218 protein-coding genes and 1 riboswitch (2 of these 219 cut by a window edge) are annotated in these 222,753 nt (G+C 72.7%); of the genes, 107 read left to right on the top strand and 111 right to left on the bottom strand.

The window, feature by feature from the left end; genetic code table 11:
• The 6 genes in view from BMW85_RS02440 to uraD are tightly spaced (at most 5 nt apart) and all read right to left on the bottom strand, a layout consistent with a single transcriptional unit that may run on beyond the window.
• Positions 1 to 59: the 5' end (the start) of an 8-oxoguanine deaminase gene (locus tag BMW85_RS02440; RefSeq protein WP_177240456.1), read on the bottom strand. The gene continues 1,321 nt to the left of window position 1, outside the view; 59 of the gene's 1,380 nt are visible here — the first part of the coding sequence; its start codon is at positions 57 to 59; the stop codon falls past the left edge of the window.
• Complete coding sequence (locus BMW85_RS02445) at positions 56 to 529, bottom strand: (2Fe-2S)-binding protein (RefSeq protein ID WP_091076231.1); 474 nt, start codon at positions 527 to 529, stop codon at positions 56 to 58. The genes BMW85_RS02440 and BMW85_RS02445 overlap by 4 nt, the downstream gene beginning before the upstream one ends.
• Positions 529 to 1,392, bottom strand: coding sequence for an FAD binding domain-containing protein (locus BMW85_RS02450; protein WP_091076233.1), 864 nt, complete (start codon positions 1,390 to 1,392; stop codon positions 529 to 531). Before BMW85_RS02450 ends, BMW85_RS02445 begins: the two co-directional genes overlap by 1 nt.
• 5 nt (positions 1,393 to 1,397) lie before the next feature.
• Entirely contained in the window at positions 1,398 to 2,258 is an 861-nt protein-coding gene (gene pucL / locus BMW85_RS02455; protein ID WP_091076236.1) for a factor-independent urate hydroxylase, read from the bottom strand.
• The gene (gene uraH / locus BMW85_RS02460; protein WP_091076238.1) at positions 2,258 to 2,563 is read right to left on the bottom strand and encodes a hydroxyisourate hydrolase; all 306 of its coding nucleotides are present in this window, start codon (positions 2,561 to 2,563) and stop codon (positions 2,258 to 2,260) included. Before uraH ends, pucL begins: the two co-directional genes overlap by 1 nt.
• Positions 2,560 to 3,069 (bottom strand): 2-oxo-4-hydroxy-4-carboxy-5-ureidoimidazoline decarboxylase, encoded by a 510-nt coding sequence (uraD, locus tag BMW85_RS02465; protein WP_091076240.1) that lies wholly within the window; start codon positions 3,067 to 3,069, stop codon positions 2,560 to 2,562. Before uraD ends, uraH begins: the two co-directional genes overlap by 4 nt.
• A 175-nt stretch (positions 3,070 to 3,244) precedes the next feature.
• On the opposite strand from uraD, the gene BMW85_RS02470 reads away from it, so the two are divergent.
• Positions 3,245 to 4,087 carry a deoxyribonuclease IV gene (locus BMW85_RS02470; protein WP_091076243.1) on the top strand — a complete coding sequence of 281 codons (843 nt, stop codon included), beginning with the start codon at positions 3,245 to 3,247 and terminating at the stop codon, positions 4,085 to 4,087.
• A 563-nt stretch (positions 4,088 to 4,650) separates the two neighbouring features.
• Here the strand turns inward: BMW85_RS02470 and BMW85_RS02475 are convergent.
• The 3 genes from BMW85_RS02475 to BMW85_RS02485 all read right to left on the bottom strand — a co-directional run bounded on the left by BMW85_RS02475 (position 4,651) and on the right by BMW85_RS02485 (position 7,296).
• Positions 4,651 to 5,391 (bottom strand): LytR/AlgR family response regulator transcription factor, encoded by a 741-nt coding sequence (locus tag BMW85_RS02475; RefSeq protein WP_091077160.1) that lies wholly within the window; start codon positions 5,389 to 5,391, stop codon positions 4,651 to 4,653.
• A 66-nt stretch (positions 5,392 to 5,457) separates the two neighbouring features.
• A complete protein-coding gene (locus tag BMW85_RS02480) occupies positions 5,458 to 6,645 on the bottom strand; it encodes a sensor histidine kinase (RefSeq protein ID WP_091076245.1) in 1,188 nt (395 codons plus the stop codon).
• A 54-nt stretch (positions 6,646 to 6,699) separates the two neighbouring features.
• Positions 6,700 to 7,296 (bottom strand): molybdopterin-dependent oxidoreductase, encoded by a 597-nt coding sequence (locus BMW85_RS02485; protein ID WP_218155627.1) that lies wholly within the window; start codon positions 7,294 to 7,296, stop codon positions 6,700 to 6,702.
• 242 nt (positions 7,297 to 7,538) lie between these two features.
• Here BMW85_RS02485 and aroF point away from each other — a divergent pair, with 242 nt between their 5' ends.
• A complete protein-coding gene (aroF, locus tag BMW85_RS02490) occupies positions 7,539 to 8,570 on the top strand; it encodes a 3-deoxy-7-phosphoheptulonate synthase (protein ID WP_091076250.1) in 1,032 nt (343 codons plus the stop codon).
• 32 nt (positions 8,571 to 8,602) lie between these two features.
• On the opposite strand, the gene thiI is transcribed toward aroF, so the two are convergent.
• Positions 8,603 to 9,802: a tRNA uracil 4-sulfurtransferase ThiI gene (gene thiI, locus BMW85_RS02495; protein WP_091077161.1), complete on the bottom strand. Its 1,200-nt coding sequence runs from the start codon at positions 9,800 to 9,802 to the stop codon at positions 8,603 to 8,605.
• A 199-nt stretch (positions 9,803 to 10,001) separates the two neighbouring features.
• Between thiI and BMW85_RS02500 the strand changes: the two genes are divergently transcribed.
• Both BMW85_RS02500 and BMW85_RS02505 read left to right on the top strand, forming a co-directional pair.
• Complete coding sequence (locus tag BMW85_RS02500) at positions 10,002 to 10,886, top strand: MHYT domain-containing protein (RefSeq protein ID WP_245774566.1); 885 nt, start codon at positions 10,002 to 10,004, stop codon at positions 10,884 to 10,886.
• 81 nt (positions 10,887 to 10,967) lie between these two features.
• The gene (locus tag BMW85_RS02505; protein ID WP_091076252.1) at positions 10,968 to 11,786 is read left to right on the top strand and encodes an MHYT domain-containing protein; all 819 of its coding nucleotides are present in this window, start codon (positions 10,968 to 10,970) and stop codon (positions 11,784 to 11,786) included.
• A gap of 169 nt (positions 11,787 to 11,955) precedes the next feature.
• Here BMW85_RS02505 and BMW85_RS02510 read toward each other — a convergent pair whose 3' ends face one another.
• Both BMW85_RS02510 and BMW85_RS02515 read right to left on the bottom strand, forming a co-directional pair.
• Entirely contained in the window at positions 11,956 to 12,981 is a 1,026-nt protein-coding gene (locus BMW85_RS02510; protein ID WP_091076255.1) for a 6-phosphofructokinase, read from the bottom strand.
• A gap of 113 nt (positions 12,982 to 13,094) precedes the next feature.
• Positions 13,095 to 14,057 (bottom strand): lactonase family protein, encoded by a 963-nt coding sequence (locus tag BMW85_RS02515; RefSeq protein ID WP_091076256.1) that lies wholly within the window; start codon positions 14,055 to 14,057, stop codon positions 13,095 to 13,097.
• 22 nt (positions 14,058 to 14,079) lie between these two features.
• Between BMW85_RS02515 and BMW85_RS02520 the strand changes: the two genes are divergently transcribed.
• Positions 14,080 to 14,994 carry a bifunctional helix-turn-helix transcriptional regulator/GNAT family N-acetyltransferase gene (locus BMW85_RS02520; protein ID WP_245774567.1) on the top strand — a complete coding sequence of 305 codons (915 nt, stop codon included), beginning with the start codon at positions 14,080 to 14,082 and terminating at the stop codon, positions 14,992 to 14,994.
• Between the two features lie 37 nt (positions 14,995 to 15,031).
• Here the strand turns inward: BMW85_RS02520 and BMW85_RS02525 are convergent, their stop codons facing one another.
• The gene (locus BMW85_RS02525; protein ID WP_091076262.1) at positions 15,032 to 16,054 is read right to left on the bottom strand and encodes an alkaline phosphatase PhoX; all 1,023 of its coding nucleotides are present in this window, start codon (positions 16,052 to 16,054) and stop codon (positions 15,032 to 15,034) included.
• A 166-nt stretch (positions 16,055 to 16,220) separates the two neighbouring features.
• On the bottom strand, positions 16,221 to 16,688 hold the full coding sequence (locus BMW85_RS02530; protein ID WP_091076265.1) for a Dps family protein: 468 nt from the start codon (positions 16,686 to 16,688) through the stop codon (positions 16,221 to 16,223).
• 128 nt (positions 16,689 to 16,816) lie between these two features.
• Between BMW85_RS02530 and BMW85_RS02535 the strand changes: the two genes are divergently transcribed.
• From BMW85_RS02535 to mmuM, 3 genes are all read left to right on the top strand, one after another.
• Positions 16,817 to 17,455 (top strand): helix-turn-helix domain-containing protein, encoded by a 639-nt coding sequence (locus BMW85_RS02535; RefSeq protein ID WP_091076267.1) that lies wholly within the window; start codon positions 16,817 to 16,819, stop codon positions 17,453 to 17,455.
• Positions 17,452 to 19,908, top strand: a complete 2,457-nt coding sequence (locus BMW85_RS02540) for a VIT domain-containing protein (RefSeq protein ID WP_091076270.1) — start codon at positions 17,452 to 17,454, stop codon at positions 19,906 to 19,908. Before BMW85_RS02535 ends, BMW85_RS02540 begins: the two co-directional genes overlap by 4 nt.
• Before the next feature lie 63 nt (positions 19,909 to 19,971).
• Positions 19,972 to 20,886, top strand: coding sequence for a homocysteine S-methyltransferase (gene mmuM / locus BMW85_RS02545; protein ID WP_091076272.1), 915 nt, complete (start codon positions 19,972 to 19,974; stop codon positions 20,884 to 20,886).
• A 54-nt stretch (positions 20,887 to 20,940) separates the two neighbouring features.
• On the opposite strand, the gene BMW85_RS02550 is transcribed toward mmuM, so the two are convergent.
• Complete coding sequence (locus BMW85_RS02550; RefSeq protein ID WP_091076274.1) at positions 20,941 to 21,366, bottom strand: DoxX family protein; 426 nt, start codon at positions 21,364 to 21,366, stop codon at positions 20,941 to 20,943.
• Between the two features lie 61 nt (positions 21,367 to 21,427).
• Positions 21,428 to 22,138, bottom strand: coding sequence for a lysophospholipid acyltransferase family protein (locus tag BMW85_RS02555; RefSeq protein WP_091076276.1), 711 nt, complete (start codon positions 22,136 to 22,138; stop codon positions 21,428 to 21,430).
• 160 nt (positions 22,139 to 22,298) lie between these two features.
• On the opposite strand from BMW85_RS02555, the gene BMW85_RS02560 reads away from it, so the two are divergent.
• Together BMW85_RS02560 and BMW85_RS02565 are read left to right on the top strand one after the other, a co-directional pair.
• A complete protein-coding gene (locus tag BMW85_RS02560) occupies positions 22,299 to 23,057 on the top strand; it encodes an alpha/beta hydrolase (protein WP_091076279.1) in 759 nt (252 codons plus the stop codon).
• Positions 23,058 to 23,103: 46 nt separating this feature from the next.
• Positions 23,104 to 23,568 carry a hypothetical protein gene (locus BMW85_RS02565; protein WP_091076282.1) on the top strand — a complete coding sequence of 155 codons (465 nt, stop codon included), beginning with the start codon at positions 23,104 to 23,106 and terminating at the stop codon, positions 23,566 to 23,568.
• A gap of 51 nt (positions 23,569 to 23,619) precedes the next feature.
• Here the strand turns inward: BMW85_RS02565 and BMW85_RS02570 are convergent, their stop codons facing one another.
• The 7 genes from BMW85_RS02570 to BMW85_RS02600 all read right to left on the bottom strand — a co-directional run bounded on the left by BMW85_RS02570 (position 23,620) and on the right by BMW85_RS02600 (position 29,532).
• Positions 23,620 to 24,747 (bottom strand): hypothetical protein, encoded by a 1,128-nt coding sequence (locus tag BMW85_RS02570; protein ID WP_245774569.1) that lies wholly within the window; start codon positions 24,745 to 24,747, stop codon positions 23,620 to 23,622.
• A 150-nt stretch (positions 24,748 to 24,897) separates the two neighbouring features.
• Positions 24,898 to 25,665: an endonuclease/exonuclease/phosphatase family protein gene (locus BMW85_RS02575; protein WP_091076286.1), complete on the bottom strand. Its 768-nt coding sequence runs from the start codon at positions 25,663 to 25,665 to the stop codon at positions 24,898 to 24,900.
• A gap of 11 nt (positions 25,666 to 25,676) precedes the next feature.
• Positions 25,677 to 26,609 (bottom strand): ROK family glucokinase, encoded by a 933-nt coding sequence (locus tag BMW85_RS02580; protein WP_091076288.1) that lies wholly within the window; start codon positions 26,607 to 26,609, stop codon positions 25,677 to 25,679.
• 14 nt (positions 26,610 to 26,623) lie between these two features.
• Entirely contained in the window at positions 26,624 to 27,085 is a 462-nt protein-coding gene (locus tag BMW85_RS02585) for a DUF5304 family protein (RefSeq protein WP_091076290.1), read from the bottom strand.
• 58 nt (positions 27,086 to 27,143) lie between these two features.
• Entirely contained in the window at positions 27,144 to 28,304 is a 1,161-nt protein-coding gene (locus BMW85_RS02590) for an ArsA family ATPase (protein WP_091076292.1), read from the bottom strand.
• 1 nt (position 28,305) lies between these two features.
• Entirely contained in the window at positions 28,306 to 28,743 is a 438-nt protein-coding gene (locus tag BMW85_RS02595) for an SRPBCC family protein (protein WP_091076294.1), read from the bottom strand.
• 21 nt (positions 28,744 to 28,764) lie between these two features.
• On the bottom strand, positions 28,765 to 29,532 hold the full coding sequence (locus BMW85_RS02600; RefSeq protein WP_091076297.1) for a metallophosphoesterase family protein: 768 nt from the start codon (positions 29,530 to 29,532) through the stop codon (positions 28,765 to 28,767).
• A 138-nt stretch (positions 29,533 to 29,670) separates the two neighbouring features.
• On the opposite strand from BMW85_RS02600, the gene BMW85_RS02605 reads away from it, so the two are divergent.
• The 5 genes from BMW85_RS02605 (at position 29,671) to BMW85_RS02625 (ending at position 35,252) form a co-directional block, all read left to right on the top strand.
• Positions 29,671 to 31,422: an AMP-dependent synthetase/ligase gene (locus BMW85_RS02605; protein WP_091076299.1), complete on the top strand. Its 1,752-nt coding sequence runs from the start codon at positions 29,671 to 29,673 to the stop codon at positions 31,420 to 31,422.
• A 178-nt stretch (positions 31,423 to 31,600) separates the two neighbouring features.
• Positions 31,601 to 31,900, top strand: a complete 300-nt coding sequence (locus BMW85_RS02610) for a hypothetical protein (RefSeq protein WP_091076302.1) — start codon at positions 31,601 to 31,603, stop codon at positions 31,898 to 31,900.
• Positions 31,901 to 32,221: 321 nt separating this feature from the next.
• Positions 32,222 to 33,496, top strand: coding sequence for an ABC transporter substrate-binding protein (locus BMW85_RS02615; protein WP_177240457.1), 1,275 nt, complete (start codon positions 32,222 to 32,224; stop codon positions 33,494 to 33,496).
• Complete coding sequence (locus BMW85_RS02620; RefSeq protein ID WP_091076304.1) at positions 33,496 to 34,371, top strand: carbohydrate ABC transporter permease; 876 nt, start codon at positions 33,496 to 33,498, stop codon at positions 34,369 to 34,371. The genes BMW85_RS02615 and BMW85_RS02620 overlap by 1 nt, the downstream gene beginning before the upstream one ends.
• Complete coding sequence (locus tag BMW85_RS02625) at positions 34,368 to 35,252, top strand: carbohydrate ABC transporter permease (RefSeq protein WP_091076307.1); 885 nt, start codon at positions 34,368 to 34,370, stop codon at positions 35,250 to 35,252. The genes BMW85_RS02620 and BMW85_RS02625 overlap by 4 nt, the downstream gene beginning before the upstream one ends.
• 13 nt (positions 35,253 to 35,265) lie before the next feature.
• Here the strand turns inward: BMW85_RS02625 and BMW85_RS02630 are convergent, their stop codons facing one another.
• The 6 genes from BMW85_RS02630 to BMW85_RS02655 form a co-directional block, all read right to left on the bottom strand.
• Entirely contained in the window at positions 35,266 to 36,408 is a 1,143-nt protein-coding gene (locus BMW85_RS02630; RefSeq protein WP_245774570.1) for a glycosyltransferase family 4 protein, read from the bottom strand.
• On the bottom strand, positions 36,375 to 37,787 hold the full coding sequence (locus BMW85_RS02635; protein WP_091076312.1) for a M48 family metallopeptidase: 1,413 nt from the start codon (positions 37,785 to 37,787) through the stop codon (positions 36,375 to 36,377). The genes BMW85_RS02630 and BMW85_RS02635 overlap by 34 nt, the downstream gene beginning before the upstream one ends.
• Before the next feature lie 13 nt (positions 37,788 to 37,800).
• A complete protein-coding gene (locus BMW85_RS02640) occupies positions 37,801 to 38,676 on the bottom strand; it encodes a gluzincin family metallopeptidase (RefSeq protein ID WP_143082069.1) in 876 nt (291 codons plus the stop codon).
• 93 nt (positions 38,677 to 38,769) lie between these two features.
• On the bottom strand, positions 38,770 to 39,306 hold the full coding sequence (locus BMW85_RS02645; protein ID WP_091076316.1) for a C40 family peptidase: 537 nt from the start codon (positions 39,304 to 39,306) through the stop codon (positions 38,770 to 38,772).
• 73 nt (positions 39,307 to 39,379) lie between these two features.
• Positions 39,380 to 39,545: riboswitch (cyclic di-AMP (ydaO/yuaA leader) on the bottom strand.
• Between the two features lie 324 nt (positions 39,546 to 39,869).
• Positions 39,870 to 40,823, bottom strand: a complete 954-nt coding sequence (locus BMW85_RS02650; protein ID WP_245774571.1) for a C40 family peptidase — start codon at positions 40,821 to 40,823, stop codon at positions 39,870 to 39,872.
• A 113-nt stretch (positions 40,824 to 40,936) separates the two neighbouring features.
• Positions 40,937 to 42,238, bottom strand: coding sequence for an NYN domain-containing protein (locus tag BMW85_RS02655; RefSeq protein ID WP_245774572.1), 1,302 nt, complete (start codon positions 42,236 to 42,238; stop codon positions 40,937 to 40,939).
• A 165-nt stretch (positions 42,239 to 42,403) separates the two neighbouring features.
• Here BMW85_RS02655 and BMW85_RS02660 point away from each other — a divergent pair, with 165 nt between their 5' ends.
• Positions 42,404 to 43,465: a phosphotransferase family protein gene (locus BMW85_RS02660; protein ID WP_091076323.1), complete on the top strand. Its 1,062-nt coding sequence runs from the start codon at positions 42,404 to 42,406 to the stop codon at positions 43,463 to 43,465.
• Between the two features lie 17 nt (positions 43,466 to 43,482).
• Here the strand turns inward: BMW85_RS02660 and BMW85_RS02665 are convergent, their stop codons facing one another.
• Positions 43,483 to 44,130, bottom strand: a complete 648-nt coding sequence (locus BMW85_RS02665) for a response regulator (RefSeq protein WP_091076325.1) — start codon at positions 44,128 to 44,130, stop codon at positions 43,483 to 43,485.
• Complete coding sequence (locus tag BMW85_RS02670) at positions 44,127 to 45,401, bottom strand: sensor histidine kinase (RefSeq protein ID WP_091076328.1); 1,275 nt, start codon at positions 45,399 to 45,401, stop codon at positions 44,127 to 44,129. Before BMW85_RS02670 ends, BMW85_RS02665 begins: the two co-directional genes overlap by 4 nt.
• Positions 45,402 to 45,512: 111 nt before the next feature.
• Here BMW85_RS02670 and BMW85_RS02675 point away from each other — a divergent pair, with 111 nt between their 5' ends.
• The 6 genes from BMW85_RS02675 to BMW85_RS02700 all read left to right on the top strand — a co-directional run bounded on the left by BMW85_RS02675 (position 45,513) and on the right by BMW85_RS02700 (position 52,543).
• Positions 45,513 to 45,746 (top strand): hypothetical protein, encoded by a 234-nt coding sequence (locus BMW85_RS02675; RefSeq protein ID WP_218155628.1) that lies wholly within the window; start codon positions 45,513 to 45,515, stop codon positions 45,744 to 45,746.
• Positions 45,743 to 46,234: a PH domain-containing protein gene (locus BMW85_RS02680; RefSeq protein WP_245774573.1), complete on the top strand. Its 492-nt coding sequence runs from the start codon at positions 45,743 to 45,745 to the stop codon at positions 46,232 to 46,234. The genes BMW85_RS02675 and BMW85_RS02680 overlap by 4 nt, the downstream gene beginning before the upstream one ends.
• Positions 46,235 to 46,278: 44 nt before the next feature.
• The gene (locus tag BMW85_RS02685; protein WP_177240458.1) at positions 46,279 to 47,862 is read left to right on the top strand and encodes a PH domain-containing protein; all 1,584 of its coding nucleotides are present in this window, start codon (positions 46,279 to 46,281) and stop codon (positions 47,860 to 47,862) included.
• 207 nt (positions 47,863 to 48,069) lie between these two features.
• Complete coding sequence (locus BMW85_RS02690; RefSeq protein ID WP_218155629.1) at positions 48,070 to 48,735, top strand: ATP-binding cassette domain-containing protein; 666 nt, start codon at positions 48,070 to 48,072, stop codon at positions 48,733 to 48,735.
• Positions 48,732 to 49,541 (top strand): ABC transporter ATP-binding protein, encoded by an 810-nt coding sequence (locus BMW85_RS02695; protein WP_091076338.1) that lies wholly within the window; start codon positions 48,732 to 48,734, stop codon positions 49,539 to 49,541. Before BMW85_RS02690 ends, BMW85_RS02695 begins: the two co-directional genes overlap by 4 nt.
• A complete protein-coding gene (locus tag BMW85_RS02700) occupies positions 49,538 to 52,543 on the top strand; it encodes an FtsX-like permease family protein (RefSeq protein WP_091076340.1) in 3,006 nt (1,001 codons plus the stop codon). Before BMW85_RS02695 ends, BMW85_RS02700 begins: the two co-directional genes overlap by 4 nt.
• A gap of 8 nt (positions 52,544 to 52,551) precedes the next feature.
• On the opposite strand, the gene BMW85_RS02705 is transcribed toward BMW85_RS02700, so the two are convergent.
• From BMW85_RS02705 to BMW85_RS02715, 3 genes are all read right to left on the bottom strand, one after another.
• On the bottom strand, positions 52,552 to 53,949 hold the full coding sequence (locus tag BMW85_RS02705; protein ID WP_143082070.1) for a hypothetical protein: 1,398 nt from the start codon (positions 53,947 to 53,949) through the stop codon (positions 52,552 to 52,554).
• 662 nt (positions 53,950 to 54,611) lie between these two features.
• Positions 54,612 to 56,048, bottom strand: a complete 1,437-nt coding sequence (locus BMW85_RS49195) for a serine/threonine-protein kinase (protein ID WP_091076345.1) — start codon at positions 56,046 to 56,048, stop codon at positions 54,612 to 54,614.
• Positions 56,038 to 57,546 carry a serine/threonine-protein kinase gene (locus tag BMW85_RS02715; RefSeq protein WP_091076346.1) on the bottom strand — a complete coding sequence of 503 codons (1,509 nt, stop codon included), beginning with the start codon at positions 57,544 to 57,546 and terminating at the stop codon, positions 56,038 to 56,040. The genes BMW85_RS49195 and BMW85_RS02715 overlap by 11 nt, the downstream gene beginning before the upstream one ends.
• Before the next feature lie 30 nt (positions 57,547 to 57,576).
• On the opposite strand from BMW85_RS02715, the gene BMW85_RS02720 reads away from it, so the two are divergent.
• Positions 57,577 to 59,346: a DEDD exonuclease domain-containing protein gene (locus tag BMW85_RS02720; protein WP_218155630.1), complete on the top strand. Its 1,770-nt coding sequence runs from the start codon at positions 57,577 to 57,579 to the stop codon at positions 59,344 to 59,346.
• Positions 59,347 to 59,363: 17 nt separating this feature from the next.
• Positions 59,364 to 59,651, top strand: coding sequence for an Lrp/AsnC family transcriptional regulator (locus BMW85_RS02725; protein WP_091076351.1), 288 nt, complete (start codon positions 59,364 to 59,366; stop codon positions 59,649 to 59,651).
• A 157-nt stretch (positions 59,652 to 59,808) separates the two neighbouring features.
• Here the strand turns inward: BMW85_RS02725 and qcrB are convergent, their stop codons facing one another.
• From qcrB to ctaE, 4 genes are read right to left on the bottom strand one after another with little or no spacing between them, the layout of a single operon-like run.
• Complete coding sequence (qcrB, locus tag BMW85_RS02730) at positions 59,809 to 61,467, bottom strand: cytochrome bc1 complex cytochrome b subunit (protein WP_091076354.1); 1,659 nt, start codon at positions 61,465 to 61,467, stop codon at positions 59,809 to 59,811.
• A complete protein-coding gene (gene qcrA, locus BMW85_RS02735; RefSeq protein WP_091076356.1) occupies positions 61,464 to 62,579 on the bottom strand; it encodes a cytochrome bc1 complex Rieske iron-sulfur subunit in 1,116 nt (371 codons plus the stop codon). Before qcrA ends, qcrB begins: the two co-directional genes overlap by 4 nt.
• Entirely contained in the window at positions 62,576 to 63,385 is an 810-nt protein-coding gene (gene qcrC / locus BMW85_RS02740; RefSeq protein ID WP_091076358.1) for a cytochrome bc1 complex diheme cytochrome c subunit, read from the bottom strand. The genes qcrA and qcrC overlap by 4 nt, the downstream gene beginning before the upstream one ends.
• Positions 63,386 to 63,399: 14 nt before the next feature.
• The gene (gene ctaE, locus BMW85_RS02745; RefSeq protein ID WP_091076361.1) at positions 63,400 to 64,053 is read right to left on the bottom strand and encodes an aa3-type cytochrome oxidase subunit III; all 654 of its coding nucleotides are present in this window, start codon (positions 64,051 to 64,053) and stop codon (positions 63,400 to 63,402) included.
• A 208-nt stretch (positions 64,054 to 64,261) separates the two neighbouring features.
• Between ctaE and BMW85_RS02750 the strand changes: the two genes are divergently transcribed.
• Entirely contained in the window at positions 64,262 to 64,660 is a 399-nt protein-coding gene (locus BMW85_RS02750) for a hypothetical protein (protein ID WP_091077172.1), read from the top strand.
• A 6-nt stretch (positions 64,661 to 64,666) separates the two neighbouring features.
• On the top strand, positions 64,667 to 65,704 hold the full coding sequence (gene trpD, locus BMW85_RS02755; RefSeq protein WP_091076362.1) for an anthranilate phosphoribosyltransferase: 1,038 nt from the start codon (positions 64,667 to 64,669) through the stop codon (positions 65,702 to 65,704).
• A gap of 99 nt (positions 65,705 to 65,803) precedes the next feature.
• Here trpD and BMW85_RS02760 read toward each other — a convergent pair whose 3' ends face one another.
• The 4 genes from BMW85_RS02760 to ctaC all read right to left on the bottom strand — a co-directional run bounded on the left by BMW85_RS02760 (position 65,804) and on the right by ctaC (position 70,099).
• A complete protein-coding gene (locus BMW85_RS02760; RefSeq protein WP_091076365.1) occupies positions 65,804 to 67,012 on the bottom strand; it encodes a L,D-transpeptidase in 1,209 nt (402 codons plus the stop codon).
• Positions 67,013 to 67,164: 152 nt separating this feature from the next.
• Positions 67,165 to 67,578: a cytochrome c oxidase subunit 4 gene (locus BMW85_RS02765; protein ID WP_091076368.1), complete on the bottom strand. Its 414-nt coding sequence runs from the start codon at positions 67,576 to 67,578 to the stop codon at positions 67,165 to 67,167.
• Entirely contained in the window at positions 67,578 to 69,275 is a 1,698-nt protein-coding gene (gene ctaD, locus BMW85_RS02770; RefSeq protein WP_177240459.1) for an aa3-type cytochrome oxidase subunit I, read from the bottom strand. The genes BMW85_RS02765 and ctaD overlap by 1 nt, the downstream gene beginning before the upstream one ends.
• Positions 69,272 to 70,099 carry an aa3-type cytochrome oxidase subunit II gene (ctaC, locus tag BMW85_RS02775; protein WP_177240460.1) on the bottom strand — a complete coding sequence of 276 codons (828 nt, stop codon included), beginning with the start codon at positions 70,097 to 70,099 and terminating at the stop codon, positions 69,272 to 69,274. Before ctaC ends, ctaD begins: the two co-directional genes overlap by 4 nt.
• A gap of 150 nt (positions 70,100 to 70,249) precedes the next feature.
• On the opposite strand from ctaC, the gene BMW85_RS02780 reads away from it, so the two are divergent.
• The 3 genes from BMW85_RS02780 to BMW85_RS02790 all read left to right on the top strand — a co-directional run bounded on the left by BMW85_RS02780 (position 70,250) and on the right by BMW85_RS02790 (position 72,116).
• Positions 70,250 to 71,383, top strand: a complete 1,134-nt coding sequence (locus BMW85_RS02780; RefSeq protein ID WP_091076373.1) for a cysteine desulfurase family protein — start codon at positions 70,250 to 70,252, stop codon at positions 71,381 to 71,383.
• On the top strand, positions 71,380 to 71,625 hold the full coding sequence (locus BMW85_RS02785; RefSeq protein ID WP_026214000.1) for a sulfurtransferase TusA family protein: 246 nt from the start codon (positions 71,380 to 71,382) through the stop codon (positions 71,623 to 71,625). The genes BMW85_RS02780 and BMW85_RS02785 overlap by 4 nt, the downstream gene beginning before the upstream one ends.
• A gap of 62 nt (positions 71,626 to 71,687) precedes the next feature.
• On the top strand, positions 71,688 to 72,116 hold the full coding sequence (locus tag BMW85_RS02790) for a CBS domain-containing protein (protein ID WP_091076375.1): 429 nt from the start codon (positions 71,688 to 71,690) through the stop codon (positions 72,114 to 72,116).
• Positions 72,117 to 72,179: 63 nt separating this feature from the next.
• Here BMW85_RS02790 and BMW85_RS02795 read toward each other — a convergent pair whose 3' ends face one another.
• Both BMW85_RS02795 and erpA read right to left on the bottom strand, forming a co-directional pair.
• Positions 72,180 to 73,166 carry a carbohydrate kinase family protein gene (locus BMW85_RS02795; protein WP_091076377.1) on the bottom strand — a complete coding sequence of 329 codons (987 nt, stop codon included), beginning with the start codon at positions 73,164 to 73,166 and terminating at the stop codon, positions 72,180 to 72,182.
• A 98-nt stretch (positions 73,167 to 73,264) separates the two neighbouring features.
• A complete protein-coding gene (erpA, locus tag BMW85_RS02800; protein ID WP_091076380.1) occupies positions 73,265 to 73,618 on the bottom strand; it encodes an iron-sulfur cluster insertion protein ErpA in 354 nt (117 codons plus the stop codon).
• Positions 73,619 to 73,793: 175 nt separating this feature from the next.
• Between erpA and nadA the strand changes: the two genes are divergently transcribed.
• On the top strand, positions 73,794 to 74,945 hold the full coding sequence (nadA, locus tag BMW85_RS02805) for a quinolinate synthase NadA (protein ID WP_091076382.1): 1,152 nt from the start codon (positions 73,794 to 73,796) through the stop codon (positions 74,943 to 74,945).
• Between the two features lie 30 nt (positions 74,946 to 74,975).
• Here nadA and BMW85_RS02810 read toward each other — a convergent pair whose 3' ends face one another.
• From BMW85_RS02810 to BMW85_RS02835, 6 genes are all read right to left on the bottom strand, one after another.
• Entirely contained in the window at positions 74,976 to 75,608 is a 633-nt protein-coding gene (locus BMW85_RS02810) for an SIMPL domain-containing protein (protein WP_245774575.1), read from the bottom strand.
• An 85-nt stretch (positions 75,609 to 75,693) separates the two neighbouring features.
• Entirely contained in the window at positions 75,694 to 77,055 is a 1,362-nt protein-coding gene (locus BMW85_RS02815; RefSeq protein ID WP_091076385.1) for a DUF998 domain-containing protein, read from the bottom strand.
• A 25-nt stretch (positions 77,056 to 77,080) separates the two neighbouring features.
• On the bottom strand, positions 77,081 to 77,638 hold the full coding sequence (gene pspAB / locus BMW85_RS02820) for a PspA-associated protein PspAB (protein ID WP_091076388.1): 558 nt from the start codon (positions 77,636 to 77,638) through the stop codon (positions 77,081 to 77,083).
• A 5-nt stretch (positions 77,639 to 77,643) separates the two neighbouring features.
• A complete protein-coding gene (gene htpX, locus BMW85_RS02825) occupies positions 77,644 to 78,543 on the bottom strand; it encodes a zinc metalloprotease HtpX (protein ID WP_091076389.1) in 900 nt (299 codons plus the stop codon).
• A 5-nt stretch (positions 78,544 to 78,548) separates the two neighbouring features.
• Positions 78,549 to 78,827, bottom strand: coding sequence for a PspA-associated protein PspAA (gene pspAA / locus BMW85_RS02830; protein WP_091076392.1), 279 nt, complete (start codon positions 78,825 to 78,827; stop codon positions 78,549 to 78,551).
• Positions 78,824 to 79,636 (bottom strand): PspA/IM30 family protein, encoded by an 813-nt coding sequence (locus BMW85_RS02835; RefSeq protein WP_177240461.1) that lies wholly within the window; start codon positions 79,634 to 79,636, stop codon positions 78,824 to 78,826. The genes pspAA and BMW85_RS02835 overlap by 4 nt, the downstream gene beginning before the upstream one ends.
• A 152-nt stretch (positions 79,637 to 79,788) precedes the next feature.
• Here BMW85_RS02835 and BMW85_RS02840 point away from each other — a divergent pair, with 152 nt between their 5' ends.
• Entirely contained in the window at positions 79,789 to 80,373 is a 585-nt protein-coding gene (locus BMW85_RS02840; RefSeq protein ID WP_281249544.1) for a DUF3043 domain-containing protein, read from the top strand.
• Here BMW85_RS02840 and BMW85_RS02845 read toward each other — a convergent pair.
• The gene (locus BMW85_RS02845; protein ID WP_143082071.1) at positions 80,370 to 81,320 is read right to left on the bottom strand and encodes an SMI1/KNR4 family protein; all 951 of its coding nucleotides are present in this window, start codon (positions 81,318 to 81,320) and stop codon (positions 80,370 to 80,372) included. The two genes, BMW85_RS02840 and BMW85_RS02845, sit on opposite strands and share 4 nt — an antisense overlap.
• A 57-nt stretch (positions 81,321 to 81,377) precedes the next feature.
• Between BMW85_RS02845 and BMW85_RS02850 the strand changes: the two genes are divergently transcribed.
• Positions 81,378 to 82,379: an aldo/keto reductase family protein gene (locus BMW85_RS02850; RefSeq protein ID WP_091076401.1), complete on the top strand. Its 1,002-nt coding sequence runs from the start codon at positions 81,378 to 81,380 to the stop codon at positions 82,377 to 82,379.
• A 79-nt stretch (positions 82,380 to 82,458) separates the two neighbouring features.
• On the opposite strand, the gene BMW85_RS02855 is transcribed toward BMW85_RS02850, so the two are convergent.
• Positions 82,459 to 82,665 (bottom strand): hypothetical protein, encoded by a 207-nt coding sequence (locus tag BMW85_RS02855; RefSeq protein WP_091076403.1) that lies wholly within the window; start codon positions 82,663 to 82,665, stop codon positions 82,459 to 82,461.
• A 118-nt stretch (positions 82,666 to 82,783) separates the two neighbouring features.
• Here BMW85_RS02855 and BMW85_RS02860 point away from each other — a divergent pair, with 118 nt between their 5' ends.
• Positions 82,784 to 83,785 (top strand): bifunctional adenosylcobinamide kinase/adenosylcobinamide-phosphate guanylyltransferase, encoded by a 1,002-nt coding sequence (locus BMW85_RS02860; protein WP_091076406.1) that lies wholly within the window; start codon positions 82,784 to 82,786, stop codon positions 83,783 to 83,785.
• Between the two features lie 9 nt (positions 83,786 to 83,794).
• On the opposite strand, the gene BMW85_RS02865 is transcribed toward BMW85_RS02860, so the two are convergent.
• Positions 83,795 to 84,595, bottom strand: a complete 801-nt coding sequence (locus BMW85_RS02865; protein WP_091076408.1) for an ABC transporter ATP-binding protein — start codon at positions 84,593 to 84,595, stop codon at positions 83,795 to 83,797.
• Between the two features lie 33 nt (positions 84,596 to 84,628).
• On the opposite strand from BMW85_RS02865, the gene BMW85_RS02870 reads away from it, so the two are divergent.
• Entirely contained in the window at positions 84,629 to 85,597 is a 969-nt protein-coding gene (locus BMW85_RS02870; RefSeq protein WP_091076410.1) for an adenosylcobinamide-GDP ribazoletransferase, read from the top strand.
• Positions 85,598 to 85,658: 61 nt separating this feature from the next.
• Here BMW85_RS02870 and BMW85_RS02875 read toward each other — a convergent pair whose 3' ends face one another.
• The 3 genes from BMW85_RS02875 to BMW85_RS02885 are packed head-to-tail and all read right to left on the bottom strand — an operon-like array spanning position 85,659 to position 87,906.
• The gene (locus BMW85_RS02875; protein ID WP_091076412.1) at positions 85,659 to 86,582 is read right to left on the bottom strand and encodes a CPBP family intramembrane glutamic endopeptidase; all 924 of its coding nucleotides are present in this window, start codon (positions 86,580 to 86,582) and stop codon (positions 85,659 to 85,661) included.
• Entirely contained in the window at positions 86,579 to 87,550 is a 972-nt protein-coding gene (locus BMW85_RS02880; protein ID WP_143082072.1) for an SdpI family protein, read from the bottom strand. The genes BMW85_RS02875 and BMW85_RS02880 overlap by 4 nt, the downstream gene beginning before the upstream one ends.
• Complete coding sequence (locus BMW85_RS02885) at positions 87,547 to 87,906, bottom strand: GntR family transcriptional regulator (protein ID WP_091076417.1); 360 nt, start codon at positions 87,904 to 87,906, stop codon at positions 87,547 to 87,549. Before BMW85_RS02885 ends, BMW85_RS02880 begins: the two co-directional genes overlap by 4 nt.
• Positions 87,907 to 88,014: 108 nt before the next feature.
• Between BMW85_RS02885 and BMW85_RS02890 the strand changes: the two genes are divergently transcribed.
• The 14 genes from BMW85_RS02890 (at position 88,015) to BMW85_RS02955 (ending at position 103,166) form a co-directional block, all read left to right on the top strand.
• Positions 88,015 to 89,481: a leucyl aminopeptidase gene (locus BMW85_RS02890; RefSeq protein ID WP_091076420.1), complete on the top strand. Its 1,467-nt coding sequence runs from the start codon at positions 88,015 to 88,017 to the stop codon at positions 89,479 to 89,481.
• A gap of 51 nt (positions 89,482 to 89,532) precedes the next feature.
• Positions 89,533 to 90,897, top strand: a complete 1,365-nt coding sequence (lpdA, locus tag BMW85_RS02895; RefSeq protein ID WP_091076421.1) for a dihydrolipoyl dehydrogenase — start codon at positions 89,533 to 89,535, stop codon at positions 90,895 to 90,897.
• Between the two features lie 38 nt (positions 90,898 to 90,935).
• Complete coding sequence (gene sucB, locus BMW85_RS02900) at positions 90,936 to 92,390, top strand: 2-oxoglutarate dehydrogenase, E2 component, dihydrolipoamide succinyltransferase (protein WP_091076424.1); 1,455 nt, start codon at positions 90,936 to 90,938, stop codon at positions 92,388 to 92,390.
• A gap of 95 nt (positions 92,391 to 92,485) precedes the next feature.
• Complete coding sequence (locus BMW85_RS02905; protein ID WP_091076426.1) at positions 92,486 to 93,379, top strand: TIGR01777 family oxidoreductase; 894 nt, start codon at positions 92,486 to 92,488, stop codon at positions 93,377 to 93,379.
• 35 nt (positions 93,380 to 93,414) lie between these two features.
• Entirely contained in the window at positions 93,415 to 94,152 is a 738-nt protein-coding gene (locus tag BMW85_RS02910; protein WP_091076429.1) for a Type 1 glutamine amidotransferase-like domain-containing protein, read from the top strand.
• A 37-nt stretch (positions 94,153 to 94,189) separates the two neighbouring features.
• On the top strand, positions 94,190 to 94,882 hold the full coding sequence (lipB, locus tag BMW85_RS02915) for a lipoyl(octanoyl) transferase LipB (RefSeq protein WP_091076432.1): 693 nt from the start codon (positions 94,190 to 94,192) through the stop codon (positions 94,880 to 94,882).
• 58 nt (positions 94,883 to 94,940) lie between these two features.
• Complete coding sequence (locus BMW85_RS49200) at positions 94,941 to 95,924, top strand: M48 family metallopeptidase (RefSeq protein ID WP_091076435.1); 984 nt, start codon at positions 94,941 to 94,943, stop codon at positions 95,922 to 95,924.
• 42 nt (positions 95,925 to 95,966) lie between these two features.
• Complete coding sequence (lipA, locus tag BMW85_RS02925; protein WP_091076437.1) at positions 95,967 to 96,896, top strand: lipoyl synthase; 930 nt, start codon at positions 95,967 to 95,969, stop codon at positions 96,894 to 96,896.
• 97 nt (positions 96,897 to 96,993) lie between these two features.
• Positions 96,994 to 97,950, top strand: a complete 957-nt coding sequence (locus BMW85_RS02930) for an AraC-like ligand-binding domain-containing protein (protein WP_091076439.1) — start codon at positions 96,994 to 96,996, stop codon at positions 97,948 to 97,950.
• A gap of 98 nt (positions 97,951 to 98,048) precedes the next feature.
• Positions 98,049 to 98,435: a VOC family protein gene (locus tag BMW85_RS02935; RefSeq protein WP_091076441.1), complete on the top strand. Its 387-nt coding sequence runs from the start codon at positions 98,049 to 98,051 to the stop codon at positions 98,433 to 98,435.
• Complete coding sequence (locus tag BMW85_RS02940; RefSeq protein ID WP_091076443.1) at positions 98,411 to 99,226, top strand: alpha/beta fold hydrolase; 816 nt, start codon at positions 98,411 to 98,413, stop codon at positions 99,224 to 99,226. The genes BMW85_RS02935 and BMW85_RS02940 overlap by 25 nt, the downstream gene beginning before the upstream one ends.
• A 65-nt stretch (positions 99,227 to 99,291) precedes the next feature.
• Positions 99,292 to 101,658 carry a beta-glucosidase family protein gene (locus BMW85_RS02945; RefSeq protein WP_091076445.1) on the top strand — a complete coding sequence of 789 codons (2,367 nt, stop codon included), beginning with the start codon at positions 99,292 to 99,294 and terminating at the stop codon, positions 101,656 to 101,658.
• Positions 101,659 to 101,721: 63 nt separating this feature from the next.
• On the top strand, positions 101,722 to 102,402 hold the full coding sequence (locus BMW85_RS02950; RefSeq protein ID WP_091076448.1) for a DUF4191 domain-containing protein: 681 nt from the start codon (positions 101,722 to 101,724) through the stop codon (positions 102,400 to 102,402).
• Positions 102,402 to 103,166: a class I SAM-dependent methyltransferase gene (locus tag BMW85_RS02955; RefSeq protein ID WP_091076451.1), complete on the top strand. Its 765-nt coding sequence runs from the start codon at positions 102,402 to 102,404 to the stop codon at positions 103,164 to 103,166. Before BMW85_RS02950 ends, BMW85_RS02955 begins: the two co-directional genes overlap by 1 nt.
• 15 nt (positions 103,167 to 103,181) lie before the next feature.
• On the opposite strand, the gene BMW85_RS02960 is transcribed toward BMW85_RS02955, so the two are convergent.
• A complete protein-coding gene (locus BMW85_RS02960) occupies positions 103,182 to 103,643 on the bottom strand; it encodes an RDD family protein (RefSeq protein WP_091076454.1) in 462 nt (153 codons plus the stop codon).
• A 77-nt stretch (positions 103,644 to 103,720) separates the two neighbouring features.
• Here BMW85_RS02960 and BMW85_RS02965 point away from each other — a divergent pair, with 77 nt between their 5' ends.
• From BMW85_RS02965 to BMW85_RS02980, 4 genes are all read left to right on the top strand, one after another.
• Positions 103,721 to 104,788, top strand: coding sequence for a hypothetical protein (locus BMW85_RS02965; RefSeq protein ID WP_091076456.1), 1,068 nt, complete (start codon positions 103,721 to 103,723; stop codon positions 104,786 to 104,788).
• Between the two features lie 94 nt (positions 104,789 to 104,882).
• Positions 104,883 to 106,307 carry a type I glutamate--ammonia ligase gene (gene glnA, locus BMW85_RS02970; protein WP_091076459.1) on the top strand — a complete coding sequence of 475 codons (1,425 nt, stop codon included), beginning with the start codon at positions 104,883 to 104,885 and terminating at the stop codon, positions 106,305 to 106,307.
• A gap of 110 nt (positions 106,308 to 106,417) precedes the next feature.
• Complete coding sequence (locus BMW85_RS02975; RefSeq protein WP_143082073.1) at positions 106,418 to 106,702, top strand: hypothetical protein; 285 nt, start codon at positions 106,418 to 106,420, stop codon at positions 106,700 to 106,702.
• Positions 106,703 to 106,781: 79 nt separating this feature from the next.
• Positions 106,782 to 107,264, top strand: coding sequence for a hypothetical protein (locus BMW85_RS02980; protein ID WP_091076464.1), 483 nt, complete (start codon positions 106,782 to 106,784; stop codon positions 107,262 to 107,264).
• A gap of 5 nt (positions 107,265 to 107,269) precedes the next feature.
• Here BMW85_RS02980 and BMW85_RS02985 read toward each other — a convergent pair whose 3' ends face one another.
• Together BMW85_RS02985 and BMW85_RS02990 are read right to left on the bottom strand one after the other, a co-directional pair.
• Positions 107,270 to 107,971, bottom strand: coding sequence for a B3/B4 domain-containing protein (locus BMW85_RS02985; RefSeq protein ID WP_091076467.1), 702 nt, complete (start codon positions 107,969 to 107,971; stop codon positions 107,270 to 107,272).
• A 72-nt stretch (positions 107,972 to 108,043) separates the two neighbouring features.
• Positions 108,044 to 108,478 carry a nuclear transport factor 2 family protein gene (locus BMW85_RS02990; protein ID WP_091076469.1) on the bottom strand — a complete coding sequence of 145 codons (435 nt, stop codon included), beginning with the start codon at positions 108,476 to 108,478 and terminating at the stop codon, positions 108,044 to 108,046.
• 97 nt (positions 108,479 to 108,575) lie between these two features.
• Here BMW85_RS02990 and BMW85_RS02995 point away from each other — a divergent pair, with 97 nt between their 5' ends.
• Positions 108,576 to 109,124: a TetR/AcrR family transcriptional regulator gene (locus tag BMW85_RS02995; protein ID WP_091076472.1), complete on the top strand. Its 549-nt coding sequence runs from the start codon at positions 108,576 to 108,578 to the stop codon at positions 109,122 to 109,124.
• Here the strand turns inward: BMW85_RS02995 and BMW85_RS03000 are convergent.
• From BMW85_RS03000 to BMW85_RS03010, 3 genes are read right to left on the bottom strand one after another with little or no spacing between them, the layout of a single operon-like run.
• Entirely contained in the window at positions 109,105 to 109,638 is a 534-nt protein-coding gene (locus BMW85_RS03000) for a GNAT family N-acetyltransferase (RefSeq protein ID WP_091076475.1), read from the bottom strand. The two genes, BMW85_RS02995 and BMW85_RS03000, sit on opposite strands and share 20 nt — an antisense overlap.
• An 18-nt stretch (positions 109,639 to 109,656) precedes the next feature.
• Positions 109,657 to 110,688, bottom strand: a complete 1,032-nt coding sequence (locus BMW85_RS03005) for a hypothetical protein (protein WP_245774579.1) — start codon at positions 110,686 to 110,688, stop codon at positions 109,657 to 109,659.
• A gap of 32 nt (positions 110,689 to 110,720) precedes the next feature.
• Positions 110,721 to 113,648, bottom strand: a complete 2,928-nt coding sequence (locus BMW85_RS03010) for a bifunctional [glutamine synthetase] adenylyltransferase/[glutamine synthetase]-adenylyl-L-tyrosine phosphorylase (protein WP_091076479.1) — start codon at positions 113,646 to 113,648, stop codon at positions 110,721 to 110,723.
• 97 nt (positions 113,649 to 113,745) lie between these two features.
• Between BMW85_RS03010 and BMW85_RS03015 the strand changes: the two genes are divergently transcribed.
• The gene (locus BMW85_RS03015) at positions 113,746 to 114,447 is read left to right on the top strand and encodes an HXXEE domain-containing protein (protein WP_245774580.1); all 702 of its coding nucleotides are present in this window, start codon (positions 113,746 to 113,748) and stop codon (positions 114,445 to 114,447) included.
• On the opposite strand, the gene BMW85_RS03020 is transcribed toward BMW85_RS03015, so the two are convergent.
• Positions 114,398 to 115,108 (bottom strand): type 1 glutamine amidotransferase, encoded by a 711-nt coding sequence (locus tag BMW85_RS03020; RefSeq protein ID WP_091076481.1) that lies wholly within the window; start codon positions 115,106 to 115,108, stop codon positions 114,398 to 114,400. The genes BMW85_RS03015 and BMW85_RS03020 overlap by 50 nt on opposite strands.
• 64 nt (positions 115,109 to 115,172) lie before the next feature.
• Here BMW85_RS03020 and BMW85_RS03025 point away from each other — a divergent pair, with 64 nt between their 5' ends.
• A complete protein-coding gene (locus BMW85_RS03025; protein ID WP_091076483.1) occupies positions 115,173 to 116,030 on the top strand; it encodes an alpha/beta fold hydrolase in 858 nt (285 codons plus the stop codon).
• Positions 116,031 to 116,094: 64 nt separating this feature from the next.
• Here BMW85_RS03025 and BMW85_RS03030 read toward each other — a convergent pair whose 3' ends face one another.
• The gene (locus tag BMW85_RS03030; RefSeq protein ID WP_091076485.1) at positions 116,095 to 116,808 is read right to left on the bottom strand and encodes a PaaI family thioesterase; all 714 of its coding nucleotides are present in this window, start codon (positions 116,806 to 116,808) and stop codon (positions 116,095 to 116,097) included.
• A gap of 439 nt (positions 116,809 to 117,247) precedes the next feature.
• Between BMW85_RS03030 and BMW85_RS03035 the strand changes: the two genes are divergently transcribed.
• Complete coding sequence (locus tag BMW85_RS03035; RefSeq protein ID WP_091076487.1) at positions 117,248 to 117,874, top strand: AAA family ATPase; 627 nt, start codon at positions 117,248 to 117,250, stop codon at positions 117,872 to 117,874.
• 162 nt (positions 117,875 to 118,036) lie between these two features.
• Complete coding sequence (locus BMW85_RS49205) at positions 118,037 to 119,965, top strand: S8 family peptidase (RefSeq protein ID WP_177240463.1); 1,929 nt, start codon at positions 118,037 to 118,039, stop codon at positions 119,963 to 119,965.
• Between the two features lie 77 nt (positions 119,966 to 120,042).
• On the opposite strand, the gene glnA (BMW85_RS03055) is transcribed toward BMW85_RS49205, so the two are convergent.
• A complete protein-coding gene (gene glnA / locus BMW85_RS03055) occupies positions 120,043 to 121,404 on the bottom strand; it encodes a type I glutamate--ammonia ligase (RefSeq protein ID WP_091076492.1) in 1,362 nt (453 codons plus the stop codon).
• A gap of 188 nt (positions 121,405 to 121,592) precedes the next feature.
• On the opposite strand from glnA (BMW85_RS03055), the gene BMW85_RS03060 reads away from it, so the two are divergent.
• Entirely contained in the window at positions 121,593 to 122,138 is a 546-nt protein-coding gene (locus tag BMW85_RS03060; protein ID WP_091076494.1) for an EF-hand domain-containing protein, read from the top strand.
• Positions 122,135 to 123,175: a terpene synthase family protein gene (locus BMW85_RS03065; protein ID WP_091076496.1), complete on the top strand. Its 1,041-nt coding sequence runs from the start codon at positions 122,135 to 122,137 to the stop codon at positions 123,173 to 123,175. Before BMW85_RS03060 ends, BMW85_RS03065 begins: the two co-directional genes overlap by 4 nt.
• Here BMW85_RS03065 and BMW85_RS03070 read toward each other — a convergent pair.
• Complete coding sequence (locus BMW85_RS03070) at positions 123,166 to 124,137, bottom strand: DUF5937 family protein (protein ID WP_091076498.1); 972 nt, start codon at positions 124,135 to 124,137, stop codon at positions 123,166 to 123,168. The two genes, BMW85_RS03065 and BMW85_RS03070, sit on opposite strands and share 10 nt — an antisense overlap.
• A 59-nt stretch (positions 124,138 to 124,196) precedes the next feature.
• Here BMW85_RS03070 and BMW85_RS03075 point away from each other — a divergent pair, with 59 nt between their 5' ends.
• The 6 genes from BMW85_RS03075 (at position 124,197) to BMW85_RS03100 (ending at position 131,306) form a co-directional block, all read left to right on the top strand.
• On the top strand, positions 124,197 to 125,399 hold the full coding sequence (locus BMW85_RS03075; RefSeq protein WP_091076500.1) for an MDR family MFS transporter: 1,203 nt from the start codon (positions 124,197 to 124,199) through the stop codon (positions 125,397 to 125,399).
• Positions 125,400 to 125,580: 181 nt separating this feature from the next.
• Positions 125,581 to 127,080 carry a BTAD domain-containing putative transcriptional regulator gene (locus BMW85_RS03080; RefSeq protein ID WP_091076502.1) on the top strand — a complete coding sequence of 500 codons (1,500 nt, stop codon included), beginning with the start codon at positions 125,581 to 125,583 and terminating at the stop codon, positions 127,078 to 127,080.
• Positions 127,081 to 127,113: 33 nt separating this feature from the next.
• Entirely contained in the window at positions 127,114 to 128,889 is a 1,776-nt protein-coding gene (locus tag BMW85_RS03085) for an NAD+ synthase (protein WP_091076505.1), read from the top strand.
• Between the two features lie 40 nt (positions 128,890 to 128,929).
• Positions 128,930 to 129,940, top strand: coding sequence for a hypothetical protein (locus tag BMW85_RS03090; protein WP_245774581.1), 1,011 nt, complete (start codon positions 128,930 to 128,932; stop codon positions 129,938 to 129,940).
• A gap of 4 nt (positions 129,941 to 129,944) precedes the next feature.
• Entirely contained in the window at positions 129,945 to 130,421 is a 477-nt protein-coding gene (locus BMW85_RS03095) for a MarR family winged helix-turn-helix transcriptional regulator (protein ID WP_091076510.1), read from the top strand.
• 270 nt (positions 130,422 to 130,691) lie between these two features.
• Positions 130,692 to 131,306, top strand: a complete 615-nt coding sequence (locus BMW85_RS03100) for a YhaZ family DNA alkylation repair protein (protein ID WP_091076511.1) — start codon at positions 130,692 to 130,694, stop codon at positions 131,304 to 131,306.
• A 35-nt stretch (positions 131,307 to 131,341) separates the two neighbouring features.
• Here BMW85_RS03100 and BMW85_RS03105 read toward each other — a convergent pair whose 3' ends face one another.
• Positions 131,342 to 131,965 (bottom strand): SDR family NAD(P)-dependent oxidoreductase, encoded by a 624-nt coding sequence (locus tag BMW85_RS03105; RefSeq protein ID WP_091076514.1) that lies wholly within the window; start codon positions 131,963 to 131,965, stop codon positions 131,342 to 131,344.
• Between the two features lie 91 nt (positions 131,966 to 132,056).
• On the opposite strand from BMW85_RS03105, the gene BMW85_RS03110 reads away from it, so the two are divergent.
• Positions 132,057 to 132,461, top strand: a complete 405-nt coding sequence (locus tag BMW85_RS03110; protein WP_091076516.1) for a MerR family transcriptional regulator — start codon at positions 132,057 to 132,059, stop codon at positions 132,459 to 132,461.
• Between the two features lie 15 nt (positions 132,462 to 132,476).
• Here the strand turns inward: BMW85_RS03110 and BMW85_RS03115 are convergent, their stop codons facing one another.
• Positions 132,477 to 133,232 (bottom strand): TetR/AcrR family transcriptional regulator, encoded by a 756-nt coding sequence (locus BMW85_RS03115; RefSeq protein WP_091076518.1) that lies wholly within the window; start codon positions 133,230 to 133,232, stop codon positions 132,477 to 132,479.
• A 50-nt stretch (positions 133,233 to 133,282) separates the two neighbouring features.
• Here BMW85_RS03115 and BMW85_RS03120 point away from each other — a divergent pair, with 50 nt between their 5' ends.
• Together BMW85_RS03120 and BMW85_RS03125 are read left to right on the top strand one after the other, a co-directional pair.
• Entirely contained in the window at positions 133,283 to 134,299 is a 1,017-nt protein-coding gene (locus BMW85_RS03120; protein WP_091076521.1) for an ATP-binding cassette domain-containing protein, read from the top strand.
• Positions 134,296 to 135,087, top strand: a complete 792-nt coding sequence (locus BMW85_RS03125) for an ABC transporter permease (RefSeq protein WP_091076522.1) — start codon at positions 134,296 to 134,298, stop codon at positions 135,085 to 135,087. Before BMW85_RS03120 ends, BMW85_RS03125 begins: the two co-directional genes overlap by 4 nt.
• Before the next feature lie 24 nt (positions 135,088 to 135,111).
• Here BMW85_RS03125 and BMW85_RS03130 read toward each other — a convergent pair whose 3' ends face one another.
• From BMW85_RS03130 to BMW85_RS03140, 3 genes are all read right to left on the bottom strand, one after another.
• The gene (locus tag BMW85_RS03130) at positions 135,112 to 135,723 is read right to left on the bottom strand and encodes a TetR/AcrR family transcriptional regulator (RefSeq protein WP_091076525.1); all 612 of its coding nucleotides are present in this window, start codon (positions 135,721 to 135,723) and stop codon (positions 135,112 to 135,114) included.
• 7 nt (positions 135,724 to 135,730) lie between these two features.
• Positions 135,731 to 137,281: a DHA2 family efflux MFS transporter permease subunit gene (locus BMW85_RS03135; RefSeq protein WP_091076526.1), complete on the bottom strand. Its 1,551-nt coding sequence runs from the start codon at positions 137,279 to 137,281 to the stop codon at positions 135,731 to 135,733.
• Between the two features lie 194 nt (positions 137,282 to 137,475).
• Positions 137,476 to 139,086 carry an MFS transporter gene (locus tag BMW85_RS03140; RefSeq protein WP_245774582.1) on the bottom strand — a complete coding sequence of 537 codons (1,611 nt, stop codon included), beginning with the start codon at positions 139,084 to 139,086 and terminating at the stop codon, positions 137,476 to 137,478.
• Between the two features lie 175 nt (positions 139,087 to 139,261).
• Between BMW85_RS03140 and panB the strand changes: the two genes are divergently transcribed.
• Complete coding sequence (panB, locus tag BMW85_RS03145; protein ID WP_091076529.1) at positions 139,262 to 140,122, top strand: 3-methyl-2-oxobutanoate hydroxymethyltransferase; 861 nt, start codon at positions 139,262 to 139,264, stop codon at positions 140,120 to 140,122.
• A 48-nt stretch (positions 140,123 to 140,170) separates the two neighbouring features.
• Here panB and BMW85_RS03150 read toward each other — a convergent pair whose 3' ends face one another.
• Together BMW85_RS03150 and BMW85_RS03155 are read right to left on the bottom strand one after the other, a co-directional pair.
• Positions 140,171 to 141,109, bottom strand: coding sequence for a serine/threonine dehydratase (locus tag BMW85_RS03150; RefSeq protein ID WP_091076532.1), 939 nt, complete (start codon positions 141,107 to 141,109; stop codon positions 140,171 to 140,173).
• A gap of 40 nt (positions 141,110 to 141,149) precedes the next feature.
• Positions 141,150 to 142,322, bottom strand: coding sequence for a trans-sulfuration enzyme family protein (locus BMW85_RS03155; protein ID WP_091076535.1), 1,173 nt, complete (start codon positions 142,320 to 142,322; stop codon positions 141,150 to 141,152).
• A 59-nt stretch (positions 142,323 to 142,381) separates the two neighbouring features.
• Between BMW85_RS03155 and BMW85_RS03160 the strand changes: the two genes are divergently transcribed.
• The 6 genes from BMW85_RS03160 to BMW85_RS03185 all read left to right on the top strand — a co-directional run bounded on the left by BMW85_RS03160 (position 142,382) and on the right by BMW85_RS03185 (position 147,963).
• Positions 142,382 to 143,812 (top strand): aminotransferase-like domain-containing protein, encoded by a 1,431-nt coding sequence (locus BMW85_RS03160; protein WP_091076537.1) that lies wholly within the window; start codon positions 142,382 to 142,384, stop codon positions 143,810 to 143,812.
• 73 nt (positions 143,813 to 143,885) lie between these two features.
• Positions 143,886 to 144,539, top strand: coding sequence for an alpha/beta hydrolase (locus tag BMW85_RS03165; RefSeq protein ID WP_245774583.1), 654 nt, complete (start codon positions 143,886 to 143,888; stop codon positions 144,537 to 144,539).
• 46 nt (positions 144,540 to 144,585) lie between these two features.
• Complete coding sequence (locus BMW85_RS03170; RefSeq protein WP_091076542.1) at positions 144,586 to 145,500, top strand: ABC transporter ATP-binding protein; 915 nt, start codon at positions 144,586 to 144,588, stop codon at positions 145,498 to 145,500.
• Positions 145,497 to 146,216: an ABC transporter permease gene (locus BMW85_RS03175; protein ID WP_091076544.1), complete on the top strand. Its 720-nt coding sequence runs from the start codon at positions 145,497 to 145,499 to the stop codon at positions 146,214 to 146,216. The genes BMW85_RS03170 and BMW85_RS03175 overlap by 4 nt, the downstream gene beginning before the upstream one ends.
• Before the next feature lie 44 nt (positions 146,217 to 146,260).
• Entirely contained in the window at positions 146,261 to 147,361 is a 1,101-nt protein-coding gene (locus tag BMW85_RS03180; protein ID WP_091076547.1) for a sensor histidine kinase, read from the top strand.
• A complete protein-coding gene (locus BMW85_RS03185) occupies positions 147,358 to 147,963 on the top strand; it encodes a response regulator transcription factor (protein WP_091076549.1) in 606 nt (201 codons plus the stop codon). The genes BMW85_RS03180 and BMW85_RS03185 overlap by 4 nt, the downstream gene beginning before the upstream one ends.
• 3 nt (positions 147,964 to 147,966) lie before the next feature.
• On the opposite strand, the gene npdG is transcribed toward BMW85_RS03185, so the two are convergent.
• Complete coding sequence (gene npdG, locus BMW85_RS03190; RefSeq protein ID WP_177240465.1) at positions 147,967 to 148,626, bottom strand: NADPH-dependent F420 reductase; 660 nt, start codon at positions 148,624 to 148,626, stop codon at positions 147,967 to 147,969.
• 130 nt (positions 148,627 to 148,756) lie between these two features.
• On the opposite strand from npdG, the gene BMW85_RS03195 reads away from it, so the two are divergent.
• Positions 148,757 to 149,335 carry a hypothetical protein gene (locus tag BMW85_RS03195; RefSeq protein ID WP_091076551.1) on the top strand — a complete coding sequence of 193 codons (579 nt, stop codon included), beginning with the start codon at positions 148,757 to 148,759 and terminating at the stop codon, positions 149,333 to 149,335.
• Positions 149,336 to 149,369: 34 nt separating this feature from the next.
• Here BMW85_RS03195 and BMW85_RS03200 read toward each other — a convergent pair whose 3' ends face one another.
• Positions 149,370 to 150,323, bottom strand: a complete 954-nt coding sequence (locus BMW85_RS03200) for a LysR family transcriptional regulator (protein ID WP_091076553.1) — start codon at positions 150,321 to 150,323, stop codon at positions 149,370 to 149,372.
• A 72-nt stretch (positions 150,324 to 150,395) separates the two neighbouring features.
• On the opposite strand from BMW85_RS03200, the gene BMW85_RS03205 reads away from it, so the two are divergent.
• Both BMW85_RS03205 and BMW85_RS03210 read left to right on the top strand, forming a co-directional pair.
• A complete protein-coding gene (locus tag BMW85_RS03205) occupies positions 150,396 to 150,647 on the top strand; it encodes a CBU_0592 family membrane protein (protein WP_091076555.1) in 252 nt (83 codons plus the stop codon).
• Positions 150,644 to 151,288, top strand: coding sequence for a cyclase family protein (locus tag BMW85_RS03210; RefSeq protein ID WP_091076557.1), 645 nt, complete (start codon positions 150,644 to 150,646; stop codon positions 151,286 to 151,288). Before BMW85_RS03205 ends, BMW85_RS03210 begins: the two co-directional genes overlap by 4 nt.
• A gap of 60 nt (positions 151,289 to 151,348) precedes the next feature.
• On the opposite strand, the gene BMW85_RS03215 is transcribed toward BMW85_RS03210, so the two are convergent.
• On the bottom strand, positions 151,349 to 154,294 hold the full coding sequence (locus BMW85_RS03215) for a DUF6351 family protein (protein ID WP_143082074.1): 2,946 nt from the start codon (positions 154,292 to 154,294) through the stop codon (positions 151,349 to 151,351).
• A gap of 70 nt (positions 154,295 to 154,364) precedes the next feature.
• Entirely contained in the window at positions 154,365 to 155,804 is a 1,440-nt protein-coding gene (locus BMW85_RS03220; RefSeq protein ID WP_143082075.1) for a hypothetical protein, read from the bottom strand.
• Between the two features lie 200 nt (positions 155,805 to 156,004).
• On the opposite strand from BMW85_RS03220, the gene BMW85_RS03225 reads away from it, so the two are divergent.
• From BMW85_RS03225 to BMW85_RS03255, 7 genes are read left to right on the top strand one after another with little or no spacing between them, the layout of a single operon-like run.
• Entirely contained in the window at positions 156,005 to 157,330 is a 1,326-nt protein-coding gene (locus BMW85_RS03225; protein WP_143082076.1) for an ABC transporter substrate-binding protein, read from the top strand.
• 42 nt (positions 157,331 to 157,372) lie between these two features.
• A complete protein-coding gene (locus BMW85_RS03230; protein ID WP_091076568.1) occupies positions 157,373 to 158,320 on the top strand; it encodes a carbohydrate ABC transporter permease in 948 nt (315 codons plus the stop codon).
• Positions 158,317 to 159,192: a carbohydrate ABC transporter permease gene (locus BMW85_RS03235; RefSeq protein ID WP_091076569.1), complete on the top strand. Its 876-nt coding sequence runs from the start codon at positions 158,317 to 158,319 to the stop codon at positions 159,190 to 159,192. The genes BMW85_RS03230 and BMW85_RS03235 overlap by 4 nt, the downstream gene beginning before the upstream one ends.
• Positions 159,189 to 160,682, top strand: coding sequence for a DUF4127 family protein (locus BMW85_RS03240; protein ID WP_091076572.1), 1,494 nt, complete (start codon positions 159,189 to 159,191; stop codon positions 160,680 to 160,682). The genes BMW85_RS03235 and BMW85_RS03240 overlap by 4 nt, the downstream gene beginning before the upstream one ends.
• Entirely contained in the window at positions 160,679 to 161,734 is a 1,056-nt protein-coding gene (locus BMW85_RS03245) for a LacI family DNA-binding transcriptional regulator (RefSeq protein ID WP_091076574.1), read from the top strand. The genes BMW85_RS03240 and BMW85_RS03245 overlap by 4 nt, the downstream gene beginning before the upstream one ends.
• On the top strand, positions 161,735 to 163,345 hold the full coding sequence (locus tag BMW85_RS03250) for an FAD-dependent oxidoreductase (RefSeq protein ID WP_091076576.1): 1,611 nt from the start codon (positions 161,735 to 161,737) through the stop codon (positions 163,343 to 163,345).
• Between the two features lie 13 nt (positions 163,346 to 163,358).
• Positions 163,359 to 164,021, top strand: coding sequence for a hypothetical protein (locus BMW85_RS03255; RefSeq protein ID WP_091076578.1), 663 nt, complete (start codon positions 163,359 to 163,361; stop codon positions 164,019 to 164,021).
• A 75-nt stretch (positions 164,022 to 164,096) separates the two neighbouring features.
• On the opposite strand, the gene BMW85_RS03260 is transcribed toward BMW85_RS03255, so the two are convergent.
• Positions 164,097 to 164,300: a hypothetical protein gene (locus BMW85_RS03260; protein ID WP_091076580.1), complete on the bottom strand. Its 204-nt coding sequence runs from the start codon at positions 164,298 to 164,300 to the stop codon at positions 164,097 to 164,099.
• 5 nt (positions 164,301 to 164,305) lie between these two features.
• Here BMW85_RS03260 and map point away from each other — a divergent pair, with 5 nt between their 5' ends.
• Positions 164,306 to 165,154: a type I methionyl aminopeptidase gene (gene map, locus BMW85_RS03265; RefSeq protein ID WP_091076583.1), complete on the top strand. Its 849-nt coding sequence runs from the start codon at positions 164,306 to 164,308 to the stop codon at positions 165,152 to 165,154.
• Between the two features lie 9 nt (positions 165,155 to 165,163).
• Here the strand turns inward: map and BMW85_RS03270 are convergent, their stop codons facing one another.
• The 5 genes from BMW85_RS03270 to BMW85_RS03290 form a co-directional block, all read right to left on the bottom strand.
• Complete coding sequence (locus BMW85_RS03270) at positions 165,164 to 165,607, bottom strand: sensor histidine kinase (protein WP_143082077.1); 444 nt, start codon at positions 165,605 to 165,607, stop codon at positions 165,164 to 165,166.
• 194 nt (positions 165,608 to 165,801) lie between these two features.
• The gene (locus tag BMW85_RS03275; protein ID WP_091076589.1) at positions 165,802 to 167,775 is read right to left on the bottom strand and encodes a bifunctional copper resistance protein CopD/cytochrome c oxidase assembly protein; all 1,974 of its coding nucleotides are present in this window, start codon (positions 167,773 to 167,775) and stop codon (positions 165,802 to 165,804) included.
• Entirely contained in the window at positions 167,772 to 168,404 is a 633-nt protein-coding gene (locus BMW85_RS03280) for a copper resistance CopC family protein (RefSeq protein ID WP_091076591.1), read from the bottom strand. The genes BMW85_RS03275 and BMW85_RS03280 overlap by 4 nt, the downstream gene beginning before the upstream one ends.
• A 44-nt stretch (positions 168,405 to 168,448) precedes the next feature.
• Positions 168,449 to 169,792: a helix-turn-helix domain-containing protein gene (locus tag BMW85_RS03285; RefSeq protein WP_091077182.1), complete on the bottom strand. Its 1,344-nt coding sequence runs from the start codon at positions 169,790 to 169,792 to the stop codon at positions 168,449 to 168,451.
• Between the two features lie 284 nt (positions 169,793 to 170,076).
• The gene (locus BMW85_RS03290; RefSeq protein ID WP_091076593.1) at positions 170,077 to 171,570 is read right to left on the bottom strand and encodes a PucR family transcriptional regulator; all 1,494 of its coding nucleotides are present in this window, start codon (positions 171,568 to 171,570) and stop codon (positions 170,077 to 170,079) included.
• A gap of 94 nt (positions 171,571 to 171,664) precedes the next feature.
• Between BMW85_RS03290 and BMW85_RS03295 the strand changes: the two genes are divergently transcribed.
• The 3 genes from BMW85_RS03295 to BMW85_RS03305 are packed head-to-tail and all read left to right on the top strand — an operon-like array spanning position 171,665 to position 175,552.
• The gene (locus BMW85_RS03295) at positions 171,665 to 173,866 is read left to right on the top strand and encodes a molybdopterin cofactor-binding domain-containing protein (protein WP_091076595.1); all 2,202 of its coding nucleotides are present in this window, start codon (positions 171,665 to 171,667) and stop codon (positions 173,864 to 173,866) included.
• 14 nt (positions 173,867 to 173,880) lie between these two features.
• Positions 173,881 to 174,114, top strand: coding sequence for an EF-hand domain-containing protein (locus BMW85_RS03300; RefSeq protein ID WP_091076598.1), 234 nt, complete (start codon positions 173,881 to 173,883; stop codon positions 174,112 to 174,114).
• A gap of 58 nt (positions 174,115 to 174,172) precedes the next feature.
• Positions 174,173 to 175,552 carry an NCS2 family permease gene (locus BMW85_RS03305; RefSeq protein WP_091076601.1) on the top strand — a complete coding sequence of 460 codons (1,380 nt, stop codon included), beginning with the start codon at positions 174,173 to 174,175 and terminating at the stop codon, positions 175,550 to 175,552.
• Here BMW85_RS03305 and BMW85_RS03310 read toward each other — a convergent pair whose 3' ends face one another.
• The gene (locus tag BMW85_RS03310) at positions 175,553 to 176,449 is read right to left on the bottom strand and encodes an excalibur calcium-binding domain-containing protein (RefSeq protein ID WP_091076602.1); all 897 of its coding nucleotides are present in this window, start codon (positions 176,447 to 176,449) and stop codon (positions 175,553 to 175,555) included. It abuts the gene before it with no gap.
• A 119-nt stretch (positions 176,450 to 176,568) separates the two neighbouring features.
• On the opposite strand from BMW85_RS03310, the gene ald reads away from it, so the two are divergent.
• The gene (ald, locus tag BMW85_RS03315; protein ID WP_091076605.1) at positions 176,569 to 177,684 is read left to right on the top strand and encodes an alanine dehydrogenase; all 1,116 of its coding nucleotides are present in this window, start codon (positions 176,569 to 176,571) and stop codon (positions 177,682 to 177,684) included.
• Between the two features lie 68 nt (positions 177,685 to 177,752).
• Here the strand turns inward: ald and BMW85_RS03320 are convergent, their stop codons facing one another.
• The gene (locus BMW85_RS03320) at positions 177,753 to 178,463 is read right to left on the bottom strand and encodes a thioredoxin-like domain-containing protein (protein WP_091076607.1); all 711 of its coding nucleotides are present in this window, start codon (positions 178,461 to 178,463) and stop codon (positions 177,753 to 177,755) included.
• Positions 178,464 to 178,583: 120 nt separating this feature from the next.
• Here BMW85_RS03320 and BMW85_RS03325 point away from each other — a divergent pair, with 120 nt between their 5' ends.
• Together BMW85_RS03325 and BMW85_RS03330 are read left to right on the top strand one after the other, a co-directional pair.
• Entirely contained in the window at positions 178,584 to 179,240 is a 657-nt protein-coding gene (locus tag BMW85_RS03325; protein ID WP_245774584.1) for a DUF305 domain-containing protein, read from the top strand.
• Positions 179,241 to 179,255: 15 nt separating this feature from the next.
• Complete coding sequence (locus BMW85_RS03330) at positions 179,256 to 180,656, top strand: phytoene desaturase family protein (RefSeq protein ID WP_091076610.1); 1,401 nt, start codon at positions 179,256 to 179,258, stop codon at positions 180,654 to 180,656.
• 17 nt (positions 180,657 to 180,673) lie between these two features.
• On the opposite strand, the gene BMW85_RS03335 is transcribed toward BMW85_RS03330, so the two are convergent.
• From BMW85_RS03335 to BMW85_RS03360, 6 genes are all read right to left on the bottom strand, one after another.
• Positions 180,674 to 181,732 (bottom strand): threonine aldolase family protein, encoded by a 1,059-nt coding sequence (locus tag BMW85_RS03335; protein ID WP_091076612.1) that lies wholly within the window; start codon positions 181,730 to 181,732, stop codon positions 180,674 to 180,676.
• A complete protein-coding gene (locus BMW85_RS03340) occupies positions 181,729 to 182,358 on the bottom strand; it encodes an SDR family NAD(P)-dependent oxidoreductase (protein WP_091076615.1) in 630 nt (209 codons plus the stop codon). Before BMW85_RS03340 ends, BMW85_RS03335 begins: the two co-directional genes overlap by 4 nt.
• Positions 182,355 to 184,427, bottom strand: a complete 2,073-nt coding sequence (locus tag BMW85_RS03345) for a DUF6421 family protein (RefSeq protein ID WP_091076617.1) — start codon at positions 184,425 to 184,427, stop codon at positions 182,355 to 182,357. Before BMW85_RS03345 ends, BMW85_RS03340 begins: the two co-directional genes overlap by 4 nt.
• Positions 184,428 to 184,497: 70 nt before the next feature.
• Positions 184,498 to 185,154: a response regulator gene (locus BMW85_RS03350; RefSeq protein ID WP_091076620.1), complete on the bottom strand. Its 657-nt coding sequence runs from the start codon at positions 185,152 to 185,154 to the stop codon at positions 184,498 to 184,500.
• Between the two features lie 69 nt (positions 185,155 to 185,223).
• Entirely contained in the window at positions 185,224 to 186,963 is a 1,740-nt protein-coding gene (locus BMW85_RS03355) for a serine/threonine protein kinase (RefSeq protein ID WP_091076622.1), read from the bottom strand.
• Positions 186,963 to 188,450 (bottom strand): zinc ribbon domain-containing protein, encoded by a 1,488-nt coding sequence (locus BMW85_RS03360; RefSeq protein WP_091076625.1) that lies wholly within the window; start codon positions 188,448 to 188,450, stop codon positions 186,963 to 186,965. Before BMW85_RS03360 ends, BMW85_RS03355 begins: the two co-directional genes overlap by 1 nt.
• A 106-nt stretch (positions 188,451 to 188,556) precedes the next feature.
• Here BMW85_RS03360 and BMW85_RS03365 point away from each other — a divergent pair, with 106 nt between their 5' ends.
• Together BMW85_RS03365 and BMW85_RS03370 are read left to right on the top strand one after the other, a co-directional pair.
• Entirely contained in the window at positions 188,557 to 190,611 is a 2,055-nt protein-coding gene (locus BMW85_RS03365; RefSeq protein ID WP_091076627.1) for a hydantoinase/oxoprolinase family protein, read from the top strand.
• A complete protein-coding gene (locus tag BMW85_RS03370; protein WP_091076629.1) occupies positions 190,608 to 192,284 on the top strand; it encodes a hydantoinase B/oxoprolinase family protein in 1,677 nt (558 codons plus the stop codon). Before BMW85_RS03365 ends, BMW85_RS03370 begins: the two co-directional genes overlap by 4 nt.
• Here BMW85_RS03370 and BMW85_RS03375 read toward each other — a convergent pair.
• From BMW85_RS03375 to BMW85_RS03415, 9 genes are all read right to left on the bottom strand, one after another.
• Complete coding sequence (locus BMW85_RS03375) at positions 192,251 to 192,928, bottom strand: adenosylcobinamide amidohydrolase (RefSeq protein ID WP_091076632.1); 678 nt, start codon at positions 192,926 to 192,928, stop codon at positions 192,251 to 192,253. The genes BMW85_RS03370 and BMW85_RS03375 overlap by 34 nt on opposite strands.
• Positions 192,925 to 193,698, bottom strand: coding sequence for an ABC transporter ATP-binding protein (locus BMW85_RS03380; RefSeq protein ID WP_091076633.1), 774 nt, complete (start codon positions 193,696 to 193,698; stop codon positions 192,925 to 192,927). Before BMW85_RS03380 ends, BMW85_RS03375 begins: the two co-directional genes overlap by 4 nt.
• Entirely contained in the window at positions 193,695 to 194,729 is a 1,035-nt protein-coding gene (locus BMW85_RS03385) for a FecCD family ABC transporter permease (RefSeq protein ID WP_091076636.1), read from the bottom strand. Before BMW85_RS03385 ends, BMW85_RS03380 begins: the two co-directional genes overlap by 4 nt.
• Before the next feature lie 2 nt (positions 194,730 to 194,731).
• On the bottom strand, positions 194,732 to 195,688 hold the full coding sequence (locus BMW85_RS03390; protein WP_091076637.1) for an ABC transporter substrate-binding protein: 957 nt from the start codon (positions 195,686 to 195,688) through the stop codon (positions 194,732 to 194,734).
• A gap of 205 nt (positions 195,689 to 195,893) precedes the next feature.
• Positions 195,894 to 196,751 carry a Gfo/Idh/MocA family protein gene (locus BMW85_RS03395; RefSeq protein ID WP_091076640.1) on the bottom strand — a complete coding sequence of 286 codons (858 nt, stop codon included), beginning with the start codon at positions 196,749 to 196,751 and terminating at the stop codon, positions 195,894 to 195,896.
• Positions 196,752 to 196,823: 72 nt separating this feature from the next.
• Positions 196,824 to 197,636 (bottom strand): SDR family NAD(P)-dependent oxidoreductase, encoded by an 813-nt coding sequence (locus tag BMW85_RS03400; RefSeq protein WP_177240466.1) that lies wholly within the window; start codon positions 197,634 to 197,636, stop codon positions 196,824 to 196,826.
• Positions 197,633 to 198,841, bottom strand: coding sequence for a cytochrome P450 (locus BMW85_RS03405; protein ID WP_091076644.1), 1,209 nt, complete (start codon positions 198,839 to 198,841; stop codon positions 197,633 to 197,635). The genes BMW85_RS03400 and BMW85_RS03405 overlap by 4 nt, the downstream gene beginning before the upstream one ends.
• Positions 198,838 to 199,794 carry a phosphotriesterase family protein gene (locus BMW85_RS03410; protein WP_245774585.1) on the bottom strand — a complete coding sequence of 319 codons (957 nt, stop codon included), beginning with the start codon at positions 199,792 to 199,794 and terminating at the stop codon, positions 198,838 to 198,840. The genes BMW85_RS03405 and BMW85_RS03410 overlap by 4 nt, the downstream gene beginning before the upstream one ends.
• Positions 199,779 to 200,546, bottom strand: coding sequence for a phytanoyl-CoA dioxygenase family protein (locus BMW85_RS03415; protein ID WP_091076647.1), 768 nt, complete (start codon positions 200,544 to 200,546; stop codon positions 199,779 to 199,781). Before BMW85_RS03415 ends, BMW85_RS03410 begins: the two co-directional genes overlap by 16 nt.
• Positions 200,547 to 200,622: 76 nt before the next feature.
• On the opposite strand from BMW85_RS03415, the gene BMW85_RS03420 reads away from it, so the two are divergent.
• Positions 200,623 to 201,534, top strand: a complete 912-nt coding sequence (locus BMW85_RS03420; RefSeq protein WP_218155632.1) for a TIGR03621 family F420-dependent LLM class oxidoreductase — start codon at positions 200,623 to 200,625, stop codon at positions 201,532 to 201,534.
• Between the two features lie 114 nt (positions 201,535 to 201,648).
• On the opposite strand, the gene BMW85_RS03425 is transcribed toward BMW85_RS03420, so the two are convergent.
• The gene (locus tag BMW85_RS03425; RefSeq protein WP_091076651.1) at positions 201,649 to 202,617 is read right to left on the bottom strand and encodes a zinc-binding dehydrogenase; all 969 of its coding nucleotides are present in this window, start codon (positions 202,615 to 202,617) and stop codon (positions 201,649 to 201,651) included.
• A gap of 58 nt (positions 202,618 to 202,675) precedes the next feature.
• Here BMW85_RS03425 and BMW85_RS03430 point away from each other — a divergent pair, with 58 nt between their 5' ends.
• A complete protein-coding gene (locus tag BMW85_RS03430; RefSeq protein ID WP_091077189.1) occupies positions 202,676 to 203,260 on the top strand; it encodes a histidine phosphatase family protein in 585 nt (194 codons plus the stop codon).
• A 222-nt stretch (positions 203,261 to 203,482) separates the two neighbouring features.
• Here the strand turns inward: BMW85_RS03430 and BMW85_RS03435 are convergent, their stop codons facing one another.
• The 4 genes from BMW85_RS03435 to BMW85_RS03450 all read right to left on the bottom strand — a co-directional run bounded on the left by BMW85_RS03435 (position 203,483) and on the right by BMW85_RS03450 (position 205,749).
• On the bottom strand, positions 203,483 to 204,301 hold the full coding sequence (locus BMW85_RS03435) for a hypothetical protein (protein ID WP_091076654.1): 819 nt from the start codon (positions 204,299 to 204,301) through the stop codon (positions 203,483 to 203,485).
• 43 nt (positions 204,302 to 204,344) lie between these two features.
• Positions 204,345 to 204,602, bottom strand: coding sequence for a hypothetical protein (locus BMW85_RS03440; RefSeq protein WP_091076656.1), 258 nt, complete (start codon positions 204,600 to 204,602; stop codon positions 204,345 to 204,347).
• Positions 204,603 to 204,690: 88 nt separating this feature from the next.
• Positions 204,691 to 204,927 (bottom strand): DUF397 domain-containing protein, encoded by a 237-nt coding sequence (locus BMW85_RS03445; RefSeq protein ID WP_049559738.1) that lies wholly within the window; start codon positions 204,925 to 204,927, stop codon positions 204,691 to 204,693.
• Positions 204,928 to 205,749, bottom strand: coding sequence for a Sco1979 family transcriptional regulator (locus BMW85_RS03450; RefSeq protein WP_218155659.1), 822 nt, complete (start codon positions 205,747 to 205,749; stop codon positions 204,928 to 204,930).
• 222 nt (positions 205,750 to 205,971) lie between these two features.
• Between BMW85_RS03450 and BMW85_RS03455 the strand changes: the two genes are divergently transcribed.
• Together BMW85_RS03455 and BMW85_RS03460 are read left to right on the top strand one after the other, a co-directional pair.
• Entirely contained in the window at positions 205,972 to 206,475 is a 504-nt protein-coding gene (locus BMW85_RS03455) for an ATP-binding protein (protein WP_091076661.1), read from the top strand.
• Between the two features lie 78 nt (positions 206,476 to 206,553).
• On the top strand, positions 206,554 to 208,980 hold the full coding sequence (locus BMW85_RS03460) for a helicase-associated domain-containing protein (RefSeq protein WP_091076664.1): 2,427 nt from the start codon (positions 206,554 to 206,556) through the stop codon (positions 208,978 to 208,980).
• Between the two features lie 17 nt (positions 208,981 to 208,997).
• Here the strand turns inward: BMW85_RS03460 and BMW85_RS03465 are convergent, their stop codons facing one another.
• Positions 208,998 to 210,014 carry an ABC transporter substrate-binding protein gene (locus BMW85_RS03465; RefSeq protein WP_091076666.1) on the bottom strand — a complete coding sequence of 339 codons (1,017 nt, stop codon included), beginning with the start codon at positions 210,012 to 210,014 and terminating at the stop codon, positions 208,998 to 209,000.
• Positions 210,015 to 210,101: 87 nt separating this feature from the next.
• On the opposite strand from BMW85_RS03465, the gene BMW85_RS03470 reads away from it, so the two are divergent.
• From BMW85_RS03470 to BMW85_RS03485, 4 genes are all read left to right on the top strand, one after another.
• Entirely contained in the window at positions 210,102 to 211,229 is a 1,128-nt protein-coding gene (locus BMW85_RS03470; RefSeq protein WP_091076668.1) for a FecCD family ABC transporter permease, read from the top strand.
• A complete protein-coding gene (locus BMW85_RS03475) occupies positions 211,226 to 212,233 on the top strand; it encodes a FecCD family ABC transporter permease (RefSeq protein ID WP_091076670.1) in 1,008 nt (335 codons plus the stop codon). Before BMW85_RS03470 ends, BMW85_RS03475 begins: the two co-directional genes overlap by 4 nt.
• Entirely contained in the window at positions 212,233 to 213,039 is an 807-nt protein-coding gene (locus BMW85_RS03480; RefSeq protein ID WP_091076672.1) for an ABC transporter ATP-binding protein, read from the top strand. Before BMW85_RS03475 ends, BMW85_RS03480 begins: the two co-directional genes overlap by 1 nt.
• Before the next feature lie 119 nt (positions 213,040 to 213,158).
• On the top strand, positions 213,159 to 214,454 hold the full coding sequence (locus tag BMW85_RS03485; RefSeq protein ID WP_091076674.1) for an FAD-dependent oxidoreductase: 1,296 nt from the start codon (positions 213,159 to 213,161) through the stop codon (positions 214,452 to 214,454).
• On the opposite strand, the gene BMW85_RS03490 is transcribed toward BMW85_RS03485, so the two are convergent.
• Positions 214,405 to 215,658, bottom strand: a complete 1,254-nt coding sequence (locus tag BMW85_RS03490; protein ID WP_091076676.1) for an ArgE/DapE family deacylase — start codon at positions 215,656 to 215,658, stop codon at positions 214,405 to 214,407. The two genes, BMW85_RS03485 and BMW85_RS03490, sit on opposite strands and share 50 nt — an antisense overlap.
• 53 nt (positions 215,659 to 215,711) lie before the next feature.
• On the opposite strand from BMW85_RS03490, the gene BMW85_RS03495 reads away from it, so the two are divergent.
• Positions 215,712 to 216,644: an endonuclease/exonuclease/phosphatase family protein gene (locus BMW85_RS03495; RefSeq protein WP_091076678.1), complete on the top strand. Its 933-nt coding sequence runs from the start codon at positions 215,712 to 215,714 to the stop codon at positions 216,642 to 216,644.
• Between the two features lie 7 nt (positions 216,645 to 216,651).
• On the opposite strand, the gene BMW85_RS03500 is transcribed toward BMW85_RS03495, so the two are convergent.
• Positions 216,652 to 217,215, bottom strand: a complete 564-nt coding sequence (locus tag BMW85_RS03500) for a DUF1349 domain-containing protein (protein WP_091076680.1) — start codon at positions 217,213 to 217,215, stop codon at positions 216,652 to 216,654.
• 63 nt (positions 217,216 to 217,278) lie between these two features.
• On the opposite strand from BMW85_RS03500, the gene BMW85_RS03505 reads away from it, so the two are divergent.
• The gene (locus tag BMW85_RS03505; RefSeq protein WP_091076682.1) at positions 217,279 to 217,599 is read left to right on the top strand and encodes a GroES family chaperonin; all 321 of its coding nucleotides are present in this window, start codon (positions 217,279 to 217,281) and stop codon (positions 217,597 to 217,599) included.
• A gap of 24 nt (positions 217,600 to 217,623) precedes the next feature.
• Here the strand turns inward: BMW85_RS03505 and BMW85_RS03510 are convergent, their stop codons facing one another.
• From BMW85_RS03510 to BMW85_RS03520, 3 genes are all read right to left on the bottom strand, one after another.
• Positions 217,624 to 218,079 carry a TIGR02611 family protein gene (locus BMW85_RS03510; protein ID WP_091076684.1) on the bottom strand — a complete coding sequence of 152 codons (456 nt, stop codon included), beginning with the start codon at positions 218,077 to 218,079 and terminating at the stop codon, positions 217,624 to 217,626.
• A 114-nt stretch (positions 218,080 to 218,193) separates the two neighbouring features.
• The gene (locus BMW85_RS03515) at positions 218,194 to 218,589 is read right to left on the bottom strand and encodes a cupin domain-containing protein (protein WP_091076686.1); all 396 of its coding nucleotides are present in this window, start codon (positions 218,587 to 218,589) and stop codon (positions 218,194 to 218,196) included.
• 157 nt (positions 218,590 to 218,746) lie between these two features.
• Entirely contained in the window at positions 218,747 to 219,403 is a 657-nt protein-coding gene (locus tag BMW85_RS03520) for an HAD family hydrolase (protein ID WP_091076688.1), read from the bottom strand.
• Between the two features lie 157 nt (positions 219,404 to 219,560).
• Here BMW85_RS03520 and pdxR point away from each other — a divergent pair, with 157 nt between their 5' ends.
• From pdxR to BMW85_RS03535, 3 genes are all read left to right on the top strand, one after another.
• A complete protein-coding gene (gene pdxR / locus BMW85_RS03525; protein ID WP_218155633.1) occupies positions 219,561 to 220,967 on the top strand; it encodes a MocR-like pyridoxine biosynthesis transcription factor PdxR in 1,407 nt (468 codons plus the stop codon).
• A gap of 61 nt (positions 220,968 to 221,028) precedes the next feature.
• Positions 221,029 to 221,937 carry a phosphotriesterase family protein gene (locus tag BMW85_RS03530; RefSeq protein ID WP_091076690.1) on the top strand — a complete coding sequence of 303 codons (909 nt, stop codon included), beginning with the start codon at positions 221,029 to 221,031 and terminating at the stop codon, positions 221,935 to 221,937.
• A gap of 405 nt (positions 221,938 to 222,342) precedes the next feature.
• Positions 222,343 to 222,753, top strand: the beginning of a protein-coding gene (locus BMW85_RS03535; protein ID WP_177240467.1) for a sensor histidine kinase. The gene runs 573 nt beyond the window's last position; 411 of the gene's 984 nt are visible here — the first part of the coding sequence; it begins with the start codon at positions 222,343 to 222,345; the stop codon falls past the right edge of the window.

Consider the following 222,753-nt stretch of genomic DNA (forward strand, 5'->3'; position numbering starts at 1 on the left):
CCGGCGATCTCGGGCCCGGCGACCGGCGCGAGGTGCACGTTCTCGATGATCAGGCTCATCCGGCGGCCCCTTTCTTGGTGGCGGCCAGGCGCACCGCGTCGAGGATCTTCTCGTAGCCGGTGCACCGGCACAGGTTGCCCGCCAGCGCCTCGCGGATCTCCGCGTCGGACGGGTCCGGCAGGCGTTCCAGCAGGTCGTGCGCCTGCACGAGCAGGCCCGGCGTGCAGAAGCCGCACTGCACGGCCCCGCACTCGACGAACGCCTCCTGCACCGGGTCGAGCCTGTCCCCCTCGGCCAGGCCCTCCACGGTGCGCACCCGCCGGCCCTCGGCCTGCCCGGCGGCGACCAGGCAGGAGCAGACCGGCTCGCCGTCCAGGTAGACGGTGCACGAGCCGCACTCGCCCTGCTCGCAGGCGTTCTTGGAGCCGGGGAGGCCGAGCCGCTCGCGCAGCACGTACAGCAGGCTCTCGCCCTCCCACACGCCGTCGGCGCTCTCCTCGCGGCCGTTCACGGTGAACGTGACGCGCATCAGGCCGCCCTCCTTCCGCGGTGGTCGTTCCAGGCCCAGGTCAGCGTGCGGCGGGCCATGACGTCGAGGGCGCGCAGGCGGTAGGCGGCGGTGCCGCGCACGTCGTCGATCGGCGCGGCGGCCCGCGCGCACAGCCGCCCGAACCGCTCGACCAGCGCCGGATCGAGCGTGGGGCCGTCCCAGTCGAGCTCGCGGGCCATCAGGTCCTCGGCCTCCTCGGCCCGGCGCGGGGTGGGTGCGGCCGAGCCGATGCCGGTGCCCACCCGCCGCCGCGCGGGGTCGAGCGCGACCGCGAACGAGCACACCGCGATCACCATGGCGTTGCGGGTGCCGACCTTGGAGAAGTATTGAGGGCCCGGCGCGCTCGGCACGCGCACGGCCCTGATCAGCTCGTCCGGCCGCAGGGCGCTGCGCTTGACGCCGAGGTAGAACTCCGCGGCGGGGATCGTCCGCACGCCCCCGTCCCGCGACTCCACCTCGATCACCGCCCCGGCGGCCAGCAGCGGCGGATGGCTGTCGCCGGCGGGCGAGGCCGCGCCGAGGTTGCCGCCCACCGTGCCGCGGTTGCGGATCTGCGGCGAGCCGACCGTACGGGCCGCCTGCGCCAGCCCCGGCACGACGCCGCCCAGCTCCTCGACGACCACCCGGTACGGCACCCCGGCCCCGATCCGGCACTCGCCCCCGCCCACGGACCACTCCCGCAGCTCGGCCACCCGCGTCAGGTCGAGCAGCGCGGGCGGCCTGCGCACCGCGAAGTTGATCTCCACCATGACGTCGGTGCCGCCCTGGAGCGGCACCGCCTCCGGCTGGTCCGCCTTGGCTGCCAGCGCCTCCGCCCACGTCGTGGGCCGCAAGAAGTCCATCGTCGCTACTCCCAGGCGAATCCGGCGTCGGGCGCGTCCTCGCGCAGCACGCCGCCCTCGATGAGCCCGTACGGCCGGTCGGCGGCGTGGTAGACCTCGTTGTCGTTGTCCAGGCCGAACGGCGACAGGTCCACCAGGAAGTGGTGCCTGTTGGGCAGGGCGAGCCGCACCTCGCACAGCTCGGGACAGGAGGTCAGGACGCGCTCGCCCATCGCGTACAGGGTCTGCTGGAGCGACAGGCTGTGGGTGCCGGCGAACGCCTCCAGCAGGCAGCTGCGGGCCCGCTCGTACGAGGCCGCGTGGTCGCCGCTCTCGCCGAGGTGCCGCCAGCGGGCGGTCACGGCCGTGGCCAGGATGCGGTCGGTGGTGGGCTGGAGGGTGGTGTACTCGTCCACGGCGAACCCGTGGAACTCCGAGCCGGTGGTGTTGAGCAGCACCAGGTCCTTGAGCCCTGACACCACCGTGGTGCGGCCGTCGCGGTCGTGGTGGACGACGCAGGTGCGCACCTCGCCGCCGTCCCGTACGAACGAGTGCGGGCCGCCGCGCCGCCAGCCGTACTCCTCGATCTCCACCCGCGCGTGGTGCACCGCCCGCCCCGCGCCGACGAAGTGCCGGGCCAGCAGCAGCGCGAACTCCTCGATCTCGCCGACACCGTGCTTGCGCGCGAAGGCTTGAACGGTGTTCTTCTGGCTGTCGGTCGGCAGCACGGCGGCGTTGTCGCCGGTCAGGTGCACGGCCTCCATGTCGCCGGAGAGCGCGGTGGCGACGTTGAGATCCTTGAGGTGGTGGACGGGCCCTTCACGGACGACCCGGACGAGCCTGACGCCCGCCTTGCCGTAGCGGTTGTGGCCGAGCTTGACGGTCATCAGCTTCCTCGGTAGGTGGAGTAGGCGTAGGGGCTGAGCAGCAGCGGCACGTGGTGGTGCTGCGCGGGGTCGGTGACGGTGAAGGCGATGACGACCTCGGGGTAGAAGGTCTCGGCGAGGTAGCCGGCAGTGTCGAAGACGACCCGGTGCACGCCCGCGCCCGCGGTGTCCCATCCCTTGATCCGGCCGTCGCCGTCGGTGCGGCCCTCGGCCAGGACCCGCCCGCCGGCGTCCTCCAGGCGCACCCGCACCCCGGCGGCCGGCCGCCCGGCGACCGCGTCGAGCACGTGCGTCGAGAAGCTCACTCCCCTCCTCCCATCAGCTTGACCAGCCGCAACCGGGTGATCTTCGCCAGCTCGCCGCGTACGGCCGCGCGCTCGCGCTCCTCGTCGTTGCCCAGCCGCTCGCGCAGCCTCGCCAGCAGCTCGGCCCCGCCGAGGCCGGTGGCGCACACCAGGTAGACGTGCCCGAAGCGGGCCTCGTAGGCCCGGTTGCCCTCGGCGAGCGCCGCACGCAGGTCGTCCCCGACGCCGGACTGCTCCTGCCGCGACCAGGCCGCCTCCCGCCCCGCGCCGGCGGGCCGCTCCCCGATCCTGGGGTGGGCGGCCAGCGCCTCCAGCACGTCCGGCCAGGCCAGCGCGCCGGCCGCCGCCTCGGCCGCGGCCAGCAGGCCGGCGAGGTCGCCGTACGGCCGGCCCGCCGCCACGCGCGCGGCGAAGGCCGTCGAGGCGCAGCAGGCGCGCAGCTCCTCCTCGGCCTGTCCCGCCGGGGCGGCGTTGAACGCGGCGAGCGCGCTGAGCGTTGCGGGCATGTGAGAAGTACACACAGGCCCTTCGTGCCCGGTCCATCCGCGAGAACTCCCAACTCCCGCCCCCGGTGCGGCCCGCTTTTCGTGTCATGCTCCAACCCGCTCACCGGGCGACACGGACTCTGCGCAGGTCGCGGCGGATCTGGGCGGCGCGCGGTGCGCCTAAACTGAGGGCATCATGAGCCCAACATCCCTGATCGGCGGACACGTGTCCGTGACCGGCGGCCTGGCGACCGGCGGCCTTAAGTACATGGCCGAGATCGGCGCCGAGATGATCCAGGTGTTCGTCACCAACCCGCGCGGATGGGCGCTCAACGACGGCAAGCCCGACCAGGACGCCAAGCTGGCCGAGTCGGGGGTCACGGCCTTCATCCACGTGCCCTACCTCGTCAACTTCGGCTCGCCTAACGCCGACACGCTCGCCAACTCGGTCGACGTGGTCCGCCACGGGCTGCGGCGCGGCGTCGAGACCGGCGCGAAGGGCGTCGTGGTGCACACCGGCTCGGCGGTGACGCAGCCGCGCGAGGACGCCATGCGCCAGCTCCGCGAGCATCTGCTGCCGCTGCTGGACGAGATCCCCGACGGCGGGCCCGACCTGCTGCTCGAACCGATGGCCGGGCAGGGCGCCATGCTGTGCGCGACCGTCCAGGACCTGGAGCCCTACCTGGCGGCCCTGGAGTGGCATCCGCGCGCCTGCGTCTGCCTCGACACCTGCCACGCCTTCGCCGCCGGCCACGACCTGGCCGCGCCGGGCGGGGTGGCCGAGACGTTCGACGCGCTGCACCGCATCGCGCCGGGCCGGCTCAAGCTGATCCACGCCAACGACTCCAAGGACGTGTGCGGGGCGAAGAAGGACCGGCACGAGAACATCGGCGCGGGACACATCGGCGCGGAGCCGTTCGCGGAGATCATGCGGCATCCGGCGGTGGCGGGCGTGCCCCTCTGCATCGAGACGCCCGGCAAGGCGCCCAAGCACGCCGAGGACATCGCCCTGCTGAAGAAGCTGCGCGACTCCCTCTGAGCCGCCCGCGACGGGTGCGGCAACGGCGGGCTCTTGTGACGCTGGGGCGCCCGCGCGCGCGATCCGACCGCCCCCGTGGCCGGATCGCGGGGCCGGCGAACCGGCCGCGGCGGGCGCCCCTTCACGAGCCGGCGTGGCGGGCCCCACCCCCCGGTCAAGGGCCCGGCCGCCGCGGCGGCCGGCGATGGCCGCCGGTGAATCCGGCGCATCAGACCTGCGGTGAGCCCCCCGGCTCGTCCCCCCGATGCGCCGGAGTGGCTTCCGATGCCTTGACACTACGGATGCGATCTTGGGAGCGAAACCCTGTTGATGACCAGCGCGTCGAACGGTCAGTAGTCAGCGCTGTACGGAGAGTGCGTTGACGACGAGCGGTCACTCCGGGACGACGAGCGGCCGATTCCGGGGCGCGCCCGGCGGCCGGGCACCCGCGTCCGCGCCCTCGTCCGGCCCGCCGCCCTGCCGTCCGAGGGCATGTGACCAGGGAAATCATTACCACCGGCGCGGGCGGTCCGCTCCCGTGAGCGGCGCCGGGGCGGGACGTGCCCGCACCCCGTTTCACGCCCTTACGAGATCACGGCCCGGTGCTGGCGGACGAGCTGCTCACGCACCTGGCGGCTGTGCCGGCGGCTCACCGGGAGCTGCTCGCCGCCGACGGTGAGCGTCACCCGCCCGCCCTCGAACCGCAGCTCGCTGACGTGCCGCGCCGACACCAGCGTGCTGCGGTGGATGCGCAGGAACCCGGCCTGCGACCAGCGCCGCTCCAGCGCGGCCAGCGACATGCGGACGAGATAGCTGCCGTCCACCGTGTGCAGCCGCACGTAGTCGCCCTTGGCCTCGGCGTAGCGTACGGCCTGCTGCGGCACGAACCGGGTGCGCCCGCCCAGCTCGACCGGGATGACGTCGTCCTGCGCCGGCTCGGCCGCGGGCGCGGCGGCGGCCTCCAGCCGGCGCACGGCCTCCGACAGCCGCTCGGCCCGGACCGGCTTGAGCAGGTAGTCGACCGCCTCCAGCTCGAACGCCTGCACCGCGCACTCCTCGTGCGCGGTGACGAAGACCAGCTTCGGCGGGCTGGGGAAGCCGCCGACCAGCCGGGCCAGGTCGAGCCCGTCGAGCCCCGGCATGCGGATGTCGAGGAAGACGCCGTCGAGCCGTTCGCCGCCGCCGATCATCTGGACCATGTCCTGCAGCGCCGTGACGCCGTCGGCCGCGGTCGAGACGTGCTCGATCCGGTCGTCCTGGCGCAGCAGGTAGGCCAGCTCCTCCAGGGCGGGGACCTCGTCGTCCACGGCCAGCACTCTCAGCATGGCCGCCACGCTGCCGCATGAACGCGAAGGTCACAAGCGACACGCCAACGGAGCGTGCTGATTCGGCTACACCTCGGCGGCGTGCGTCCTGGGGGCGTGCGTCTTGGGCACGCGCAGCCGCACCTTCGTCCCGGCGCCGAGCGCGGTCTCCACGACCAGGCCGTAGGAGTCCCCGTAGATCTGGCGCATCCGCAGGTCCACGTTGGCCAGGCCGATGCCGGCGCCCTCGCGCGCCGGGTCCTCGTCCAGCATGCGGCGGGCGCACTCCGGGTCCATGCCGGCGCCGTCGTCCTCGACCGTGATGTGCGCCTCGGGCCCCGCGTCGCGCACCACCACCCGCACCTCGCCGCCGCGGGCGGCCCGCATGCCGTGCTTGATGGCGTTCTCGACCAGGGGTTGCAGGCACAGGAACGGCACCGGCACGGGCAGCACCTCGGGGGCCACCTGCATGCTGAAGCGCAGCCGGTCGCCGAAGCGGGCCCGTTCCAGCAGCAGGTAGTGGTCGACGCAGGTGAGCTCGTCGGCCAGGGTGGTGAAGTCGTGGGCGCGGCGCAGCGCGTACCGGGAGAAGTCGGCGAAGTCGAGCAGCAGCTCGCGGGCGCGTTTGGGGTCGGTGCGCACGAACGAGGCGATCGTGGTGAGCGCGTTGTAGACGAAGTGCGGCGAGATCTGGGCGCGCAGCGCGCGCGTCTCGGCCTCCAGCGCCCGCCGCCTGGAGGCGTCGAGCTCGGCCAGTTCGAGCTGTCCCGACACCCACCCGGCGACCTCGGTGACGGTGCGCACGAGCGCGGCGCTCAGCTCGTCGTCGATGGCCGCGAGCGCGCCCACGACGGTGCCCTCCACGGTGAGCGGCACCACGACGGCCCCGTGCGGCTCGCCCGCGAACACCTGCGCCCGGCCGGCGGCCAGCGCGGCGCGGGCGTGCGTGAGCACGTCGTCGGTGCACGGGCCGTCCCAGGCCAGCGCGGCCTCGGTCGAGGTGATGGCGACGGCCCGGGTGCCGAGCAGGGCGCGCAGATGGCGTACGGCCTTGCGGGCGGAGTCGCGGTCGAGCCCGGCGCGCAGGGCGGGGGCGGCCATCGCGGCGAGGTGCAGGGTGGCGTAGGTGGCCTCGTCCGCCCGCCGACCCGTGAGCCCGCCCTCAGGCGGGCCTTCGTCGCCGCGGCTGCGTGGGCCACGGGCGAGACGGGAGCCGGCGGCGAGCCCCGCGGCGACGGCCAGGCAGCACAGCGCCAGGCACGCGATGATCAGCATGCGGCAAACCGTAGTTCACTACGGTGCGTGTTCGCTCGCGAACGCAGAGTGAAGTCAGGGTGGTCCTTCGCCGGGTTCTTCCTGGTAGGAGTAGCGCTGCTCGCGCCAGGGGTCGGCGACGTTGTGGTAACCGCGCTCCTCCCAGAAGCCGCGCCGGTCCTCCAGGAGGTATTCGATGGCGCGCACCCACTTGACGCTCTTCCACGCGTACAGGTGCGGCACCACGATGCGGACCGGGTGGCCGCGCTCGGCGCTGAGCGGCTTCTCGTCCAGCTCCATCGCGAACAGCGTCTCGGGGGCGGCGAAGTCGGACATGCGCAGGTTGGCGCTGTAGCCGTACTCGGCCCAGATCATGACGTGGCTGACGCCCGGGTCAGGCGGGGCGGCCGCCATGAGGGTCGCCGGGGCGACGCCGCGCCACTCGTTGGCCATGAGCGAGAACTTGGTCACGCAGTGGAAGTCGGCCACCCGCGTCACGCGGGGCAGGGACTCGAACTCGCTCCAGGTGAAACAGTGCTCCTCCCCGGAGGCGGTGGCGCCGAACACCTTGAAGTCCCAGGTCTCCGGTTTGAACCGCGGCACTCTGCCGTAGTGGATGACGGGTCGGCCGCGCGGGACGTACTGGCCTGGCGGCAGCCGCGACTCCTCCACGATCTCTCCCCTCACCTGACTCGCGTCTGACGCACATCCTGCCACCGGTCCGCGGGCGGCTCGCGGCCGGGTCTGATGCGATAGGATGCGGGCCTATGCGCAACGCGTTCCTCTTTTGGTATGGCGACGGACCCGAGTCCGTTCGCCATCTGACGCTGCGCTAGCAGACAGGCGAACGAAGGCCCCGGGTCCGACAGGACCCGGGGCCTTCTGTGTTTTCCGGGAAAAGGGAGAGTGTTCAGATGGTGATCGTCATGGGGCCCGAGGCCACGTCCGGCGACGTCGAGGCGATCGTCGCCCTGGTGGAGGCGGCCGGCGTGGAGGCGTTCGTCAGCAAGGGCGTACGACGCACGATCGTCGGCCTGGTCGGCGACGTGGCCCAGCTCGACGGGGCGAGCCTGCGCGGCATGACCGGGGTGCGCGACGTCATGCGGATCTCCGCGCCCTACAAGCTGGTGAGCCGGGAGAACCATCCCGAACGCTCGACGGTCCACGTGGGCGGCGTGCCGATCGGCCCCGGCACCGTGACGCTCATCGCGGGGCCGTGCGCGGTGGAGACCCACCAGCAGACCCTGGACGCGGCCCGGATGGCGCAGGCGGCCGGGGCGCGGCTGCTGCGCGGCGGGGCGTTCAAGCCGCGCACCTCGCCGTACGCCTTCCAGGGGCTGGGCGAGGCGGGCCTGCGCATCCTGGCGGACGTGCGCGAGGAGACCGGGCTGCCCATCGTGACCGAGGTGGTGGACGCCCAGGACGTGGAGCTGGTGGCCAAGTACGCGGACATGCTGCAGGTCGGCACCCGCAACATGCAGAACTTCGCGCTGCTGCAGGCGGTCGGCGCGGCCGGCCGGCCGGTGATGCTGAAGCGCGGCATGAGCTCCACCATCGAGGAGTGGCTGATGGCCGCCGAGTACGTCGCCCAGCGCGGCAACCTCGACATCGTGCTGTGCGAGCGCGGCATCCGCACCTTCGAGAAGGCGACCCGCAACACGCTCGACGTCGCGGCGGTGCCGGTGGCGCAGCGGCTGTCGCACCTGCCGGTGATCGTGGACCCGTCGCACTCGGGCGGCCGGCGTGACCTGGTGCTGCCGCTGACCCGGGCCGCGCTGGCGGTGGGCGCCGACGGCGTGATCATCGACGTGCACCCGCAGCCCGAGCAGGCGCTCTGCGACGGCCCGCAGGCGCTGGTGGAGGACGACCTGGGCGAGCTGGCCCAGGTCATGACGGACCTGCCGCCGCTGCTCGGCAAGTCGGCGGCGGCGGCGCTGGCGCTCTGAGCCCACGCTCTGAGCCCGCGCCGCCCCCGGTCTCAGAGGGTGTATTCCTGAATCGAGTCGGCGAGCTGCACGCACAGCTCCTCAGCGTCCAGCCGCCGCTCGATCTGCTTGAGGTCCTCGATCTTGGCGCGGGTCTCGGCCCGCTTGGGTGCCAGCAGGGAGCAGCAGTCCTCGTCGGGCAGCTCCGAGATCTCCAGTGTGCCGATGCGCCGGGCCTCGGCCATGATCTCGGTCTTGTCCCAGCCGACGAGCGGGCGCAGGATCGGCAGGTCGACCGCGTTGTCCTGGGCGGTGATGTTGGTCAGGGTCTGCGAGGAGACCTGCCCGAGCGCGTCGCCGGTGACCAGCGCGGCCGCCTTGATGCGGTGGGCGACCTCCTCGGCGGTCTTGAGCATGAGCCGCCGCTGCGCGATGACCGCCAGCCGGTCCTGGCCGGAGGTGCGGATCGACTGCTGCGCCTTGCCGAACGGCACCACCCAGAGCCGCGAGCGGCCCTGGAAGCGGTCGAGCTTGCGCACCAGCGCGTACGCCTTGTAGATCGACTCGGAGGTGGTGAACGGGATGCCGGAGAAGTGCAGGAAGTCGACGTGGAGGCCGCGCCGCATCATGCGGTAGGCGGCCACCGGGGAGTCGATGCCGCCCGACATGAGCACCAGTGCCCGGCCGCTGCTGCCGACGGGCAGGCCGCCCTGGCCGGGGATGCCGCCGGTGAAGACGAAGACCTCGTCCCTGTCGACCTCGATGTGCAGGGTCAGCTCGGGGTTGCGCAGGTCGACGGGGAGGCCGTACTCGTCGTTGATGGCGCCGCCGACCATGCGGTCGAGCTCGTTGGAGCGCAGGGGGAAACGCTTGTCGCGGCGGCGCGAGCGGACCGCGAAGCGGGCGCCGCGCTTGGCTTCCTCGCTCTCGCCGACCAGCTCCAGGCCGGCCTTGAGCACGGCCTCGGGGTCCTTGGCGACCCGCCAGGCCCGGTGGATCCAGACGAGTCCCGGGACCTCGGCGACGCGCTGCGCGACGGCCTCGGCCTGCTCGACGGTCGTGCCCTCGGGCAGGAAGATCGCGATCACGCCGTGCCGCTTGCGCACGTCGGTCTTGAGGTCGACGGTGCCCTCCAGCGCGTGCCGGATGTTGGCGATCAGGCGGCGCTCGAACAGCTCGCGGTTCTTGCCCTTGAGGACGATCTCGCCCAGCTTGAGCAGTACGCACGGCTCGCCCAGGGCGGACATCGTCATGGTGGAACCTCCGGGGAACAGGGACAGGACGGCCTTCATGGCAACGCCGTGACCCATCGAGTTTAGTCCGCGTCGAGCCCGGACCGTTTCCGACAGGACTATTGACAGATAGTTCAGATATCCATGCGTATGGGACATCCGGGATGGCAGACTTCGGTGACCCCTGACTCCCGAGGATCTCCGCTCCATGACCTCTGCTGTGAACTCTGTCGTGAACTCCGCCGTGGACCACTTCACCTACGGCCCGCTCACTCCGGCGCTCGCGTACGTGATGTCCTGCCTCGGGTCGATGCTGGGGCTGCGGCTCACCGCCCAGGCGCACGTCTCGCGCGGCGGCGCACGGGCCCGCTGGCTGCTCGGCGCGGCCGTGTCCATCGGCGGCACCGGCATCTGGGTGATGCACTTCATCGCGATGATGGGCTTCGCCGTCGACGGCACCAGGATCACCTACGACGTCCCGCTCACCGTGGCGTCGGCGGTCGTCGCGATCGTGGTCGTCGGCACCGGCCTGTTCCTCGTCACCTACGGCCGGGGCCGGCTCCCCTCGCTGCTCGGCGGCGGCCTGCTCACGGGCCTCGGCGTGGCCTCCATGCACTACCTCGGCATGTACGCCATGAACATGTCCGCCCACGTCTCCTACGACCGTCTCACCGTGGCGATCTCGGTGACCATCGCCGTGGTCGCGGCGACGGCGGCGCTGTGGTTCACGCTGCGGGTCAGGAAGCCGGTCTGGATCACCGGCGCCGCCCTCGTCATGGGCCTCGCGGTGGCCGGGATGCACTACACCGGCATGGCCGCCATGCGCGTCACCGTGCACGCGCCCGCGGACGGGCCGCCCGCCCCGGCGGCGGGGGCCGACGCCCTCGACTTCCTCGTCCCGCTCATGACCGTGATCAGCCTCATCACGCTCACCATGCTGCTCATGGTGCTGCTGTCGCCGTCCGAGGAGGAGCTGCACGAGGACGCCGAGCTGGTGGCCAAGCTGGAGCTGCGCCGGCGTACGGCCCGGCAGGAGCGCCTCGCCCGCCCGCGCCCGCCGGCCGCGCCGCTGCCGCAGGAGCAGGAGATGCCTCACGTCTCATAGGCACAGTTTCGCAACAGGTGGTTGCGCCGTCGCGACGCGCTGTGGATACTCCCTTATCTCTGCGTAAGGGACTGGTGGGCCATGTCGCCGATCGACCATTTCTCCTCGGGGCCGCTGACGCCCGTCGTGGCGTACGTCATCTCGACGGCCGGCAGCATGCTCGGCCTCATGCTCACCTCCCGGGCGCGGCTCACGGGCGGGCGCGAGGCGACCTACTGGCTGCTCGGCGCCGCGCTCGCGATCGGCGGCACCGGCATCTGGACCATGCACTTCATCGCCATGCTGGGCTTCTCCGTGAGCGGCACGGTCATCCGCTACGACGTGCCGCGCACGGCCGCCTCGGCGGTGCTCGCGGTCGTCGTCGTGGGGCTCGGGCTGTTCCTCGCGTCCCAGCACGGCGAGCGGTGGCCTTACCTGCTGGGCGGCGGCCTGCTGACCGGGCTCGGCGTCGCCGGCATGCACTACCTCGGCATGTCCGCCATGAACCTGTCGGCCCACCTGTCCTACGACCCCGTCGTCGTGACGCTGTCGGTGCTCATCGCGATCGGGGCGGCCACGGCGGCCCTGTGGTTCACGCTGCGGGTGAGCGGCGCGCTGAAGGTCGGCGCGGCGGCGCTGGTGATGGGGGTGGCGGTCTCCGGCATGCACTACACGGGCATGTTCGCCGTGTCGGTGCGGGAGCACACGGAGCCGGCGACGCCGCCGGGCGCGCGCGGCATCGACTTCCTGCTGCCGCTGATCGTCGGCCTCAGCCTGCTGACCGTGGGGCTGCTGCTCGCGCTCATCCTGTCGCCGTCGGAGAAGGAGCTGCGCGGCGAGGCGGAGTTCCGGGAGCGGCTGCGCGGGCACGGGGAGGAGGGCGTGCCGGAGATCGACCTGTTCGGCACGCCCCGGAGGTGACGTCGTGTCCCCCGTATATATGGACGGGGGTACGGCCTGCGACACGTGGTGGGCCGCCGACTCTCCGCGGCGCAAGCCGTACCCTTGAGCGGGTTGTAGCGGAAACCCCGCTGGCCCAAAGGTACGGCCGGCGCTTGCAGGCGGCTTGCAGCCCGCCGGGAGGCGGCGTCTAGCCGAAGAAGACCTCGGCCTCGGCGTAACGCTCCACCGGCACCGTCTTCAGCTCGGACGTCGCCTCGTCGAGGCCCACCCTGACGATGTCGGTGCCGCGCAGCGCGACCATCTTGCCGTAGTCGCCCTCGTGGACCGCGTCGATCGCCTGCAGCCCGAACCTGGTCGCGAGCACCCGGTCGTAGGCGGTCGGCGTGCCGCCGCGCTGGATGTGGCCGAGCACCGTGGTGCGGGCCTCCTTGCCGGTGCGCTTCTCGATCTCCTTGGCCAGCGTCTCGCCGATGCCACCGAGGCGTACGTGCCCGAACGCGTCCAGCTCGCTCGCCTGCAGCGCCATCTGCCCCTCCAGCGGATGGGCGCCCTCGGCGACGACGAGGATCGGCGAGTAGCGGGTGCGGAAGCGGGACTCGACGTATTCGCAGACCCGGTCGATGTCGAACGGCTTCTCCGGGATGAGGATGACGTTGGCCCCGCCCGCCATGCCCGCGTGCAGCGCTATCCAGCCGGCGTGGCGGCCCATCACCTCGCAGATGAGCGCCCGGTGGTGGGACTCGGCGGTGGTGTGGAGGCGGTCGATGGCCTCGGTCGCGATGTTGACGGCCGTGTCGAAACCGAAGGTGTAGTCGGTGCCGGACAGGTCGTTGTCGATGGTCTTGGGCACGCCCACGACGTTGACCTGGCGCTCGTAGAGCTGCCTGGCGACGCCCAGGGTGTCCTCGCCGCCGATGGCGATCAGCGCGTCCACGCCGCCGGCGGCCAGGTTGGCCTTGATCCGGTCGACACCGCCCTCGATCTTGATGGGGTTGGTCCGGGAGGAGCCCAGGATGGTGCCGCCACGCGGGAGGATGCCGCGGACGGCCTGGATGTCGAGCGGCATGGTGTCGCCCTCCAGGGGTCCGCGCCAGCCGTCGCGGAAGCCCACGAACTCATGGCCGTAGACGCTCACCCCCTTACGCACGACAGCCCTGATCACCGCGTTGAGCCCGGGGCAGTCGCCGCCCCCTGTGAGCACTCCGATACGCATGGCGGGTTCCTCCCGAAGGGTTCACGAACCTGACCTCAGTATTCAGACTCGCATTCTGCCCGTACCCAAGGCCAGTGGTCTAGACCAAACGCCGAACCCTTGCGAGGAGAGGGTCACTCGCCGCGCCGGCCCACCAGCACGCAGGCGGGGCTCTCCACCGCGTACGACTCCTCCGTGAGCGCGGGCACGCCGTCGCTCAGCGCGAGGACGGTCACCGTGCCCGAGTGCTGGTTGGCGACGTAGAGCCGGTCGCCGTCGATGGCGAAGTGGCGCGGCCACGCGCCGCCGCAGGGCACCTCGGCCACCGGCGCCAGGTCCGCGGCGCTCAGCACGGTGACGGTGTCGGGGCCGCGGTTGGCGACGTAGACGTGGTCGCCGTCGAGCTGGAGGTGGGAGGGGGCGTTGGCGACGCCCGGGACGCGGGAGGCGGGCGCGATCGTACGCCGGCCGTCCTCCTCGATCATGGTGACGGTGCCGTCGAGCTCGCCCGCGACGTAGAGCCGGCCTCCGGCGAAGGCGAAATGGCGCGGGCCGGTGCCGGGCTGCAGCGTGCAGGGCTCCAGCGGCGTGCCGTCGGGCAGGTAGCGCCGGATCTCGTCGGTGCCGAGGTCGGAGACGTGCAGGACGCGGTCATGGAAGACCGCCTGGTGGGCGTGCGGGCCCTCCTGGCGCTCCGGGTCGGGGCCGGAGCCCTCGTGGCGCAGCACGATCGGCTCGCCCTCGAACGCCCCCCGCGCGTCGAGCCGGTAGAGCACCACCGTGCCGTCGCCGTAGTTGGCCGCGGCCAGCAGCGTGCCGGACGGGTCGACGGCCACGTGGCACGGGCTGGAGCCCTCGCTGGGCCGTTCGTCGAGAGGCGCGAGGCCGTCGTCGCGGACGGCGAAGGCGGTGAGCCAGCCGCGTTCGAGCTCGCCGACGGCGTAGAGCACCGGCAGCGTGGGGTGGGCGGCGAGGAACGACGGCGCCGCGACCCGGGTGAGCTCACCCTCGCCGCCGAAGCGCCCGTCGCTGCCGCCGCCGAAGGTGAGGATGCCGGGGCCGTAGCCGCCGATGCGCAGGAGCTTCACAGCTCCCATCCAATCATGGTTGACTATGGCAATGAGTTCGTTGATAGAAGCAAGGGTTTCTGAGGTCAGAGCCTTCAACCGCTTCTACACGCAGCTGATCGGCGTGCTGCGGGCGGGCATGCTGGACTCGCCGTACTCGCTGACCGAGGGCAGGGTGCTGTTCGAGCTGGCCCACGCCGAGCCGATGGAGACCGGCGAGCTGCGCTCGCTGCTCGACCTCGACGCCGGCTACCTCAGCAGGATCCTCACCCGCTTCGACGCCGAAGGGCTGATCCGGCGCGAGCGCTCGGCCGCCGACGCACGCAAGCAGGTCGTCCGCCTCACCAGCAAGGGCTCGGCCACGTACGCCGACCTCGACCGGCGCTCGGCCGAGCAGATCGAGCGGCTGCTGTCCGGGCTGCCGGAGGCCGACCAAGGGCGGCTCGTCGGCGGCATGGCCACGATCAGGTCGCTGCTGTCCGCCGGTGAGCCCCGGCCGGAGCCGTACGTGATCAGGCCGCCGCGCACCGGCGACCTCGGCTGGGTCGTCCAGCGGCACGCCGACCTCTACAGCGGCGAGTACGGCTGGGGCACCGGCTTCGAGCAGACCGTCGCCGACATCGTCGCGGGCCTCGACTTCACCAAGGACGCCGGCTGGATCGCCGAGGCCGGCGGCGAGCGCGTGGGCTGCGTCTTCTACGTGCGCGAGGACGACGGCCAGGCGAAGCTGCGGATGCTGCTGGTCGAGCCGTCCGCGCGCGGCATGGGCATCGGGCGGCGGCTGGTCGAGGAGTGCCTGCGGCACGCCAGGGCCGACGGCCGCGAGCGGATCACACTGTGGACGCGCGACTGCCTGGTGAGCGCGCGGCGCATCTACCAGGCGGCCGGCTTCCGGCTGGCCGGGGAGGAGAGAGGCGCGGAGAACGGGGTCGAGGTCAACGAGCAGTGGTGGACACTCGACCTGTGACCGCGCCGGCGATGCCCGGCCCCGTAGTGGGCGGCTTTCAGGCGCGGAAGGGGCCGGTGACCTCGAACGTGCGGCCCTCCGCCCGGCCGCGCCTGGCCGAGAAGTAGAGCCGGTCGCCGCGCGGCGAGAACGCGAGGCCGGTCAGCTCCGCCCCCGTCTGCCCCTCCAGCCGCAGGAACGGCGTGACCTCCCGGTCGGGCGCGATCACGTCGATCTGGGTGGTGCGCCGGGCCGCGTAGAGGTCGCCGGAGGGCGCGGCCGTGAGGGTGCGCACCCCCTCGCACAGCCGGTCGAGCGCGCCGGTCTGCCCGTCGTAGGCCCACAGGCCCGCGTCGCCCTTGGTGGTGAAGTAGCAGACCCCGCCCGCGTAGTGGCAGGCGTCGCCGCCGTCGAAGCGGCGCGCGTCGGCCACCTGGTGGCGGGTCTCGCGCAGCAGCCCGGCCGGCGACGGCACCACCCGCCAGTGCCCGGAGCCGGACAGCACCTCCAGCGTGCCCTCGGTGAGGTCTCCCCAGTCGGAGGGGCTGAAGCGGTAGAAGCAGCCGTCGGGCTCGTCCTCGGTGAGGTAGACCACGCGCCGCTCGGGGTCGCAGGCGGCGGCCTCGTGCCGGAAGCGGCCCATGGCGAGGCGGGGCCGGGCGGCCCGCGCGCCGTACGGGTCGCACTCGAAGACCCGGCCGCGGTGGCCGAGCTCGCACGACAGCCAGCTGTGCCACGGCGTGGCGCCGCCCGCGCAGTTGAGATCGGTGCCGGACAGGATGCGGTAGGCGTCGCCCACCGTGCCGTCGGCGCGGAAGCGCAGCGCCGACGCGCCGCCGAGCAGCGGCAGCTCGGAGTTGGAGACGTAGATCCAGCCGTCGCCGTCGGGGAAGCAGGCGCCGCCGTCGGGCGCGGCGTGCCAGGTCAGCCCGGCGACCTTGTGGCCGCTGCGGGCCACCACCCGGCCGGTGAACCCCGAGGGCAGCGCGAGACCTTCGGGGTCCGGCAGGCCGAGCGGTCCGTACGGGCTGGTGCCGCCCTGCATGAGCGGGCCCGTGCGGAGGAGAGTCTTGTGGGACATCGTGGGGCCTCCCTCTAGGTGCCACGCTAGTGGACCGCACGGACATGAATGGCAGGGATTCGCGAGTTCAAACTCTGCGCAAACCTCGCCGGGGGCGCGGGCACGCGGGGGAGCCCGGGGCCGCTTCCTCGGTCCCCGGGCTCCGGGCGTGTCGGGCTCCGTCCGCTCAGGTCATGGCCTGGAACATCCAGTGCTGCTTGTCGATCTCCTGGACCGCGGCGATGAGCAGGTCCTGGGTCGCCGGGTCGGCCTCTTCGGTCTGCCGGATGCGCTCGTACATGCGCTTGCTGATCCCGCCCAGGCAGTCCGTGATGGTCGCGACGACCTTGCCGTCCTCCAGCCAGCCGCTCTCCAGCTGGGCCAGCTTGGTCGCCTTCGCGACGGTGGCGGCCCGGCCGTCGGGGTTGATCCCGAGGGCGACGGCGCGCTCGGCGAGGGTGTCCATGTGCGTCCTGGCGAGCGCGACGACCTGGTCGAGCTGGAGGTGGACCGAGCGGAAGTGGCTGCCCACGAGGTTCCAGTGCGCCTGCTTGCCGACCAGTGACAGGTCGATCAGGTCGACCAGGGCGCCTTGCAGGCACTCGGCGACGGTGTTCCTGGCGTCGTCCGAGAGCGGACCTTTGATCGTGGCCATTATCGAGATTCCTCCCCGTCCGTCGGTTTTGTTGCTACTTGCCATCAATCGGCAACGTCTGTCCCCCTGCCCAGCTCGGCGGCGCCCTAACATTGACACTGCAATAGTGACAGTGTCACTGTGGAGGTATGAGCGAGACCTGGACCATCGGCGAGCTGGCCGAGCACGCGGCGCGCGCACTGCGCGACGGCGCCGCGCCGCTCAGCGGGCGGGTCCGCGACGTGCCCGGGGAACGGCTGATCCGGTGGTACACCACCATCGGGCTGCTCGACCCGCCGCTCACCCGGCGTGGCCGCGTCGCCCGTTACGGGCGGCGGCACCTGCTGCAGCTCGTCGCCGTCAAGCGCCTGCAGGCGGCGGGGCGGTCGATCGCCGACATCCAGGCGGCGCTCGCGGGGGCGACGGACCGCACCCTGGAGGAGACGGCGTCCCTCCCCGCCCCTCCCCCGGCCGCGCCCGTGGTTCCTGCCCCGGTCCCTCCCCCGGTCGCGACCGCCGCCGAGCGGCCCGCGTCCGGCAACGGGGCGACGGGCGGGCGCGGGCGGTTCTGGGCGGAACGGCCGGCGGCCGACTCGGGGGACGCGGCCGGCTCCGGGAACGGCCCCGCGACGGCCGGGGATCCGGTGATCGTGATGGGGATCAGCTTGGGGGGCGGGGTCCGGCTCGTATGGGACGGCGGCCGGGTCCCGTCGGAAGAGGACGTCCAGGCGGTGCTGGCGGCGGCGGGCCCGCTGCTCGCGGTGCTTACGGAGAGGGAGCTGACATGAAGATCACTTCGCTGGAGCCCGCCCGGTGCCTGCCGGTGCCGGAGGCCGGGTTCGGCGCCCTGCTGACCGAGCGCGGCAACCTGCCGCTGGAGAGCGTGGACGTCGCGGCGGACATCTCGGGCCTGATCGCCGGGGTCGAGGTCACGCAGGGCTTCCGCAACCCGTACGACGTCACGCTGGAGGCCACCTACGTCTTCCCGCTGCCCGACCGGGCCGCCGTGACCGGCTTCCGCATGGAGGCCGACGACCACGTCATCGAGGGCGTGCTCAAGGAACGGGCCCAGGCCAGGGCCGACTACGACCGGGCACTGCGCGAGGGCAGGCGGGCGGCGATCGCCGAGGAGGACCGTCCCGACGTCTTCACCATCCGCGTGGGCAACATCCTGCCGGGCGAGCGCGTCTCGGTACGGCTGACGATGAGCCAGCCGCTGCCGTACGAGGACGGCGCGGCCACCTTCCGCTTCCCGCTCGTCGTCGCGCCGCGCTACATCCCTGGCGACCCGATCGACGGCCCGCCCGCGGGCGGCGGCGTCGCGCCCGACACCGGCGCCGTGCCGGACGCCTCCCGGATCACGCCGCCGGTGCTGCTGCCCGGCTTCCCCCACCCGGTGCGCCTGTCGCTCGCCGCGACCGTGGACGCCGCCGGGCTGGAGCTGCGCGAGCTGGCCTCCAGCCTCCACGTCGTGGAGGAGGAGGGCAACACCGTACGACTCAAGCCCGGCGAGCGGCTCGACCGCGACTTCGTGCTGCGCCTGTCGTTCGAGGCGTCCACGTCGCTCCAGCTCGACGGGGGCGACGGCGGGGAGGCGCGGACGTTCGCGCTCACCGTCGTGCCGCCGCCGCTGCAGGCCACCCGCACGCCGCGCGACCTGGTGCTGCTGCTCGACCGGTCGGGCAGCATGGGCGGCTGGAAGATGGTGGCCGCGCGCCGGGCCGCCGCCCGCATCGTGGACACGCTGACGCCGCAGGACCGCTTCGCGGTGCTGACGTTCGACTCGGTGGTGGAGCGGGCCTTCGAGGGGCTGGTGGAGGCGTCCGACCGCAACCGCTACCGCGCCGTCGAGCACCTGGCCCGCGTGGACGCCCGCGGCGGCACCGAGCTGCTGGAGCCGCTGCGCCAGGCCGTCGCGCTGCTGGGCGGCGGCGCGGCCGGGCGCGAGCGGGTCGTGGTGCTGGTCACCGACGGCCAGGTGGGCAACGAGGACCAGATCCTGGAGCAGGCGGGCGGCGCGCTCTCGGCCATGCGGGTGCACGCGGTCGGCATCGACCGGGCCGTGAACGCCGGCTTCCTCGGCCGCCTGGCCGGGCTCGGCGCCGGCCGGTGCGAGCTGGTCGAGTCGGAGGACCGCCTCGACGCCGCCATGGAGCACATCCACCGCCGCATCGGCGCCCCCCTGGTCACGGACCTCACGCTCGACGGCCTGGACGTCGTGCCCGACGCCGTCACTCACCTCGGCTCGATCTTCCCTGGCGTGCCGCTGCGCGTGTACGGGCGGTGCCGCGAGGGCTCGGCGGTGACCGTGCGCGGCGTGGCCGCGGGCGGGCCGTGGGAGGAGCGGGTCGAGGGCGTGCCGGTCGACTCCCCGGCCCTGCGCGCCGTCTGGGCCCGCGCGCACCTGCGCGAGCTTGAGGACCGGTACGCCATGGGCGAGCACGACCTCGAGTCCCGCATCGTGCGCGTCTCGCTGGACAACGGCGTGTTGTGCCGCTTCACGGCGTACGTGGCCGTGGACACCCGCCAGGTCGCCGGCGGCGAGCCCGAGCACCACGTCATCCAGCCGGTCGAGCCGCCGAGCGGGTGGGAGTCGCCGGTGCCGCCGGCGGGCGGCACCTTCGCGGCGGCGGCCCTGATGGCCATGCCGCCCGCCGCTCCCCGGATGCGGGCCCCGGAGCCGAGGCTGGATGCGGCCGGGGGCTTCGACGACATGGACGTCCCCGACTTCCTCACCTCCGGCCCCGGCGCTCCGGAGAGCGGCCGGCCGGGCGGCCTGCCGGGTGGTCCTGCGGGTGGTCCTCCTGGTGGTGGCGGGTCCGGCTTCCCCGGGCAGCCCGCGATGCCGCCGCCGAGGTCCCCCTTCCCCGCCGGTCCGCCCTCGGGCGGCCTGCGCGGGCGGGGCAAGTCGCGGCCCGCACCGCGCCGTACGCAGGGGCTGGAGGCGGTACGTCCGCAGCTCGCCGCCGAGCTGGACCGGCTCAGGGCCCTGCCGGCGCCCGACCTGACGTATCTGGCCGACCTCGGCACCCGGCTGGCGGCGCTGGCGGCTTACCTGGGCGGCGAGGAGCGGCTGGAGGCGCTGGCCCGCGACCTGGAGGCGGCCGAGCGGCCGGGCGCCGACGCCCGCGCGCTCCACGACCACGCCGTCGCGTCCCTGACCGCCCTGCTGGGCTCTCCGCCCACCCCTCCGGACGCACCGGACCGCCCGCGCCGCGGCCCCTTCTGGAAGCGCTCCTGACCGGAACGCCTCCCGCCCGGGAGCCCGCCAGGCTCCCGGGCAGCCGGGCAGCCGGAGCAGGCGATGCTGGGTTTGCGCCGGAGGTGCCCGCGGCGCAAATACCCTGTACGGGTGACCACACTTGTCCTGGACGGCGGCCTGTCCACCCACCTCGAACGCCTCGGCGCCGACCTCAGCGACGAGCTCTGGTCGGCCCGCCTGCTGATCGAACGCCCCGAGCTGATCCGCCAGGCGCACGCCGACTACTTCGCGGCGGGCGCCGACGTGGCCACGACGGCCAGCTATCAGGCGACCTTCGAGGGCTTCGCGCGCCACGGCCTCGGCGCCTCCCGCGCGGAGGAGCTGATCAGGCTGTCGGTGGAGCTGGCCAGGCAGGCCCGCGACGCGGCCGGGCAGGGCCTGGTGGCGGCGTCCGTCGGCCCGTACGGCGCCTACTTGGCCAACGGCGCCGAGTACACCGGCGACTACGACCTCGACGAGGACGACCTGTACACCTGGCACCGCCGCCGGTGGGACGTCCTCGCCTCCTCCGGCGCCGACCTGCTGGCCTGCGAGACCATCCCCTCCTATCCGGAGGCGCGCGCCCTGGCCCGGCTGCTGGAGGGCACGCCCGGCGTCAGGGCGTGGGTCAGCTTCTCCTGCCGGGACGGCGAGCGGCTCAACGACGGCACCCCGATCCGTGAGGCCGCGGCCCTGTTCGCGGGCAACGCGCGGGTGGTGGCCGTCGGCGTCAACTGCACCGCGCCCCGCCACATGCCCGCGCTGATCGGGGCCCTGCAGGGCGGGCTGCCGGTCGTGGTCTATCCCAACTCGGGCGAGAGCTGGGACGCCGGCCACCGGCGCTGGCTGGGGCTCGCCGACCCGGTGGAGTTCGGGCAGGCGGCCGCCGAGTGGCAGCGGGCGGGCGCGTCGCTCATCGGCGGCTGCTGCCGTACGACGCCGCAGCACATCGAGCAGATCCGCGCCCACCTCACCTGAACGCCGAACGCCCGCCCGCCGCAGGACGCGTGGGCGGGCGGGCCGGGGCAGGGCTCAGCTGATGGCGGGCTGGGCGGGGCGGCGGCGGGTCAGGGCGCTGTCGAGGGCGAAGGCGCCGCCCCCGGTGAAGCCGACCGCCAGGCTCGCGGCGGCCAGCGCCAGCACGAACTCGTAGCCGCCGTCGCCGGTCAGCCCGTGCGGGCCGTGGACGAAGACGATCGCGCCGATCATGTCGAGGGCGAGCAGCGTGCCCGCGAACGGCAGCGCCGCGCCGATCATGAGCGCGAGGCCGCCCGCCACCTCCAGCCCGGCCACGGCGGGCGCGGCCAGCCCGGGCAGCGGGATGCCGGCGGCGGCGAAGAACTCGGCCGTGCCCGCGATCCCCATGGTCGCGAACTTCTGGTAGCCGTGCACCAGGAAGATCACCCCGAGGGCGATCCTGGCCAGCAGCAGGACGACGGGACGGGCTTGGTCGAGCATGCGGTCTCCTCGGCTCCGGACAGCGCTCATCACTCTACGCCACCGGACCGCTACCGTCAGTTCACTGCTTCGCCGCGCCGGTCGCGCGGGCGGCCCGCTCCATCTCGATGCGGGCGCTGACGGCGTACTTGTCGACGTATTCCTGGCCGGACAGCTCCATCAGGGCGTACATGATCTCGTCGGTGACCGCGCGCAGCACGAGCCGGTCGTCCTCCATGCCGTAGTAGCGGGAGAAGTCGAGCGGCTTGCCGAACCTGACGCCGGGCCGGATGCCGAGCTTGGGCAGCGGCCGTCCCGGCGGCATCATCTCGTAGGTGTTGACCATGGCCCAGGGGATGACGGGGGCCCGCGACTCCAGCGCCAGCCGGGCGACGCCGGTCTTGCCCTTGTAGAGCCGGCCGTCGGGCGAACGGGTGCCCTCGGGATAGATGCCGAGGATGTGCCCCTCGCGCAGGATGCGCAGGCCGGTGCGGAGCGCCGCCTCGCTGGCCTTGCCGCCCGAGCGGTCGATGGGCACGGTGCCGACGCCGCTGAAGAACAGCCGGGTGAAGAAGCCCTTGATGCCGCGCCCGGTGAAGTAGTCGGACTTGCCGAGCGAGATGACCTTGCGCTTGAGCTGGAGCGGTCCGAAGAAGTGGTCGGCGAACGACAGGTGGTTGCCGGCCAGGATCACCCCGCCCTCCCTGGGGACGTGCTCGACCCCCTCGGCCCACGGCCTGAACACGAGGCGGAGGAACGGCCCCAAGATGGCCTTGACCACCCAGTAGAACACTCCGGCACCTCTTTCCAGCAAGTTTGTCCACGGGCAGAGTCATCTTCCCATCCCAAGCGCCCTGCAACTACACCAGCTCTCGCACAAACACCCTTGAACGTGCGACGATCGGGCCGTTCCAGGATGAACAGCTGGAATGAAACTGCATGGAGGAGCTGTTATGCCGCTCATGCCAGGCGCGGAGCCCTACCACCACGACGGAGGCCAGATCGGCGTGCTGCTCTGTCACGGGTTCACCGGCACGCCGCAGTCGCTGCGGCCGTGGGCGGAGTTCCTCACGGCGCACGGGCTCAGCGTCTCGCTGCCCCGCCTGCCCGGCCACGGCACGCGCTGGCAGGAGATGAACCGCACCCATTGGGAAGACTGGTACGCCGAGGTGGAGAAGGCGTTCGAGGACCTCCAGGGGCGCTGCGCCGAGGTGTTCGTGGCGGGGCTGTCGCTCGGCGGCTGCCTGGCGCTGCGGCTCGCCGAGGTGCACGGCCCGGCCGTCAAGGGTGTGGTCGTGGTCAATCCGTCCATCGCCAACGACGTCCCGCTGCTGCGGCTGGCGCCGCTGCTGAAGTGGTTCGTGCCGTCGGTGCCCGGCGTCGCGAACGACGTCAAGAAGGCCGGCGCGCGCGAGCTGGGCTACGCCCGCACCCCGGTCAAGGCGGCGGCCTCGCTGCCCGGCCTGTGGGCTCTGGTGCAGGCCGACCTGGCGAAGGTGACGCAGCCGCTGCTGGTCTACCGCAGCGTGGACGACCACGTGGTGAAGCCGACGAGTGTGGCGATCATCCGCCGGAGGGTCCCGCACGCCACGATCGAGGAGCTTACCGATAGCTATCATGTTGCGACGCTCGACAACGACGCCGACACGATCTTTGCCGGCAGCCTCGACTTCATCCGGACACATGCCTCGGTACCCTTGCAGAGGGACTGATCGCACCCAGGGGGAAGTCGCGATCACTGTGGAGAGGCCCATCTAGGTGACGCCCCAGAGTGACGAGGACGAGGTCTGGCGGCAGATCGTCGCGTCCTTCAACGACACCGCCGAGCGCGACTCGGCCGACCAGCCATGGCCGGACAGCGAGAACGTCCCAGCGGAGCCCACCCGGCGGGTGGTGAAACCCTCGGAGGAGCTCGAAGAGGACCTCGACGAGCCCGAGGACAAGAACGACGAGGGCGAGGACGGCGAGGAGGAGGGGCACTACGTGCCGCCGCCGCCCCCGCCGCTGCCCAAGCTCGACCTGGCGACGAAGCTGGCGTGGGTGGCGCTGTTCGGCGGCCCCGCCTACCTCCTGATCGCCGCCATGGCCAACTGGCACATGGAGGGGTGGGCGCTGTTCACGGCGGTGGCGGCGTTCATCGGCGGGTTCGTGGCGCTGGTGGTGCGCATGGGTGACGGCCCGCCGTCCAACGACTCCGGCTGGGACGACGGCGCGGTGCTCTGACCGCCCCGACCGCCCCGACCGCCCCGACCGCTTCGACTCAGGGCCGCCGGCTCAGGAACTCGTCCGGGCGGTGGAGGCGGCGGTGGTCTTGGGCGCGAACGACTCCACGACGTCGGTGTAGCGGTCGGAGGTGTCGACCGCGTGCCCGACCGCCCACACCGCGCCCTTGCCCGCGAGATAGGTGACGGCCTGGAGGCGCACCATGCTGCGGCCCTTGTCGGCGCCGCCCCGGATGATCGAGCACGTGCCCTTCTCGCAGCGCGCCACGAACGGCTCGGCCGCCCGGTCGGGGTCGTAGCCGGTCATCCAGTAGCGGCCCTTGCCGTCGCCGGTCACGCCGTAGAGCCGGGCTCCGGTGACGGGCAGGGTCTGCCGCTTCCAGCGCTTGCCGTTCCAGACGAGCACGAGCGGCGAGATGTCGCCGGGGCCGCGGTAGACGCCGCCGACCGCGACCGCCCGCTTGGCGTTGTCGGTCTGGATGTCGCGGAGGTAGCCGCCGGGGATCGAGGGCAGCGGCATTGCCTTCCACGTGCCGCCCGAGTTGTGCGCGATGAGCGGCTCCGTGCCGGTGTCGCCGACGGCGAAGCCGCCCGCCACCGCGTAGAGCGCGCCCTTGTCCTTGAGCTGCTGCACCGTCCAGGCGCCGCTCTGGCCGGTGAGTACGAGGCCGCGCTTCTCCCGGCTGCCGACCGCCACGACCTTGGTGCCCTTGGCGTCCACGCCGCCGAGCCAGTCGCCCGAGCGCAGGCCCTGCGGGCGGATCCGGTCGAAACCGGTCACGTCGCCGTGCGCCAGGTAGGGCAGCCCGTCGTGGCTGTCGCCCACCGCCCACACGTCGGACGGGCCGGCCGCGGCGAGGCTGCGCAGGTTGCCGGCCGCCGTGGCGTCGCGGATGGCCACCTCGCTCCACCGGGAGCCGTCCCAGTGGCGGATGGTGCCGCGGTTCTTCCACACGTCCCAGATCTCCTGCTGGCCGACCGCCCACACGTCGCCGGACGCGACGGCCAGCACGTCGGACAGCGAGCCGTCGGCCTGCAGGCGCACGCTGGTCGACTGCTGCCACGCCTCGATCGCGGCGGGGCTGCGGGGATCGGCATGCGCGGCGGGCGTGACCTGCGGCAAGGCCACGGACGTCGCCAAGATCAGAAAGAGCGCACGCCGCCGAGAGCGACGGGTCATGAACAAATGCTACGGGCTGGCCACCGCTCCCCGCCCGCCCGGTGCCCGACTCGGGCGGGCGGATGCCCCCAAATGTCCCGGTATGCCCCGGACCGTCCCCCCGGCGTCTCCCGTAAGCGTCCCCCGGCGTCCTCCGTTGCGGCAGAGTCCTCAGCCGACGGGGAGGCGCAGTTCCGCCACCACCGGCAGGTGATCGCTGGCGGCCGCGAGGTCGGCCGCGGCGGCGTCCGCTCCCCCGCAGGACACGACCCGCGCCTCGGGTGCGGCGAACACCCCGTCGATGCGCGCCGAGGGCCGCGCGGCCGGGAACGTCAGCCCCCCTGCCCGCCCCACGGGCCGCTCCACGGGCCGTACCTCGGGCCGCCCCCCGGGCAGTTCCTCGTACGCGAGCCGGGACGCCGCCTCCTCATGACAGTCGGACAGCCGTCCCGCCAGGTAACGCCAGGCCGGCTGGTGCGGCCGTTCGTTGACGTCGCCGCCGAGCACGATCGCCGCCCCGTACGGCGCCGCCGCCCGCTCCATCAGCGCCACCGCCTCGGCCGCGTGGTGCACCCGCGCCGGGTCGTGCAGGTCGAGGTGGAGCGAGCCGACCGCGAGCCGCGCCCCGCCCGCCTCCACCACGGCGATCGCGAGCCCGCGCAGCTCCAGCCCGAGAAAGACGCGCAGCGCGTGGCTGCGCGCCTCCAGCACCCGTACCCGTGGCCCGGTCAGCACGGCGACGCCGCCGAGCCTGCCCGGGGTGGCCAGGCGCATGCCCGCCGCGGCGGCGAGCGCCCGCCGCCTGGCCCGCCACCGGCCGAACCTGGGCGCCTCCTGCACGCACAGCACGTCGGCCCGCAGGCCGGCGATCACGCGGGTGAGCGCTGGCAGGCTGTCGCGCAGCCCGTGCAGGTTGTACGTGCCGACCCGGACCGTCACGCCCGGGGCCGCTAGCGCTGCCTGGCCAGGTCGGCGGCGCCGACGACGCCGGCCGCGGCGCCCAGCTCGGCCAGCCGGATGTCGGCGAGCGGCCGGTGGCCGCGCCCGGTGAGCCGTTCGGCGAAGGACTCGCGGGCCCGGTCGATGAACAGGTCGGCGGCCCTGGACACGCCGCCGCCGACGATGAAGCAGCCGGGGTCGAGCACCGCGGCGAGGTCGGCCATGCCCTGGCCGAGCCAGTCGGCGAAGGACGCGAACGCCTGCAGCGCGACCTCGTCGCCCCGGCGGGCGGCCTCGGTGATCTCCTCGCCCTCGATCTTGCCGCCGGCCAGCCCGAGCAGGATGCCGGCCCGCTCAGGCGCGGCCTCGGCCAGCTCTCTGGCCTCCTTGACCAGGGCCTGGCCGCTGGCGTACTGCTCCCAGCAGCCGATGTTGCCGCAGCCGCACGGCCGGCCGCCCGGCTGGACCTGCATGTGGCCCAGCTCGGCGCCCATGCCCCACCGGCCGCGGTAGAGCGCGCCGTCGAACACCAGGCCGCCGCCGATGCCGGTGCCGAGCGTCACGCAGACCACGTGGGACTGGCCGCGCCCGGCGCCGAACCTGGTCTCGCCCCAGGCCATGGCGTTGGCGTCGTTCTCGATCACGACGGGCAGCCCGACCAGGTCGCTGATCTTCTTCTGCAGCGGCTCCTCGCGCCAGGCGAGGTTGGGGGCGAAGCGCACGACCGAGCGGGTCTCGTCCACGAAACCGGCCGCGCCCACCCCCACCGCCTCGACGGGCCGGCCCGCGGACAGCTCGCGAACGACGTCGGCCACCGTCTCGGCCACCAGGTCGGGGCGGTCGGCGGCGGTGGGCCGCAGCGTGTGTTCGACGATCTTCCCTTGGTCGTCGACCACACCCGCGGCCACCTTGGTCCCGCCGATGTCGACACCGATCGTGAGCATGCCCGTCGTTCTCCCTATCCCAGATCTATGTGTTCCACGTCGTCGCGGCCGCCCCGGTCGTCCCGTCGCGGCTCCGCCGGGGGGTCGGTACGGGGGTCTGTGCGGGGGTCCGTCCGGGTGTCGTCGCGGGGGGCCGGGCGGCTCAGCGCGTCGAACGCGCCCCGGACGGCGGCGAACAGCTCACCGCCCGCGGCCATCAGGTGACCGGTCACGTCGGCGGCGGAGGCGGCGGAGCCGGACTCGCGCTGGTCGGCGATCGCCCGGCAGATCGGGCAGGCGCGGCAGACGTACTCGTCGTGGGGGTCGGACACGGCCTCCTCCCACACGTCGCGCTCCTTCCGGCCGCCGCCGCCGGTGAACGAGTTGAACACCTGCTTGCCGACCTGGCGCGTGGCGCGTCCCTGGATCGAGTCGAACAGCTTGCGCGCCTCGTCGGCGACGGTGCCGATCGGATCCCTGTCGTTGCTCTCGGTCATCTGGCCCCTCCCTGAACCGGCGGCCCTGCCTGCGGGGTCGCTCATCCTCCTCAACTCCTCAGGAGCCGGATTCGCTCCCCGGGCTGAACGCTACCCGCAGCACACCGTCGCGGAGCACCGCCCCGCTGATCTTCCTGCGGGCCAGCGCGACGGGCAGGGCGAGGATCCTGCGGTAGGGGCCCGCCGTGACGATGAGCTCGTCGCCCTTGCGGGCCAGGTCGACCTCGGCGCGGTCGGCGCCGGGCAGGTCGAGTGCCAGCTCGTCGGCGCTCATGCGCAGCGGCGGAGGGCTGGCGGGCGGCGCGAACGGGTCGCTCTCGCCGTAGAGCCGCTCACCGACCTCGGTCAGCGCCTGCGTGCCGACAGGCTCGGCCGGCAGGTAGGGGACGACGTGGACGGGCAGCGGCGCGAACGACTGCTCCGCCTCGGCCAGCAGCCGCGTCTGCGCCGCCACCCACTGGGCGCGCCACTCGTCGGCGCCGCCCGGCGGGAAGACGCGGTTGGCGATCACGCCGTCGACGCGGTAGCCGTACAGGTTGAGCGAGGTGAGGGTGCGCCGGGCCTCGGCCAGCACCACCGACTCGGGGGTGAGCACGAGCCGGACGGAAGCCTGATCTCCGGTGAGCAGCTCGCGCACCTCCATGAGGCCGCGGTGGAAACGTTCGCCGGCGCTCATGACCTCCTCGCCGGGCGCGCTGACCCGGGCCACGCCCCGGACGAACGGCGCGACCAGCCGCACCAGCCGGCGGCCGACCGGCAGGAGCCGGTTGACATGCCAGTCGAGCGCCTCGGGCAGGGCGAGCAGGCGCAGCGTCTCGGCGGTGGGCGCGCAGTCGACGACGATGACGTCCCAGCGTCCTGAGCGGGCGTGCTCGCGCAGCTCCAGCAGGGCGATGATCTCCTCGGCGCCGGGCAGCACCGTGATCTCCTCGGAGGTGACCTCGTCCAGGCCCAGCTCCGACAGCACGCCCCGCGCGTAGTCCTGCAGCTCGCCCCAGTGCCGCTCCAGCGTCCGCTGCGTGTCGACCTGGTGCAGGTGCAGGCCGGGCGCGACCTCGCCGGGCTCGACGGCGAGCGCGTCGGCCAGCGAGTGTGCGGTGTCGGTGGAGACGACGAGCGTCTTCATGCCCTTGCTCGCGGCGAGGGTCGCGGTGGCCGCGGCGGCGGTGGTCTTGCCCACGCCGCCCTTGCCCGTGAACAGCAGGACCCGGGGATCCACCTCAGCGGCCTTCGACGCGCTTCTTGAGGCCCTTGAGCGCGGTGTCCACGATCACCTTCTCCGCCTTGCGCTTGATCATGCCGATCATCGGCACGCTGAGATCGACGGCCAGCTCGTACGTCACGGCGGTGCCACTGCCCGAGGCGGCGAGGCGGTAACTTCCGCGCAGCTGCGAGACCATCCTGCCGGGCTCGACGACCTCCCAGGCGACGCCCTCGTCGCCGTCGAAGGTGTAGCCGAGGGCGTAGGTGTCGCTGATCATGCCGGCGTCCAGGACGAAGCGGACCTTGCTCGCCCGGCCGTCGTCACCCTCGCCGAGGACCTCGGCGCTCTTGATCGACCCGGCCCACTCCGGGTAGCTGGGGAAGTCGGCGATGACCGCCATGACGTCGGCGGGAGCGGCGTCGATGGTGATGCTCGAAGTGGTGCGATCAGCCATGAGGACACCGTACCGGTCGGGTCACCATTCGAGGATGAAGGGAACGCCCTTCCCGCGGAAATGGCCCACGTTGACGCATTCGGTGCGGCCCACCCGGGCGCGGGCGTGCAGCGGGTTGTGGACGTGGCCGAAGAGCGCGTAGCGGGGCTGGGTGCGCCTGATGGCCTCCAGCGTGGCCTCGCTGCCGCGCTCGAAGCGCCGGGCCACGACGTCGTAGAGCAGCTCGGGCAGGGCGGGCGGGATGTGGCAGCACAGCACGTCAACCTCGCCGACCGCCTCGACCTTGGCGGCGTACTCCTCGTCGCTGATCTCGTTGGGGGTGCGGTAGGGCGTCTTCAGCCCGCCGCCCACGAACCCGAAGCGCAGCCCGCCGATCTCCACGCTCTGGCCGTCGAGCACCTGGTGGCCGGGGCGCAGGTAGTCGGACCACAGGCGGGGCAGGTCCACGTTGCCGTAGGTGAGGTAGGCGGGGGTGGGCATGGCGGCGAACAGGCTCGCGTACTGGGCGCGGACGTTGCGCTCGATGTGCTCGCGCGGGTCGCCGTCGAGCGTCGCCCACAGGGCCGCCGACATGGCCCTCGCCTCGTCGAACCGCTTGGCGGTGCGCAGCCCGATGAACTCGGCGGCCTTCTCACGGCCGAACAGGTCGGCGAAGATGCCCTGCGCGTGGTCGTCGTAGTCGATGAACAGGATCAGGTCGCCGAGACAGATCAGCGCGTCGGCGCCCTGCCCGGCGGCGGCGAGGGCATCGGCCCTGCCGTGGACGTCGCTCACCACATGGACCCGCATGGGGCAAATCTTACGAGCGGTGGCTGCTAGCGTGATGAACGCCCTTCATAACGCCTCAATGACGACGTGACCTGCGAGGCTACCGGCGCGTAACTTAACGCGATAACGTCCAGGCGTCCTTCGAAGAGGAGTTGATCCGTGCGCGAGTACAGCGTCCCGATCCTGGTCGACGTGCCTTCCTCGGCCGGCCTGGCCGACACGGTCTTCCGGCGGGCCGAACAGGACCCCGGCGTCGTCGTCATGCGCCGCAAGACCGACGCGGGGTGGCCGGCGGTCACCGCGTCGGAGTTCCGCGACCAGGTCGTGGCGGTGGCCCGCGGGCTGATCGCGGCCGGCGTGGAGCACGGCGACCGGGTGGCGCTGATGTCCCGCACCCGCTACGAGTGGACGCTCGTCGACTACGCGATCTGGTCGATCGGCGCGGTCACCGTGCCGATCTACGAGACCTCCTCGGCCGACCAGGTGCGCTGGATCCTCTCCGACAGCGAGGCCAAGGCCGCGTTCGTGGAGCTGGACGCGCACGAGGAGACGGTGCGCGAGGCCGCGCCCGAGCTGAAGGCCGTCTGGCGCGTCGACGCGCCGCCGCTCGGCGACGAGGTGCCCGCCGCCGAGGTGGACGAGCGGCGCGGCCGGGTCTGCGCCGCCGACCTCGCCACGATCGTCTACACCTCCGGCACCACGGGCCGGCCCAAAGGCTGCCGGATCACGCACGACAACCTGCTGTTCACCGCGCTCAACGTGCTGCGCGGGCCGCTGGAGCCGCTGTTCTCCCGCAAGGAGCCGGCCGCGCTGCTGTTCCTGCCGCTGGCGCACATCTTCGCGCGGATGATCCAGGTCGTGCTCGTCGAGGCGGGCGCGATCATGGCGCACACCCCCAACATGAAGAACGTCGCCCCCGACCTGCAGGACTTCCAGCCGACGTTCCTGCTGGGCGTGCCGCGCGTGTTCGAGAAGGTCTACAACGGCGCCGAGCAGAAGGCCATCGCGGGCGGCAAGGGCAAGATCTTCGCCAGCGCCGTCGAGGTGGCCGTGGCCTGGAGCCGGGCCGAGAGCGCCGGGGGCGCGCCGCTCGGGCTGCGGCTGCGCAAGGCCGTCTTCGACCGGCTCGTCTACTCCAAGCTGCGCGCCGCGACCGGCGGCCGGCTGACCGCCGCCGTGTCGGGCGGGTCGGCGCTGGGCGAGCGGCTCGGCCACTTCTTCAAGGGCGTCGGCATCGAGGTCTTCGAGGGCTACGGCCTCACCGAGACCTCCGCGCCGTGCTCGGTCAACATCCCCGGCGCCAACAAGATCGGCACCGTGGGCAAGCCGCTGCCCGGCGTCACGCTGCGCATCGGCGACGACGGCGAGGTGCTGGCCAAGGGGCGCAACGTCTTCGCCGGCTACTGGAAGAACGAGGCGGCGACCGCCGACGCCATCGACGCCGACGGCTTCTACCGCACCGGCGACGTGGGCGAGCTGGACGACGACGGCTACCTGCGGATCACCGGGCGCAAGAAGGAGATCCTGGTGACGGCCGCCGGCAAGAACGTCGCGCCGGGGCCGCTGGAGGACCTGCTGCGGGCCCACCCGCTGATCTCGCAGGCGATGGTCGTCGGCGACGGCCGCCCCTTCGTTGCCGCCCTCGTGACCCTGGACCCGGAGGCGGTCCCCGCCGGGCGGACGGTCGCCGAGCTGCGTACGGACCCCGAGGTGCTGGCCGAGGTCCAGGCCGCGGTGGACCGGGCGAACCAGTCGGTGTCGAAGGCCGAGCAGATCAAGAAGTTCGCGATCCTGGAGCAGGACATCACCGAGGAGAGCGGGCACCTGACGCCGACGCTCAAGGTCAAGCGCAACCTCGTGCTGCGCGATTTCGCCGGGCAGATCGAGGAGCTGTACAGCGCGGGGAAATGACCTTTCAATAAGGGCGAATTAATTCCGATTTAATCGCCTATATGCCGTCTGACCAGGGGAATCTTCTTTCGATTCCAGCTTTCTCGCCGTCACTTCCAGGGTATTCTTGCGGCAAAGAAAACAGGACCGGGAATCTCTACCATCCCCGGTCCCTTACCTCACGGTAAGGGAGAACAGCATGGACATCAAGGAAGCGGGCCCCGCGTTCACCACGGCTCTGGAGAACGAGCTCATTCAGATTCGGGCGGACCAGCGCGAGCTGGCACAGGACCTCACCGAGCGCATCAACGGCGTCGGGAGGCGGCTCAAGAGCCTCGACGCCAAGGTCGAGCTCGGGTTCTCCTCGGTCGACGCCCAGCTCCAGATCCTCGACTCGCGCGTCAAGATCGTGGAGAGCAGGCTCGGGGTGGTGCAGGAGACGCAGCAGCAGATGCTGGGCGTGTTGGTCGGCATTCAGCGGAGGCTGGAAGCCGCCTGAGCCACTAGGGCGCTTCGGAGGGCGGGTCCGCGTTGAGCGGGCTCGCCCTTCCGTGTACGCCCGGACGACGGCGAGAGGGCGGTCGAACAGGTTCCGACAGAGGTGGGCGGGGGCGGGGCGGGGGTCCCGAGCTGCGATGTGGGGGCTTTGTCATGAAACCGTGCTTTGACAAGTGGGAAATGTTGGCTTTTCGTGTATGAAAGTGCGCGAAGTCGGGGGAATCTGAAGGTTCGGGTAGGAGGACCTCACATGGACCATCGGCCGCCGTTGACCCGCCATGTCTCGATACCGTCGTCGATTTCGTCATCCTCCAGCGGTTCGATGCCGCTGTCCCGCCGATCCCTGTTCCTCGGCGCCGCCGCGTTCGGCGTGCCGGCCATTCTCGCCGGATGCGGATCCGACGCCCCCTCCACCGCTCCCGGCGGCTCGTCCTCCGGCGGCCTCGGCACCGTCACCCTGGGCTCCAACGCCTCCGACGAGGTGCCGAAGAAGTCGCTGGAGGCCCAGATCAAGGCGTTCACGCAGGGCGCGGTCAAGGTCAACACCGTCGACCACAACACGTTCCAGGAGAACATCAACCGCTATCTGCGCGGCACGCCGGACGACGTGTTCACCTGGTTCGCCGGTTACCGCATGCAGTTCTTCGCCGAGCAGGGCCTCGCCCTCGACATCTCCGACGTGTGGCGCGACATCGGCGGCGACTTCTCGCAGGCGTTCAAGGACCAGTCGACCGGCGTGGACGGCAAGCAGTACTTCGTGCCGTCCACCTACTACCCGTGGGCCGTCTTCTACCGCAAGAGCGTCTGGGAGGAGAAGGGCTACCAGCCGCCCAAGACGCTGGACGAGCTCACGGCGCTGGCGAAGAAGATGAAGGCCGACGGGCTGATCCCGATCGCGTTCGCCGACAAGGACGGCTGGCCGGCCATGGGCACGTTCGACATCCTCAACATGCGGACGAACGGCTACGACTTCCACGTCCAGCTCATGCAGGGCAAGCAGTCGTGGACCGACCCGAAGGTCCGGCAGGTGTTCGACACCTGGCGGGGACTGATGGAGTACCACCAGCCGGCGGCGCTGGGCCGCACCTGGCAGGAGGCCGCGCAGTCGCTGGCGCAGAAGAAGACCGGGATGTACCTGCTCGGGATGTTCGTCGCCCAGCAGTTCCCCGAGGCCGACCGCGACGACCTCGACTTCTTCACCTTCCCCGAGATCAACCCGGCCTACGGCACCGACTCCATCGACGCGCCCATCGACGGCTACATGGTCTCGGCCAAGGCCAAGAACGTGGACGGCGCCAAGGCGCTGATCAAGCTGCTCGCCCAGGCCTCGTCCCAGAACATCGCCACGGGCCTCGACCCGGGCACGCTCGCCTCCAACTCCAAGGCCGACACCTCCGGCTACAGCGCGCTGCAGAAGCGCGGCGCGGAGCTGGTGTCGCAGGCCAAGCACATCGCCCAGTTCCTCGACCGCGACACGCGGCCCGACTTCGCCTCCACGGTCATGATCCCCTCGCTGCAGTCGTTCGTCGGAAAACCGGACGAGATCGATCCACTGCTGGCGAGCATCGAGAAGCAGAAGGCCACCATCTTCCGCTGATGACCGCGAAGACCCGTCGCTACTCCGCCCGTGACGTGACCGTCCTGGTCGCCGGGCTGGGGGTGGCCATCGTCGTCAACGTGGGCCTCGTCTGGGGGCCCACGCTGGCCAGCGTCGGCCTGTCGGCCACCGACTGGAACGGCATCGGCCCGATCGAGTGGATCGGCGGCCGGAACTACGAGGATCTGGCCGGGACGTACCCGCCGTTCTGGTCGGCCGTCCGCAACAACGTGTTATGGCTGGCCTTCCTCGGGGTGGTCGCCACCCCGTTCGGGCTGTTCTGCGCGGTGCTGCTGGACCGACGGCTGCGGATGTCGCGCGTCTACCAGAGCGCGCTCTACATGCCGGTCGTGCTGTCGCTGGCCGTCGTGGGCTTCATCGCCCAGCTCGTCTTCTCCTCCGACTACGGCGTGCTGAACGCGGTCAGCGGCCTGCACGTGGACTGGCTCGGCGACCGCGCGGTCAACATCTGGGTCGTCATGGTCGCGGCGGGCTGGCGGCACGTCGGCTACGTCATGATCATCTACCTGGCGGGGCTGAAGGCGGTCGATCCGGCGCTGAAGGAGGCGGCGGCCATCGACGGGGCGAACGAGCGCCAGGCGTTCTTCCGCGTGGTGTTCCCGACGTTGCGGCCGGTCAACGTGATCGTGCTGGTGATCACGGTGATCGAGGCGCTGCGGGCCTTCGACATCGTCTACGCCATCAACAAGGGCAGGAACGGATTGGAGCTGCTGTCGGTGCTGGTCACCGAGAACATCGTGGGCGAGGCCAGCCGGATCGGGTTCGGCTCGGCGATCGCGGTGATCCTGCTGGTCATCTCGCTGGGGTTCATCGTGACGTACCTGTCGCAGCTGTTCCGGGGGGAGGAGCGATGACGGCCGCGCCGCCCGCCCCCGGGGGTCGGGTGCGGCCGCTGCGCGTCCTCCTGCACGTCTTCCTCGCGCTGGTGGCGCTGGGCTGGCTGCTGCCGCTGGCGCTGGCGGTGTACGCGTCGCTTCGCCCGTACGACGAGACGGCCCGCCTGGGCTACTTCTCGCTGCCGGAGCGGCTGACGCTCGGCTACTACGGTGAGGCGTGGAGCCAGGCGGAGTTGCCCCGCTACTACCTCAACACGTTGATCATCGTGATTCCGGCCCTGGTGGTCACGCTGCTGCTGGCGTCGTTCACGGCGTTCGCGATCGCGCGGCTGCGCATCCCTGGGCGCCGGACGCTGCTGATCGTGTTCACGGCGGGCAACCTGCTGCCGCCGCAGGTGCTCATCACGCCGCTCTACACGCTCTACACGATGGTCCCGCTGCCTGCGTGGCTGTCGGACTCGCAGTCGCTCTACGACTCCTACCTCGGGCTGATCCTCGTCCACGTGGCGTTCCAGTTCGGCTTCTGCGTGTTCGTCATGGCGAACTTCATGCGTACGATCCCGGAGGAGATCAGCGAGGCGGCGCTGGTGGACGGGGCGAGCGTGTGGAAACGGTACTGGCGGCTGACCATGCCGTTGTGCCGGCCGGTGCTGGCGGCGCTGGCCACGTTGCAGTTCACCTGGATGTACAACGACTTCCTGTGGGCGCTGGTGCTGATGTCGTCGGGCGACAAGCTGCCCGTCACCTCGGCGCTGAACAACCTGCGCGGCCAGTTCTTCACCGACTACAACCTGCTCGCCGCCGGCTCGGTGCTGGTGGCGCTGCCGACGCTGATCGTCTTCCAGCTCCTGCACAAGCACTTCGTGGCCGGGCTGACGCTGGGCTCGACCAAGGGGTGATCCCCGGCCGGCCTCAGAGGAGGGTGTGGAAGCGGGCCGCCACCCGCTCCCACGTCCACTCCCGCGTGATCCAGTCGCGGCCGTTGACGCCCATCTTGCGTGCCTTGTCGGGATCGGTGAGCAGTTCGACGACCGCTTGGGCGATCTCGGCGGGGTTCTCGCCGTCCACGACCAGGCCGGTCTCGCCGGGGCGTACGGCGTCCGGCGCGCCGCCCGACGCCCCGGCCACCACGGGCAGCCCCGTCGCGGACGCCTCCAGGAACACGATGCCGAGCCCTTCCACGTCCACGCCGTTCCAGCGGGTGCGGCACGGCATCGCGAACACGTCGGCCGCCGCGTAGTAGCCCGGCAGGTCCGCGGCGGGGACGGTGCCGGTGAAGCGGATCGAGGGGTGCCCGCCGGCCAGCCGCTCCAGCCTCCCGCGGTACGGCCCGCCGCCCACCACCAGCAGGACGGCGTCCGGCACCGCCCGCAGCACCCGGGGCCAGGCCGCTATGAGCCGGTCCTGGCCCTTGCGCGGCACCAGCCGCGACACGCAGACCACCACGGGACGGCCCGCGAGCCCCGGCACGGCGGCCCCCGGCAGTCCGGGGCGGAACTGCTCGACGTCCACGCCGGGGGCCAGCCGGACGAGCTTGCCCGGCGCGATCGCGGCCTCCAGCCGGCGGCGGGTGTAGTCGCCGAGGTAGGTCACCACGTCCGCGTGCGCGCCGATCCTGCGCAGCACGGCGCGGAAGCCGGGCGCGCTCGCCCACGACGCCTCGTGGCCGTGGGTGAGCATCACCACGCGCCGCGCGCCGGCCCGGCGCAGGTGCGGCGCGAGCAGGCCGAGGGGCGCCGCCGCGCCGAAGACGACGGTCTCGGCGCCGTGCTCGGCCACCAGCCGGGCGGCCCGGCGCGCCACGCCGGGGGTCGGCAGCATGAGCCGCGTCGGGTGCCGTACGACCGGGTACGGCTGACGCCGGTCGAACTCCTCGCAGCCCGGCCAGGCGGGGGCGTACACCGCGACGCCCGGCGTGCGGAGCGCGAGCCCGTGCACGAACGACTGGATCCCGCCCGGCCGCGGCGGGAAGTCGTTCGTGACGACGACCACCCTGGTGTCCGGATCTGCGGCGGAGTGGGTCACGGCGTGGGGACGCCGTTCAGTCTCGCCCACGCGCGCGCCATGGCGATGCGTTCGGGACCGGAGGGATGGGAGGCATAGAGGACATATTCCACCGCATCAGGCGACAAGTCGGAAATGTTGGAAATGGCGAGGCGTTTCTGCATGGCCACGAATGTCGCCGGGTCTCTCGTCAGCTCCAGCGCGTGCAGGTCGGCCCGCGCCTCGACGTGCCGGCTGACCACGTTCTGGGCCGGGCCGAGGAGGAGGGTGCCGAGGCTCATCAGGCCCATCAGCGCCCCGGCCGCGCGCGGGTCGGCGATCGAGGGGACGGCGGCGCGGCGGCGTACCAGGTCGAAGATCAGGAACAGCAGGACGGCGCCCAGTGCCGCGCCCAGGCCGCCGAGCAGCGTGCCGTGCAGGACGTCGTCGTGCTTCGCGTGGCCCAGCTCGTGCGCGACCACCAGCTCCACCTCCGCGTCCGGGGCGCGCAGCAGCGTGTCGTAGACGACGACGCGGCGGGTGGCGCCGAAGCCGGAGACGTAGGCGTTGAGCGCCGTCGTACGGCGTGAGGCGTCGGCGACCAGCACGTCCTCCACCGGTACGCCGTCCCGCGCGGCCATCGCCAGCAGGCTCGTGCGCAGCGGGCCCTCGCGCATGGGGGTGAAGTCGTTGAACATCGGCTCGAACACCACGGGGTAGACGAACGAGGCCGCCACCGTGAGGGCGAACGCGCCCGTGGCCGCCGGGATCCACCAGCGACGGAACCGGCGCGCCAGCGCCACCAGCACCGTTATGGTCAGGGCGAGCAGGAACGTCTCCACGGCCGCGTTCTTCAGCCGGTCGCCGCTCCAGGACGGCCAGGTCTGGGTGGACAGGCCGTACTCGCGCAGGACGGTCTCGAACCACATGCCGAGGGGCCAGCGGAGCGCCAGCGTGGCCGCGGCGATCACCACCACGGCCAGGATCGTCCGCAGCCACCACGGGCCGCGCAGCCGGCGGGTCGCCCGCGCGCCGAGCGGGGTGGCGACCAGGAGGCCCGCGACGAGGACGGTCAGGGCCAGGGAGAGGTAGCCCGGCAGGCTCGTCGCGGCGTCGAACGCCTGGGAACGGGCGAGCTGGGCGGCGGTGAAGTCGCGGGCCGGGTCGGGCGGGTCCCCGGCGGTCAGCAGCGTCTGCCAGGGGGTGGCGAGGGCGGCCACGGCCAGGACGAGGGCGGCGAGGACGGCGAGGGCGAGCGCGGCCTGGCGGCGCAGGCGGACCTCGTCGTCTTGGTCGGGGCGGTCGTAGTCGGGCTTGCCGACGTAGGCGGGCCCGCCGCTCACGGCCCGATCACCGCCGTCGTCCCTCCGGCCGCCGTCTGCGGCGCGACGGCCGTTCGCGGGCGTGTCCGTCGCGGGTGTGGCGCCGTCGGTCTGCCGGCGTTCGCTCATCTGCCTCCCCCTCTTACGCGAGTTGTTCGCGCACGTACGCGCGCCACCGGTCCGTCAGCGTGGCCGTGGAGAGGCCGAGCCCGGCGAGTGCCCGGTCGGCGCCGGCCACCCGGGCTTCACGGTAGAGCCGTACCAGGGTCTCCTCACCGAACCGGTCGGCGAGGAAGCGACACGCCAGCCAGGACTCCTGGTATGCCCGCGCGAGCCGCGCCGGGTCGCTCCCGTCCGCGGCGAAGGCGGCGGGACCGGGCAGTTCGCCGGGCAGGCGTCCCGCGCGCACCTCGTCCGCCAGTTCGGCGGCGGCCGTACGTACGGGCAGTCCGGAGTCGCGGTAGCCGACGTAGTCGGCGAAACCCTCGTACAGCCAGACAGGGAGGCGGTCGGTGCCGGCGGCGACGTGGGTCAGCTCGTGGGCCAGGACGACGTCCCTGCCGGTGGCATTGAGCCGGGCGAAGACCTCGGGGACGACGAGCACCCGGTCGCCGTCGGCGAGCGCGGCCAGGCCGTCGATCGGGCCGGTCCCTGCCAGGCGGGCCGCCTCGGCGGCCGAGGCGGGGACGATGACGAGGGGGCGTACGGGCTCCCCGAGGACCGCTCCGACGCGGAGCGCCGCCGTGTCGGCCAGCCGCGCCAACTCGACGAGCGAGACGGACGAAGCGGGCTCGGCGGATGAGGTGGTTGGGGCGGGCCGGCCGACGACCACGGAGCGCGTCCCACGGACGGTGACGGACTCCCCCGGCCACAGCCCAAGCGCGCCCGCGGGCAGCGCGGGAGCGTCCGCGATCGGCGCGCTCGCGGCCGGGACGAGGGCGAGAGCGACGAGAAGCGGCGCCAGGAGGAGGAGAGCCGCCGGTGCGGCTCCTCGGTGTGGGCCCACCTGCTCGGACACGATCCCCGATGGTAGCCGGGCCGGGCGGGTGCCCGGGTGGGGAAAGGCGACAGCCCCGCCCGATCCCGTACGGGGATCGGGGCGGGGCTGTGGTCACATGCCGGGACGGACCGCGCCGACGAAGGACGATTTACGCCATCCGCTCAGCTTGTCGATGCGTACCCGTTCGCCTGTCCTGGGCGAGTGGATCATCTTGCCCTTGCCGACGTACATGCCCACGTGGCCGAGCCCGTTGAAGAACATCAGGTCGCCTGGCTTGAGCTTCTTCCAGGAGACCTTCGTCCGGGTGCGGGCGTACTGGCTGCTCGCCACGCGCGGGAGCCTGATTCCGGCCTTCTTCCAGGCGTACTGGACGAGTCCGGAGCAGTCGAACGAGCCGGGGCCGGTGCCGCCGTAGCGGTACGGGTCCCCGATCTGGTTCTTGGCCACGGCGACGGCCCGGTGAGCCTTCGCCTGCTGCCGAGCGACTTTGCGCGCCTTGGCCGACCTGGCGGTCTTGACGGCCTTGGCGGACTTCGATGACTTCGTGGTGCTCTGCACCGTGGTCGTCGAGGTCGTGGCCGCGTCGCTCGTCGTCGCCGCCTGAGCCGTCGGGGCATGGAGGATGACACCTCCGGCCGTCACGGTCATGGTGAGCGCCGCGCCACTCAGGGCAAGGCGGGACAGACGGGGGTTAAGCGGGGAGGTAGACAGGATTTCTCCTTGAGACTTCCACGAACGCCTACCGGGTTAGCTGACGGATTCGGGCCTGGAAGTAGCCCTACGGCGCGTTCGAGCAGCGCCGATTCACCCCTGATCCCCTAGGGAGAGGGATCGGTGGTTCCCCGGCTCCGTGCCTCCTGGCTGCACGGATTCGGCAGGTCGCCGCCCCGTCGAGGTGTTTCTCATGGGGATGTACGGGAGGCGACCGGCGGATCGAGATCGGCGGCGACATGGGGTGTCACCGCGACGCCAGAAGCTACGCCGACAGGTCAGGAATCGGCAAAGCGGACGGCGGCTTGTCAAGATCAGACAAGGGGTCGAGTCAGGATCGAAATCCCTGCTGAAACGCCGGGCCCCGTTACCGAAATGTGACCATACTCACACTTCTCGGAGCATGGTCCAGTAAGGGGTGATTTGTCACTTTCGTCACAGTTTTCACTGCGGCAACAGGGCGGCGCCGCGCGCCGACGCGGAGGACGTACGTACGGGTGTCAGGGACGGATGGCGCCGACGAGCCGCCGCCCGTAGGCCGACAGCTTGACGACCTTCACGACGTCGCCCGTCTGCGGCGCGTGAACGATCTGCCCGTTGCCCGCGTAGATACTGACGTGCCCCAGTCCTTCGCTGAAGATGAGGTCCCCGGGCTGCAGCGCGTCGAGGCTCACCCGGCGGTTCGCCCCCCAGGCCCACTGCTGCCACGTCGTACGCGGCAGCGAGACGCCCGCGGCCCGCCAGGCCGCCTGCGTCAGGCCGGAGCAGTCGTAGCCGCCGGGCCCCGTCCCGCCGAACACGTACGGCTTGCCGATCTGCGCGTAGGCGAAGCGCAGCACCGAGGCCGCGTTGCCCGACGCGGAGCCGGTGTACTTCATGCCGGTGCTGTTGGGGTTGCCCGGGTTGTAGGCGTTCAGCTTCTCCAGCAGTTTCTTCTGCTCGGCGATCAGCTTGAGGATCTCCGCGCGTTCCTTCTGGACCCCGTCGCGTTCCTTGTCGGCCGTTTCCAGAGCCTTCTCCGCCTTGTCCCGCTCGGTCTTGAGTCCGCGGTTCTCCCGGTCGAAGGCGTTCAGCTTCTCGGCGCGTTCCTTGGAGACCTGGCCGGCCAGCGCGAGGCGGGCGAGGAAGTCGTCGGGGTCGTCGGAGCCGAGGAAGCCCGGCAGGGACGTGACGTCGCCGCCGAGCTGATAGCTGTCGACGGCCATGGTGATGATCTGGGCGCGCAGGTCGGCGACGGTGGCCAGCTTGCGCTTGTAGCTGTCGTTGAGGCCCGTGTAGGTGGACTTGGCCTTCTTGTACCGCTCGGTGGCCGTGTTGTAGCGGTCGACGACCTTGTCCGCCTTGTCGTTGAGCTTCTCCAGCTTGGCCTTGGCCTGAGCGAGCGTGGGCTTGGGATCGGCGATCGCGGCCCCGGCGGGGGCGAGCACCAGCCCGAACGCGATCCCTGCGGCCACCGGTACCCGGCCAAACCTCACTGCGTCGCCTCCCAGGGTAAACATCTGGGGCGAATAGTACAGAAGTGGCGGGTGAGGTCTCACCTCAACGGGTAAAACCTTTAATTCGTAATCTAGGCGCGACCAAGGCGGCGCAAAAGCAGAGCGGACGGAACCGGTCTGGCTCCCATCCGCCTCACCGATTCGGCCACCTCACGGTCGGAGGACACGACCGCGATGGCCCGTCCCGGCGGCTCGACCCGGACGAGCTGCCGGATGAGATCGTCGGCGATCTCCCCGGGGTCGCTGAAGAGCACCCGCACCCCGCGCGGCGCCACGACCTGGACGGGGGCGTTGAGCTCGGCCCCGTCGAAGACGACGGTCATCTCGACCCGGGTCTGCGCGGCCAGCCCGCCGAGGTTGGTCATCAGCCGGTTGCGCTGGTCGGCCAGGGTGAGCGTGCCGTAGCCGGTCTTGGTGACGTTGTAGCCGTCGATGATGAGGTGGATCTGCGGGATCGCGAGGAGCTGGTCGAGCAGTTGCGGGTCGTCGTCGGCCAGCGCCCGCGCGGGCACGCCGCGCACGCCCGGCCGCTCGCCGGGGTGAGCCGCGACCGAGTCGGCGGGCCGGCTGATGGTCGCCGGCAGGCCGAGCTCCCTGCGCAGCCCGGCCGAGGCGTCCTGCAGGGCGTCGAGCAGCACCCGGATGCGGGCGTCCTCCAGGCTGCGGCCCTCGCGGGCGGCCCGGCGCGAGGCTTCCAGCTGCTTCTCGACGTCGGCCAGCCGCTCGCGCAGCCGCCGCAGCTCCGACTCGCCGGCGTTGCCCGCGGCCACGGCGGCCGTACGGGCCTCTTCGGCCACGCGCTCCATCTCCTCGGTCCGCGCGAGCGCGGCCTTGGCCCGCTCGCGGGCGTCGTGGAGCTTGCGCCGCAGGTCGGAGTTCTCGGAGCGGGCAAGCTTGAGCTGCTCGCGCAGCCGGTCGGACTCCTCCTTGGCGGCGCTCTTCTGCGCGGCGAGCTGCTCGCGCAGCCGGGAGACCACCTCCTCGCGCTCGGAGCCCTCGGCCGCCGCGGCGGACTGCTGGAGGTCGCTCCTGGCGAGCTCGATCATCTCCTCCCAGCCGGGCGGCCGGGTGAGGTAGGCGGCCGCGGCCACCAGCACGGGGTCGGCCGCGGGCGGGACGTGGCCGTCGGCCAGCGAGGCGACCAGCTCGGGCCAGCCGGCGGCCACCGACTCGGCGACCAGTTCGCGGAACTTCTTGTCGTTCTCCAGTTGCGCGGCGATGGGCGCACTGCCCAGCTTGGCTCTTTTGCGCGCCTCGAACTTGGCGATGCCACGCAACGGCGGCGGGACGGAGACAGCGGGCAGCGTCCCGAGAACCGTGGCCGCCAGGTCCACGACGTTGAGGCGCACCTGCTCGGGGAGCGGGCGAGACAAGCCTTCACCCGCTGAACTCATCCCACTTGTCCCTTCGTGACATGCCCTTTCAGACAAGGGTACGGCTGCCGCGTACCTGACCGTAACGGCCGCCTGTGTATGGACGAGCGCTTGGTCGGGGGTGTACGACAGGTGAACGGCAGGTGTTCACCCGGGAGGCCGACCGTGACGGAGCAGATGCGTACCTCCACCCGTGACCTGGAGGAACTTCGCGAGCAGGTGACCGCGTGGCTGCGCGGCAAGGTCGGCGGGGACGCCTCAGTGTCGGAGCTGGACCGTCCCACCGACAACGGCATGTCGAGCGAGACCCTGTTCTTCACCGCGACCTGGGACGGACGCCCGACCCGCTGCGTGGCACGGCTGGCACCTGCGGGAGAAGCGGTTCCGGTCTTTCCCGAGTACGATCTGCGGTCGCAGTTCGAGATCATGCGTTTGGCCAGGGAAAAAGCTGGGATCCCAGCGCCCAGGACTCTCTGGTTCGAGCCGGACCCGGCGCCGCTCGGCACCCCGTTCTTCGTCATGGAGCGCGCCGAGGGGCTGGTGCCGCCGGACGTGCTGCCGTACACGCTCGGCGGCTGGCTGTGCGAGGCGGCCCCCGAGGACCAGCGCAGGCTGCAGGAGGCCAGCGTGGGCGTCGTGGCCGCGCTGCACCGGACCCCGTTCACCCCGGACGAACTTGCCGCTTTCGGACCGCCGGGCCTGCGCGCGCACGTGGACGCGCAATACGCCTACTACCGGTGGGCACACGGCAAGCGTCCCATCCCGCTGCTGGAGCGGGCCTTCGACTGGCTGGAGGCGCACTGGCCGGAGCGGCCCGGCCCGGACGTGCTGCTCTGGGGCGACGCCCGCATCGGCAACCTGATGTTCCGGGACTTCGAGCCGGTCGCGGTGCTCGACTGGGAGATGGCCGCGGTGGGGCCGCGCGAGCTGGACCTCTCCTGGATGATCTTCCTGCACCGCTTCTTCCAGGACCTCACCGTCGCCTTGGGACTGCCCGGCATGCCGGGCTTCATGCGCGCCGAGGACGTCTGCCGCACCTACCGCGAGCTGACCGGCCACGAGCCGCGCGACATGGGCTTCTACGAGATGTACGCGGCCCTGCGCCACGGCATCATCATGGCCAGGGTCTGGCAGCGCAGGATCCACTTCGGCGAGCAGCCCGACCCGGAGGACCCCGACGACCTCGTCCTGCACCGGGCGACGATCGAGCAACTCCTCACCACCTGACCCACCCGCCGCTCGGGTCAGCCCGCGGCGTCGTAGACCAGCAGGGCCACCTGGACCCGGTTGTTGAGTGCCAGCTTGGTGAGGATGCGCGAGACGTGCGCCTTGACCGTGGGCACGCTCATGTAGAGCTCGCGCGCGATCTCGGCGTTGGAGCGGCCCCGCCCGACGGCCACCGCGACCTCCCGTTCGCGCTCGCTCAGCCGGGCGAGCAGCTGGCGGGCCCGTGCGGTGCGCTCCCCCGCGCCGCCGTCGGAGACGTGCGTGATGAGCTGCCGCGTCACGGCGGGCGACAGGATCGGCTCGCCCGCCGCGACCTTCCTGATCGCCTGCACCAGGTCGGCGGGGGCGATGTCCTTGAGCAGGAACCCGGCCGCCCCGGCCCGCAACGCCCGCAGCACCTGCGCGTCGGCGTGGAACGTGGTCAGCACCACCACCTCGGGCGGCGCCGCCGTCGCCCGCAGCGCCTCGGTGGCGGTGAGACCGTCCACCGCAGGCATGCGGATGTCCATGAGGACCACGTCCGGCCGGTGCTCGGCGACCAGCGGCGGCACCTCCGCCCCGTCGGCGGCCTCGCCCACGATGGCGATGTCGCCGGCGCCGCCCAGGATCATCGACAGGCCGGCGCGTACCATCGCGTCGTCGTCGACCACGAGCACCTTGATCACGGCCTCTCCCCCACTTGCGCTTCCATCTCCCCTGTCACTTGCGCCCCTGTCAATTGCGCCGCCTCTTCCGGCCATGGCAGCCGGGCGCGCACCACGAACTCCCCCTCCGGCGTCGGGCCGTGCTCCAGCCGTCCGCCGGCCAGTTCCGCCCGTTCGGCCAGCCCGATGAGCCCCGCGCCCGCGCCCGGGATGCGGGGAAGATGGCGAGGGCCGAGCGGGTTGCGGACCTCCGCCGACAGCTCCGCGCCCGGGGCGCCGGCCACGGTCACGGTGACCGGCTGGCCGGCGGCGTGCTTGCGCGCGTTGGTGAGCGCTTCCTGCACGATGCGGTAGACGTTGCGGCCAAGCCCGTCAGGCGCGTTGCCCGCCCGCTGCTCCAGCCGGACGTCCATGCCGGCCTGGCGGCACTCCTCGACCAGCGACGGCAGGTCGGCGAGCGTGGGCTGCGGCCGGTCGGGCACCTGGTCGTCGCCACCTTCTGAGCCGGTGTGGCGCAGCACGCCGATCACCTGGCGCAGGTCCTGGAGGGCGAGGTGGGCGTTGGCCCGGATCGCCCCGGCCGCGCGGGCGATGTCGGCGGCGGGCGCGTCCGGCCGGAACTCCAGCGCGCCGGCGTGCAGGCTGAGCATGGAGATGCGGTGGGCGAGCACGTCGTGCATCTCCCTGGCGATGCGCTCGCGTTCGAGCCGTTTGGCCTCCTCGGCGGCGCTCGCCGCGCGCTCGCGCAGCGACCAGATGAGCTGGCGCCTGGCCCGCACCACGATGCCCCAGGCGTAGACGGTCAGCAGCAGGGCCGCCACCACGATGCCCCACTCCAGCGGCGTCATGTCGTCCTGCGGCCTGATCAGCAGGTAGGGCGGGATCGTCACGAGATGGAGCAGCGCGACCGGCCCAGAGATCTTGAACGGCCGGTGCACCGCCACGGTGAACAGCGCCACCAGCCCCGCACCGCCGGCCATCTCCAGGAAGGTCGAGGCCACCACCATGACCAGCGCGAGCGCCACCGGCCAGCGGCGGCGCAGCCACACCGACACGCACGACAGCGCGCCCACGACCTGCTCGGTCAGCAGGAGCGGCTCCGGCTCGTCCTGCACCTCGGACAGGGTGAGCAGCGTGATGCCGCAGGCGACCAGGAAGACCGTGACGTCCACGATCCAGTCGCGGGTGGAGCGGCGCACCGGCCGGCCCTCGCCGCCGTCGCCGAGCAGCACCGAGGGCAGCACCCATCGGTATTCGGGCACCGGCCCGTCGTCCGCCCGCACGTCGCTCACGTTCTCCGAGGCTAAGCCCTGCCGGGGTCGCGCCGATAGCGACCAAAGTCGATGCCGGGCGAGACCTGCGGACGATGCGGGCCGGGCGACCGGCGGGCGAGCCTTGGTCCCGTGAGAACGGTGCTGACGGTGCTCGGCTGGCTGCTGCTCCTGCAGGGCGTGGCCGGCCTGGGCAACTCGCTGCTCGGCCTGTGGCCGTGGACCGAGCGGCTGCTCGTGGCCAACCATCTGGGGTTCCTGCGGGGGCACGAGGTGTTCGCGGCCATCGTGATCGGCGTGCTCGGCTTCGTGCTGCTCGCCGTCGCGGACACGGTGTCACGTACGCGGAGGGAGGAGGACGGGTGACAGGAACGTCGATGCGGCCGCCGCGCAACCGGGCCGATCCACGCGCGGTCAGGTGGTGGACGGCGCAGTGGCTGATCCTCATGGTGCCGGTGGCCGCGGCGGCGGTCTGGGCTTACTGGACGTTCACCGACCGGCCGATGTGGCTGGGGGTGGTGGTGGCGGCGTTCGGGGCGGGCTGCCTGGCGCTGGCGGTCGGCGCACCACGGGCCTACTACCAGGTCGAGCGGTGGGAGGTCACCGACGACGCGGTCTACACGCGCAAGGGATGGCTGACGCACACCTGGCAGGTGGCGCCCATGTCACGCATCCAGCGGATCGACACCGCACGGGGGCCGGTGCAGCGATTGTTCGGGCTGGCGGACGTGACGGTGACCACGGCCTCGTCGGCGGGCGCGATCACCATCGCGGCTCTCGACCACCAGCTCGCCGCCGACCTGGCCGAACGCCTGACGGCCCGCACCCAGGCCACTCCAGGGGACGCGACATGACCGCCCCGGACAAACCCGGTGGACAGCCGCCCCCTGGACACTCCGTGCAGGCGACTGCCGGGCGCTCAGCGGAGGAAGGCGGCTGGCGGGCGCCGGCCGGGCGGTCGGTCGTGGCGTCGGCGGTCAAGTCGCTGGCGCTTGTGGCGGCCGCCGTGATCGGGCTGGTGCGCCTGTTCACCGGCGCCGGCTGGCCGACCTGGGGACTGGTGACGGCGTGCGCGGCGGCGGCGGTGCTCATCGTGGGGGGCGTGGCGGCGTACGACGTGGCCAGGCTCAGGTCCACGCGCTGGCGGCTGACCGGCGAGCGGCTGGAGCTGCGGTCCGGCATCACGGTGCGCCGGGCCCGCGCGGTTCCGCGCGACCGGGTGCGGAGCGTGGACCTGCGGGCCGACCCGGTGCTGCGGCTGCTCGGGCTGACCGTGGTCAAGGTCGGCACCGGCGAGCGCGCGGCCGACGGCGACGAGCTGACGCTGGACCCGCTGACCAGGCACGACGCCGAGACGCTGCGCCGCACGCTGCTGCGCGGCGCGGCGGCGGACGAGCAGTCCGGCGAGCGGGTGGACCGCGACGCGCCGCTGGCCGAGTTGCGGTGGTCGTGGGTCCGGTACGCGCCGCTGACGGTGTGGACCTTCGCCGGGGCGGCGGTGGTGCTGGGCGTGGCCTACAAGGCGGCGGAGCGGCTGGGGCTGGAGGACCTGGCCGAACAGGCGGCCGGGCCGGTGTGGGACTGGGTGACCGGTCATCCGCTGCCCGCCGTCGTGCTGCTGCTCACCGTCAACGTCGCCGTGGGGGCGCTCGGGGCCGTGGCGCAGTTCGCCGAGTCGTGGGGGCGCTACCGGCTCGACCGCGAGCCGGGACGGCTCCGGCTGCGGCGCGGCCTGCTCACCGCCCGCTCGCTGACGCTGGAGGAGCGGCGGCTGCGCGGCGTGGAGGTCAGGGAACCGCTGCTGCTCCGGCTGGGCGGCGGGGCGCGCGTCAAGGCGATCGCCACCGGCCTCGGCAAGGCCGGCGACGGCGAGACCGAGGACGTCGGCGCGCTCGCCCCGCCGCTTCCCCGCCCTCTGGCCTGGCGCCTCGCCGACGCCATCGCGACAGGCGACGCCAGGACCGACCTAGGAGCCGGGCTGGTACGTCACCCGCCCGCGGCACGGCGGCGGCGGGTCGTGCGCGCGGTCGTGCTCGTGGCGGTGCTCACGGCCATGACAGGGGTGGTGTCCTGGTCGGTGCCGTGGCCATGGCCCTGGATGGGGCCCTGGATGGGGGCCTGGGTGTGGGCGGTGCCGGCGGTGGCGGCGCCGGTGGCTTGGTGGGGCGCCGTGACGGGGGCACGGAGCCTCGGGCACGCCCTCGCCGGACGGCATCTGGTGACCCGCCAAGGAGCGATGATCCGCCGTACGGTCGCGCTGGAGCGGGCGGGCATCTCGGGCTGGACGATCACCGAGTCGTTCTTCCAGCGGCGGGCCGGCCTGGTGACGGTGTCGGCCACCACCGCGGCGGGTGACGGTCACTACGAGGTCCTGGACGTGGGCCGTGGCGACGGGCTGGAGCTGGCCGCGCGGGCGGCCCCGGGCCTGCTGGAGCCGTTCCTGGTCAGGCCGGCGAACGGACCTGACGTGAGCCTGCACTGAGGCTTCCGGGCAGACCCTCCCCACGGGCGGCACACGGGGAAAAGGGAGAGCCGCGTGACCTCGTTGTCTTGTCCATGCCCCTGTGTTGGACAAATCAGGTCCCGCGGCTCAAGTGCTTGCAGACATAACGGTATTTGGCCCACTTGCAACCGAGTTGCAGCCGTATTAACCGTTGACGGAGATCACTGGTCAAGAGATGATCCGCGGGTGGCGCCAGGACCCGCGCTCGCCTGCCGCGCACTGAGCTGCCAGGCCGGCGGGCGCACGATCATCGAGGATCTGACCCTGGAGTTCGAGCCCGGCGAGCGCGTGGCGCTCATGGGTCCGTCAGGCTCCGGGAAGACGACGCTGCTCACCACCCTGGCCGGGCTGCTGCCGCCCGCCGCGGGCCGGGTGCTGGCCGGCGGCGTGCCCCTGGACGAGCAGCCGGAGCTGCGGGCCGGGCTGGCGCTGGTCTTCCAGTCGTACGGGCTGCTGAGCCTGCTCACGGCGGCCGAGAACGTCGAGGTCGCGCTGCGGGCGGCGGGCCGGTCCCCGCGCGAGGCGATGCGGCTGGCGGCGGAGGCGCTGGACCGGCTGGGGGTCGCGCGGTTCGCCGACCACCTGGTCGAGGAGCTGTCCGGAGGCCAGCAGCAGCGGGTGGCGGTGGCGCGGGCGCTGGCGCTGCGGCCCCGGGTGCTGCTGGCCGACGAGCCCACGGCCGAGCAGGACGCCACGCACCGCGCCCTCGTCCTGGACGAGCTGCTCGCGGTCGCGGCGCGGGGCACCACGCTGGTGCTGGCCACCCACGACCCGGAGGTGGCCGAGCGCTGCGACCGGGTGGTCGAGCTGCGGGCGCCGGCCGCCTCCCGGCGGGCGAGGAGGGGCGGGTGAGCCTCGTCAGGTGCGACGGCGTCGTACAGATCTTCCGGGCGCAGGACGTCGAGGTCGTCGCGCTCCGGGACGTGGACCTGACCATCGGCGCGGGCGAGACGGTCGCGCTGCTCGGGCCGTCCGGCGCGGGCAAGTCGACCCTGCTGTGGCTGCTGGCCGGGCTGCTGCGGCCGAGCGCGGGCCGCCTGTGGCTGGACGGCGCGGACCTCGGCCGGCTCGACCAGCGCAGGCTTGACCGGCTGCGGGCCACGCACATCGGCATGGTGCTGCAGAACCCGGCGCGCAACCTCATCGGCCACCTGTCCGCCGCCCAGAACATCGCCTTCGCCCAGCGCGCCGTCCGCAGGGACCGGCGGCGGGCGCGCGAGCTGCTGGCCCGGGTCGGCTTGGCGGACGCGGCCGACCGCCCGGCGGGCCGGATGTCGGGCGGCGAGCAGCAGCGCCTCGCCCTCGCCGTGGCGCTGGCCAACGCCCCCAAACTGCTGCTCGCCGACGAGCCCACCAGCCAGCTCGACGAGGAGTCCGGGCGGAGGGTGATCGAGCTCGTCAGGGACGCCGCCGGTGACGGCACGACCGCCGTCGTGGTCACCCATGATCCGGCCGTGGGCGAGGCGCTGGACCGTACGGTGACGATCAGGGACGGCCGGGTCGGGGCGGAGGGCCGGCGCGGCGAGGACTTCGTGGTCGTCGGCAGGGAGGGCGCCGTGCAGGTGCCGCCCGAGTACCACCATCTGCTGCCGCCCGGCTCCATGGCCAGGATCGAGGAGCTGGAGGACGGCATCGCGCTGCGGAGGGCCGAACCGTGATCCTGCGCGGCCTCTGGGAACGCCGTACGCTCTCGCTGGTCGTGCTGCTCATCGCGATCGTGCCGATCGCCTCGGCGGCCGTCGGGCCGATCTACGCCGCCGCCGCCCGCACCACCATCGCCAGGGAGGCCCTCGCGGCGGCCCCGGTCGAGGGCCGCGGCTGGCGCTACACCACCACCGAGGGCGACATCGAGGCCAAGGTGGCGGCGTTCACGGCGGGCGCGGACTTCACCACCGCGCCGAGCTACGGCATGGAGCTGAGCAGCGGCCGGCGTGACGACGAGCGGGCGTTCTCGCTGGTGTGGCAGGACGGGCAGTGCGCGCACCTGACGCTCGCCGAGGGCCGCTGCCCGCGCGCCGGCGGCGAGGTGATGGCGAGCCAGACGACCGGGTTCGCGGTGGGCGAGACCGTCGAGCTGACGACGGTCATGAAGAGCGGCCCCGGCTCCACGGGGCGCGAGTCCGCGCCGCTCACCGTGGTCGGGCTCTACCGGCCCGGCTCGGCGGCCGACCCGTTCTGGTTCGGCCGGACGCTGTTCTCCCCCACCGGCGAGCCGAGCGCGAACAAGGCGGACGCCCTGTTCACGGTGCCGCAGACCCGGCTCGACACGTACATCGTCAGCTCCGGCGTCTCCATCGGCTCCGCCGACACCTCGGGCGGCTGGACCGACTACGCGGTCATCGGCATCGATCCCGCCCGCCTCGACGGCGCCGACCTGGACCGGCTGAGCGCCATGCAGGCCGCGGCCGAGGCGGCGGGCCGCGACAGCCAGGTCATCGTCTTCTCCCGGCTGGCCGACACGCTCAAGGTCATGACCGCCAACGCCGACGCGCTCGGCGTCCCGACGCTCCTGGTGATCGCCCAGCTCGTCGGGCTCGGGTGGATGCTGCTCTTCCAGACCGTCGGCGATCTCGTACGCGCCCGCGGACCGGAGATCGCGCTGGCCCGGCTGCGCGGCCTGCGCCGGACGCGGGTGTGGCTGTTCGCGCTGGCCGAGCCGCTGCTGCTGCTGGCCGCTGCGGTGCCGCTCGGGCTGCTCGCCGGGCACGTCGCCGCGGGCGCGATGATCGGCGCGCTGCTGCCGCCCGGCATCCCCGTGGCCTTCCCGCCCACGGCCGCGCTGGCCGGGGTGGCGGCCATGCTGGGCGGGCTGCTGGCCGCCGGGCCGGTCGCCTGGCGGGTGGCCACCCGGCCGGTCACCGAGGAGTGGCGGCGCACTCCGCGCCGCTCGGCGCGCGGCTGGGTACTGGACGCCGTCGTCCTGGCGATCACCGCGCTGGGGCTGGTCGAGCTGCTGGCCGCCGGCGTGCTCACCGACGTGTCGGGACGCGGTTCGAGCGCGATGGCGGTGCCGGGGCTGATCGCGCTCGGCGTGGCGCTGCTGGCCGGGCGGGCGCTGCCGGTGCTCACCCGGCGGCTGTTCGCGGTGACCCGCAGGCGGGGCGGGCTCGGGCCGTTCCTGGCGCTGCGGCAGGTGGCGCGGGGGCCGGTCACGGCGGGCAGCGTGGTGGTGCTGGGGGCGGCGTTCGGGCTGGCCACGTTCGCGGTGTCGGCGTGGAGCGCCACGTCGGGCGACTACGCGGAGACGGCCAGGTTCCACAACGGGGCGGCCACCGCGATCACCGTGCGGCCGGTCGAGCCGCGCAAGCTGATCGCCGCCGTGGCCGCCGCCGACCCCGGCGGCCGGACCGCCGCGCCCGTGATCATGGTGCCGGGGCCGCCGCAGCTGGTCGCCGCCGACCCGGCGCGGCTGGCCGCGATCGGCGCGGCCTGGCGTCCCGCGCTGGCCGGGGGCACGTCGCTGGAGCAGGCCGCCGCCGCGGTGCAGGGGCCGCGGTCGCCGCGCGTGTGGGTGCGCGGCGACCGGTTCCGCGTACGGCTCCAGCACGACCTGCCGCCGGAGGGCTGGCGGATCCGGATGTCGGCGGTGTTCCGCGTGCCGGGCACGCTGCGGGCCGCCCGGCTCCCGCTCGGCGAGCTGTCCGGCACGTCCGGGACGCACATGTGGAACCTGCCTCCCGCCTGCGCGCGTGAGGCGTGCGAGCTGCGCGCCCTGCGCGGGGAGCCGGTGCCGCCGCCCGAGTACAGGGAGCCCGCGTTCGTCCAGGTGACCGTCGCCGGGCTGGCCGTGCGCGAGCAGGGCCGCTGGCGGTCGCTGGAGCTGCCGTCGTGGCGGGTGGACGAGGACCCGGACGCGCGCGACGGCACGTTCGCCGTCACCTACGCCGGCAATCAGACGCTGCGCCCGGACACGTACGCGCCGGAGCCGGCCGCCGTCGTCGTCGGACCCGTCGGCAGGAAGGCGGTGCCGGGCCTGGACAACAGCTACGCCATGCCGGTGCGCGCCGCCGTCGCCTCGGCCGCCGGGCCCGGTCTGACCGACGCGGGCGTCCTCATGGATCTGGAGCAGGCCGACCGGATCGCGTACGGGGTGCACGAGAAGGCCGTCCACCAGGTGTGGACCCGGCTGTCCGACACCGCCGGGCTGGAACGCGAGCTGGAACGCCAGGGGCTGTCGGTGGTGTCGCGGCGGACCGTGACGGAGCTGACCGCGTCCTTCACCGGGCAGGGGCCGGGGCTGGCGCTGTTGCTGCTGCTGGCCTCCGCGCTCGCCGCCGCCGCGCTCGCGCTCGGGCGGACCGTGCTCGCCCTGCACACGGCGGCCAGGAGACGCGGCTACGAGCTGGCCGCGCTGGAGGCGGCGGGCGCCCGGGTGGCCGCGCTGCGGATCGCGCTGCTGCTGGAACAGGTGATCACGGTGGCCGCGGGCACGCTCGCCGGGCTGGCGGCCGGGCTGCTCGCGGCCTGGGCGGCGCTCGGCCGGATCCCGCAGTTCGCCGCGGCGCCGGTGACGCCGCCGCTGCCGCACCAGGTGGCGGTGGCGCCCGTCGCGCTCGTCGTGGGCGCCGCCCTGCTGCTCAGCCTGGTGGCCGCGGCGGTGGTGGCGGAGCTGCTGCTGCGCGGCGTGAAGGTCGAACGCCTGCGCGACGCCCCCGCCTGACCGCCGCCTCAGCTCCCGACCGGCCGCCTGGTCATCTCCTCCATGAACGCCCTGGCCATCGGCAGCGCCCCGCCCATGGCCTCCTTCTCGGACATGAACCGGACCTTCGGCGAGTTCGTCGCCGCGTCCTTCGGCCGCTGGTGGCCCGAGTAGTCGACGCGCACGACCACCGCGCCCTTGCGCATGAGCACCGAGCCGCTGGAGGCCGCCACGTCGCTGTGCCTGGTCTGCACGAACTGCTGGTACGCCTGGTCGCCCAGGTCGTCACGGTCGACCAGTTTGCCCCAGGTGATGCCGCCCAGCGACGAGCCCGCCATGTTCTTGTCGCCGCCGCGCTGGGTGGCGTAGTAGGACTTGGCGCCGCTCACGTCGGCCTGGCCGGTACGGTCGCTGAACCGGTGAACGGTGATCAGCACGCTGCGGATCTTCTTCGTGTCCGCGCCGTCGCCCGGCAGGTCGAGGTTGAGCCAGCGGCACTCGGTCTGGCTGTCGCCGCCCTCCTCCAGGCCGCGCGCCCGCGTCGTGGGGCTCGGCACCAGCTCGGTCGCCTTCGCGCCGACGGCCGTGCAGAACGCGGGGAACGCGGCCAGCACGGTCGGCGAGGCCGACGCCTTCGGGCTGGGCGAGGAGGTGACGGCGGGCTGGTCGGCCTTGGCCAGCACGTTCGGGTTCTTCGCCTGCCAGGCCGCCACGCCCTTGGCGAAGTACGCGACCAGGCCGCTCACCTCGCGCAGCGCGTTCGCCTCGGTGATCGACTGCCGGGTCTCGCTCGACAGGATCTGGGCGTCCTTCTTCTGCTGGTCGGCCTGGAACTTGACCTTGATCGTGAAGTCGCCGACGCGGGCGTTCGCGGTGCCGAACGAGTACCACAGCAGCTTGTCGCGCCGCCATGTGTACTGGGCGAACGCGCCTTCGCCCACGCCCGGGATGTCCTTGAGCGGGGAGATGTACTCCTTCTCGTCGGGGTCCAGGGACGGCTTGGCGGTGGCGGCGTACTTGCCGCCGCGGTACTCCACCTCGTAGGCGTTCTGGGCCAGGGCGCGGCCGGTCTTGGCGCCCTCGCCGCGATACTGGGCGATCTTGACGTCGATCTCCCTGCTGCGCCAGTACTCGCCGAACGAGATGCGGCGGTTGACCCAGTTGCAGCCGAAGTCGACGGTGAACTCGCCGTCCCGGGAGGACTTGGCGACGGTCGCGCCGGGCACCAGGCGTTCGGCCTCCTCCTTGGGGAGCATGCCGCACACGTCCGGGCCCTTCGCACCCGAGGCGGGGGCGGCCGAGGAGGACGCCGCCGGCCGGCCATCGGCCTCCCGCGAGCCCGCGGGGTCGTCGCGGGAGGTGAGCACGAACACGCCCACGCCCCCTGCCGCCACCAGCACCACCACGCCGGCGGCCAACGCAGGCATCAGCCACCCGCGGCGCCCTGGCGGACCGGGCGCCGACGGGGCCTGCGGCAACGTGGGCGCCGTGGGCGGCATCTGAGGAGGGGGCGGCCCGTAGTACGGCGGGCCCTGCGGCGGCGGCCCCTGGGGAGGCGCGCCCTGAGCGGGCCCCTGAAACGGGACCTGAGGAGGGCCATAGGAGGACGGGCCCTGAGGAGACGGGTCCGTGGGCGAGGCGTAGGGCGGACCATGAGGCGGGCCGTAGGACGGGCCCGGGGAAGGGGCGTAAGGGCCTTGAGGTGAGCTGTAAGGGGCTTGCGGCGGCATGCCGGGCGGAGGTGGGCCCGGATGGCCGCTCCCGCCGGCCGGGTGCGGCGGCATGCCTGGTGCTCCGGCCCCTGGGCTCATCGGCGGCCCGCCCTGCCAACCGTACGGCCCGCCCTGAGGAACATAGGGCACGTCCCCACCGCCGTGCGACCCGTAGCCGGGCGGCGGGCTGTAGCCGTCCCTGGGCCCGGGCTGGTCGCCGGGGTCGCCGCCGTCCTGCCCCTGCCCCGGGTACGGGGTCGTCGGCGGCTCGTACGCGCTTCCGGGGTTCACTGGGACTCCTGGGGTCGCCCTGACTTGCGGGAGAACATGCTAGTCACACCCCTTGCACGATGCTGCGACGTTTGTCACGGCGCGGGTCATCTGTTCAGGGCCGCGGCCACCAGTCGCGCCGCGGCGACAGCCGTCTCCTTGTCCGCCGCTCTCGACGCCGGGACGTCGTCACGGTGCCACACCACTTCGCCGAGCAGGTTACTCGTCCGGAAGAGCAGCACGCTGTCGGATCGGCCGCTTTTGTTGGTGTTGATGTAGAAGGTGAAGCTGTTCTGGAGGATGGCGGACTCCGCGATCCCCGGCACCTCGGACACCCCGCCGCGCACGTCGCGCCCCTCCTGGCCCTTGCCCGCTGCCCGGGTGGCCTTCTCGCTGGCGAAGCGCCGCTGCGCCACCTGCGGCCCGCCGAGGTCGCCGTCCGGCTTCTCCGCCCAGGCGCGGACGGTGAGCGTGCGCCCCGGCCCCTCGCGCACGATCCACTGGCACTCCCCCGGCCGGCTCGCGTTGCGCACCGGCGTGACCTTCATGAGCTCCTCGGCCTGGGCGTCGCTGAGCAGCGTGCACGGGTCGGGCGCGGCGGCGTACCGGCCGGTGTCGGGCTGAGGGCGGAGGGCGGAGACGGCGTACCAGCCGCCGGCGCCCAGCAGCACGACGGCGGCGGCGAGCGCGGCGGGCAGCAGCCACCGGGGGCGGCCACGCGGCTCGGGGGCGGCCCCGGCCAGGGCGGTGAGCTCCTGCCTGATCTGCGGCGCGGTGGGCCGGGCCGCGGGGTTCTTGGCGAGCATGGCCATGAGCAGGCCGCCGAGCCGCCGCCCCGCCCTGGCCGGGAACGGCGGCTCGTGCAGCAGCACCGCCGCCGCCACCGCGGCGGGCAGGTCGCGCTCGAACGGCGCCCGCCCCTCCACCGCCGTGTAGAGGCTCGCGCCGAGCGACCACAGGTCGGAGGCGGGGCCGGAGGGCTGCTCGTTGAGTCGTTCGGGCGCCATGTAGCCGGGCGAGCCCGCGCTGCCCGCCAGGCCGCCCGGGCCGCCCATGGGGGCCGCGATGCCGAAGTCGGTGAGCATGGCCGAGCCGTCCGCGTCGAGCAGGATGTTGCCCGGCTTGACGTCCTGGTGCAGCAGGCCGTGGGCGTGCGCGACCTCCAGCGCCGACAGCACCCGCAGCCCGATCCCGGCCACGGCGCCGGGCGGCAGCGGGCCCCGCTCCTTGACGAGCTGGTCGAGCGAGCGGCCGGTGACCAGGTCCATGATGATCCACGGCTGGTGGCCCTCCAGCACGACGTCGTGCACGACCACGATCGCCGGGTCGCGCAGCCGGCCGGCGGAGCGGGCCTCGTGGATGGCTCGTCCGGTGAACTGCGCCCGCTCGTGCGGGGTGAGGCCCTCGGGGACGCGCACCTGCTTGACGGCGACCTGGCGGTCGAGCATCTCGTCGATGGCCCGCCACACGGTGCCCGCGCCGCCCTGGCCGAGCCGCTCGATCAGCCGGTAGCGGCCGGCCAGCAGATAGAGGTCATGCGGCATGGCGCAACGCCTGCTCGCTCGCCCGCGCGGCCTTCAGCGCCGCCTGCCGGACGTCCTCGTCCGTGGGCCGGTCGGACAGGGTGGAGTACTCGACGCTGACGACGAGGTTGGCCAGCCGGTAGTAGACGTGCGCGGAGTGCACCCGGCCGGTGGGCCCCTTCAGCTCGAAGCCGAACGCCTCCTCGCCGACGCCGCCGATCTGCCGCACCGGCGTCAGCGTGGCCTTCCTGGAGGTCTTGACGCCGATCTCCGGCCAGGTCCAGTCGACGCTGGTGTACTTGCCCCAGTAACGCTTCTGGTTCTGGAACAGCGTGCGGGCCGTGGCCGGGGTCATCGACCACGGGTCGACGGTGTCGGAGTCCTTCTGCACCTGCAGGCCCACGCCGGTGCCGGAGATCGGCCAGCCGCACTTGGGGCCGACCTCGTCGGAGCCGGGCTGCGGCTTGGGCGGGGCGGAGGTGAGCAGCAGCCGGCCCACCTCCTCCGAGGCGAGCAGCGTGCACACGTCCATGGGGGCGGTGAACGCCGCCGGCACGCCGTCGCCGCCGCTCAGGCCGCGTACGGCGAGGAAGCCGCCGGCGGCCAGCACGGCCGCGAGCGCCACCCCCGCCGCCACCCACACCACGGTACGGCCGCGCCTGGCGACCCGGCCGGGCACAGTGATGTCGGAGGCGGCGGACAGCTCGGGGAGGGGGCGGCCGGCGGCGACCTGGCGCAGCGCGGGCCCGGCCGCCCGCGGATCGGGGCGGGCGGCCGGGTGGTGCGCCATCATGGCGGCGATCAGCGGCCCGAGCGGGCCCGGCGCGACCGGCGGCGGCGCCAGCAGCGTGGCCTGCACCCGCTGGGCGGCCGATCCCTCGTAGGCGGGCACGCCGGTGACCGCGACGTAGAGGGTGGCGCCGAGTGACCACAGGTCGCTGGCCGGGCCGCCGGGCTGGCCCTCCAGCCGTTCGGGGGCGATGAAGCCGGGCGAGCCGATCATCAGGCCCTGCTCGGTGAGGGTGGCCTGGCCCTCCTGGCGGGCGATGCCGAAGTCGGTGAGCACGACCCGGCCGCTCTCGGTCAGGAACACGTTGCCCGGCTTGACGTCGCGGTGCTGCATGCCCTGGGCGTGCGCGGCCGTCAGCGCCTCCAGCACGTCGGCGCCGACACGGGCGGCGTGATCGGCGGGCATGGGCCCGAACTGGCGGACGGTGTCGCCGAGCGTGCGGCCCCGCAGCAGCTCCATGACCAGCCACGGCCGGTCGTTCTCGACCACCACGTCGTGCAGGGCGACGATGCCGGGGTGCCGGAGCCGCGCGGTGGCCTGCGCCTCGCGCACCGCGCGCTTGACCGAGTCGGCCCGCTCCTTGGGAGCCATGCCCTCGGGCAGTGTGAGCTCCTTGACCGCGACCTCGCGGTCGAGCATCTCGTCCCTGGCCAGCCACACCTTCCCCATGCCGCCCGCGCCCAGCGGGCGCAGCAGGAGGTAGCGGCCGGCGAGTCTTCCCGCCGACATAAAGGGAAGGGTAACGAACGACCAAGAGGGATGGTTATTCCATCCTGTCGGTCGGTCTCTCTATGGTCTTGGTTCGTGGAAGCGGTTCAAGGCACCCTCGACGAGCTCGGCACCCAACTCAGCGAGGTCACGTTCGTCGTGTTCGACCTGGAGACGACCGGCGGCTCGCCCGCCGAGGACGCGATCACCGAGATCGGCGCGGTCAAGGTGCGGGCGGGCGAGGTGCTGGGCGAGTTCTCCACGCTGGTCGATCCCGGGGGGCCGATCCCGCCGTTCATCTCGGTGCTGACCGGCATCACCGACGCCATGGTGGTGGCCGCGCCGCGCATCGAGGCGGTGCTGCCGAGTTTCCTGGAGTTCATCCGGGGGTCGGTGCTGGTGGCGCACAACGCGAGCTTCGACACGCGGTTCGTCAAGGCCGCCTGCGCCGCCCACGGCTACCCTCCGCCCGCCAACCCGGTGCTCGACACCGTCGATCTGGCCCGCCGGGTGCTCACCCGCGACGAGACGCCCAACGCCAAGCTGGCGACGCTGGCCCGCTTCTTCCGCAGCCCGGTCGAGCCGTGCCACCGGGCGCTGCAGGACGCGCGGGCCACGGTCGACGTGCTGCACGGGCTCATCGAGCGGGCGGGATCGTTCCAGGTGCACACGCTGGAGGAGCTCAAGTCGTTCGTCCGCGCGCCCACGCCCGAGCAGCAGCGCAAGCGCCACCTGGCCGACTCCGTGCCGCACGCGCCGGGCGTCTACCTCTTCGAGGACGAGCGGGGCGAGGTGCTCTACATCGGCAAGAGCACCAACCTGCGCAACCGCGTGCGCTCCTACTTCACCGCGAGCGAGACCCGGCCGCGCATCAGGGAGATGATCGGCATCGCCGATCGCGTCAGGCACATCGTCTGCGCGACCGCGCTGGAGGCCGAGGTCAGGGAGTTGCGCCTGATCGGCGGCGCCAAGCCCCGCTACAACCGGCGCTCCCGCTTCCCCGAGAAGATGGTGTGGCTCAAGCTCACGGACGAGCCGTTCCCCCGGCTGTCGATCGTGCGCGAGCTCAAGGACGACGCGGCCACCTACCTCGGGCCGTTCACCAGCGCCCGGCAGGCCGACGACGCGCGCATCGCGCTGCACGAGGCGGTGCCGCTGCGCCAGTGCACGCAGGCGCTCGGGCCGCGCACCCGCCGCGCGGCCTGCGTGCTGCACGAGATGGGCCGCTGCGGAGCGCCGTGCGAGGGCAGGGAGAGTCCGGAGGACTACGCCGCGCACGCCGAGGCCGCCCGCCGCGCCATGACCCTCGACGCGACGCCGGTCTTCGCGGCCGTCGCGGCGCGCATGGAGCGGCTGTCGGTCGAGCAGCGCTACGAGGAGGCGTCGGTCGACCGCGACCGGCTGGCCTCGTTCGTCCGCACGGCGGCCCGCATGCAGCGGCTCAGCGCCCTCACCCGCATCCCGCAGCTCGTGGCCGCCAGCCCGGCCTTCGGCGGCGGCTGGGACGTCCACGTCGTCCGCTACGGGCGGCTGGCCGGGGCGGGGGTGCTGGCCAAGGGGGCGCATCCCACGCCGTTCGTGGCCTCGCTCACGGCCTCGGCGGAGGTCGTCCTGCCGGGGCCCGGCCCCGTGCACGCGGCGAGCGCCGAGGAGACCGAGTGCATCCTGCGCTGGCTGGAGTCGCCGGGGGTGCGGCTGGTGGAGGTGGACGGCGAGTGGAGCCTGCCCGCGCGGGGGGCCGCCCGGCACAAGGCCCGCATCGACCTCGCCTACCGGCACCTCGATCAGGGCCGCGGGCGGGAGGGGCGGCCTTTGCGGTGAACCGATAGAGTTGATGCATGGTCACGGCTATCGTCCACATCAATGCCGAGGTAGACCGGATCACGGAGGTCGCCGAGACGATCGCCGAGATCGACGGGGTCAGCGAGGTCTACTCCATCACCGGCGAATACGACCTGCTCGCCATGGTCCGGGTCCCGGTCTACGAGCAGATCGCCGAGGTCGTCCCCGGGCACATCAACAAGGTCGAGGGCGTGCTGAACACCGAGACGCACATCGCCTTCCGCGCCTACTCCAAGCACGACCTCGACGCCGCGTTCTCCATCGGCTTCCCCGAGGCCGACTAGTCCCTTTCTCCTGACGCGCCGCCCGGACCAGGACCACCGTCCCCGGGCGGCTTGTCGCATGCCCGCGTTCAGGCTTCGCACCTGTCGAAAACCGGCGGGCCCGGACGACCAGTGGTCGTCCGGGCCCGCGCGGTGTGGCGATGCGTCCGTGGAGCGGTCAGTGCGTGAGGCTGCGGTCGTCGTCCCCACCGGAGCCGATGGCGGCGTGCTCGTCCTCGCCGTGGCCGTGGCCCTCGTCCAGCGGGATCTTCTCCCCGCCGTACGCACGGGACATCCGCGCCCGCAGCTTGCCGAGCGGTCCGCGCATGCCCTTCGGCGGGATGCCGGCGGCGTCCTCCCGCACCGGGTGCATCAGCACCGGCTGCTTGCCACGCATGTGGGCCTCGATGTCGTCCGCCGGCGGCGTGTGGACCTCGATGAACTCACCGTGCGGCAGGCGCTTGATGACACCCGACTCCACGCCGTGCGAGATGACCGCGGCGTCGGAACGCTGCAGGCCCAGGCAGACGCGGTAGGTGATCAGGTAGGCCAGCGCCGGGCCCACGAAGATCAGCACCCGGCCGATGTAGGTCGTCCAGTTGAGGCTGATGTGGAAGTTCGCCGCGATCTCGTCGTTCGCGCCGAGCAGCCACAGCAGGCCGTAGAACGTGATCCCCGACATGCCGATCGAGGTGCGGTGCGGGTTGTTGCGCGGGCGGTCGGCGACGTGGTGCTCGCGCCTGTCGCCGGTCACCCACTGTTCGAGGAACGGGTAGAGCGCGAGGCCCGTCATGACGATGCCGAGCGGTACCAGCGCCGGGATGATGACGCTCAGCGGCAGCGTGCCGGCGTGGGCGGTGCCGAAGAGGTTCCACTCCCATGGCGGCATGATGCGCAGGGAGCCCTCCAGGAAGCCCATGTACCAGTCGGGCTGCGATCCCGCCGAGATGTCGGCCGGTGTGTAGGGGCCGAACAGCCAGATCGGGTTGATCTGCGCGACCGTCGCCAGACCCGCGATCACACCCAGCGTGAACAGGAAGTACGCGCCTGCCTTGGCCATGAAGGCCGGGTAGAACGGCGCGCCGACCACGTTGGTGTTGGTGCGGCTCTTGCCCGGCATCTGCGTGTGCTTCTGCACCCACATGAGCACCATGTGGGCCGAGATCAGCGCCAGCAGGATGCCCGGGATGAGCAGGATGTGCAGCGAGTAGAAGCGCGGGATGATGTCCGTGCCCGGATATTCGCCGCCGAACAGGAAGAACGTGATGTACGTGCCGACCAGCGGCAGCGAGATCGCCACGCCCTCCGTGATGCGCAGACCGGCGCCGGACAGCAGGTCGTCGGGCAGCGAGTAGCCGGTCAGGCCCTCGACCAGGGCCAGCGACAGCAGCAGCACGCCGATCAGCCAGTTGATCTCACGCGGCTTGCGGTAGGCGCCCGTGAAGAACACCCGCAGCATGTGGACCGTCATGCCGGCCACGAAGAGCAGGGCCGCCCAGTGGTGCATCTGCCGCATGAGCAGTCCACCACGGACCTCGAAGCTGATCTCCAGCGCCGAGGCGTAGGCCTCCGACATCATGACGCCCTTGAGCGGCGCGTAGGGGCCGTTGTAGACGACCTCCGTCATGCTGGGGTTGAACCACAGCGTCAGGAACGTGCCGGTCAGCAGCAGGATGACGAAGGAGTAGAGCGCGATCTCGCCCAGCAGGAACGACCAGTGGTCAGGGAAGATCTTGCGAAGGTTGCGCTTGAGGAAGTTGGCGCCGCCCAGCCGGTCGTCCAGCCAGGTCGACGGTCCCGCGACACCCTTCGGCACCGTGTTCAGTTCGCCGCTCACGCCTGGCCTCCCTTCATTCTGGCCTCGGCCTCGGCGTCGCCGCGTTCCCAGTAGCTCGGGCCGACCGGCACGTCGAAGTCACCCTTGGCGATCAGGTAGCCCTGGTCGTCCACGGTGATCGGCAGCTGCGGCAGCGGCCGCGCGGCCGGGCCGAAGATGACCTTGGCGCCGTCGGCGGCGTCGAACGTCGACTGGTGGCACGGGCAGAGGATGTGATGCGTGTTCTGCTCGTAGAGCGCTGCCGGGCAGCCCACGTGCGTGCAGATCTTGGAGTAGGCCACGATGCCGTCGTGGATCCAGTTCTGGTTGACCCCGCCCTTGATCTCCTCGGGACGGAACTTGATCAGGATCAGCGTGGCCTTGGCCAGGGCGTTGAGGTCGTGCTCGTAGCCCTCGGGGACGACCGACAGGATGCCGCCGGGCGAGTTGAAGTCGGCGGCCCTGATGGGCTGGCCGGTGCCCTCGACGACGAGCCTGAGCGGCTTGCCCTCCTTGGTCTTCTCGCCCCAGACCGTGTGGCGCAGCAGCTTGTTGAACTTCGCGCCCGGCATGTTGCTGTTGTCCAGGTCGCGCAGCAGCACCAGCGGCACCAGGCCCAGCGGGGCCGCGGCCAGCAGCAGGGTGCGGCGCAGCAGCTTGCGCTTGACGAAGCCGCTCTCGTTGGCGCCCTGCACGAAGGTGTCGGCGACGACCTCGCGGTCGGGCTCGTCGGAGGCCATCTCGTGGCGCTCCTGGATGAGCGAGTACTTGGGCATGATCATCCGGACCCAGACGACGATGCCGATGGCCAGGCCCAGGACGGCGACGGTGAGCGAGCCGCCCAGCGCCAGGTTGGAGACCCCCGTCGAATCGGGCGTGCCCACCTGGAACACCACGTAGGAGATGATGAACGCGATGGCCGCGAGGAAGGTGATCGTGAAGCAGAGCGCCACGATCTTCTCCGCCTTGCGGGCCTTCGCCTCGTCCTGCAGCGTCACGCCGGGGACGTCCTGGCCGGCGGCCTCGGCCGCCTCCGCCTGGCCGAGCATCGGGGTGCCCGGTGCGGGAGTGCCGATCACGCGCTTGGGGACGCGCTCGTCCGGCTGCTCGATCTCGTGCTCGTTGTCAGTCATGACTTCTGTCGCTTCTTCGCGGTGATCCAGATGGCGGCGAGTACGAGGGCGACCATGCCCACGACCCACGCGACGATGCCTTCGGTCACGGGGCCGATGCGCCCGAGACCGAAGCCTCCCGGGTCCTTCTGCTCACGGACCTGGACGATGTAGGCGATCATGTCACGCTTTTCCTGCGGCGTGATCGTCGTGTCGTTGAAGACGGGCATCGCCTGGGGGCCGGTGACCATCGCCTCGTAGATCTGCGTCGGGGACGACGCGTTGAGGTTGGGGGCGTACTTGCCCTGCGTCAGCGCGCCGCCCGAACCCGCCCAGTTGTGGCACTGGATGCAGTTGGCGCGGAACAGCTCGCCACCGCGGCCGGCGTCACCGAGCTTGGGGTCGACCTGCTCGGCGCCGGGCACCTGCGGGCCACCGCCGAGCGACTGCACGTACGCCGAGACCTGACGGATGGCGTTCTCGTCGACCCAGCGCGCCAGGGGCTTGCGCGGGGCCTGGGGGCCGGGGTTGGCCGCGGGCATGCGGCCGGTGCTCATCTGGAAGTCGACCGCCGCGGCGCCGACGCCGACGATCGAGGGGGCGGTGTTGGTGCCCTCCGCGTTGAGCCCGTGGCAGCTCGCGCAATGCGCGACGAACAGGCTCTTGCCCTCTGCCACGTCGTCGACCTTGCCTGCCGCCATCGCCGCGTCGGCAGGCTTACCCGCCTGGACAAAGGCGGCGTATACCATCCCGACCAGCGCCAACGCCAAAATCAGGACGGCGTATCTCGCGAGGGGATGCCGCCGCCAAGCGGTGATCCTAATCACTGAGATCCCGTTCCTTACCGAATGATGTAGATGGTCGCGAAAAGACCAATCCAGACGACGTCGACGAAGTGCCAGTAGTAGGACACGACGATCGCGCTGGTGGCCTGCTCATGCGTGAAGCGCTTCGCGGCGTACGTGCGTCCCAGCATGAACAGGAACGCGATCAGGCCACCGGTCACGTGCAGGCCGTGGAAGCCCGTCGTCAGGTAGAACACCGAGGTGTAGGCGTTAGCGGACAGGGTCGCGCCGTCTGACGCCAGCTCCATGTACTCGTACAGCTGCCCGGCGATGAAGACCGAGCCCATCAGGAAGCTGACGAAGTACCAGAAACGGAGCTTGCCGACCTGCCCCTTCTCCGCGGCCCACACGCCGAGCTGGCACGTCACACTCGACAGCACCAGGATCGTCGTGTTGACCGTCGCGAACGGGATGTTCAGGTGAGCACCTTCGGCGGCGATCGCGCCTGCGGGCAGGAGCGAAGGACCCCATTCGAGGTGCTTGCCGATGCTCACGGACCGGATGGTGAAGTACATCGCGAACAGCGCCGCGAAGAACATGAGCTCAGAGGACAGCCAGACGATCGTCCCGACGCTGACCAGGTTGGGTCTGCGGAACGGTTGTGCTGTCGTCGTCGAAGTTATTGCGGATGCTGTCGCCACGGGCAGCATTATTGCGGCTCCATCAGTCGGTCCGGCGCACGACCCCCCGTTAGCAGGTACAAACCGGCCATCAACCTGGGATAATTGCCGCAAAACGCCCCTCTGGGGCGGCGGCCTGGGTCTGCACGCCGGAGCACCGGTACGATCCAGGGTGACCATACCGCTACGACCGATAGTGAGCGCGACAGTGACGTCATCAGGCAGCACCGACGACACGATGAGGGTCCTCGTCTACAGCGACGACGCCGCCACGAGGGCTGAGGTGATCCAGGCCATCGGCAGGCGGCCCGCGGCGGACGTCCCCCTGGTCGAGATCGTGGAGTGCGCCACCGAGCCGAAGGTCCACCAGTGGCTGGGGTCCGGGCAGATCGACGTGGCCGTCCTCGACGGCGAGACCCAGCCCGCCGGCGGCATGGGCGTCTCCCGCCAGGCCAAGGACGAGGTCTACGACTGCCCGCCGATCTGCCTGCTCATCGCCCGCCGCGACGACCGCTGGCTGGCCGAGTGGTCCAAGGCCGACGCCGTCGTCCCCCAGCCCCTGGAGCCCATGGTGCTGGCCGACGCGGTGGCCGACCTCATGCGCCGTCGCAATTCCACCCGACTCAACGCTAAGTAGGTGCCCATGGACTCCCGGACGACCTGGCCCGCCCTGCTGTCGGCTCTCCTCGCCGGAGAGCACCTCACCTCGGACGAGACGGCCTGGGCGATGCGGGAGATCATGTCCGGCACCGCGACGCCCTCGCAGATCGCGGGGTTCGTGACCGCCCTGCGCGCCAAGGGCGAGTCGGTGTCGGAGGTGGTGGGCCTGGCCCGCACCATGCTGGAGTTCGCCACGCCGCTGCGGGTCGAGGGGCCCGTGGTCGACATCGTCGGCACCGGCGGCGACCGCGCCCACACCGTCAACGTCTCGACGATGGCCGCCATCGTGACCGCGGCGGCCGGCGCCCGCGTGGTCAAGCACGGCAACCGGGCCGCCTCCTCCTCGTGCGGGGCCGCCGACGTCCTGGAGCATCTGGGCATCCGCCTGGACCTCACGCCCGAGCAGACGGCGCGGGTGGCCCGCGAGGCGGGCATCGCGTTCTGCTTCGCCCCGGTCTACCACCCCGCGCTGCGCTTCGCCGGTCCCACCCGCAAGGAGATCGGCATCCCGACGATCTTCAACTTCCTCGGCCCGCTCACCAACCCGGCCCGGCCCACCGCCCAGGCCATCGGCGTCTACGACGCCCGCATGGTGCCCGTGCTGGCCGGGGTGTTCGCCGAGCGCGGCGTCAGCGCCCTGGTCTTCCGCGGCGACGACGGCCTCGACGAGCTGACCATCGCCGGCACCTCCACCGTCTGGGTGGTCAAGGACGGCGCGGCCACGCAGACCATGTTCGACCCGCGGGTCCTCGGCATCCCCCGCGCCGACGTGGGCGCGCTGCGCGGCGGCGACGTGGCCTTCAACGCCCAGGCCGTGCACGACGTGCTGAGCGGCGAGAGCGGCCCGGTGCGCGACGCGGTGCTGCTCAACGCCGCCGCGGCCCTGGTGGCCCACGAGGGGCCCGGGGACGACCTGGACACGTCCATGAGGGCCGGCTACGACCGCGCGGCCCAGGCGGTGGACTCAGGGGCCGCCAAGGCCGTCCTGGAGCGCTGGGTGGAGGTCAGCGGCTCCTGCTGAGCCCTCCCCACGGCGAAGGCGCGCCCCCACGAGGGAGGACGCGCCTTTTTCGTGCGCTTTCTCGTGCCCTTTCGTACCCCTTCGTGCCTTTTTTCGTGCTCAGAACGTTATGGTGGGGCCCGCCTTGAGCGTGCTCCACTTCAGCCACTCGTGCCACTTCTCCTGCCAGTGGCCCCAGCCGTTCGTCGGCTCCAGCTTGCGCGGGCTGCCGGTGATGATGATGGGATCGCCGATCAGGGTGTTCTTGATGAACCAGGCGGCGTTCTCCGGGCTGACGTTCACGCAGCCGTGGCTGACGTTGGAGTTGCCCTGGGAGCCGACCGACCAGGGGGCGCTGTGGACGTACTCGCCGCTGTTGGAGATGCGTACGGTGTTGTAGACGGTGAGCTGGTAGTAGCCGGACTGGCCGGGGCCGATGCCCGGCGAGGTCATGACGGTGACCGGCTCGCGGGACATCGCGAGGTGGATGCCCGAGGTGGTGTAGTACTTCCAGCTTCCGCCCTGGCCGGCGCTCATCGGCATGGCGCGGATGCGCTTGCCGTCGCGGCGCACGTAGAGCACGTGCTCGTCGGTGCTGCCCTTGGTGATCTGCGAGCGGCCGATCTTGAAGTCGAGCTTCACGTCGCGCTTGCCGTACAGGCCGGGGGCGCCCTGGACGCCGGCCAGCTTGGCCTCCAGTCGCACCTTCGTGTGGGCCGGCCAGTACTCCTGGGGCCGGAAGTCCACGTGCGAGGAGTCGAACCAGTGCCAGGCGCCCTCGACCGGCTTGCTGCTGCGTACGACGAGGTTGCGCTCGATCGCGACGCGGTCGGTGACCGGCTTGTCGAAGGTGATCATGATGGGCATGCCGACGCCGACCGTCAGGCCCGTGTCGTCCTTGTTCGGGGTGATGGTGGCGATGTCGAACGTGCCCTTGCCCTTCACGGTCGTGAACGTGCTGGTGGCCTCGCTCCGCTTGCCCGACGGGTCCACCGAGACGGCGGTGACCGTGTAGGCGGTGCCTGGACGGGCGGTGGCGGTGCTGCGCCAGCGGGTGCCGTCCGAGCTGAGCACGCCCGGCAGTTTGCCCGCCTTGCCGCCGTCCACGCGGACGCCGGTCAGCTTCCCGCCGGTGGCCGAGACGACGACGGTCTGGTCGGTCGGCACGTTCGCGCTCTTGTCGCGCGGCGAGAACGCCACCGAGGCCGTACGAGCCCCGCCGGCCATGGCGGTCGTGTCCTTCTCGCCGCCGCCCGCCGAACACGCCGAGCAGGCCGCCAGCAGGGCCACGGCCAGCAGGCCGGCCGTTCCATACGCTCCTCGCTCCACGAGTGACTCCCTCGCTGCAGGTCGGTCCGCTTCTGCCTCCTTTATTACCCTGAGTGACTGAATAGGCGCATCCGGACACTGGTAAAGAACGCCGAAAAAGCGGACGCCATCCCCTAAGTGGGGAAGGCGCCCGCTCCGTGGCCGGGCACCGCTCAGTGCGAGAAGTTGCCCCGGTAGTACTGGAAGACGAACCCGATCATGGCCATGATGACCAGGAAGAGCCCGATCAGGAACATCCAGAAGCCGATCACGAACCCGGCGAAGGCGAAGGCCGCCGCCAGGCACAGGAACAGCGGCCACCAGCTGCTCGGGCTGAAGAAGCCGATCTCGCCCGCGCCGTCGCTGATGTCGGCCTGCTTGTTGTCCTCCGGCTGCGGACCGATGCGCCGCGAGGTGAACATCAGGTAGTAGCCGACCATGAACGCGAAGCCGACCGAGATGGCCATGGCGGTGGTGCCGACCGGCTCACCCACGCCCGTCGCCGCCTTGGTCCAGAACCAGTAGGCGACGTCGACGCCGGCGAAGAACAGCCCGCACAGCAGGAACAGCCAACCCTGGACCTTCATCAGGCCTCGACCTCCCCGGCCGGCTTGTCAGCCTTGGCGCTCTTGTGCGACGAGTCTGCGGACGTGTGCGGGAAACGCAGGTCGAACGCGGGACGCTCGGACCGGATGGGCGGCAGCGAGGTGAAGTTGTGCCGCGGCGGCGGGCAGGACGTGGCCCACTCCAGCGAGCCGCCGTAGCCCCACGGGTCGTCCACGGTGACCTTGGGCGCGCTGCGCCAGGTCTTCCACACGTTGTACAGGAACGGCAGCGTGGACAGGCCGAGGACGAACGCGCCCACCGACGAGATCATGTTGAGGTCGGTGAACTTGTCGGCCGCGCTGTAGTCGGCGTAGCGGCGCGGGAAGCCCACCACGCCGAGCCAGTGCTGCACCAGGAACGTGGTGTGGAAGCCGATGAACAGCAGCCAGAAGTGCAGCTTGCCCAGCTTGTCGTTGAGCATCCTGCCGGTGAACTTGGGCCACCAGAAGTAGAAGCCCGCGAACATGGCGAACACGACGGTGCCGAAGACCACGTAGTGGAAGTGGGCGACGACGAAGTAGGTGTCGCTGATGTGGAAGTCGAGCGGCGGCGAGGCCAGGATGACGCCCGTCAGGCCGCCCAGGAGGAACGTGATCAGGAAGCCGACCGAGAACAGCATCGGCGACTCGAAGCTCAGGTGCCCCCGCCACATCGTGCCGATCCAGTTGAAGAACTTCACGCCCGTCGGCACCGCGATGAGGAACGTCATGAACGAGAAGAACGGCAACAGGACCTGACCGGTCGGGAACATGTGGTGCGCCCAGACCGTGATGGACAGACCCGCGATCGCGATGGTCGCGGCCACGAGGCTGATGTAACCGAAGATCGGCTTACGGCTGAAGACCGGCAGGATCTCGGTGACGATGCCGAAGAACGGCAGCGCGATGATGTAGACCTCGGGATGCCCGAAGAACCAGAACAGGTGCTGCCACAGCAACGCTCCGCCGTTGTCGGAGTCGAAGATGTGCGTGCCGAGCTTGCGGTCGGCCTCCAGCGCGAGCAGCGCGGCGGCCAGCACCGGGAAGGCCATCAGCACGAGCATGCTGGTGAGCAGGATGTTCCAGGTGAAGATCGGCATCCGGAACATCGTCATGCCGGGAGCGCGCATGCAGATGATCGTGGTGATGAAGTTGACCGCGCCGAGGATCGTGCCGAGACCGGACAGCGCGAGGCCCATGAGCCACAGGTCGCCGCCGATGCCGGGCGAGTTGATCGCGTTGGACAGCGGGGTGTAGGCGAACCAGCCGAAGGAGGCCGCGCCGCCCGGGGTGAAGAAGCCGGAGACCGCGATGATGCTGCCGAACAGGTAGAGCCAGTAGCTCACCATGTTGAGCCGCGGGAAGGCCACGTCGGGGGCGCCGATCTGCAGCGGCATGAGCTCGTTGGCGAAGCCCGCGAACAGCGGCGTCGCGAACATGAGCAGCATGATCGTGCCGTGCATGGTGAACAGCTGGTTGAACTGCTCGTTGCTGGTGAACTGCAGCCCCGGCTGGGCCAGCTCCGCCCGCATGATCAGCGCCATCACGCCGCCGATCAGGAAGAACACGAACGACGTGATGAGGTACATGTGTCCAATGATCTTGTGATCAGTGGACGACATCCACTTCGCGATGATCTGACCCTTGGTGACGGGCCGGATGACCGGTGTGCGGACCGGTGGATCTTGAATGGCGGTCACTGGGCGCTCCCAGCCTGGTGTGTCGCGATGTACTGGTCGAACTCTTGCTGCGGGACGAGCTTGACGGAGAACAGCATGCGGCTGTGGTCGACACCGCACAGCTCGGCGCAGCGCCCGGCGAAGACGCCCGTCTTGTCCAGGGTCTTGACCTGGAACTTACGGCCCGGGTTGCCGTCGGGGATGCCGGGGATGATGTCACGCTTGAACAGGAACTCCGGCACCCAGAAGGAGTGGATGACGTCGTCCGTCGACAGGTCGAACTCGATCTCCTGGTTGACCGGGAGGACGAGCTGCGGGCCCTGGTGGTAGTCGTGCACCGGAGTGCCGGCGACCGGCTGCGTGGTCTTGCCGTTGTAGGTCGTCGTGAAGCGCCAGCTCCACTGATATGCCTCCACCTTGACCTTGACGGGCGCGTTGCCGCTCACCTTCGCCAGGGCCTCGCTGTCGCGGGCGGTGAAGAAGAAGAACACCGAGACCATGACCAGCGGGATCAAGGTGTAGAGCATCTCGATCGGCAGGTTGTAGCGCACCTGCGGAGGCAGGTCGGCCTTGGCCCGGCGCTTCCGGTGGAAGAAGGAGGCCCACAGAATCAGGACGATGACGACGGCACCCGTGGCGAGCGCGGCGATCCAGGCCCCGTTCCACAGGGTCTGAACTATGCCGCCCTGCTCGGTGACGTGGTCGGGAAGCAAGCCACGAGACCAGTTGGCCTCGGGCACGTCATTAGCACACGCCGTAGCAGTGGCCAGCAGCAACGCCAGAGCGGCGGCGCGTGGCACCCTGCGCCGGGCCAACGAACGCCGCGTACGGCGAGTCGGACTCACGGATCGCCTACCCCACAGATGAAGCCCAAGGGTCTTTCCCTCGGGTGCTCGTATTTCCCATGCACAACTGAATGCAGAACACATTAGCGTGCAGGTGGCCCGCCCCACCGCGCGACCCCTCAGTGGACCGCAAGTGGGACGATTGGTCTCGTGGCGTATTTCGACGCGGCCTCGAGCGAGCCGCTCCACCCGCAGGCGCGCGAGGCGCTGCTGGCGGCGATCGACGTCGGCTGGGCCGACCCCGCGAGACTGTACGGCCAGGCCCGCCGCGCGCACCTGCTGCTGGAGCAGGCCCGCACGGAGGTCGCCGAGGCGCTCGGCGCGCGCGCGGACGAGGTGTCGTTCACCGCGTCCGGCACGCAGGCCGTGCATCTCGGCGTCCTCGGCACCCTACACGGAAGGCGCAGGGCCGGACGCCACCTGGTGGTCTCGGCGGTCGAGCACTCCAGCGTGCTGCACGCGGCCCAGCTGCACGAACGCGACGGCGGCACGGTCGAGACCGTGGGCGTCGGCCTGACCGGCCGGGTCGATCCCGCCACGTTCGCCGCGGCGGTGGCCCGGCCGGACACCGCCCTGGCCTGCCTGCAGACGGCCAACCACGAGGTGGGCACGCTGCAGCCGGTCGCCGAGGCCGCCGCGGCCTGCCGCGAGCACGGCGTGCCCCTGCTGGTGGACGCCGCCCAGACGGCCGGTCGCGTGCCGGTCCCCGCGGGCTGGTCGGTGCTGACCGCCAGCGCGCACAAGTGGGGCGGCCCGGCCGGGGTGGGCGTCCTGGTGGTGCGCAAGGGCACCAGGTTCCGCTCGTTCCTGCCGGAGGACGAGCGGGAGCGGCGGCGGGTGCCGGGCTTCGAGAACGTCCCGGCGATCGTGGCCGCCGCGGCGGCGCTGCGCGCGACGGCCGCCGAGGCGGCCGAGGAGCAGGCGCGGCTGTCGGCGCTGGTGGACAGGATCAGGCGGACGGTGCCGGGGATCGTCCCGGACGTGGAGGTGATCGGCGACCCGGTGGACCGGGCGCCGCACATCGTCACCTTCTCCTGCCTCTACGTCGACGGCGAGGCCCTGCTCACCGAGCTCGACCGGGCGGGCTTCGCCGTGTCGTCCGGGAGCTCGTGCACCGCTAGTACGCTTCGTCCATCGCACGTCCTCGAAGCGATGGGCGTGCTCACGCACGGCAATGTCCGGGTGTCACTGCCCAGGGGCGCTTCGGCGGCCGAGGTCGACAGGTTCCTCGGCGTGCTGCCCGAGCTGGTGCGCCGCATCCGCCAGGACGCAGGAGTCACATGACCGAGGTCACGCAGCCGGCTTTGACGATCGACGCGCTCGGCAAGAAGTGCCCGATCCCGATCATCATGCTCGCCGAGCAGATCAACGCCGTGCCGCTGAACGCGGTGGTCGCGGTGCTGGCCGACGATCCGGCGGCCTACAACGACGTGCCGGCCTGGTGCCGGCTGAAGTCGCACCGCCATGTCGGCTCGTACGAGCTGCCGGGGGGCGGCTGGGCGATACACGTGAGGCGTAATTACTGATTCATCCAGTTTGTCTGGGTAGGGGCTCCTCGTACGCGAAACGACCAGACCGGGGGTGAGCCATGACCAGCGGACACGAGACCGCCCGCGACGTGATGAGCACCGGAGCCGAGTGCATCGGCGCGCACGAGACGCTCGACCGGGCCGCGCAGATGATGCGCTCCCACGGCGTGGGTGCGCTGCCGGTGTGCGGGCCCGACGAGCGGGTGACGGGCATCATCACCGACCGCGACATCGTGGTGAAGTGCGTGGCGGCGGGCCACGACCCGTCGCAGGTGACGGCCGGCGAGCTGGCGACGGGCCTGGTGTGGGTGAGCGCGGACACCAGCGTCGAGGAGGCGCTGGCGCGCATGGAGGAGCACCGCATCAAGCGCCTGCCGGTGATGGACGGCGACCGGATCGTCGGCATGATCAGCGAGGCCGACCTGGCCAAGCACCTGCCGGACGACCAGCTCGCCGAGTTCGTGCACCGGGTGTACGGCGGCGGCTGAGAAGGCGCGCGTGACGCCCCCGCCTCAGGGCGGGGGCGTTTCTCGTTCTCTGATCAGGCGCGGCTACGGGTGGTGGCAGCGGACGTGCGCGCCGACCTCGGCCGCGGCGTCCGCGCCGTAGGCGGCGGCGAAGCGCTCCAGGAAGACCGTCTGGCCGAGCTCGTACTCCTGGCCGCCCACCCGCTCCAGCACGTGCGTGGCTGTGAGGTTGCCCACCTGGCCGCAGCGCTCCAGCGACAGCCCCCAGGCCAGCGCGGACAGGAAGCCGGCGCGGAAGGCGTCGCCGACGCCCGTGGGGTCGGCCTTGCCGCGCTCGGGCGAGGGCGCGACCTGGATGGAGGGCTCGCCGGCGCGGTCGATGACGGCGCCCTTGGGGCCGAGCGTGGTGATCCGCACGCCGACCCTGGCCAGGATCTCCTCGTCGGACCAGCCGGTCTTCTGCTCGATCAGGCCCTTCTCGTAGTCGTTGGAGAACAGGTAGGCCGCGCCGTCGACGAGCTTGCGGATCTGGTCGTCCTCCATGCGGGCGAGCTGCTGGGAGATGTCGGCCGCGAACGGGATGCCGCGCTGGCGGCACTCCTCGGTGTGCCGCAGCATCGCGTCGGGGTCGTTGGGGCTGATGAGCACGAGGTCGAGCCCCCCGAGGCGGTCGGCTACCGGCTTGAGCTCGATGAGCCGCGCCTCGGCCATCGCCCCGGTGTAGAAGGAGGCGATCTGGTTGTGGTGCTCGTCGGTGGTGCACAGGAAGCGCGCCGTGTGCTGGGTCTCGGAGACGTGCACCGAGTCGCAGTCGACCCCGTGGCGCTCCAGCCAGGACCGGTAGTCGGCGAAGTCGTTGCCGACGGCTCCCACCAGGACGGGCCGCAGGCCGAGGCAGCCCATGCCGAAGGCGATGTTCGCGGCGCAGCCGCCGCGCCGGATCTGCAGATCGTCGACCAGGAACGACAATGACACCCGGTCGAGCTGTTCGGCGATGAGCTGCTCGCCGAAACTGCCGGGGAACGTCATCAGATGGTCGGTCGCGATGGAGCCGGTTACGGCGATGCGCACGGGATTCTTCTTCCTCGTTGTCAGCAGGCCAATGAGCCCCACGAGAATACGCCAGGGTCCCGCACGCACAAAGGCGAGCGGGACCCTGGCGGCGCCGGCTAGTTGAACGAGTCGCCGCAGGCGCAGGAGCCGGTGGCGTTGGGGTTGTCGATGGTGAACCCCTGCTTCTCGATCGTGTCGACGAAGTCGATGGAGGCGCCCATGAGGTAAGGAGCGCTCATCCGGTCGGTGACCACGTTGACGCCGCCGAACTCCGTCACGACGTCGCCGTCCATGGACCGATCGTCGAAGAAGAGCTGGTAGCGCAGGCCGGAGCAACCACCCGGCTGCACCGCGACCCGAAGCTGCAGCCCCTCCTCGCCCTGCTGCTCAAGCAGGCTCTTGACCTTCGCGGCGGCCGCGTCGGTCAGGATCAGGCCCTGCGTCGTGGTCTCGCTGCTCTCAACCGTCATCTCGCTGACTCCCTAACTGGGGCTGTCTGTTCTCGACGTCCTACTAATGACGCTACCAACACCGGGGCCATGCCACACATTCCCGGGCCCCTGCCTCGGGGAACAACCGGCTTCCCCCGTGTGTCATAGTGAGTATCGTCTTTCTGACGATAAGCCTCATGAGGGGAGTGTGGCCATGGCCACCGAGACTGGGCTTCCGCTCTTCGTGCTCGGCCGGGGCGCCGATCCGCACAGCGAGCAGGGCGTCGACTGCCCCGGCGAGCTGCCCCCCGCCTCGGACCCGGGGCTGGTGGAGCGCGCCCGCAAGGCCAAGGAGACGCTGGGCGACCGGCTGTTCGTGCTCGGCCACCATTACCAGCGTGACGAGGTCATCCAGTTCGCCGACGTGACGGGCGACTCCTTCAAGCTCGCCCGGCAGGCGGCGGCGCGGCCGGAGGCGGAGTACATCGTCTTCTGCGGCGTGCACTTCATGGCCGAGTCGGCCGACATCCTCACCGGCGACGCCCAGAAGGTCGTCCTGCCCGACCTGGCGGCCGGCTGCTCGATGGCCGACATGGCCACCTTCGACCAGGTCGAGGAGTGCTGGGAGGCGCTGGAGGACGCCGGTCTGTCCGAGCGGGTGGTGCCGGTCACGTACATGAACTCCAGCGCCGACATCAAGGCCTTCTGCGGCCGCAACGGCGGCGTCGTCTGCACCTCCTCGAACGCCCGCCGGGCCCTCGACTGGGCCTTCGAGCGGGGCGAGAAGGTGCTGTTCCTGCCCGACCAGCACCTCGGGCGCAACACGGCGGTGCTGGAGATGGGCATGACGCTCGACGACTGCGTGGTGTGGAACCCGCACCGGCCGAACGGCGGTCTCACCCAGGAGCAGCTCGACCGGGCCAGGATGATCCTCTGGCGCGGCCACTGCTCCGTGCACGGCCGCTTCACGGCCGAGTCGGTGGACGACGTACGGGCCCGCATCCCCGGCGTGAACGTCCTGGTGCACCCCGAGTGCCGGCACGAGGTCGTGCTCAAGGCCGACCAGGTCGGCTCGACCGAGTACATCATCAAGGCGCTGGAGGCCGCCCCCGCCGGGTCGAGCTGGGCCGTCGGCACCGAGCTCAACCTGGTCAAGCGGCTGGCGGGGATGTTCCCCGACAAGAACGTCTCGTTCCTGGACCGTACGGTCTGCTACTGCTCGACCATGAACCGGATCGACCTGCCCCACCTGGTGTGGGCGCTGGAGTCGCTGACGCTGGGCGAGGTCGTCAACCAGATCACGGTCGACCCGGACACCGCCCACTGGGCGCGGGTCGCCCTGGACCGGATGCTCGCCCTGCCGTAGGCCGCGCGTCCCTGCCGATAACCGGGCGGGTCACTGGGCGAAGTCGTAGCCGACCCTGATCGTCACCGCGAGGCTCTGGCGGCCGGGGCCGAGCGAGGACCGGTCCTCGGCGGCGCCCGCGGCGGCGAGCGCCAGCGGCTGCGGGCCGCCCCTGACCTCCTCGGCGACCGACACCACCCGGCCGAGCGGGCGGCCGGCCAGCTCGGCGTACCTGGCGGCCTTGGCGGCGGCGTCGCGGAAGGCCCGCGTCCGCGCCTCGGCGAGGGCGGCGGCCGGGTCCGACAGCTCGAACGACACCCCGTTCAGCCGGGCCTCCTCGCCGATCCCGGCCACCGTGTCGATCACCCGGTCGGCCCGCGCCAGGTCGCGCACCACGACCTCGACGCCCTGCGCCGCGCGGTAGGCCGACACCTTGGGGTAGGACTCGTACTCGGGGCCGAGCGACAGCTCGACGGTGCGTACGTCCTCGTCCGCGACGCCCTCCTCGCGCAGCGCCCCGGCCAGGCGGGCGGCGGCGGCGCGGGCCGCGGTGAACGCCTCCGCCGCCGACTGCCTGCGGGCCTCCACGCCCGCGTACAGGCGCAGGACGTCCGGCGCGGCCAGGACCGCGCCCTCCCCGACGACGGTGATGTCCACGATGGTGTCCTCCCGGGACTCCGGCACGGCCACGACGGGCTCGGCGCGGCACCCGGCTCGGGTGCCCCTCCGGGCGGCCGGCCAAACCCCGCCGTCATCATCGCGCGCCGCCTCACCCCGTGGCCAGGACCGCGTCCACGATCATCCAGGGGTCGCGGAGCTGGAGGCGGCGGCGGGCGTGCGGCGCGCGGACCAGCCGGCCGCCCAGCTCGGCGGCCAGCCGCCCGGCGCACCCGTCGTCGCGGCCCGCGGCGAGCACGGTCACCGGCACCTCGGGCAGCGGCTTGTCCTCGCGCAGGCGGCGCAGGTCGGCGGCCATGCCGCGGCGGGCCAGCCACTCCCCCACCACCGCGACGGGCACCTTGCCCATGCGGTAGACGTCGTACGGGTCCGGCATCCCGGCCAGCCGCCGGTGCGCGGCCGGGCCGGTCAGGCGGGCCAGCGCCGCCGCGCCCCACGTCACGCCGAGCGCGGGCAGGCATCGGCCGAGCGCGCGCGCGGCCGCGGGCGGCTGCCGCCGGTCCGGGCAGGCCGGCTCGACGAGCACGAGCGCGGCCACGCACAGCGGATGCAGCCGCGCGAACGCCTCCGCGTGCCAGCACGCCACCCCCTGGGCGACGACGGTGACCCGTTCGGGATGCGCGGGCGCGAGCGCGGCCAGGCGGGCGGCCTCGGCGTACAGGCTGGGCGGGGCCGGCGAGCGCGGGCTCAGCCCGAGCCCCGGCCGGTCGAAGCGGATGACCCGGCGGGCGCCGGCCAGCCCGCGCGCCACCGCGTCCCAGTGGAACCAGGCACCTCCCTGGCCTCCGGTGAGGAGCACCGCGGGCCCGTCGCCCTCCTCGACGACGTGCGGGGGTCCGTGCGCGGTGACCGGCCAGTCGGCGACGAGCAGGCGCAGTGCCACGTACACCAGCCAGACGGCGACGAGCGTGAGCAGGGCGCGGTCGGCGAGGCCCGCGCCGCGCCCCGCGGCCAGCGCGGCGCCGACCAGCGCCGTGGCGGTGACCGCCAGGGCGGTCATCACCCAGGCCGTACGGGCCCGCCACCGCGCCGCGAGCAACGCCATGGCGGCCAGCGCCGACGCCGTGCACAGCGCACCGGCGGCCAGGTGCGCGAGCCGGCTCGGCGGCGGCCAGGTGGCGCCGCAGCCGGGGTTGCTGAGCACCGCGCAGTCCAGCGGCAGCGCCGCCCCCACCGCCACGAGCAGCCCGTACGCGGCCAGCGCCGCCCACCCGGGCCCCTCCCCCGCCACGCGCGGCACCAGCGCCACGCCGAGCAGGCAGGCCAGCCCGGCGAGCGCGTCGCTCACCCGGAACAGGTGCGTCCACGGCTGGTCACGGGCGGCGAGCTCGCTGACGTAGCCGTTGGCACGGTCCACCGCCGGCGTCGTGAACTGGCCGGTGATCCAGGCGCTGCCCAGCACGGCCGCCACGATGAACGCCGTGGCCGCGAGCACGTACAATCGTCGCTCCACGTGACGATTAGACCACTAAGGGTCATTACACCCCTGGAGCACCCCATACCGGGAACCATCTACCGAGATCGGACTCAAGGGGCAACTCGCCGTCCAGCACCCCTCTCACCTGGAGTTCGAGCGCGTTGTCGCGCTTCTGGCCGGGCAGCGGCGCGAACGGATAGAACGTTCCGCGCTTGTAGAGGTAGACCACGGCGAGCCGGCGCCCCTCGGGATCGGCGAAGGACACCAGCGAGCACAGCAGCGACGAGCCGAACCCGGCGTCCTCCAGCGAGGAGTTGACCGCGTGCAACTCGGTGACCAGGTCGGCGACCGCCTCCGGCGGCCGGTTGACCAGCAGCCACGTGTAGCCGTAACCGTCGTCGCTCTGCACCACGCGCTCGCCGAGCAGCGCCTTGACGTCACGTTCGAGCGTGGCGAAGGCGCCGCCCTCGGCGGCACGGAACGCCACCGAGCCGAGGCCCGTGGGCGCGAGGCCCGTCGCCGCCTGGAGCGTCACCGCCGCGGACGGCAGCGCGAACAACGCGTCGAGGTCGGGTTTGGCCGGCTTCGACCGGCCGAGCAGCGCATCGAGCCAGCCCATGTGGCTCAACCCCTTCCGAGCTGCGCCGAGATGCCGGCGAGCTGCTGCAGCCGGCGCTCCAGCGACGGGTGGGTGGAGAACAGGGCCGCGATCGACTGGCCGCCGGACAGCGCCGGGACGAAGTAGAAGGCGTTGAACGCCGACGCCTCGCGCAGGTCGCGCGTCGGGATCCTGGCCATGTCACCACTGATCTTCGTCAGCGCGCTGGCCAGCTCGGACGGACGCTGCGTGAGCAGCGCGCCCGCGCGGTCGGCGGCCAGCTCACGGTAGCGCGACAGGGCGCGGGTGAGCAGGAAGCTGACGGCGTACACGAGGACCGAGACGAGCAGGATGATCGCGCCGATCGGGACGCCGCCCTGGCCGTTGCCGCGCCGGCCGCCGAGCCCGCTGTAGAGCGCGAAGCGGGTCATGAGGCCGGCCACGAGGCCCAGGAACGACGCGATCGTCATCACCGCCACGTCGCGGTGCGCGACGTGCGACAACTCGTGCGCGAGCACCCCTTCGAGCTCCCGCGGCTCCAGGCGCCGCAGGATGCCGGTCGTCACGCAGACGACGGCGTTCTTCTGGTTGCGGCCGGTGGCGAACGCGTTGGGGACGTCGGAATCCGCGATCGCCACCCTCGGCTTGGGCATGTCGGCCAGCGCGCAGAGCCGGTCGATCATGCCGTGCAGCTCGGGGGCCTCCTCCGGCGAGACCTCCCGTCCGTGCATCGCGAACAGGGCGATGCGGTCGGACAGGAAGTACTGCACCAGCAGCAGGAGGCCGGCCACCACCAGTACGGTCAGCGCCCGGACGCCCAAGGCGATCAGGACGCCGACGAACACCACGTAGAGCAGCCCGAGCAGGAACATCGTCACGACCATCCGGTTGGTGAGGCCGCGATCGGGCGCGAAACGCGTGCGCATGGCGCTCAGCCCGGAATGAGGCCTTGGTCGCCCAGCATCTCCCGGACCTCCTCGATCGAGGCGTCCGCGGGGGGAAGGATCAGCTCTGACGGCTCAAGGCTGTCGTCCGGCAGGGACTTGCCCACATGGCGCACCTTGTCGAGCAGCGCGTGCAGCTTGACGCGGAACACCTTCTCGTCGCCGGTCTCGATGGCGGCTTCGAGCTCGCTGTCGAGCTCGTTGAGCACGGCGATGTCGTCGGGCGAGATCTCGATCTGACCCTCGCCCATGATTCTGACGATCATGCGTTCTCCCCGGGCTGACGCAGGTGCTGGGTCTGACCCTGGCCCTGCTGGTGCGGCTGGGCCTGCTGCTGCGGCTGGCCCTGCTCGATCGCGGACTGCGGAGCCGGGCCCTGGCCGAGCTCGGCCTTCATCCGGGCCAGCTCCAGCTCGACGTCCATGCCGCCGCCCATGCGGTCGAGCTCGGCCTGGATGTCGTCGCCGCGGGTGCCGGTGACGTCGTCGAGCGCGCCGCTGGCCAGCAGCTCGTCGATCGCGCCCGCGCGAGCCTGCATCTGCGCCGTCTTGTCCTCGGCGCGCTGGATCGCCAGGCCGACGTCGCCCATCTCCTCGGAGATGCCGGAGAACGCCTCGTTGATGCGAGTCTGCGCCTCGGCGGCGGTGTAGGTGGCCTTGATGGTCTCCTTCTTCGTGCGGAAGGCGTCCACCTTGGCCTGCAGGCGCTGGGAAGCCGTGGTCAGCTTCTCCTCCTCGGCCTGCAGGTTGTCGTGCTGGACCTTGAGGTCGGCCATCTGGCTCTGGATGCCGGAACGCCGCTGCAGCGCCTCGCGCGCGAGGTCCTCGCGCCCGACCGACAGCGCCTTGCGCCCCTGCTCCTCAAGCTTCCTGGAAGACTGCTCAAGACCGTTGAGCTGCAGCTCCACCCGCTTACGCGACGTGGCCACGTCGGCCACACCCCTGCGCACCTTCTGCAGCAGCTCCAGCTGCCGCTGGTAGGAGTAGTCAAGGGTCTCGCGCGGATCCTCCATCTTGTCCAAGGCCTTGTTGGCCTTGGACTTGAAGATCATCGAAAGTCTCTTCATCACGCTCATGCGCGTCGGCCGTCCCCTTCTAGGTCGTGCTGGTGTTCACCCAATGCAGCGCAGCCGCCTTGGGATTACCCTACGCATAACGCACGGGGGCGTCACTAAGTTGCAGTCCAGGTAGGGTTGACGTCGTGTTGCGACGCCGTTCCCAGACTTCAGTGGACGACACCCCCGTCCCCGTTGACGATCCTAAGCCCCAGGGTAAAGGACGTCCCACACCCAAGCGCCGCGATCAGGAGAGCCGCCGGCGCCAGCCCGTGCACGCGCCGAAGGATCGCAAAGAGGCCTACCGGCAGATGCGGGCCAAGCAGGCCGCCGAGCGCGACCGCGCCCGCAAGGGCATGCTCGCAGGTGAAGAACGCTACCTCCCGGCCAGGGACAAGGGCCCGGCGCGCAAGTTCGCGCGTGACTGGGTCGACTCCCGGCGGCTGCCGAGCCAGTACTTCCTGCCGTTCTCGCTACTGATCCTGCTGGCCACCTGGGTGCCGTGGCCGCCCGAGATCCGCGCGACGGTGCTCAACATCGTGATCGCCGTCGGCTGGCCGATCATGATGATCGGCGTGGTGGTCACCGGCGTCTACGTCGCCTGGAAGGTGAAGCGGGAGGTGGCGAGCAAGCTCCCGGACGAGAGCGTCAAGGGCGTGGGCTTCTACGCGGCCATGCGGGCGCTGCAGATCCGCAAGCTGCGTTTCCCGCCGCCCACGGTGGCGCCCGGCGGCAAGCCGGTCACCCCGAAGCGCTAACCGCGCGGCGGGCTCTCCGCCTGCCAGCGCAGGACGCCGCGGACCACGACCGGCCGCCGGCCGTCGAGCGGCGTGCCGTGCTCCAGGGCGTCGGCGACGGCTCGCACCAGCGTGTAGTAGGACGGCATGCGCGGGGACATGCCGCCCTCCTCGCCCTCCCAGAGCAGGCCGCCGCCCGCGGCGTCGGCCACGGCGTACGACGGCGCGGCGGCGGCGGGGTCCGTCGTGGCGAGGAACGGGATCCACGTGCCCTCCCAGCCGCCCGCGGCGGACCGGCCGCACAGGAGCCGCCACGCGTCCCTGATCTGCCGGATCCCGAGGTTGGCCGACCCGTCCGCCCAGAACCCGAGCCCGAACGCCCACCTGCCCCGCGAGCCGTTGTGGCGCAGGAGGGAGGCGCGCAGATCGTCGGGGAGGTCCACGCCCATCTGGGCCTCGGCGACGGCGATCGTACCGGCGCGGCCAGGGCCGGCCAGCGTCCGGTAGGTGCGAGGGGCGTTCGCCCTGAGCCAGCGCTCGACGCGCCGCCACTGCCGGTTCACGGCCCGCCGCACGACGGGGTCGATCGGCCGCACCGCCACCGGGCGGGAGACGGCCGGGCAGGCGCTCCCGCCTGCCTCCGGCGTCGGCGTGCCCGCCGGAGGCGTCACGGCGGGTTGCGACGGGGTGAGTGAGCTCTGCGGGGACGGCGTGACGCCCACAGGGGTCCGCTGGGCCGACGCGGCGCCCAGGGTCTGCCCGGGGATCAGGGCGACGGTCAGGACCAGCGCCACGAGCGCCGCGATGCCCGCCCAGACCAGGCCCATCCGCGCGTGACCGACGGACCCGCCCCGGGGCGTACGCGAAGGCTCCGTACGCCGATCGGGCAGGCGGGCCCGGCGGCGCAGCCGGATCGCGATCGCGGTCAGGACGGCCGCCGTCAGCGCCAGCCGTACGAGCTTCAGCACGTCGCGCACCCTATCCCGAAACCGATCACCCCATGTTCCGGGATTAAGGTCGGACCCATGGAATTCCGACACCTCGGTCGCAGCGGTCTCAAGGTCAGCGAGATCAGCTACGGCAACTGGCTCACGCACGGCTCCCAGGTCGAGGAGGACGCCGCCAAGCAGTGCGTGCAGGCGGCTCTCGACGAGGGCATCACCACGTTCGACACCGCGGACGTCTACGCCGGCACCAAGGCGGAGGAAGTGCTCGGCCGGGCGTTGAAGGGCGTGCGCAGGGAGTCGCTGGAGATCTTCACCAAGGTCTACTGGCCGACCGGCCCCGGCCAGAACGACCGCGGCCTGTCCCGCAAGCACATCACCGAGTCCGTCAACGCCTCCCTGCGCCGCCTGCAGACGGACTACGTCGACCTCTACCAGGCGCACCGCTTCGACCACGAGACGCCGCTCGAGGAGACGCTCAAGACGTTCGACGACCTCGTCCGCCAGGGCAAGGTGCTCTACGTCGGCGTCAGCGAGTGGACCGCCGACCAGATCGCCCAGGCGCTGAAGATCGCCGACGAGATGGGCCTCGACCGCATCGTCTCCAACCAGCCCCAGTACTCGATGCTCTGGCGGGTCATCGAGGGCGAGATCGTGCCGCTGAGCGAGAAGGAGGGCGTGGGCCAGATCGTCTGGTCGCCGATCGCTCAGGGCGTGCTGACCGGGAAGTACCTGCCCGGCCAGCAGCCGCCGGAGGGCTCCCGGGCCACCGACGCCGCGGGCGGCAGCGCGATGATCGCCCGGTTCATGGACGACGACGTGCTGACCCGCGTACAGGATCTCAAGCCGATCGCCGCCGACCTGGGCCTCAGCATGGCGCAGCTGGCGATCGCCTGGGTGCTGCAGAACCCCAACGTCTCCAGCGCGATCGTCGGCGCCACGCGTCCGGAGCAGGTGCGCGACAACGTCAAGGCGGCGGGCGTCAAGCTGGACCAGGACGTGCTGCGGCGCATCGACGACGCGCTCGGCCCGATCGTCGAGCGCGACCCGGCCAAGACCACGAGCCCCCGCCCCCGGGCGTGACCCTCGTCACGCGCTGAGAGCGACAAAGAACCCCTTGGGCCGCGGCCGGGCCCAAGGGGTTCTTCCTCAGTTCGGGGGCTCACTCCTGGCGCAACGACAGTCCTGTGTACTCGACACGGTCCTCGTCGAGCAGGGCCACCTGTTCGACACCCGACTCGAGCAGGTCACGCCAGTTCTCGCCGAGCCAGGACTCCGCGTCCGCCTGGCTGGGGAAGACCTCTCGCGGCAAAGGGCGGTCCGTCACCTCACCACCACTTGCGTTCTCGTAACGCCACCGCCATGTCATGCCACACGCTCCTTCTCCGCGGGTTCGCCGGCGCGCCTTCCGACGGCAATCGAACCCTACCCGTGAACGACCGCCCGCAGCGGGCGGCGCTGAGCGGGCTCTCTGTACGCTCGGCGCGGTGGAAGTGCTTCTTTCCGGCACGGCGGGCGCGGCGGGCCGGCCCGAGCCCGGCTGCCGCTGCGTCTCCTGCCTCTCCTGCGACGGGCCGCCCGCCGGCCCCCGCCGTCCGTTCGAGGTCCTGGTGGACGGGCGCGTCCCTTTCCCCTTCGCCGACGTGCCGCCTGGCTATCGCGCCTGGGGCGGCGGGCTCGGGCTGACCGGCCCGGACGGCGGGGGGCTGCTGTGCGTGCCGCCCGGGCGGGAGCCGCCCGCGGACCTGCCCGACCGGCTCGACCTGGTGCTCATCGACCTGCTCGACCGGCCTGAACGCCTCGGCCTGCTGCGGCGTACGCATCCGGACGCGGCGGCGGTGGCCGTCGGGCTCGACCACCGGATCCGCTCGGAGTCGGAGCTGGACCGGCGGCTGCGCCTGTGGGGCGCCCTGGCCGTGCCGGACGGGACCGTGCTGCGGACGACCGTGCCGCGGACCTCGATGAGAAAAGCGGGGCCGAGGGTGTTGCTGCTGGGCGGGTCGCGTTCGGGCAAGTCGGCCGAGGCCGAGCTGAGGCTGGCGGCCGAGCCGTACGTGACCTACGTCGCCACCGGCCCCGGCGGCGCGGGGGACGGCGAGTGGGCGGCCCGCGTACGGGCGCACCGGGAGCGCCGGCCCGCGCACTGGGACACCGTCGAGACCACGGACCTGGTCGCGGCCCTCACGGAGGCCACCACGCCGCTGCTCGTCGACGGTCTCGGCACGTGGCTGGCGGCGGTGTTCGACGAGCACGGGGCGTGGGAGGGCGACCGGGCGCCGGTCCGGCGGCGGTGCGACGAGCTGGTGGCCGCCTGGCGGCAGGCGCCGCAGGCGGTGGTGGCGGTGTCGGACGAGGTGGGGATGGGCGTGGTGCCTGCCACGGCCAGCGGGCGCGCCTTCCGTGACGCCCTCGGGCGGCTGAACGAACGGCTCGCCGCCGAGTCGGAGCACGTCGCCCTCGTCGTCGCGGGCCGCGTCCTGGAGCTGTGAGAGGGCCTGTCAGGGCCGGAGGGCGCGGGCGTACCAGCGGCCGTCGAGCCGGTCCACGTGGAGGGGCCGGCCGAAGCACTCGGAGAGGTTCGCCGGCGTGAGCACGCCGCCCACGGGCCCGGCGGCCAGCACCCTGGCGTCGCGCATGAGCATGGCGTGGGTGGTCGTCGCCGGCACCTCCTCCAGGTGGTGGGTGACGGTGATGGTGGTGAGGACGGGCCGGGTGGCGGCGAGGTCCTCGACGGCGGTGATGAGGTCCTCGCGGGCCGGCAGGTCGAGCCCCGCGAACGGCTCGTCGAGCAGCAGCACCGCCGGATCGGCCATGAGCGCCCTCGCCACCCGGATCCGCGCCCGCTCGCCCTGGGAGCACACCCGGAACGGCCGGTCGGCGAGGTCCTTGCAGCCCAGGTCGGCGAGCAGCCGGTGGGCCCGCTCACGCTCGGAGTCGCCGTACTTGTCCCACAAGGGCGCGCTCGTCCCCGTGTGGCCGGTGAGCACCACGGTGAGGGCGGTCGCCCCCTCCTCCTCCAACAGCCCCTCGTCGACGAGCCGCTGGCTGGCCGCGACCAGGCCGAGGTGGCGGCGCAGCTCGCGCAGATCGACCCGGCCGAGCCGGTGGCCGAGCACCTTCACCACGCCCGCGCTGGGATGCCGTACGGCGGCGGCCAGCGAGAGCAGCGTCGTCTTGCCCGCGCCGTTGGGGCCGAGCACCACCCAGTGGTCGCCGTAGCCCACCTGCCAGTCCACGCCGTCCAGCAGCGTCTTGCCGGTGACCCGGACCGCCACGTCTTCGAGTTCAACCACGTGCATCCCGCCACCCTAGTGGCCCTAGGATCGTCCGCTATGCGGCGCCTCTTGGACGGACTGCGGTTCGCGACCGGGACGCTCAGCGTCTTCCCCGTCCGCGTCGAGCGGGTGGACCGGCAGGTCGCGGGGCAGGCGATGACGATGGCGCCGGTCATCGGGCTGGTGCTCGGCGCGGTCGCCGGGCTGCCGCTGCTCCTGCCCGTTCACCCGCTGCTGGGCGCGGCCCTTGCGGTCGGCCTGCTCGCGCTGCTGACCCGTGGCCTGCACCTTGACGGGCTGGCCGACCTGGCCGACGGCCTGGGCAGCGGCAAGCCCGCCGATCAGGCGCTCGGCATCATGAAGAAGTCGGACATCGGGCCGTTCGGCGTGATGACGCTGCTGCTCGTCCTGCTCGTGCAGGTGGCGGCGCTGGCGGGCACGGTCACGGGGTACGCGGCGCTGGTGACCGCCTGCGTGACGGGACGGCTGGCGCTGACCTGGGCCTGCCGGCCGGGCGTGCCCGCCGCCCGGCCGGACGGGCTGGGGGCGGCGGTCGCCGGATCGGTACGCCCCTCCGCCCCCTGGCTCGTCACCCTGGCCGCGCTGCTCGCCTTCGCGGGCCTCGGGCTGAGCATCCATGCCGGGACCTGGGACGGAGGGCCCCGTACGTGGGCGTCGGCCGTCACCGGGTGGCTGACCGGCGCGGACGAGCGGGCCCCCGAGCCCGGCGAGTCCTACGGAGGGCTCGCCAACTTCCTCGACTCCATGAAGGAGAGCGACCCCGGCTGGGAGCGCGGGTGGATGTCGGCCGGCGAGGTCGTCGTCGCCGACGGGACCGTGGGATGCGGACTGGGCCTGCCGGCGTTCCTCACCCTGCCGCTCGCCCTGCTCATCGGCCTGCTGGCCGCTCTGGCGCTGCTCCGGCGGGCCCGCCGCCGCCTCGGCGGGATCACCGGCGACGTCCTCGGCGCGCTGGTGGAGACCGCCACGGCGGCGACGCTGGTGGCGTACGCCGTCATGGGGTGAGACCGCAGGCTCGGACAGCGGGCTCGGACAGCGGGCTCGACGGCGGACTCAGACGGCGGACTCAGACGGCGGGCTCGGCCGTGGGCGCGGGCTCCTGGGGCGCCGGCGGGACGGGCGGGCGGGGCGGGGCGAACCGGAGCAGCACCGCGCCGACCACCGCGAGCAGCGCCCATCCCACCAGCCCGGTGATCCCGACCAGCACCTCGTTCGGCGGCGCGGCGGGGTCGCCGAGCAGGAGGACGTTGGCGGCGACGGCGTTCAGCGAGCCGTGGGCCACCACGGCGGGCCACACGCTCCCGGTGCGCAGCCGCAGCCAGCCGAACAGCACCCCGGCCAGCACGCAGAACCCGACGAAGAACAGCGCCGCCCACGACCCGAGCCGCGGGTAGTTGTAGCCGAGCAGGGTGAGCGGCGCGTGCCAGAGCCCCCAGATCGCGCCCGACAGCAGCAGCCCGGGCAGGACGCCGCCCGCCTTGACGAGCCGGGGCAGCAGCCAGCCGCGCCAGCCCCACTCCTCGCCGAGCGCCGGGATGGCGTTCAGCAGGGGGCCGGCGACCACGCCGAGCACGAACTGCAGCGCGAACACCTGCCCGAGGTCGTCGGGGACGGGCACGCCGCGCGACTCGTACACCTGGCGCAGCAGGCCCAGCCCGTCGAGGTCCAGGGTCAGTAGCCCGGCCGCGACGCTGACCGCCGCCGCCGCGAAGATCAGCAGGGGCACCCCGATCCAGGTGCCGAGGACGTACAGGCCGGTGCGGCCCTTGCGGTCGCCGAGCGTGAGCCCGGTCTCCCTGGCCCACTGACGGAACGGCGCGCGGGTGAGCGCCCATGCCCCGAGCACGCCCACGGTGGGCGTGAACATCATCAGCGTGGCCGCCACGGTGGTCAGGGGCGAGCCGAGCCCGCCGTCGAGCCAGACGGGCAGCGCCACCGCCCAGGAGAGCCCGAAGGCGAGGACGAGGAAGGCGATGAGAGGCTTTTTCATGATTCCACCCGCTCCGCGATGAGGGCATTGATGAGGGAGGCGCCGCGCGCCGCGTCGTCCACGCTGACGGCCAGCCGGCCCCCGGTCCGGTAGCCGATGACCAGGCACTCGCCGCCGCGCAGCATGATGGTGGCCCCGCCGGGCAGGCCGCGGAAGCCCCATCCGCCGACCTGGCTGGGGTAGCGCTCCTCCGACCAGGCCGACTCGATCTTCGACAGCGGGATGCGGCGGGCCGGCACCCGCAGCAGCCCGATGCCGATGACGACGCGGTCGCCGCTGACGCGGACCGACGCCTGGGTGGTCAGCAGCCCGACCACCAGGACGATGAGCAGGCCGGGCAGGATCGGGCCCACCACGTTCCCGTCGGTCACGCCGAGCAGCCCGAGCGCGGCGAGCACGAGGAGCACGGCGGCGTCGGCCACGGTGATCAGGGCCAGCCAGGGGTTGAAGACGTGGCCGACCCAGACGGCCCGCTGGCCCGGCCGCAGGCGCAGGCTCGGCGGCTCCCTGCGCTCGTCGGAGAGCGCGTCCGGCCCTCCCCTGCCGAGGTAGCCCGCGAGCACCGCGGCGGCGAGCGCGGCGGCGATGACCAGCAGCGGGTGCACGACCTCGAGCTCGGCCCGCGTCCAGTCGGTGACGTCGAGGTTGGCGAGGACGCTGGAGAGGTTGATGCCCAGGGCGAGCACGCTCAGCCCGAACAACGCGCCCCACCACGCCATGCGGCCCTGCCGGCGGGCCAGCGTCCGCCCTTCGACGGCCGTGACCAGCGCCACGATCCAGGGCACCACCCAGAACAGGGTCACCGTGAGCACGTAGGCGGTGAAGGACTGTGAGCCGTCGGGCCGGTCGCCGGGGCCCCAGTGCGTGGCCATGGGGTCGGGCAGCCGGTCACGCACGGCGAGGGGCAGCCCTATCTGCGCGGCGGTCACGAGCAGGCCCCAGGCCGTCGCCGTCACTCGGGGGTTCATGGGAGCTCCTCCAGGATCGTGATGAGGTCGTCACGGCCGTAGCCGTATCTCCGGGCCTCCTCCAGCAGCTCTCTGGCGCGCTGGACGAGCAGGGCGCGGCCGGCGACCTGCTCGGTGGCCGGTCCCGCGACGCTGACGCCCCGGCCGCGCCGGAACTCCAGCAGGCCCTCGTCGCGCAGGTCGCGCAGCGCGCGCAGCACGGTGTTGGGGTTGATGCCGAGCGCCTGGGCGAGGTCCCTGGCGGGAGGCAGGCGGTCTCCCGGGAGGTAGGAGCCGTCCCCGATGGCGCGCCGGATGGCGCCGGCGACCTGCTCGTGCAGGGGCCGTGCGTCATTGAGATCGAGCGTCAGCAGCATGATGCTAATGACACTAGCACCATGTCTCAGAAAACGGCAGCCGACATTGATTTGTAGGATGAACCCCTGTTTGTGAGTAGCCAGAAGACGTGGATAGCATCGGTTTACGTGACCACTGTGCGGCTGAACTCAGCAGATCCCGTCTCTTTCGACACCGACGCGTTGATCGTCGGCTTCACGGCGGGCCAGGACGGACCCACCCCCGCGGGCGTCGAGTCCCTCGACGCGGCCTTCGGCGGCAAGCTGGCCGCCTCGCTCGGCGCGGTCGCCTTCTCCGGCAAGAGCGGCGAGCTGGCCAAGCTGCCCACCTTCGGCGCCGTCACCGCCCCGCTGCTGGTCGCGGTCGGCCTCGGCGACTCCTACGACGCCGAGGCCCTGCGCAGGGCCGCGGGCGCCGCCGTCCGCTCGCTGGCCGGCACCGCCCGCGCCGCGCTCGCGCTGCCCGCGGGCACGCCCGAGGAGGCCGAGGCCGTCGCGCTCGGCGCCCTGCTGGGCGCCTACTCCTTCAGCCGCTACCGCACCACCGGCGACCAGAAGGAGCCCGTGGCCGAGCTGACCGTGCTCTCCGGGCAGCCCGAGTCCGCTACTGAGCGCGCGCAGGTGCTGGCCGCGTCCGTCACGCTCGTCCGCGACCTGGTCAACACGCCGCCCTCCGACCTGTGGCCGGCGAAGTTCGCCGAGATCGCCGAGCAGGTGGGCGGCGAGGCCGGGCTGAGCGTCGAGGTGCTCGACGACAAGCAGCTGCGCGACGGCGGCTACGGCGGCCTCATCGGCGTCGGCCAGGGCTCGGTCAACCCGCCCCGGCTGGTCCGCCTGTCCTACACCCACCCCGAGGCCACCAAGACCCTCGCGTACGTCGGCAAGGGCATCACCTTCGACTCGGGCGGCCTGTCGCTCAAGCCGTCCGCGGCCATGGACTGGATGAAGTCCGACATGGGCGGCGCGGGCGCGGTGTTCGGCGCGCTGGTCGGCATCGCCCGCCTCGGCCTGCCGGTCAACGCCGTCGGCTACCTCTGCCTGGCCGAGAACCTCCCGAGCGGCACCGCGCAGCGCCCCTCCGACGTCCTCCACAGCTACAGCGGCAAGACCGTCGAGGTGCTCGACACCGACGCCGAGGGCCGCCTGGTGCTGATGGACGGCATCGCCCGCGCCGCCGAGGACGGCCCCGACCTCATCGTCGACGTCGCCACCCTCACCGGCGCGCAGATCGTCGCGCTCGGCTGGCGCACGGCCGGCGTCATGGCCAACGACGACGCGATCAGGGAGCTGGTCGTCGAGGCCGCCGGCGCCGCCGGCGAGAACGCCTGGGGCATGCCGCTGCCCGAGGAGCTGCGCAAGGGCCTCGACTCCCCGATCGCCGACATCGCCAACCTCCACCCCGAGCGCTTCGGCGGCATGCTGACCGCCGGCATCTTCCTCAAGGAGTTCGTGCCGGACGGCGTGCGCTGGGCCCACATCGACATGGCCGGGCCCGCGTTCAACAAGGGCGAGCCGTACGGATACGTCCCCAAGGGCGGCACCGGCGCGATCACCCGCACCCTGATCGGACTCGCCGAGCGGCACGCGAGCATCTGAAACAGATGAAAAGATGAGCCATCACGAACACCCCGACCAAGGAGCCTTCCTGTGGCCTACGACATCGTCGTCCTAGGTGGCGGCAGCGGCGGTTACGCCTGCGCGCTGAGGGCCGCCGAGCTGGGCAAGTCGGTCGTCCTGATCGAGAAGGACAAGATCGGCGGCACCTGCCTCCACCGGGGGTGCATCCCCACGAAGGCGCTGCTGCACTCGGCCGAGGTCGCCGACGAGACCCGCGAGAGCGCCTCCTACGGCGTCAGGGCCCGCTTCGAGGGCATCGACGTCCAAGGCGTGCACGCCTTCAAGGACAAGATCGTCACGCGGGCCTGGAAGGGCGTGCAGGGCCTGCTCAAGGGCGCGGGCGTGACGGTCGTCGAGGGCGAGGGCCGGCTCATCGGCCCTGACCGGGTGCAGGTGGGCGAGGAGGTCTACGAGGGCCGCAACCTCGTCCTCGCCACCGGCTCGGCCCCGCGGTCGCTGCCCGGTCTGGAGATCGACGGCGAACGCGTCATCACCAGCGAGCACACGCTGCGCATGGACCACGTGCCGAGCTCGGTGATCGTTCTCGGCGGCGGCGTGATCGGCGTCGAGCTGGCCAGCGTCTACCGCTCCTTCGGCGCCGAGGTGACCATCGTCGAGGCGCTGCCGCATCTGCTGCCCGCCGAGGAGGAGTCGAGCTCCAAGCTGCTGGAGCGGGCCTTCCGCCGCCGCGGCATCAAGTACGAGCTGGGCGTCTTCTTCGACGGCGTCAAGACCACCGAGACGGGCGTCGTGGTCACCCTGGCCAACGGCAAGACGCTCGACGCCGAGCTGCTGCTCGTCGCCGTCGGGCGCGGCCCGGTCTCGGCCGGCATGGGATTCGAGGAGCAGGGCGTCACCGTCGAGCGCGGCGCGGTCGTGGTCGACGAGCACTGCCGCACCTCGGTCCCGGGCGTCTACGCCATTGGCGACCTGATCCCGACGCCGCAGCTCGCCCACGCCGGCTTCGCCGAGGGGATCATGGTGGCCGAGCACATCGCCGGCCTCAACCCGCCGCCCATCAACTACGACGGCGTGCCGCGCATCACCTACTCCGACCCCGAGGTGGCCTCGGTCGGCATCACCTCGGCCCAGGCCGCCGAGCGCGGCATCGAGATCGTCGAGCAGGTCTACGACCTCGCGGGCAACCCCAAGAGCCAGATCCTCGGCACCTCCGGCGCGGTGAAGGTCATCGCCCAGAAGGACGGCCCGGTCGTCGGTGTCCACATGGTGGGCCGGCGCATCGGCGAGCTCGTCACGGAGGGCCAGCTGATCTACAACTGGGAGGCGCTGCCCTCAGAGGTCGCCCAGCTCATCCACGCACACCCGACCCAGTCCGAGGCGATGGGTGAGGCGATGCTGGCCCTGGCCGGCAAGCCGCTGCACGTACACAACTAGTCCAGCCCTCGAGATCAGAACGCGAGAGAAGAATAACGATGCCGGTCTCCGTACAGATGCCCCAGCTCGGCGAGAGCGTGACCGAGGGCACCGTAACCCGTTGGCTGAAGAAGGAGGGCGAGCGCGTCGAGGCCGACGAGCCGCTCCTCGAAGTGTCCACCGACAAGGTCGACACCGAGATCCCGTCGCCGTCCGCGGGTGTCCTCACGAAGATCGTCGTCGCCGAGGACGAGACGGTCGAGGTCGGCGCGGAGCTGGCCGTCATCGACGAGAACGCCCAGGAGGGCGCGGCCGCCCCGGCCGCCGAGGCCCCGGCGCCGCAGGCCCAGCCCGAGCCGGAGCCCGAGCCCGAGCCGGCCCCTGCTCCGCAGGCCTCCTCCATCCCGCAGCCGGCGCCCGCGCAGCCGACGCCGCCGCCCGCCCCGGCCCCGCAGCCGGCCCCGCAGGCCCAGGCGCCGGCCCAGGCTCCGGCTCAGCCGGCCGCCGAGCCCACGCCGATCCCGTCGTCCGGCGAGAGCCCCTACGTCACGCCGCTGGTGCGCAAGCTCGCCAACGAGCACGGCGTGGACCTCGAGGCGATCAGCGGCACCGGTGTGGGCGGCCGCATCCGCAAGCAGGACGTGCTGGAGGCCGCCAAGGCGCAGCGCGAGAAGGCGGCGGCCCCGGCCGCCCCGGCTCCCGCCGCCGCCCAGGCCGCTCCCGCCGCCCAGGCTCCGGCCGCGCAGGCCCCGGCCGCCGCGGCGCCCGAGGCGGTCGAGGTCGACACCACGCTGCGCGGACGCACCGAGAAGATGACGCGGCTGCGTCAGACCATCGCCAAGCGCATGGTCGAGTCGCTGCAGACCGCCGCGCAGCTCACCTCGGTCGTCGAGGTCGACGTCACCAAGATCGCGCAGCTGCGGGCGCGGGCGAAGGACGACTTCTTCCGCCGCGAGGGCGCGAAGCTGACCTTCACCCCGTTCTTCGCGATGGCCACGATCGAGGCGCTCAAGCAGCACCCCAAGCTCAACGCCACGATCAACAACGAGACCAACGAGGTCACCTACTTCGACGTCGAGAACCTCGGCATGGCGGTCGACACCGAGCGCGGCCTGCTCGCCGCGGTCATCAAGAACGCCGGCGACCTCAACCTGGCCGGCCTGGCCCGTAAGATCACCGACCTCGCCGAGCGCACCCGCAACAACCAGGTGACGCCCGACGAGATCACCGGCGGCACGTTCACGCTGACCAACACCGGCAGCCGCGGCGCGCTGTTCGACACCCCGATCCTCAACCAGCCGCAGGTCGGCATGCTCGGCACGGGCGCGGTCGTCAAGCGTCCCGTCGTGCTCGACACGCAGGAGGGCGAGGTCATCGCGGTGCGCTCGATGGTCTACCTCGCGCTGACCTACGACCACCGCCTGGTCGACGGCGCCGACGCCGCCCGCTTCCTCACGACGATCAAGCGTCGTCTGGAGGAGGGCCGCTTCGAGGCGCAGCTCGGCCTCGCGTAAGGCTCCACCCGGACGGCCGGGCGTTCCCCTCGGGGGCGCCCGGCCGTTCGTGTCCCAGCGGCGGGAAGCGGCGCCTGCGGGCGTACTGTGAGGTCATGGGGATCATCGTGACGGGGGCGTCGGGGCTGCTGGGGACGGCGCTGACCGAGGCGCTGCGGGCCGAGGGGCGTGAGGTCGTGCGCCTGGTGCGCAGGCCGGCCCGCGGTCCGGGAGAGGTGTCCTGGCGGCCGGGCGAGCGGCTCTCCGGCCTGGACGCGCTGGAGGGCGCCGAGGCGGCCGTGCACCTCGCGGGCGCGTCCATCGGCGACCGGCGCTGGAGCGAGGCTTACAAGCGGGAGCTGGTCACCAGCCGGGTGGACAGCACCCGCACGCTGGTCGGCGCGCTGCGCGAGCTGTCCAGCCCGCCCGAGGTGCTGCTGTCGGCCTCCGGGGTCGACTTCTACGGCGACACCGGCGACAGGGAGATCGACGAGAGCGCCGGCAAAGGCGCCGGTTTCCTGGCCGACCTGTGCGGGCGGTGGGAGGGCGAGGCGGTGCGGGCCGAGGAGGCCGGCGTCCGCACCGTGCTGCTGCGCAGCGGGCTCGTGCTGAGCAAGCGGGGCGGGGCGCTCAGCCGCGTCCTGCCGCTGTTCAGGATGGGCCTCGGGGCGCCGCTGGGCACCGGCCGCCAGTACTGGTCGTGGATCACCGTGGCCGACTGGGTGGGGGCGGTGCTGCACCTGATCAGGGAGCGGGAGGTGCGCGGGCCGGTCAACCTCACCTCGCCCTCCCCCGTCACCAACACCGAGTTCACCCGTACGCTGGCGAAGGCGGTCGGCAGGAGCGCCATGCCGATCCCGGTGCCGGCGTTCGCGCTCTCGCTCGGCCTCGGCGAGTTCGCCCGCGCGGGGCTGCTGCCCAGTCACCGCGTCCTGCCGGGCAGGCTGGCGGACAGCGGCTACCGCTTCGCTCATACCCGACTCGACGCGGCGCTGAGCGCCGTACTCTAGTGGCCGTTCGTTTCTCTGCAGGTGGGGAGTCCCAGATGACACGGTCAGGCCAGTCGCACATCCTCGCGATCGGGGGCGGCTCGTTCCGCCCGAGCCCGCGCTACTCGTTCGTGGAGGCGAGCGGGCTGCTGCGCTACGGCCTGGACCTGACCGGCCAGGACCGCCCCAAGCTGGGACTGCTGGCGACCGCCGTGGGCGACGACGCCGACTGGATCTTGAAGATGTACGGCGCGTTCGCCGGCTGGGACGTCGAGGTGAGCCATCTGACGGTGTTCCCGATGCCCAATGTGCCCGATCCCAGAGCCTGGTTGCTGGAACAGGACATGATCTATGTGAGCGGCGGCAGCGTGGCCAACCTGATGGCGCTGTGGCGGCTGCACGGCCTGGACGAGGCGCTGACCGAGGCGTGGCGGGCCGGGGTGGTCCTGTCGGGGCAGAGCGCGGGCGCGCTGTGCTGGCACGTGGGCGGCAACACCGACTCCTTCGGCCCCGAGCTGCGCGTGTGGGCCGACGGCCTGGGTCTGCTCCCCTACTCCTGCGGCGTCCACTACGACTCCGACCCGCAGCGCCGCCCGCTGCTGCAGCAGTCGGTGGCGAGCGGCGAGCTGCCCGGCGGCTACGCCGCCGACGAGGGCGTCGCCCTGCACTACGTGGGCACCGAGTTCATCCAGGCGGTGAGCGTCGCGCCCGGCGGCTACGCCTACAAGCTGGAGCACGACGGGGCCGGCGGGGTCAAGGAGTTGCGGATCGAACCGCGCATGCTGACCCCCTGAATTTCCTTCAAGGGTGAGGGAACGGCACAATAGGCTCATGCGCCCCATCCCCGGGGACGATCCCCACGCACTGGCCATCGTCCGACTCGGCGTCGACGTCCCCTACGAGCAGGCCTGGTCGCTCCAGCGCTGGGCGCACGGCAAACGGGTGGCGGGCGAGCTGCCCGACACCGTCCTGTTCCTGGAGCACGCGCCCGTCTACACGGCGGGCAAGCGCACCGCGCCCGCCGAGCGTCCCTCCGACGGCACCCCGGTCGTCGACGTCGACCGGGGCGGCCGGCTCACCTGGCACGGCCCGGGGCAGCTCGTGGCCTACCCGATCGTCGGCGTCACCGACGTGGTGGCCTACATCTGCCGCCTGGAGGAGACGATGATCCAGGTGTGCGCCGACTTCGGCGTCTCGGCCCGCCGGGTGACCGGCCGGGCCGGGGTGTGGGCGATCGGCGACCCCGCGCTGGGGCTGCCCGACCGGCAGCTCGGCGCGGTCGGCATCCGGGTCGCCCGCGGCGTCAGCATGCACGGCTTCGCGCTCAACTGCGCCAACGACCCCCGCTGGTTCAACCGCATCGCGCCGTGCGGGCTGCCCGACGTGGGCGTCTCCTCGCTGTCGGCCGAGACCGGCCGCCGCATCGTGGCCGAGGAGGTCATGCCGATCGCGGAGAAGCGGCTGGCCGAGGCGCTCGGCAAGGAGGGCTTCGAGCTGCACGAGGAGGACCTGCTCCGACGGTGACCGAATCGCAGCCGAGCACCGGCCGAACGATGACGTTTCCAGATTTACCATCACCCGTGTGAAGCGCCTCATCGCTCTCGTCCTCGCGCTGCTGGTGCACCTGATGACGCTGAGCTTCGCCGCGCTCGGCGGGTGGGCCATCGCCGCCCACGTCACCTCGCCGCTCGCCTGGCTGCTCGGCGGGCTGAGCCTGGCCGTGGCCTGGGTACTGCGTCCACGTCTGCGGGCCATGGCGGGCGACGCCGAGGTGCTGGAGCGCGCGGCGGCGCCCGAGCTGTACGCGCTGGCCGACCGGGTCGCCGACCGGATCCGCGTGCCCCGGCCGCGCGAGGTGGCGGTGCGCGACCTCGCGACCGACACCTGGTACGGCCGCGTGGGCCCGCTCCGCCGCCCGGTGCTGGTGATCGGGCTGCCGCTGTGGCTGGCTCTGCCCGCCCGGCAGCGGGTGACGCTGCTGGCGCTCGCGTACGCGCGGGTGCCGACCCGCGAGGAGCTGGTGGTCGGCGGGGCGATGGAGACGCTGGACGCCTGGCGTGACGCGCTCATGGAGGCCGCCCCGCTGCGCGTGCGGGAGGAGGCCCAGACGAAGATCACCGCCTCGTCGCTGGGGATCGCCGACCAGCCGGGCACCGCGTACGAGGTGGCGGGCTTCTTCGGCCGCCTGCTCGGCCGGGTGCTCGGCGGCCCGGTGCTGCTCGCCAGGTACGCGCTGGCGCGGCTGGCCCCCGCGAGCGAGGCGGCGGCCCGGCGGAGGCAGCGGGAGCTGGCCCTGCGCGCGGCCTCGCCCGAGGAGCTGGCCGAGCTGGAGGAGCTGGCCGCCGGCCACGGCTACCTGGCGCCGATCCAGGCGGCGGCGCTGCGCGGCGAGAGCGTGGCCGCGATCAGGGAGGGCGCGCTGACCCGATTCCTGCTCACCGAGGACGGCGTGCTCACCTCCGCGCCCGACGGCGAACTGCTCGGCGGCGCCGCCTCCGGCCGGATCGACGAGGAGCTGCGCGCCCATTACGCGCGGGCGATCCGCGGCTTCGGCCTCATCTCCTGACCCGCGGCCGGGTGAGCCCGGACACGGACGTAAGCTGGGGACGTGACCGTTGCTCCTGAAGGCCGAAAGCTCCTCCGCCTGGAGGTGCGCAACGCCGAGACCCCTATCGAGCGCAAGCCCCCGTGGATCAAGACCAAGCTGAAGACGGGCCCCGAATACACCGAGCTGAAATCGCTCGTGCGCCGCGAGGGCCTGCACACGGTCTGTGAAGAGGCGGGCTGTCCCAATATCTACGAGTGCTGGGAAGACCGCGAGGCGACGTTCCTCATCGGCGGCGACCAGTGCACGCGCCGGTGCGACTTCTGCCAGATCGACACGGGCAAGCCGAAGGAGTACGACCGCGACGAGCCGCGCAGGGTCGCCGAGTCCGTCCAGCAGATGGGCCTGAAGTACGCGACCGTGACCGGCGTCGCCCGCGACGACCTGCCCGACGGCGGCGCCTGGCTCTACGCCGAGACCGCCCGTCAGATCCACGCGCTGCTGCCCGGCTGCGGCGTCGAGCTGCTGGTCCCCGACTTCAACGGCGACCGCGACCAGCTGGAGGAGGTCTTCTCCAGCAAGCCCGAGGTGTTCGCCCACAACGTCGAGACGGTGCCGCGCATCTTCAAGCGCATCCGTCCCGCCTTCCGCTACGAGCGCTCGCTCAAGGTGATCACGATGGCCCGCGAGGCCGGGCTGGTCACCAAGTCCAACCTCATCCTCGGCATGGGCGAGACCCGCGAGGAGATCGTCGAGGCCATGCGCGACCTGCACGCGGCCGGCACCGACCTGCTGACGATCACCCAATACCTCCGGCCGACGCCGCGTCACCACCCGGTGGAGCGCTGGGTCAAGCCGGAGGAGTTCGTCGAGCTGCAGGCCGAGGCCGAGGCGATCGGCTTCGCCGGGGTGCTGTCCGGGCCGCTGGTCCGCTCGTCCTACCGGGCGGGCAGGCTCTACCAGCAGGCCATCGCGGCGCGTCAGAGCGCCTGAGACGGCCGGGGCGGGGCTCGGAGCGCGGCTCCGGGCCCCGCCCTCGTCTGCCGTCTCGTCTACCATGGCGGCACCACCGACGACGGGGTGATCATTCATGGGGGTGCTGGTCCGCACCAGCGAGTTACCTGCCGCGCGCCGCCACGAGGTGTGGCGGAGCGTCGTGTGCGACACGCTCGGCCCGCTCGACCTGCGCATCGATCCCGACGCCCCGCTGCGGGGCGAGATCGAGCTCGGCCGGCTCGGCCCGGTGGGGGTGGGCACCGTACGCACCTCGACGCCGCACAGCGTGCACCGCACGGCCGGCCAGATCGGCCAGGGCAACCCGGAGATCTACCGGGTGGTGCTGGCGCTGTCCGGCAGCCCGCGGCTGGCGCAGGCCGACCGGGCCACCCAGCTCAGCCGCGGCGAGTTCGCCATCTACGACTTCACCCGGCCCTACGAGCTGGCCTACGACAGCGCGGTGCGCCTCGCGGTGTTCAGCTTGCCGCGCGAGCTGCTCGCCCTGCCCGTCGACGCCGTCGCCGAGCTGGCCGCGGCCCCGATCGGCACGGAGTCGGGCGCGGGCGCGCTGGCCGTGCCGCTGCTGCGGCGGGTGGCCGCCGACCACGCCACCTACACGCCGGCCAGCGCCGCGCGGCTGTCGGCCGTGGTGATGGACCTGGTCGGCGCCGCGGTCGCCGAGCGGCTGGAGCTGACCCGGGCGCTGCCCGAGGACTCCCGGCAGCGCACTCTCCTGCTGCGCGTGCACGCCTTCATCGAGGAGCATCTCGGCGACGCCGAGCTCGACCCGGCCACGATCGCCGCCGCCTGCCACATCTCGCTCCGCTACCTGCACCGGCTGTTCGAGCCCGAGCAGACGACGGTCGCCGCCTGGATCCGGCAGCGGCGGCTGGAGCGCTGCCGCGCGGAGCTGGCCAGGGGCGGCACGGAGCCGGTGAGCGCGATCGCCGCCCGCTACGGGCTGCCGGACGCGGCGCACTTCAGCCGGCTGTTCCGGCGCGCGTACGGGATGTCGCCGGCGGAGTACCGCCGCGCCTCGGAAGTGCGCTGAACGTCAACCGGCCGGGCACGCGAACACAAGACCGGCGCTCAGGGTCCCGGCAGAATCGGTCGTGTCAAGCAGACACGGCAGAAGATAAGGATCCGGAAATGCAGCTCTTCGTGAACCTGCCCGTCAAGGACCTGGACCGGTCGAAGGAGTTCTTCACCGGCCTCGGTTTCACCCTCTTCGGCATGGCCGAGGGCATGGCGTCGGTGATCATCAACCAGGAGACGCAGGTGATGCTGCTGACCGAGCCGGTGTTCTCCTCGTACGTCGCCAAGGAGATCTCCGACGCGGACAAGGCCACCGAGGCGATCCTCGTGCTCGGCATGGAGAACCCCGAGCAGGTGGACGCCCTGGTGGACGGGGCGCTGGCCGCGGGCGCGACCCCGGCGGGCGTCAAGCAGGAGGACGGCGTGCGCTACCAGCGCGGTTTCGCCGACCTCGACGGCCACCACTGGGAGGCGCTGTGCTTGGTGCAGCCGGCGTCCTGAGCGGCACGGCCGTCTCCGCGGACGGCACGCCCATCGCCTACGACCGCTACGGCTCGGGTCCGGCGGTGGTGCTGGTGGCCGGGGCCATGATGGAGCGCGCGCACCCGACCATGGCGGGCCTGGCCGAGGCCCTGGCGCCGTGGTTCACGGTGTTCAGCTACGACCGGAGGGGGCGGGGCGGCAGCGGGGACATCGCCCCGTACGCGGTCGAACGGGAGGTCGAGGACCTCGCCGCGGTGATCGCGGCGGCCGGTGGGAGCGCCAAGGTGTTCGGCGGGTCGTCGGGGGCGGCGCTGGCCCTGGAGGCGGCCACGCGGCTGCCCGGCGTGACCGAGCTCGCGCTGTGGGAGCCGCCCTACCACGTGGACGACTCCGCGCCGCCGCTGCCTGACGACTTCGCCGAGCAGCTCGCCGCGCTGGTCGCGGCCGGGCGGCGGGACACGGTCGTTGAGCGGTTCATGGTGGAGGCGGCCGAGGTGCCCGCCGAGGCCGTGGCCGGGATGCGGGCGGAGCCGTTCTGGGCGGCGGCCGAGGCCACGGCGCACACGCTGGCGTACGAGGCGGCCGTCATGGGGCCTGGCAACGCGCTGCCGGCCGCGCGGCTGGCCGGGATCGACCGGCCGGCGCTCGTGCTCAACGGCGAGGACAGCCCGGCCTGGATGCGCCGGGCGGGCGCGGCCGTGGCCGCGGCGCTGCCGGGGGCCGTTCACCGGGTGCTGGAGGAGCAGACGCACGCGGTGACGGTGGAGGCGCTGGCGCCGGAGCTGCTGGAGTTCTTCGTCCGCGGATGAGCGGTTCTGTAACAGCGAGGTAGCAAACCTAGTAAGTGGTCGGTTTTCTGGTGGACACTGGCGGCGTGGACTTCGACGCGCTCATCGCCCGGCTCGACCTCGCCGCCAAGGTACGCCTGCTCACCGGAGCCGACATGTGGTCGCTCCCCCCGATCCCCGAGATCGGCCTCGACCGGCTCGTCATGAGCGACGGCCCCATCGGCGTCCGCGGCGAGCGCTGGAGCCCGGGCGACCCGTCGATCGCGCTGCCCAGCCCCACCGCGCTCGCCGCCACCTGGGACCTCGACCTGGTGCGGCGGGCCGGGCGGCTGCTCGCCCAGGAGGCCCGGCGCAAGGGCGTGCACGTGCTGCTCGCGCCCACGCTCAACCTGCACCGTTCGCCGCTCGGTGGCCGGCACTTCGAGTGCTACTCCGAGGACCCGTACCTGACGGGCGAGATCGGGGCGGCGTACGTCGAGGGTGTGCAGGAGGGCGGGGTGGCGACCACGCCCAAGCACTTCGTGGCCAACGACTTCGAGACCGACCGGTTCACGGCCGACGTGCGGGTCGGGGAGAAGGCGCTGCGCGAGGTGTACCTGCGGCCGTTCGAGCGGGTGGTGCGGGCCGGGGCGTGGGGGCTCATGACCGCGTACAACGGGGTCAACGGCACCACCATGACCGAGCACGCCGAGCTGGTGCTGGGGGTGCTGAAGGGCGAGTGGGGGTTCGACGGGTTCGTGGTGTCGGACTGGACGGCGGTGCGCTCCACCGAGGCCGCCGCGCTGGGCGGCACCGACGTGGCCATGCCGGGGCCGTACGGGCCGTGGGGCGAGACGCTGGAGGAGGCGGTACGCGCGGGGCGGGTGCCGGAGGCGGCGATCGACGACCGGGTGCGGCGCGTCCTCCGCCTCGCCCACCGCGTCGGCGCCCTCCGTCCTTCCGAGCCCCCGGCCGCCGCCACGGACTCCGCGGACATCGACGGGGTGGCGCTGGCCAGGGAGGTGGCGGCGCGCGGGTTCACGTTGCTGACCAACGACGGCCTGCTGCCGCTGCGCGGCACGCCGACGCTCGCCGTCATCGGCGCCGCCGCCGGCGAGGCGCGGATCATGGGCGGCGGCAGCGCCCAGGTCTACCCCGACCGGGTGGTCTCCCCGCTGGCGGGCCTGCGCGCCCGCGCCGAGGTGCGCCACGCCGTCGGCGCCGACCCGCGCCTCCGGCTGGCGCCGATCCCCTCCCCCGCGCGGGCGCTGTTCCTGGACGGCGACGGGGCCGTGCTGGCCGAGCACCCGCTGCCCACGGCCGAGGCCCGCTGGATCGGGCAGCTCCCGCCCGACGTGGACGGCGGACGGCTGCGCGCGGTCCGGCTGGTGACGACGTACACGCCGGACATTTCCGGTGAGCACCGGCTCTCGGTCGCGGGCGTGGGCGCGTTCACGATGACCGTGGACGGTGAGACCGTGCTCGACGAGACCGTCGAGGTCGTCGGCGATCCCGCGACGGCGTTCCTGTCGCCGCCCGAGCGGCGGGTGGGCGTGCCGATGACGGCGGGGCGGCCCTACGAGGTGACCCTGACCTCCCCGGCCGGGACGATCGGCGGCCTCGTGTTCGTGGCGTTCACGCTGGGCCACGCCGCCCCCGGTCCCGGCGCGGACGAGCTGCTGGCCGAGGCCGTGCGCGTGGCCGCCGCCTGCGACGTGGCCGTGGTGGTGGCGGGGACCACGCCGGAGGTGGAGAGCGAGGGCTTCGACCGTACGGGGCTCGCGCTGCCCGGCCGCCAGGACGAGCTGATCCGCGCGGTGATCGCCGCCAACCCGCGCACGGTGGTCGTGGTCAACGCGGGCTCGCCGGTCGAGATGCCGTGGGCGGAGGAGGCGGCTGCGGTGCTGCTCACCTGGTTCCCCGGCCAGGAGGCGGGCACGGCGCTCGCCGAGGTGCTGTTCGGGGACGCCGAGCCGGGCGGGCGGCTGCCGACGACCTGGCCGCGCCGCCTCGCCGACGCGCCGGTGTCCGCCGTGACGCCGGTGGACGGGGTCGTGGCCTACGACGAGGGGCCGCGCATCGGCTACCGCGCCTGGCGGGAGGCCGGGGCCGAGCCGGCGTTCTGGTTCGGGCACGGGCTGGGGTACACCACGTGGTCGTACGACCAGATCGCCGCCGAGGGCGCGCCCGGGGCGATGACGGTGACCGTGGCGGTCACCAACACCGGCGACCGGCCGGGCCGCGAGGTCGTGCAGCTCTACGCCCACCTGTCCGAGGAGCCCGGGGACGTCCGGCTGGCCGGTTTCGACGTGGTCGAGGCCGGGCCGGGCCAGACCGTGCTGTCCACCGTGTTCCTCGACGAGCGGGCCTTCCAGGTGTGGGACGGCGGCTGGCGCACGGCCGGGGGCGAGCACGTCGTCACGGCGGGACGCAGTGTCGCCGATCCGCGCCTGTCGATCACGGTGCGGATGTAGCTCAGCGCGAAATCGGCGGGCGCGTTTTCCATAGTCCACCAGTTGGTTTGTATCCTTCAGAGCATGGCAAAGTCCGAGGACCAAGAGAAGCCGGGGCGCATCAAGCAGCTCCGCATGATCGCGCAGATCATCAAGCAGGCCAACCCCAAGGGGATGCCGATTGTCTTCCTCTCCGCGGTGGGCACGCTTGCCGTGATCGTCGTGATCGGCCTGGTCACGGACTATCTGTGGTATTCGCTGTTCATCGGCGTGCTGGCCGCGGTCACGGTCGGCCTGGTGGTGTTCGGGCAGCTCGCCCAGAAGGCCCAATACTCGATCCTGCACGGCCAGACCGGCGCCGCCGCGGCCGTGCTGCAGGGCATGCGGGGCAACTGGCAGGTCACCCCCGCCATCGCGGTCAACCGCGACCAGGACCTCGTGCACCTCGTGGTCGGCTATCCCGGCGTGGTGCTGGTGTCGGAGGGCCCCGGCAACCGGGTGGCGAAGATGCTCGCGGCCGAGAAGAAGCGGGTCGCGCGGGTGGTGCTCGGCATCGAGATCTACGACGTGCAGTGCGGTGACGGCGAGGGTCAGGTGCCGCTCGGCAAGCTGCAGCGCCACCTGATGAAGCTGCCGCGCAACCTGAAGAAGCCGGCCGTCAACGAGGTGAAGGACCGCCTGCGCTCGCTGCCGCGCAACATGCCCCTGCCGAAGGGTCCGATGCCCAAGGGCGCCCGCATGCCGCGCGGCCCCAAGATGCGCTAGTGCTGTCCCCCTCTTCGCGGGCCAACCGCTGGTGGTGGGACGGCAACGCCGACGACTACCAGGTCGAGCACGGCGAGTTCCTGCGCGACTCCGGGTTCGTGTGGTGTCCTGAGGGGCTCGACGAGGCCGAGGCAGGGCTGCTGGGCGAGGTGCGCGGGCGGCGCGTCCTGGAGATCGGCTGCGGCGCCGCCCAGTGCGCGCGCTGGCTGGCCGCCCAGGGCGCCGAGGTGGCCGCGTTCGACGTCTCGCACCGGCAGCTCCAGCACGCCCGGCGCATCGACCTCGACACGGGGCTGCGGGTCCCGGCGGTGCAGGCCGACGCCGAGGCGATGCCGTTCGCCGGCGCGTCCTTCGACGTGGCGTGCTCGGCGTTCGGGGCGCTGCCGTTCGTGGCCGACGCGGGCGCCGTCCTGCGCGAGGTGCGCAGGGTGCTGCGGCCGGGCGGGCGGTTCGTGTTCTCGGTGAGCCATCCGGTGCGGTGGGCGTTCCCCGACGATCCGGGGCCGCGCGGGCTGACGTCCGACCGCTCCTACTTCGACCGCTCCCCCTACGTCGAGCGGGACGAGCACGGCACGCCCACCTACGTCGAGCACCACCGCACGCTGGGCGACTGGGTGGGCCTGCTGGTGGCCTCGGGACTGACGATCACCGGGCTGCTGGAGCCGGAGTGGCCCGAGGGCCACGATCGTGTGTGGGGCGGCTGGAGCCCGCTGCGCGGCCGGCACCTGCCGGGCACGGCCATCTTCAGCTGCGCCCGCCCCTGACCCACTGCGCGGGCGTCACATGCGCACGACCATGGTGTTGGACACGCGGTCGTGCAGGCCGCGGTGGTCGCGGTCCCAGATCAGCGCGGGCACGGCCAGGCAGAGCAGCACGGTCCGCACCAGCACGGGCAGCAGGCGGGGGCTGCCGCCGTCCATGGCGGCGACCCTGATGCCCATGAGCCGGTGCCCGAACGTCTGCCCCATGAACGCGACGAGCAGCAGATACTGGACGGCGAACACCGCCACCGGCGCCCACGGCGACTCCGCCGGGTTCGTCCGCAGCAGCAGTTGCACGACCACCCACGTGCAGATCATCCAGTCGATGACCAGCGCCACGATGCGGCGGCCCCAGCCGGTGACCGAGCCGCTGCCCTCCTGGGGCAGCCCCAGGCGCTCCCCCGGATATCCGAGGTCGATGCCGGCGGACCTGACCCCGCCGAGCCACGTCTGCGTCCACCGGGGCTGCTTGCTGCTCATGCCATCAAAGGTATCCGCCCCCGTGGCCGGTCGGCGTCGTGACCCAACCGCGTCGTGGACCCGCCACGATGTAGCTCATGCCACACGGGGATGATCTCGACCAGCGCTTCAACGAGCTGGTCGGGCAGATCGACGACGACGAGCGGCGCCGCATGCGCGCCGAGGCGACCAGGGCCGCCAAGGAGGCCAGGAGCCGCCGCCCACCGCGCCAGGAGCGGGGCCGCCGTGCCCGCTTATCCGGCTCTGAGAGCTTCGGTCCCCCCTCGCGGCCACGGCGGTGGGGGCGGGCGCTGCTGGTCCTGTCGGCGGTGGTCGCGGCCGCGGGGCTGATCGTGACGTACCGGCCCAACCTGCTGATGCTCGGCGACACCGCGTACGAGGGGACCGCCACCAGCCCGCCCACCGCGAGCGGAGAGGCCACCGGAGAGATCGAGGAGACGGCCGCCACCCCGGACCCCTCGCGTGACCCGTTCGCGGGCTCGCCCGCCGAGCACTACGCCGAGGGCGTCAAAGGCTTCGTGCTGCCCGAGGCCAAGGCCATGGGCGGGCTCTCCGAGAAGGACGTGGCCAAGGGGCTGAAGCGGACGCGCGAGCTGCTGGCGGCGGCGTACCTCGACGAGAAGACGCTGCTGGGAGGCGCGCCTGACGCCTTCGCCAAGCTGCTGGAGCCGCGGCAGCGCCGCCGGTTCGAGGACGGCCTGGACGACCGCCGCACGACCCGGGTGTACGTGACCAGCCTCGCCAAGGGCACCTCCGAGCTCGCCACCGAGGTGATCAAGGTGAAGGGGCGGATCACGCTCGGCGCGTTCCGGCGGGACGGCAGGCGCGGCGTGGAGGCGAAGCTCAACCACCTGATCATCTACGCGGTGCGCCGCCCCGGCCGGCCCGACACGACGATCAGGCTCGCCACCCACCCGACCGGGAGCGTGCTCATGTACCGCGACGGCGGGCGGCTGGTCGTCGCGCCCAGGAGCTGGAGCGCCAGTGCCACGCCCGCCCGCTGCGGCTTCGACGACGGCTACATCCATCCGGTCTACGACGACACGCCCGGCACGGACAGCAAGGGCACCAGCCCGATCCTCGACCCCTACGACCTCGACGAGCCCCGCAAGCACGGGACTTGCCGGAGGAGCAAGCGCACCTGACGCTGCGTAACATGTGCGAAACAATCGGGACACCATGCGGAAACGCCTTAGCCCTAGCGTCGCAATGATGGTCAGTCCCCAGGGAGGTTCGAGAGTGTTCAACTCCGCCGACGACGTCCTGAAGTTCATCAGTGACGAAGGGGTGCAGTTCGTCGATGTCAGGTTCACCGACCTGCCGGGGACGACGCACCACTTCACCTTCCCGGTAGAGAACTTCGGTGCGAGCGTCTTCACTGACGGGCTCATGTTCGACGGTTCGTCGATCCGTGGTTTCCAGCAGATCCACGAGTCGGACATGCTCCTGCTGCCCGACCCGACCAGCGCCGTCGTGGATCCGTTCCGGCAGCACAAGACGCTCAACATCAACTTCTTCGTGCACGACCCGCTGACCGGCGAGGCCTACAGCCGCGACCCGCGCAACGTCGCCCGCAAGGCGGAGGAATACCTCAAGGGCACCGGCATCGCCGACACGGTCTACTTCGGCCCGGAGGCCGAGTTCTACATCTTCGACGACGTCCGGTTCGAGACCCGGCAGAACGCCGGCTACTACTACATCGACTCCATCGAGGGCGCCTGGAACACCGGCAAGGCCACCGAGGGCGGCAACCTCGGCTACAAGCCGCGCTACAAGGGCGGCTACTTCCCGGTGCCGCCGATGGACCACTTCACCGACCTGCGTTCGGAGATGGTCCGCAACCTCATCGAGTGCGGCATCGACGTCGAGATGCAGCACCACGAGGTGGGCACCGCCGGCCAGGCGGAGATCGACTTCAAGTTCGGGACGCTGCTCAAGACCGCCGACAACCTGATGCTCTACAAGTACATCATCAAGAGCACGGCGATGGAGTTCGGCCACACGGTCACGTTCATGCCCAAGCCGATCTTCGGGGACAACGGCTCCGGCATGCACTGCCACCAGTCGCTGTGGAAGGACGGCTCGCCGCTCTTCTACGACGAGGTCGGCTACGCGGGCCTGTCCGACACGGCCCGCTACTACATCGGCGGCCTGCTCAAGCACGCCGCGTCGCTGCTGGCTTTCACCAACCCGACGGTCAACTCCTACCACCGTCTGGTGCCGGGCTACGAGGCGCCGGTCAACCTGGTCTACTCGCAGCGCAACCGGTCGGCCTGCGTCCGCATCCCGATCACGGGCTCCAACCCGAAGGCCAAGCGCATCGAGTTCCGGGTGCCCGACCCGTCGTGCAACCCCTACTTCGCCTTCGCGGCGATGCTCATGGCCGGCATCGACGGCATCCGCAACAAGATCGAGCCGCCGGAGCCGGTCGACAAGGACCTCTACGAGCTCCCGCCCGAGGAGGCCCGCAACATCCCGCAGGTGCCCGGCTCGCTCAGCGAGGTGCTCAACGCGCTGGAGGAGGACCACGACTACCTGCTCGAAGGCGGCGTCTTCACGCCGGACCTGATCGAGACGTGGCTGTCCTACAAGCGGGAGAACGAGGTCGACCCGATCCGCCTCCGCCCGCACCCGCACGAGTTCGAGCTCTACTACGACGTATAGCCGCATAGCGGTCACCGCGCGGTAAGTCGAAAGCTCGCAGGAAGATCATGTATCTTGCTGCGAGCTTTTCGCATGGCACGACGGCGCACCCCCTCGACCGAGAGACCCGCATGTACGAGCTGATCGGGATGCTCTACCAGACCGTGCCCCTGACGGTGGGCGTGGTCGTCCTTCTCGCCTTGTCCTGGGTTCTGTGGCGTCGGCGGCGGAGGGGGGAGCTTCTCCTGTTGCCGGCGGCAGCCTGGTTCCTGGCGGCGCTGGACGAGTGGTACATGAGCACCTTCCAGCCGCAGATGAACATCCGGATCGACGCCTTGCCCTTCTTCGCGCTGATGGTCTTCACCACCTTGCCCTGCGTCCCGATGGCGTTCCTCCGCCGGCCACCGACCGCCTAGGGAACCGCCCGGCCGGTCCAACCAAAGGCGCTCGTTCGTCGTCCAAAGGATCATGACCATCTGGACGGACGGAGCATCAATGGGCGAGCGCGTCCGGCGGGGGTACGCCCTCTGCCTCGGGTTGGTGGCGGTGACGGTGGCGGGGTGCATGGTGCCCGTCCTCGGCGATCCTTTACCTCGGCCGGTCGCCATGGGGCGTACGGACGGCGGGCATCTCAAGATCGTGGTGCCTCTGTGCGACGGCGAGGTGGTCTCCGCCGTCGAGGTGCAGGAGCACCAGACCTGGCGCCTGGTGTGGCGGGCCTCCCTGCCCGTACGGACGGCGGAGCGGTACGGGACGATCATTCTCGGGGACGCGAGCGGGTTCGGCCGTCAGGAGACGCCGCTGCGGGAGGCGGTGCCGCCGCACGTCAGCGTCAGCGTGAAGCTGTCGAGTGGCTCCACGGCCGGGCGCGGGTTCCTTGTGGGCGAGGTCGTCGGCGACGGCCGGGTGAGCGATCTCGACGGGGAGGTGCTGACGGAGGAGGAGTTCCGGCGGCGGGTGACCGATGAGTACTGCTGATCCCGTCAGACGGCGGTGTCGAAGCGGGGGGCGGACGGGGTGAGGATCGCCGGGTGCGGGGAGGTGGCGGGCCAGAGGGTGGTCAGCTCGGTCGCGAGCGTGCCCATCAGGGACTCGACGTCGGCGCGGGCCGTCTCGTGCAGGGCCTCGGCGACGATGAGGACGTCGGCGGTGTCCGGGCGTACGGCGGACAGCCCGCTCTGCCGGTTCGTCCATCGGCGCGCGTGGGCGCGGCCCTCGGCGTCGGCGAAGACGACCTCGCCGGGCGCCGGGTGCTCGTCGTCGCCGGAGAAGGTGAGGTAGGTCTCCTCGCCGGTCGCGTACCTGACCTCCAGGTCGCCCGCGACGCGGGAGAGGTCGAAGACGGCGACCGGGATCGCGTAGGCGATGGACACCGCGTTGCACAGGTCGATGAGGGGATGCAGGCGGGGCAGGGCGCCTTCCTTGCGGAAGCGGCGCAGCAGCGACTCCGAGGCGCATCTGTACTGGGTGGGCTTGAGCCCCATCCGGGTGAACGCCCGCCGCCACGCCTGGATCTCCGGGAGCTCGCTCTCGGTGGCGGTGGCCAGGCGCTTGGCGGCGGTCTCGGCGTACGGGACCAGCCGGTCGTCCACGGAGACGCCGGCGTGCAGGCCGCGCGCGGCGAGGACGCCGGGCACCAGCTCGGGAAAGTCGCGCCACAGGGCCGCGGAATGCTGGAAACGCACAACCGCTAACGATACTCCGGTCCGGCGGGCGTGGGCCGTAGCCGGGCCGCAGTCTGGTCCGCGTGACGTGCGCTAGACGGTGGCCTCCTGCCCGAGGGCGGCCAGGAGGTGCGGGAGGTGGCCGGTGGCGGCGGCGACCCGGAGCGTGTCCTGGTATTCCCTCCAGTGCGCGACCTGCCCGTCCCGCGCCCTGAGCACGCCGACGAAGGGGGCCGAGCGCCGCTCACCGGTCCCGGGGAGGGTGGCGCCGAGCTCGTACTCGACGATGACGACGTCGGGGTCGGCGGTGTCGTGCACGGTGACCTCGCTCATCTCCAGCCGGAAGGGCAGCGCGGCGCGTTCCTGGCGGGCCCGGTCGAGGAACGCGGCCCGCCCTTCGAACCTGCGGGCCCGTCCGGGGGCGGCGAACGGGGTCTCCACGACGACGTCCTCGGCCCAGACCTCCTCGTCGTCGTGCTCGCCGCTCAGGTAGCCCCGCAGCCGGTCGAACACCTCTCGTGCGCTCATGACGCCCTCCTCGGGATTTAAGATGAGTACGCACTCACGTTCAGCGAACATAATGAGTGCCCACTCAGCTTGTCAACGGAAGAGAGGGAGGACGCCGGTGGCCCAGTTGCGTGCCGACGCCCGGCGCAACCGCGAGCGCATCCTGGCCGCCGCCGAGGAGGTCTTCGCCGAGCGCGGCGCGTCGGCGTCCACCGAGGAGGTGGCGGCCCGCGCCGGGGTGGCGATCGGCACCGTGTTCCGGCACTTCCCGACCAAGGACGACCTGCTCGCCGCCATCTTCAAGGCGCTGCTCGCCCGGCTGGTGTCCGAGGCCGGCGAGCTGGCCGGGAGCGGCGATCCGAAGACGGCGCTGTTCGCGTTCTTCACGCGTGTCGTGGAGGCGGCGGCGGCCCGCAGGACGGTGGCAGAGCTGCTCACCGGCGGCGGGGCGGACCTGCGGCTCGGCGGCGCGCTGCGGGCGCTGGACGAGCCCCTGGGGACGCTGCTGCGCCGCGCTCAGGAGGCCGGCGCGGTCCGCGAGGACGTACGGCTGGAGGAGGTGAGAGCCCTGCTGGCCGCCGCCTCGCAGGCGGCCCTGCTGGCCGGCTGGACGCCGGAGCTGCAGGACCGCACGCTGGAGATCATCTTCAGGGGTTGCCGGCCCTGAGCCGGTAGAGGACGCTCCGGCGCAGGGGGCTGCCCTCCGGCACGGACGGGAAGTCGAAGTCCTCGGCCGGGTCCCTGGTCATGCCGAGGCGCCGCATGACGGCCTGCGAACGCAGGTTGGTGGCGGCCGTCATGGAGATGATGTCCCGCAGGCCGGCCTCCTCGAACGCGTACGTGACCACCCGCCTGGCGGCCTCGATGGCGTAGCCGTGGCCCCAGGCCGGGCGGGCCAGCCGCCAGCCGATCTCGGCGGCGGGCAGGAAGGGCGCGTCGAACGTCTGCCAGGCCAGCCCGGTGAAGCCGATGAACTCGCCCGTGCCGATGACCTCCAGCGCCCACAGGCCGTAGCCGCGCTCGTCGAAGTGCCGCTCGATGCGGTCCACCATGGCGTCGCTCTGCTCGCGCGTGAGCGGCGCGGGGAAGTGCTCCATGACCTCGGGGTCGGCGTTCATGGCCGCGAAGGGCTCGCGGTCCTCTTCGCGCCATCTGCGCATGATCAGCCGTTCTGTCTCCATCCGATCAACACTAAGGCGTCAGCGCCGCGACCGGATCCCCGTCAGGCGGCGCAGGACGTCCCACCAGAACGGCGCCCCGAACAGCAGCGCCACGTACGTCAGCAGGAAACCGGGCCAGTGGCTGGGCGTGAGCAGGCGGTCCCACCAGGTGGAGCCGTTCCAGTCGACGCTCGGGTCGCCCTCCTCCGGGATCGACACGCTCACCAGGGCCTGGCCGAGCATCCGCACCAGTGCGGGCTGGCTCATCGTCTCGGTGACGCAGTGCACGGGGTCCGCGCCGGTGCAGCGGGCCTTCAGCTCGTTGTACGCGTCGGGCCCTGCCTCGGACACGGCCGTCACCGAGGCGCGGAAGGCGTTGTCGCGCAGCAGCGTCTTGGCGTACTCCAGCCCGTCCATGGTGAACCCCAGCGTCACCAGCAGGCTCAGCGCGGCGAGCACCCACTTGACGTAGCGCTTGTAGAGCAGCGACAGCCGCTGCATCTCGCCGTCGAACCAGGTCTCGACGCCCTGGCGGAAGCGGTCGAGGTCGCGCTGGGCGGTCTCCCAGACGCCCTTCAGGTGGCCGTACAGGGGGCTGCCGGCGGCCTTGAGCTTGGCGAGGAAGCGCTCCACGTCGCCGTCCTCGCTCGTCGCCAGCTCCATGAGCGCGACCGAGAAGCGGCCGGGCGGGATGTCGGCGATGCTGGTGCGCCCGCGCTTGGCGTGGTCGATCTCGCGTACCCGCTCGTAGAGCAGCTTGATCATGGAGTCGTCGGTCTTGGCCCGGGGGTCGGGCACCGCGCCGGCCTCGGTCGGGGCGGGCAGGTCGCTGTAGCGGGGCCGTGGGTCGTGCAGGAACGGCAGCCGGGTGAAGACGTCCCTGACCCGGGCGGGCAGCCAGGACCCGGCCGCGCCGGCCCCGTCCATCGTGTCCCTGAGGTAGGCCCACAGGAACTTGCTGCGGATGGAAAGAAGCCGCACGACCGCCTCGTTGAGGCCGCTCACCAGCAGCGACAGCAGCAGGAACGTCACGGCCAGGCCGAGGGCGAGGTCCACGTAGACGGATAACATCGCGCCTTGATACACCCGTGGAGCGGCGGCCATCAACCCCCGTAGAAGACCCGTTCCACCACCTGCCGGGCGCGGCGGGTGACCCGCCGGTAGTCGTCGAGGAAGTCCTCCGAGCCGTCGGGCGGATAGCCGAGGGTCTGGGCGATGAGCCGGCGCTCGCCCGCGTCGCGCGGCACGCTGTCGCCGGGGCGGCCCTTCACCAGCATGAGCGCGTCGCGTACGCGGGAGACGAACCGCCACGCCTCGGCCAGCACGGCCTCGTCGGCGGGGGCGAGCAGCTCCTCGGCGACGGCGGCGCGCAGCGCGTCGAGGGTGCGGGTGGTGCGCAGCGACGGGAGCGTTCCTGCGTGCCGGAGCTGCAGGAGCTGGGCCACCCACTCCACGTCGGACAGCCCGCCGGGCCCGAGCTTGGTGTGCAGGGCCGGGTCGGCGCCGCGCGGCAGCCGCTCGGCCTCCATGCGGGCCTTGAGCCGCCGGATCTCGCGTACGGCGTCGTCGGGCAGCCCGTCCTGCGGGTAGCGCAGCTCGTCCGCCATGGCCGTGAACTCCGCGCCCAGCTCCGCGTCGCCGGCCGAGAACCTGGCCCGCAGCAGCGCCTGCGACTCCCACGGCGACGACCAGCGCGCGTAGTAGGCCCGGTAGGAGGCGAGCGTGCGCACCAGCGGCCCCTGACGGCCCTCGGGACGCAGGTCGGGGTCGATGAGCAGGGGCGGGTCGGGCGCGGGCAGCGACAGCAGCCTGCGCAGCTCGTTGGCGACGGCGAAGGCGGCGTCGGTGGCCTCGCGCTCGGCCACCCCGGGACGCGGCCGGTGGGCGAACATGACGTCGGCGTCGCTGGCGTAGGAGCACTCCATGCCGCCGAGCCGGCCCATGGCGATGATCGCGAACGAGGTGACGTCGCCGGCCTTGCGGAGCGCGGCGTCGAGCGCGGCCTGGAGGGTGACGTCGTTGAGCGCCGACAGCGCGCAGCCCACGGTCTCGATGTCGATCAGGCCGGAGAGGTCGGCCACGGCGGTGCGGAACAGCTCCCTGCGGCGCAGCGCCCGCACGGCGGCCACCGCGCTCTCCGGGTCGCCGTCGGCGACGTAGCGGGAGCCGGCCGCCGCGGCCTCGCCGGCCAGCGACTCCGGGGAGCGTACGGCGAGCTCCTCGTCCGAGCCGAGCATGGCGACCGCCTCGGGGGCGTGCATGAGCAGGCCGGTGGCGTAGCGGCTGGTGCCGAGCACCCGGGCCATCCGCGCGGCCACGGCGGTCTCGTCGCGCAGCAGCCGGAGGTACCACGGGGTGGCGCCGAGCTTGTCGCTGACCTGGCGGAAGCCGAGCAGGGCCGCGTCGGGGTCGGGCGTGTCGGCGAACCAGCCGAGCATGACCGGCAGCAGCGTGCGCTGGATCGCGGCCCGGCGCGACACGCCCGAGGTGAGTGCGGCGATGTGGCGCAGCGCCCCGTTGGGGTCGAGGTAGCCGAGCGCTTCCAGCCGGTCGGCGGCGGCGGCCGTGGACAGCCGCGCCTCCGACTCCCGCAGCCGCGAGACGGCCTGCAGCAGCGGCCGGTAGAACAGCTTCTCGTGCAGCCGCCGCGCCTCCATGGCGTGCCGCCGCCACCGGGCGGTGAACTCCCCCACCGGGTCGGCGTGCATGCCGAGCGCGCGGCCGAGCCTGCGCAGGTCGGCCTCCGCGGTGGGGACGATGTGGGTGCGGCGCAGCCGGTGGAGCTGCAGCAGGTGCTCGACCCGGCGCAGGAACGCGTACGCCTCGGCCAGGCCGCGGGCGTCGTCGCGGCCGACGTAGCCGCCGCGGGCCAGGGCGGCCAGCGCGGGCAGCGTGGCCCGGCGGCGCAGCAGCGGGTCGAGCCGCCCGTGCACGAGCTGGAGGAGCTGCACCGCGAACTCGATGTCGCGCAGCCCGCCGGGGCCCAGCTTGAGCTGGCGCTCGCCCTCGGCGCTGACGTGCGCCTCGACCCGGCGGCGCATGGCCTGCACGTCCTCGACGAAGTGCTCGCGAGTGGCGGCCGTCCACACCAGGTCGTTGACGGCCTGGACGTAGGATTCCCCCAGCGCGAGGTCGCCCGCCACCGGACGGGCCTTGAGCAGCGCCTGGAACTCCCACGTCTTGGCCCACCGGCGGTAGTAGGCGAGGTGGCTGGCGAGCGTACGCACCAGCGGCCCCGAACGGCCCTCGGGGCGCAGGCCCGCGTCCACCTCCCACAGCGCGCCCTCGGAGGTGGTCGCGGTGCAGGCCCGCATCATGGCCTGGGCCAGGCGGGTGGCGGTGCGCAGGGCCTTGGTCTCGTCGGCGCCCTCGCGCGGCTCGGCGACGAAGATCACGTCCACGTCGCTGATGTAGTTGAGCTCGCGGGCGCCGCACTTGCCCATGCCGATGACCGCGAGGCTCACGTCCGAGGCGTCGACCTCGGTGCGGGCGACCGCGAGCGCGGCCTCCAGGGCGGCCCCGGCCAGGTCGGACAGCTCGGCCATGACCTCCTGCGGCGTGGCCTCCCCGGTGAGGTCGCGGGCGGCCAGGTGCATGAGCCGGCCCCGGTAGGCGACGCGGAGCGCCGTCAGGACGTCCTTGCCGGCCGCCGCAGGCTCGGGCGCGGCGGGGTCGGCGCCGACCGCGCGCAGCAGCTCGTCCCTGGGGTCGTCCTGGTCCGGCCGGGCCAGGCGGGCGAGGTCGCCGGGGTGGCGTACGAGGTGCTCGCCCAGGGCGTCGCTCACCCCGAGCACGGCGAGCAGCCTGGTCCTGAGTCCGTCGTCGGCGCGGAGGGCGTCGAGCACGGCGGGGTCGCGTTCGGCCAGCCGGGTCAGGGAGACGAGGGCGAGGTCGGGGTCGGCGGCGTCGACCAGCGACTCCAGCAGGTCGTCGAGACGGGGGTCGGCCTGGCGGACGAGCTGGGCGGCCCGGGCGCCGTCGGCGAAACCGAGCTTGGCGAGTCGCGCGGCGGTGGATTCGATCCTGGGCACCTTTCCATTTTGCAGGAGCCGCGCTGATCGCCCTAGTATGACAACGCAACGTTGCGTTGCGTTTCGGTCGATTCGGATCGGTTCGGAGGGAGGCGGGATGGCGGAGAACGGCGGGAACCCGGCGGTGCCGGCGGCCGTGACGTGGGGACTGCTCGCGGCGTGGGCCGTCCACGACGCCGAGGAGCTGGCCACCATGGCGGGCTGGCTGCGCTCGGCCCGGCCCGGGCTGGAGGAGCGGTTTCCCGGCGTGCCGTGGGAGCGGCTGGAGATGTCGCAGGCGCACGTCACCGTGGCCATCGGCCTCATGGGCGGGATCGTGGCGGGGGCGGCGGCCCGCGGGGCGGCGACGGGCGGGCGGAGCCCGCTCTTCCAGACGGTGCTGATCGGGTTCGGGGCGCACGGGGCGGTGCACCTGGCCCAGTCGGCGCTCGCCCGCGGCTACACGCCGGGGGTGGTGACCGCGCCCGTGGTGGTGATCCCGTACGCGGTGTGGGCGTGGCGGCGGCTCAGGGCCGCCGGGGTGCCCACGGGCGGGACCGGCCGGGTGGGCGCGGCGGGCCTCGCGGCGCTTCCCCTGGCGCTGGGGGCGGTGCACGGCCTGGCACACCTGCTCACCCGCACCCGGCGCCCGGACGCGGGGGTCCACACGGGCGGCCGCCGCCCGGAGGCGGGCGAACACACCAGCGACCGCGCACCGGAGGCGGGCGCTCACGGCCCGGTGGAGGGCGGGCCGGTGGAGGGTGGGCCGTTCAGGCGCCGCCCGGTCCGGTGGCGGCCGCTGCGGTGGCGGCTTCTCTGACCACGGCCGCGAAGGCGTGCGCCACCGGCCGCCAGGCGGTGACGAGGTCCGGCTCCGCCGCCTTGACCTCGCGGTTCAGGTCCTCGGCGACGTCCAGGCCGGACTCGTACGTCCACGAGGCGAAGATCTCGGGCGTCGCCTCAGGATGAAACTGCACGGCCCAGGCCGCCTCGCCCAGCCGGTAGCCCTGGTTCGGGTACTGCGAGCCGGTCAGCAGCGGCACCGCGCCCTCAGGCAGCCGGGTCATCGCGTCCTGGTGGTACTGCACGGCGGGGGCCGTGCCGATGCCGGCGAACAGCCGGTCCTCGCGCGTGGCGGGCAGGGCGGCGACCTCGCGCAGCCCCACCTCCAGGCCGTTCCCGCCCCGCTCCACCGCGCCGCCGCAGGCCAGGGTGAGGAGCTGGGCGCCGAGGCAGATGCCGAGCGTGGGCGTGCCCTCGTCCACGGCGCGGCGCAGCAGGTCGCGGGTGGCGGGCAGCCAGGGGCTGCGCTCGTCCTCCCAGGCCGCCGCCGCGCCGCCGAGCACGACGAGCCCGTCCGCGGCCCGCGCCGGCACCTCCTCCCCCAGGTACGGCCGGACGACGTCGCAGGCGATGCCGAGCCACCCGGCGAGGTAGCCGAGCCCGGCTTCCCGCTCGTGCTCGATGACCGTGATTCGCATAACGGTAATTATGGGAGAAACTTCCCCATTGGCCAGCCTCGACGGCGGTACCTAAGATCCGGGCATGACCTTCGCATTCGACGACGTGGACGGCCTGCGCATCGCCCGCGCCGGGACCGGTCCCCGCCTGATCATCGCCGTCCACGGCATCACCGCCTCCCTCATGTCCTGGGGAGCGGTGGCCCGCCGCCTGCCCGGCGAATGGACGCTGGTCGCCATGGACCTGCGCGGCCGTGGCCACAGCGCCGGCCTGCCCGGCCCGTACGGCCTGCCCCGCCACGCCGAGGACGTCCTGCGCGTCGCCGAGCACGTGGGCGCGGACGGCGGCACGGTGCTGACCGGCCACTCCATGGGCGCGTACGTGGCCGTCCTCGCCGCCGCGCGGCGCGACTTCGCCCGCGTGGTGCTGGTGGACGGCGGCCTGCCGTTCCCGCCGCTGCCCGAGGGCGTGGACCCGGACGCGGCCCTGGCGGCGGCCCTGGGGCCCGCGCTCGACCGGCTGCGGCAGACGTACCCGTCGGCGGAGGCGTACGTCGAGTTCTTCAGGAACCATCCGGCCTTCGCCGGCCACTGGAGCGACGACGTCGAGGAGTACGTGCGCTACGACCTGACCGGCCCCGAGGGCGCGCTGCGCTCGCGCGCGGTGCCCGAGGCGGTGCGCGCGGACGGCCGCTGGCTGCACACCGAGCAGGCCGCGCTCACGACCGCGCTGGAGGCGGTCAAGGCGCCGATGACCCTGCTGCGGGCGCCGCGCGGGCTGCTGAACCAGGACGTGCCGATGCTCCCCGACGACCTGGCCGCCCCCTGGGCCGCCCGGCTGCCGGGCCTGCGCGACGAGGTCGTCCCCGACTGCAACCACTACACGATCGTGTTCGACGACCGCTGCGTGGCGACCCTCCTGGACCGGCTCACGGCCCCGTGACCGGCGGGAACGACAACGCCCATCCCGTACGGAACGGGATGGGCGGGACGATCTCGCGGCGGGGTCAGCGTGGAGCGATCCAGGTGGCCCGGGCGGCGGCCACCAGCGTGCCGTCCGCTTCGTAGATGGCGCTCTCGCCGAACATCTTGCGGCCGTCGCGGCCGGTCGGGCGGGCGACCACGGAGTAGCGCCCGCCGGGGTGCACCCGGCGGTGGATCTGCACGGCGAGGCGGCCGAGCAGCGCGCTCTCGCCTGGGCCGAAGTGGGCCCAGCCGGTGATGCAGTCGAGCACCGCGCCGATGATCGAGGCCGGCACGCCGTCCTCGCCGGCGACCGTGAACGGCACCCGCCAGCCGGCCGCCACCAGGTCCGAGCCGGCCACCGGGCCGGGGAAGATGCGCAGGCCGTCGCCCGGCTCACGCAGGCCGCAGGCGAAGCACTCGGCGAAGGGGTGCGCCTTGAGCCCGGCGAAGCCGGCCTCGGCGCGGGCGGCGTCGTTGAACGGCACGAAGCCCGGCCCCTTCAGGTCCTCGGCGACCGGGATGGCCTCGACGAGCAGGTCGTCGCCGCGGGAGAGGGAGACGGTGTTGGCGACGTGCTCCAGCCGCAGCTCGGTCTCCAGCGGGGTGGGGGCATGGAGGGTGACCTCGACGGCTGATCGGCCACCGTTGAGCGCCTCCGCCATCGTGCCCGCGATCCAGCCGCCGTTGGCGACTCCTTCGGGGCCGCGGAAGCGCTGGGGAACGGTCAACACGGTCTGCAGGGCAGCCGTCGTCATGCCACACCCTCCTATGTCGCCACAAGGGCGCGAAGTCCTGAAATATCAAAAAGAACGGGCCGATTTTACTGGACTCCCGCTTTACCCGAGGGCAGGGGGGTCGTAACGTCCCGATCCACACACGCGTAACACCTCGAAGGGGCCCGAAACTTCCCACCCTGAGTCGGACGCTAGGCACCGCACATGCCGCGGAGATGACTCGAGGGTCAGCAGTAACGAAAATCGGCCTCACTCCGCGAGCGCTTCCGGAGTGAGACCGATCAAGGCGTTGGACAGCACTTTAGCTCGGGTTTCCGGCGTCCCGCACACGATTCGGCCGATACGAGCGGCCTTCGGATACCGTACGGGTGCGCGCCGGGCCGCTTCCTCGGCCAGGCTGTAGGCACGCGCCCCCCGCGACGAGACGCAGGGGCGCACGGGGAAGAGGAGACGGTGGAGCGTGCTGGACGATCCGGCCTGCGCCGGCGCGGTGCGTTATCCGCCCGGGTCCCTGGTCATCCTGACCGGGCTGCCCGGGGCGGGCAAGACGACCCTGCTGCGCCGCCTGTACGGGCTGGACGGCGCGGAGAGCGCCCCCGTCGCCCGGGGAACGGTCGTGGTGATCGACTCCTACCAGTCGAAACAGCACTGGGCGGGCCGGCTCGGATGGGCGCCGCAACCGGTGCGCCGCGCCGTCGTGTTCGCCACGCACCTGGCCCGCATCAGCCGGGCCCTGTCCTCGGGGCACGCGGTCGTGGCGCACAACCGGGGCTGCGCGCCCTCCGTGCTGCGGGGCTTCGACCGGCTGGCCCGATGGCACGGGTCGCGGCTGCACCTGCTGCTGCTGGACACGCCGCCGGGGACGGCGCTGGCGGGCCAGCACGAGCGGGGCAGGGTGGTCGCCGCGCGCACGTTCGCCCGGCATCGGCGCAGGTGGGAGGGGCTGATGGCGCGCGTCATGAGCGGCGACCCGTCGCCCGCGGCCGTCGCCCGCGTCATCGACAGGAACGCGGCCGCCCTGCTGGAGGCCATCGTGTTCGAGCCCGGCCATGATCCGGTAAGAGAAGGTTTCCCCATAACGGAATAACCTCATTCCCACCGATTCCTCCGGTAACTCCTTACGCTGGCCCCTCAACGTCAACGGGGAACGTTCCGACGTCGGCCACGGGGAGCCGCGGAGTCGCTGAGCGCTGCTCGCACTCCGCCATGGGCGCCGGCGGATGGACCCCCTCTACCCCCCGGAGGTCCAGTGAGACTACGGTCTCTGCTGGCGAGCGCGTCCGTGCTCGCCTTCACCACCACGGGCGCGCTGATCGCCGCCCCCGCCCACGCCGCGGCGGGCGATCCCGAGATCGCCAAGAACGTCACGGCCGAGGTGCGCGGCGGGCACAAGGTACGCGCCGTCATCGAGCTGAAGAAGGGCCAGAGCGTCGAGGCCGTGGCCGCCGACGCCGAGAAGGCGTCCAAGGGCACCCAGGTCGTCGACAAGAAGCTCTCCGACGACTTCCTGGTCGCCACGCTGGACAAGGCGACGCTGGAGGAGGTCAGGACCGACGACCGCGTCGCCGCCGTCTACGAGGACCGCCTGAGCGTCGCGACGCTCGACGTCAGCACCAAGCTCATCGGCGCCGACAAGGCCAACGCGGCCGGCTGGACCGGCAAGGGCTCGACCATCGCCGTCCTCGACACCGGCATCGACCGCGACCACCCGTTCTTCGCCGGCCGCATCGTCGGCGAGGCGTGCTTCTCCGCCACGTCCACGGACCCGTACTACGGAGCCAAGCCGCTGTGCCCGAACGGCCAGTCGGTCCAGACCGGCGCGGGCGCGGCGGACGCCGAGACCGCCGCGTGCGTCGTGAACGGCGCCAACCAGTGCTACCACGGCACCCACGTGGCGGGCATCGCGGCCGGCAAGAAGGCGGCGGGCGCCCCGTCGAACGGCGTCGCCCCTGAGGCGGGCATCCTGCCGATCCAGGTGTTCACCCGGCTCGATGGCCCGGTCTGCCAGGAGGAGCTGGGCAGGGCCGCGCCGTGCTTCGCCACCTTCGTCTCCGCGCAGAAGGCCGCGCTCCAGTACGTGGACAGCGTGCACGCCGGCAAGAACGTCATCGCGGTCAACATGAGCCTCGGCGGCGGCGCCAAGCAGACGAAGCACTGCGACGCCGACCCGTCGGCCGGCGCGCTGAAGGACGAGATCGTCTGGCTCAAGCAGTTCGGCGTGAGCGTCGTGGTCGCCGCGGGCAACGAGGGCTTCACCGACGGTGTGTCCAGCCCCGCCTGCGTCTCGGCCGCGGTCGCCGTCGGCGCCACCGACGACCAGGACGCCGTGGCGGCCTTCAGCAACCGGGGGGCGCTGCTCGACCTGTTCGCGCCCGGCGTGCAGATCAACAGCGCGGTGCCGGGCGGCGGCTACCGGGTGCTCAACGGCACCTCGATGGCCGCCCCGCACGTGGCCGGCGCGCTGGCGCTGGTGCGGCAGGCGTACCCGCAGCTGTCCGGAGAGGGCCGCATCGCCAAGCTGCAGGACACCGGCAAGGCCATCACGTACGGCGGCGTGACCACCAAGCGGATCGACCTGACCGCGGCCCTGCCGCCGAAGACGTCCCCGTCCCCCACCCCGACGCCCACCGGCAGCCCGACCCCGGCGCCGACCGGCACCCACACCCCGGGCCCGTCGCCCACGCCCACGCCGACCCCGACGCCCACGACCTCGCCCGAGGACGGGCACAGCAACGTCGACCCCGGCATCTACGGCGACCCGCAGCCGGTGCCCGACACCTGCTCGCGCGGCAGGGGCGGCAAGCCGCTGAGCGCCAAGGCGTGGGCCACGGAGATGCTGCGCGGCAAGGGCTCGCTGAGCGACGACACGCTGCGCTGCTACCTCACGCTGGCCCAGAACGGCAGCAAGGTCTTCCCCGAGCTGACCGGCGCGGGCACGCTGGGCAAGGCGTACAAGGTGCTGGCCACCAAGAGCAAGGCCGCGAAGGCGCTGCTCGACCGTGAGCTGCTGGCCGCCTGGCTCAACTACGCGCACGGCGTGTACAACTCCTCCGCCAAGGTGCACGGCAGGACGACGCTGAAGCAGGCCGTGGCCGCCGCCGAGCGGCACCGCGCGGGCAAGAGCGCGGCCGCCATGAAGAAGGCGGCGCTCTACCTGTACAGGCACGTCAACAAGTGATGAGCGGCCCGTCCGGTCCCGTCCCCACGCGGCCGGGACCGGACGGCCCTCAGCGGATGAGCCTCAGAGAATGGGCCTCAGAGGATGGGCAGGTAGCGGCCGATCTCGAACTCCGTCACGTGGCGGCGGTATTCGCGCCACTCGGCCCGCTTGTTGCGCAGGAAGAAGTCGAAGACGTGCTCGCCGAGCGTCTCGGCCACCAGCTCGCTGCGCTCCATGACCTCTATCGCGTCGTTGAGCGAGCCCGGCAGCGGCTGGATGCCGAGGGCGCGCCGCTCGGCGCTGGTGAGGGTCCAGACGTTGTCCTCGGCCGCGGGCGGCAGCTCGTAGCCCTCCTCGATGCCCTTGAGCCCGGCCGCCAGGATGAGCGCGAAGGCCAGGTAGGGGTTGCAGGCGGAGTCGAGCGAGCGGAACTCGATGCGGGTGGAGCCGCCCTTGTGCGGTTTGTACATCGGCACCCGGACCAGGGCCGAGCGGTTGTTGTGGCCCCAGCACACGTAGGAGGGGGCTTCGCCGCCCTGGCCCGCGATGGCCTCGGCGCCGCCCCACAGCCGCTTGTAGGAGTTGACCCACTGGTTGGTGATGGCGGTGATCTCGGCGGCGTGCCGCAGCAGCCCGGCGATGAACGACCGGCCGACCTTGGACAGGCGGTATTCGGAGCCGGCCTCGTAGAAGGCGTTGCGGTCGCCCTCGAACAGCGACATGTGGGTGTGCATGCCGGAGCCGGGGTGCTCGGTGAACGGCTTGGGCATGAACGAGGCCCAGATGCCCTGCTCCAGCGCGACCTCCTTCATGACCAGGCGGAAGGTCATGATGTTGTCGGCCGTGGTGAGCGCGTCGGCGTAGCGCAGGTCGATCTCCTGCTGGCCGGGCGCGCCCTCGTGGTGGCTGTACTCCACGGAGATGCCCATCGACTCCAGCATCATGATCGCCTGGCGGCGGAAGTCGTGGCCGGAGCTGTGCGGCGTGTGGTCGAAGTAGCCGCCGGAGTCGATCGGCTCGGGCCGCACGCCGGCCTCGGGACGGTTCTTCAGCAGGAAGAACTCGATCTCGGGGTGGGTGTAGAAGGTGAAGCCCATGTCGGCGCACTTGGCGAGGGCACGCTTGAGCACCCAGCGCGGGTCGGCGTGCGAGGGCGAGCCGTCGGGCATCAGGATGTCGCAGAAGATGCGCGCGGCGCCCGGCGTCTCGCTGCGCCAGGGCAGGATCTGGAACGTCGCCGGGTCGGGCTTGGCGAGCATGTCGGACTCGTAGACGCGGGCGAAGCCCTCGATGGCCGAGCCGTCGAAGCCCATGCCCTCCGTGAACGCGCCCTCCAGCTCGGCCGGGGCGATGGCGACGGACTTGAGGAAGCCGAGAACGTCGGTGAACCAGAGCCGGATGAACCGGATGTCGCGTTCCTCGAGCGTGCGGAGCACGAACTCCTGCTGGCGGTCCAAGGCATCCCCTCATGCAGACAGTACAGGTCTCCTATCAGGATGCCGTGTCCGTGTTTCGCACAGGTTACGGGACGTGGCGGTGAGGACGCCCGCGGACGACCCCGCCGACAATGCCGGTGCGAGCCTCGCTGACAAAGCCCCCGCCCCGTCTTACTGTGATCAACGCAGTCAGTCTCGGGGGAGGCAAGGTGGCTATCGACCTGCTCAATCACAAGCTTGATCGGGCTTTCGACCACATCGACGCGAACCGCAACGGGGTCGTCGAGCGTGAGGACCTGCTGGGCCTGGGGGCACGCATCCTGGTGGGCTTCGGGGAGTCCCCCACCTCGGTCACCGGGGCGAGTCTCGTCGGGAGCTTCGACGGCATCTGGGCCACGCTGGCGCGGGCGCTGGAGCGCGACGGCGACTCGGGCATCGGCCGCCCGGACTTCCGTGAGGCCATGACGGCCTCGTTCGTCACCGGCGAGCTCTACGAGCCGGTGTTCCGCCCGGCCACGCTCGCCGTGGCCGAGCTGTGCGACGGCGACAGGGACGGCGAGGTCACCATCGGGGAGTTCCGTACGATGCTGAGCGCGTTCGGCGTCGCCTACGACGACGTGGACGCGGCCTTCGACCGGCTGGACAGGGAGGGCCGGGGCACGCTGACCGTGACGGGCCTGGTCACGGCCGCCGCCGACTACTACCGCAGCGCGGACCCGAACGCCGCGGGCAACTGGCTGTTCGGCCCGCTGTGAACGCCACTGTGAACAGCGCCGGGAATCCGGCGGAGAGCACCACAGAGCACACCGGCACGAACACCGGCACCAACGTGTTCGCCACGGTGCGCACCGCGCTGCGCTCGGTCCTGACCTCGATGATGCCGCTCCCGCGCCGGGGCGGCTCGGCGGCGCTGGCGCTGCTGCCGCTGACCGAGCGGGTGCCCGCGATGGCCGAGCCGTGCCGGATGCACCCCTCGGTGTACGCGATCGAGGCCGCGGTCATCGACTGGGCGCGGCGCACGGGCCTGCGGGCCGATCCCGGCGTCGGCTTCCACCGGATGGCGGCGCGGGCGTTCGCCGAGTTCGACGCGGCCGCCGCGGCGCTGTTCGCGCAGTGGCTGACCTGGCTGTTCCATCTCGACGACGAGCTGGACGAGGGCGAGTGCCCGGTCGAGGTCTTCCAGGCCCTGCTCAGCGGCTCGGCGCGGCATCCGCTGGAGGCGGCCTTCGCCGACCTGTGGCGGGTGACCAGCGCGCGGATGAGCGACCGTTGGCGGGCCAGGTTCGCGGTGGGCCTGCAGCGCCAGCACGACGCCTGCCGCACCGAGGCCGACAACCGGGCGGCGCGCCGCATGCCGACCCTGGAGGAGTACCCGGCGCTGCGCAGGGGCACGGTCGGCCCCTACCTGTACGACCTGGTCGAGCCGTGCCTGCGCGTGGAGGTGCCGGACTGGATGCACGCCTCGGAGCCGTGGCGGCAGCTCGTGGACGCCTGCAGCGACGTCACCGCCTGGTGCAACGACGTCGCCTCGCGGCCGAAGGAGCGCGGTGACGTGCACAACTTCGTGGTGCTCGCGATGCGTCAGCTCGGGCTGGGCGAGCGGGAGGCGACCGCCTGGGTGCTCGACCGGATCGTACGGCGCTGCGAGGACATGCACACGGCCGCCCGGCGGCTGCCGCTGCAGGACCTCGCGCCGAAGGAGGCGAGGGACATCAGCCTGGTGGCCTGCGCCTATCTGGCCGCGCCGCGCGCCCACCTGGACTGGCTGCTGGAGTCCGCCCGCTACGCCTGACCGGCCAGCATGTCGCCGGCGAGGGTGCGGCGGTAGACGACCTGTTTGCCGACCCGCATCCCGACGGCGAGCCCGCCGCCGCTGAGCACGCCGAGGTGCTGGCTGACCGCGCCCGGCGTGAGCGACATGCGGCCGGCCAGCGCCGAGGTGGTGGCGGGCTCGGCCAGCGCGAGCAGGATCCGCGCCCGGCTGCGCCCGATGAGCGCGGCCAGGGCGCCGGGCGCGGGCGGCGGCCCCTGCTCCCACAGGGTGCCCACGCCCAGCACGGGGTAGACGAGCATCGACTGGTACGGAGCCGACATGACGGCCACCGACGGCCAGTGGAACGCGGTGGGCACGAGCACCAGCCCGTCACCGTGCAGCCCTCCCGTGACGCACCAGGGCCGGTCCACCAGCAGCCGCTCCCCCGTCCAGGTGACGGCCGGGTCGAGCCCGGCGAACAGCTCGCGGGCCCCTCCCTGGGCGAGCTGCCGGGAGCGGCGCAGCACGTCGCGTTCGAGCAGGGAGTAGACGCGGGGCCAGAACTCGGCGAAGCACGTCTCCCAGTACGCCTCCAGCGCGTCGGCCGCCCGCGCCACGGCGGCCTCGGGGTCGGCGGCGAGGCGGTCGAGCACGGCGGGGTCCGCCCTGCCGGCCTCGCGCAGGTGCGCCAGCTCGTCGAGGACCCGTTCGGGCGCGGTGCGCCTGACCCGCTCCAGCTCGGCGGCGAAGTCGGGCAGCGGCGTGTCGGGCGGCGGCGTGATGAAGTCGGCCAGGTAGCCGGTCGGCGGCACGAGCGCCAGCAGCTCGGTGAGGTCCAGCCCGGCCAGCCGGGGACGCACGGCCTTGATCCACGGCAGGTGCAGCGACTGGCGGGCCGGCTGCCGCAGGGTGCGCAGACTGGCCACGAGCTCCCAGAGCGGGGAGAACGCGAACCGGATGCGGGCCACGTCCTCGGGCCGCATCTCCCACGTGATGGACATCGTTTAAGTGTGGGCTAAATCGTTCGCCCCGCCAACCCCGGAGCCGCAGGCTCGGGAGCATGTCGAGCACGTCCGTCGAGAAGCCGCCGTCGTTCCTGCGCGCCCAGGTGGGCGGGCTGCCCCGCCCGTTCTGGGCCCTGTGGGGCGGCACCCTGGTCAACCGCCTGGGCACCATGGTCATGCCCTTCACCGGCGTCTACCTCACCCAGTCCCGCGGCCTGTCGGTGACCGCCGCGGGCCTGGTGATGGGCGTCTTCGGGGTGGGCTCGCTGCTGTCGCAGCCGCTCGCGGGGATGCTGACGGACCGGATCGGGCGGCGGGCGACGCTGTCGGGCGGCATGCTGGCCACCGGCGCCGCCATGCTCGCGCTCGGCTACAGCGTCTCGCTGCCGGCCGTGCTCGCCTCGATGCTGGTGCTCGGGGTGGTCGTGGACCTCTACAGGCCGGCGTCGAACGCGCTGGTCGCCGACCTGGTGGGGCCCGCGGAGCGGCCGCGGGCGTACGGGCTGCTGTTCTGGGGGATCAACCTCGGCTACTCCGTCGGCATGACGGCGGGCGGGTGGCTCGCCGGGCTCGGGTTCCTCTGGCTGTTCTGGATCGACGCGGTCTCCTGCGTGGTCTTCGCGGTGCTGGTGTGGCGGGCCGTCCCTGAGACGCGGCCCGAGGGGGCGAGGCAGGCGACCGGCGGGTTCGGCGCGGTGCTGCGGGACCGGGTGATGGTCGCGTTCACGCTGGTCGTGCTGGGCAACGCGCTGGTGTACGCGCAGACGATGACGATGCTGCCGGTGGCCATGACCAAGGCGGCGGGGCTGTCCACGGCCCAGTACGGCACGGCCATGGCGCTCAACGGCGTGCTGATCGTGGTCGTGCAGCCGCTGGTGTCCGGCTGGCTCGGCCGGCGGGACCCGGCCCGTACGTTCGCGCTCGGCCTGGCCGTCATGGGCGCCGGGTTCGCGCTGACCGCGTTCGTCTCCAGCACCCTGGGGCTGACGGCGACCATCGCGGTGTGGACGGCGGGCGAGATCGTCACGGCGGGCATCGCCGGCACCATCGTGGCCGCGCTGGCGCCGCCGGAGCTGCGCGGCCGGTACGCGGGGCTGTTCGGGCTCGCCTGGTCGGCGGCGGCGGTGCTGGCCCCGCTGCTCGGCGGGCCGCTGCTGGAGATGGGGCCGCGGGCGTTGTGGTTCACGATCGGCGCGGTCGGCCTGGTCTCGGCCGCCGGCATGCTGGCCCTCGGCCCGGCCATCCGCCGCCGCACCTGAGGCCCCCGGCGACCTCTGTTCGAGCCCGTTTCCGGGACTCGTTGAGAAAATTTTGATCTTTTGTTGGCAGCTCGCCGATAATTTTCACCACACCGAAAGGCACCCCCGTGACGAACCCGACCAGAACTGTGACAATTCGCCATATGCCGGAACACGTTCTCCCTCTACAGTTACGCCTGACATGTTGACCTTCACCGCGCTGGGACCGTTCCAAGCCTGGACGGACGGTTCTCCTCTCGACCTCGGCGGCCAGAGACAGCGGGCAGTGCTCGCGCGCCTGCTCGTGGCCGGCGGCCGCGCCGTGCCCGTGAACACCCTCATCGACGAGCTCTGGCCGGGCAACCCGCCCGCGCAGGCCCTGTCCACCATCCAGGGCTACGTCTCCCGCCTGCGCCGCGCACTGGAGCCCGGCCGCGCGCCGCGCGAGGAGGCGGAGGTGCTGGTCTCGGCCCCGCCGGGGTACGCCCTGAGGGCCGCCGCCGGGCAGGTGGACGCCTGGCGCTTCGAGAGCCTGGTGAAGTCCGACGGCCCGCCCGCCCAGGTGTGGGCGGACATGGAGACCGCGCTCGGGTTGTGGCGGGGGCCGGCGCTGGCCGAGTTCGCCGACCTGAGCTGGGCCGTGACGGAGGCCGGCAGGCTGGAGGAGCTGCGCCTGATCGCCGTGGAGCGGCGGGCCGACGCCGGGCTGGCGCTCGGCCGGGCCACGTCCCTGGTGGCCGACCTGGAGGCGCACGCGGCCGAGCACCCGCTGCGCGAGGAGGCCTGGCGGCTGCTGGCCGTGGCGCTCTACCGGATGGGCCGCCAGGGCGACGCGCTGGCCGCGCTGCGCCGGGCCCGCGCGGTGTGGCGGGACGAGCTGGGCCTGGACCTGACGGCCGGGCTCAAGCGGCTGGAGGCGGACATGCTGGCGCAGCGGCTGGAGGAGCCGCCCCCCGCCGCCCCGCCCTCCACTCCCCCGTCCGCCCCCTCCGGCGCCCCGGCCGACGCCCCCGCCGCCGCGTCCGGCGGCGTGCTGCGCGTGCTCGTCGCCGACGACCAGGCACTGGTACGGGCCGGGGTGAAGGCCATGATCGCCAGCGATCCCGGCGTACGCCTGGCCGGCGAGGCGGCCAACGGCGAGGAGGCCATCGCGGGCGTACGCGCCACCCGGCCGGACGTGGTGCTGCTCGACATCCAGATGCCGCACCTGGACGGCCTGGCCGCGGCGCGCCGGATCCTGGCCGGGGACGACCCGCCCAAGGTCGTCATGATGACCACGTTCGGCAGCGACGAGAACCTGTACGCGGCGCTGCGGGCGGGCGTGAGCGGCTTCCTGCTGAAAACGGCGGCCCCCGAGCAGTTCCTGGCGGCGATCAGGGCGGCGGCGGCCGGGGACGCGCTCATCGACCCGGCGATGACCACCCGGTTGATCTCGGCGTTCGCCGGGCGCACCGACCCGTCCTCTCCCCCGGCGCTGGCCGGGCTCTCCGATGCCCGGCTCGACGTGCTGAAACTCGTCGCGCGCGGGCTGACGAACCGGCAGATCGGCCAGACGCTGTCGCTGCCGGAGGAGGAGGTCGGGACGATGGTCAAGTCGCTGCTCGAACATCTGGGACTGTTCGACCGGGCGCAGCTCGTCATGACGGCGTACGAGTCCGGTTTGGTGACTCCTGGCGAAAAGGCGCACTTTTCGTCGCTTTGACGATAAAAATCGGGGCGTATTAGGCTGGGGCGCGTGGCACAACTGCGCATCGCCCTGGCACAGACGAACCCGACCGTAGGCGACCTGAGCGCCAACGCGGACCGGCTGGTCGAGCAGACCCGTGAGGCCGCCGAGCGCGGCGCTCACCTCGTCGTCTTCACCGAGATGTTCCTCACCGGCTACCCCGTCGAGGACCTGGTGCTGCGGACGTCCTTCGTGGACGCGAGCATCCGCACCCTGGAGCAGGTGGCGCGCAGGCTGCGGGAGGAGGGCCTCGGCGAGCTGCCCGTGGTGGCTGGCTACGTCGACCGCGCCGGCCTCGCCCCCCGCGTCGGCCAGCCGAAGGGCGCCCCACTGGACGCCGCCGCGATCCTCTTCCGCGGCGAGGTGGTCGCCCGCACGGCCAAGCACCACCTGCCGAACTACGGGGTGTTCGACGAATACCGCTACTTCGTGCGCGGCGACCGGCTGCCGATCTTCCGGCTGCACGGCGTGGACGTCGCGGTCGCCGTCTGCGAGGACCTCTGGCAGGACGGCGGCCCGGTGTCCGTCGTCGGGCAGGCGGGGGCGGGGCTGCTGGTGGTGCCGAACGCCTCGCCGTACGAGAAGGAGAAGGACGACGTCCGCCTGGAGCTGTGCGCGCGGCGGGCCCGCGAGGCCGGCTGCGCGCTGGCCTACGCGAACCAGGTCGGCGGGCAGGACGAGCTGGTCTTCGACGGCGACTCCCTGGTGGTGGACCGCTCGGGCGAGCTGCTCGCGCGGGCCGGGCAGTTCCGCGAGGAGCTGCTGGTGGTGGACCTGGACGACCTGCCGGTCTCGGACGCGGCGACGGGCTCGTTCCCGTACGACGCGGGCGACGGCACGACGATCACCGTCGACCGCCTGGTGCTGTCGGCCGAGCCCGTCGCGCCCCGCCCGGCCGAGCCCGCGCCCATAGCCGAGCGGCTGGACCCGCACGCCGAGGTCTACTCGGCGCTGGTGCTCGCGGTGCGCGACTACGTCGCCAAGAACGGCTTCCGCTCGGTCATCCTCGGCCTGTCGGGCGGCATCGACTCGGCGCTGACCGCCACGATCGCCGCCGACGCCATCGGCCCCGACCGGGTCGACGTGGTGCTCATGCCCTCCCGCTACTCCTCCGACCACTCGGTGGGGGACGCCGAGGAGCTGGTGCGGCGGCAGGGCCTGCACGCGCGGATCGCGCCGATCGCCGACATCGTGACCGCGTTCGAGAAGGAGATCGAGCTGTCCGGCCTGGCCGCCGAGAACCTCCAGGCCCGGGTGCGCGGCATGATCCTCATGGGGCTGTCCAACCAGCACGGCCACCTGGTGCTCACCACCGGCAACAAGAGCGAGCTCGCGACCGGCTACTCCACCCTCTACGGCGACTCGGCGGGCGGCTTCGCGCCGATCAAGGACGTGCCGAAGACGATGGTGTGGGAGCTGGCCCGCTGGCGCAACGCCCACACCCGCCCCGGCTTCCTGCTGGAGGCCGAGCGGCCGATCCCGGAGAACTCGATCGTCAAGGAGCCGAGCGCGGAGCTGCGGCCGGACCAGCGTGACACCGACTCGCTGCCGCCGTACGAGGTGCTGGACCGGCTGCTCGACGACTACGTCGAGAAGGACATGGGCTCGCAGGAGCTCATCGCCGCCGGGCACGACCCGGAGCTGGTGACGCGGGTGATCCGGCTGGTGGACCTCGCCGAGTACAAGCGCCGCCAGTACCCGCCCGGGCCGAAGATCACGCCGAAGAACTTCGGCAGGGACCGCCGCCTGCCGATCACCAACCGGTGGAGGGAGACCACCGCCTGAGTCTTGTTCAGCATGCTGAACGATTCGCATAATGTTCAGCATGCTGAAGGATGTGCGGGCCGGGCGTGTGCTGATCATCGGCGTGGCCGCCAGTGCCGCCCTCACCGGGCTGGTCTGGCTGCTCGGGCAGCGGCTGCAGGGCATCGCCCTGCTCCCCGACCAGGGCGCCTCCTGGTACTACTGGAAGCTGCCCGAGCCCACCGTCTGGACCCGCGTCTCGGCCTGGCTGTGCTACGCCGCGCACCAGATCGCGTTCTGGTGGCTCATCCACCGCGCCCAGACCCGCGTCCGCCGCTACACCTCCGGCCTGCACCGGCTCAACGTCACCGCGCTGGCCGTGAACACCGGCTTCGTCGTCCTCCACCTGCTCCAGACCCAGCTCTTCTACGACGGCCTCGCGCAGGACGTGTCGATCTTCAGCTCGCAGGGGTCGGTGATCCTGCTGCTCGTGGCGGTGCTGCTCATGGAGAACCGGCGGCGCGGCCTGTTCCTCGGCCGGCCGGCGCCCATCAAGCAGGAGATCGTCGCCTTCGCCCGCCGCTACCACGGCTACCTCTTCAGCTGGGCGGCCGTCTACACGTTCTGGTACCACCCGATGGAGAGCACCACCGGCCACCTCATCGGGTTCATGTACATGTTCCTGCTGCTCCTCCAGGGCAGCCTCTTCCTCACCCGGGCGCACACCAACCGCTGGTGGACCCTCGCGCTGGAGCTGGCCGTGGCGGCGCACGGCACGCTCGTGGCCGTCATGAACAGCGGCCCGGACGGGATGTGGCCGATGTTCCTGTTCGGCTTCCTCGGCGTGTTCATAGTCACCCAGATGCACGGGCTCGGGCTCGGGCGGGGGACACGGTGGGCGCTCGCGGTCGCGTACGCGGCCGGCGCCCTCGTCGTGTACGGCCTGCGCGGTGACCTCGCCGGGGCGTCGGCCGTGGTGCGCATCCCGGCGATCGAATACCTGCTCGTGGGGGTGCTGGCGGTGCTGCTGTGGCTCGGCCTGCGCGCGGCCCGCCTGGGGCGGCCCCGGGAGGCGACCCGTCTGGAACAATGAACGGGTGGCGGAGGAACGACTCGCCCCTGGCGACCCGCACGAAACGCTCACGGACGCCCCCGGTGACATGCTCGCGGACGTCAGCTCCTGGCCCGTTGGCCGGCTGCTGTCGGTGGCGGCGCGGCTGGTCGAGCGGCGCTTCCACGACTTCCTCGCCGCCCACCAGCTCTCCCACGCCGGGCTGATCGCCCTGCACCACCTCACCCCCGGGCCGCGGACGCAGCGCGAGCTCGCGGCAGCCTGCCGCGTCACCGACCAGACCATGAGCCGCACCATCGAGCACCTGCGCCGCTCCGGCCACGTCGTCAAGCGCGCCGATCCGCGCGACCGCCGCCGCATGCTCGTGGAGCTCACCTCCGCCGGGGACGCCGTCCTCGCCATGGCCCGCGAGAAGGAGCGCGACTCCGGCGACCTGCTCGGCGCCGTCGAGGACTACGACCGCTTCCGCGAGGAGCTCATCCGCCTCATCACCGTCACCTGACGCGTTTCTGCCGCGTCTCTGTCGCGTTTCTGTCGGTGGCGACCGGCAGAGTGTCCGCGTGGCACAACCTCTCAAGGACATGATCAACCTCCGGTCCGTCTCGACGCTGGCCGACGGGCTGGCCGCCGCGTGGCCGCCGTTCCCCCGCGAGCGGTTCGTGGCGCGCGCCCTCGGCGGGCTCGCCGGGCTGCGGTCCACGGGCTCGACCACCTGCATCCGGCGATGGAGACGCTGGCCAGCGGGCCAGCCGCTCCACAGGTCGAGCGTCGCGTGCGCGGCGCTCTCGCGCACGACGCCTGGGCCACCCGCGTGGGCTGGCTCATGGCCCCCGGCCCCACGCTGCCCCTGCTCGACCGCCTGCGCGACGACCCGAGCGCATACGTACGCCGCTCGGTCGCCAACCACGTCAACGACCTCGCCAAGGACCATCCGGAGGCGGCGCTGGCCCTGCTGGCGCGCTGGCGGGCCGGCGGCGGCTCCCACGTGGAGAAGGTGCTGCGGCACGCGGTGCGCGGCCTCCTGCGGTCCGGCCATCCCGAGGCGCTCGCCCTGGTGGGAGCCGTGCCCGGCAGCGGCGAGGTGGAGCAGTTGTCCCTGGAGGCCGACACGGTGGCCGTGGGCGGCAGCCTGGCCTTCACCGTCACGGTCACCTCCGGCGCGGCCGGGCCGCTGCTGCTCAAATACGCCGTCCGCCGTCCGGGCTCGCGGCGGGTGTTCCACCTGGGTCAGCGGGAGGCCGCCGCCCCGGGAGCCACGTTCGTGGTGCGCAAGTCCCATTCCTTCCGCCCGGTGACCACCCGCGACGAGCCGCCCGGCCCGCGCGAGCTCGACGTCATACTCAACGGCCGCACCGCCGCGACCACCACCTTCACCCTCACCCCCTGACGCCCTCCCGTCCTCCTGCGGGCGGGGTCCGGGAGTCAGGCGGCGGGCCGGCCCGCGTGGAGCACTTCGTGCTGCCACCGGTCGCGGGGCTGGGTGTGCAGGCGCCAGTAGTGCCCGGCGATGTCGTCGGGGTCGAAGGGCGTGCCGGGGGCGACCGGTCCCGCCACGGTGACCGAGGCGACGTGCACGCCCGACGGGCCGTACTCCTGGTCGAGCAGCGTCACCAGCGTCCGCACGCCGCTCTTGCCGAGCGACAGGCTCACGTACTGCCTCTTGGGCTCCGGCATGCCGCCGGTGACGATGAACGTCCCGCCGCCGCGCCCGGCCATCGCGGGCGCCAGGTGGGCGGCGGCGACGAGCGCGCCGACCACGTTGACCGCCCAGGCGTCCAGGTGGGCGCGCATCGTGGCCTCACCCGTCGTGTCCGGCCGGATGATCGCCGCGTTGTAGACCACGACGTCAGGAACCCCCAGCTCGGCGCGGGCCGCGTCCAGGGCGGCCCGCAGCGCGTCCTCGTCCGCGCAGTCGGCGGTGTAGCCGCGCGCCCCGGCCACGTCCAAGGTCTTCCCAGTACGCGAGACCAGCGCCACAGGCATGCCCTCGGCCGCGAACCGCCGCGCCACCGACCTCCCGATCCCCGGCCCCGCTCCGATGATCATCGCTCCTGACATCATCCGCTCCCGTCCGTGCGTTACGACTGAACAGTCGCGACGGTAAGGCGTCACATCCGTGTGAAGGTCAAGGAGGATCATGAGGATCGGCGAGCTCGCCCGCGCGACCGGGGTGAGCAGACGGCTGCTCCGCTACTACGAGGAGCAGGGGCTGCTCCGGCCGGTGCGGCTGCCCAACGGCTACCGGGAGTACGCCGAGGGGGACGTCGCCGCGGTCCGGCACATCCGGGCCCTGCTCGCCGCCGGACTGCCCACGGCGGTCATCGCCCGGCTGCTGAGCTGCGTCCACGACGACGAGGGCGGGCGGATGACGGCCGCGGCCTGTCCCGGCGTGCTCGGTCACCTGCGGCGGGAACGACGGCGCATCGCCGACACCATCGAACGCCTGCAGACCTCCCAGCAGGCACTCGACACCCTCCTCATGACAGCCGTCCGGGCGAAGCTCGCGCCCCCGACCTCCGTCGATGGGACGCCCGCGACCTGACGGGAGCGGGGCGGTCTAGGAGGCGGCGCCTGAGCGGCGGTGAATGAGGGCTTCGACGCCGTCCAGCAGCAGGTTCAGCCCGAAGACGAAGTCGGCGTCGTCCACCCAGCCCTCGCCGCCGCCCATCGCGCCCGAGCGCACCGCGGCCGTCAGGGCCGGGTAGGCGTCCGGGTCGAGGACCTCGGCCAGCATCTCGCCGTAGTCGGCCGCGCCCACGATCCCGGCCTCCTCGAGCTGCGGGTCGCCGCCGCCCATGCCGTGGACGAGCGCCGCCTCGGTGAGCGCGTAGCCGGTGAGGGCGGTGGCCACGTTCACCTTCTCGCCGTCGCGGAGGCCGGTGCCGGCGAGCGCGGCCAGGGCGCGGTCCAGCCACAGCAGCCGGCGCGGCCCGAGCGGTGGAGCGAGACGGGCCACCGTCAGCAGCCACGAGTGGTCGAGCAGGATGTCGCGCTGGGCCCGGGTCCACACCTCCAGGTATGCCCGCCAGTGCTGCCCGTCCGGCTCCGGCGGCGGTGGCGCGGCGCCGTCGGCCATGGCGGTGAGCAGCTCTTCCTTGCTGCCGACGTACCGGTAGAGCGCCGTCGCCGCCACCCCCACCCGTGAGGCGACGCTCGCCATCGACACCCCGGCGAGCCCTTCTGCGTCGGCGAGCTCGACGGCGGCGGCCGTGATGGTCGCGAGGTCCAGGCGGGGCCGTGGCCCCCGCCTGGTCACCGGCTCGCGCCCCCACATGCGCGCCACGACCGGCGGCAACGGCCGCTCCTCCCCCATGGGCTTCCCTCCTTGACTCGCTCCTAGGATTCTGCATTATGGTTGAAACTATGAACGCCATACACAGTACGCCATTAACAGATGCGATCCATGCCCGAGGACTGACGAAGTCGTTCGGGGAGACCCGGGTCCTCGCCGGGATCGACCTGACCGTGCCGGCGGGCACGCTGCTGGCCCTGCTCGGCCCCAACGGGTCGGGCAAGACGACCACCGTCCGCATCCTGGCCACCCTGCTCGCCCCCGACGGCGGCACCGCGACCGTCGGCGGCCACGACGTCATGCGCGAGGGCCGGGCCGTGCGCCGGGTGATCGGGCTGACGGCGCAGCAGGCCACGGTGGACGACCTGCTGACCGGCCGGGAGAACCTGGAGCTGTTCGCCGGGCTGCACCACCTGGGACGCCGTACGGCGCGGCGGCGGGCCGCCGAGCTGCTGGAGCGCTTCGACCTGGCAGGGGCGGCGGACCGGCGGGTGGGGACGTACTCGGGCGGCATGCGGAGGCGGCTGGACCTGGCGGCGGGGATGGTGGCCGAGCCACGGATCCTGTTCCTCGACGAGCCCACGACCGGGCTCGATCCGCGCAGCCGCGCCGAACTCTGGGCGGTGATCCGCGAGCTGCTCGCCTCGGGCACGACGATCCTGCTGACCACTCAGTACCTGGAGGAGGCCGACCAGCTCGCCGACCGGGTCGCGGTGATCCACGGCGGGCGGCTCGTGGCCGACGGCTCCCCCGCCGAGCTGAAGCGCCAGGTGGGGACGGAGCGGCTGGTGCTGAGCCTGGCCCGCCCCGAGGACGTGCCACGGGCCCACACGGCACTCGCCGCTCTCACGCCCACCGCCCGACCGGCAGCACAGCGGCCGGCAGCGCGGCAGGACGACAGGCCGGCAGCGCAGGAGCCCGAGCAGCGGGACGGGTGGTCGGAGATCACGCTGGCCGTGCACGGTCCCGGCGACCTGCGCCGCGCGCTGGACGCCCTCCACCGCGCCGCCGTCGAGGTGGAGCGCGTGGAGCTGCGCACCCCCACCCTCGACGACGTCTTCTTCGAGCTGACGGAGGCCGCGGCATGAGCGCCGTGGCCCCGGTCAGGGGAGCCGCGGCGGGCGACCTCTACCGCCTGGTCGTCCGCGACCTGCGCCGCGAGCTGCGCGTCGTCGACGGCCTGATCGTGAACATCGCCCTGCCCGTGATCATCATGGTGGTCTTCGTCTACGTCTTCGGCGGCGCGATCAGCACCGGCTCCAGCGGCCTGGCCTACATCGACTTCGTGGTCCCCTCGGTGCTGCTGATGTCCGGCGGGTACGGCGCCGCCACGACCGCCATCACCATCGCCGACGACATGACCGGCGGCATGATGGACCGCTTCCGCACGCTGCCCATCGGCGGCTGGCTGGTGCCCGCCGGGCACGTGCTCGCCTCGGTGCTCCGCAACGTGGTGGCCTGCGGCCTGGCCCTGGCGGCGGCGGTGCTCCTCGGGTTCCGGCCGCACGCCACGCTCACGGAGTGGCTGCTGGTGGCGGCCCTGCTCACCGGGTACGTGCTGGCGATGTCGTCGCTGGCGGCCGTCTGGGGCCTGCTGGTGCGCTCGACGCAGGCGGCGGGGGCGTTCAGCTTCGTGGTGCTGTTCCTGCCGTACGTGTCGGACGGGGTCGTCCCCGCGGAGACCATGCCGGACGTGCTGCGCGACTTCGCCGCCAACCAGCCGCTGACGCCGGCCGTCGCGGCCCTGCGCTCGCTGCTCCTGGACGGGGTGCCGATGGGCTCGTCGGGGGTCGTGGCGGCGGCTTGGCTGGCGGGCCTGGTGGCGCTCAGCCTGCCCGTAGCCGCCGTGCTGTTCCGCCGCCGCACCTCGTCATGACCCGCCCGCCCCGCCGGGACCCCCTCACCCGGCGGGCGGGGCCATGCCGGCCAGGACCACGTCGACGACCCGCTCGGCCAGGTCCTCCGGCAGGCCGTCGGCCGGTCCCCACTTCGACTGCCACATCATGGTGCCGGACAGGATGGCCATGGCCAGGGTGACGTCGAGGTCGGGCCGCAGCTCGCCCGAGGCGACGCCGCGTTCGAGGACCTCCCGGAGTGCCCGCCGCCGCGGTTCGACGGCGCGCTGGACGAAGCGCTCCGTCAGCCGCGGGTGCCGGTCGGCCTCGCTCATCGCGATGTTCATCACGCACCGGCCGCGCCGGTTGCCGGACTCGGCGCGCATGGCGTCGAGCAGGGTGATGAGGTCGTCGCGTACGGAGACGCCGGCGAGCGGCGGCAGCGGCGCCTTGAGCGTGGCGAGGGCGTCGACGACCAGGTCCTCCTTGCTTGACCAGCGCCGGTAGATCGTGGTCTTGCCGACGCCCGCCCTCGACGCGATCGCCTCGATGGACAGCTCGGAGACGCCCATGCCCTCGGCGATCAGGTCGAGGGTCGCCTCGATGATCGCTTTCTCGGCCTTCTCGCTGCGCGGACGCCCGGCCGGACGGGCGGTCCCTGTTCCCTGGATGGTCATCGCGGCCTCACACTACCGCTGGTTCCTTCTGTTCAACCTGCTGGACCGGCTTCGGCTTGCCCGGCATCCACCGCGCCACCACGACGACGCCGAGCAGCGCGATCGCGGCCGAGACCAGCGCCGTGACGTGCATGCCTTCGATGAACGCCGCGAACGCCGGCTTGACCAGGGCCTGGCCGCGCTCGCCAAGCGTCTCGGCCACGCCCATGGTGGCCATGATGGACTCGCCTGCGGCGTGCTGGACGCCGGCCGGCAGACCGGCGAGCACCGGCTCCATGTGTCCACGGTAGCTCGACGACAACACCGAGCCGAGCACGGCCACGCCGAGCGCGCCGGCCACCTGGCGGACGGTGTTGCTCATGGCCGAGCCGACGCCGGCCTTCTCGCGGGGCAGCGACTCCATGATCGCGGTCGTCGCGGGCGGCATGATGTTGGCCATCGCGGCGCCCTGGACGAAGAAGACGACCTCGATGAGCAGGATCGGGGTGTTCTCGGTCATGAACGCGTAGCTGGTCAGCACCAGCGCGATCACGATCATGCTGACCGTGGCGGCCAGCTTGGCGCCGACGCGCTCGTTCACCCGCTGGCTGAGCGGCGCGAAGATGAGCTGCGCGGCGGCGAACGGGATCATCAGCGCCCCCGCCTGCAGTGCCGTGTAACCCAGCACGATCTGCAGGTAGAAGGTCAGGAAGAACATCCCGCCCATCATCGCGAAGAACACGATGCCCATCATGCCGATGGCCGAGCCGAACTTGGGATTGGCGAAGCTGCGCACGTCGAAGACCGGGTGGTCGATGCGCCGCTCCCACCAGACGAACACGCCCAGCACCGCCACGCCGACGAGGGTGGGCACCAGCACCTCGGCGCTGGCCACGGTGCCGAGGTAGCCGCCGCGGATGATGCCGTAGACGAGGGAGACCAGGCCGATGATGGACAGGATCACGCCGACCGGGTCGAGCTTGGACGGCTTCGGGTCCTTCGACTCGGGCACGATCGTGGCGATGAGGATCACCCCGATGACGACGATCGGCACGTTGACGAGGAAGACCGAGCCCCACCAGAAGTGCTGGATCAGCAGGCCGCCCGTGATGGGGCCGATCGCCACGGCGAGGCCCACGCCGGCCGCCCACACGCCGATCGCGCGGCCCCGCTCGGCGGGCGGGAAGACGTTGGAGATGATCGCCAAGGTGGCCGGCATGATCGCCGCGCCGCCGATGCCCATCGCCGCCCTGGCCAGGATGAGCTGCATCGGGTCCTGGGCGTAGGCGCTGGCGAGCGAGGCCAGGCCGAACAGCACCATGCCGACGACCAGCATGCGCTTACGGCCCGTGCGGTCACCGATCACGCCGAAGGTGAACAACAACCCGGCGAACACCAGGGTGTAGGAATTGATCGCCCATTCCAGCTCGCTCTGTGTCGCGCCCAAGCCGGCCGTGGGATCGGCGATGGTCTTCATCGCCACGTTGAGGATCGTGTTGTCGAGCACGACCGCCAGCAGGCTGAACACCAGCACGCCGAGGATGGCCCATCGGCGTGGATGCCCCGAATTCGGGTCCATGGAACGTCCTTAATTTCGATACGGCTGAGTTTCGCTACGCAAACGTATCGCAAGGCATTCCGATACGCAACGGTCCCGTTTCGTAAATTTCATGTGAACGGCCGGCCCCCTCTCGTCACCGGCGCGTCACGTTTGATCGCGCGGCACCGGCGCCCCCGTGGCCCGGCGCCGCGCGATCAACCTGTCCCCCCGGCTCAGGGAGCCGGGGCCGCCGGAACGCTCGGAGCCTCCGGAACGGCCGGAACGGCCGGAACGGCCGGAACGGTCGGAGCCGCCAGACCCTCCGAAGCCGCCGCCAAGTCGTCCGGGACCAAGAGGCCGTCCTGGACCAAGAGGTCGTTCGGAACCACCAGGCCCTCCGGGACCGCCAGGCCCTCCGGAGCCGCCAGAACGCTCGGAGCCGCCAGGCCCTCCGGGACCGCCAGGCCGTCCGAGACCGCCAGGCCGTCCGGGAGGGCCAGGCCGTCCGAGACCCCCAGGCCGTCGGGGACGGCCAGGCTGTCCAGAGCCGGAGGGACCGCCGAAGCCCTCAAGACCCCCGGAGCATCCGAGACCGCCGGGGCATCCGAGGCCGCCGAAGCCCCCGCGTCCGCCGAAGCCGTCTCCGGCGACATCGGGACGGCGTCTCCGAGGGCGGGACGTCGGCGGCGCCACAGTGGCAGCGCGGCCAGCACGATGGCCACGCCGGCCAGACCCGCCACCGTGAACGCCCACGACGACCCCACGCCGTCGATGACCGCCCCGGCGATCGGCGCGGAGGCCGCGCCGCCGATGAGCAGCGCCGTGCCGTGGAGGCCCATCGCCTCGCCCCTGGCCGCGGCCGGCACCCGGCCGCTGACGACGTCGACCGTGGACGACAGCGCCGGCGCGCACAGCAGGCCGGCCGGCAGGAGCGCCAGGACGAGCCAGCGCCAGTCGCCGGCCACCAGCCCGACGGGCACGGTCAGCAGGCCCATGCCCGCGATCAGCGCGAACGGCGAGAAGCCGCGCGACAGCCCGCCGTACACGAAGCCGCCGACCAGGGAGTAGACGCACCAGATGCCGACGGCGAGGCCCACCCACTCGGTGTCGCCCGCGTCGGTCATGGTGGCGACCAGGGACAGCTCGGTCGCGGTGAGCACGAACGTGGCCGCCGCCACCGTGGCCATCAGTCCGCCGAACGCCGGCGTGAGCCACTCGCGCCGCGCCACCTTGCCGCTCTGCGCCTCGTGCTCGCGCTCGGCCGGCGAGCGGGTGGGCGGGTTGAGCGTGAGCAGGCCGATGCCCGCGAGCGTCATGCCGGCCCCGATGATCGTCATCGTCACGTGGCTGCCCAGCGCGGTCAGGCCCGCCACGGCCAGCGCGGGGCCGGTCATGTAGGACAGCTCGACCAGCATCGAGTCGAGTGTGAACCCGGTGCGCCGCTGCGCCACGGGCACCATGGCGGCCAGGCACTGCCGGGTCACGCTGAACACCGGCAGCGCCAGCAGCCCCGCCAGCGCCGCCGCCGCGGCGAGCGCGGGGAACGGCAGCGCCCACGCGCACGACCAGAACGCCGCCTGCGCCGCGGTGGTGACGGCGAGCACGGGACGCAGCCCGTGCCGGTCGACGAGCCTTCCCGACAGCGGCGAGCCGATGGCCATGCCGATCGTGCTCGCCATCGTGACCAGCCCGGCCTTGGCGTAGCCGAGGTCCAGCACCTCGGCCACGTGCAGGGTCAGGGCCATGCCCGTGGCGGTGGCCGGCATCCGGGCCAGCAGCCCCACCAGCAACAGGGTGGGGACGCCCGGGATTTTGAGCAGCCGTCGGTAAGGGTCGAGAGCCATGGTGTTCGTTACCTCCGCATAGATTCTGGCAACAGGCACCGACACTTTCGCCACTGGGTTTTCCGCGCGGCGCTCCCCTCACGGCCTTTTTGTCTCCTTGACCTCGCATGCCATCATCGGAGGAGGTCCGGGGACGCCACTGGGGCGCCTCGAGACGGCTCAGGAGGGTTGATCCATGTCCTCTTCCACCACCCCCACCCCCACGACGCCCCCTACGACGACGCTGTACGGCGGCGCCGCCGGCCGCCGCGTCACCGTCCGCGACCTCGCCGCCGCCAAGGAGCGCGGAGAGCGGTGGCCCATGGTCACCGCCTACGACGCCATGACGGCGCGGGTGTTCGACGCGGCGGGCATCCCCGTGCTGCTCGTGGGCGACTCGGCCGCAATGGTGGTCTACGGCTACGACTCCACGCTGCCGGTCACGGTCGACGACCTGCTGCCGCTCACCGCGGCCGTCGTACGCGGCTCGTCGCGGGCGCTGGTCGTCGCCGACCTGCCGTTCGGCTCCTATCAGGGCTCGCCGGCGCAGGCTCTGGAGTCGGCCGCCCGCTTCATGAAGGAGGCGGGCGCGCACGCGGTCAAGCTGGAGGGCGGCCGGCGCATCCTGCCGCAGGTCGAGGCGCTGGTCTCGGCCGGAGTGCCGGTGATGGCGCACCTCGGGCTGACCCCGCAGTCGGTCAACGTGCTCGGCGGCTACCGCGTGCAGGGGCGGGGCCAGTCGGGCGACGAGCTCATGGCCGACGCCAAGGACCTGGAGCGGGCCGGCGCGTTCTCCGTCGTGCTGGAGTGCGTGCCGGCCGAGCTGGCGCACCGGGTGACGACGTCGCTCGCGATCCCGACGATCGGGATCGGGGCGGGGGCGCAGACGGACGCGCAGGTGCTCGTGTGGCAGGACCTGATGGGTCTGACACCGCGGCCGGCCAAGTTCGTCAAGCGGTACGCCGACCTCGCCGGCGACATGGACCGCGCGGTGCGCGCCTTCGCCGCCGACGTCACCTCCGGCGCGTTCCCCGCCCCGGAGCACACCTACAGCTGACCTCACGGGCGCGCCGCCCCATGGCGGGGCGGCGCGTCCCCGCGCGGGTCAGAGGCCGGCCGGATCGGTGTTGGAGCCGCAGACGACGACCGCCACCCGCTCCCCGTCCTCCGGCCGGTAGGCCCCGGAGAGCAGCGCCGCGTACGCCGCCGCCCCCGCGTGCTCGGCCACCACCCGGTGCCGCTCCCACAGGGTGCGCCGCGCCGCCACGATCGCCTCGTCCGGCACCAGCACGCTGCGCACGCGCGGCCCGGACAGGACGCCGAAGGCCAGCCCGCCGATCCTGCTGGCGCCCAGGGCGTCCGCGCCCACCCCGCTCACCCCGACGGGCACCGGCTCGCCCGCCCGCAGCGCCGCGTTCAGCGTGGGGATCAGCTCGGGCTCGACGGCCACGATCCGCGGCCCGCCGCCACCGCCGGCGTCGCCCGTCCCGAGGGTGATGCCGGCCGCGAAGCCGCCCCCGCCGACGGCCACCAGCACGCTGTCCACGCCGCCGGTCTGCTCCATGATCTCCAGCCCGGTCGTGCCCTGACCGGCGATCACCTCGGGCTGGTCGTAGGCGTGGACGGAGAGCGCGCCCGTCTCGGCGGCGCGCTTGGCCGCCGCCTCCGCCGCCTCGGCGTAGATCGCCCCGGTCTGGGTGACGTGCGCGCCCAGCGCCGCCAGCCCCGCCACCTTGACGGGGCTGGTCACCTCGGGCACGAAGATCTCGGCCCGCACGCCGAGCGTCCGCGCCGCGTACGCCACCGCGAGCCCGTGGTTGCCGCCGCTGGCCGCGATCACGCCGCTGTCCGGCAGCGTGCCCGCCGACAGGATCCGGTTGAACGCCCCGCGCACCTTGAACGACCCGGAGTGCTGCAGCAGCTCCAGCTTCATGAACAGCCCCGGCGAGACCTCCAGCACAGGCGTGCGCAGCACGAACCCGGCGATCCGCCGGGCGGCGGCGGCGACGTCCTCACGGGTGACGGCGGTCCCATCGGTGATCATGGCATTCTCCCGGGTGAGCGCGGACTGTACGTCTCGCAGGCTACGCGAGCGCCTGCGAGACATCGGCCCAGAGGTCCTCGGGATGCTCGATGCCGACCGCGATCCGCACGGTGCCCTCGCCGATGCCGTTCGCCGCCAGCTCCTCGGCGTTCAGCGAGCGGTGCGAGGTGGTCGCGGGGTGCATGACCAGCGTCTCGACCCCGCCGAGCGAGGGGGCGAGCATCGCCAGCCGCACCGCCTTCATGAACCTCTCCCCCGCAGCGCGTCCGCCCGCCAGTTCGAACGAGAACACCCCGCCGAACCCGGGCAGCAGCTTGCGCGCCAGCTCGTACGACGGATGCGAGGCGAGCCCCGGCCAGTGCACCGCCGACACCGCCGGGTGCTCGGCGAGCCGCGTGGCCAGGTGGTCGGCGTTGGCGCAGTGCCGCTCCATCCGGAGGGCGAGCGTCTGCAGCCCGCGCACCACCAGCCAGGCCGCGAACGGGTCGGCCGCGGCCCCCAGCTCGATCGAGAAACGCCAGATCCGCTCGTACAGCCCGGCGTCGGCGAAGACGGCGAGGCCGCCGATGACGTCGCTGTGCCCGGACATGTACTTGGTGGTGGAGTGCACGACGACGTCGGCCCCGTGCTCGATGGGCCGGCACAGCATCGGCGTGGCGAAGGTGTTGTCGACCATGGACAGCAGGCCGAGCTCGCGGGCCGTCGCGCACATGCCGGGCAGGTCGGCGACCAGCGTCGTCGGGTTGCTGATCGTCTCCAGGTAGACGAGCTTCGTCTCCGGCCGACGGGCGGCGCGCAGGGCGGCGGGGTCGTTCTCCGGCACGTACGTGACGCCGATGCCGAACCTGTCCGCGAGGTCGCCCAGCATCGCCGAGGTGCCGCCGTACAACGCCTGCTGGGCGATGAGGTGGTCGCCGGGCCTGAGCAGGCCGAGCAGGACGGTGTTGATCGCGCCCATGCCGGAGCCGGTGGCGATCGCGCCCGCGCCGCCCTCCAGCCCGGAGACGGCCAGTTCCAGGGAGCGGACGGTCGGGTTGGTGTAGCGCGAGTAGACGAACGGCCCGGACGGGTTCCCCATCGCGTCGGCCATGACCTCCGGGTCGGAGAAGGAGAACCCGGAGGTCTGGTAGATCGGCACGGTCATCGGACGGCTGCCGTCCACCGGCGCCTGAGGGATGCGCACGGTTCTGGTCTCTGGGCGGTAATCGGTCATGTCGCCAGGATCTCTCGTGGGGCCGCGCCGGTTGAGAGCCAATCGGGCAGAATTGGCTCATGAATGGGGCCAATCTCGACGACCTCATCGATCTGCTGGGCCGCTGGGCGTCCGGGCGCGGCCCGCTCTACCTGCTGCTGGCCGCCCGCCTCCGGGCGCTGATCGACGACGGCGTGCTGCCGCCCGGAGACCCGCTGCCGCCGGACCGGGTGCTGGCCCGGCGCCTCGCGGTGGGCCGGGGCACCGTGGTCGCCGCGTACGACCTGCTCCAGCAGGAGGGCCGGGTGACGCGCCGCCAGGGCAGCGGCACCCGGGTGGCCGCGCTCGACCTGCCCGCCAGCAGGACCGCGGCCGGCGTGCCCGCCAACCCGCTGCTGCTGCACCTCCTGCATCCGCCGGACGGGGTCGCGCTGCTCACTTGCGCCGCGCCCGACGACCCCCCGGAGGCGCTGCGCGAGGCGTACGAGGAGGCCGCCCGCTCCCTGTCCGGCCTGCGCGACCTGGGCTACCAGCCGGCGGGCAGCCCGGTGCTCCGCGCCGCGCTGGCCGCGTACTACACCGGGCGCGGGCTGCCCACCGAACCCGGGGAGATCATGGTGACGACGGGCGCCCAGCAGGCGCTCACGCTGCTCGCGGGCCTCCTCGTGGCGCCCGGCGACACCGTGCTGACCGAGTCGCCGACGTACCCGGGGGCGCTGGAGGTGTTCCGGCACGCGGCGGCCGTGGTCCGGCCGGTGACGCCGGAGGGGCTGGGCGCGGCGCTGCGGGAGCGGCCCGCCCTCGCCTACTTCGTCCCGACCGCCCGCAACCCGGACGGCGCGATCATGCCGGTCGCCGGGCGCCGGCGGCTGGCCGCGCTCGCCGCCGAGCACGACGTGCCGCTGGTCGACGACGAGGTCTGCGCCGAGCTGTGCTTCTCAGGGCCGGCGCCGCCGCCGCTCGCCGCGTTCGGGCGGGGCGAGCAGGTGATCACCGTCGGCTCGATGAGCAAGCTGGTCTGGGGCGGGCTGCGGGTCGGCTGGATCCGGGCCGCCGCCCCGCTGGTGTCGCGGCTGTCGCGGCTGCGGGCGGTGCACGACCTCGGGGGCGAGGTGGTCAGCCAGCTCGCCGCCGCCGCGCTGCTGCGCCGCCTGGACGAGGTACGCGGGCCACGGGTGCGCGCCCTGGCCGCCCGCCACGACCACCTGTGCGCCGAGCTGCGCGCACGGCTGCCGTCGTGGACGTTCGAGCCGGCCGGGGGCGGCCAGACGATCTGGGTCCGCGTCCCGCGCGGCGAGGTGGACGCCTTCGCCCAGGTGGCGCTGCGGCACGGGGTGGCGGTGCCGCCCGGCCGCTCGTTCGACCCGCTCGGGGGGCACGCCGACCACATGCGGCTGCATTTTCTGCTGCCCGCGGACGAGCTTTCGCGAGCGGTGAACAACCTGGCCCTGGCCTGGGCGGCCTTCGACGGCACGGGCCGCGCGGCGGCACGGCACACCCTGATCGTCTGAGAGTGTGGAGGGCGTGGAGACGACCTTCGTACTTGTGCACAGCCCCTCGGTCGGGCCCTCTACCTGGGCGCCGGTGGCGGAGTCGCTGGAGCGGCGCGGCCACGCCGTCGTGGTCCCCGACCTGACCGGCATCTCGGTGGGCGGCCCGCCCTACTGGCCGCGCGTCGTGGCCGCCGTGAGGGACGCCGTGACAGACAGTTCAGTGGGGGACGCCGGGCCCGGCTCGCCGCTCGTGCTCGTGGTGCACAGCAACGCCGGGTTCTTCCTGCCGGTGATCAAGGAAGGGCTGGGCGAGCGCGTGGTGGCGTGCGTGTTCACCGACGCCCACATCCCGCCGCCGGCCGGCCTCGTACGGGTCGCGGAGGAGGAGTTCCTGCCGTTCCTGCGCGGCCTGGCCGGCCCCGACGGCGTGCTGCCGCGCTGGACCGACTGGTGGGACGAGGAGGACGTGGCGGCGATGCTGCCCGACCCGGCCGTGCGGGCGCGGATGACTGCCGGGCAGCCGCGGCTGCCGCTCGACTACTACACGCAGTCCGTGCCGGTGCCCGCCGGGTGGGACGAGGTCCGGTGCTCCTTCCTGTGGTTCGGGCCGCCGTACGACGGGATCGCCGAGGAGGCCGGCCGGCGCGGCTGGCCGGTGACCCGGCTGACCGGCCTGCACCTGCACCAGCTCGTCGATCCCGAGGCCGTCGCCGACGCGCTGCGCAAGTTGTCCCGCAAGTCGTGAATTCCTCACTGCCGCCCGGAGCACCCGCCCGGCGATAGTCGGAGCCATGACGACGACGATCGCGGTGAACGGGCTCAGGAAGAGCCATCAAGGGTTCGAGGCGGTGCGGGACATCTCGTTCGAGGTGGCGGAGGGGGAGGTCTTCGCGCTGCTCGGCAGGAACGGCGCGGGCAAGACGACGACGGTCGAGGTGCTGGCCGGGTTCCAGCGGGCCGACGCGGGCGAGGTGCGGGTGCTCGGCCTCGACCCGCACACCGGCCGCGCGGCCCTGCGCCGCAGCACCGGGATCATGCTCCAGGAGGCCGGGTTCTTCCCCGACCTGACCGTGGCCGCCACCGTCGACATCTGGCGGGGCTTCATCGCCGCGCCCCGCCCGCGCGCCGAGGTCCTGGAGCTGGCCGGGCTGACCGGCCGCGCGGACGTACGCGTGCGGCAGCTCTCCGGCGGCGAGCGGCGGCGGCTCGATCTGGCGCTGGCGCTGCTGGGCCGGCCCCGGGTGCTGTTCCTCGACGAGCCGACCACCGGCATGGACCCGGAGGCGCGGGCGGCCACCTGGGACGTCGTCCGCGGCCTGGCCGCGGAGGGCGTGACGATCCTGCTGACCACCCACTACCTGGAGGAGGCGCAGCGCCTGGCCGACAGCATGGCGATCATGGACGCGGGCCGCATCGTGGCCGCCGGCGGCATGGCCGAGACGCTGGCCGGGCGGGCCGGGCGGGTGTCGTTCCTGCTGCCCGCGCACGTGGACCCCGGCGAGCTGCCGCTGCCGGTCGCGGTCGAGGACGGGCGGGCGGTGTGCCGCGCCGACGATCCCGACCTGGCCGCGCAGACGCTGCTGACCTGGGCCGCCGGGCGGGGGCTGCGGCTGGCGGGCCTGGAGGTGCGCCAGGCCACGCTGGAGGACCTCTTCCTCGACCTCGGCGGCGACGCCGAGCTCTCGCCGGCGGGAGGCGACCGATGAGCCTCGCCGCCACCTACCGCCTCGGCGCCCGCCTGTTCTGGCGGGACAAGCCCATGCTGTTCGCCTCCGTGGTCACGCCCGTGGGGCTGTCGATCGGGATGCCGCTGCTCATGCGGCACGTACGGGCCGACGGTCCGGCCGCCGCGGCCGAGATGTTCCCCGCCACGCTGGCCATCGTGCTGGCGATCACCGCGTTCATGAACATCACGGTCGCGCTGACCGGCCGCCGCGACCAGCTCGTGCTCAAGCGGCTGCGGGCGACCGAGCTGACCGACGGGCAGATCCTGGCCGGGCAGATCAGCTCCAACGCCACCCAGACGTTCCTGGTGATCGTGGCGTGCGCGGTGGCCGTGTTCCTGGCCGCCGGGGTCGCGCCGCCGCCGAACGTCCTCGTGGTCGCGCTGGTCGTGGCGGCGGGGTCGGCCGTGATGGCGCTGCTCGGCGCGGCGTACACGGCGGCGGTGCCACGGGCGGAGCTCGCGGCGGCGTACACGATGCCGGTCTTCCTCGTCGCCGGGGTGTCGGCGGGCGCGATGGGGCCGATCCCGCTGCCGTCGTGGCTGCGGCCCGCGCTGGACCTGCTGCCGACCTCGGTCGTCGTGGACGCGGTGCGCACCGGCGAGCCGCTCCGGGCGGCGCTGGTGCTGGCGGGATGGGCGGTGGCCGGGCTCGTGGCGCTGCGACTGTGGTTCCGCTGGGAACCCCGCCGATCCTGACACCACCGGTCCTGGACACCCTCACAAAAGGGACATAATCGGCTGTGCTCTCCACCCCGGCGCCCTCCGTTCCCGCCAGGCGGCTCGCGATCGTGCTCATCACGGCCGTGTCCGTCGCCTACACCGTCATCGCGCTGATGTACTTCCGGTGGGGCCCTGGCTGGGGCACGGTGTCCGCCCTTGTCATGCTCGCCGTCGTCGGCACCCACCACCTCAACATGCGGGCGGCGCTGCGCGGTGAGCGCTCCGCCCGCTTCCCGCTGCTGGTCGTGCTGCAGGCGGTGGCCACGTACCTGCCGGACTTCCTGCTGCCGAGCGGCGCCTCGGCCGTCGCCGCGCCGATGCTGGCGGGGACGCTGCTGGTGTTCCTGCCGCTCAGGTGGGCGTGCGCGCTGGTGGGGGTCGCGATGGCGTACGAGGGGTTCATCCTGTGGGGCGGCCTCGACTTCGCCGTCGTCACCGCCTTCTACGTGGTGAGCGTGCCGACGACGGGGGCGATGACGTACGCGCTGGTCCGCCTCGCCCGGACCGCCGAGGAGCTGGCGCGGGCGCGGGAGGAGCTGGCCGACGCCGCCGTGCTCAAGGAGCGGCTGCGCATCTCCCGCGACCTGCACGACGGCCTCGGACGCAGCCTCACCGCGATCGCGCTCAAGGGCGACCTCGCCACCCGCCTGCTGGACCGCGAGCCCGGCTCGGCCCGTACCGAGATGGGCGAGCTGGTACGGGTCGCCAGGGAGGCCGCCCAGGACGTGCGCCGGGTCGCCCGCGGCTACCGGGCGATGTCGCTGTCCGGAGAGGTGGACCGGGCGGCGGCGCTGCTGGAGTCGTCCGGCGTGAGCTGCCAGGCGCACCTGGCCGCCGTGACGCTGCCGCGCCCCTCCGAGGAGGCGCTGGCCTGGGGCGTGCGGGAGGCGGTCACCAACGTCCTGCGGCACAGCCGGGCCACCGTCTGCACGATCACCACCTCGACCGGCGACGGCAGGGCACGGCTGGAGATCGCCAACGACGGCGTCCCGCCCGGACCCGGACAGGCCGGCGGCGGCCTCACCGGCCTGGCCGAGCGCGCCGCCCAGGCGGGCGGCTCCTGCGCCGCCGCCCCGACGGGCGACGGCGGCTTCCTGCTGGCCATGGAGGTGCCCGCGTGATCAGGATCCTGCTGGCCGAGGACATGCACATGATCAGGGCCGCGCTCACCGCCCTGCTGCGACTGGAGCCCGACCTCGAGGTCACGGCCGAGGTGACGCGCGGCGACGAGATCGTGCCCACCGCGCTGCGGATCCTCCCCGACGTCGCCGTCGTGGACATCGACCTGCCCGTGCTCGACGGCATCACCGCCGCCGCCGAGCTGCGCGAGCGGCTGCCGTCCTGCCGGATCCTCATCCTCACCGCGCTCGGCCGGCCCGGCCAGATGCGGCGCGCGCTGGCCGCCGGGATCGAGGCGTTCCTCGTCAAGGACGCCCCCGCCGAGCGGCTGGCCGACGCCGTACGCCGGACCGCGGCGGGCCTCCGGGTGCTGGACGCCGAGCTGGTGTCGGCCGCGATGGAGTACGGCGAGAGCCCGCTCACCCCGCGCGAGGCCACCGTGCTCAGGGAGGCGGCGCGCGGCGCGTCCGCCGAGGACATCGCCGCCCGCCTGCACCTGTCCTCCGGCACCGTACGCAACTACCTGACGGCCGCGATCACCAAGACCGGCGCCCGCAACAAGATCGACGCGATCCGCGTCGCCGAGGACGCCGGCTGGCTGTGACACTCAGATGTCGGTGATCCGCAGCCCGGCGTGCGCCTTGTAGCGGCGGTTGACCGAGATGAGGTTGGCGGTGAACGCCTCGATCTGGTGGGCGTTGCGCAGCCGCCCGCCGTACACACCGCGCACCCCCGGGATCACCGCGGCCAGCGCCTGCACCGTGTCGGTCGCCTCGCGGTCGTCGCCCAGCACCAGCACGTCCAGGTCCACCTTGTCCACCGCCGGGTCCAGCAGCACGACCGCCGAGACGTGGTGGAACGCCGCCACCACCCGGCTGTCCGGCAGCACCGCCGAGGCCTGCTGCGCGGCGCTGCCCTCCTCGACGGGCAGCGCGTAGGCGCCCTGCTTGTCGAAGCCGAGCGGGTTCACGCAGTCCACCACGATCTTGCCGGCCAGCTCGGCGCGCAGCGACTCCAGCAACGCCTTGTGTCCCTCGTACGGGACGGCCACGATCACCAGGTCGGCCTCCTTGGCGACGTCGGCGTTCGCCGCGCCGCGCGCGCCCGCCCCGATGGTCCCGGCCGCCTCCTGGGCGCGCTCCGCGCTGCGGGAGCCGATGAGGACCGGGTGCCCGGCCAGCGCGAACCGCCGCGCCAGCCCCTTCCCCTGGTCGCCGGTGCCGCCGAGGATGCCGATGGAGAGCCCGTTCACGTTCACGTCAGTCATGCCTCGCATCATGCCAGCCGCCTTGCGCGTGACGAGCGCGAGGGCTCGCTGACCGCCGGAGCGCACAGGCTGTCAAACCGTCACTTCCGAAACAGCTCCCTCGTACGGGACCGTCCGGCACCATGGACGCATGGACTCGGGATCGGTGGCACTCCTGCGCGAACTGCTGGCCCGTACGAGCTGGCTCGACCGCGCCCGTGACCTCGGCCAGGCGCTGCGCGCCACCCGCTCCCCCGGCGGGCTGCTGCTGGTCGGCACCCCCGACGAGGAGCCCTGGCACCTGACCGCCCACCTCGCCGACGAGGCGCGCTTCTCCGGGCTGCCGCAGCTCACCCCCACGCTGGTGCGCTGGGCGCCGCCCGCCGACGCCCCCGCCCACCTGCGGGTCGGCCTCGACCGGCTGGAGCGGACGGCGCGCGGGGAGACGTTGTTCGTGCTGGCCGAGCAGCGGGCGCCGGTGCCGCTGCTGGAGCGGGTGGACGACGCCCGCCGCACCGGCGCCACCGTCCTCGCCCTCGGTGGCGGCGACCGGGAGCTGGCGGGGCTGGCGCACGACGCGCTGGAGGTGCCGCGCGAGGGGCTGGTCACCTTCGACGGCGCCCAGCACCTGGTGAGCGCGGCGGCCGGCGAGGTGGAGCAGCGCCTCGGCCTCCGCGGCCGCCTCGCCCGCCTCCTGGACAGGGTCAGCGGCCCCCACCTCCCCGACTGACCGCCGGCCCCGGCACTCCCCCGAGACCGATGGTTCAGGCGGGGTCGGGCTGGGGGCGGAGGCGGCCGCTCAAGGGGGCCTGGAGTGCCGCCGTGGCCTCCTCGATCGCGGCGATCACCACCGCCTGCACCGGGTCGGGCTCGCCCGACCGGGTCCTGCTCACCCGGGTGACCGCGTCCAGCCGCCGCGCCCCCACGTCCCGCAGCTCGCTCACCCGCACCTCCCCCTCGGGTACGTCCAGCAGCGCCAGCGCCGGCACGATCGCCACCCCGTGCCCCGCCGCCACGAGCGCCAGCGTCGGCCCGAACTCGGTGATGACGTGCACCTTCCGCGGCTCGAACCCGTGCAGCCCCGCCAGCCGTTCCAGCGCCTGCCCGCACGCCTGGTTCGGCTCGCCGGCCACCCACGGCAGCCGGGCCAGGTCGGCGACCGTGCGCGGCGGGTCCGGCAGGCCGGGCGGCAGCACGATGCGGTACTCGTCCACGTACAGTAGGCGCGTGCTGAGCGACGGCTGGGTCAGCGCGGGCAGCCCCATGTCCTGCTCGGTGATGAGCAGGTCCACCGCGCCGAGCCGCAGCTCCTGCAGCGCGGGCCGGCCGTAGATCTCGTGGATGGTGGGGACGATCTTCGGGTGGCGTTCGGCCAGGGCGCGCAGGGCGGGCACCAGGATGTGCTTGATGAAGGTGGGGAACGCCGCGATGCGCACCGGCCCGGCCAGCCGCTCGGTGAAGCGGGTGAGCTCGCGCCGGGCCTCCAGCAGCTCCTCCTCCACCCGCTCGGCGTAGCCGGCCAGCACCCGTCCGGCGGGGGTGAGCGACACGCTGCGCTGGGAGCGGTCGATGAGGGCCAGCCCGACCTCGCGTTCGAGCTGGGCGAGCTGCTGGGAGACCGCGGAGGGGGTCAGGTGGAGGGCCTCGGCGGCCCGCATGACGCCGCCGCGGCGGGCGACCTCGTGCAGGACCCGCAGCCGCCGGGGGTCGATGTCCATACAGCCCAGCTTACGGGGATCTTAAGGTTTCTTTATTTGTGCTTTACCGCGAACGGCCAGGACAATTGTGGCATGGATCTCCTTCTCGCGTTCGTCGGCTGGGCGGGCGCGGCCGTCCTGCTCGCGGCCTACGCCCTCGTCTCATCCGGGCGCATTCAGGGCGACGGGCTGACATATCAGCTCATGAACCTCTTCGGCGCGGTCGGGCTCATGGTCAACAGCGCCTGGAGCGCCGCCTGGCCGTCGGCCGGGCTCAACCTCGTCTGGGCCGCCATCGGCGTGGTCGCCCTCGTCAAGCTCGCCAAGGTCGGGGCGGCGAGATGATCGTCGAGCTCAGCCACCGCGTCCACGACGGCCTGGTGACCTATCCCGGCATCCCGGCTCCGCGCCTCGGCGTCCATCTGAGCAGGGAGGACTCACGCGCCCTCTACGCCCCGGGCACCGAGTTCCACATCGCCACGATCACCCTGGCCGCCAACACGGGCACATATGTGGACACGCCCTTCCACCGCTACCCCGACGGCCAGGACCTCGCCGGGATGCCGTTGGATCGGCTCGCCGACCTGCCCGGCCTGGTGGTGCGGGCCGAGGGGCCGGGCCGCGCGGTGACCGTCGACCGGAGCCTCGACGTACGCGGCAAGGCCGTGCTCCTGCACACCGGCTGGGACCGCCACTTCGGCACCGACGCCTACTTCGACGGCCACCCCTACCTGGCGCCGGAGTCGGCCGCGTGGCTGGCCGAGCAGGGCGCGGCGCTGGTCGGGATCGACTCGCTCAACCTCGACGACACCCCGCCGCACGGCGAACGCCCCGCCCACACCGTCCTGCTGGGGGCGGGGATCCCGCTGGTGGAGCACCTGACGAACCTGGCGGCCCTGCCCGAGGAGGGTTTCCGCCTGCACGCCGCGCCCCCCATGATCGCGGGCATGGGGACCTTCACCGTACGGGCCTACGCGGTGCTGTGACCGCCGGCGGGCAGCGCGGCGGCGAGCCGGGTGATCCGCCCGCCGCCTTGCCGCCCGTCGTCAGAAGCGCTGCCAGGTGTTCTTCGTGCGCTGCTGGGACACTCCCGGCTTGGAGTAGTCGCACACGCCCTGAGGGAAGATCGTCCGCAGCCGCTCCCACTGCTGGTCCGTCCACCGCACCGCGTAACCGTCACGCTTCAGCTTGGTCAGCCGGCACGTGATGATGTCGGCGGTGACGTCCTCCCCCGCCACCTCCCGGGGGAAGGACGCGGTCGGGTAGAGCCGCTCGCACGCGCTCGCCGGATCGCGCTCAAGTGTCTCGGCCACGAACCGCGGCTTCTCGTCACGGGTGTTGCAGCCCTCCACCAGGGTGTTCGGCCGCGCGGTGGTGATCCGCTGGATCGACTTGCCCCCGGGGCGGAGGCCCGCGAGGTTCGTCAGCCAGTGGTCCATCTGGGTCACGGCGTGCCGCACCAGCGCGCTCTCGGTGCTGAACAGCCCGTATCGGGCGTCCTCCAGCAGGCTGACGTGGTTGGCCGCCGTCCCGTTGGCCTCCTTCAGCCGCTCCCGCATGGAGAAGGTGTGGTAGCGGACGTGGATGTCGCCCCAGGACACGTCGTCCCAGTACGAGCGGTAGTCGATGATCGGCGTCGTGGCCAGCCCGCGACCGCCGCTGATCACCCGCCCGGTGCGGTACGCGATCTTGGTGGCCGCCGGGTCGGCCTCGGTCCGCCGCGGCACGACGTTCGCGTCGGCGTCGAGGCCGCCGATGCGCTCGTTGAGGTCGAGGAACTGCTCCGGCGTGATGGCGCCGTCCTTCAGCGCGCCGAGCCCGTACTGGATGCCGACGTTGTCCAGCGGCCTGCGGGCGAAGCCGGTGGCCGGGTCGGCGCCGTAGATGTTGATCATGTGGTCGTAGACGCCGCAGCGCACGCCGCCACGATTGGTGTCCGGGTTGTAGCGCTGCTGCTCGGGGACCATGTCGCAGTCCAGCCGCGGGTCGATCCTGTTGGCGCCCCGCGACATGGCGGACACCATGGCCGCCGTCGCGAAGCCGGAGGCCTTGCGCTTCTGCTCGTCCGTCCACGCGACCGTCGTGCCGGAGGCGAAGTAGGTGTCGAGCAGCCGCGCGTCGGTGAGGAAGTTGACCGTGCTGATGCCGACCTCGGGGAACGAGCAGCCGACGACGATGCCGTCGAAGATGCCCGGGTAGTTGTCGGCGATCTGGTGAGCCTGGTAGGACCCGCCCGAGCAGCCGTAGCCGATCGTGTGCTCGACCGGCCCGTGCCTCTCGACGAACAGTTCCTTCGTCATCATCGCCGTCTCGGCCGCCGTGACGTCGTTGCAGTTGTTGCCGAAGACGTTCAGCGAGGACGACATCAGCGCGAACCCGCGGCCGAGCATGAACGCGTCGGTGACGGTGCCGGTGCCGCTGCCCGACCGGTACCACCCGCCGGCGCAGCCGCCGCCGAGGGTGAACACGGCCCGGCCGTTCCAGCCCGCGGGACGCACCGCGGGCGAGCGCGCGGGCTCGGCCAGCAGGTCGTGCAGCATGCTCATCTGGACCACCGCGCGGTTGGCGGTGGACGTCTCCATCCGGACGATGAACTTGACCGTGACGCCGAGCGAGTTCGTCGTGGTGGCCAGGTCGGAGGGGTAGGCGGTGGCGCCGGCCGGCCACGCCTTATAGGCGTTGCCGGTGGTCCGGTAGAAGTAGTCGACCCGGGGGGCGATCGTGCAGTCCGCGTCGAGCGGCTCACCGAGCCTGCCGCCGATCACCGGGATCGCGAACGCCGCGGTCTCGCAGGCGAACGGCCGCTCGTGCGGGCCGGAGAACACCGGGCCCTGAGCGGGGTGGTTGACCAGCGTGATCGAGGCGCGCGGCCCGCCGGGCGTCCGCGTGGTGACCTCGACGGTGTTCTTGCCCTCCCGCAGCCCGGTCACCAGCCCGAGGAGCTCGCCGGCGCCCGACCCGGCCTGGAAGGCCGGTGTGACGTCGGTCTGGCCGTTCACCGTCACCTGGAGGTTCTCGCGCGTGACGGCGCGGGGCAGCGCGATGCGGAGCAGCGAGTCGCCGCCGGTCACCATGTCGGGCCTGCCGGAGATCGCGGAGATCCCGAGCTCGTCCGGCCTCGACTCGTCCGGCCCGGCGGTCACGGTGATGGTGACGGTCGCGGTCGAGCGCTCGGAGTCGTCGCCGACCCCGTAGGTGAACGTGTCGACGCCGACGTACCCGCGGTCGGGCCGGTAGCGGAACGACCCGTCCGCGGACGTCGTCAGGGTGCCGTGGGCCGGCTCGGACCACGCCGTCACCGCGGGCGTGACGCCGTCGGGGAAGCTGTCGTTGCCGAGCACGCCGGGCGCGTCGGCCACCAGCTCGGTCCCCTGCGTGACGGTGCGGAAGTCGTCGGCGGCGGTGGGGCGCGGCGTGGGCGGTCCCTCGCCGGGCGCTCTGACGACCAGCTCGTACAGGCGGGCCGCGTTCGTGCTGTGCCGCGACTTCTTGGTGATCACCAGGCGGAGCGTGTCGGTCGTGAGGTCGGTGCTGAACGTGACCACCGGCTTGGTGTTGTCGACCGCGGTCCCGACGGTCACCCAGCCGTCATCGGTCTGGGCCTCGACGGTGAAGTCCACCAGGACCGTGTCGGCGTACGGGTTGGGCCAGCCGGAACCGCTGTAGATCCCGACCGTGCCGACCCGGGTCCGGGCCGGGAACTTGATCGTCAGTGTGGGGGTGGCGTCGGCCGCCGACGACATCCAGCGGGAGGACTCCGCGCACAGGCCGTCGATGGCGTTCTTCGCGCCGTAACTGGAGCTGAAGGTCGAGGACGCCGTGACGGTCGCCCCCATCGCCCGATGACCGGTGCATTCGATGTCCGATGCCAGGGCGGAGTTCTGAGTGGTGGTCTCGGCCGACAGCGATGGGGCGGTCAGACTGCCCGATGCCAGCAGGGCGGTGGTCAGCAGCGCGATGACCGAGGACCTCAGGTGCATCCTCGCGGACACGACGTCTCCTCGTCTACGTGGTGGGGGGTGAGGGCCCGCCGGCCGCGTGGCCGGCGGGCCTGGCGATCACTCAGGGGCCGTCGGGGTAGGTGAGGTGGACCCGGATGTTGGTCCAGTTCTGCGGGCAGTTGGCCGCCTGGCAGGTGCTGGGGTCGTGCACGCCGGTGAACTCCGGGCTCAGCTGCCAGGTCTTGCCGTAGTCGTAGGAGACCTCGAAGTAGGTGGACTGGCCGAGGTCGGCCGGGTCGAACGTGGTGCGGGCGTACATGCCGAACACCGGCGCGATCGCCTCCCAGCCCGGGGAGAACGAGGGCTTGCCGTCGATGATGTACCGCTTGTCGAACAGCCGCTTCGGGTCCGCGCCGACCGGGCCGACGATGAGCCACTGGGGCCGGCCCATGAAGGAGTTCTGGCCGAGGTCGTTGCTGAGGAACTTCACGTGGTTCGCCGGGACGATCTGGAAGCCGCCGCGGACGTTCTCGTCCCAGCTGAAGCCGACGTACGGCGAGGTCGAGAAGGTCATCGCGCCGGGGTGGTTGGTGTCCATCTGGCCGACGTGGGCGAACTCCGTGCCGCCGAAGCGCCCGGTGCCCTCGACCCGCTGGACGACGTCGGCGACCTGGCGCTTCGCGCCCTTGGCGTAGCCGACGTAGATGCCGCCGTTCTTCGTGTGCGTCTTGCCCGCGACCGTGTCACCCGCGGCCCAGTTCTCGAACTCGATGTAGGTCGGCGAGGCGTTGCGCACCAGGGGCTGGTAGGCGGTGAAGCGCAGCTTGCGCGGGGGCGCCGCGTCCGGGTTCGCGCGGAAGTGCTCGGCGATGGGGCTCCAGTCCTGCTTCGCCTCGTCGAAGTAGGACAGCGGCGCGCCGGTGGGCAGCGAGCTCTTCCCGCCGAAGATGCCGGAGCCGCCCGGGATGTCGGTGTAGATGGTGTCGGCCAGCCAGTTGCCCCAGTCGGCGCCGATGTACCGGTCGGGCCGGATGTTGAGCAGGCTGGTGGTCCAGTCGCGCTCGCCGGTGGCCGGGTCGAAGTTCTCGTAGCGCAGCGGGTCGTAGCTCTCCTCCGGCCAGACCTTGGAGCGCAGCACGTAGACCGACGTGGCGAGCAGGTGGCCCGCGGTGCCGTTGATGGCGCGGGAGTACTTCGACGCCCAGAAACCGTCGTTGGCCTTGACGGTGGCGGTCGCCGGCCGCTGCACGTGCCCGAGCACGGTACGCGTGCCGTCCAGCGCGACGTGCTCGATGGCGCCGCCCGTGGAGTTGTCGATCTCGACGTGGAACTGCGCGACGAAGCGCGGCTTGTTCTCCGGCGTGGCGTGCGGGGGGATCGGCGTTCCCACCATGTTGCTGATGCCCGCGGGGGGACCGCCGCGGTTGTCCCCGGTGGGCGCAGCGCCGTCCGCGGTGGCCGCGGTGGCGGGGGCGAGCAGCGCCACCGTCGCGAGGCTCACGCACCACAGGCGGGCGGCGCGACGTCGGCGGGTGGTCGTGGTGTGGGGGGTGGCTTGCATGGTGTCCGAGCGGGCTGCTCGGCGATCGGGAACCACGGGATGGTCCCTCCTTCTGGTGTTGCGCATTATCGCGGCTGCAAGTGTCGGCCAGTGTTCCGACCCGATCAGTGCCTGTCAAGATCTGGTATTGACTGATAATGCGCAACACCACCATGATGTTGCGCATTATCGAACCGGGGGGCAGCCCTCAGGAGGTACAGATGATCACAAAATCCCGTGGCGCTTCGCGTCTGGCGGCCGGGCTCATCGCGGTGATGATGCTGAGCGCCTGCGGTGGCGGCGGCGACACCGCCGGCAGCGGCGGCAGCGGCGGCTCCGGCGACGGCGCGAGCACCCTACGGGTCTGGTTCCCCGGCAATCTCGCCGAGGAGATCTCCTGGGTGAACGAGAAGCTGGTCCCCGCGTTCGAGGCCGAGCACAAGGTCGACGTCCAGGTCGAGTTCGTCGACTGGGCCAACCTGGCCACGCGGCTGTCGACCGCCTTCGCCGGCGGCACCGCGCCCGACATCTTCGGGCACGGCAACGCCGCGGCGGCCGGATACGCCGCCAACAACCGGGTGATCGCGCTGGACGACTACCTCGCCAAGATGCCCGACTCCGACGTGAAGGACCTGACCTTCCTCGACCAGGGCAAGGTCGGCGGCAAGCAGGTCATCATGCCGCTGCGGGGCTTCGGCCACCTGCTCGCCTACCGCACCGACCTGTTCCAGGAGGCCGGACTCGACCCGGCCTCCCCGCCCGCGACGTGGCAGGACCTGCGCGCCGCGGCGGACAAGCTCGTCGTCCGCGACGGCGACCGGATCACCCGCTCCGGCGTGATCTTCCCCGCCGACGACCCGACGAGCATGTCGCAGGCGTTCGGCAGCTTCCTGTTCCAGGCCGGCGGGAGCTTCGCCGACGAGAGCGGCACGACCGTCACCTGGAACTCCGACGCGGGCAAGCGCGCACTCGACTTCCTCGCCTCGTTCTACACCGGGCCGAAGGCCGTCTCCACCGGCCTGGGCGAGGCGACGAGCGGGGCGGGGGCGCAGCACCCGCTGGTCACCGGGCGCGCGGCCATGGCCGTGATCGACGAGGCGACGCTCAAGAGCATCCACGAGCAGGCTCCCGACGCCGCCGCGAAGATCAAGCTGGCCCCGCCGCTGAAGGACACCACCGCGGCGTCGTTCGGCGGAGCCGGCAACGGGCTGTTCATCAGCGCCGACTCCGGCCACAAGGACCAGGCGTGGCAGTTCATCGAGTTCCTGCTCAAGCCGGCGAACGCCAAGGCGTACGTCCAGGCCGTCGGCGGCATCCCGGCGCGCGCCTCCCTGGCCACCGACCCCGAGCTCGCCGCCCAGCAGTACATCAAGCCCTACATGGACGCCGCCGCCCAGTTCCGCGGCAACCCCAACATCGCGACCTGGACGCAGCAGCGCGAGGCGCTGGCCAAGGAGATCGAGGCCGTGCTGCGCGGCAAGACGCCCGCCGCCGAGGCGCTCGACCGCGCGGCGACGGAGGCCGCGGCCCTGGCGAAGCAGAACTGATCGGCCGACTCGAACGGATCTCCGAACGGATGAAGCTCCATCATGGTGACTGAGACCCGGCCACCGGGAACGTCCTCGGGGCCCGAGCCCGTGACGGCACGCCGGCCGAGCCGGAGCCCGCTCCGCTCGGCCCAGCGCCGGGCGGGCTGGATCCTGGTCCTGCCCGCCGCCCTCGCGCTGTCGCTGGTCACGATCGTGCCGATCGGGTACGGCTTCTACCTGAGCCTGACCTCGTACAACCCGGTCGAACGCGGCGGGCCCAGGTTCCACGGCCTGGACGGCTACCTCGCCGTTCTCCAGTCCGGCGAGTTCTGGCACGCGATCTGGATCACCGTCCAGTACGCGTCCGGCACGCTGATCCTGGCCGTGCCGGCCGCCCTCGCCCTGGCGCTCCTGGTCAACGGCCGCTTTCCCGGCGTGGCCCTGTTCCGCGCGGTGCTCTACCTGCCGCGGGTGGTGCCGTTGGTCGCGGTGAGCATGATCTGGCTGTGGCTGTACTCCCACGACGGGCTGTTCAACTACCTGCTGGATCTGGTCGGGCTGCCACCGGTGGACTTCCTCACCGACGAGGACACCGCCCTGCCGTCGCTGATCGCGATGCGGGCCTGGAAGGCGCTCGGCGGCAGCATGATCATCTTCCTGGCGGGGCTCCAGGCGGTCCCGGCCTCGCTGCTGGAGGCCGCGGCCGTGGACGGCTGCGGGCGCTGGCGGACGCTGCGGCACGTGATCCTGCCGCTGCTCGTGCCGATCACGACGTACGTGGTCGTGGTCGACCTCATCTACCTCGCCCAGTCCTTCTCCGAGATCTACGTCCTGACCTCAGGAGGTCCGCTGTCCTCCACGACCGTCCTGAACATGCTGATCTACAACGAGGCGTTCGAGCACTACAGGCTGGGCAACGCGAGCGCCATGGCGTTCCTGCTGTTCTGCCTGATCTTCGGCCTCGCCTACCTCAGCATCCGCTCGATGGCGAGAGGAGGCCGGCGATGAGCGCGCGGACGGCCCGAGCGGGCACAGGCCGGCGCAGGGCGCTGCTCACCGGGGTGGTCACGCTGCTGGTGGCGATGCCGTTCGTGTGGATGGTGTCGCTGGCCTTCAAACCGAAGACCGAGGTGTTCAGCTATCCGCCGAAGCTGCTGCCCGACCAGCCGACGCTGGACAACTTCGCCTACGTCTGGAACTCCACGAACATCCCAGGGGCGATGGCCAACAGCCTCGTCGTGGCCACGCTCACGGTCGCGGGGAACTGCATCGCGGCGACGGCGGCAGGGTACGCCCTGGCACGGATCGACTTCCGCGGCTCGCGCCTGCTGTTCACCACGGTGCTGGGCAGCGCCATGGTGCCGTCCATCGTGCAGCTGATCCCGCTGTTCCTCATCGTCAAGGGCTTCCCGCTGGCCGGCGGCAACGACCTGTTCGGCCAGGGCGGCAGCGGGCTGCTGGACTCGCACGCCGGGCTCGTGCTGCCGATGCTGGTGCAGCCGCTCAACATCTACCTCGCCCGCCAGTACTTCCTCGACATGCCGGGCGAGCTGGCCGAGGCCGGCCGGCTGGACGGCGCCGGAGAGCTGCGCATCTTCTGGCAGATCTACCTGCCGCTGGCCCGGCCGATCGTCGCCACCATCGCCATCCTCTCCTTCACCGGCGCCTGGGAGGACTTCCTGTGGCCGCTGGTGGCGGTGTCGTCGCCGGAGATGCAGACGCTGCCGCTGGCGCTCAGCTCGTTCGCGGGCAGCGGCGTGACCCAGTACGGCCCGCTGATGGCCGGGACGTTCATCGCGATCGTGCCCGTACTGGTGATCTTCGTGGCCGGCCAGCGGCACTTCGTGCAGGGGCTGGGCGCGGGAGGGGTGAAGGGATGACTCACCTCAGACCGGTCGTGACGCTGCTGCCGCTCGACGACCGGCCCGTGAACACCGGACACGTCGCCGGGCTGGCCGGCGCCGCCGGGACCCTGCTGCGGCTCCCGCCGGCCGGGCTCCTGCCGGCACGCGGCGTCCCCGGGGACATGGACGGCACGTCCCGGTGGCTGGAGGACGCCGCCGCCGGCAGCGACGCCGTCGTGGTGAGCGTCAACCAGCTCGCCCACGGCGGATTCGTCGCCTCGCGGCGCACCACCGAGCCGCTGGCCCGGACGCTGGCCCGCCTGGACGTGCTGCGGCGCATCCGGGCGAGCCGGCCGGACCTTCCCGTCCACGCCTTCGTCACGCTGATGCGGACCAAGAAGACCGACGGCGCCGGAGCCGAGCCGGACTACTGGGAGCGGCACGGCCGGCGGTTCTTCGCCCTGTCCGAGGAGATCTACCGGGCCGAACACGGACGACCCGGCGCGGTGGCGCCCGCCAGGGCGGAGATCCCCGAGCCGTTCGTCGCGGACTTCTTCACCCGGCGGCTGCGCCTGCACGCCATGCACCTGGCCTGCGTCGAGCTGGTGGCGGAGGGAGTCGTCGACACGCTGTCGATCCTGGTGGAGGACAGCACGGTCGAGAGCGTGTCCACGAGCGAGCGGGAGTGGCTGGAGTCCTGGATCGGCCGCCTCGGCCTCGGCGACCGGATCGGCTGCTACCCGGGCGCCGACGAGGCCGGCGCCGTGCTGACCGTCCGGGCCGCGCTGCAGCACGCCGGCCTGCGCCCGAAGGTGGCGCTCGCCTGCCTCGACCCGGACGCGCTCGGACGGATCGCGGCCTACGAGGACGTGCCCGTCCGCGACACGATCGCCGACCAGGTCGCCGCCATCGGCGCGGTCCTCGTCGAGGACGCCGACCGGGCCGACCTGGTGCTCGCGGTGCACCCTCCCGGCCTGCCCCCGCGCGACTGGTGCTCCGGGCCGGACCAGCCGGAGCGGCCGTCCGGCGACGCGGTGCGCCTCGCCGGACGGGTGCGGGACCTGCTGGAGGCCGGGCGCCCGGTCGCGGTGGCGGACGTCGCCGACGCCAACGGCGCCGACCCCGCCCTGGTCATGGCGTTGCGCGAGGCCGGCCTGCTCCCGCGCCTCGCCGGGTACGCGGCGTGGAACACCGCGGGCAACACGATCGGCAGCGCGCTGGCCCAGGGATGCAGCCGCCTGCTGGCCGCCAGCGACCGGCAACTGGCCGAGCACGCCCGCACCCTCGTCCATCGGCTGCTCGACGACTGGGGCTACCAGACCTCCGCGCGGCGCCGGTTCCTCACCGCCGGGACGGCCCTCCGGCCGGACCAGGTGGAGCGGGAGCTCGGCGAGCTGCTCGCCGACCTCGGCCCGCCGGCCGACAAGTTGAGAATTGCGCCCGGCAGCGTCAGCTTCCCGTGGGATCGTCCGTTTGAGATCTCCTTTGAGTTGGAGCACCTCGAGGAAGGGAACGATCGCCGGTGAAAGACGCGCCCCGCCGCAGGCCGCGCCAGTCCGACATCGCCAAGCTGGCCGGTGTCTCGCAGACCACGGTCTCCATCGTCATCAACGGCAGGCATTCGGACAGCATCCGGATCCCCCCGGAGACCAGGAGGCACGTCTTCGAGGTGGCCCGGTCGCTGGGCTACACCATCGATCCGGTGGCGCGCAGCCTCGCCGGTGGGATGAACCATCTGATCGGCGTCTACACGTTCGAGTCGCTGTTCCCGATGGATCATCACGACTTCTACTACCCGTTCCTGGTGGGGATCGAGGCCGCGGCCGAGGCGCTCGGCTACGACCTGCTGATGTTCACCAGCGCCACCGGCTCGGACGGCGGCAGGTCGATCTACCGCGAAGGCGTCAACCGGCTCGGGCTCGCCGACGGGTGCGTGATGCTCGGCAAGGAGACCAACCGGGACGACCTCGTCCGGCTGCGGGACGAGGGGTTCAGGTTCGTGCTGATCGGCCGTCGTGACGTGCCCGGCCCCGTCACGTACGTCACCGCGGACTACGCGAACGCGACCGGCAAGGTCGTCGACCACCTGGTGGGCCTCGGGCACGAGCGCATCGCCTACCTGACGGCCGCGGATCCGGGCGAACCGTCCGCCGACCGTGACGCCGGATTCCTCGCCGCGCAGACCCGGCACGGGCTCGACACCGACGGGCTCGTCCTGTCGGTCCGCAAGGAGGAGGGGCCGTCGGCCGAGGAGGTACGCCGGCTGCTGGCGGCCGGGGCCACCGCGTTCATCGCCCACGAGTCGGTGGTCGCGCTCAGGCTGCTCGACCTCCTCGCCGGGATGGGCGTGGACGTGCCGGGCGAGTGCTCGGTGGCCGCGCTCAGCGACGCGCCCGACGCCGTGCCGGGCCCGGAGCTCACCTGCTTCCGGATCCCGCGGCGGGAGATGGGGATGCGCGCGGTCGAGCTGCTGGTCCAGCAGCTCGAGTCGGAGGAAGAGGTCGAGCCGCGGGCCGTCGAGCTGCCATGCACCTTCGTCGCTGGGCAGACCAGCGGCTCCAACCGAAAGGAATCCTGAGTGACCGAGTTCCGCGCAGACGTACTGGTGGTCGGGGGAGGTTTGGGCGGCGTCGCGGCCGCCCTGGCCGCGGCCGGGAACGGTGCGCAGGTGGTGCTCACCGAGGAGACGGCCTGGCTGGGAGGGCAGCTCACCACGCAGCTCGTCCCGCCCGACGAACATCCCTGGATCGAGTCCTTCGGAAGCACGGCGAGTTACCGGCGGCTGCGCGACGGCATCCGTGAGTACTACCGGAGGGAATACCCGCTGCGGTCCGCGTCGAGGTCGCTGGCCCACCTCAACCCCGGCGCCGGCCGGGTCGGGCCGCTGTGCCACGAGCCGCGGGTGGCCCTGGCGGTGATCGAGGCCATGCTCGCCCCGTGGCAGGCGGCCGGGAAGATCACCGTGCTGCGCCGGCACGTCCCCACGACCGCCCAGGTCGACGGCGACCACGTGACGGCGATGGGCTTCCACGACCTGGAGACGGGCGGCGACGTCACCGTCACGGCCAGGTTCGTCCTGGACGCCACGGAGGCCGGGGACGTGCTGCCGATCACCGGCACCGAGTTCGCGACCGGCGCCGAGTCGCAGGCCGACACGGGCGAGCCGCACGCCGCGGCGGTCGCGCGGCCGGACAACATGCAGGCGGTGTCGGTGTGCTTCGCGCTCTCGCACCACGCGGGGGAGGACCACACGATCGACAAGCCGGACGACTACGCCGTCTGGCGGGCGGTGGCTCCCGAGTGGTGGCACGGGCCCCAGCTCGGCTGGGTCGCCCCGCACCCGCACACGCTGGAGCCCCGCCGCCACGTCTTCACCCCGAACCCGGACGACGACCCGACGGCCATCATCGCCGACCAGAGCAAGGACCCTGGGTCGGACGAGCTGTGGACGTTCCGGCGGATCCTGGCCCGCAACCACTTCCGGCCCGGCGCGTTCGACAGCGACATCACCATCGTGAACTGGCCGATGATCGACTACCTGGGCGGCCCCGTCATCGGCGGCACCGCCGAGCAGAACGCGGCCCACACCGCCGCGGCGCGGGCCCAGAGCCTGAGCTTCCTCTACTGGCTGCAGTCCGAGGCGCCCCGGCCCGACGGCGGCACCGGCTGGCCCGGCCTCAAGCCGCGTCCCGACGTCACCGGCACCGCCGACGGCCTCGCGATGCGCCCGTACATCAGGGAGTCGCGGCGCATCCTCGGCCAGTACCGGATCGTGGAGCAGGACCTCGCGGTGGCCGTACGCCCCGAAGGAGCGGTCTCCTACCACGACAGCGTCGGGGTCGGCTCGTACCGGATCGACCTGCACCCCTCGACCGGCGGGGACAACTACATCGACGTGCCGGCGTGGCCGTTCCAGATCCCGATGCGGGCGCTGGTTCCCGAGCGCGTCCGGAACGTCATCGCCGCGGGCAAGAACATCAGCACCACGCACATCACCAACGGGTGCTACCGGGTCCACCCGGTCGAGTGGACCGTGGGCGAGGCGGCCGGTCACCTGGCGTCGTTCTGCGTGGCCAGGGACACCGAGCCGCAGCAGGTCACCGCGACGCCGGGCCTGCTGGCCGAGGTCCAGGAATCGATGGCCGCCCAGGGCATGGAGCTGGGCTGGCCGAATGTCACCTACTACTGAGGAGGGTGCTCGCATGCGTCTGCCCGAATCGCGGCCGGCCCTCCTGGTCAGTCTGCCGCGCAACGAGACCGCGCTCGCACAGGCCGCGGCGCGGGCCGGAGCCGACGGCCTGAAGGTGCACACGAACGTGCGGCACCGGGCCTCGGGGACGGCCTTCGGGTCGCTGGAAGCCGAGCGCGAGGCGCTGCGCGGCATCCTCGCGCTCGGCGTCCCGACGGGCCTCGTCGTGGGCGCGGCCGGATCGGTGTCGCTCGCGGAGATGGCCGCCGCGCGGGACATGGGGTTCGACTACTTCGACGTCTACGCCGCCGACGCGCCCGCGGGCTACGTCGAGGCGTGCGGGCCGGTGACGCCCATGGTCGCCCTGGGGCCGGGCGACGGCCCGTCCCATGCGCGGGCCCTGGTGCGGCGGGGGTGCGGGGCGCTCGAACTGTCCACGCTCGAACCCGACAGGTATGGCACGCCGCTGACGCTGGCGACCCTGGCGAGGCTGGAGGCGGTGGCGTCGGCGGTCGACGTCCCCGTCGTCGTGCCGAGCCAGCACGCGCTGGTCCCGGACGATCTCGCGTCCCTGCGGGACGCCGGGGCGGCCGCGGTGCTGCTGGGGGCCGTGGTCACGGGGGCCGACACGGCGGAGTTCGGCGCCCGGATCGCGCCGTACGCCGCCGCCCTCTGACCTCCGTCCGGCGAACCTGTGGGCCCTGCCGTCCGGAGGTCGGCGGGGCCCTGACCGGGGAGGCCCGCCCGTGGATCAGTCGTCGTCCTCCTCCGCCTCGTCCCACGCCTTGTTGCGGTCGGCGGCGCGTTGCAGCGCCCCGGCCGCCTCCTCCTCGGAGGCGTAGGGACCCATCCGGTCCTTGTTGGGGCAGCCCTGATCGGGCTCGACCCGCATGTGCTTCAGACAGAACCACCACTGGCCTTCGCTCACGCGGTCAATTCTGCCCCGTAGACTCATAGTTCATGACGACACTGCTCCAGCCCGGGCGAGTTTCGCCCATGCGAAAGGTCCCCGCCCACATCGAGCGGCCGGAGTACGTCGGTAAGAAGCGCCCCAAGACCGGCGAGTCCGACGTGAAGAGCCCCGAGATGATCGAGCGCATGCGGGTGGCAGGCCGGATCGCCGCGCAGGCTCTCGAAGAGGTCGGCAAGCACGTCAGGCCGGGCGTCACCACCGACGAGCTCGACGTCGTCGGGCACGAGTTCCTCCTCGACCACGGCGCCTACCCCAGCACGCTCGGCTACAAGGGCTACCCCAAGTCGCTGTGCACCTCGATCAACGAGGTCATCTGCCACGGCATCCCCGACGACACGGTGCTGCGCGACGGCGACATCGTCAACGTCGACATCACCGCCTACATCGGCGGCGTCCACGGCGACACAGACGCGACGTTCCTGGTGGGCGAGGTGGACGAGGAGTCGAGGCTGCTGGTCGAGCGCACCCGCGAGGCCACGATGCGGGCCATCAGGGCCGTCGCCCCCGGCCGCCAGCTCAACGTCGTGGGCCGCGTCATCGAGGCGTACGCCAAACGGTTCGGCTATGGCGTGGTGCGCGACTTCACCGGCCACGGCATCGGCGCGACCTTCCACTCCGGCCTCATGGTGCCGCACTACGACGACCCGTCGCTGCGGGTGGAGCTGGTGCCCGGCATGACGTTCACGATCGAGCCGATGCTCACGCTCGGCACCATCGAGTACGAGATCTGGCCCGACAAGTGGACGGCGGTCACCGCCGACCGCAGGCGCACGGCGCAGTTCGAGCACACGATCGTGGTCACCGACACGGGCAGCGAGATCCTCACCCTGCCCTGAAACCCCTGCCTAGGGGCGCTTCGGCACCACTCCGGTGACCGTGGTGCCCTCGCCCAGGACGCTGTTGACCGACAGGCTGCCGCCGACCTCGGCGAACGCCGCCCGCATGCGGGCGATGCCCTGCCCGGCGGCCTGCCCCTTGGCGGGCCGCCTGGTGTGCCCGGCCGGGCGTCCCGTGGCGGCGCCGGAGGCGTCGAAGCCTCGGCCGTCGTCGCTCACCGTCACCCGCAGGCCACCGCTCCCCGCCGTGACGGCGATCGAGACGGTCCTCGCCCCGCTGTGCCGCTCGACGTTGTCCAGGGCCTCGCGCATGGCGGTCATGACCCCGTCGCACACGCCCGCCGGAACGTCGTTGGCCGGCAGGGCCCAGATCTCCACCGCGATCCCTGATCGCTCCCCCCACTCGGCGAGGTAACTCTCAAGCGCCTCGGCCAGGCTTTGCCCCCCACGCATCCGCGTCTCTTCCACTGGTTTCGCCTTCCTCGGCACCCCACGCCGGTCCCCACTCCGGCGATCCGCCCGGTCGCGCGTCCCCCCTCAAGGCTGCGCGCCGCTTGCTGACGGGGTTATGCCCCTCTCCCCTAAGAGCAACGCTACCTGGCGGTCGAGAGACGGGTAACGGAAGATAGGGGGCCGTGGCCGATCGGCTACTCGCCCTGGTCGGCCTTGTTGAGCCGGGCGAGGTAGGCGTTGTAGGAGTCGAGCTCGGGGTCGCTCGCGCCCCGGTCCGCGCGGCGGTCGCTCCGGCGGGCCTGCCGGTCGTCGTCGCGGTACCACTGGAAGGCTATGGCCAGCAGCACGATGAGCGTCGGGATCTCGCCGAAGCCCCAGGCGATGGCGCCGCCGTCCTGCTGGGTCTGCAGCAGGGTGTCGCCCCAGGTGCGGCCGAGCTGGTCGTACCAGCCGGAGGCGATGACGGAGCCGGTCATCATCAGCGCGATGCCGAAGAAGGCGTGGAACGGCATCGTGACGAAGAGCATGAGCAGCCGGCCGACGTGCGGGAGCCGGTTGGGGCCAGGATCGACGCCGATGATCACCCAGAAGAACAGGCATCCGCTGAGGAGGAAGTGCACGGTCATCCAGATGTGGCCGAGGTGCTCGGTCATGGCCGACTCGAACAGCGGCGTGAAGTACAGCGCGTACGTCGAGGCGACGAAGATGACCGTGGCGACGACCGGATGCGTGACGACCTTGGTGTAGCGGCTGTGCAGGATCGTGGTGATCCACTCGCGCGGCCCCCGGTCGCCCTTCCTGACGGCGGGCTTGAGCGCGCGCAGCGCGAGCGTGACCGGCCCGCCGAGGACGAGGAAGATGGGCACGACCATGGACAGCGTCATGTGCTCGATCATGTGGATGTCGAACATGACCTTGGCGTAGCGGGCCAGCCCGCTCTGCGTGACGAACACCAGCAGCGCCACCCCGGCGAACCAGGAGATGGTGCGCCCCCAGGGCCAGGCGTCGCCGCGGCGGCGCAGGCGTACGACGCCGGCCGCGTAGAGCCCGGCGAGCAGGCCGGCGACCAGGGCGAAGAACAGGTCGAGCCACCACAGGGTGAAGATGTTGCCGAGCGTGAGCTCCGGCGGCAGCGGGAAGCCGAGCAGTTCGTAGGCGCGGTCGGCGGGGATCCTGTAGTCGGGCGGCGGGGTGCGCGACAGCGCCACGGCCAGGCCGACCGTCGCGAGCATGAGCAGCGTCTCGCCGCCGGCCAGCCGGGCGAAGGCGCCGGGCTCACCGGCCTGGAGGCGGGCGAGCGTGCGCTGGCGGTGCCAGTAGCCGACGTAGCCGAGCAGCACGAACGCGACGATCTTGGCGACGGCGAGCAGGCCGTACTCGTCGGTCCACAGGTCGGAGAGCGCGCCCAGCCGGGCGACCAGCGCGAACACGCCGGACAGCCCCACCCCGGCGTAGCACCAGAGCGCCATCCGGGAGAAGCGGGCGGCGGCCACGTCGAGCTGCGGCTCGCGGCGCACGGCATGGCCGGCCAGCACGACCAGGCCGCCCACCCACAGGGCGAGCGCCAGCATGTGCAGCGCGACCGACGAGGTGGCGAGGTCGTGGTTGGGCGAGGAGGAGGTGTGGCCGGTCAGCGGCGGCGGCAGCGTCGTGACGAGGGCGAGCACCAGCAGGCCCGCCGAGGCGCCCGCGGTGATCGCGCCGCGCGAGAACAGCGCGATGGCCACGGCGAACAGCACGACGAGGGTGAGCGCGACACCCTGCGTGGTCTGGGTGGCATAGCTGCTGAGCAGGACGCCGTCGAGCACCTGCGGCAGGGTGCGGCCGATGAACTCGGCGGCGCCGAAGACGATGGCGAGGAACGCCGCGGCGGCCCAGGCCAGCGCCGCCCAGGAGGCGGCCTTGACGTAGTCGAGCGCGGGGGCGCCGAGCATGCCCTTGTCGCTGGGCAGCAGCGCGGTGGCCATGAGCAGCAGGCCCACGGTGAGCAGACCGGCGACGTCCATGAGCATCTTGGAGACCGGCAGGCCCCACCGGACCACCGGGCCGGCGTCGGGCAGGCCCGGGATGATCCTGGGGAAAGCGGTGCCCCCGAAGATCATGCCGAGGACGAGGGCGGCGGCCGCGACCGCCACGCCCACGAGGCCGAGCCGCGCCGCCCTGCTCATTGCTTGCTCTTCCGCGCGCTGAGCAGGAAGCCGATGCCGATGCCGACGAGGGCGCCGATCACGATGATCAGCCAGACGGGGAACGACGTGCCGCCGTCCTCGGCCGCCGCGGGCGTGGCGGCCGGATCCTGGGCGGCGGAGGACGCCGGCGCGGACGCGACCGGGGCCGCCGCCTCGGTGGAGGCGGGCGCGGCCGGCTGGCCGGCCGGCGACGAGGGCTCGGCGCTCGCCGCCGGGGTCTCCTCGGCGGCCGGGGTCTTGAGCGTGAACGGGATCTCGCCCTCGATCGGATGCCCGTCGGAGGACACGACGCGGAAGGCGATGGTGTACTTGCCGCCCGGCAGCGTCGGCTTGACCGCCTGCCGGACCACCGCGCCGTCCTGCTGCGGCTCGCCGGCCTGGTATTGGGCGCCGCCGGGCCCGTTGAGCACGACGAACGGCAGACGGACCCGGGCGCTGAACTCCAGCCGGACCTCGTCGAGGGACTCGACCTCGGCTCCCTTGGCGGGGGAGCTGCTCTTCAGCGAGTCGTGCGCCAGGGCCGGGCCGGCGGTGCCGGCCACGAGCAGTCCGGACGCGAGCAGGGCGGCGAGTATCGCGGTGAGGGCCGCGAACGGGGAAGTCTTCATGGCACCTCCCAGGCTACCGACGCCACCACCCGGTCCGGACCCCGCTACAGCCCCACGCAGGCGAGCGCCCGCTGGTATGCCTCGACCGCGCCCTCCGCGTCGCCCAGCTCCTCCATGGTGGCGCCGGTGGCGTACCAGGTGGAGGCGGAGCGGCGGGAGTCGGGCAGCGGCGTCAGCCAGTCGCGGACGGACGCCACGTGCCCGGCGGCCTCCTCCGAGCGGCCGACCGCGCCGTAGGCCCGGCCGAGCAGCAGGCCCGCCTCGGCGCCGAGCGCGTGCCCGAACTCCGGCAGCAGGTCCCTGCCGACCTTGGCGTGCGCGGCGGCCTCGTCGTAGTCGCCGCACAGGTATTCGGCCATGGCCAGGTCGAGGTTGAGGCGGCAGCGGTCGAAGGTGCTCGTCGAGGTCTGCTCGAACTCCTCCAGCGTCGCGCGCAGCGCCTCGCGCACGGCCGCGGCCTCCGCGGGCCTGGCCGTGATCCGCTTGAGCAGGAACGAGGCCCGCATGCGGGCGACGTTGCGCGGGTTGCCGTGCTCCAGCTGGACCGCCAGGGCCCGCTCGGCGAGGGACAGGGCCTCCTCCAGGTGGCCGGTGAGGTAGGCGACGCTGGAGGCGTTCCAGTTGGCGGCGACGATCGCGCGCGGCGTGCCGAGCGCGTCGGCGGCGTTGAGCAGCTCGGCCGCGAACTGGCGGGCGCGCAGCAGGTCGCCGCGCTCGATGTAGGCGGACAGCAGCGTGGCGCCCAGCTCGACCAGCCCGTCGGCCCAGGGCTGACGGGCGCTGCCGAGCAGCATCCGCTCGCCCACCTCGACGGCCTTGGTGAGCTGCTCGCTCTCCCGGTAGACCCGGCAGAGCACCATCGCGACCTCGACGCGCCGGTCGGCGGGGAGCTCGCTCTCCTGCAGCCGGAGCAGGATGGAGGTGGCCTCGGTGAGGTCGCCGCAGGCCTCCGTGGCGAGCGCCAGGCCGAACTCCGCCTCTTGACGCAGTGTGGTGAGCCCTGTCAGGTTGTTGTTGGCCAGCAGCTCCGCGAAACGGTTGCGGGCCTCGGTGACTTCGCCGTTCTCGAGCGCGAGCCGCGCATAACCGAGGGCGAGCTCGATGTCCTCCATCTGCTCGGCGGTCACGCCGTTGATCAGATAGGACAGCGAGCAGTCGAGTTTCTGGGCCAGCAGCTCCAGGACGGCGGGCGTCGGGGTACGCTTTCCACTCTCGATCAACGAGACGTAACTGTCCGACAGCTCGGGATGCGCCAACTGTGCCTGTGACAGGCCGCGTTGTCGCCTAACCGTCTTAATGCGGAGTCCGACTAGGTCAGATGTGGTCACAGTCGTCGCTCCCTGAGAAGATATGTCCAAGCAACTACATAGGCGAGGGAGAACCCCCATGCGTATGCGCATTGCCCTGTCCGCCCTGGTTACCGCGATCGCTGTCGTGGTGACCATTGGAAGCAATGTTACGGCCGCAAGTGCCGACACGTCTTCCATCAGTTCTGCCCAGGAGTACTACTGCTGCTGAACTGAACCGGCATGAGGGGGCGCGCGGGCCTTTCCGAGCACGAAAACCGCACCGTGCTCGAGGACCGGGTCCTCCGCGGGAGCCGGCGTCGTCCCGTCGCGTCCCCTCTGCCGTCACGCTCCTCCCCCGCGCTCCCGCACAGCGCCCCGCCCCGCTACCGGGGCGGGGCGCTGTCACGCAGTGCCAGATAGAAGTCGACCCGGTCGGCCATCGTGGCCAGGTTCCTGCCGGTCAGCTCCTCGATCCTGCGCACCCTGTAGCGGACCGTGTTGACGTGCACGTGCAGCCGCTCGGCGCAGGCGTTCCACGAGCCGGCGCAGTCGAGGAAGATCCCGAGCGTGCGCACCAGCTCGGACTGGTGGCGGCGGTCGTAGTCGAGCAGCGGCGTCAGCAGCCGCGCGGCGAAGGAGCGGCGCACGTCGGCCGGCACGGTGGCCAGCAGCAGCGCATGGGTGTAGATCTCGTCGCTGGTCACCACGCCGCCGCCGCGCGCCTCGGCCAGCCGGCGGGCGTGCCCGGCTTCCTCTACGCCGCCCTTGAGCGCCGCCGCCCCTGTGAGCGACCCGCTGAGCCCGGCGCACACCCGGGTGCCGGGCAGCGCCGACAGCACCTCGGCCGCTGCGCGCAGCCGGGCGGCCAGCTCGCCGGCGGTGCTTCCGCGCAGCGGCACCACGGCCACCGCGCCGTCGGCCCCGGCCGCCGCGACGACCTCGCGCCCGAGCAGCTCCTCCACGACCTGCCCGCCGAGGGTGGCGGGGTCGGGGCCCCGGGTGGCGCCGGGGCGGGGCGCGCTGACGTCGACCACCGCGTACGGCTCCGCCGCGCCGAGCCCGCAGGTGCGCAGCCGGGCGTTGAGCTCGGCCGCGTCGGCGTCGGCGAGCGCGGCCACGACGAGCTGCTCGGCGAGCCGCCGCTCGACCCGGCGGCCCTCCTCCCTGCGCATGCGTTCGAGCCCGACGCAGGCGGCCAGCTCGTAGCCGAGGTCGGCGCGGTCGAGCAGGTCGCCGTCGAGGGCCAGCGCCCAGCCGGCGGCGCGGTGGCCGCGTCCGACGGCGAAGATCGTGCGGCCGTGGGCACGGGCGGGCAGCCGCGGCGCGGTCAGGTAGGCCCGCGCGACCTCCTCGGGCTCGGCCACCGTCCCCACGACGACGTGCCCTGACGCGGTCACGACGGCGCCGGTGACGCCCAGCTCGGCGGCGGCCAGCTCGAACAGCTCCCGCAGGTCCGCGCCCTCGGCGACGGCCGCGACGAGCCTGCGGTGCCGGCCGAGCGCGGCCCGTACGTCGCCGGACGCGCGGGGCGCGGCGAGCTCGGTGAGGGTGCGGAAGGAGACCTCGGTCGGCACCTCCAGCAGCGGCAGCCCGGCGGCCGCGCAGGCGGCCACGAGGTCGTCGGGCACGTGCCCGAGCAGGGCGGCGCCCGCGCCGACGGCGGCGACCCCGGCCTCGGCGAGGGTGGTCACGAACCGCGCGGAGTCCTCCGGCGCCTGCCGCCACATGAGCCCGGTCAGCACCAGCTCGCCGCCCGACAGGTAGCGCCCCGGCTCGGGCAGGTCGGTGATGTGCACCGTGCCGAACTCGCGGTCGGGGTCGCCGGTCAGCAGCCTCAGCCGCAGGCCGGGAATGTCCAGCAGGTCACGGATCCGCACTTGGAGGAATATACAAGCCGGTTGTTACAGGCTTTGACCGGGATTTCCGCGGCGTGCATAGGACCCGCCACGGGGACGGTGCTCTACTCGGAGGATGACGGACACGGCGGACACGGCGTACACGACACTGAGCGGTGTGGGCGAGAGCGCCAGGCGGCCGGACGCCACGCTGAAGGTGACGGGCGAGTTCGCCTACGCCTCCGACCTGTGGATCGACGGCATGGCGTGGGGCGCGACGCTGCGCAGCCCGCACCCGTCGGCGTGGATCCGCTCGATCGACGCCGGCCCCGCGCTGAAGATCGCCGGTGTGCACGCGGTGCTCACCCACGACGACGTCCCCGGCGAGAAGTTCTACGGCCTGGACCTCAAGGACCAGCCGGTGCTGGCCGTCGACCAGGTGCGCTACCAGGGTGAGCCGGTGGCGCTGGTGGCCGCCGACCATCCCGAGACGGCCCGCAGGGCGGCCGCGGCGATCGTGGTCGAGTACGAGGTGCGCGAGCCGGTGACCGACCCGCGCCGGGCCACCGAGATCGTACGCCGCCAGCCGGTACGCGTCGGCGACACCTTCGAGGCGGAGGTCGTGGTCACCGGCGAGTACGAGGTCGGCATGCAGGACCAGGCCTTCCTCGGCCCGGAGGCGGGCCTGGCGATCCCGGCCGAGGACGGCGGCGTGGACCTGTTCGTCGCCACGCAGTGGCTGCACGTGGACCGCGACCAGCTCGCCCCCTGCCTGGGCCTGCCGCCGGAGAAGGTGCGGCTGACGCTGTCGGGCGTGGGCGGCGCGTTCGGCGCCCGCGAGGACCTGTCCATGCAGGTGCACGCCTGCATGCTGGCGCTGCGCCTCGGCCGCCCGGTCAAGATGAGCTACGGCCGCGAGGAGTCGTTCTTCGGGCACGTGCACCGCCATCCGGCCCGGATGCGCTACGAGCACGGCGCGACCCGCGACGGCAGGCTCGTCTACGTCAAGGCGGACATCCTGCTCGACGGCGGCGCGTACTGCTCCTCCTCCCCCGCCGTGGTGGGCAACGCGGCCTCGCTGGGGGTGGGCCCGTACGAGGTGCCGAACGTGGACGTCGTCGCGACCGGCGTCTACACCAACAACCCGCCGTGCGGCGCGATGCGCGGATTCGGCGCGGTGCAGGCGTGCTACGCCTACGAGTCGCAGATGGACCGGCTGGCCGAGGCGTGCGGGCTGTCGCCGGTCGAGATCCGGGTGCGCAACGCGGTCACACAGGGCTCGCGGCTCATCACCGGCCAGCTCATCGACTCCCCGGCGCCGCTGGCCGACATGCTGCGCGACCTGGAGGCCATGCCGCTGCCCGGCGGGCGGCAGGAAGGGGATCTGCGGGCGCTGCCGGGCGGGGTGTCCCAGACCACGCACGGCGAGTCGGTGCGGCGCGGCGTCGGCTACGGCGTCGGGATCAAGAACATCTGCTTCTCCGAGGGCTTCGACGACTATTCCACGGCGCGGGTGCGCGCCGAGCTGGTGAACGGCGAGCCGCACGTGACCGTGCACACCGCGGCCGCCGAGGTGGGCCAGGGGCTGGTGACGGTGCAGGCCCAGATCGCCCGGACGGAGCTCGGCATCCCGGACGTCACGGTGGCGACGGCGGACACCTCGGTGGGCTCGGCGGGGTCGTCGTCGGCGTCGCGGCAGTCGTACGTGACCGGCGGCGCGGTCCGGGCGGCCTGCGAGGCCGTGCGGGCGCGGTTCGGCGGGCTGCCGGCGCGGGAGGCGCTGGAGCGGTACGGGCCGATCGAGGAGACGCGGGAGTACCGGCACCGGCCGACGTACCCGATGGACCCGGTGACCGGGCAGGGCGACTCGCACACGCAGCTCGCGCTGTGCGTGCACCGGGCCGTGGTGGACGTGGACGTCGAGCTGGGCCTGGTCAAGGTGGTGGAGCTGGCGGCGGTGCAGGACGTCGGCCGGGTGCTCAACCCGCAGGCGCTGGAGGGCCAGATCCACGGCGGCTCGGCGCAGGGGCTCGGGCTGGCGCTGATGGAGGAGATCCAGGTACGGGACGGCGCGGTGGCCAATCCGTCGTTCACCGACTACCTCATCCCCACGATCCTCGACATGCCGCCCATGCAGCTGAAAATCCTGGAAAATCCGGACCCGGCGGCGCCGTACGGGCTGCGCGGCGCGGGCGAGCCCCCCACCCTGTCCTCGACCCCGGCCGTCGCCGCGGCGGTGCGGGCGGCGACCGGGCTCCGGTTGACGCGCGTTCCGATCAGGCCGGAAGATATCGCCTTGTCTGATGAGAAGGGGCCTGACGCGAAGAATCGGGCCTGACGGGGAGGTACATCATGGCGAGCGCGCGCGAGGCCGCCGAGGCCGAGTTCCGCCGGTTCGACACCGACGGCGACGGTCTGCTGACCGCCGAGGAGATCCGCAGCGCCAACGAGGCGCTGGGCGGGCAGGGCGCCACCGAGAGCGAGATCGAGGCGTTCATCAGCTCCGCCGACCGCGACGGCGACGGCACGATCGGCCTGGAGGAGTTCGTCGGGCTGGTCGGCCACGGCAGGCACGAGAAAGCGTGATCTAGCCCGGCGCCGGGTAGGCAACGGGCACTCCCCCTGATCACAAAGGGGGGAAGGCGTGCTCGACCGGCTCTTCGAGCTGACCCGGCGCGAGAGCACCGTCGGCCGCGAGGTGCGTGGCGGCATCACCACCTTCATGGCCATGGCGTACATCATCCTGCTCAACCCGATCATCCTGGCCGGGGCGAAGGACGTCACGGGCGCCCAGCTCTCCATCGTGCAGCTGACGACCAGCACCGCGCTGGCGGCGGCGATCTCGACGCTGCTCATGGCGTTCGTCGGCAACGCGCCCTTCGGCATGGCCGCCGGGCTGGGGCTCAACGCGGTCGTCGCCTACCAGGCCGCCCCCCACATGACGTGGCGCGAGGCGATGGGCCTGGTGGTGCTCGGCGGCTTCGTGATCATCCTGCTGGCCGTGACCGGCCTGCGCACCCTGATCATGAACGCCATCCCGCTCGCGCTCAAGCACGCCATCAGCGTCGGCATCGGGCTGTTCGTCGCGCTCATCGGCCTGGTGGACGCCGGGTTCGTGGCCACGGGCTCGGGCACGCCCGTGCAGCTCGGCGCCACCGGCCATCTGACGGGCTGGCCGGTCGTGATGTTCTGCTTCGGCCTGCTGCTGATGATCGCCCTGTACACCCGCCGCACCCCCGCCGCCATCCTCATCAGCATCGTGGTGACCGCCGCCCTGTCGGTGCTGGTGAACTCCGTGGCCACCGTCGATCCCCGGTCGTGGGGCGTGGTGACCCCGCGGGTGCCCGAGTCGCTGATCGCCGCGCCGGACTTCGGGCTGGTGGGGCAGTTCGACCTGTTCGGCGGGTTCGCCAGGGCGGGCGCGCTGACCGCGGCCGTCGTGCTGTTCACGCTCGTCCTGTCGGGCTTCTTCGACGCGATGGGCACCATCATCGGCGTCAGCGACGAGGCCGGGCTCGTGGACCGGGCCGGCCAGGTGCCGCGCCTCGGCCGCATCCTGACCGTGGACGGCGTCGCCGGCATGGTGGGCGGCTCGGTCAGCGCCTCGGCGAACACCGTGTTCGTGGAGTCGGCGGCGGGCGTCGGCGAGGGCGCGCGCACCGGCCTGGCCAGCGTGGCGACCGGCGCGCTGCTCGGGCTGACGCTGCTGTTCACGCCGCTCGCCGGCGTGGTGCCCGCCGCGGCAGCCGCTCCCGCGCTGGTGCTGGTCGGGGCGCTGATGATGATGCAGAGCAGGAACGTGCCCTGGCAGGACGTGGACGTCGCCATCCCGGCGTTCCTCACCATCGCGCTGATGCCGTTCACGTACTCGATCACCAACGGGGTCGGCGCGGGCGTCATCTCCTACACCCTGATCAAGGCGGCCAGGGGCAGGTTCGGCGAGATCCCGTGGCTGCTGTGGGTGGTGTCGCTGGTGTTCCTCGCCTACTTCGCGATCGACTGGCTGGAGCGGCTGTTCGCCTGATCACTCCATGTCGCCGCTGTTGCAGGCGACGCCGTTGCCGTCCTTGTCGGGATACCAGGAGTATTCCGCGTGGGAGTCCTTGGAGTAGGGGCCGTAGCCGTGCGCCACGGCCTCCTTGCAGGAGGCGTAGCGCGGGTCGTTGCCGCCGCTGCCGGTGTCGGAGGCGGGGCTCGTCGCGGCGCCCGGATCCGTCCCCGACGAGGCGGGCGGGGTGACGGGCGGCGAGGCGCCCGGGTCGGTGCCTGGGTTCGTGGGGGTGCCGGGGTCGGTGGCCGGCTGGGAGGCCGGGGGCGACGCCCCCGCGGACGGGCCGAGCAGCCGCGCGCTCAGCGCGTCGGCCTCCTCCTTGGTGAACCCCGCGATGCGCAGGCTGTCGCCGCTCATCGGCTCGGTGACGACGGGCGCGGCCACCACCGTCTTGGGCTGCTCGGGCTCGGCGGGAGCGAGCACGACGGCGAGCTGCCGCTGGTCGGGCTCCAGCTCGTCGACGAGCTCGACCAGCTTGTCCTTGAACCCGGCGGCCACGGCGATGCGGACGGAGTATTGGCCGTCCTTCTCCCGGATCGGCTCGATGCGCTGCACCGACAGGACGGTGACGCCGTCCTCCAGGAGGTAGCAGGTGCGCTGCTCCTCGTCGAGCACGGCCTGCTCGCCGGGGCACGGCGCGGGCTTGGACTCCTTGACCGGGGCGAAGTGCAGCGGCACCGCCAGCCTGACCGGCGGGGCGCCGCCGAGCAGCGGCTGGTCGGGGTTTCTGGTCATCAGGACCGCGACGGTGCCGAGCACGCCGGCGACGAGCACCACCAGGACGAGCGAGACGATCAGCACGATGGTGGTGAGTCTGCTGGCCTGCGGCTCCTCCGGATCCGCTGGGGGCTGCGCTTCCGGCTTGTCCATCGATGAAGATCCCATCCTGACGTTCGGGCCGCGGAGAGCCTATCGAGGACCGGCCGGGGCAAGGTAATCATGACGGATCGCGGATTGACCGCAAAATCGGCGCGGACGAGAGTTGATCGATGAAGATCGGTGTTCCCGTAGAGGTCAAGAACAGCGAGTACCGCGTGGCGCTGACGCCGGCGGGTGTGCACGAGTTCGTCCGCCACGGACACCAGGTCCACGTCGAGCGCGGCGCCGGCGAGGGGTCGGCGATCCCGGACGCGGACTTCGCCGCGGCGGGCGCGGTCATCGTCCCGGACGCCGACGAGGTGTGGGGCGCGGCCGACCTGGTGCTGAAGGTCAAGGAGCCGGTCGCCGAGGAGTACCACCGGCTGCGCAAGGGCCAGGTGCTGTTCACCTACCTCCACCTGGCGGCCTCCCTGTCGTGCACGCGGGCGCTCCTGGACTCGGGGTGCACGGCGGTCGCGTACGAGACCGTCCAGACCGCGAACGGCGCGCTGCCGCTGCTGGCGCCCATGTCGGAGGTCGCGGGCCGGCTGGCCCCGCAGGTCGGCGCCTACCATCTGATGCGCTCGGCGGGCGGCCGGGGCGTGCTCATGGGCGGCGTGTCCGGCGTGCACGCGGCGCACGTCGTCGTCATCGGGGCGGGCGTGTCCGGCATGAACGCCGCCGCCATCGCCCTCGGCATGCAGGCCGAGGTGCTGCTCCTGGACAGCAACATCGACAAGCTGCGCCAGGCCGACCTCATCTACCAGGGCCACTGCCAGACGGTCGCGTCGAACACGCTGGAGATCGAGCGGGCGGCGCTGGAGGCCGACCTGGTGATCGGCGCGGTGCTGGTGCCCGGCGCGAAGGCGCCCAAGCTGGTGACCAACGACCTGGTCGCGCGGATGAAGCCGGGCTCGGTGCTGGTGGACATCTCGATCGACCAGGGAGGCTGCTTCGAGGACTCCCGGCCGACCACGCACGAGGAGCCGACCTACCGGGTGCACCGGTCGCTGTTCTACTGCGTGGCCAACATGCCGGGGGCGGTGCCGCACACCTCGACGTTCGCGCTGACCAACGTCACGTTGCCGTACGCGCTGGCCATCGCGGACCTCGGCTGGCGGCGGGCCATGCGCGAGGACCAGGCGCTGGCCCGCGGGCTGAGCACGCACGAGGGGCAGCTCACCAGCGAGCCCGTGGCCGAGGCGCACGGGCTGGAATGGACACCGGCGCGGGACGTGCTCGGCTGAGCACGTCCCGCGCCGGTCGTCCCCGCTCGCGGGGTACTGCTTGCTCGCGGACTACCGCTTGCCGCGGGCTACTGCTGCGACGGGCTGGCCGACGGCTTGAGCGACTCCATCGGGGCGTTCTGCTGGCCCGTGGGCTCGGGCGGCAGCGGGGCCTCGTCGGCCGTGGTGGTGATGGCGTCGGGGCCGCCGCAGGTCGCGCCCGGCTCCGGCGTGTCGGCGCCGTTCTGGTAGCGCTTGATGAAGGCGGGCAGCTTGGGGTCGGCCGGGTCGGTCAGCTTGAGCTGGTGGCCCCAGGAGGACACGACGATCGGCGAGGGCAGGTTGGGGAACGGGCTCATCAGCATGTAGTCCTGCTGGCCCGTGGAGGTGGCGATCTCCTTCAGCTTGTCGATCTGGGCCTTCGGCAGGTCGGGCCGGTAGGTGATCCAGGCCGCGCCGTGCTCCAGCGAGTGGACTGCGTGCTCGGGGTGGATCGGCTTGTCGTAGATCGCGCACTGCTGCCAGTAGTTGTTGTGCTGGCCGCCGACCGGCGGGGTCTCCTTGTAGCTGACCGCGTTCCAGACGTGCTCGCCGGCTTCGTACTTGGCGCTCGTCACGGCGTCCAGCGACGTCTCACGGGCCTGCTTCACCAGGTAGAAGCCCACTACGCCGACCAGGACGACGATGATCAGCCCGCCCGTGCCCCACATGAGCAGCGCGGCGCGGCGTTGTTTGCGCTTCTGGTCGGCCCGCATCTTCTGCAGATGCTCGCGCCGCGCCTGCGCCTTCTCCTTCGTCATCGTTCCTCCATCGGCGTACCAACAGGGGTCACCTTATGCCCTTCCGGCGTATGCGGAGAATAAGGCGGACGTAAGGGAGGGATCTCAGGTTCGCCCCCAGGTGGGTACGCTGGACGCGTCATGGACAAGCCCCTGAGAAACCCCGTGCTCATCGTCTGCGGCGTGCTGGTGCTCGCCGCGGCGGCCTATCTGCTGTTCGCGCGTTCGGGCACGCCCGGCGACTCCTCGCCGGAGGCCGGCTTCGCCCGCGACATGGCCGCGCACCACGCGCAGGCCGTCGACATGTCCTTCGTCGTCAGGGACAAGCAGCCCGCCAAGGAGATCTCCAGCCTGGCCTTCGACATCATCAACACGCAGGCCAACCAGCGGGGCATGTTCCTCGGGTGGCTGCAGCAGTGGGGGCTCGACCAGGCCGGCCACGACAGGCCGATGGCGTGGATGCGCGGCCACGCGCACGGCGCCGCGGCGTCCGCCGCCGGCCCCTCGGGCGTCGCGAACACGGGCCTGATGCCCGGCATGGCCTCCCCCGAGGAGCTGGCCAAGCTCAGGGCGGCCGACGGCACGCAGGCCGAGGTGCTGTTCCTGCAGCTCATGATCCGCCATCATGAGGGCGGGGTGGAGATGGCCGAGGGCCTGCTCGCCCTGTCGACCCGGTCCGAGGTGGTGAGCATGGCGCAGAAGATCGTCCAGGGGCAGAACAGCGAGATCAAGCTGATGACCGGCCTGCTGCACCAGCGCGGCGCGCAGCCACTTCCCTCGATCCTCCAGCCGAAGTAGGCGGGCGCCCCGGGGATGGACGCTGACGCCGTGGTGGTCGGCTCCGGGCCCAACGGGCTCGTCGCCGCCGTCACGCTGGCCCGCGCCGGACGCCGGGTGCTGCTGCTGGAGGCGGCCGACCGGTTCGGCGGCGGGCTCCGCTCCGGCGAGCTGACCCTGCCCGGCCGGGTGCACGACTTCGGCGCGACCGTCATGGCGATGGCCCTCGCCTCGCCCGCCTTCCGCGGGCTGGAGCTGAAGGGCGTGGAGTTCGTCCATCCGCCGGTGCCCGCCGCCCATCCGCTGGACGGGCGTCCGGCGGTGCTGGTGCACCGCGACCCCGTACGCACCGCCGCCGGGCTCGGCCGCGACGCGCGCGCCTGGCTGGCGACCGTCGGCGCGACCGCGCGGGCCGGGCTGCCGCTGGTGGAGCTGCTGCTCAAGCCGCTCGGGCCGTGGGGCGGGGTGCCGCCGGCGGCGTTCGCGGCGGCGGCCGGGTTCGGGGCGGCGGCGCTGCTGCCCGCCACCACGTTCGCGCGGCGGGCCTTCCGTACGACGGAGGCGCGGGCGGTGATCGCCGGCATGGCCGCGCACTCCGTCCTCGACCTGCGCTCCCCCGTCAGCGCCGGCTACGGCCTGCTGCTGGCGTCCCTGGCCCACCTGGTGGGCTGGCCGCTGGTGCGTGGCGGGTCGCAGGTGCTGGCCGACGCGCTGGTGGCCGAGTTGCGCGCGCTGGGCGGCGAGGCCGTCACCGGGCACCGGGTGCGGCGGCTGGCCGAGGTGCGGGCCCCCGTCGTGGTGCTCGACGTGACGCCGAGGCAGCTGCTGGCCATGGCGGACCTGCCTTCCGCGTACCGGCGGCGGCTGGAGCGCTACCGCTACGGGCCGGGAGTGTTCAAGCTCGACTGGGCGCTGGACGGGCCGGTCCCGTGGCGGGATCCGGCGGTCGCCGGGGCGGGCACGGTCCACCTCGGCGGGACGCTGGAGGAGATCGCGCTCAGCGAGGCGGAGACGTCCAGGGGGCGGGTGTCGCCGCGGCCTTACGTGCTGGTGGTGCAGCCGTACGCGGCCGACCCGACGCGGGGCGGGCACACCCTGTGGGCCTACTGCCACGTCCCGAACGGCTCGCGCGCCGACCTCACCGGCGCGGTCGAGGCCCAGATCGAGAGGTACGCCCCCGGCTTCCGCGAGCGGGTGCTGGCCCGGCACGCCATGGGCCCGGCCGAGCTGGAGGCGTTCGACCCCAACCTGGTGGGCGGCGACATCTCCGGCGGGCTGTCCAGCCTCGCGCAGTTCCTGCGCCGCCCGGTGTGGTCCCCGGCGCCGTGGCGCACCCCGCTGCCGGGGGTGTTCCTGTGCTCGGCGGCGACGCCGCCGGGCGGCGGGGCGCACGGCATGGGCGGCTGGCAGGCCGCCCGGCTGGCCCTGCGCCCCTGACCGCCAGGGGCGATGGCTCAGGTTGCCGAGGCGGCCATCTCCTCGGCGACCGCCGCGGCGAAGGCGTCCACGTCGGCCTCGGTGGTGTCGAAGGCGCACATCCAGCGGACCTCGCCGGTGGCCTCGTTCCAGGTGTAGAAGCGGAAGCGCTTCTGCAGGCGCTCGGTGACATCGGGCGGCAGGACGACGAAGACCGCGTTGGCCTCGACCGGCCGGGGCAGGACGACGCCGGGGATGTCGCGGACCGCGTCGGCCAGCCGCCGCCCCATGGCGTTGGCCTGGCGGGCGTTGCGCAGCCACAGGTCGCCGCCGAGCAGCGCCTCGAACTGCGCCGAGACGAAGCGCATCTTCGACGACAGCTGCATGAACGTCTTGCGGATGTAGTCGACGCCGCTCGCCGCCTCCGGGTTGAGCACGACGACGGCCTCGCCGTACAGCAGCCCGATCTTGGTGCCGCCGAAGGAGAGCACGTCCACGCCAGCGTCGGTGGTGAGCGCCCGCATGGGCACGTCGAGCGCGGCGGCGGCGTTGGTGAGGCGGGAGCCGTCGAGGTGGACGAGCAGCCCCCGCTCGTGGGCGTGCGCGCAGAGGGCGGTGATCTCTTCGGGCGTGTAGAGGGTGCCGAGCTCGGTGGTGTTGGACAGCGACACCACGCGCGGCTGCGCGCGGTGCACGTCGCCGAAGCCCCACGCCTGCCGGTCGACCAGCTCGGGGGTGAGCTTGCCGTCCGGCGTGGGCACGGGCAGGAGCTTGATCCCGGCCGTGACCTCGGGCGCGCCGCCCTCGTCGGTGTTGATGTGGGCGCTCTCGGCGCAGATGACCGCCTCCCACGTGCGGGTCATGGCCCGCAGGGAGACGACGTTCGCGGCCGTGCCGTTGAAGACGGGCCACGCCTGCGCCTGCTCGCCGAAGTGGCGGCGGAAGACGTCCTGCAGCGCCTCGGTGTAGGCGTCCTCGCCGTAGGCGATCTGGTGTCCGCCGTTGGCCGTGACAATGGCCTGCAGGATCTCCGGGTGGACGCCGGCGTAGTTGTCGCTGGCGAACGCCTTGAGATGGGGGTCGTGCCGAGGGATCAAGAGGTGAGGTCCAATCGGGTGCCGTTGAGCTCGGCGGCGGGGCGGTCGTAGAGGCCGCCGATCGCCGCGGCGAGGTCGTTGACGTCGGTGAAGCCGGCGAAGCGGGCCTGCGGCTTGGCGGCCCGCATGGCGTCGTTGACGAGGGCCTTGACGACGAGGACGACGGCCGCCGACGAGGTGCCGGACAGCGCGTCGGCCAGGGAGAGCGTCCACGCCTCCGCCGCCGCCTTGGCCGCGGAGTAGGCCGCGCCCCCGGCGGACGGCTGCTCGGCCGCCTTGGCCGAGACGATCACGAAGCGGCCGTTGTCGCTGCGGCGCAGCAGCGGCTCGAAGGCCAGCGAGACGTGCTGGAGGGTGCGGATCAGCAGGTCGTGCAGCAGGTCCCAGTCGTCGAGCGAGGTCTCGGCGAAGGACGCGGACCCGCGCCAGCCGCCGACCAGGTGGACCACGCCGTCCACGTGGCCGTGCTCGCGCTCGACGCGCTCGGCGAGCCGCTGCACGGCGGCGCGGTCGAGCAGGTCGACGTCGTCCTTGTCGACGCCGATGACGGTGTGGCCGTCCTTGCGGAAGTGCGCCGTCACGGCCTCGCCGGTGGGGCCGCCGGCCCCCGTCACCAAGATGATCATGCGCGGAGCCCCTTAGTCGATTCGACCACGTCCGTCAGCTTACGACGCAGCGCCTCGTAGAACATGCTCAGGGGGAACTCGTCCGGCAGGACGGCGTCCACCTTGGCCTTCTGCTCCTCCGGCAGCGCCTCGACGCCCTTGGCCCAGACGGACGCCGGGTGCGGGGCCACGTAGGCGCTGACCAGCTCGTGGGCGGCCAGCCAGTGGGCGAGCTTGGAGCGGTCGATGCTGTCGCGGTAGAGCTTCTCCACCTCGCCGCGCAGGTCGGCCACGCCGTCGGCGACGCGCGCCCAGTCGATCGACAGCCGGTTGTCGGTCCAGCGGATGACGTCGTTGCGGTGCAGGTAGGCGAACAGGAGCTGGCCGCCGAGCCCGTCGTAGTTGCGCACCCGGTCACCGCTGATGGGGAAGCGGAACAGCCGGTCGAACAGGACGGCGTGCTGGACGTAGCGGGCGTGCGGCACGCCCTCCCGCTCCAGCTTGACCGCCTCGCCGAACGCGGTCAGGTCGCAGCGCAGCTCCTCCAGCGAGTACAGCCAGTACGGCATCCGCTGCTTGATCATGAACGGGTCGAACGGCAGGTCGCCGTGGCTGTGCGTACGGTCGTGGACGAGGTCCCACAGCACGAAGGTGTCCTCGGCGAGCGGCTGAGAGGCCAGCAGCCGGGCCGCGTCCGGCGGCAGGTCCAGCTTGAGCGTCTCGGCCGCCGCCGCCGAGACCCGGCGGAAGCGCGCGGCCTCGCGGTCGGCGAAGATGCCGCCCCAGGTGAAGCGGGCCGGCGTCTGCCGCACCGCGACGGTCTCGGGGAAGAGCACGGCCGAGTGGGTGTCGTAGCCGGAGGTGAAGTCCTGGAAGGCGATCGGCACGAACATCGGGTTGTCGTAGCCGCCGGCCTCCAGCCGGGCCAGCCAGTCCGGCCAGATCGTCCGGATCCAGACGGCCTCCAGGTTGCGGTTGGGGTTGCCGTTCTGGGTGTACATCGGGAAGACGACCAGGTGCTCCAGGCCGTCCACGCGCTGGGTGTCGGGGTGGAACAGGTCGAGCGAGTCGAGGAAGTCGGGGACGCCGAGCCCGGACGCGGCCCACTTGGCGAGGTCCGCGCGGACCGCCTCCAGGTAGGCGGCGTCGTGCGGGAAGTGCGGCGCCAGCTCGCCGACGGCGGCGGCGACGCGCTCGACCAGGGCGGCGGCCCGCTCCTTGGCCTCGTCCGGCACCGAGCCGTCCTTGACCTGCAGCGGGCGCAGCTCCTCGACGAGGTCCTTGAGCCGGGCGAACAGCTCGGCCTTCACCGCGTCGCGGGCGCCGGCCGCCGCGCCGTCCTCGGGGACGCGGGCGGCCCAGGTGACGACGTTGCCCCAGAGGGCGCGGTGGTCGTAGTCGTCGATCGAGTCGTCGCCGAACAGGTCGGAGTCGGCGAACGCGACGACCCTGCCCTGCCCGTGCCGCACGGCCACCGCGAGCGGCGCGCCCGCCGGGTCGGCCGTGGCGGAGGTCGTGAACAGCACCGTGGCGTCGCGGCCCGGCTCCACCGTCAGCACGCCGCTGCGGTAGAAGCAGGCGTCCCGCACGCCGGCGAGCAGGCCGCCGGCGGTGGCGCGCTCGGCGCGCACCCAGGTGGCGACGCCCTGGTGGGCGTGGCCGGGGTCGCGGACCGTGGTGTGGCCGACGCCGAGGCCGAAGCGGGCGAGCAGGTCGCGCAGGTTGTTGCCGTACTTGTCCTGCTCCTCCTCGGCCAGCACGACGAGCCCGCCGCCGGCTGCCACGTACGCCTCGACGGCGTCGAGCTCCTCGCCGGACAGGATGGGGCTGCCCTGTCCGGTGGTGCGCTCCCAGCGCTCGCCCGAGGGGTGCGCGATGACCAGCACGTCCTGCTCGGCGAGGACGTCCGGCTGGAGCGTTCCCGACGTGCGGGCGGTCACCGTGTGCCCGAGATGGCGCAGCAGCTCGGCCGCCCGCGCGTAGCTGTTGTCATCGGGGTGGGCGGGGTTGATGGCCTCGGCCACCTCGCGCCGCACGGTCCACGACTCGCTGTGGGCCTCGTCGAACAGCACCCGGGGGAACGCACGCATGAAATATCTCCTGTATCGACCGCCTTATGCCGAAAAATATACACAAAGAGGGTGATGGTTGGATACAACCTCAGGCCGCTCCCGGCCGGACGACCCCCGACTCGTACGCGAACACCACCGCCTGCGCCCGGTCCCGCAGGGACAGCTTCATGAGCACCCGCGCCACGTGCGTCTTCACCGTCGCCTCCCCCACGAACAGCTCGCCGGCGATCTCGGCGTTGGTCAGGCCGCGGGCCAGCAGCCGCAGCACCTCCAGCTCGCGCGGCGTCAGCTCGCCCAGCATCGGCGACGGCTTCGGCTCGGCCCGTCCGGCGAACGTGGCGATCACCCGGCTGGTCACCGCCGGGTCGAGCAGCGCGTCGCCCGCGTGCACCACTCTTATGGCCTCCAGGAGCTGCTCCGGCGGCGAGACCTTCAGCAGGAAGCCGCTGGTGCCGGCGCGCAGCGCCGCGTAGAGGTTCTCGTCGGTGTCGAACGTCGTCAGCGTGATGACCTTCGGCGGCGACGGCGTGTCGAGCAGCTCCCTGGCCGCCGACAGCCCGTCCAGCCGGGGCATCGAGATGTCCATGAGGACGATGTCCGGGCGCGTGCGCCGCGCCACGGAGATCGCCTCCCGCCCGTCGGCCGCCTCGCCGACGACTTCCATGCCGGGGTCGCTGTCGACGACCATGCGCAGCCCGGCTCTCACCATCGCCTGGTCGTCCGCGATGACTATGCGTATGCCCACAGCCGGAGGGTAGACTCCGGGCATATGCCTTGAACACCCAGGTCAAGCCGGGTGCAAGTCAGTTCCAAGTCACGAGACCTGGATGCTCTGCCTGAAGCGGGCCTGGGTCGCGTCGTCGCAGTTCGACTTGGCGCAGAAGTACATCACGAGCATGTTCTTGGGCTGCCTGGCGATGACGTAGCTGACGAAGCCGAGCCGGGCGCCGCTCGACTGGTCGATGATGGAGCCGTCGAAGCGGGTGGCCGGTTTGTTGCCCGCCTGGTCCTGCACCGGCTTGCCCACGTCGACCGTGCCGGGCAGCAGGGAGTCCATCTTGGCCTTCATCGAGTCGGAGTCGCCGGCCGGGTCCAGGGTGTCGGAGATCTGCACGTACACACCGGAGGCGCCCTCCGGGTCGTCGGCGATCACCTGCGAGATCGCCGACCAGTCGGCGCCGGGACCGGCCACGAACAGCGACTCGAACTCCGTCGCGTGCGGCGAGGCCACGGCGAACAGGTCCCGGTGGGTGCGCGCCGTCCAGTCGCCGGGGTAGTCGAAGGCGACCGGCGCGGCCGGGCTGGGCTGGTAGCGGGTCCAGGTGTCGCCGCGATGGCTGAAGACGATGAACGCCACCAGCGCCAGCGCGGTGACGGCGGCGACCAGCGTGACCGCCACGATCGGCACCCTGCCGGGCCGCTTGCCGCGTGCGGCGGGCGTGGTCGCCGGCGCGGGCGCGTAGGTGCCGGGGCTGGGGTGCGGGCCGGAGGGCGGGCCTCCGTACGGATAGGAGTGCGGCCCCGAGGAGCCCGGCACGGAGTGCGGGCCGGAGCCGGGCCCCGAGCCCGGGAACGAGCCCGGAATCGAGCCAGGGATCGAGCCCGGAATTGAGCGGGGCCCGGAGGAACCCGGCACGGAGCCCGGGCCGGAGTGCGGGCTCGTCCCGGGGCGCGGCACCAGGCCGCCGCCCAGCAGCGCGTCCGGGTCGGCCTGGGGGCCGCTGATCGCGTCACGGAGCGCGGTGACGAACTCGGTGCAGGTGGCGTAGCGCTGCTCGGGCGCCTTGGCCAGCGCCCGCGCCATCACGGCGTCCACCTGCGGCGGCAGCTCGGGCCTGATGTGCGACAGCGGCACGGGCTGCTCGGCGAGGTGCGCCCAGAGCAGCGCGATGTCGTTCTCCCGCTGGAACGGCAGCCGCCCCGACAGCGCCTCGTAGACCACGCAGGCCAGCGCGTACTGGTCGCAGCGCCCGTCGATGTGCTCCTTGTTGATCTGCTCGGGCGACATGTACCGGGGCGTGCCGATGAACTGGTCGGTCTGGGTCAGCCCGGAGATGGACGAGCGGTGCTTGGTGATGCCGAAGTCGGTGAGGTAGACGTGGTCGCCGGCCAGCAGGATGTTGGCCGGCTTGACGTCGCGGTGGATGAGGTCGTGGGCGTGGGCGGCGTCGAGCGCGGCGGCCACCTGCGCGAAGATGCGGTTGGCCGGGCCGAGCGGCAGCGGCCCCCGGTCGTGGATGAAGCGGCGCAGGTCGAGGCCGTCCACGTAACGCATGGCGATGTAGAGCACGCCGTCGGCGTCGGCGTTGGCCTCGTAGATCGGGATGATGTTGGGGTGCTCGATGCTGGCGACGGTCCTGGACTCCAGGATGAACCGCTGCCTGAACCGGTCGTCGACGCTGAGCACCGGGTTGAGGATCTTCAGCGCGACGCGGCGGCTCAACCGGGGGTCGAGCGCCAGGTAGACGACGGCCATGCCGCCCTTGCCGACGATGTCCTCGATGTAGTACCCGGCCACCTCCTGGCCGATGAGCGATCTGTCGTTCAAGTGCATCACGTCTCGATGGGGTGTCCGCAGTAGCCGCAGAAGCGGTGACCGGCGCCCAGTCTCATGCCACAGGAAACGCAGTACTTCATCGGGCCCTCCTGCGCCGTCAGGACCTGCTGCTGCTGCGGGACCACCTGGAACGGCTGGGAGCGCCGGACGACGACGGTCTGGCTGGCGCCTTCGTCGAACGCGGGGCCGGTCGCAAGCGGTGGCGGCAGTTCTTCCGTACGTCTGTCAGGAGTGCGGCGGCGCCACAGCAGATACGCCCCGCCGCCCGCGGCGAGGAAGAGGACGCCGGCCGCCACCAGGAACGGCCACAGCGGCCGGGAGGAGGAGGCCGGGGGCGCGGCGAGCTGCTTGGTGCCCTGGTCCTCGGGGCCGCCGCGCTTGGCCAGCGTGGTCTTGAGCAGGTTGGCGGCCACCACGTCGCCGGGGTAGAGCTCCAGCACGCGCTGGAAGCCCGGCGCGGCCTCGGTGTAGTACTTGGTGTGGTAGCGGGCGAGCGCCGCCTCGAACGCGGTGTCGATGGCTCCGCGGCGCGGCGTCACCTTGGCCTGGGTGAGGACGTTCAGGACCTCGCGGATCCCGAGCATCTTGCCTTCCTTGCCGCCGCCGATGAGCAGGCCGATGACGTGGCCGTCCTTGTCGCCGATGACCGGCGCGCCCACCATGCCCTTGTCGGCCATGGCGCCCAGCTCGGCCGGCTCGTCCACCTTCTTCTCCGGGTCGCCGAACGGCCGGCCCGTCTGGCCCTTGCCGCCGCCCTGCCCGAGGTGGGCGATCGTGACGGTGTGCTGCACGTCCGGGCCGGGGCGGCCGAGGAAGCCCGCGACGTTGGTGGGCGAGCCCACCTGGTCGGGCACCTTGTCGGCCAGCGGCGCGGTCGGCATGCCGACGCCGGTCGCGGGGGTCAGCGGCACCAGCACCGCGGGGTCGTCGGGGTCGGGGCCGGCCTTGATGCACTTGACCTTGTAGCCGTCGGTGCTGGCCGGGGTGACGTTGGGGTACGCGGTGATCTCGGTCGTGACGTCGATGATGCAGGTGGCGGTGTCGGTCTTGGGCGGGTAGCACTCCTGCAGGTGGTGGTTGAGCCGGTCGTCGGAGAGCTTGTGCTTCTTGTAGTCGGCCGGGATCTTCACCTTGTGGTGCTCGGCGAAGATCCTGTTGGCGGCGTAGACGGCGACGTCGTCGGAGTTGACCGCCAGGCGGCGCAGACCGACGACGGTGCCGTCGGGGTTGACGACCGTGCCGGTGCCCGACGCGAAGGGGATGTCGTAGGACCGCTCCACGTGTTTCAGCTCGCCGATGTGGTCGAGCAGGGTGATCTCCACGTGGGAGACCGCTTCCAGGCGTACCACGGCGGGGGTGACCAGGTCCGTGATGCCGCTGGGGTGGTCGTGGGCCGCGGCCGGCGCCGCGGTCAGGAACACCGCCGCCGACATGACCGCCGACATCGCCGCGACGGCACCGAGAAGAGCTGTGAGGCGCGCCATCTCTCCGCTCCCAACACAAGGACTAGGACCAGCGTCCCAATCACCCGTCGTAAGTCAATAGACCACTACGTAGACAAGCGCTTGCTAGGGGGCGTAGCGTACCCGGGTGGCCTACTCGATCGGCGTCGATGTCGGCGGCACCTTCACCGATGTGGTCCTTCGAGATACGTCCGGCGCGATTTCCGTGGCCAAGTGCTTGAGTACCCACTACGACCCCATCGCGGGAATCGTGGCGGGCGTTACGCGCGCGCTCGGCGGCCGGGATCCCGCGCAGGTCACGCGGGTGGTGCACGCCACGACGCTGGCCACCAACGCGGTGCTGGAGCGGACCGGCGTACGTGTCGCCTATGTCACGACTCAGGGTTTTCGTAGCGTCGTGCCGCTCGGCCGCTACGCCCGCGTCGAGGAGGACCGCTACGACCTCCGCTTCACCCCGCCCCCTCCCCCGGTCGCGCCCGAGGACTGCTTCGAGGTGACCGAGCGCGTCTCGGCGCGCGGCGAGGTCCTGACACCCCTCGACGACGCCTCCGTACGCCGGGTCGCCGCCGAGATCGCCCGGCGCGGCATCGGCTCGGCCGCCGTGTGCCTGCTGCACGCCTACGCCAACCCCGCCCACGAGCGGCGGGTCGCGGAGATCCTGCGCGCGTCGGTGCCGTCGGTCGTGACCAGCACGGAGGTGTGGCCGGAGATCCGCGAGTACGAGCGCGCCACCACCACCATCATGTCCGCCTACGTCGGCCCGCTCATGGCCTCCTACCTGTCCCGGCTGCGCGAGCGGCTGGCCGCGCTCGGGATCCGCGCCCCCGTCCACGTCATGGAGTCCGGGGGCGGCGTCGTCTCCGCCGAGCTGGCCGCGCGGCGGGCCGTGGCCACCATCGAGTCGGGGCCGGCGGCCGGGGTGCTGGCGGCGGCCGGGGCCGGGTTCGCCGACGCGATCTCGTTCGACATGGGCGGGACCACCGCCAAGGCGTGCGTGGTGCGCGGCGGGCGGCCGGAGATCACGCACGAGTTCCACGTCGGCGGCAAGGGCAGCTTCGGCGGGCGGCGGGCGGGCACCGGCGTGCCCATCAGGACCCCGGCCATCGACCTGGCGGAGGTGGGCGCGGGCGGCGGCAGCGTGGCCTGGCTGGACCCGGCGGGCACGCTGCGCGTCGGGCCGCGCTCGGCCGGGTCGTCCCCCGGCCCCGCCTGCTACGGGCTGGGCGGCGCGGAGCCCACGGTCACGGACGCCAACCTGGTGCTCGGCTACCTCGCCTCCGCCTCGATCCCGCTCACGCCGGCCCTCGCGGAGCAGGCGCTCGACCGGCTCGCCGGGCCGCTCGGCGTGGCCCGGGAGGAGGCGGCACGGGCGGTGCACGAGATCGTCAGCGCCGCGATGGCCTCCGCCGTGCACGTCGTGACCGTGCAGCGGGGCATCGACCCGCGCGGCTTCGCCCTGGTGGCCTTCGGCGGGGCGGGGCCCATGCACGCGGCGCGGGTGGCCGAGCGGTTCGGGATCGCGACGGTCGTGGTGCCCGCCCACTGCGGGGTGGCCTCGGCGGCGGGGCTGCTGGCCGGCGACCTCGCCACCGAGCGGGTCCGGTCCCGGCTCGACGCGGGCGACCCCGAGCCGGTCTTCGCCGGGCTCGTGGCGGAGGCGGCGGCCGACCTGGGGGTGTCGCCGGCCGATCCGGAGGTGCGGGTGGAGCGGTCGGTGGACGTGCGTTTCGTCGGCCAGTCGCACGACCTCACGGTGGCGTGGTCGCCGTCCCGCGACGAGCTCGCCGCCCGTTTCGCCGGGCGGTACCGGCAGGTGTACGGGATCGCGCAGCGCGGCGAGATCGAGCTGGTCGGCTACCGCGTCCGTGTCACCGCCCCCGCGCAGGCCCGCGAGCGCCCGATATCCGCCGTCGTCGGGACCCCCGAGCACCCGCCGCCCGCTCCTGCGGCGCGCCCCGGCCCGGCCGGCGCGGCCGGCGCGGGCGGGAGGCGTAGGGCGTACTTCGGCGAGTGCGGCGGCTTCGTCGAGGTGCCCGTGCACACCCGGGTGAGCCTGCCGGAGCGGTTGCCCGGCCCTGCGATCGTCGAGGACGCGGAGTCCACGATCGTGGTCCCGCCCTCCTGGACCGCCGCCCCCGCCCCCGCCGGCGCGGTCCACCTCACCCGGGGAGGCCGCCCGTGACGGACGCCCTGACCGCCGAGGTGCTGCGCAACGCGCTGGTCGTGGCCGCCGAGGAGGCCAGCATCGTCGTGGTGCGCTCGGCGTACTCGACGTTCATCGTGGAGGGGTCCGACGCCTCGGCGGCCGTACTGGACGCCCGCGGCCGGCTGGTCGCGCAGTCCATGGCCACCACGCTCATGAACAGCATGGCGCTGCGCACCGCGCTGCCCGAGCTGCTCGCCGACCACCCGCCGGAGACGATGCGGCCCGGCGACGTGTACGCGCTCAACGACGCCTATCGGGGCGGCGTGCACACCAACGACCTGCTGGTCTACCGGCCGGTGTTCGTCGGGGGCGCGCCGGCGTACTTCACCGCCACCATGATCCACGTCTCCGACCTGGGCGGGCTGTCGGCGGGCGGCATGGCCCCGCTGGCCACGGACATCTTCCTGGAGGGCCTGCAGCTCCCGCCGGTCCGCCTGGCCACCGAGGCCGGACTGGACCCGGCCATCGAGGCCGTGCTGCGGGCCAACAGCCGCACGCCGGACAAGGTCATGGGGGACGTCCGCGCGCTCGTCGCCGGGACGGCGGTGGCCGCCGCCCGCATAGAGTCCCTGCTGGCCGAGCACGGCGAGAAAGGGCTGGCGGCGGGCGTCGACGACTACCTCGACCACACCGAGGCCCGCACCCGCGCCTCGCTCGCGGCGCTGCCGGAGGGGCGCTACGCGGCGGCGTACCCGATCGACGACGACGGGATCGACCTGGGCAGGACGCACGACGTGCGGGTCACGGTCACGCTCGGGGAGGGCCGCGCCGTGCTCGACTTCGCCGGCACCGGCCCGCAGGTGCCGGCCGCGGTCAACGCCTCGGCCTCGCAGTCCCTGGCCGCCGCCGTCTTCGCGATCCGCTGCTTCCTGGACCCGGCGATCCCCATGAACGACGGCTGCCTGCGCGCGATCGAGGTGCGCCTGCCGGAGGGGTCGCTGCTGAACGCCCGCTCGCCGTATCCGTGCGGCGGCCGGTACGTCCCGATCTACGCCGCCATGGAGGCCGTCTTCCAGGCGATGTCGGACGCGGTGCCCGAGCGCGCGATCGCGGCCAGCGGGATCCTGCAGCCGTTCTCGATCGCGGCGGTGGGGGCGCCGTACTGGATCCACCTGGCCTACGACTTCGGCGGGGTGGGCGCGCGGCGCGGGCTGGACGGCCCGGACGCGACCGGCGTGCACTTCGGCGTCGGCCGCAACTCGGTGCCGCAGGCCGAGCCCGTGGAGAGCCGCTGCCCGCTCGTCGTGGAGTCGATCGAGACGATCCCGGACTCGGGCGGGCCTGGCCGGTGGCGGGGCGGGCTGGGCTCGCGCACGGTCTACCGCTTCCTCGCCGACTGCCATGTCACCACCAGGGGCGACCGGCTGCGCCTGCCTCCCCCGGGCCGCGACGGCGGGCTGCCCGGCCGTCTCGGCGGCTTCTACCGGCGTCACCTCGACGGCCGCATGGAACGGCTCGCCTCGAAGGTGAACAATGTCCGCTTCGCCGCCGGGGAGGCGTTCGTGGTGGAGACCACGGGCGGCGGCGGCCTCGGCCCGCCCGCCGAGCGGGACCGGGAGGCGGTCCGCGCCGATCTCGCGGCGGGCCGGGTGACGGCGAGGGGCGCGGCCGAGGACTACGGTCTCGGCCCGTCCTCCGGGGTGAGGTGACGCTCCGGGGTGAGGTGACGCTGCCGCCACGCCTCGGCGCCGCGCCGGATGGCGGTGTGGACGGCGCGGGCGGCCCGCGCGCCCCACTCAGAGCGCGGCCCACCGAACAGCTCCTGGGGCCCGTCGGAGGGCACGGCCACGCAGACCGCGTCGGAGGCCGTGCCCGTGCCCGCGTAGCCGGTCTCGGCCAGCGCCTGGGCCTTGGCCTCGGTCACCGTCATCACCAGGTTGACCAGGGCGGCGTCGGTCATGGCGACCGGCAGCGCGACCACGATGTTGACGGTGCCCACCCTGACCGGGGCCAGCTCGGGGTCGGGGGCGTCCTCGGGCGCGGCGGCCCAGGTGGGGACGCGCAGCCCCACGGTCGCCCAGGCGTCCACGCCGCCGTCGGACGCCTGGACGTAGCGGTCCACGGAGGCGGCGGTCATCATCCCGACGCCGGTGCCGCCCGGACCTAACGACGTCAGGTGCTCGATCGGGTCCATGCGCGCGTACCCGGCGACGACCTGGGCGTTCAGCACCCACTCGCGTTCGCCGATGCCGCCGCCGAGCACGGCCGAGGAGATCATCCGCCAGCCGGGCCCGAACTCCCACAGCAGCGCCCCGAGCCGCGTCCCCTCCTCCGTGCGGTACGTCAGCCTCACGACCCACTCCTCACCAGGTGCACGACCGGCCGGCCGTCCGGCCCCGGCTCGATCTTCACATGGGCGCCGAAGTGCCGTCCCACGAGCTCCTCGGTCAGCACCTCGGCGGGCAGGCCGGAGGCGGCCGCGCGGCCGGCGGCGAGCAGGAGCAGCGCGTCGGCGTACAGGCCGGCCACGGTCAGGTCGTGCAGGGTCGTGACGACGGTGAGCCCGTCGGCCCGGCGCAGCCGGTCCACCAGCTCCAGCACCTGCTGCTGGTGGCCGAGGTCGAGGGCGGTGGTCGGCTCGTCGAGCAGCAGCACGGGGGCCTGCTGGGCGAGCGCCCTGGCCAGCACGACGCGCTGGCGCTCCCCGCCGGACAGCTCGCCGACCCGCCGCCCGGCCAGCTCCGTCAGGTCGAGCCTGGCCAGCACGGACGCGGTCACCTCCCGGTCGTGGCCGCTCTCGCGCCCCAGGTAGGGGATGTACGGCGTCCGCCCCAGCAACGCGTAGTCGAAGACCGACATGTCGGGTGGCAGGGAGGGCGTCTGCGGCGCGTACGCGACCAGCCTGGCCCGTGCCCGCGGCTTCAGCCCGGCCGCCGGCCGCCCGTCCAGCAGCACCTCGCCCTTGTGCTCGACCAGCCCCATCACGGCCTTGAGCAGGGTGGACTTGCCGGCCCCGTTCGGCCCGATGACGGCCACCCATTCGCCCTGGCGCACCCGCATGCCGACGTCGCGGACGACGTCCCGCTCGCCGAGCCGGACGGTCACCCCCCGGGTCTCGATCATGTCTCCGCCCGCCGCGTCATCCTGAGCACGCCGACGAAGAACGGCGCCCCCACGAACATCGTCACCACGCCGATCGGCAGCTCGGCCGGGGCGAGCACGGTGCGCGCCACGAGGTCGGCGAGCACCAGGAAGGCCGCCCCGCCGAGCAGCGACAGCGGCAGCACGATCCGGTACGAGCCGCCCGCCAGCCGCCGCACCACGTGCGGCACGACGATGCCCACGAACCCGATCAGCCCGCTCACCGCCACGGCCGCCGCCGTGGCCAGCGAGGCCGCGAGCAGCACGACCAGGCGTACCCGGGCTGCGGCCACGCCCAGGCTGACGGCCTCCTCGTCGCCGACGGACAGCACGTCCAGCATCCGCCCGTGCAGCAGGAGCAGCACGGCGGCGACCACCGCGTACGGCAGCACCAGCCAGAACTGGTCCCAGCCGCCGCCGACGTCGCCGAGGATCCACGAGTAGATCCGCTGCAGCTCCTCCACCTTGAACTGCTGCACGAACGTCTGGATCGCGGTCAGGAACGACGTCACCGCCACCCCGGCCAGCACCAGCGTGGCGGTGCCGCCGGAGCGCCCGGCGGTGTTCCCCAGCGTGTACGCCAGCAGCACCCCGCACACGGCCCCGGCGAAGGCCGCGGCGGGGACGCCGCCCGCCAGCGCCGGCAGCGCGACGATGGCGAGCGTGGCCGCGAGCCCCGCCCCGGCCGCCGCGCCCAGCAGGTAGGGATCGGCGAGCGGGTTGCGGAACACCCCCTGGTAGCCGGCCCCCGCCAGGGCGAGCAGCCCGCCCACCACGGCGGCGACCAGCACGCGGGGCAGCCGCAGCTCGAACAGCAGCCCCTGCTCGACCGGCGCGAGCCCCGAGTCGACCTGCACGAACGGCAGCCAGTCCACGGCCTGGAGCACCACCTGCCAGGGCGACATGTCGGCCGCCCCGCCGAGCAGCCCGGCGACCATCGAGACGGCCAGCACGCCGAGGGCGCCCGCCAGCCACAGAGGTCTGGCCCGCGACGGGCCGGCCTGTCCCGTCACGGTCAGCTCGTGCCGGCCTTGGCGACGGCGGCGCCGATGCTCTCGGCGAACTCGACGATGCGCGGCCCCCAGCGGGAGGCGATGTCGTCGTCGAGCTCGACGACCTGGTCGTTCTTCACCGCCGACAGCTTCCCCCAGCCGGGCCGCTCGGCCAGCGCCGCCTTGTTCTGGGCGCAGCACTTGACGTCGGCCAGGAAGATCAGGTCGGGGTCGGCCTGGGCGACGAACTCGGCCGACAGCTTCGGATAGCCGCCCGCCGCCTCGGGAGCCTTGTCGGCGATGTTGGTGAGGCCGAAGATCGAGTACACCTGGCCGATGAACGTCTGGGACGTGACCGCGTACGGCGTCTGGTCGAGCTCGTGGTAGTAGGTGAGCTTCTTGTCCTTGGGCGCCTCGGCGGCCAGCTTGTCCATGGCCGCCCGCATGCCGGTGACGACCTCGTCGGCCTTGGCCTTGTTGCCGGTGGCCGCGCCGATCTCGGCGATCTCCTCGTACGCCTCGTCGAGCGTCTTGGCGGCCGGCTCCAGGAGCACGGGCACGCCGACCTTGCCCAGCTCGGCCACGACGTTGTCGAGGTCGTCGGAGACGACGACGAGGTCGGGCTTCTTGGCGACGATGGCCTCGACGTTGGGCTTGAAGCCGGACAGGTCCGTCTTCGGGGCCTCGGGCGGGAAGTTCGAGCGGTCGTCCACGGCGATGACCTGGGGGCCGGCGCCGACGGCGAACAGGGTCTCGGTGTGGCTCGCCGAGAGGGAGACGATGCGCTCCGGCTTCTTGTCGATGGTGACCTGACCGTTGCCCGCCTCGATCGTGACGGGGAACCCCTCACCGGCGGCGGGGGCGGAGGAAGTGGTGGGGGCGGGGGCGGGGGTGGCGGTGGTTCCGCTGCTCTGGCCGCATCCGGCCAGCACCAGCGTTCCCAGCAGCGCGCCCGCGAAGACCGTGCGTACGGGCCTCACGAGATGTCCTTTCACACTGTCGGAACCGAGAGACCCGCGATGAGCGACGGATCACCCTTTTCCACGAGGGTTGATGGCGTCAGCGCAGCGGCAGGCGACCTGGCTATGACAGTTGCGGGACAGCGCCGGACTCACACCGGACTTCGCTGCGCACTGCGCGTCGGACAAACGCTATCAATCCCCCAAAGGACCGTAACGTCAAGGGTCAGCCACGCAGCTGGGAAACGGCGTCGGCCACGATCTGCTGGAGGCGGAGGCCGTGAGCGGCGTCGAGGGGGTGGCCGCCGCCCGCGCGCACCGTCCGCGCGAACTCCTCCGCGACCGCGTCCAGGGGATCGTCGTCGAACGGCAGCAGGACCGCGTTCCCCGTCCGGCCGTACACGGCGAACGTCGCGGGCGGCAGGTCACCGACGGCCGCCATGGACAGCGACGCCTCCGACACCGCCCCGCCCTCGTGCTCCAGCAGCAGCCCGATCCACCCGAACGGGTCGCCGTGGGCGCGTACCCCGGCCACCGGGCCGAGCGCGGCGTCCAGCAGGTCGACGACGTGCGGCCCGACGTCGAGCAGCGCGCCGTGCTCCAGCCGCCACGGCGTGGCGAAGGGATGGTCGCCGAGCAGGACGCCGGAGATGTTCGCCGCGTGCCCGCCGAACGGCTGGATCTCGCCGCACCGGGCGAGGAACGTCCGGGTCTGTACGGCATAGCGAAGGGTCAGCACCATCTGGCTGGCCACGCCCGACTCCGCCACGGCGTCGGCCAGCCGCCGCGCCCCGTCGAGCGAGTCGGCGAGCGGCTTCTCCAGCAGCAGCGCCTTGCCCGCGCGGGCGGCCCGCACGCCCAGCTCGGCCTGCACGCCGGGCGGGACGCAGAACGCCACCGCCTCGCAGTGGTCGAACAGCTCCTCGATCCGCTCGTACACCGGGGCGCCCAGCTCGGCCGCCGCCTCGGGACGCCGCGCCCAGACGCCCGCCAGCCGCGTGTGCGGGCCCTTGGCCAGCATCGGCGCGTGCGCCATCCTCGCCCACGGTCCCGCGCCCACCAGCCCGACCGCCACCGGCTCCATGAAGACCCCTTTCACCGCCAGATCACGGACATCCCACTGCCCCTGTCCGCCCCATCCTGACGTACGCGCTCCTCATCGGGGGCGCTGTTCGCGCCGGCGCTGGATGGCGTGCTGGGGGCGGTGGGCGAGCGTGCCGGAGTCGAGGATCAGCGTCTGGCCGGTGAGGCAGCGGCTCTCGTCGCAGGCCAGGAAGGCGACCAGGTTCGCGACGTCGTCCACGTCGCAGGGCCAGGGCAGCAGGCGTTCGGCGGCCTTGTCGGCGAGCTGCGCAGGGGACAGGGCGCGTTCGGCGGCCGGGGTGAGGACGAGCGCGGGGGCGACGGCGTTGCAGCGCACGCCGCGGGCGCCGTACATGGTGGCGACGTGCCGGGCGAAGCCGACCAGGGCCGCCTTCGAGGCCCCGTACGCGGCGTGCGCCCCGTCCCCCACGAACGCCGACACCGACGAGGTCAGGACGATCGAGCCGCCGTCCGGCATGACCGGGACCGCGTGCTTGACCAGCAGCATGGCGCCCCGCAGGTTGACCTCCATGGTGCGGTCCCACACGGCGACGTCGAGGTCCTCGATGCCGTGGTCGCGCCCGTACACGGCGGGGCCGAGCGCGGCGGCGTTGGAGTGCAGCACGTCCACCCGCCCGTACGCCGCCACCAGCGCCCCGACGGCCGCCGCGACCTGCTTCTCGGCGGAGACGTCGCACTCCAGCGCGAGCGCGCCGCCGCCCCGCTCCCGTACGGCGGCGGCGGTCTCCTCGGCGGCCTCGCCGCGTACGTCGAGCACGCCCACGCGCGCCCCCTCGGCGGCCAGCCGCAGCGCGCAGGCCGCCCCGATCCCCGACCCGGCCCCGGTCACCAGCGCGACCCGCCCGGAAAGCCGCCCGCCCGTCACCACTCCACCGGCAGCGCCGCCGGCCCTCGCCCGACCAGCGACCTGCGGTACGTCACCCGCTCCCCCGGCGCGAGCCGGAGCCCCGGCAGGCGGCGGCCCAGCACCTCCAGCGCGGTCCGCAGTTGCAGGCGGCCGAGCGCCGCGCCCACGCAGAAGTGGATGCCGTAGCCGAAGACCAGATGGTCGGCGGCGTTCGGCCGGTCGATGAGGAAGCGCTCAGGCTCGGGGAAGACGCTCTCGTCGTGCCCGGCGGAGTCGGTGGACAGCAGCACGAGGGCGCCAGCCGGGATGGTCACACCGTGCAGGACGACGTCCTCGGTGGTGTGGCGGAAGGAGCCGAGCGAGGCGCCGTCGATGCGCATGCACTCCTCGGCGGCGTTGCCGATCAGCTGCGGCGGCACCGGCCAGGCGCCCTCCCGCAGCAGCCGCAGGACGGTGTTGCCGAGCTGGTTGGGCACGGTGTCGTTGCCGCCGAGCAGGATCGTGGAGATCAGCTCGACGACCTCCCGGTGGGTCAGCTCGTCGCCGATGAGCGCGGTCATGAGCGAGGTGAAGTCGTCGCGGGGGTCCTTGGCGCGGGCGGCGACCAGCCGGTCCACGTAGTCGAGGTAGGTGAGGAAGCCACCGGCGAGTTCGAGCTGCCGCTCGGGCGGCTGCGGCGACAGGAAGAGCTGGAACCACTCCTTGACGCGCGCCTGCACGAACGCCTCGTCCGCCTCCGGCACCCCGATGAAGCGGGCGGTCAGCTTCACGGACGGCTCGTGCCCGAGCTCGGCCACGAAGTCGGCCGCGCCGCGCGGGACGACCCGGTCGAGCAGGTCCTCGTTGAGCCGGCGGAAGGCGTCCTCCATGGCGGCGACCGCGCGCGGCGTGAACGCCCGCGACACCGACCGGCGCAGCCGGGTGTGGACGGGCGGATCCACGTTGGCGACGAAGCTCGACAGGAACGAGCCGTGCTCGCCCAGCTTCTCCCTGGTCGCGTCGGTCAGGCTGCGGGAGATGGTGAGCGAGCCCAGGGAGGAGAAGCGCCGGGGGTCGCCGTAGGCGGCGCGCACGTCGGCGTAGCGGGTCAGCACCCAGGCCCGCAGGTGCTCGCTCCAGAACACCGGCGACTCGCGCCGCAACCGGGCGAGGAACGGGTACGGGTCCGCGACGTGCCAGTCCGCGCTGACGTCGAAGTCCCGGGCCTCCGGCAGGGTGGTCATCGCAGGATCCTCCGCGGGTTGCCGACGAGCATCTGGTGGATCTGGTCGTCCGTGACGCCCCGCTTGCGCAGCTCGGGCAGGACGTCACGGGAGATGTGCAGCAGGTGGTAGTCCGGATGGCGGCGGCGGACGACCTCGGCGTCGAAGCGGTCGTTGAAGCAGTACGAGTCGTGCCCCAGCACCAGCCGGTCCGCGTGGCCGCGCGCGCACAGCTCCGCCACCACGGCCACCCGCTGCTCGAACGGCGCGATGGTGTCGATGCCGAAGCGGTCCATGCCCAGGTAGGAGCCGCCCGCCAGCAGCTCCTCCAGGTAGGCGAGGTCCGCCGAGTCGCCGGCGTGCCCGATCACCACCCGTTCCGGGTCCACTCCGAGCGAGACGAGCAGCCGCTGCTGCTCCAGCCCGCCCTTGGAGGCGCTGTGCGAGTGCGTGGTGATGGGCGCGCCGGTCTCCAGGTGCGCCTCGGCGACCGCCCGGAACACCCGCTCGCAGCCCTTGGTCATGCCGAGGTGGTCGGAGGCGCACTTGAGCATGGCGGCCCGTACGCCGGTCCTGCCGATGCCCTCGGTGAGGTCGCGGACGAAGAACTCGGCCAGCCGGTCCGGCCCGCCGAACAGTGACCCAGGCCCCCGGTTGGCGAAGTACGGCGGCAGCGCGTCGTAGGTGTAGAGCCCGGTCGCGGCCACGATGTTGACCGAGGTCAGCTCGGCGACCAGGCGTACCGAGGGGATGTGCCGGCCGAGCCCGAGCACGGTGAGGTCCACGACGGTGTCGATGCCCTCGGCCTTCAGCGCGTCGAGCTTGGCCGCGGCCTCCCGCGCCCGCGCCGCGGGGTCCCAGCCCTCGGGGATGTCCGGCCAGTTCCACAGGATCTCCGGGCTGAGCCCGAAGACGTGCTCGTGCATGAGCGTCGCCCCGAGGTCGGCGACCGGTCCTCTCAGGGTCTCGGGCACGGGAACCTCTCGTGCTCGAAGGGCCGGTTGACCTCCAGGCCGAGCCCGTCGGTCTGCGCGTACGGCAGGCCCGTGTAGAGCGCGTCGGCGTCGAAGTAGGTGACCGTGAACGACAGCCGCGGCCGGTCGTGCCGGTTCGCGGGCGCGCCGTGCACGGTCAGGGCGTGGTGCGCGGTGGCGTCGCCGGCCGCGAGGTCGAGCGGCGGCGACAGCTCCAGCTCCTTGAGCCACGGGTGCTGGCTGAGCTGGTCGTCGCCGGGCCGGGTGAAGCTGCGTCCGAGCAGGCCGTGGCGGTGTGATCCGCTGTAGAAGCGCAGCGCTCCCATGTCGGCGGGCACGTCGGCGAGTGCGAGCCAGACGGTGAGCATGGCCGAGCGGTCCATGGGCATCCAGGGGAAGTCCTGGTGGAACTCGGTGGCGCCGTGCTCGCCCGCCTCCTTGACCAGCAGGTTGGTGACCTGCACGCGTACCGCCCGGACGCCGTGCAGCAGCCGGACGGCGGTGCGTCCCATCCGGGGGTCGAGGGCGAGCGCGCCGAACGCCTCGTCGGCGGCGGCGACGTCCCTGGACTGCCCGAACGCCCGGTCGACGGCCGTCCGCCCGCCGCGCTCCCGGGCGCGCAGGTGGGCGAGGGCGCGTTCGCGCAGCTCGGCGGCGGCGTCCGGGTCGATGAGCCGGCCGAGCCGTACCCAGCCGTGCTCGTGGAAGAAGGCCGCCTCGTCGTCGGTGGCCTCGCGCACGGGGATCTCCATGGCCCACAGTCTCGCACCTGTAGCAAGCGCTTGCTAGAGTGCCGGGCACAGGCGCTGGATCGGACAAGGAGGGGCCGTGCGGCCGTTCAGGTTCGGGGCGGTGCTCCGCGAGGCGGAGTCCGGCAAGGCGTGGGCCGACAAGGCCCGCCGGCTGGAGGACTCCGGCTTCGGCCTGCTGCTCGTGCCCGACCACCTGACCGGGGACCGCCTCGCGCCGATCCCCGCGCTCACCGCCGCGGCCTGCGCCACGGAACGGCTGCGCGTCGGCACGCTGGTCCTCGCCAACGACTTCCGCCACCCCGCCGTGCTGGCCAAGGAGGCGGCCACCCTCGACCTGCTGTCCGGCGGCCGGCTGGAGGTCGGGCTCGGCACCGGCTGGATGGCGGCCGACTACGCGGGCGCCGGCCTGCCGCTGGACCCGCCCGGGGTCCGCGTCGAACGGCTGGCCGAGGCGATCGCCGTCCTCAAGGGCCTCTGGGCGGACGGGCCGTGCCACTTCACCGGCCGTCACTACCGGGTCGACGGCCTCGATCAGCGGCCGAAGCCCGTGCAGCGGCCCCACCCGCCGCTCCTCGTCGGGGGCGGCGGGCCGCGCGTGCTGCGCCTGGCCGCCGAACAGGCCGACCACGTCAACCTGACCATGCGGGTACGCCCCGACGGCACCGGCCCCGACCCCGGCGACGGCGGGGTGGAGGCGTTCCTCGCCCGGCTGCGGCGCGTACGGGCGGCGGCCGGCGACCGCTACGACCGGCTGGAGCTGGGCACGAGCGTCATGCAGGTGGGCGAGAGCAAGGCGGACGAGCCCTGGAGCGCGGCCAGGTCCGCCGCGCTGGACGGGACCCCTCAAGTCCTTCTCGGCACCCGCCACGACATCGCCGACACGCTGCGGCATTGGCGCGACGAGCACGACGTCTCCTGCTTCGTGCTCCACCACGAACGCGACCTGCCGGCCTTCACCCCCATCGCCGAGGAACTGGCCGGAAGGTAAGGACGACCAGCCCGCCTTCGCGGGACTGGCCCGAGGGCGAGGGCGACCCGCCTGCCTTCGCGGGACTGGCCGGAGGGCGAGGGCCGTCCCCTTCGCCCTCTGCCCCCGTGGCCGCTAGACGGTGAGGACGACCTTGCCCATCGTGTCCCTGCTCTCCAGGGCCGCGTGCGCCGCCGCGGCCTCGGCCAGCGGGAACTCCTGCACCGCCGGCGTCAGCACCCCCTCGGCCGCCGCCTCCAGCGCCCGCGCCCGCAGCTCGGCCATGCCCCCGTCGCGCCCGAGCAGATGGCCGATGCCGTCGAGCACGGCGATGTCCCGCGCCTCCGCCTCGGCGGCGTCCGGCCGGAACCACTCCCCCGACGCCGACCCGTACACCACGTGCCGCCCGCCCCGGCCGAGCAGCCCGTGCGCGGCCCGCCCGAGCTCGCCGCCCACCCCGTCGAAGACGACGGTGACCTCGCCGGACACCTCGCGTACCGACTTGTCCCAGCCCGCCTCCAGGTAGTCGACCGCGAGGTCCGCCCCCAGCTCCGCGACCCGCGCGGCCTTGGCGGGCCCGCCGGCCGCCCCGGCCACGGTCGCGCCGGCGCGGCGGGCGTACTGCACGAGCAGCGTCCCGACGCCCCCGGCCGCCGCCAGCACCAGCACCACGTCCTCCGGCCCGATCGGGGCCAGCTCCAGCAGCCCGTACGTGGTCGCCCCCGTCGTGTTCATGGCGACGGCCGCGCCGAACCCCACCTGATCGGGCAGCTCGGTCAGCGTGGCGGCGGGCGCCACGGCGTGCGAGGCGTAGCCGCCCGTGCTCACCTCGGCCGTCACCACCCGGCGGCCCACCAGCCCGGCGGGCACGCCCTCGCCCACGGCCTCCACCACGCCGGCCACCTCCGAGCCGAGCACGACGGGCAGCTCGGGCGCGGGATGCGGCCCGACGCCCTGCCCCTGGCGGAGCAGGGTCTCGATGAAGTGCAGCCCGGCCGCGCGCGCGGCGACGCGCGCCTCGCCGGGTCCTGGCACGGGGTCGGGAAGGGTCTCCAGCCGGAGGTTGGCGGCGGGTCCGTACGTGTGCAGTCTTATCGCGTCCATGACCCCACCCTGCTACCTCAAGCTCACTTGAGGTCAAGCGTCCGGAATGATGGTCACCATGGACGAGATGCTGCTGCTCCGGCACGGTGAGACCGAGTGGAGCAAGGCGGGCAGGCACACCGGGCGCACCGACCTGCCCCTGACGGAGCGCGGCGAGGAGCAGGCCAGGGCGCTCGCGCCCCTGGTCGAGAAGGGGGACTTCGGCCTGGTGCTGGTCTCCCCCGCGGAGCGGGCGCGCCGCACCGCCGACCTGGCCGGGCTGACCGGCTACGAGGTGGACCCCGACCTGTGGGAGTGGGACTACGGCGGCTACGAGGGCATCACCACGCCGCGCATCCGCGAGGACCGCCCCGGCTGGTACCTGTGGCGCGACGGCGTGATCCCCGGCGACGCCGAGCACCCCGGCGAGAGCGCCGCCCATGTGGCCGCCCGCGCCGACCGGGTGATCGAGCGGGCCCGCGCGGCGGAGGGGCGGGTGGTGCTGGTGGCGCACGGGCACTTCCTGCGCGTCCTGGCCGCCCGCTGGCTCGGGCTGGACCCGTCCGAGGGCCGGCTGTTCAGACTGGACACCGGCACCTACTCGCGCCTCGGCCACGAGCACGCCGAGCCGGTGCTGCTGGCCTGGAACGCGCCGGTCCACTAGCGCGTCAGCCGCCGACCCGCACCCTCATGGCGGCGGCGTGCAGGGCCCGGCCGACCTAAGACACCGGCCATTGCGAGTGTCCTGCGGCCCCAGCCGGCCCTGCGCGTGGTCATCGAGCCTGTCCTCGCTTACTTGCGTTTCATGACGTCGCCACCGTATGACTCGCGCAATGTGGTGATGTCGGCGAACGTCACACACCATGCCGGTTACCCGAGATGCGGGCTAGCCAGCGCCGCCCTCACCCAGCTGCGCACCGAGCACCCGGGCCTGTCCTGGCACATCGCTCGGCGGGCTCCCGGGCGCCAGGCGGCAGCCGGGGAACGGTGCCAGCAGCGTCTCACGCCAGGGGCCGTCGAGATAGTCGCGCGCCCGTTTCGCCCAGTCCAGCAGCCGGGGATCGGGCGCGGCCTCGTCGTCGAGGCCCAGGGCGGCGTCGCGGGCCCGCTGGGTGGCGAGGTGGTCGTCCAGCGAGACGGCCCAGACGGTGACCGCCTCGGTGTCGCAGAACAGCACCTCGTACAGGCCGACCAGGGTGTGCCCGTGCTCGGCGAGCAGGGGGGCGCGTTCGGCGCGTACGGCGGCGAGGTAGTCGAGCGCGGCGCCGGGCCGGACGCGGGCGCTCTCGAACAGGAACAGCTCGGCGGCGGGCGCCTCGGCCAGCGGCGGGCAGCCGGGCACGGCGCCGAGCGGGCGGGAGAAGGCGGAGAAGCGCAGGTCGTCGATGTCGGACAGGAACAGCCGCTGGTCCACCCCGCGGTAGATCTCCATCATCTGCCGCCAGCCGCCGTCCCAGCCGCCGTGGCAGTCCCACAGGGTGACGGCCTTGAACTGCGGGTGGCCGGTGATGCCGACGGCGTAGAAGGCGCCGACGAGGTCGATGTCGCGGGACCTGATGGATGTCCCGGCGGTGAGGGCGGGAGCCTCGCGGGTCTCGTCCTCGCGTTTGTACGCGGTCAGCCAGGTGAGGTAGTCCAGCGGCCGCCTGGAGTTCATGGGACGGAAGTCGACCTCTTCGAGCAGGTGGATCGCGCGCCGTACCACGCCGCCTCCTCTACCAAGCGGTTGCTTGGCCCGAGCCTAGCGATCAGGCCGGCGATTGGGAAGGCTGCGGCCCCCGCCCTGTCAGCCACTCCAGCACCCGGCGATGCCCGGAGGTGGCGTCCTCGAAGTGGCCCCAGTGCCAGTAACGGGGCTGGTCGCGGAGGCCGGTCACCCACGTCCGGTAGGAGACGGAGGCGCCCGTGGTGGCGGGCGCGACACCGTAGGTGCGGATCACGACCTTGCCGCCCGGCGCGAACAGCACGTCGTCGGCGATCGGGTACAACGTCATCTGGTCGAGCATGACGTGAATCCTGGCCGAACGACGAGGCCGGGCGGTTACGCCGTCGGCGCGCCCCCGTTAAGCGGGCGCGCCGGATGTGAACAGCGTGTTAAACGAGCAGGCCGTCGAACTCTCCGTCCTTCACCCCGAGCACCAGGGCCCGGATCTCGTCACGGGTATAGATGAGCGCGGGGCCGTCGGGGAAGCGTGAGTTGCGGACCGCGATCCCGCCGTCGGGAAGCTCCGCGAGCTCGACGCAGTTGCCCTGCGAGTTGCTGTAGCGGCTCTTGCGCCACGCGACCTGGGTCAGGTCGGTCGCGGGCATGCCGTTGTAGGTCTGGTTCATCTACATCTTTCTGAGAAGACCGCCGATGAGCTCGACGGTGCCTCCTGGCGTGGTGCTCTCCACGCACAACTGCTCCATGGCCGTGAGGTACGGATCGATGTCCTCACGCTTGTCCAGGTACAGGGCACCCCAGAGCTGCTCGACGTAGACAACGTCCGACAAGTCGGACTCGGGAAACCGCAAGATGCTGAACGCACCCCCTTCGGCGGCGTGCTTGCCGTACCTGAAGGGCATCACCTGAATGGTGATGTTGGGCAGAGCGGCGACTTCCAGCAGGTGCTGGAGCTGCTCGCGCATGACCTCCCGCCCGCCGATGGTCCGCATGAGCGCCGCCTCGTCGATGACCGCCCACAACTTGGGGCCGTCCTTCTGGGTGAAGCGCTCCTGGCGCTGCATGCGCACGTGCACGCGGCGCTCGATGCCGCCCGGACTCGCATCGGGGTTGCCCAGCTCGTAGACCGATCGCGCGTACGCGGCCGTCTGCAGCAGGCCGGGCACGAACTGCACCTCATAGGTACGGATCACGCTCGCGGCCTCCTCCAGGCCGACGTACGTCGTGAACCACGAGGGCAGCTCGGCGGAGTACTTGTGCCACCACCCGGGGGTGTTGGCCTCGCGAACCATCTCCAGCAGGGCTCGGCGTTCGGCATCGTCGACGACGCCGTACAGGGTGAGCAGGTCCTCCACGTCACGTGTCTTGAATCCGACGCGCCCGAGCTCCATCCGGCTGATCTTGGACTCGGAGGCGCGGATGTGGAATCCGGCCTGTGCACGGTCGAGGCCGCTGGCCTCACGCAGGCGCCTGAGACTCGCCCCCAGCATGATGCGCCGAACGGTCGAACCGGATCCGGGCGGATCAATGGACACGTGCTGCTCCTTGGTCGTTTCCTTGCGCCACAGTCTGTCACTTCACGGCCGAAAGATCATGGGCCGCGGACAAGATCCCCTTTCCCCCTCATTGACCATTTGAGGGCAACCGTAGCGTGTGCACGGTGTGTCTGCACGTGCATTCGCTCTTGCACCTGCACGAGAGTTTGGCCCAGAATGATCTCTGTGCAATCCACCACGGCGCTGAGCCAGTGGACCACGTTCGATTGGTGGCCCCCGGTCGGCTGGTGGCCGGAGGCGGCTCGCGATCTGCTGGGCGCAGGCCCGTCCGCGAGCGCCACGTTCGTGCTCCCTCCCACCCCCGCCTCGGTCCACTCCGCCCGCAGCTACACCACCGGCGTCCTCGCCGGCTGGGGGCTCTCCGAGCTCGCCGAGAACATGGAGCTGGTGGTCTCGGAGCTGGCGACCAACGCCCTGCGTCACGGCCTGCGCCTGGACGAGCAGCGCCGCCCCTGCCCCGTCCACATGTCACTGGTCCGCCAGGGATCCCTGGTGACCAGCGCTTTCACCGATCCAGGCTCCTCGGTGCCGGTGCTGCGATACCCTGGCCCCCTTGACACCGGCGGCCTCGGACTCCACATCGTCGAATCGCTCAGTCTCCGCTGGGGCTGGTCGGCCCTCGCCCCTCACGGAAAGATCGTCTGGGCAGTCCTCTCCTGACCGGGGGTGATCTGCATTACCGTGGATGCTCATGGCTCACGGTGAGTCCCGCGCGCGACCCCATGAGAGTGCTGACAGATGGAAGATCACCTGCTCGGCTGGCTGCGAACACTAGACGAAGACAGGCTTGCCCGCATCCTCGCGAACAGGCCCGACGCCATCGCGCCGCCGTGGCCGCGCCGGCTCGACACCCTCGCCCAGCGCCTGGGCGACGGTCTCGCCGTGATGCAGACACTCCAGCGGCTCCCCCTGCCCTGTCTCCAGCTCGCCGAGGCGGCGCTGGCCCTCCCCCTGCCCACCGCCGGCCGCCTGGCCGCCTTCGTCGACGCCCCGCCCGCCGAGGTGGACCCCTGGCTCGGCCACCTCTACGACCACGCACTCGCCTGGCCGGGCGACGGCGGCGTGATCCGCCTGGCCGAGGGCGTCACCCGCTGGTGGTCCGCCCCGCTCGGCCTCGGCGAGCCGCTCGACCACTACCTCAACTCCTGGACCATCAGCAACGACGCCCTGCGCGCCCTCGCCCGCAACCTCGGCCTGCCCGCCCAGGGCCACAAACGCCGCACGATCACCCGCGTGGCCGAGACGCTCGGCGACGCGACCCGCGTCCACGGCCTGCTGCGCGACGCCCCCGAGGGCACCGCCGCCCTGCTCGACCGCTTCGCCTGGGACGGCCCCGCGCTGCCCGTCGACGGCGGCCGTTTCGTGGCGCCCGGCACGCCCGAGAAGTGGTGCGCCGACCACGGCCTGCTGTTCCGGCCGAGCTGGCACGTCGCCGAGATCCCCCGCGAGGTCGCGCTCTGCCTGCGCGGCGCCGACTACCACCCGCCCTTCGCGCCCGAGCCGCCCGAGGTCCCCACCATCCCGGTCGACCCCGAGGAGGTCGACCACCTCATGACGCTGGCCGCCCCGCACGTCGTCGAGCGGGCCGCCGCCCTGCTCGACAACACCTCCAAGAGCCCGCTGCCGCTGCTCAAGACCGGCGGCGTGGGCGTACGCGAGGTGCGCAGGATGGCCAAGGAGACCGGCTGCGACGAGGACGAGACCCGCCTGCTGCTGGAGATCTGCACGGTCGCCCGGCTGCTGGCCTGGGACGAGCAGTCCGGCGGCCTGGTCCCCACCGAGCGGTTCGACCGCTGGCGGCTCGACGAGGGCGCGGCCCGCCTGCGTGTGCTGCTGTCGGCCTGGTGGCGCATGGAGCGCTCGTCGCTGCGCAAGTCCGACGGCCGCTACGGCACCGTGCTCGGCGACGACCCCGCGGGCGCCGCCGTCGCCCGCGTCCGCCGCGCGGTGCTGCCCGTGCTCGCCTGCCTGCCCGCCGGCACCGCGTACGCCGACCGCGACGGCCTGCTCGCCGCCGTCCACTGGCACGCCCCGCTCATCGAGCGCCGGCTCCTGCTCGACTGCGGCCCCGCCGCGCTCGACGAGGCCAGCCTGCTCGGCCTGCTGGTCAACGGCGCGCTCACCGACCTCGGCCGCGCCCTCGCCGAGCTGACCGCCCACCCCGGCGACGAGAGCGACGACTCCGTCCCCATGGTCGAGCACGACCCGGCGCTCGTCGAGGTCTCCACCCGGGCCCTCGCGAGCGTGCGCCGCAGCGCCCTGTTCGGCCCCGACCTGACCGCCGTGGTGACTGGGCCGCCCTCGGCGGAGCTGGCCACGCTGCTCGACCGGGTCGCCGAACGCGAGTCACGCGGCGCGGCCTCGGTGTGGCGTTTCACCGCCGAGAGCGTGCGCCGCGCCCTCGACCGCGGCCACGACCCCGACGAGCTGCTCGACGAGCTGGCCGCCGTCGGCGCCATCCCGCAGCCGCTCGAATACCTCATCCGCGACACCGCCCGCCGGCACGGCGAGGTCACCGTCACCACCGTCGGCTGCGTCATCCAGGCCGCCGACCCCGCCCTGCTCGCCGAGATCACCGCCCACCGCCGGCTGACCCGGCTGGGCCTGCGCCTGCTCGCCCCCACCGTGCTGGTCAGCGCGGCCGGGGCCGAACGCACGCTGGCGGCGCTGCGCGAGGCCGGCTACGCGCCGGTGCCCGTCTCCGACACCGGCGAGATCACCATCCGCCGCACCCGTCCCGCGGAGCTGGCCGGCGGCGCCGAGCCCGGCGCGGGCAAGCTCATCCTGCTGCCCGGCGGGCAGGTGGCCGAGCTGTCCGACCCCGGGCTGGAGACCCCGCCCCACCTGCTGGCCGAGCCGCCGCCCGACCCGCGTGAGCACGCCCGCAGGCTGATGGCGGCCGGGCGGGCCGGGACCGAGCGGGGCGGCCGGACCTGGGCGGTGATCGGCCGCATGGCCACCCGGCTGCCGACGGCGCAGCAGTCGCTGCTCGGGTTCGTCGTCGACCGCGGGGTGCGGGCCGGGATCACCCTCGCCGACGGCCTGACCGCCACGATCAGCCATGGCGAGCTCAAGGGCGGCGCCCTCGACGCCTGGTGCGAGGAGGCGGGCGACTACCTGGAGTTCCCGCTCGCCGAGATCGTCGAGGTGCGCGGCGCGTTCTAGCCGGGCGGCTCGGTTCTCTAGCCGAGCGGCTTGGCCTTCTTCAGGTTGGCGACCAGCTCCTCCAGGAAGGTCGCGTAGCCCTGGTAGCTGAAGGGGGTCTCGGCGCTCCACGGGTAGAGCTGACCGGCCTTCACGGCGGGGAGCTTGGCGAAGGTGGGCTTCTTCATCATCTCCTCCGGCTTCAGCGCCTGCGTGCGGGTGTCGTAGAGGATGACGTCGGCCTCGTACTCGTCGGCGTTCTCCCAGCTCAGGGTCTGGAAGAAGCCGCCCTCGTCCACCTTCTCCGGGGTGACGACGTTGAGCCCGGCGTCCGTGAGGTGCTTGATGTCCGGGTACTCCGGCGGGTTCACGATCCAGAACGCGTCCGCGCCGCCCGAGACCATGAGGACCTTGAGGTCCTTGAACTGGGCGAGCTCCTTGGTCGCGGCCTCCATGCGGGCCTTCGCCTCGGGCACGCCGGCCAGGTCGGCGCCGAGCGATCTGGCCAGCTCCTCATAGCGGGAGATGACCTCAGTGGCGCTCTTGCCGGTGAGCATGATGCCGGCCGTGGGGGCTACCTGCTCGATGGTGTCCTTGGACTTCTCGGGCACGTACCAGAGGGTGCCCTTGACGTACATGTTGCTGACCAGCAGGTCGGGCTGGAGCGCGATGTACTGCTCCACGTTGAACTCGTCCCAGACGTTGCCGAGGCCCTGGACCTGGGTGATGTCGACGTTGCCGACCTGCGGGTCCTTGCTGCCGTCCTTGAGCTTGTGCGGGCCGAAGACGCCGACGGGGCGCACGCCGAAGTCCCACAGGGCGGCGGCGGAGCCGACCTGGGCGACGACCCTGGCGGGGACCTTGGGCAGGTCGAGCTTCTTGTCCCGGTCGTCGGTGAAGCTCCAGCCCTGCGCGGACGCCGCGGAGCCCGAGGGCGCGGCCGAGCCGGCCGGGGCCGCCGTCGTGCCGCCGCCGCACGCCGCCAGTGTCAGGGCCGCCGCGAGTCCTGCCGTGGCCGACAGGAAACCCCTGCGCGCCAGTACCGGTCCCGACATGTACGTCTCCTCTAAGGTTAGGCTTGCCTAGTTATCGAGCCATTAGATTAGCCTTGCCTAAGTTTGACCGTGACGGAAGGGGGTCGGGTGCGCCCGGCTGAGAACACGACGGCGAGGCGCGCGGCGCCGGACCCCGGCACCGACGCGGATCCGGGCACTGACGCGGGCACTGACCCCGGTGCGGCGACGGACGGGTCCGTCGCGAGGCCCAAGTGGGCGCGGCCCCCGGTGCTGGTCGCCGGGCTCGTGGTCGTCGTGGCCGCGCTGGCCCTCATGGTGCTGGCGAGCATCGCGCTCGGGGCGCGGTCGGTGCCGTTCTCCACGGTGATCGACGCCTTCCTGGCCCCCGACGGCTCCAACGACCACACGGTCATCCGCGAGCTGCGCGTGCCGCGCACCCTGCTCGGCCTCGGCGTGGGCGCCACGCTCGGCCTGGCGGGCGCGCTCATGCAGAGCCTGACCCGCAACCCGCTCGCCGACCCCGGCCTGCTGGGCGTCAACGAGGGCGCGGCGCTCGGCGTCACGCTGGCGCTCGGGCTGTTCGGGCTCACCGACCCGGCCGTCTACGTGTGGTTCGCCTTCGGCGGTGCCGCGCTGGCCGCGGTCATGGTCTACGGCCTGGCCGCCTCCGGGCGGTCCGGCTCCGGGCCGGTCCGGCTCACGCTGGCCGGCGTCGCGCTCGGTATGGTCGCCACCGCGCTGTCCTCGGCGATCCTGCGCATGGACCAGCAGACCTTCGACCGGATGCGGTTCTGGCTGACCGGGTCGCTGGCCGGGCAGACCTCCGACGTGCTGGTCCGGCTGGCGCCGTTCATGGTCGCGGGGCTGGTGCTCGGCCTGTCGCTGGCCCGGCCGCTCAACGCGCTCGCGCTGGGCGACGACGCGGGCCGCGCGCTCGGCGTCTCCATCGGCCGCACCCGCGCGCTGACCGGCGTGGCCGTCACGCTGCTGTGCGGGGCGGCGACCGCGGCGGCCGGGCCGCTGTGGTTCGTGGGGCTCATCGTGCCGCACGCGGTGCGCGCCCTGGTGGGGCCGGACCAGCGGTGGGTGCTGCCGTACTCGGCGCTGGCCGCTCCGGTGCTGCTGCTCGGGGCGGACGTGGTGGGCCGGCTCATCGCCCGCCCCGGAGAGGTGCAGGTGGGAATCGTGTGGGCGGTGATCGGCGCGCCGATCTTCATCCTGCTGGCCCGGCGCAGGCGGGTGGCGGCGCTGTGAACGTCCGCGTCGGCCCCTGTTCGATACGGCTCGCGCCCCGCGCCCTGATCGTGGGCGTCTGCCTGATCCTGGTGGCTTTCGCGGTCACCGTGGCCGCGCTGTCCACGGGCGAGCTCGCGGTGCCCGCGGCCGACATCGTCAGGGCGCTGTTCGGCGAGGGCACGCCGGTCGCCGAGCTCATCGTGAGCAAGCTGCGCGCGCCGCGCGTGGTGACCGGGCTGATGGTGGGGGCGGCGTTCGGGCTGAGCGGCGCGATCTTCCAGTCGCTCACCAGGAACCCCCTCGGCAGCCCCGACTTCATCGGCTTCACGGCCGGGGCCTCGACCGGCGGCATCCTCGTGGTGATCGCGGGCGGCTCGGCCATGGCGATCGCGGGCGGCGCGCTGGCCGGGTGCGTGCTGACCGCCGCCCTCGTGTACGGGCTGGCCTTCCGCGGCGGCGTGCAGGGCTACCGGCTGGTCCTCGTCGGCATCGGGGCCAACGCGCTGCTGCTCGCGGTCAACTCGTACCTGCTGACCCGGGCCAACATCAACGACGCCGCCACCGCCGGGGCCTGGCTGACCGGCAGCCTCGGCGGGCGCGGCTGGGAGCACGCGATCCCGGTGGGGCTGGCGCTGGCCGTGCTGGTGCCGGTGTGCGCGGCCCTGTCCCGCCCGATGCGCATGCTGGAGATGGGCGACGACGCGGCCAAGGCCATGGGCATCAGGGTCGAGCCGGTGCGCGCGGTGGCGATCGCGGCCGGCGTGCTGCTGTCCGGCGTGGCGACCGCCGCCGCCGGCCCGGTCATCTTCGTCGCGCTCGCCGCCCCGCAGCTCGCCCGGCGCCTCACCCGCTCCCCCGGCGTCACCATGGGCGCCTCCGCGCTGATGGGCGCCGTGCTGCTGACCGGCGCCGACCTCGCCGCCCAGCGGCTGCTCGCGCCCACCCAGCTACCCGTCGGGGTGCTGACCGCCGCCATCGGCGGCACGTACCTCGCCCTGCTTCTGCGAAAGGACCGTCACTGATGCCCGATGTACGCCTGTCCGGCACCGGCCTCACCCTCGCCTACGACCAGCGGGTCGTGGCCACGGACCTCAGCGTGGCGATCCCCGACGAGTCCTTCACCGTCATCATCGGCCCGAACGCGTGCGGCAAGTCCACCCTGCTGCGCGCGCTGGCCCGGATGCTCAAGCCCAAGGCGGGCGCCGTCCACCTCGACGGCGGCGTGATCACCTCGCTGCCGTCGAAGGAGGTCGCGCGCCGGCTCGGGCTGCTGCCGCAGACCTCGATCGTGCCGGACGGCATCACCGTGGCCGACCTGGTGGCGCGGGGCCGCTACCCGCACCAGAAGCTCATGCGGCAGTGGTCGAAGGCCGACGAGGTGGCCGTCACCGAGGCGATGCGCGCCACGGACGTGGCCGAGCTGGCCGACCGCATCGTGGACGAGCTGTCCGGCGGGCAGCGGCAGCGGGTGTGGCTGGCCATGGCGCTGGCGCAGGAGACGCCGATCCTGCTGCTGGACGAGCCGACCACGTTCCTGGACATCTCCCACCAGATCGAGGTGCTCGACCTCTGCGCCGACCTGCACGAGGAGGGCCGCACGATGGTGGCGGTGCTGCACGACCTGAACCAGGCGTGCCGGTACGCGACCCACCTCATCGTCATGCGCGCCGGCCGGATCGTGGCACAGGGCGACCCCGGCGAGATCGTCACCCCCGAGCTGGTCCACGAGGTCTTCGACCTGCGCTGCGAGATCATCGTCGATCCGCAGTCGGGCACCCCGCTCATCGTGCCGGAGGCGCGCCGCCGCGTGTCCGCCACCGCCGGCTGACCGGAGAGCCGAGCTTCCCTTCTGGATGGAACGTCGCGGAACGCACCAAAAGACGTGGAACGGTGCCGCCGCACGGGCGACCCTTCTGCCGACGTCACTCGACACCAGGGGGAAGACCAATGGACCACGCCGTCGTCATCGGCGCCAGCATGGCGGGACTGCTCTCCGCCGCCGCGCTGCACCGCCTGTTCGCCAAGGTCACGGTGCTCGACCGGGACACACTGCCCACGGCGGACGACCATCGCAGGGGCACCGCGCAGAGCCGCCACGCCCACGGCCTGCTCTCCAGGGGCTGCGCGACCATCAACGAGCTGCTGCCCGGCATCTCGGCCGAGCTGATCGCACGGGGAGCGCTGCCGGGCGACGCCATGAGCCGGGGCCGCAACATCCACGGCGGGCACCGGCTGGCCCGCGGCGCCGGCCGCGGCCTGGACGGCCTGCTGGTGAGCCGGCCGCTGCTCGAAGGCCAGGTGAGACGCCGGGTCGCGGCCATGCCCGGGGTCCGGGTGACGGCCGGCCGCACGGTCACCGGCCTGCTCGCCCGGGAGGGCCGGGTCACCGGCGTACGGCTGGCCGACGGGGAGCCGCTGCCCGCCGACCTCGTCGTGGACGCCTCAGGCCGGGGCTCGCGCACCCCGCTCTGGCTCGGCGAGCTGGGCCACCGGCCGCCCCACGAGGAGCGCATCGCGCTCGACCTGCGCTACAGCACCCGCGAGTTCCGCCGCCGCCCCGGCGACCTGGACGGCGACCTGCTCGTCATCATCGGTCCCACCCCGGAGCGCCCGCGGTTCGGGGTGGCGCTGGCGCTGGAGGGCGAGCGCTGGATCGTCACGATGGGCGGCTACGGCGACGCCCCCGGCCCCGCCCTGCCGGAGTTCGCCGCGTTCGCCGACACGCTGCCCGCCCCCGACCTGCGGCACCTGCTCGCGACCGCCGAGCCGGTCGGGGAGCCGCGGGCGTACCACACCCCGGCCGGGATCCGGCGGCGCTACGAGCGGCTGACCAGCTTCCCCGAAGGGCTGCTGGTGACCGGCGACGCCGTGTGCGCGTTCAACCCGCTCTACGGGCAGGGCATGACGGTCGCCGCACTGGAGGCGAAGGTCCTGCTGGAGGCGGAGCTGACGCCGCGGGCGTTCTTCCGGCGGATCGCGCGGATCGTGGACGCCCCCTGGGACATCACCGTCGGCGGCGACCTGAAGCTGCCCGTGGTCGCGGGCGAGCCGTCGCCGCGGCTGCGGATGGTCAACGCCTATCTGGGGCGCTTCCTCGCCGCCGCGGCGCACGATCCCGAGCTGGCCGGGCGGTTCCTGCGGGTGGCGCACCTGTACGACCCGCCGCCGGCGCTGATGAGCCCGCCCGCGCTGCTCAAAGTGCTCCGCAGCGGCGCACCACGAGCAGTGCCAGTGCCCGCGTGACCGCGCGCAGCTCGCCGAGGTCCACCTGCTCCCTGGGGGCGTGCGCGTACCGCACGTCCCCGGGGCCGTAGTGCAGGGTCGGGATGCCGCCGGCGGCGTACAGGCGCAGGTCGCTGCCGTAGGGGGCGGCCGACTCCGCGGGGCGCGCGCCGGTCACGTCGGCGACCGCCCCCGCGACCTGGCCGAGCAGCTCGTGCCCCGCCGGCAGCCGCCCGCTGGCGAACTGGCCGCCCGGCCAGGTCACCGCCGGCGGGTTGTCGCGCAGCCACGGGTGCGCGACCCCGGCGACCGCCTCCTCGAACGCCGCCCGCGCCGCCGCCGGGTCCTCGTCCAGCCGCACGCCCAGCCGGCCCTCGGCGACCAGCAGGTCGGGCACGGTGCTGGCCCAGTCGCCGGCGCGGACGACGCCGATCTCGATCGGGTAGGGCATCGGGTTGCCGCCGAACAGCTCGTGCGCGTCCCGGTTGCGCTCGGCCTCAAGCCGCCTGATCGCCTCGAACACCGGCCAGAACGCCTCGACCGCGTTGACCCCCTCGTAGCGGGTGGCGCCGTGCGCGGCCCGACCGGCGATCTCCAGCCGGAAGGTCAGCGCGCCCGCGTTCGCCGTGATGACCGCGCCGCTGGTCGGCTCGGTGATGACCGCCGCCTCTGCGGTGTGGCCGCGCGCCAGGGTGGCGAACGCGCCGAGCCCGCCGTCCTCCTCGCTGATCACGCAGTGCACCGCGAGCGGCCTGGCCAGCCGCACCCCGGCCCGGCGTACGGCCCGCGCCACGGCCAGGTTGGCGACCAGGCCGGCCTTCATGTCGCAGGCGCCCCGGCCGTAGAGCACGTCGCCCTCGATCCGGGCCGAGAACGGGTCGCTGCCCGCCCACTTGGCCAGGTCGCCGGTGGGCACGACGTCCACGTGGCCCTGGAGCGCCAGCGCCGGCGGGCCCTCGCCCGGCGTCACGGCGGCGACGCCGTAGCCCTCGGAGCGCGGGGCCTCCGTGCCGGGGAAGCCTGGCCGGGCGGTCAGGCCGGGCAGGTCGAGCTTCCACACGTCCACGTCCATGCCGGCCTCGTCGAGCAGGCGGGCGAACCGGTGCTGCAGCTCGGACTCGGCGTCGGTGCCCGTGACGCTCGGGACGCGTACGGTCTCGGCGAGCAGGCTGACGGTCTCGGCCTCGTCGATGGCGTCGAGGACCTTGGCTTCCACGTCGTGCATGGAGCACACCCTAGGGCAGTGAACCCCTCGCGGGCCTCAAGGCGATACAGGCTGTGCGGACGTGGATGAGCTGGATCGCGGTGACGCCCTTCGTCCTGTGGGCGGCGGTGCGGGCGAGCGGGTTCGAGCCGGACTGGCCGTGGGTGCCGGTGGTGGCGTACACGCCGTACGCGGCCGGGGCGGCGGCGCTGGGCGGGCTGCTCGCGCTGGCGCTGCGCCGGCCGGTCGCGGGCGGGGCGGCGTTCTGGGCGCTGGTGGTGCTGGGGGCGGCTGTGCTGCCGCGCGCCCTGTCCGACGGGAACCCGGCGGCCGGCGGGCCCGCGCTGCGCGTGCTGGCCGCCAACCTGCTGGTGGGGCGCGCCGACACGGCGGAGCTGATGGGCCTGGTCCGGCGGCTGCGGCCGGACGTGCTGGCCCTCCAGGAGTTCACGCCCGACGCGATGCGGCGGCTGGAGGAGGCGGGGGTGCGGGCGGCGCTGCCGTACGCGGTGAAGCGGGCCCGCGAGGGCGTCGGCGGGTCCGCCGTGTACGCCCGGCACCCCCTCACCGCCGGGCGGGCCATCGCGCTGGGCGGGTTCGGGCAGGTCAGGGCGTGGCTGCGGCATCCCGGCGGCGCCCGGGTGGAGATCGTCTCGGTGCACCCGTGCGCGCCCAAGCGGTACGCCCGCCAGCCCTGCTGGCAGGGCGGGCTGGACGCGCTGCCGCGCGGGGACGGCGCCCTGCGGGTGCTGGCCGGGGACTTCAACGCCACGCTCGACCATCTGCCGATGCGCGAGCTGCTGGCGGCCGGGTACCGGGACGCGGCCGACGTCATGGGCCGGGGCCTCACCGCCACCTGGCCGCAGGAGGGGTCGCGACAGCGGCTGCCCGGGGTGGCGATCGACCACGTGCTGGCCGACGGGCGGATGGCGGTGCGCGACTTCGCGGTGCTCTCGCTCGGCCGCACCGACCACCGCCCGGTCTTCGCCGAGCTCGCCCTGCCCTGACCGGGCGTCATCCCTGGCTGATCGCGACCTCGTGGAAGCGGGCGGCGAAGCCCTTGCCGGTGGGGGCGGCGGCCATCGCGCCGGCCAGCGCGGGCTCGCCCGGCGGGAAGTAGGCCAGCCGCAGCAGGGTCTCCGGCGGGTCGCCGTCCAGCCCGTAGCGGACGGTGACGGCGTCGCCCTCCCGCTCCAGGCCGATGCTCACCCGGTCGGCCGCCCGGCCCAGCGGCAGCACCGACCAGTCGGAGAACGTCCTGGTCACGACGGTGCTGAGGTGGAAGGCGCCGTCCACGTACTCGACGCCGGCCTTGATCCAGTCGTCGCCGCCGATCCTGAGGATCGCGCCTGCCTGGTCGTACTGCTCGGCGTACGCGGCGGCGACGGTCACCGTCAGGCGCAGGTTGCCCGGGACGGTGCGGCCGAACAGGTGTGCGGTGTCGTAGGTGTAGCCGTAATGGGTGGCGTTCCACAGGTCGGTGCCCGGTTCGCAGACGAGGGTGAGCCCGTCGCCGGCGCTCCATTCGCGGGGGGCGTTGAGCCATTGCCAGCCGGATGCGCCGAAGGCCGTGATCATGGCCTCATCCTCTCCGCGGGCGTACCGGAAGTCCAGGGGTGTGGCTGCTCGTAGACTTGATCCGTGGAACAGCCCAAGTTCGAGATTCAGATGCTGCACGACCGGGTCATGATCAAGCTGGAGGCGGAGGCGGAGGAGCGGCGCAGCGGCTCCGGCATCGTCATCCCGGCCACGGTCAAGCTGGCCAACCGGCTGGCCTGGGGCGAGGTGTGCGGCGTCGGGACGAACGTGCGCACGGTCAAGGTGGGCGACAAGGTGCTGTTCAACCCCGAGGACCAGTTCGAGGTCGAGGTGCACGCCCAGGTCTATCTGGTGATGCGCGAGCGCGATCTGCACGCGGTGGCCACGCAGGAGACCGACCACGGCACCGGCCTCTACCTCTGACGGCCCGATCCGGCGCGCGGGGGCTCAGACGAAGCGCTGGGCCACCTCGATCGCGTCGACCCCGACCGTGAGCAGCCCGAAGTAGACGATCACGCCTGCCGCGGCCACGGTGACGACCAGCACGACGACGCGGACGGTCCAGCCCTGCCGCTTGTACCACTGCGTCCAGGCGTGCAGCGTGCGCTTGCCGAACTCCAGCAGCTTGTGCGCCCAGTGGAACTCCGTGGCCAGCACGGCGAGCCCGGCGAAGACCACGAGCCAGCCGGGGCCCGGGAAGGGCACCATGATGAGCCCGCCCACGACCATGATCGTCCCGATGACGCCGATCACGATCTTCAGCGTCACGGCGCCGGTGCGGGTGGCGCGGATGCCGTCGAGCCAGCCGTGGATGCCGCCGCGCCGTCCTGGCATGTCGGAACGGCCGGCGGCCGCGTCCTTGATCACGTCGGCTTCGCCGGTGTCGGAGTTCTGAATCGGCACATTTCCCCCCGGCAGTCGGTATGTCCCCCAGGATACGGGCCCGGCTGCCTGTTCACTTGCAAGCGGCTGGCAGCACTGGGTCACCGTGGCCGCCGACGACTCCTGCCGGTCTGGTCAAGAGGGCTCCTCCCGGTACGGGATGCGGTCACCGCGGGTCGTCGGAGCGCTGACGACCAGGAATCGGAGGTCCCGCCCTGAGTCGTTGGCCATCTGGTGAGGGACGCCGGGGGCGATGCCGATGCCGGAGCCGGCAGGGACGATCGTCTCGCCCTGGCGGGTGCGCATGGTGGCCTGTCCGTCGAGGACGTAGAAGAACTGCCGGGCGCCGGCGTGCAGGTGCCACTCCTCGGCGGCACCCGGCGGCATGCGCTCCTCGATCACCGACAGCCCGGGGGTGTCGACGAGACGCCATCCGTCACATCCGCCGCCCCAGGTGTAGTGCGGCGCGCCGGCGACGGAGACGGGCGTCGGCGGCGTCTCGCCGGCGGAGGCGGCGGAGGCGGCGGTCATCGTCCGCCTCCGGTGCGGGGGCGTCCCTCCCGCGGCAGAGGCCGGCGGGCCAAGCGCGTCGCGTACGGCGAACCCGAGGCCGGACGACATCGCGAACGACCGGCGTGGGCACGGCCTTCAGGCGGGGTGACCGAGGTGTGCATGTCCGTGGCCCCGTTCAACGGTCCTGGTCGAGGTGGTCGAGGATCTCGGTCAGGCGGGTGATCAGAGAAGTGGCTCCCGCGAGCCTGCGCGCAGGGGTGACGGCGGCGTAGCCGACGACGGGCATGCCGGCGGCTTTCGCGGCGCGGACGCCGTTGGGGCTGTCCTCGACGACCAGACAGTCGCGCGGGTCGGCGCCGAACGCGGCGGCGGCATGGAGGAAGAGGTCTGGGGCGGGTTTGCCGACGCCGCCGACGTCCTGTGCGCTGAAGACCACCCCGGACGGGAGCAGAGGGCGTAGGCCCGTCCGGTCAAGGGTGAGGTCGATCCAGGCGTGGTCGGAGGATGACGCCAGACAGTAGGGGAAGCCACGACGCCGCAGCTCGGTCAGGACGGTGGAAGCGCCCTGGACGGCGTCCAGTCCTTGTTTGAAGGCGGTGAACACGCGCTCGTGACAGCGTGCGGTGAAGTCGGCGGGGAGCGTGCCGCCGTATCGGTCGGCGACGACCGTGTGGACGGTGCGGGCGGCGTTGCCGAGGAAGTACCGGTAGGACTCTTCCAGGGTGAAGGGAAAGCCGAGTTCGGTCAGGTATTCGGACAGCACGCGGTGTGCGGTGGGTTCGCTGTCGACGAGGACGCCGTCGTTGTCGAAGATGACCAGCTGGGGTCTCACGGGTTCTCCGTTCGGGTGAACGTCAGGACGAGGGCGATCGCGGGGTACGCGGCGCCGAGGGCCGGTGCCGCCCTGGTGAGGCGGCCCGCGGCGGTCGTACCGTGGTCACCCGGACGACCCTAAGGACACCATTGGGCCGTCGGTAAGATCCAATTCTGTGGCGGATGAGTGGCCCAACTCCGGGATAGATCTGCATCTGGAACTGGACGTCGCAGAAGGGCTGCGGACAGGGCTGGAACGGGCGCTGCGTGAGGCGGTACGGTCGGGGCGCCTGGCGACCGGGACACGGCTGCCGGCGACCCGCAGGCTCGCGGAGGATCTGGGGCTGGCGCGGGGCACGGTGCGGGCGGCCTACGACCAGCTGATCGCCGAGGGATACCTGGCCGCGCGGCAGGGGTCGGGCACCGTGGTGGCGCTGCCCCCGCAGGCCGCGTCGATGCCCTCAGCCGCGCCGGCCGCTGTGGAGCAGCCGCGGCACGACCTGCGTCCGGGAGGCGCGGACGCGTCGGCGTTCCCGGTGGCGGCGTGGCTCGAGTCGTCGCGGCGCGCCCTGAGGTCGGCTCCGGCCGACGCCTTCGGCTACGGCGATCCGCGGGGTCGCCCGGAGTTGCGGGCCGCGCTGGCCGGATACCTGGGACGGGCGCGGGGCGTGTCGGCCCACCCGGACTCGATCGTGATCACCAACGGATACCTGCACGGGCTGACGCTGCTCGCCACGGTCATCGGCGGGACGTTCGCGATGGAGGACCCGGGTGTCCCGACGCACCGCGAGGCGGTCCGCCGCATCGGCGCACGGGTGATCCCGCTGCCGGTCGACGATCTCGGCGCCCGCACCGACCTTCTCACCGGCCTGGATGCGGACGCGGTGGAGGTCACCCCGGCCCACCAGTACCCGACCGGCCCACCCCTGCACCCCGACCGGCGGCGCGCCCTGCTGGACTGGGCGGGCCTGTCCGGCGGCCTGATCGTCGAGAACGACTACGACGCCGAGTTCCGCTATGACCGCAAGCCCGTCGGCGCCCTGCAGGGCGTCGCCCCCGACCACGTGGCCTACCTGGGCACGACGTCCAAGACGCTCGGCGCGGCGCTGCGGATCGGCTGGATGGTCCTGCCGCCCCGGCTGGTCGCCCCGGTCGCCGACGCCAGGCTGCACGCCGACCACCACACCGAGCACCTCGGCCAGTTGGCCCTGGCCGACCTGATCAACCGCCACGGCTACGACCGCCACATCCGCACGTCCCGCCAGCGGTACCTCCGCCGCCGGGACCAGCTCCGCCGCCGCCTCGCAGGCTTTCCGATAGCGTTGACCGGCATCGCCGCCGGCCTGCACGCCCTGGCCCTCCTCCCTCCGGGCGGCCCCTCCGAGTCCGACGTCCGGACCGCCGCGCAGGCCCACGGACTCGCCCTCGGCTACCTGTCGGAGCGCACCGAACTTCCCTGCACCCGCCAGGGCGTCATCATCGGCTACGGCCGTCCCCCCGACCACGCCTATGCCTCGGCCTTGGACGCCCTGACCGCGACCTTCGCCGGCGCCCAGCAGCTCGCCAAACATGTGAAACGGTAAAATTTGCCGCTGGACCGGCCCCTGATCAGCTCATTCCAGCAAAAATCGGTTAATGTCTGCTATGCCCGAAGTCCTGCTGCGAACCGTCACCGGTCCCGTCCGAGCCGCGGCCGTCACCGGCGCCGTCCTCCCCCACGAGCACCTGCGCACCGACCTGCGCTGGGGCGTGGGCGTCGACTCCGACCCGTACCGCTGGCTCGACGAGGAGCAGGCCGTCACCGCCGAACTGCGCGAGCTGCGCCAGTCCGACGAGCTCGGCCTCGTGGTGGACCTGACCTGCATGGGCATGGGCCGCGACGCCGCGTCCCTGGCCCGCGTCGCGGCGGGCGCCCGGGTGCCGGTGATCGCCTCGACCGGGCTGTTCGCCGAACCGTTCGCGGGTGTGCGCGAGGAAGGCGTCGAGGAGCTCACCCGGCGGCTCATGAACGAGATCTCCAGCGGCCTCGACGGCACCGGCGTCTTCCCCGGCGTCATCGGCGAGGTCGGCTCCTGGGGCCCCGAGCCCACGCCGCGCGAGGAGCGGTGCCTGATCGCCGCCGCCCACGCCGCCCTCCAGTCCCGGCTGCCCGTCGCCACGCACGGGCGCAACGCCCCGGCCCTGCTGGAGATCCTGATCGGCCGCGGCCTGCCGGCCGCGCGGGTGGCCGTCGGCTACGCCGGCACCGACCTGGGCGCCGCCCGCAAGATCGCCGAGGCGGGCGCGTACGTGAGCCTCGGCGCCCTCGGCCTCGGCGCCGACCAGGCGGCCAGGATCGCGCTCGCCCTCATCGAGGACGGCCACGCCGAACGCCTGCTCCTCAGCACGGGCCTCAGCCGGGTCGCCCAGCTGAGCAAGTACGACGGCCACGGGTACGCCCACCTGTTCCACTCCCTGCTGCCGCGCCTGCGCGAGGCGGGCACCGCCGAGGACACGATCCGCCTCGTCACCCGCGACAACCCCCTCCGCTGGCTGACCTCCGGCTCCGCCTGACCGCCGCGCTCCCAGCGTCCTTGTGCGCGTACGCGGCGGTCTCGGTCGCGTCGCGGGCCACTAGGATCTGGGCTACGCGAGCCTCGGGCCGGGTGGGGGATGGAGACTGAGCACACGCACGGGAACGTGCACGAGCACGGGAGCACACCCCTGCCCGCCTTCCTGCCCTCCGCCGACACCCGCCCCGGCGAAAGCGCCTACTTCCGCGGCGACCTCCGCCCCTGCGAAGAAGGCCACCTCCCAGGAGACGGCAGCCTCTTAGAAGACAGTCACCCTCCGAGGGATGGCCATCTGCCAGGAGACGGCAACCTCTCAGAGGACAGCCGTCCCTCAAGAGACGGCCACCTCCCAGAGGACAGCCGCTCTCCGAGAGACGGCCACCTTCTTAGGGGCGGCCACCTGGCAGTGGACGGTGGCGAAGCGGGCGAGGGGCGGGCCATGGCGGCCGGTGGTGGTGAGCGCGGCGGCGGGCGGGCTGGTGGGCGGTTGCGGGGGCCGTTGTCCGCGTTGGCGCGGTTGCGGCGGGCGGGTGACATCCCGGTCGTCGTGATGCTGGCGTGGGCGGGCTGGCTGGCCGTTCCTTGGTCCTTCTCCGGCCTCGCGCAGGCCAGGGCGGCGGCCGCTGCCGCCGCCGACGCCGAGCCGCCTCGCCTGGAAGCCCTCGCCGCCAGCGCCGCGCCCCCGTCCGCCGGTGTCGCGCGGGCCGCGTGGGGGCTCCCGGCCGTCTCCTTCCCGCACGTCCCGACCGTGCGCCCCGTGGCCCCCGCCCCGACGGAGGCCGCGGTCCTGCCGGACCGGGCGATCACCGCCGAGCGG

Origin of the sequence: Nonomuraea wenchangensis (genome assembly GCF_900111685.1) — a bacterium.
In the GTDB taxonomy this organism is placed as follows: domain Bacteria; phylum Actinomycetota; class Actinomycetes; order Streptosporangiales; family Streptosporangiaceae; genus Nonomuraea; species Nonomuraea wenchangensis.

Bases quoted from the DNA above. Each gene is read 5' to 3' on its own strand.
- BMW85_RS02530 (WP_091076265.1), bottom strand. From the start codon at position 16,688: ATGGCCACGATCAAAGGTCCGCTCTCGGACGACGCCAGGAACACCGTC.
- BMW85_RS03445 (WP_049559738.1), bottom strand. From the start codon at position 204,927: ATGAACCAGACCTACAACGGCATGCCCGCGACCGACCTGACCCAGGTC.
- BMW85_RS02560 (WP_091076279.1), top strand. From the start codon at position 22,299: ATGCCGCTCATGCCAGGCGCGGAGCCCTACCACCACGACGGAGGCCAG.
- BMW85_RS02715 (WP_091076346.1), bottom strand. From the start codon at position 57,546: ATGTCGGCGGGAAGACTCGCCGGCCGCTACCTCCTGCTGCGCCCGCTG.
- BMW85_RS03135 (WP_091076526.1), bottom strand. From the start codon at position 137,281: ATGGACCCGAATTCGGGGCATCCACGCCGATGGGCCATCCTCGGCGTG.
- pspAB (WP_091076388.1), bottom strand. From the start codon at position 77,638: ATGGGCTGGCTCGATGCGCTGCTCGGCCGGTCGAAGCCGGCCAAACCC.
- BMW85_RS02865 (WP_091076408.1), bottom strand. From the start codon at position 84,595: ATGCACGTGGTTGAACTCGAAGACGTGGCGGTCCGGGTCACCGGCAAG.
- lipB (WP_091076432.1), top strand. From the start codon at position 94,190: ATGCGCCCCATCCCCGGGGACGATCCCCACGCACTGGCCATCGTCCGA.
- BMW85_RS03425 (WP_091076651.1), bottom strand. From the start codon at position 202,617: ATGGACGCGATAAGACTGCACACGTACGGACCCGCCGCCAACCTCCGG.
- BMW85_RS02610 (WP_091076302.1), top strand. From the start codon at position 31,601: ATGGACATCAAGGAAGCGGGCCCCGCGTTCACCACGGCTCTGGAGAAC.
- BMW85_RS02615 (WP_177240457.1), top strand. From the start codon at position 32,222: ATGCCGCTGTCCCGCCGATCCCTGTTCCTCGGCGCCGCCGCGTTCGGC.
- npdG (WP_177240465.1), bottom strand. From the start codon at position 148,626: ATGACTGACGTGAACGTGAACGGGCTCTCCATCGGCATCCTCGGCGGC.
- BMW85_RS02935 (WP_091076441.1), top strand. From the start codon at position 98,049: ATGCAGCTCTTCGTGAACCTGCCCGTCAAGGACCTGGACCGGTCGAAG.
- BMW85_RS03235 (WP_091076569.1), top strand. From the start codon at position 158,317: ATGAGCGCGCGGACGGCCCGAGCGGGCACAGGCCGGCGCAGGGCGCTG.
- BMW85_RS03070 (WP_091076498.1), bottom strand. From the start codon at position 124,137: ATGTCCATCACGTGGGAGATGCGGCCCGAGGACGTGGCCCGCATCCGG.
- BMW85_RS02505 (WP_091076252.1), top strand. From the start codon at position 10,968: ATGTCGCCGATCGACCATTTCTCCTCGGGGCCGCTGACGCCCGTCGTG.
- BMW85_RS03300 (WP_091076598.1), top strand. From the start codon at position 173,881: ATGGCGAGCGCGCGCGAGGCCGCCGAGGCCGAGTTCCGCCGGTTCGAC.
- BMW85_RS03530 (WP_091076690.1), top strand. From the start codon at position 221,029: ATGCCCGAAGTCCTGCTGCGAACCGTCACCGGTCCCGTCCGAGCCGCG.
- BMW85_RS02540 (WP_091076270.1), top strand. From the start codon at position 17,452: ATGAAGATCACTTCGCTGGAGCCCGCCCGGTGCCTGCCGGTGCCGGAG.
- BMW85_RS02525 (WP_091076262.1), bottom strand. From the start codon at position 16,054: ATGTCCCACAAGACTCTCCTCCGCACGGGCCCGCTCATGCAGGGCGGC.
- BMW85_RS03225 (WP_143082076.1), top strand. From the start codon at position 156,005: ATGATCACAAAATCCCGTGGCGCTTCGCGTCTGGCGGCCGGGCTCATC.
- BMW85_RS03280 (WP_091076591.1), bottom strand. From the start codon at position 168,404: ATGAAGACTTCCCCGTTCGCGGCCCTCACCGCGATACTCGCCGCCCTG.
- BMW85_RS03130 (WP_091076525.1), bottom strand. From the start codon at position 135,723: ATGACCATCCAGGGAACAGGGACCGCCCGTCCGGCCGGGCGTCCGCGC.
- BMW85_RS03240 (WP_091076572.1), top strand. From the start codon at position 159,189: ATGACTCACCTCAGACCGGTCGTGACGCTGCTGCCGCTCGACGACCGG.
- BMW85_RS02835 (WP_177240461.1), bottom strand. From the start codon at position 79,636: ATGAGCGTGATGAAGAGACTTTCGATGATCTTCAAGTCCAAGGCCAAC.
- BMW85_RS03460 (WP_091076664.1), top strand. From the start codon at position 206,554: ATGGAAGATCACCTGCTCGGCTGGCTGCGAACACTAGACGAAGACAGG.
- BMW85_RS03000 (WP_091076475.1), bottom strand. From the start codon at position 109,638: ATGGAGACAGAACGGCTGATCATGCGCAGATGGCGCGAAGAGGACCGC.
- aroF (WP_091076250.1), top strand. From the start codon at position 7,539: ATGGTGATCGTCATGGGGCCCGAGGCCACGTCCGGCGACGTCGAGGCG.
- BMW85_RS03345 (WP_091076617.1), bottom strand. From the start codon at position 184,427: ATGCGTGCGTTCCCCCGGGTGCTGTTCGACGAGGCCCACAGCGAGTCG.
- BMW85_RS03175 (WP_091076544.1), top strand. From the start codon at position 145,497: ATGAGCCTCGCCGCCACCTACCGCCTCGGCGCCCGCCTGTTCTGGCGG.
- BMW85_RS03140 (WP_245774582.1), bottom strand. From the start codon at position 139,086: ATGGCTCTCGACCCTTACCGACGGCTGCTCAAAATCCCGGGCGTCCCC.
- panB (WP_091076529.1), top strand. From the start codon at position 139,262: ATGTCCTCTTCCACCACCCCCACCCCCACGACGCCCCCTACGACGACG.
- BMW85_RS02930 (WP_091076439.1), top strand. From the start codon at position 96,994: ATGGGGGTGCTGGTCCGCACCAGCGAGTTACCTGCCGCGCGCCGCCAC.
- BMW85_RS02620 (WP_091076304.1), top strand. From the start codon at position 33,496: ATGACCGCGAAGACCCGTCGCTACTCCGCCCGTGACGTGACCGTCCTG.
- BMW85_RS02570 (WP_245774569.1), bottom strand. From the start codon at position 24,747: ATGACCCGTCGCTCTCGGCGGCGTGCGCTCTTTCTGATCTTGGCGACG.
- BMW85_RS03025 (WP_091076483.1), top strand. From the start codon at position 115,173: ATGACCTTCGCATTCGACGACGTGGACGGCCTGCGCATCGCCCGCGCC.
- sucB (WP_091076424.1), top strand. From the start codon at position 90,936: ATGCCGGTCTCCGTACAGATGCCCCAGCTCGGCGAGAGCGTGACCGAG.
- BMW85_RS02785 (WP_026214000.1), top strand. From the start codon at position 71,380: ATGACCGAGGTCACGCAGCCGGCTTTGACGATCGACGCGCTCGGCAAG.
- BMW85_RS02990 (WP_091076469.1), bottom strand. From the start codon at position 108,478: ATGAGCGCACGAGAGGTGTTCGACCGGCTGCGGGGCTACCTGAGCGGC.
- BMW85_RS03255 (WP_091076578.1), top strand. From the start codon at position 163,359: ATGCGTCTGCCCGAATCGCGGCCGGCCCTCCTGGTCAGTCTGCCGCGC.
- BMW85_RS03195 (WP_091076551.1), top strand. From the start codon at position 148,757: ATGGACTCGGGATCGGTGGCACTCCTGCGCGAACTGCTGGCCCGTACG.
- BMW85_RS03330 (WP_091076610.1), top strand. From the start codon at position 179,256: ATGGACGCTGACGCCGTGGTGGTCGGCTCCGGGCCCAACGGGCTCGTC.
- BMW85_RS03295 (WP_091076595.1), top strand. From the start codon at position 171,665: ATGACGGACACGGCGGACACGGCGTACACGACACTGAGCGGTGTGGGC.
- BMW85_RS02645 (WP_091076316.1), bottom strand. From the start codon at position 39,306: ATGACCGTGACGGCCGGAGGTGTCATCCTCCATGCCCCGACGGCTCAG.
- BMW85_RS02880 (WP_143082072.1), bottom strand. From the start codon at position 87,550: ATGAACCCCCGAGTGACGGCGACGGCCTGGGGCCTGCTCGTGACCGCC.
- BMW85_RS02720 (WP_218155630.1), top strand. From the start codon at position 57,577: ATGGTTATTCCATCCTGTCGGTCGGTCTCTCTATGGTCTTGGTTCGTG.
- BMW85_RS02850 (WP_091076401.1), top strand. From the start codon at position 81,378: ATGGAATTCCGACACCTCGGTCGCAGCGGTCTCAAGGTCAGCGAGATC.
- BMW85_RS02580 (WP_091076288.1), bottom strand. From the start codon at position 26,609: ATGCTCACGATCGGTGTCGACATCGGCGGGACCAAGGTGGCCGCGGGT.
- BMW85_RS02550 (WP_091076274.1), bottom strand. From the start codon at position 21,366: ATGCTCGACCAAGCCCGTCCCGTCGTCCTGCTGCTGGCCAGGATCGCC.
- map (WP_091076583.1), top strand. From the start codon at position 164,306: ATGACGACACTGCTCCAGCCCGGGCGAGTTTCGCCCATGCGAAAGGTC.
- BMW85_RS02705 (WP_143082070.1), bottom strand. From the start codon at position 53,949: ATGCCTGCGTTGGCCGCCGGCGTGGTGGTGCTGGTGGCGGCAGGGGGC.
- BMW85_RS02910 (WP_091076429.1), top strand. From the start codon at position 93,415: ATGACACGGTCAGGCCAGTCGCACATCCTCGCGATCGGGGGCGGCTCG.
- BMW85_RS02480 (WP_091076245.1), bottom strand. From the start codon at position 6,645: ATGCTGATCATCGCGTGCCTGGCGCTGTGCTGCCTGGCCGTCGCCGCG.
- BMW85_RS03005 (WP_245774579.1), bottom strand. From the start codon at position 110,688: ATGTTATCCGTCTACGTGGACCTCGCCCTCGGCCTGGCCGTGACGTTC.
- BMW85_RS02625 (WP_091076307.1), top strand. From the start codon at position 34,368: ATGACGGCCGCGCCGCCCGCCCCCGGGGGTCGGGTGCGGCCGCTGCGC.
- BMW85_RS03220 (WP_143082075.1), bottom strand. From the start codon at position 155,804: ATGCAAGCCACCCCCCACACCACGACCACCCGCCGACGTCGCGCCGCC.
- BMW85_RS02980 (WP_091076464.1), top strand. From the start codon at position 106,782: ATGGGCGAGCGCGTCCGGCGGGGGTACGCCCTCTGCCTCGGGTTGGTG.
- BMW85_RS03415 (WP_091076647.1), bottom strand. From the start codon at position 200,546: ATGGAGATCCCCGTGCGCGAGGCCACCGACGACGAGGCGGCCTTCTTC.
- BMW85_RS02515 (WP_091076256.1), bottom strand. From the start codon at position 14,057: ATGGGAGCTGTGAAGCTCCTGCGCATCGGCGGCTACGGCCCCGGCATC.
- BMW85_RS03230 (WP_091076568.1), top strand. From the start codon at position 157,373: ATGGTGACTGAGACCCGGCCACCGGGAACGTCCTCGGGGCCCGAGCCC.
- BMW85_RS49195 (WP_091076345.1), bottom strand. From the start codon at position 56,048: ATGCCGCATGACCTCTATCTGCTGGCCGGCCGCTACCGGCTGATCGAG.
- BMW85_RS03450 (WP_218155659.1), bottom strand. From the start codon at position 205,749: ATGCTGGGGGCGAGTCTCAGGCGCCTGCGTGAGGCCAGCGGCCTCGAC.
- BMW85_RS03020 (WP_091076481.1), bottom strand. From the start codon at position 115,108: ATGCGAATCACGGTCATCGAGCACGAGCGGGAAGCCGGGCTCGGCTAC.
- BMW85_RS03090 (WP_245774581.1), top strand. From the start codon at position 128,930: ATGCTGAAGGATGTGCGGGCCGGGCGTGTGCTGATCATCGGCGTGGCC.
- BMW85_RS03105 (WP_091076514.1), bottom strand. From the start codon at position 131,965: ATGATCATCGGAGCGGGGCCGGGGATCGGGAGGTCGGTGGCGCGGCGG.
- BMW85_RS02975 (WP_143082073.1), top strand. From the start codon at position 106,418: ATGTACGAGCTGATCGGGATGCTCTACCAGACCGTGCCCCTGACGGTG.
- pspAA (WP_091076392.1), bottom strand. From the start codon at position 78,827: ATGATCGTCAGAATCATGGGCGAGGGTCAGATCGAGATCTCGCCCGAC.
- BMW85_RS02965 (WP_091076456.1), top strand. From the start codon at position 103,721: ATGCCACACGGGGATGATCTCGACCAGCGCTTCAACGAGCTGGTCGGG.
- BMW85_RS03285 (WP_091077182.1), bottom strand. From the start codon at position 169,792: ATGGGGGTTCTCCCTCGCCTATGTAGTTGCTTGGACATATCTTCTCAG.
- qcrA (WP_091076356.1), bottom strand. From the start codon at position 62,579: ATGACTGACAACGAGCACGAGATCGAGCAGCCGGACGAGCGCGTCCCC.
- BMW85_RS03150 (WP_091076532.1), bottom strand. From the start codon at position 141,109: ATGATCACCGATGGGACCGCCGTCACCCGTGAGGACGTCGCCGCCGCC.
- uraD (WP_091076240.1), bottom strand. From the start codon at position 3,069: ATGCCCGCAACGCTCAGCGCGCTCGCCGCGTTCAACGCCGCCCCGGCG.
- htpX (WP_091076389.1), bottom strand. From the start codon at position 78,543: ATGCGCACGCGTTTCGCGCCCGATCGCGGCCTCACCAACCGGATGGTC.
- BMW85_RS03030 (WP_091076485.1), bottom strand. From the start codon at position 116,808: ATGACGACGGCTGCCCTGCAGACCGTGTTGACCGTTCCCCAGCGCTTC.
- BMW85_RS03480 (WP_091076672.1), top strand. From the start codon at position 212,233: ATGCCCGATGTACGCCTGTCCGGCACCGGCCTCACCCTCGCCTACGAC.
- BMW85_RS02885 (WP_091076417.1), bottom strand. From the start codon at position 87,906: ATGCTGCTGACGCTCGATCTCAATGACGCACGGCCCCTGCACGAGCAG.
- BMW85_RS02765 (WP_091076368.1), bottom strand. From the start codon at position 67,578: ATGAAGGTCCAGGGTTGGCTGTTCCTGCTGTGCGGGCTGTTCTTCGCC.
- trpD (WP_091076362.1), top strand. From the start codon at position 64,667: ATGGACTCCCGGACGACCTGGCCCGCCCTGCTGTCGGCTCTCCTCGCC.
- BMW85_RS03160 (WP_091076537.1), top strand. From the start codon at position 142,382: ATGAATGGGGCCAATCTCGACGACCTCATCGATCTGCTGGGCCGCTGG.
- BMW85_RS03200 (WP_091076553.1), bottom strand. From the start codon at position 150,323: ATGGACATCGACCCCCGGCGGCTGCGGGTCCTGCACGAGGTCGCCCGC.
- BMW85_RS03360 (WP_091076625.1), bottom strand. From the start codon at position 188,450: ATGGCGCGCCTCACAGCTCTTCTCGGTGCCGTCGCGGCGATGTCGGCG.
- BMW85_RS02585 (WP_091076290.1), bottom strand. From the start codon at position 27,085: ATGACCGAGAGCAACGACAGGGATCCGATCGGCACCGTCGCCGACGAG.
- BMW85_RS03310 (WP_091076602.1), bottom strand. From the start codon at position 176,449: ATGGACAAGCCGGAAGCGCAGCCCCCAGCGGATCCGGAGGAGCCGCAG.
- BMW85_RS02475 (WP_091077160.1), bottom strand. From the start codon at position 5,391: ATGCTGAGAGTGCTGGCCGTGGACGACGAGGTCCCCGCCCTGGAGGAG.
- BMW85_RS03205 (WP_091076555.1), top strand. From the start codon at position 150,396: ATGGATCTCCTTCTCGCGTTCGTCGGCTGGGCGGGCGCGGCCGTCCTG.
- BMW85_RS03340 (WP_091076615.1), bottom strand. From the start codon at position 182,358: ATGATCATCTTGGTGACGGGGGCCGGCGGCCCCACCGGCGAGGCCGTG.
- BMW85_RS03260 (WP_091076580.1), bottom strand. From the start codon at position 164,300: ATGAGTCTACGGGGCAGAATTGACCGCGTGAGCGAAGGCCAGTGGTGG.
- BMW85_RS03080 (WP_091076502.1), top strand. From the start codon at position 125,581: ATGTTGACCTTCACCGCGCTGGGACCGTTCCAAGCCTGGACGGACGGT.
- BMW85_RS03275 (WP_091076589.1), bottom strand. From the start codon at position 167,775: ATGAGCAGGGCGGCGCGGCTCGGCCTCGTGGGCGTGGCGGTCGCGGCC.
- BMW85_RS03485 (WP_091076674.1), top strand. From the start codon at position 213,159: ATGGACCACGCCGTCGTCATCGGCGCCAGCATGGCGGGACTGCTCTCC.
- BMW85_RS03170 (WP_091076542.1), top strand. From the start codon at position 144,586: ATGACGACGACGATCGCGGTGAACGGGCTCAGGAAGAGCCATCAAGGG.
- thiI (WP_091077161.1), bottom strand. From the start codon at position 9,802: ATGACGATGTCCGCCCTGGGCGAGCCGTGCGTACTGCTCAAGCTGGGC.
- erpA (WP_091076380.1), bottom strand. From the start codon at position 73,618: ATGACGGTTGAGAGCAGCGAGACCACGACGCAGGGCCTGATCCTGACC.
- BMW85_RS02520 (WP_245774567.1), top strand. From the start codon at position 14,080: ATGAGTTCGTTGATAGAAGCAAGGGTTTCTGAGGTCAGAGCCTTCAAC.
- BMW85_RS03440 (WP_091076656.1), bottom strand. From the start codon at position 204,602: ATGCTCGACCAGATGACGTTGTACCCGATCGCCGACGACGTGCTGTTC.
- BMW85_RS03355 (WP_091076622.1), bottom strand. From the start codon at position 186,963: ATGCACTTGAACGACAGATCGCTCATCGGCCAGGAGGTGGCCGGGTAC.
- BMW85_RS03110 (WP_091076516.1), top strand. From the start codon at position 132,057: ATGAGGATCGGCGAGCTCGCCCGCGCGACCGGGGTGAGCAGACGGCTG.
- BMW85_RS02510 (WP_091076255.1), bottom strand. From the start codon at position 12,981: ATGCGTATCGGAGTGCTCACAGGGGGCGGCGACTGCCCCGGGCTCAAC.
- BMW85_RS03395 (WP_091076640.1), bottom strand. From the start codon at position 196,751: ATGGAGCCGGTGGCGGTCGGGCTGGTGGGCGCGGGACCGTGGGCGAGG.
- nadA (WP_091076382.1), top strand. From the start codon at position 73,794: ATGGCCACCGAGACTGGGCTTCCGCTCTTCGTGCTCGGCCGGGGCGCC.
- BMW85_RS02960 (WP_091076454.1), bottom strand. From the start codon at position 103,643: ATGAGCAGCAAGCAGCCCCGGTGGACGCAGACGTGGCTCGGCGGGGTC.
- BMW85_RS02905 (WP_091076426.1), top strand. From the start codon at position 92,486: ATGGGGATCATCGTGACGGGGGCGTCGGGGCTGCTGGGGACGGCGCTG.
- BMW85_RS02750 (WP_091077172.1), top strand. From the start codon at position 64,262: ATGAGGGTCCTCGTCTACAGCGACGACGCCGCCACGAGGGCTGAGGTG.
- ctaE (WP_091076361.1), bottom strand. From the start codon at position 64,053: ATGCTGCCCGTGGCGACAGCATCCGCAATAACTTCGACGACGACAGCA.
- BMW85_RS03270 (WP_143082077.1), bottom strand. From the start codon at position 165,607: ATGCGTGGGGGGCAAAGCCTGGCCGAGGCGCTTGAGAGTTACCTCGCC.
- BMW85_RS02595 (WP_091076294.1), bottom strand. From the start codon at position 28,743: ATGGCTGATCGCACCACTTCGAGCATCACCATCGACGCCGCTCCCGCC.
- BMW85_RS02535 (WP_091076267.1), top strand. From the start codon at position 16,817: ATGAGCGAGACCTGGACCATCGGCGAGCTGGCCGAGCACGCGGCGCGC.
- BMW85_RS03210 (WP_091076557.1), top strand. From the start codon at position 150,644: ATGATCGTCGAGCTCAGCCACCGCGTCCACGACGGCCTGGTGACCTAT.
- BMW85_RS03455 (WP_091076661.1), top strand. From the start codon at position 205,972: ATGATCTCTGTGCAATCCACCACGGCGCTGAGCCAGTGGACCACGTTC.
- BMW85_RS02470 (WP_091076243.1), top strand. From the start codon at position 3,245: ATGAGCCCAACATCCCTGATCGGCGGACACGTGTCCGTGACCGGCGGC.
- BMW85_RS02635 (WP_091076312.1), bottom strand. From the start codon at position 37,787: ATGAGCGAACGCCGGCAGACCGACGGCGCCACACCCGCGACGGACACG.
- BMW85_RS03405 (WP_091076644.1), bottom strand. From the start codon at position 198,841: ATGACCACCCTGCCGGAGGCCCGGGACTTCGACGTCAGCGCGGACTGG.
- BMW85_RS02725 (WP_091076351.1), top strand. From the start codon at position 59,364: ATGGTCACGGCTATCGTCCACATCAATGCCGAGGTAGACCGGATCACG.
- BMW85_RS03465 (WP_091076666.1), bottom strand. From the start codon at position 210,014: ATGTCGGGACCGGTACTGGCGCGCAGGGGTTTCCTGTCGGCCACGGCA.
- BMW85_RS02450 (WP_091076233.1), bottom strand. From the start codon at position 1,392: ATGGACTTCTTGCGGCCCACGACGTGGGCGGAGGCGCTGGCAGCCAAG.
- BMW85_RS03325 (WP_245774584.1), top strand. From the start codon at position 178,584: ATGGACAAGCCCCTGAGAAACCCCGTGCTCATCGTCTGCGGCGTGCTG.
- BMW85_RS03015 (WP_245774580.1), top strand. From the start codon at position 113,746: ATGGCGGAGAACGGCGGGAACCCGGCGGTGCCGGCGGCCGTGACGTGG.
- BMW85_RS03115 (WP_091076518.1), bottom strand. From the start codon at position 133,232: ATGGGGGAGGAGCGGCCGTTGCCGCCGGTCGTGGCGCGCATGTGGGGG.
- BMW85_RS02600 (WP_091076297.1), bottom strand. From the start codon at position 29,532: ATGCGGGTCCATGTGGTGAGCGACGTCCACGGCAGGGCCGATGCCCTC.
- BMW85_RS02445 (WP_091076231.1), bottom strand. From the start codon at position 529: ATGCGCGTCACGTTCACCGTGAACGGCCGCGAGGAGAGCGCCGACGGC.
- BMW85_RS03515 (WP_091076686.1), bottom strand. From the start codon at position 218,589: ATGACCGCCGCCTCCGCCGCCTCCGCCGGCGAGACGCCGCCGACGCCC.
- BMW85_RS03380 (WP_091076633.1), bottom strand. From the start codon at position 193,698: ATGATCGAGACCCGGGGGGTGACCGTCCGGCTCGGCGAGCGGGACGTC.
- BMW85_RS03500 (WP_091076680.1), bottom strand. From the start codon at position 217,215: ATGATCACGGCCTTCGGCGCATCCGGCTGGCAATGGCTCAACGCCCCC.
- BMW85_RS03155 (WP_091076535.1), bottom strand. From the start codon at position 142,322: ATGACCGATTACCGCCCAGAGACCAGAACCGTGCGCATCCCTCAGGCG.
- BMW85_RS03320 (WP_091076607.1), bottom strand. From the start codon at position 178,463: ATGACGAAGGAGAAGGCGCAGGCGCGGCGCGAGCATCTGCAGAAGATG.
- mmuM (WP_091076272.1), top strand. From the start codon at position 19,972: ATGCTGGGTTTGCGCCGGAGGTGCCCGCGGCGCAAATACCCTGTACGG.
- pucL (WP_091076236.1), bottom strand. From the start codon at position 2,258: ATGACCGTCAAGCTCGGCCACAACCGCTACGGCAAGGCGGGCGTCAGG.
- BMW85_RS03125 (WP_091076522.1), top strand. From the start codon at position 134,296: ATGAGCGCCGTGGCCCCGGTCAGGGGAGCCGCGGCGGGCGACCTCTAC.
- BMW85_RS03120 (WP_091076521.1), top strand. From the start codon at position 133,283: ATGAACGCCATACACAGTACGCCATTAACAGATGCGATCCATGCCCGA.
- BMW85_RS03490 (WP_091076676.1), bottom strand. From the start codon at position 215,658: ATGCACGACGTGGAAGCCAAGGTCCTCGACGCCATCGACGAGGCCGAG.
- BMW85_RS02875 (WP_091076412.1), bottom strand. From the start codon at position 86,582: ATGAAAAAGCCTCTCATCGCCTTCCTCGTCCTCGCCTTCGGGCTCTCC.
- BMW85_RS02855 (WP_091076403.1), bottom strand. From the start codon at position 82,665: ATGACATGGCGGTGGCGTTACGAGAACGCAAGTGGTGGTGAGGTGACG.
- BMW85_RS03075 (WP_091076500.1), top strand. From the start codon at position 124,197: ATGTCGAGCACGTCCGTCGAGAAGCCGCCGTCGTTCCTGCGCGCCCAG.
- BMW85_RS02790 (WP_091076375.1), top strand. From the start codon at position 71,688: ATGACCAGCGGACACGAGACCGCCCGCGACGTGATGAGCACCGGAGCC.
- BMW85_RS03430 (WP_091077189.1), top strand. From the start codon at position 202,676: ATGGACGAGATGCTGCTGCTCCGGCACGGTGAGACCGAGTGGAGCAAG.
- BMW85_RS02870 (WP_091076410.1), top strand. From the start codon at position 84,629: ATGCGGCGCCTCTTGGACGGACTGCGGTTCGCGACCGGGACGCTCAGC.
- BMW85_RS02950 (WP_091076448.1), top strand. From the start codon at position 101,722: ATGGCAAAGTCCGAGGACCAAGAGAAGCCGGGGCGCATCAAGCAGCTC.
- ald (WP_091076605.1), top strand. From the start codon at position 176,569: ATGAAGATCGGTGTTCCCGTAGAGGTCAAGAACAGCGAGTACCGCGTG.